200 protein-coding genes, 1 riboswitch and 2 other annotated features (2 of these 203 running past the window's edge) are annotated in these 230686 nt (G+C 39.0%); of the genes, 174 read left to right on the top strand and 26 right to left on the bottom strand.

Annotated elements, in window-relative coordinates; translation table 11 throughout:
• The 8 genes from ACZ47N_RS11800 to ACZ47N_RS11835 all read left to right on the top strand — a co-directional run.
• Positions 1-740, top strand: the 3' portion of a protein-coding gene (locus tag ACZ47N_RS11800) for an HDOD domain-containing protein (RefSeq protein WP_464886741.1). 109 nt of this gene lie to the left of the window's left edge; only the last 740 of its 849 coding nucleotides appear in the window; its start codon lies off the left edge, out of view; the stop codon is at positions 738-740.
• 131 nt (positions 741-871) lie between these two features.
• The gene (locus tag ACZ47N_RS11805; protein ID WP_464886742.1) at positions 872-1540 is read left to right on the top strand and encodes a hypothetical protein; all 669 of its coding nucleotides are present in this window, start codon (positions 872-874) and stop codon (positions 1538-1540) included.
• 31 nt (positions 1541-1571) lie between these two features.
• Entirely contained in the window at positions 1572-2240 is a 669-nt protein-coding gene (locus ACZ47N_RS11810) for a class D sortase (protein WP_464886743.1), read from the top strand.
• 17 nt (positions 2241-2257) lie between these two features.
• Positions 2258-3808 carry a GNAT family N-acetyltransferase gene (locus ACZ47N_RS11815; protein WP_464886744.1) on the top strand — a complete coding sequence of 517 codons (1551 nt, stop codon included), beginning with the start codon at positions 2258-2260 and terminating at the stop codon, positions 3806-3808.
• 45 nt (positions 3809-3853) lie between these two features.
• Positions 3854-5992, top strand: a complete 2139-nt coding sequence (recD2, locus tag ACZ47N_RS11820) for an SF1B family DNA helicase RecD2 (RefSeq protein ID WP_464886745.1) — start codon at positions 3854-3856, stop codon at positions 5990-5992.
• Positions 5993-6234: 242 nt separating this feature from the next.
• Entirely contained in the window at positions 6235-7779 is a 1545-nt protein-coding gene (locus ACZ47N_RS11825) for an AbgT family transporter (RefSeq protein ID WP_464886746.1), read from the top strand.
• A gap of 167 nt (positions 7780-7946) precedes the next feature.
• The gene (locus ACZ47N_RS11830) at positions 7947-9128 is read left to right on the top strand and encodes a cation:proton antiporter domain-containing protein (RefSeq protein WP_464886747.1); all 1182 of its coding nucleotides are present in this window, start codon (positions 7947-7949) and stop codon (positions 9126-9128) included.
• On the top strand, positions 9128-9895 hold the full coding sequence (locus tag ACZ47N_RS11835) for a YdcF family protein (RefSeq protein ID WP_464886748.1): 768 nt from the start codon (positions 9128-9130) through the stop codon (positions 9893-9895). The genes ACZ47N_RS11830 and ACZ47N_RS11835 overlap by 1 nt, the downstream gene beginning before the upstream one ends.
• A gap of 72 nt (positions 9896-9967) precedes the next feature.
• Here the strand turns inward: ACZ47N_RS11835 and ACZ47N_RS11840 are convergent, their stop codons facing one another.
• Positions 9968-10144, bottom strand: a complete 177-nt coding sequence (locus ACZ47N_RS11840; protein WP_464886749.1) for a hypothetical protein — start codon at positions 10142-10144, stop codon at positions 9968-9970.
• Between the two features lie 129 nt (positions 10145-10273).
• Positions 10274-10495, bottom strand: a binding site (T-box leader).
• Positions 10496-10690: 195 nt separating this feature from the next.
• Here ACZ47N_RS11840 and rarD point away from each other — a divergent pair.
• The 5 genes from rarD (at position 10691) to asd (ending at position 15315) form a co-directional block, all read left to right on the top strand.
• The gene (rarD, locus tag ACZ47N_RS11845) at positions 10691-11620 is read left to right on the top strand and encodes an EamA family transporter RarD (protein WP_464886750.1); all 930 of its coding nucleotides are present in this window, start codon (positions 10691-10693) and stop codon (positions 11618-11620) included.
• The gene (locus tag ACZ47N_RS11850; protein WP_464886751.1) at positions 11620-12234 is read left to right on the top strand and encodes a histidine phosphatase family protein; all 615 of its coding nucleotides are present in this window, start codon (positions 11620-11622) and stop codon (positions 12232-12234) included. Before rarD ends, ACZ47N_RS11850 begins: the two co-directional genes overlap by 1 nt.
• A gap of 76 nt (positions 12235-12310) precedes the next feature.
• A complete protein-coding gene (locus ACZ47N_RS11855; RefSeq protein ID WP_464886752.1) occupies positions 12311-12805 on the top strand; it encodes a ferritin family protein in 495 nt (164 codons plus the stop codon).
• A gap of 102 nt (positions 12806-12907) precedes the next feature.
• Complete coding sequence (gene glpK, locus ACZ47N_RS11860) at positions 12908-14422, top strand: glycerol kinase GlpK (protein WP_464886753.1); 1515 nt, start codon at positions 12908-12910, stop codon at positions 14420-14422.
• On the top strand, positions 14419-15315 hold the full coding sequence (asd, locus tag ACZ47N_RS11865) for an archaetidylserine decarboxylase (RefSeq protein WP_464886754.1): 897 nt from the start codon (positions 14419-14421) through the stop codon (positions 15313-15315). Before glpK ends, asd begins: the two co-directional genes overlap by 4 nt.
• Positions 15316-15354: 39 nt before the next feature.
• Here the strand turns inward: asd and ACZ47N_RS11870 are convergent, their stop codons facing one another.
• Positions 15355-15912 carry a rubrerythrin family protein gene (locus ACZ47N_RS11870; RefSeq protein ID WP_464886755.1) on the bottom strand — a complete coding sequence of 186 codons (558 nt, stop codon included), beginning with the start codon at positions 15910-15912 and terminating at the stop codon, positions 15355-15357.
• 131 nt (positions 15913-16043) lie between these two features.
• Between ACZ47N_RS11870 and ACZ47N_RS11875 the strand changes: the two genes are divergently transcribed.
• The 32 genes from ACZ47N_RS11875 to ACZ47N_RS12030 all read left to right on the top strand — a co-directional run bounded on the left by ACZ47N_RS11875 (position 16044) and on the right by ACZ47N_RS12030 (position 50913).
• Positions 16044-17009 carry a 3'-5' exoribonuclease YhaM family protein gene (locus ACZ47N_RS11875; RefSeq protein WP_464886756.1) on the top strand — a complete coding sequence of 322 codons (966 nt, stop codon included), beginning with the start codon at positions 16044-16046 and terminating at the stop codon, positions 17007-17009.
• Complete coding sequence (locus ACZ47N_RS11880; RefSeq protein ID WP_464886757.1) at positions 17006-17659, top strand: DUF47 domain-containing protein; 654 nt, start codon at positions 17006-17008, stop codon at positions 17657-17659. Before ACZ47N_RS11875 ends, ACZ47N_RS11880 begins: the two co-directional genes overlap by 4 nt.
• A 64-nt stretch (positions 17660-17723) precedes the next feature.
• A complete protein-coding gene (locus tag ACZ47N_RS11885; protein ID WP_464886758.1) occupies positions 17724-18764 on the top strand; it encodes a TAXI family TRAP transporter solute-binding subunit in 1041 nt (346 codons plus the stop codon).
• Positions 18765-18832: 68 nt separating this feature from the next.
• Entirely contained in the window at positions 18833-19321 is a 489-nt protein-coding gene (locus ACZ47N_RS11890) for a DUF1850 domain-containing protein (protein WP_464886759.1), read from the top strand.
• 62 nt (positions 19322-19383) lie between these two features.
• On the top strand, positions 19384-22770 hold the full coding sequence (gene addB / locus ACZ47N_RS11895) for a helicase-exonuclease AddAB subunit AddB (RefSeq protein WP_464886760.1): 3387 nt from the start codon (positions 19384-19386) through the stop codon (positions 22768-22770).
• Complete coding sequence (gene addA / locus ACZ47N_RS11900; protein WP_464886761.1) at positions 22771-26292, top strand: helicase-exonuclease AddAB subunit AddA; 3522 nt, start codon at positions 22771-22773, stop codon at positions 26290-26292. It abuts the gene before it with no gap.
• A gap of 136 nt (positions 26293-26428) precedes the next feature.
• Positions 26429-26707, top strand: a complete 279-nt coding sequence (locus ACZ47N_RS11905) for a hypothetical protein (RefSeq protein WP_464886762.1) — start codon at positions 26429-26431, stop codon at positions 26705-26707.
• A 42-nt stretch (positions 26708-26749) separates the two neighbouring features.
• Positions 26750-27268 carry a dCTP deaminase gene (gene dcd / locus ACZ47N_RS11910; protein WP_464886763.1) on the top strand — a complete coding sequence of 173 codons (519 nt, stop codon included), beginning with the start codon at positions 26750-26752 and terminating at the stop codon, positions 27266-27268.
• A gap of 35 nt (positions 27269-27303) precedes the next feature.
• Positions 27304-27795 (top strand): CBS domain-containing protein, encoded by a 492-nt coding sequence (locus tag ACZ47N_RS11915; protein ID WP_464886764.1) that lies wholly within the window; start codon positions 27304-27306, stop codon positions 27793-27795.
• Positions 27796-28112: 317 nt separating this feature from the next.
• A complete protein-coding gene (locus tag ACZ47N_RS11920; RefSeq protein ID WP_464886765.1) occupies positions 28113-28280 on the top strand; it encodes a hypothetical protein in 168 nt (55 codons plus the stop codon).
• Between the two features lie 9 nt (positions 28281-28289).
• Complete coding sequence (locus ACZ47N_RS11925) at positions 28290-28643, top strand: hypothetical protein (RefSeq protein WP_464886766.1); 354 nt, start codon at positions 28290-28292, stop codon at positions 28641-28643.
• Positions 28644-28657: 14 nt separating this feature from the next.
• Positions 28658-29059, top strand: a complete 402-nt coding sequence (locus tag ACZ47N_RS11930; protein WP_464886767.1) for a hypothetical protein — start codon at positions 28658-28660, stop codon at positions 29057-29059.
• Positions 29060-29234: 175 nt separating this feature from the next.
• The gene (locus tag ACZ47N_RS11935; protein ID WP_464886768.1) at positions 29235-29744 is read left to right on the top strand and encodes a Na+/H+ antiporter subunit E; all 510 of its coding nucleotides are present in this window, start codon (positions 29235-29237) and stop codon (positions 29742-29744) included.
• Positions 29738-30004 (top strand): MrpF/PhaF family protein, encoded by a 267-nt coding sequence (locus tag ACZ47N_RS11940; protein WP_464886769.1) that lies wholly within the window; start codon positions 29738-29740, stop codon positions 30002-30004. Before ACZ47N_RS11935 ends, ACZ47N_RS11940 begins: the two co-directional genes overlap by 7 nt.
• A 12-nt stretch (positions 30005-30016) precedes the next feature.
• Positions 30017-30334: a monovalent cation/H(+) antiporter subunit G gene (mnhG, locus tag ACZ47N_RS11945; RefSeq protein ID WP_464886770.1), complete on the top strand. Its 318-nt coding sequence runs from the start codon at positions 30017-30019 to the stop codon at positions 30332-30334.
• A gap of 7 nt (positions 30335-30341) precedes the next feature.
• Entirely contained in the window at positions 30342-30581 is a 240-nt protein-coding gene (locus ACZ47N_RS11950) for a hydrogenase subunit MbhD domain-containing protein (protein WP_464886771.1), read from the top strand.
• Positions 30578-30883 (top strand): hydrogen gas-evolving membrane-bound hydrogenase subunit E, encoded by a 306-nt coding sequence (gene mbhE, locus ACZ47N_RS11955; RefSeq protein WP_464886772.1) that lies wholly within the window; start codon positions 30578-30580, stop codon positions 30881-30883. Before ACZ47N_RS11950 ends, mbhE begins: the two co-directional genes overlap by 4 nt.
• Positions 30876-31304, top strand: a complete 429-nt coding sequence (locus tag ACZ47N_RS11960) for an MnhB domain-containing protein (protein WP_464886773.1) — start codon at positions 30876-30878, stop codon at positions 31302-31304. Before mbhE ends, ACZ47N_RS11960 begins: the two co-directional genes overlap by 8 nt.
• A gap of 1 nt (position 31305) precedes the next feature.
• On the top strand, positions 31306-31686 hold the full coding sequence (locus ACZ47N_RS11965) for a cation:proton antiporter subunit C (protein ID WP_464886774.1): 381 nt from the start codon (positions 31306-31308) through the stop codon (positions 31684-31686).
• Positions 31679-33163 carry a complex I subunit 5 family protein gene (locus ACZ47N_RS11970; protein WP_464886775.1) on the top strand — a complete coding sequence of 495 codons (1485 nt, stop codon included), beginning with the start codon at positions 31679-31681 and terminating at the stop codon, positions 33161-33163. Before ACZ47N_RS11965 ends, ACZ47N_RS11970 begins: the two co-directional genes overlap by 8 nt.
• A 60-nt stretch (positions 33164-33223) precedes the next feature.
• The gene (locus ACZ47N_RS11975; protein WP_464886776.1) at positions 33224-35305 is read left to right on the top strand and encodes a complex I subunit 5 family protein; all 2082 of its coding nucleotides are present in this window, start codon (positions 33224-33226) and stop codon (positions 35303-35305) included.
• A gap of 30 nt (positions 35306-35335) precedes the next feature.
• The gene (locus tag ACZ47N_RS11980) at positions 35336-37174 is read left to right on the top strand and encodes a complex I subunit 5 family protein (RefSeq protein WP_464886777.1); all 1839 of its coding nucleotides are present in this window, start codon (positions 35336-35338) and stop codon (positions 37172-37174) included.
• A 24-nt stretch (positions 37175-37198) separates the two neighbouring features.
• A complete protein-coding gene (locus tag ACZ47N_RS11985; RefSeq protein ID WP_464886778.1) occupies positions 37199-37816 on the top strand; it encodes a hypothetical protein in 618 nt (205 codons plus the stop codon).
• A 67-nt stretch (positions 37817-37883) separates the two neighbouring features.
• Positions 37884-39446, top strand: coding sequence for an alanine racemase (gene alr, locus ACZ47N_RS11990; RefSeq protein WP_464886779.1), 1563 nt, complete (start codon positions 37884-37886; stop codon positions 39444-39446).
• Between the two features lie 75 nt (positions 39447-39521).
• A complete protein-coding gene (locus tag ACZ47N_RS11995) occupies positions 39522-39812 on the top strand; it encodes a CopG family ribbon-helix-helix protein (protein ID WP_464886780.1) in 291 nt (96 codons plus the stop codon).
• The gene (locus tag ACZ47N_RS12000; protein WP_464886781.1) at positions 39791-40153 is read left to right on the top strand and encodes a type II toxin-antitoxin system PemK/MazF family toxin; all 363 of its coding nucleotides are present in this window, start codon (positions 39791-39793) and stop codon (positions 40151-40153) included. Before ACZ47N_RS11995 ends, ACZ47N_RS12000 begins: the two co-directional genes overlap by 22 nt.
• A gap of 120 nt (positions 40154-40273) precedes the next feature.
• Entirely contained in the window at positions 40274-42466 is a 2193-nt protein-coding gene (locus ACZ47N_RS12005) for a DUF5693 family protein (protein ID WP_464886782.1), read from the top strand.
• 14 nt (positions 42467-42480) lie between these two features.
• Entirely contained in the window at positions 42481-43557 is a 1077-nt protein-coding gene (gene csaB / locus ACZ47N_RS12010; protein WP_464886783.1) for a polysaccharide pyruvyl transferase CsaB, read from the top strand.
• The gene (locus ACZ47N_RS12015) at positions 43554-44270 is read left to right on the top strand and encodes a WecB/TagA/CpsF family glycosyltransferase (RefSeq protein ID WP_464886784.1); all 717 of its coding nucleotides are present in this window, start codon (positions 43554-43556) and stop codon (positions 44268-44270) included. Before csaB ends, ACZ47N_RS12015 begins: the two co-directional genes overlap by 4 nt.
• Positions 44267-45157: a YitT family protein gene (locus tag ACZ47N_RS12020; RefSeq protein WP_464886785.1), complete on the top strand. Its 891-nt coding sequence runs from the start codon at positions 44267-44269 to the stop codon at positions 45155-45157. The genes ACZ47N_RS12015 and ACZ47N_RS12020 overlap by 4 nt, the downstream gene beginning before the upstream one ends.
• A gap of 99 nt (positions 45158-45256) precedes the next feature.
• Complete coding sequence (locus ACZ47N_RS12025; protein ID WP_464886786.1) at positions 45257-48349, top strand: phosphodiester glycosidase family protein; 3093 nt, start codon at positions 45257-45259, stop codon at positions 48347-48349.
• A 158-nt stretch (positions 48350-48507) separates the two neighbouring features.
• Positions 48508-50913 carry an AAA family ATPase gene (locus ACZ47N_RS12030; protein WP_464886787.1) on the top strand — a complete coding sequence of 802 codons (2406 nt, stop codon included), beginning with the start codon at positions 48508-48510 and terminating at the stop codon, positions 50911-50913.
• Positions 50914-50950: 37 nt separating this feature from the next.
• Here ACZ47N_RS12030 and ACZ47N_RS12035 read toward each other — a convergent pair whose 3' ends face one another.
• A complete protein-coding gene (locus tag ACZ47N_RS12035) occupies positions 50951-51517 on the bottom strand; it encodes a 5-formyltetrahydrofolate cyclo-ligase (RefSeq protein WP_464886788.1) in 567 nt (188 codons plus the stop codon).
• A gap of 135 nt (positions 51518-51652) precedes the next feature.
• Here ACZ47N_RS12035 and ftsE point away from each other — a divergent pair, with 135 nt between their 5' ends.
• The 35 genes from ftsE to pyk all read left to right on the top strand — a co-directional run bounded on the left by ftsE (position 51653) and on the right by pyk (position 92391).
• Positions 51653-52339 (top strand): cell division ATP-binding protein FtsE, encoded by a 687-nt coding sequence (gene ftsE, locus ACZ47N_RS12040; protein WP_464886789.1) that lies wholly within the window; start codon positions 51653-51655, stop codon positions 52337-52339.
• Positions 52329-53225: a permease-like cell division protein FtsX gene (ftsX, locus tag ACZ47N_RS12045; RefSeq protein WP_464886790.1), complete on the top strand. Its 897-nt coding sequence runs from the start codon at positions 52329-52331 to the stop codon at positions 53223-53225. The genes ftsE and ftsX overlap by 11 nt, the downstream gene beginning before the upstream one ends.
• 30 nt (positions 53226-53255) lie before the next feature.
• Entirely contained in the window at positions 53256-54383 is a 1128-nt protein-coding gene (locus ACZ47N_RS12050; RefSeq protein ID WP_464886791.1) for a murein hydrolase activator EnvC family protein, read from the top strand.
• A 307-nt stretch (positions 54384-54690) separates the two neighbouring features.
• Positions 54691-55899, top strand: coding sequence for a S41 family peptidase (locus ACZ47N_RS12055; protein WP_464886792.1), 1209 nt, complete (start codon positions 54691-54693; stop codon positions 55897-55899).
• Between the two features lie 18 nt (positions 55900-55917).
• Entirely contained in the window at positions 55918-57918 is a 2001-nt protein-coding gene (uvrB, locus tag ACZ47N_RS12060; RefSeq protein WP_464886793.1) for an excinuclease ABC subunit UvrB, read from the top strand.
• A gap of 30 nt (positions 57919-57948) precedes the next feature.
• The gene (gene uvrA / locus ACZ47N_RS12065) at positions 57949-60810 is read left to right on the top strand and encodes an excinuclease ABC subunit UvrA (RefSeq protein ID WP_464886794.1); all 2862 of its coding nucleotides are present in this window, start codon (positions 57949-57951) and stop codon (positions 60808-60810) included.
• 22 nt (positions 60811-60832) lie between these two features.
• Positions 60833-61030, top strand: coding sequence for a twin-arginine translocase TatA/TatE family subunit (locus ACZ47N_RS12070; RefSeq protein WP_464886795.1), 198 nt, complete (start codon positions 60833-60835; stop codon positions 61028-61030).
• Between the two features lie 156 nt (positions 61031-61186).
• Positions 61187-61369, top strand: a complete 183-nt coding sequence (locus tag ACZ47N_RS12075) for a twin-arginine translocase TatA/TatE family subunit (RefSeq protein ID WP_464886796.1) — start codon at positions 61187-61189, stop codon at positions 61367-61369.
• A 44-nt stretch (positions 61370-61413) separates the two neighbouring features.
• Entirely contained in the window at positions 61414-61545 is a 132-nt protein-coding gene (locus tag ACZ47N_RS12080; RefSeq protein WP_464888440.1) for a Sec-independent protein translocase subunit TatA/TatB, read from the top strand.
• A 21-nt stretch (positions 61546-61566) separates the two neighbouring features.
• Positions 61567-62292: a twin-arginine translocase subunit TatC gene (gene tatC, locus ACZ47N_RS12085; protein WP_464886797.1), complete on the top strand. Its 726-nt coding sequence runs from the start codon at positions 61567-61569 to the stop codon at positions 62290-62292.
• A gap of 330 nt (positions 62293-62622) precedes the next feature.
• Positions 62623-63192, top strand: coding sequence for a TorD/DmsD family molecular chaperone (locus ACZ47N_RS12090; RefSeq protein WP_464886798.1), 570 nt, complete (start codon positions 62623-62625; stop codon positions 63190-63192).
• A 31-nt stretch (positions 63193-63223) separates the two neighbouring features.
• Positions 63224-65470 carry a molybdopterin-containing oxidoreductase family protein gene (locus tag ACZ47N_RS12095; RefSeq protein WP_464886799.1) on the top strand — a complete coding sequence of 749 codons (2247 nt, stop codon included), beginning with the start codon at positions 63224-63226 and terminating at the stop codon, positions 65468-65470.
• A gap of 23 nt (positions 65471-65493) precedes the next feature.
• Positions 65494-66357, top strand: coding sequence for a 4Fe-4S dicluster domain-containing protein (locus ACZ47N_RS12100; RefSeq protein ID WP_464886800.1), 864 nt, complete (start codon positions 65494-65496; stop codon positions 66355-66357).
• Between the two features lie 40 nt (positions 66358-66397).
• A complete protein-coding gene (gene rsxC / locus ACZ47N_RS12105) occupies positions 66398-67723 on the top strand; it encodes an electron transport complex subunit RsxC (RefSeq protein ID WP_464886801.1) in 1326 nt (441 codons plus the stop codon).
• 21 nt (positions 67724-67744) lie between these two features.
• Positions 67745-68686, top strand: a complete 942-nt coding sequence (locus ACZ47N_RS12110) for an RnfABCDGE type electron transport complex subunit D (protein WP_464886802.1) — start codon at positions 67745-67747, stop codon at positions 68684-68686.
• A 109-nt stretch (positions 68687-68795) separates the two neighbouring features.
• Positions 68796-70700 (top strand): excinuclease ABC subunit UvrC, encoded by a 1905-nt coding sequence (uvrC, locus tag ACZ47N_RS12115; RefSeq protein WP_464886803.1) that lies wholly within the window; start codon positions 68796-68798, stop codon positions 70698-70700.
• Entirely contained in the window at positions 70697-70894 is a 198-nt protein-coding gene (locus ACZ47N_RS12120) for a PspC domain-containing protein (RefSeq protein WP_464886804.1), read from the top strand. The genes uvrC and ACZ47N_RS12120 overlap by 4 nt, the downstream gene beginning before the upstream one ends.
• Positions 70895-70994: 100 nt before the next feature.
• A complete protein-coding gene (gene hprK, locus ACZ47N_RS12125) occupies positions 70995-71912 on the top strand; it encodes an HPr(Ser) kinase/phosphatase (RefSeq protein WP_464886805.1) in 918 nt (305 codons plus the stop codon).
• Positions 71913-72062: 150 nt separating this feature from the next.
• Positions 72063-72536: an NADH-quinone oxidoreductase subunit NuoE family protein gene (locus ACZ47N_RS12130; RefSeq protein ID WP_464886806.1), complete on the top strand. Its 474-nt coding sequence runs from the start codon at positions 72063-72065 to the stop codon at positions 72534-72536.
• 19 nt (positions 72537-72555) lie between these two features.
• Positions 72556-72930 carry a (2Fe-2S) ferredoxin domain-containing protein gene (locus ACZ47N_RS12135; protein WP_464886807.1) on the top strand — a complete coding sequence of 125 codons (375 nt, stop codon included), beginning with the start codon at positions 72556-72558 and terminating at the stop codon, positions 72928-72930.
• Between the two features lie 25 nt (positions 72931-72955).
• Entirely contained in the window at positions 72956-74752 is a 1797-nt protein-coding gene (nuoF, locus tag ACZ47N_RS12140; protein WP_464886808.1) for an NADH-quinone oxidoreductase subunit NuoF, read from the top strand.
• A gap of 40 nt (positions 74753-74792) precedes the next feature.
• Positions 74793-77465 (top strand): formate dehydrogenase subunit alpha, encoded by a 2673-nt coding sequence (fdhF, locus tag ACZ47N_RS12145; protein WP_464888441.1) that lies wholly within the window; start codon positions 74793-74795, stop codon positions 77463-77465.
• A 39-nt stretch (positions 77466-77504) separates the two neighbouring features.
• Positions 77505-78302 (top strand): formate dehydrogenase accessory sulfurtransferase FdhD, encoded by a 798-nt coding sequence (gene fdhD / locus ACZ47N_RS12150; RefSeq protein WP_464886809.1) that lies wholly within the window; start codon positions 77505-77507, stop codon positions 78300-78302.
• 43 nt (positions 78303-78345) lie between these two features.
• On the top strand, positions 78346-78795 hold the full coding sequence (locus tag ACZ47N_RS12155) for a ferritin-like domain-containing protein (RefSeq protein WP_464886810.1): 450 nt from the start codon (positions 78346-78348) through the stop codon (positions 78793-78795).
• A gap of 99 nt (positions 78796-78894) precedes the next feature.
• A riboswitch (molybdenum cofactor riboswitch) is annotated at positions 78895-79020 on the top strand.
• A gap of 50 nt (positions 79021-79070) precedes the next feature.
• Positions 79071-80033, top strand: a complete 963-nt coding sequence (gene moaA / locus ACZ47N_RS12160; protein WP_464886811.1) for a GTP 3',8-cyclase MoaA — start codon at positions 79071-79073, stop codon at positions 80031-80033.
• A gap of 3 nt (positions 80034-80036) precedes the next feature.
• On the top strand, positions 80037-80462 hold the full coding sequence (locus ACZ47N_RS12165; RefSeq protein WP_464886812.1) for an MOSC domain-containing protein: 426 nt from the start codon (positions 80037-80039) through the stop codon (positions 80460-80462).
• 76 nt (positions 80463-80538) lie between these two features.
• A complete protein-coding gene (gene murB, locus ACZ47N_RS12170; RefSeq protein ID WP_464886813.1) occupies positions 80539-81450 on the top strand; it encodes a UDP-N-acetylmuramate dehydrogenase in 912 nt (303 codons plus the stop codon).
• 11 nt (positions 81451-81461) lie between these two features.
• Positions 81462-82313 carry an RNase adapter RapZ gene (gene rapZ, locus ACZ47N_RS12175; protein ID WP_464886814.1) on the top strand — a complete coding sequence of 284 codons (852 nt, stop codon included), beginning with the start codon at positions 81462-81464 and terminating at the stop codon, positions 82311-82313.
• Positions 82314-82325: 12 nt separating this feature from the next.
• On the top strand, positions 82326-83594 hold the full coding sequence (locus ACZ47N_RS12180; protein WP_464886815.1) for a gluconeogenesis factor YvcK family protein: 1269 nt from the start codon (positions 82326-82328) through the stop codon (positions 83592-83594).
• 84 nt (positions 83595-83678) lie between these two features.
• The gene (locus ACZ47N_RS12185) at positions 83679-84089 is read left to right on the top strand and encodes an NUDIX hydrolase (RefSeq protein ID WP_464886816.1); all 411 of its coding nucleotides are present in this window, start codon (positions 83679-83681) and stop codon (positions 84087-84089) included.
• A 50-nt stretch (positions 84090-84139) separates the two neighbouring features.
• Positions 84140-85102 carry a DNA-binding protein WhiA gene (gene whiA, locus ACZ47N_RS12190; protein ID WP_464886817.1) on the top strand — a complete coding sequence of 321 codons (963 nt, stop codon included), beginning with the start codon at positions 84140-84142 and terminating at the stop codon, positions 85100-85102.
• A gap of 120 nt (positions 85103-85222) precedes the next feature.
• The gene (gene yqeB, locus ACZ47N_RS12195) at positions 85223-86035 is read left to right on the top strand and encodes a selenium-dependent molybdenum cofactor biosynthesis protein YqeB (RefSeq protein ID WP_464886818.1); all 813 of its coding nucleotides are present in this window, start codon (positions 85223-85225) and stop codon (positions 86033-86035) included.
• Positions 86036-86060: 25 nt separating this feature from the next.
• Complete coding sequence (locus tag ACZ47N_RS12200; RefSeq protein WP_464886819.1) at positions 86061-89615, top strand: DNA polymerase III subunit alpha; 3555 nt, start codon at positions 86061-86063, stop codon at positions 89613-89615.
• 23 nt (positions 89616-89638) lie between these two features.
• The gene (gene pfkA, locus ACZ47N_RS12205; RefSeq protein ID WP_464886820.1) at positions 89639-90598 is read left to right on the top strand and encodes a 6-phosphofructokinase; all 960 of its coding nucleotides are present in this window, start codon (positions 89639-89641) and stop codon (positions 90596-90598) included.
• Between the two features lie 35 nt (positions 90599-90633).
• Complete coding sequence (gene pyk / locus ACZ47N_RS12210) at positions 90634-92391, top strand: pyruvate kinase (protein ID WP_464886821.1); 1758 nt, start codon at positions 90634-90636, stop codon at positions 92389-92391.
• Between the two features lie 168 nt (positions 92392-92559).
• Here pyk and ACZ47N_RS12215 read toward each other — a convergent pair whose 3' ends face one another.
• A complete protein-coding gene (locus tag ACZ47N_RS12215) occupies positions 92560-93897 on the bottom strand; it encodes a GerMN domain-containing protein (protein WP_464886822.1) in 1338 nt (445 codons plus the stop codon).
• 183 nt (positions 93898-94080) lie between these two features.
• On the opposite strand from ACZ47N_RS12215, the gene rlmD reads away from it, so the two are divergent.
• From rlmD to ACZ47N_RS12320, 21 genes are all read left to right on the top strand, one after another.
• Positions 94081-95445 (top strand): 23S rRNA (uracil(1939)-C(5))-methyltransferase RlmD, encoded by a 1365-nt coding sequence (rlmD, locus tag ACZ47N_RS12220; RefSeq protein ID WP_464886823.1) that lies wholly within the window; start codon positions 94081-94083, stop codon positions 95443-95445.
• A gap of 157 nt (positions 95446-95602) precedes the next feature.
• Complete coding sequence (locus ACZ47N_RS12225) at positions 95603-97378, top strand: flavocytochrome c (RefSeq protein WP_464886824.1); 1776 nt, start codon at positions 95603-95605, stop codon at positions 97376-97378.
• Between the two features lie 111 nt (positions 97379-97489).
• The gene (locus ACZ47N_RS12230) at positions 97490-99223 is read left to right on the top strand and encodes a histidine kinase (RefSeq protein ID WP_464886825.1); all 1734 of its coding nucleotides are present in this window, start codon (positions 97490-97492) and stop codon (positions 99221-99223) included.
• 18 nt (positions 99224-99241) lie between these two features.
• A complete protein-coding gene (locus tag ACZ47N_RS12235) occupies positions 99242-100027 on the top strand; it encodes a response regulator transcription factor (RefSeq protein WP_464886826.1) in 786 nt (261 codons plus the stop codon).
• A gap of 117 nt (positions 100028-100144) precedes the next feature.
• Positions 100145-100303 (top strand): hypothetical protein, encoded by a 159-nt coding sequence (locus tag ACZ47N_RS12240; protein ID WP_464886827.1) that lies wholly within the window; start codon positions 100145-100147, stop codon positions 100301-100303.
• Between the two features lie 169 nt (positions 100304-100472).
• Positions 100473-102068 (top strand): family 10 glycosylhydrolase, encoded by a 1596-nt coding sequence (locus tag ACZ47N_RS12245; RefSeq protein WP_464886828.1) that lies wholly within the window; start codon positions 100473-100475, stop codon positions 102066-102068.
• 42 nt (positions 102069-102110) lie between these two features.
• On the top strand, positions 102111-102302 hold the full coding sequence (locus ACZ47N_RS12250) for a YwbE family protein (protein ID WP_464886829.1): 192 nt from the start codon (positions 102111-102113) through the stop codon (positions 102300-102302).
• Positions 102303-102320: 18 nt separating this feature from the next.
• Positions 102321-103412: a threonine synthase gene (locus ACZ47N_RS12255; protein ID WP_464886830.1), complete on the top strand. Its 1092-nt coding sequence runs from the start codon at positions 102321-102323 to the stop codon at positions 103410-103412.
• Positions 103413-103453: 41 nt separating this feature from the next.
• Complete coding sequence (locus tag ACZ47N_RS12260) at positions 103454-104326, top strand: phosphate/phosphite/phosphonate ABC transporter substrate-binding protein (RefSeq protein WP_464886831.1); 873 nt, start codon at positions 103454-103456, stop codon at positions 104324-104326.
• A 21-nt stretch (positions 104327-104347) separates the two neighbouring features.
• The gene (gene phnC, locus ACZ47N_RS12265) at positions 104348-105079 is read left to right on the top strand and encodes a phosphonate ABC transporter ATP-binding protein (protein WP_464886832.1); all 732 of its coding nucleotides are present in this window, start codon (positions 104348-104350) and stop codon (positions 105077-105079) included.
• Positions 105051-106628, top strand: a complete 1578-nt coding sequence (phnE, locus tag ACZ47N_RS12270; protein WP_464886833.1) for a phosphonate ABC transporter, permease protein PhnE — start codon at positions 105051-105053, stop codon at positions 106626-106628. The genes phnC and phnE overlap by 29 nt, the downstream gene beginning before the upstream one ends.
• A gap of 102 nt (positions 106629-106730) precedes the next feature.
• Positions 106731-107750 carry a type I glyceraldehyde-3-phosphate dehydrogenase gene (gene gap, locus ACZ47N_RS12275; protein ID WP_464886834.1) on the top strand — a complete coding sequence of 340 codons (1020 nt, stop codon included), beginning with the start codon at positions 106731-106733 and terminating at the stop codon, positions 107748-107750.
• Between the two features lie 396 nt (positions 107751-108146).
• Positions 108147-108332, top strand: coding sequence for a DUF3006 domain-containing protein (locus tag ACZ47N_RS12280; protein WP_464886835.1), 186 nt, complete (start codon positions 108147-108149; stop codon positions 108330-108332).
• Between the two features lie 69 nt (positions 108333-108401).
• On the top strand, positions 108402-109499 hold the full coding sequence (locus ACZ47N_RS12285; RefSeq protein WP_464886836.1) for an AAA family ATPase: 1098 nt from the start codon (positions 108402-108404) through the stop codon (positions 109497-109499).
• A 205-nt stretch (positions 109500-109704) separates the two neighbouring features.
• Positions 109705-110595 (top strand): beta-keto acid cleavage family enzyme, encoded by an 891-nt coding sequence (locus ACZ47N_RS12290; protein WP_464886837.1) that lies wholly within the window; start codon positions 109705-109707, stop codon positions 110593-110595.
• Positions 110596-110623: 28 nt separating this feature from the next.
• Entirely contained in the window at positions 110624-111595 is a 972-nt protein-coding gene (locus tag ACZ47N_RS12295; RefSeq protein WP_464886838.1) for a 3-hydroxyacyl-CoA dehydrogenase NAD-binding domain-containing protein, read from the top strand.
• Between the two features lie 25 nt (positions 111596-111620).
• Positions 111621-112097: a thioesterase family protein gene (locus tag ACZ47N_RS12300; protein ID WP_464886839.1), complete on the top strand. Its 477-nt coding sequence runs from the start codon at positions 111621-111623 to the stop codon at positions 112095-112097.
• 187 nt (positions 112098-112284) lie between these two features.
• Positions 112285-112836: a TetR/AcrR family transcriptional regulator gene (locus tag ACZ47N_RS12305; RefSeq protein WP_464886840.1), complete on the top strand. Its 552-nt coding sequence runs from the start codon at positions 112285-112287 to the stop codon at positions 112834-112836.
• A complete protein-coding gene (locus ACZ47N_RS12310) occupies positions 112826-113758 on the top strand; it encodes a glycine betaine ABC transporter substrate-binding protein (protein WP_464886841.1) in 933 nt (310 codons plus the stop codon). The genes ACZ47N_RS12305 and ACZ47N_RS12310 overlap by 11 nt, the downstream gene beginning before the upstream one ends.
• A gap of 263 nt (positions 113759-114021) precedes the next feature.
• Positions 114022-114462: an Hsp20/alpha crystallin family protein gene (locus ACZ47N_RS12315; RefSeq protein WP_464886842.1), complete on the top strand. Its 441-nt coding sequence runs from the start codon at positions 114022-114024 to the stop codon at positions 114460-114462.
• 131 nt (positions 114463-114593) lie between these two features.
• On the top strand, positions 114594-115481 hold the full coding sequence (locus ACZ47N_RS12320; RefSeq protein WP_464886843.1) for a fructose bisphosphate aldolase: 888 nt from the start codon (positions 114594-114596) through the stop codon (positions 115479-115481).
• Positions 115482-115557: 76 nt separating this feature from the next.
• On the opposite strand, the gene ACZ47N_RS12325 is transcribed toward ACZ47N_RS12320, so the two are convergent.
• Positions 115558-116541, bottom strand: a complete 984-nt coding sequence (locus ACZ47N_RS12325) for a stalk domain-containing protein (RefSeq protein ID WP_464886844.1) — start codon at positions 116539-116541, stop codon at positions 115558-115560.
• Between the two features lie 167 nt (positions 116542-116708).
• Entirely contained in the window at positions 116709-117395 is a 687-nt protein-coding gene (locus ACZ47N_RS12330) for a Crp/Fnr family transcriptional regulator (protein WP_464886845.1), read from the bottom strand.
• A 186-nt stretch (positions 117396-117581) separates the two neighbouring features.
• On the opposite strand from ACZ47N_RS12330, the gene ACZ47N_RS12335 reads away from it, so the two are divergent.
• The 7 genes from ACZ47N_RS12335 to ACZ47N_RS12365 all read left to right on the top strand — a co-directional run bounded on the left by ACZ47N_RS12335 (position 117582) and on the right by ACZ47N_RS12365 (position 125044).
• Entirely contained in the window at positions 117582-121607 is a 4026-nt protein-coding gene (locus tag ACZ47N_RS12335; protein ID WP_464886846.1) for an acyl-CoA dehydratase activase, read from the top strand.
• Between the two features lies 1 nt (position 121608).
• Positions 121609-122325 carry an ABC transporter ATP-binding protein gene (locus ACZ47N_RS12340; protein ID WP_464886847.1) on the top strand — a complete coding sequence of 239 codons (717 nt, stop codon included), beginning with the start codon at positions 121609-121611 and terminating at the stop codon, positions 122323-122325.
• A gap of 57 nt (positions 122326-122382) precedes the next feature.
• Entirely contained in the window at positions 122383-123378 is a 996-nt protein-coding gene (locus ACZ47N_RS12345) for an ABC transporter substrate-binding protein (RefSeq protein WP_464886848.1), read from the top strand.
• Positions 123353-124102: an ABC transporter permease gene (locus ACZ47N_RS12350; protein WP_464886849.1), complete on the top strand. Its 750-nt coding sequence runs from the start codon at positions 123353-123355 to the stop codon at positions 124100-124102. Before ACZ47N_RS12345 ends, ACZ47N_RS12350 begins: the two co-directional genes overlap by 26 nt.
• A gap of 118 nt (positions 124103-124220) precedes the next feature.
• Positions 124221-124559: a cupin domain-containing protein gene (locus ACZ47N_RS12355; RefSeq protein ID WP_464886850.1), complete on the top strand. Its 339-nt coding sequence runs from the start codon at positions 124221-124223 to the stop codon at positions 124557-124559.
• A gap of 4 nt (positions 124560-124563) precedes the next feature.
• Entirely contained in the window at positions 124564-124896 is a 333-nt protein-coding gene (locus tag ACZ47N_RS12360) for a cupin domain-containing protein (protein ID WP_464886851.1), read from the top strand.
• Positions 124897-124918: 22 nt separating this feature from the next.
• Positions 124919-125044, top strand: a complete 126-nt coding sequence (locus tag ACZ47N_RS12365; protein WP_464886852.1) for a hypothetical protein — start codon at positions 124919-124921, stop codon at positions 125042-125044.
• Positions 125045-125325: 281 nt separating this feature from the next.
• Here ACZ47N_RS12365 and ACZ47N_RS12370 read toward each other — a convergent pair whose 3' ends face one another.
• Positions 125326-126927 (bottom strand): copper amine oxidase N-terminal domain-containing protein, encoded by a 1602-nt coding sequence (locus ACZ47N_RS12370; RefSeq protein ID WP_464886853.1) that lies wholly within the window; start codon positions 126925-126927, stop codon positions 125326-125328.
• Between the two features lie 259 nt (positions 126928-127186).
• Between ACZ47N_RS12370 and ACZ47N_RS12375 the strand changes: the two genes are divergently transcribed.
• On the top strand, positions 127187-128134 hold the full coding sequence (locus tag ACZ47N_RS12375) for a YbgA family protein (RefSeq protein WP_464886854.1): 948 nt from the start codon (positions 127187-127189) through the stop codon (positions 128132-128134).
• Positions 128135-128540: 406 nt separating this feature from the next.
• Here ACZ47N_RS12375 and ACZ47N_RS12380 read toward each other — a convergent pair whose 3' ends face one another.
• Positions 128541-130535: a methyl-accepting chemotaxis protein gene (locus tag ACZ47N_RS12380; protein WP_464886855.1), complete on the bottom strand. Its 1995-nt coding sequence runs from the start codon at positions 130533-130535 to the stop codon at positions 128541-128543.
• 468 nt (positions 130536-131003) lie between these two features.
• On the opposite strand from ACZ47N_RS12380, the gene fumC reads away from it, so the two are divergent.
• Positions 131004-132362: a class II fumarate hydratase gene (gene fumC / locus ACZ47N_RS12385; protein ID WP_464886856.1), complete on the top strand. Its 1359-nt coding sequence runs from the start codon at positions 131004-131006 to the stop codon at positions 132360-132362.
• A gap of 62 nt (positions 132363-132424) precedes the next feature.
• On the opposite strand, the gene ACZ47N_RS12390 is transcribed toward fumC, so the two are convergent.
• The gene (locus ACZ47N_RS12390) at positions 132425-133528 is read right to left on the bottom strand and encodes a diguanylate cyclase (protein WP_464886857.1); all 1104 of its coding nucleotides are present in this window, start codon (positions 133526-133528) and stop codon (positions 132425-132427) included.
• Between the two features lie 191 nt (positions 133529-133719).
• A complete protein-coding gene (locus ACZ47N_RS12395; RefSeq protein ID WP_464886858.1) occupies positions 133720-136116 on the bottom strand; it encodes a PocR ligand-binding domain-containing protein in 2397 nt (798 codons plus the stop codon).
• A 402-nt stretch (positions 136117-136518) separates the two neighbouring features.
• On the opposite strand from ACZ47N_RS12395, the gene ACZ47N_RS12400 reads away from it, so the two are divergent.
• Both ACZ47N_RS12400 and ACZ47N_RS12405 read left to right on the top strand, forming a co-directional pair.
• Positions 136519-137553 carry a diguanylate cyclase gene (locus ACZ47N_RS12400; RefSeq protein ID WP_464886859.1) on the top strand — a complete coding sequence of 345 codons (1035 nt, stop codon included), beginning with the start codon at positions 136519-136521 and terminating at the stop codon, positions 137551-137553.
• A 134-nt stretch (positions 137554-137687) separates the two neighbouring features.
• Entirely contained in the window at positions 137688-138545 is an 858-nt protein-coding gene (locus tag ACZ47N_RS12405; RefSeq protein WP_464886860.1) for a putative ABC transporter permease, read from the top strand.
• Here the strand turns inward: ACZ47N_RS12405 and ACZ47N_RS12410 are convergent.
• Together ACZ47N_RS12410 and ACZ47N_RS12415 are read right to left on the bottom strand one after the other, a co-directional pair.
• The gene (locus ACZ47N_RS12410; protein WP_464886861.1) at positions 138539-139069 is read right to left on the bottom strand and encodes an HD domain-containing protein; all 531 of its coding nucleotides are present in this window, start codon (positions 139067-139069) and stop codon (positions 138539-138541) included. The two genes, ACZ47N_RS12405 and ACZ47N_RS12410, sit on opposite strands and share 7 nt — an antisense overlap.
• Positions 139070-139153: 84 nt before the next feature.
• Positions 139154-139723, bottom strand: a complete 570-nt coding sequence (locus ACZ47N_RS12415) for an ion transporter (RefSeq protein ID WP_464886862.1) — start codon at positions 139721-139723, stop codon at positions 139154-139156.
• 214 nt (positions 139724-139937) lie between these two features.
• Here ACZ47N_RS12415 and ACZ47N_RS12420 point away from each other — a divergent pair, with 214 nt between their 5' ends.
• Together ACZ47N_RS12420 and ACZ47N_RS12425 are read left to right on the top strand one after the other, a co-directional pair.
• Positions 139938-140453, top strand: coding sequence for a nitroreductase family protein (locus ACZ47N_RS12420; protein WP_464886863.1), 516 nt, complete (start codon positions 139938-139940; stop codon positions 140451-140453).
• Between the two features lie 10 nt (positions 140454-140463).
• Complete coding sequence (locus ACZ47N_RS12425) at positions 140464-140811, top strand: RidA family protein (protein WP_464886864.1); 348 nt, start codon at positions 140464-140466, stop codon at positions 140809-140811.
• Between the two features lie 148 nt (positions 140812-140959).
• Here ACZ47N_RS12425 and ACZ47N_RS12430 read toward each other — a convergent pair whose 3' ends face one another.
• A complete protein-coding gene (locus ACZ47N_RS12430; protein ID WP_464886865.1) occupies positions 140960-141937 on the bottom strand; it encodes an ornithine cyclodeaminase family protein in 978 nt (325 codons plus the stop codon).
• 214 nt (positions 141938-142151) lie between these two features.
• Here ACZ47N_RS12430 and ACZ47N_RS12435 point away from each other — a divergent pair, with 214 nt between their 5' ends.
• The 9 genes from ACZ47N_RS12435 (at position 142152) to uvsE (ending at position 156057) form a co-directional block, all read left to right on the top strand.
• A complete protein-coding gene (locus tag ACZ47N_RS12435; RefSeq protein WP_464886866.1) occupies positions 142152-142619 on the top strand; it encodes a hypothetical protein in 468 nt (155 codons plus the stop codon).
• Between the two features lie 167 nt (positions 142620-142786).
• Complete coding sequence (locus ACZ47N_RS12440; protein ID WP_464886867.1) at positions 142787-144409, top strand: methyl-accepting chemotaxis protein; 1623 nt, start codon at positions 142787-142789, stop codon at positions 144407-144409.
• A gap of 39 nt (positions 144410-144448) precedes the next feature.
• Complete coding sequence (locus ACZ47N_RS12445) at positions 144449-145288, top strand: substrate-binding periplasmic protein (RefSeq protein ID WP_464886868.1); 840 nt, start codon at positions 144449-144451, stop codon at positions 145286-145288.
• Between the two features lie 178 nt (positions 145289-145466).
• A complete protein-coding gene (locus tag ACZ47N_RS12450; protein ID WP_464886869.1) occupies positions 145467-146345 on the top strand; it encodes a cyanophycinase in 879 nt (292 codons plus the stop codon).
• A gap of 4 nt (positions 146346-146349) precedes the next feature.
• The gene (gene cphA, locus ACZ47N_RS12455; protein ID WP_464886870.1) at positions 146350-148959 is read left to right on the top strand and encodes a cyanophycin synthetase; all 2610 of its coding nucleotides are present in this window, start codon (positions 146350-146352) and stop codon (positions 148957-148959) included.
• Between the two features lie 135 nt (positions 148960-149094).
• Entirely contained in the window at positions 149095-150699 is a 1605-nt protein-coding gene (locus tag ACZ47N_RS12460) for an ABC-F family ATP-binding cassette domain-containing protein (RefSeq protein WP_464886871.1), read from the top strand.
• A 170-nt stretch (positions 150700-150869) separates the two neighbouring features.
• On the top strand, positions 150870-152960 hold the full coding sequence (locus ACZ47N_RS12465; RefSeq protein WP_464886872.1) for a diguanylate cyclase domain-containing protein: 2091 nt from the start codon (positions 150870-150872) through the stop codon (positions 152958-152960).
• Between the two features lie 97 nt (positions 152961-153057).
• Complete coding sequence (locus ACZ47N_RS12470; protein ID WP_464886873.1) at positions 153058-155031, top strand: methyl-accepting chemotaxis protein; 1974 nt, start codon at positions 153058-153060, stop codon at positions 155029-155031.
• Positions 155032-155142: 111 nt separating this feature from the next.
• On the top strand, positions 155143-156057 hold the full coding sequence (gene uvsE / locus ACZ47N_RS12475) for a UV DNA damage repair endonuclease UvsE (protein ID WP_464886874.1): 915 nt from the start codon (positions 155143-155145) through the stop codon (positions 156055-156057).
• Between the two features lie 30 nt (positions 156058-156087).
• On the opposite strand, the gene hutG is transcribed toward uvsE, so the two are convergent.
• The gene (gene hutG / locus ACZ47N_RS12480) at positions 156088-157110 is read right to left on the bottom strand and encodes a formimidoylglutamase (protein ID WP_464886875.1); all 1023 of its coding nucleotides are present in this window, start codon (positions 157108-157110) and stop codon (positions 156088-156090) included.
• 266 nt (positions 157111-157376) lie between these two features.
• Between hutG and eam the strand changes: the two genes are divergently transcribed.
• Positions 157377-158651: a glutamate 2,3-aminomutase gene (gene eam / locus ACZ47N_RS12485; RefSeq protein WP_464886876.1), complete on the top strand. Its 1275-nt coding sequence runs from the start codon at positions 157377-157379 to the stop codon at positions 158649-158651.
• An 87-nt stretch (positions 158652-158738) separates the two neighbouring features.
• On the opposite strand, the gene ACZ47N_RS12490 is transcribed toward eam, so the two are convergent.
• Positions 158739-159917 (bottom strand): class I SAM-dependent methyltransferase, encoded by a 1179-nt coding sequence (locus tag ACZ47N_RS12490; protein WP_464886877.1) that lies wholly within the window; start codon positions 159915-159917, stop codon positions 158739-158741.
• A 280-nt stretch (positions 159918-160197) separates the two neighbouring features.
• On the opposite strand from ACZ47N_RS12490, the gene ACZ47N_RS12495 reads away from it, so the two are divergent.
• Complete coding sequence (locus ACZ47N_RS12495) at positions 160198-162552, top strand: EAL domain-containing protein (RefSeq protein ID WP_464886878.1); 2355 nt, start codon at positions 160198-160200, stop codon at positions 162550-162552.
• A 34-nt stretch (positions 162553-162586) separates the two neighbouring features.
• Here the strand turns inward: ACZ47N_RS12495 and ACZ47N_RS12500 are convergent, their stop codons facing one another.
• Positions 162587-164323 carry a choline/carnitine O-acyltransferase gene (locus ACZ47N_RS12500; RefSeq protein ID WP_464886879.1) on the bottom strand — a complete coding sequence of 579 codons (1737 nt, stop codon included), beginning with the start codon at positions 164321-164323 and terminating at the stop codon, positions 162587-162589.
• Positions 164324-164492: 169 nt separating this feature from the next.
• On the opposite strand from ACZ47N_RS12500, the gene ACZ47N_RS12505 reads away from it, so the two are divergent.
• Entirely contained in the window at positions 164493-165656 is a 1164-nt protein-coding gene (locus ACZ47N_RS12505) for an exonuclease SbcCD subunit D (RefSeq protein ID WP_464886880.1), read from the top strand.
• A complete protein-coding gene (locus ACZ47N_RS12510; protein ID WP_464886881.1) occupies positions 165653-168766 on the top strand; it encodes an SbcC/MukB-like Walker B domain-containing protein in 3114 nt (1037 codons plus the stop codon). The genes ACZ47N_RS12505 and ACZ47N_RS12510 overlap by 4 nt, the downstream gene beginning before the upstream one ends.
• Here the strand turns inward: ACZ47N_RS12510 and ACZ47N_RS12515 are convergent.
• Entirely contained in the window at positions 168763-170319 is a 1557-nt protein-coding gene (locus ACZ47N_RS12515; RefSeq protein WP_464886882.1) for an ABC-F family ATP-binding cassette domain-containing protein, read from the bottom strand. The genes ACZ47N_RS12510 and ACZ47N_RS12515 overlap by 4 nt on opposite strands.
• A gap of 241 nt (positions 170320-170560) precedes the next feature.
• On the opposite strand from ACZ47N_RS12515, the gene ACZ47N_RS12520 reads away from it, so the two are divergent.
• Positions 170561-173161: a PAS domain S-box protein gene (locus tag ACZ47N_RS12520; protein WP_464886883.1), complete on the top strand. Its 2601-nt coding sequence runs from the start codon at positions 170561-170563 to the stop codon at positions 173159-173161.
• Here ACZ47N_RS12520 and ACZ47N_RS12525 read toward each other — a convergent pair.
• From ACZ47N_RS12525 to ACZ47N_RS12535, 3 genes are all read right to left on the bottom strand, one after another.
• Positions 173146-173622, bottom strand: coding sequence for a nucleoside recognition domain-containing protein (locus tag ACZ47N_RS12525; protein ID WP_464886884.1), 477 nt, complete (start codon positions 173620-173622; stop codon positions 173146-173148). The two genes, ACZ47N_RS12520 and ACZ47N_RS12525, sit on opposite strands and share 16 nt — an antisense overlap.
• A gap of 2 nt (positions 173623-173624) precedes the next feature.
• A complete protein-coding gene (locus tag ACZ47N_RS12530; protein WP_464886885.1) occupies positions 173625-174053 on the bottom strand; it encodes a nucleoside recognition domain-containing protein in 429 nt (142 codons plus the stop codon).
• A gap of 154 nt (positions 174054-174207) precedes the next feature.
• Positions 174208-175560 (bottom strand): deoxyribodipyrimidine photo-lyase, encoded by a 1353-nt coding sequence (locus ACZ47N_RS12535; RefSeq protein ID WP_464886886.1) that lies wholly within the window; start codon positions 175558-175560, stop codon positions 174208-174210.
• A gap of 241 nt (positions 175561-175801) precedes the next feature.
• On the opposite strand from ACZ47N_RS12535, the gene ACZ47N_RS12540 reads away from it, so the two are divergent.
• The 7 genes from ACZ47N_RS12540 (at position 175802) to grxC (ending at position 184822) form a co-directional block, all read left to right on the top strand.
• Positions 175802-177808, top strand: coding sequence for a methyl-accepting chemotaxis protein (locus ACZ47N_RS12540; protein WP_464886887.1), 2007 nt, complete (start codon positions 175802-175804; stop codon positions 177806-177808).
• Between the two features lie 119 nt (positions 177809-177927).
• Positions 177928-178353, top strand: coding sequence for an acyl-CoA thioesterase (locus tag ACZ47N_RS12545; RefSeq protein ID WP_464886888.1), 426 nt, complete (start codon positions 177928-177930; stop codon positions 178351-178353).
• A gap of 277 nt (positions 178354-178630) precedes the next feature.
• Entirely contained in the window at positions 178631-179812 is a 1182-nt protein-coding gene (locus ACZ47N_RS12550) for an NADH-ubiquinone oxidoreductase-F iron-sulfur binding region domain-containing protein (RefSeq protein WP_464886889.1), read from the top strand.
• A 24-nt stretch (positions 179813-179836) separates the two neighbouring features.
• Positions 179837-181558, top strand: coding sequence for an NADH-dependent [FeFe] hydrogenase, group A6 (locus tag ACZ47N_RS12555; RefSeq protein WP_464886890.1), 1722 nt, complete (start codon positions 179837-179839; stop codon positions 181556-181558).
• A gap of 16 nt (positions 181559-181574) precedes the next feature.
• Positions 181575-182084: an ECF transporter S component gene (locus ACZ47N_RS12560; RefSeq protein WP_464886891.1), complete on the top strand. Its 510-nt coding sequence runs from the start codon at positions 181575-181577 to the stop codon at positions 182082-182084.
• 144 nt (positions 182085-182228) lie between these two features.
• Positions 182229-184475 carry a sigma 54-interacting transcriptional regulator gene (locus ACZ47N_RS12565; RefSeq protein ID WP_464886892.1) on the top strand — a complete coding sequence of 749 codons (2247 nt, stop codon included), beginning with the start codon at positions 182229-182231 and terminating at the stop codon, positions 184473-184475.
• A 95-nt stretch (positions 184476-184570) separates the two neighbouring features.
• On the top strand, positions 184571-184822 hold the full coding sequence (grxC, locus tag ACZ47N_RS12570) for a glutaredoxin 3 (RefSeq protein WP_464886893.1): 252 nt from the start codon (positions 184571-184573) through the stop codon (positions 184820-184822).
• Positions 184823-184919: 97 nt separating this feature from the next.
• Here the strand turns inward: grxC and ACZ47N_RS12575 are convergent, their stop codons facing one another.
• Positions 184920-185777, bottom strand: coding sequence for a 2-oxoacid:ferredoxin oxidoreductase subunit beta (locus ACZ47N_RS12575; protein WP_464886894.1), 858 nt, complete (start codon positions 185775-185777; stop codon positions 184920-184922).
• Positions 185778-187463 (bottom strand): 2-oxoacid:acceptor oxidoreductase subunit alpha, encoded by a 1686-nt coding sequence (locus ACZ47N_RS12580; RefSeq protein ID WP_464886895.1) that lies wholly within the window; start codon positions 187461-187463, stop codon positions 185778-185780.
• Between the two features lie 96 nt (positions 187464-187559).
• Between ACZ47N_RS12580 and ACZ47N_RS12585 the strand changes: the two genes are divergently transcribed.
• Positions 187560-189998, top strand: coding sequence for a U32 family peptidase (locus ACZ47N_RS12585; RefSeq protein ID WP_464886896.1), 2439 nt, complete (start codon positions 187560-187562; stop codon positions 189996-189998).
• A 101-nt stretch (positions 189999-190099) separates the two neighbouring features.
• Positions 190100-191467, top strand: a complete 1368-nt coding sequence (locus tag ACZ47N_RS12590) for a stalk domain-containing protein (RefSeq protein ID WP_464886897.1) — start codon at positions 190100-190102, stop codon at positions 191465-191467.
• A 50-nt stretch (positions 191468-191517) separates the two neighbouring features.
• Here the strand turns inward: ACZ47N_RS12590 and ACZ47N_RS12595 are convergent, their stop codons facing one another.
• Together ACZ47N_RS12595 and ACZ47N_RS12600 are read right to left on the bottom strand one after the other, a co-directional pair.
• Complete coding sequence (locus ACZ47N_RS12595; protein ID WP_464886898.1) at positions 191518-192435, bottom strand: pseudouridine-5'-phosphate glycosidase; 918 nt, start codon at positions 192433-192435, stop codon at positions 191518-191520.
• Positions 192436-192451: 16 nt separating this feature from the next.
• Complete coding sequence (locus ACZ47N_RS12600; RefSeq protein WP_464886899.1) at positions 192452-193372, bottom strand: carbohydrate kinase family protein; 921 nt, start codon at positions 193370-193372, stop codon at positions 192452-192454.
• 222 nt (positions 193373-193594) lie between these two features.
• Here ACZ47N_RS12600 and ACZ47N_RS12605 point away from each other — a divergent pair, with 222 nt between their 5' ends.
• Genes ACZ47N_RS12605 through ACZ47N_RS12625 form a run of 5 tightly spaced genes read left to right on the top strand, consistent with a single transcriptional unit; the run spans position 193595 to position 197912 of the window.
• Positions 193595-194143: an HMA2 domain-containing protein gene (locus tag ACZ47N_RS12605; protein WP_464886900.1), complete on the top strand. Its 549-nt coding sequence runs from the start codon at positions 193595-193597 to the stop codon at positions 194141-194143.
• Between the two features lie 17 nt (positions 194144-194160).
• The gene (locus ACZ47N_RS12610) at positions 194161-194544 is read left to right on the top strand and encodes an HMA2 domain-containing protein (RefSeq protein WP_464886901.1); all 384 of its coding nucleotides are present in this window, start codon (positions 194161-194163) and stop codon (positions 194542-194544) included.
• A 25-nt stretch (positions 194545-194569) separates the two neighbouring features.
• A complete protein-coding gene (locus ACZ47N_RS12615) occupies positions 194570-196780 on the top strand; it encodes a heavy metal translocating P-type ATPase (protein ID WP_464886902.1) in 2211 nt (736 codons plus the stop codon).
• Positions 196777-197607 (top strand): hypothetical protein, encoded by an 831-nt coding sequence (locus ACZ47N_RS12620; protein ID WP_464886903.1) that lies wholly within the window; start codon positions 196777-196779, stop codon positions 197605-197607. Before ACZ47N_RS12615 ends, ACZ47N_RS12620 begins: the two co-directional genes overlap by 4 nt.
• A gap of 14 nt (positions 197608-197621) precedes the next feature.
• A complete protein-coding gene (locus tag ACZ47N_RS12625; RefSeq protein WP_464886904.1) occupies positions 197622-197912 on the top strand; it encodes a hypothetical protein in 291 nt (96 codons plus the stop codon).
• A 63-nt stretch (positions 197913-197975) separates the two neighbouring features.
• On the opposite strand, the gene ACZ47N_RS12630 is transcribed toward ACZ47N_RS12625, so the two are convergent.
• Positions 197976-198629 (bottom strand): TVP38/TMEM64 family protein, encoded by a 654-nt coding sequence (locus ACZ47N_RS12630; protein ID WP_464886905.1) that lies wholly within the window; start codon positions 198627-198629, stop codon positions 197976-197978.
• Between the two features lie 153 nt (positions 198630-198782).
• Between ACZ47N_RS12630 and ACZ47N_RS12635 the strand changes: the two genes are divergently transcribed.
• From ACZ47N_RS12635 to ACZ47N_RS12675, 9 genes are all read left to right on the top strand, one after another.
• Complete coding sequence (locus ACZ47N_RS12635) at positions 198783-199070, top strand: putative quinol monooxygenase (RefSeq protein WP_464886906.1); 288 nt, start codon at positions 198783-198785, stop codon at positions 199068-199070.
• 135 nt (positions 199071-199205) lie between these two features.
• Positions 199206-199559 (top strand): hypothetical protein, encoded by a 354-nt coding sequence (locus tag ACZ47N_RS12640; protein ID WP_464886907.1) that lies wholly within the window; start codon positions 199206-199208, stop codon positions 199557-199559.
• A gap of 199 nt (positions 199560-199758) precedes the next feature.
• The gene (locus ACZ47N_RS12645) at positions 199759-200538 is read left to right on the top strand and encodes a SurA N-terminal domain-containing protein (protein WP_464886908.1); all 780 of its coding nucleotides are present in this window, start codon (positions 199759-199761) and stop codon (positions 200536-200538) included.
• A 119-nt stretch (positions 200539-200657) separates the two neighbouring features.
• Positions 200658-200891, top strand: a binding site (T-box leader).
• 70 nt (positions 200892-200961) lie between these two features.
• On the top strand, positions 200962-202608 hold the full coding sequence (gene ilvB, locus ACZ47N_RS12650) for a biosynthetic-type acetolactate synthase large subunit (protein WP_464886909.1): 1647 nt from the start codon (positions 200962-200964) through the stop codon (positions 202606-202608).
• A complete protein-coding gene (gene ilvN, locus ACZ47N_RS12655; protein WP_464886910.1) occupies positions 202605-203126 on the top strand; it encodes an acetolactate synthase small subunit in 522 nt (173 codons plus the stop codon). Before ilvB ends, ilvN begins: the two co-directional genes overlap by 4 nt.
• Before the next feature lie 156 nt (positions 203127-203282).
• Positions 203283-204167, top strand: coding sequence for a dihydrodipicolinate synthase family protein (locus ACZ47N_RS12660; RefSeq protein ID WP_464886911.1), 885 nt, complete (start codon positions 203283-203285; stop codon positions 204165-204167).
• 133 nt (positions 204168-204300) lie between these two features.
• Positions 204301-206109, top strand: a complete 1809-nt coding sequence (gene typA / locus ACZ47N_RS12665; protein ID WP_464886912.1) for a translational GTPase TypA — start codon at positions 204301-204303, stop codon at positions 206107-206109.
• A 215-nt stretch (positions 206110-206324) separates the two neighbouring features.
• Positions 206325-206675 (top strand): DUF134 domain-containing protein, encoded by a 351-nt coding sequence (locus ACZ47N_RS12670; protein WP_464886913.1) that lies wholly within the window; start codon positions 206325-206327, stop codon positions 206673-206675.
• Positions 206672-208051, top strand: coding sequence for a pentapeptide repeat-containing protein (locus ACZ47N_RS12675; protein ID WP_464886914.1), 1380 nt, complete (start codon positions 206672-206674; stop codon positions 208049-208051). Before ACZ47N_RS12670 ends, ACZ47N_RS12675 begins: the two co-directional genes overlap by 4 nt.
• Before the next feature lie 46 nt (positions 208052-208097).
• On the opposite strand, the gene ACZ47N_RS12680 is transcribed toward ACZ47N_RS12675, so the two are convergent.
• Complete coding sequence (locus ACZ47N_RS12680) at positions 208098-208727, bottom strand: NUDIX hydrolase (protein WP_464886915.1); 630 nt, start codon at positions 208725-208727, stop codon at positions 208098-208100.
• Between the two features lie 86 nt (positions 208728-208813).
• On the opposite strand from ACZ47N_RS12680, the gene ACZ47N_RS12685 reads away from it, so the two are divergent.
• The 23 genes from ACZ47N_RS12685 to plsY all read left to right on the top strand — a co-directional run.
• Positions 208814-209347: a cob(I)yrinic acid a,c-diamide adenosyltransferase gene (locus ACZ47N_RS12685; RefSeq protein WP_464886916.1), complete on the top strand. Its 534-nt coding sequence runs from the start codon at positions 208814-208816 to the stop codon at positions 209345-209347.
• A gap of 48 nt (positions 209348-209395) precedes the next feature.
• Positions 209396-209923: a hypoxanthine phosphoribosyltransferase gene (hpt, locus tag ACZ47N_RS12690; protein WP_464886917.1), complete on the top strand. Its 528-nt coding sequence runs from the start codon at positions 209396-209398 to the stop codon at positions 209921-209923.
• A 90-nt stretch (positions 209924-210013) separates the two neighbouring features.
• Entirely contained in the window at positions 210014-210580 is a 567-nt protein-coding gene (pduL, locus tag ACZ47N_RS12695; RefSeq protein WP_464888442.1) for a phosphate propanoyltransferase, read from the top strand.
• Between the two features lie 125 nt (positions 210581-210705).
• Positions 210706-211437: a prolipoprotein diacylglyceryl transferase gene (lgt, locus tag ACZ47N_RS12700; RefSeq protein WP_464886918.1), complete on the top strand. Its 732-nt coding sequence runs from the start codon at positions 210706-210708 to the stop codon at positions 211435-211437.
• Between the two features lie 259 nt (positions 211438-211696).
• Positions 211697-212128 (top strand): division/cell wall cluster transcriptional repressor MraZ, encoded by a 432-nt coding sequence (gene mraZ / locus ACZ47N_RS12705; protein WP_464886919.1) that lies wholly within the window; start codon positions 211697-211699, stop codon positions 212126-212128.
• 29 nt (positions 212129-212157) lie between these two features.
• Entirely contained in the window at positions 212158-213099 is a 942-nt protein-coding gene (gene rsmH, locus ACZ47N_RS12710; protein ID WP_464886920.1) for a 16S rRNA (cytosine(1402)-N(4))-methyltransferase RsmH, read from the top strand.
• Between the two features lie 23 nt (positions 213100-213122).
• Complete coding sequence (locus ACZ47N_RS12715; RefSeq protein WP_464886921.1) at positions 213123-213626, top strand: septum formation initiator family protein; 504 nt, start codon at positions 213123-213125, stop codon at positions 213624-213626.
• A gap of 39 nt (positions 213627-213665) precedes the next feature.
• Entirely contained in the window at positions 213666-215819 is a 2154-nt protein-coding gene (locus ACZ47N_RS12720) for a penicillin-binding transpeptidase domain-containing protein (protein WP_464886922.1), read from the top strand.
• 102 nt (positions 215820-215921) lie between these two features.
• Entirely contained in the window at positions 215922-217388 is a 1467-nt protein-coding gene (locus ACZ47N_RS12725; protein WP_464886923.1) for a UDP-N-acetylmuramoyl-L-alanyl-D-glutamate--2,6-diaminopimelate ligase, read from the top strand.
• Positions 217385-218782: a UDP-N-acetylmuramoyl-tripeptide--D-alanyl-D-alanine ligase gene (locus tag ACZ47N_RS12730; protein ID WP_464886924.1), complete on the top strand. Its 1398-nt coding sequence runs from the start codon at positions 217385-217387 to the stop codon at positions 218780-218782. Before ACZ47N_RS12725 ends, ACZ47N_RS12730 begins: the two co-directional genes overlap by 4 nt.
• A complete protein-coding gene (mraY, locus tag ACZ47N_RS12735; RefSeq protein ID WP_464886925.1) occupies positions 218783-219745 on the top strand; it encodes a phospho-N-acetylmuramoyl-pentapeptide-transferase in 963 nt (320 codons plus the stop codon).
• A gap of 22 nt (positions 219746-219767) precedes the next feature.
• The gene (gene murD / locus ACZ47N_RS12740) at positions 219768-221159 is read left to right on the top strand and encodes a UDP-N-acetylmuramoyl-L-alanine--D-glutamate ligase (RefSeq protein WP_464886926.1); all 1392 of its coding nucleotides are present in this window, start codon (positions 219768-219770) and stop codon (positions 221157-221159) included.
• 20 nt (positions 221160-221179) lie between these two features.
• On the top strand, positions 221180-222298 hold the full coding sequence (ftsW, locus tag ACZ47N_RS12745; RefSeq protein WP_464886927.1) for a putative lipid II flippase FtsW: 1119 nt from the start codon (positions 221180-221182) through the stop codon (positions 222296-222298).
• A gap of 1 nt (position 222299) precedes the next feature.
• Complete coding sequence (gene murG, locus ACZ47N_RS12750; RefSeq protein ID WP_464886928.1) at positions 222300-223373, top strand: undecaprenyldiphospho-muramoylpentapeptide beta-N-acetylglucosaminyltransferase; 1074 nt, start codon at positions 222300-222302, stop codon at positions 223371-223373.
• 52 nt (positions 223374-223425) lie between these two features.
• Positions 223426-224208, top strand: coding sequence for a cell division protein FtsQ/DivIB (locus tag ACZ47N_RS12755; protein WP_464886929.1), 783 nt, complete (start codon positions 223426-223428; stop codon positions 224206-224208).
• Positions 224205-224939, top strand: coding sequence for a DUF881 domain-containing protein (locus ACZ47N_RS12760; protein ID WP_464886930.1), 735 nt, complete (start codon positions 224205-224207; stop codon positions 224937-224939). Before ACZ47N_RS12755 ends, ACZ47N_RS12760 begins: the two co-directional genes overlap by 4 nt.
• Before the next feature lie 15 nt (positions 224940-224954).
• Complete coding sequence (locus ACZ47N_RS12765; RefSeq protein ID WP_464886931.1) at positions 224955-225686, top strand: DUF881 domain-containing protein; 732 nt, start codon at positions 224955-224957, stop codon at positions 225684-225686.
• On the top strand, positions 225683-226042 hold the full coding sequence (locus ACZ47N_RS12770; protein ID WP_464886932.1) for a small basic family protein: 360 nt from the start codon (positions 225683-225685) through the stop codon (positions 226040-226042). Before ACZ47N_RS12765 ends, ACZ47N_RS12770 begins: the two co-directional genes overlap by 4 nt.
• A gap of 93 nt (positions 226043-226135) precedes the next feature.
• Positions 226136-227260, top strand: a complete 1125-nt coding sequence (ftsZ, locus tag ACZ47N_RS12775) for a cell division protein FtsZ (RefSeq protein WP_464886933.1) — start codon at positions 226136-226138, stop codon at positions 227258-227260.
• A 47-nt stretch (positions 227261-227307) separates the two neighbouring features.
• Positions 227308-227787 (top strand): transcriptional regulator NrdR, encoded by a 480-nt coding sequence (nrdR, locus tag ACZ47N_RS12780; RefSeq protein WP_464886934.1) that lies wholly within the window; start codon positions 227308-227310, stop codon positions 227785-227787.
• 56 nt (positions 227788-227843) lie between these two features.
• Positions 227844-229262: a DUF512 domain-containing protein gene (locus ACZ47N_RS12785; protein ID WP_464886935.1), complete on the top strand. Its 1419-nt coding sequence runs from the start codon at positions 227844-227846 to the stop codon at positions 229260-229262.
• Entirely contained in the window at positions 229201-230529 is a 1329-nt protein-coding gene (der, locus tag ACZ47N_RS12790; protein WP_464886936.1) for a ribosome biogenesis GTPase Der, read from the top strand. Before ACZ47N_RS12785 ends, der begins: the two co-directional genes overlap by 62 nt.
• Positions 230526-230686, top strand: partial view of a glycerol-3-phosphate 1-O-acyltransferase PlsY gene (gene plsY, locus ACZ47N_RS12795; protein WP_464886937.1) — the 5' end (the start) only. Its footprint extends 454 nt past the window's final position; the window shows 161 of its 615 coding nt (coding positions 1-161); the start codon lies at positions 230526-230528; its stop codon lies off the right edge, out of view. Before der ends, plsY begins: the two co-directional genes overlap by 4 nt.

Raw genomic sequence — 230686 nt, forward strand, 5'->3', positions numbered from 1 at the left:
TGCAGGACATTGAGAAAGAAATTATTCAAGATCAGAGCCTGACAGCGAGGGTGTTGCGTTTTGCTAACTCCACCCACTATGGTTATTCTAGAAAGATCAGCACTATTTCTCAAGCTACAGTTGTCCTTGGGTTTCAGGCGATTAAAAGCATTGCCCTAGCAGCGACAGTTAGTAAGATGATGACTAGAGAATTACCTGGGTATGGAATGGAAAAAGAGGCATTGTGGAACCAGTCGCAAACTTGTGCAATTGCAGCTAAGTTGATTGCCAAGAAAGCTCGTTATCCAAAACCAGATGAAGCTTATGTCGCTGGACTGCTAAGAGATGTGGGGAAGGTTGTGATGGACCATTATCTTAAAGAAGAAATGGAAACAGTACAGGCCACGGTAGAACAAGAGCAGATTCCGTTTATGGAAGCGGAAGAAAGAATTCTCGGGTTTCATCATGGTCAGATTGGAGCTAAAATAGCAGAAAAATGGAATTTACCAGAAGAATTGGTAGAGTCCATTGCGTGTCATCATGATCCAGAGCAAGCGATTATCAACAAAAAGCTGGTTGCCATTACTCATATGGCAGATGCCATGGTAATGATGATGGGAATTCAGATGGGAGCAGATGGACTGCAATATTCTTTCTCAACAAAGGCTATGGAAACAATGAATGTGTCAGAGAACCAGTTGCAGGAACTTCTTTCGGAATTAATTGACTTGGTAAACGATGACGATGCCTTTAGCAACTAGTAGAGATCTTCATGATGAGGGTGTGGTGCTTCCGCATCCTCTTTTGTGTTGTTAACAATTTGTTTCCATAGGGTATTATGATTTGTATAAATGGTAAAAGATAAAAAACCTTTTGAAAGAAGGGATCTTCAGTGTTTAAAAAAATAGTTTTTCTTTTTTTATCGATAACCAGCTTAGCTGGAGTTTTTGGAGGGATAGAAGCTATCTTTGCTGAGAGTTGGCAGCAGGTATTAAATAAGTCTTCGAACTTGGAAGGATATTATTATCAAACATCCTTTAAATTTTCGGATCATCATATGGGAACCATGGAAGTGTGGAGTCAGGGCTACGCTAGACGAGTTGAAATGGTCAATGCGAGTACCGGAGAAAAAATGGTTTTACTGACTAGGCAAAGCGAAGGAACCTTTTATCAAATTGATTCAGAAGCGAAAGAAGCAATTGCGTACACGTATGCGGATGTGGAGTTATTACCTCAAGATTTAGACGAAAGTCGCTATGCGGTGGCGGAAAGTCGATTTGATCAAAATTTTATAGACCGGGTCTCTTCAGTAAAGGAAGAAGAATATAATGGACAATCAGTTTTTTTGCTAGAAAATAAATCTACCCACGGTGGCCAAGAAGAAATCTATCGAGTATGGATTTCTAAAAAATATGGTCTTCCCTTAAAAGAAGAAATGGAAATGGCGGATGGAAGAATTCATGGCAGAACCTATGAGAAAATGATAGAAGGACCATTTCCTCAAACATTATTTGAGTTGCCAGAGGACATTAAGGTTATTAAACAGCTACCATTTAATTGATAGATTATCAAAATGAGGGCGAGGAATTGGAATGAAAGAAAGATGGACTAGGCGAAAAATTCTTTTATCCATGATAATACTTCTTATGATCCTAGTGGCTACTATACAAATTCTTAATGGACCTGGGCAGCATCATGTTCCAATAGAAGTGGAAGAAGTGGATGTAATGGAGAAAGAGGATGTAGATCCAGATGAATTAGAAGAAGAGGAAAGTCTACCTCATGAATCACTGTTGGAAGGTCTGAGTAAAAACTCAGAATTTAAGTCAGGAGAAGCGATAGGGCAACTGAAAATCCCTAAAGTTAACCTTGTCATGTCAGTGATTGAAAATGCAAGTGCAGCAAACTTAAATACAAGTTTGGCACGAATGATCAGCAGCGATTTGCCAGGACAAGAAGGGAATTTTGTCATCACTGGTCATCGTATGTATCAGTATGGAAGTCATTTTAATCGTTTAGATGAAATTGAAGTGGGGGATGAAATTTTTTTTGAAGACAAAAACCATCACTATCGGTACGTAGTTGAATCGATCACATTTGTGGAAGCATCTGAAATATGGATCACCATGGGTACCAATAGAGAATCTCTTTTGACCTTGATCACATGCACACCTATTGCACGTGCTACCCATAGATTGATTATATTTGCTTCCTTGCAGGAGGTACTTCCTTTAGCGCATGAAAGTGCCAGTTTATTATAATAAAAGGAGCGAGACGCGTGGAACGTATTGATTTAAAACAAATAGAAAAAAATTTAATAGTGAGGAACTTACGAGAAGAGGACATAGACGCTATTGTAGCGCTTTCTCATATTTGTTTTCCCAAAATGGATCCTTGGGAAAAAGGTCACTTGGAAAGTCAAATCGCTGTATTTCCGGAAGGGCAACATTGCGTTGAGTACGATGGGGAGATAATAGGTGCTTCTTCTAGCTTGATCATAGATTTTAATCAGTATGAAGATATACATAATTTCGATGAGGTCTGTGATTATGGCTATATTGCCAACCATGATCCAGACGGTCTTCACCTATATGGGATTGCCATGATGGTTCATCCAAATTACCGTAGGCTTAAAATAGGGACACGATTATATGAAGCTAGAAAAGAACTAGTAGAGGAACTGAATCTGAAAAGCATGATCATTGGTGGGCGCATTCCATACTATCACAAATATGCTAAGGAACTAAAACCAAGAGAATATGTGCAACAGGTGGTCAATCGTGAACTATATGATCCAGTATTGACTTTTCAAATTATGAATGGATTTGTTGTAAAAAGAATTATTTCCGAATACCTAGAGGACGATGAAGCATCTTTGCATTTTGCAGTTTTATTGGAATGGAGCAATGTGGATTACCTACCAAAAAGCAAAAGGCATTTTATTAGAGCTTTTCCGGTGCGAATCTGTGCGGTCCAATACGCTCTAAAACGAATAGATTCTTTTGAAGAATTTGCACGTCAATGCGAGTACTATGTAGAAACCAGTTCAATCTATGAAAGTGATTTTGTGGTTTTTCCCGAGTCTTTTACAGTGCAATTATTGTCGTTTCTGAATGAGCGTGTCCCTAGCAAGCAGGTACGAAGATTAGCGGAATATACGGAACGCTATATTATGCTTTTTTCTGAACTTGCAGTACGAAACAATGTTAACATTGTGGGAGGATCACACTTTGTTGAAGAAAATGGTGCGGTGTATAATGTTTCTTACTTGTTTCATCGAAATGGTAAAATTGATAAACAGTATAAAATTCATATTACTCCAGAAGAAAAAAAATGGTGGGGAATTCAGCCTGGTAATCAAGCCCATGTCTTTGAGACAGATCGTGGAAAAGTAGCGATTTTAATATGCTATGATATTCAATTTCCTGAATTGGCAAGGATTGTCATGGAAAAAGGAGCCAATATTATTTTCGTACCATTTTGTACAGATGACAGGCAGGGCTATCTACGGGTTCGCTATTGCTCCCAGGCAAGAGCTGTTGAGAATCAGATATATACTGTAATTGCTGGGACTGTGGGAAATATGACACATGTTGAGAAAGCAGATATGCAGTATGCACAATCTGGTATTTTTGCACCATCGGATTTTTCTTTTGCGCGAGATGGGATCGTAGGTGAGTGCACTCCCAATATTGAAACGATTGTTGTAGGGGATGTAGACTTGGAAATTCTAAGGCGTAATAGAAAAGCAGGGACTGTAACCCAACTAAAAGATCGAAGAAAAGACGTTTATGAAACAAATCCAGTCAGAGAAAACCTTCAGACATAAAGAACTGAAAGATAACCATTAAAATGGACCAGAAGGGAAATAAGAATGGAGACAATAAGAGGATTGGTTGAAAGAATCACTTATCTAAATGAAGAAAACGGGTATGCCGTTATTAAAGCAAAAGTAAAAGGCTTTCAAGATTTAGTTACGCTGGTGGGGATCCTGGGTAAAGTCAATGTAGGAGCTGTTTTGGAAGCAAAGGGGAAGTGGAAAATGGATCCCCAGTATGGAAAACAGTTTTCTGTCACTGAATTTAAGGAAAAAGTGCCAGCAACTAGGCAGGGAATCGAAAAGTATTTGGGAAGTGGATTGATTCATGGTGTGGGGCCAGTCAATGCAAAGAGAATTGTAGAATACTTCGGAGAAGATACCTTGAATGTATTAGATAAAGAGCCAGAGCGTTTGAAAGAAGTAGAAGGTATAGGTGGAAAAAGAGCGGTTACCATTAAAAATGCATGGGAAGCTCAAAAGGATATCAAAAATGTTATGCTTTTCCTCCAATCCCATGGAGTATCAACGGCCTATGCCGTTAAAATATATAAAACCTATCAGAATGAGAGTATTCCCAAGGTCAAAGAAAATCCTTATCGATTGGCGGAAGATATATGGGGCATTGGATTTAAGACAGCCGATCAGATTGCAACAAACATGGGATTTGAAAAAGATTCTCCTCAGCGAATACGTTCAGGGTTACAATATGTATTGAGTGAACTTTCTGGAGAAGGACATTGCTATGCAAGAAAACAGGAACTAGTTGAAGCGGCAGAGGTCATATTGGAAGCTGAAAAAAGATTAATTGAAAAAGGTATTGAGGATATGTTAGAATCAGGTAGAATTGTTAAAGATATAGAGGACTCTCTTTATTTACCAGTGTTTTTTCATAGCGAATCAGGTGTTGCCAAAAAGATCAAAGAGCTTCTAGAAATAAAATCATTTTATGCATCTACAGACGTGGAAGAGTTGTTGGATGGACAGAAGAGTTCGGTCCGATATCACGACATTCAGAAACAGGCTATCCATAAGGCTATTCAGTCCAAGATGATGGTTCTAACGGGTGGACCTGGGACTGGAAAAACCACCACTACTTTAGCGATTATTAAGGCATTTGAAATGTTAAAGGCGAAAGTGAAGCTTTGTGCACCAACAGGACGAGCGGCAAAAAGACTGGCAGAAACCACCAGACGCGAAGCAAAAACAATTCATAGAATGTTGGAATTCAAACCAGGTGAAGGGTTTAAAAAAAATCAAGATTATCCACTTAGTTGCGATGTCCTTATTGTTGATGAAGCATCTATGCTGGATATTGTTTTAACGTATAATCTAGTGAAAGCCTTGAAAAAGGAAGCGACACTGATTTTTGTTGGAGATGTGGACCAGTTGCCATCCGTTGGACCTGGTAATGTATTGAAAGACTTGATCGCTTCGGAATGTATTCCAGTGGTTAAGCTGCAGCAGATTTTTAGACAGGCCAAAGGAAGTCAAATCATCACAAATGCTCATCGTATTAATCAAGGTGAGTTTCCTTACCTAAAAGGCCACCATAAAAGAGATTTTTTCTATATGGAATCTGAAGAACCAGACCAGATACCTGATAAAATCCTATCGTTATGTCGCAAAAGATTGCCTGAATATTACGGGATAGACCCAATACAGGATATCCAAATACTGTGTCCAATGCAACGTGGGAGTACAGGTGCTTTTCAATTAAATCAACTTTTACAGGAGGCATTAAATCCACAGGAAAAGAAAATGATCTATGGTGGTACTCAGTTTCGACTATTAGATAAAGTAATGCAGATCCGCAACAATTATGATAAAAATGTTTACAATGGAGATATAGGGCGTATTACTGGAGTAGATGATGTGAATCAAAAGCTTTACATAAATTTTGATGGGATCGTTAAAGAATATCATAGTTCCGAATTAGATGAAATTGTGCTGGCTTATGCCATGACAGTTCATAAAAGCCAAGGAAGTGAATATCCTGTTGTCATAACTCCTTTGACAACCCAGCACTTTATGATGTTGCAGCGAAATTTACTTTATACTTGTGTGACACGAGCAAAGAAAATTCTTGTACTGATAGGTTCCAAAAAAGCAATAGCCATGGCGGTGAAAAACAACAAAGTGGAAGATCGAAACACGTGGCTTAGTAGACGAATAAAGCATTTATGTAAGAAATAAAAAATCATTTGTCCGCACTATAAGGACAAATGATTTTTTTTATTTACTAAAATTTTGTGGCAATTAGCAAGAATATTGATATAGCTTAATTTATTACATCTAAAGAAGTGGATTTTTAAAATTCAGATATTTGACACGAGGAATCATCTTGAATATACTCATATTGCACATTTGAAAAGTCAGTATAATTGATGAAATAAGAGACTGGCTTCTCAAAAATAATGGGAGTTAGGAGTGAAAAAATGAGTCAAGTAGGAAAGAAGAAAGGTATCTTTAATCGTTTTCTTGATGTGGTTGAACGAGTGGGAAATCGATTACCTCATCCGGTAACACTGTTTGCATTATTTAGTTTGTCAGTTATTATCATTTCGTTCTTTGCAGCGCAGGCAGGGGTATCCGTGACTTTTGAACGGATTGTGATTGGAACCGGTGAGATGGAAGAAGTTGTAGTTACGGCGGTAAGTTTATTGTCCGTGGAGGGAATCCGAAGAATCTTTTCTGAAGCAGTTACGAACTTTACTGGCTTTGCACCACTTGGTACGGTGCTAGTTGCTATGTTAGGGGTTGGCGTTGCAGAAGGAACTGGGCTAATTCAGGCTGCCTTAAGAAAACTGGTTTTATCAACGCCTAAAAAATTGGTAACAGCTGTGGTTATATTTGCTGGAATCATGTCTAACCTGGCTTCGGATGCTGGATACGTTGTATTAGTTCCATTGGGAGCCCTTATATTTCTTAGTTTTGGACGTCATCCTTTGGCTGGACTGGCAGCGGCCTTTGCAGGTGTGTCAGGTGGATTTAGTGCCAACCTATTGGTAGGCACCATTGATCCGTTACTGGGTGGTATTAGTCAGCAGGCAGCACAAATGTGGCAACCAGACTACACCGTAGATCCAACGGCTAACTGGTATTTTATGATTGCATCTACTTTCTTAATTACAATTTTGGGAACATTGGTAACAGAAAAAATTGTAGAACCTCGTCTTGGTGAGTACCGTGGCGATGCAGATGTTAGCATAGATCAGGTAGGAGAACATGAGAATAAAGGATTGAAATGGGCAGGTATTTCACTAGTGGTATTTATCGGGATTATGCTGGCTTTGGTTGCTCCTGAAAATGCAGCTTTGAGAGCTGATGATGGTCAAATACTTGCTGGATCTGCATTTATGGCTGGATTGGTACCAATTATTGCTTTATTTTTCTTAGTGCCTGGAGTTGCTTTTGGAATTGCATCTGGTTCTGTGAAAAGCGATAAAGATATTGCTGGATTCATGGGGAAAGCCATGTCTTCCATGGGTGGTTATTTGGTACTGGCTTTTGCAGCGGGTCAATTTGTTGCATACTTTAGCTGGAGTAACCTGGGAACCATTTTGGCGGTTCAAGGGGCAGCATTCCTTGAAGCTACTGGTATGACAGGGATTCCAATGCTCATTGGATTTATCTTTGTTTCTGGATTTATCAACTTATTTATTGGAAGTGCATCGGCAAAGTGGGCTATTATGGCACCTGTATTTGTACCTATGCTGATGGCAGTTGGATACACTCCAGAGCTAACTCAGTTAGCGTATCGTATTGGTGACTCGGTTACAAATATTATTACACCATTGATGTCTTATTTTGCCATCATTGTTGCTTTCGCTAAAAAGTATGATGAAGATACTGGAATTGGAACCTTGATTTCATCTATGCTTCCTTACTCTTTGGTGTTTATGCTTGGTTGGACTGTTATGTTTGTTGTGTGGGCAGTAGTGGGATTACCACTTGGCCCAGGCGTTTCAATGTTTTACTAAAGGAACACGATATAAAAAGCAGCCTCTCAGTTTTCTGGGAGGCTGCTTTTTTAAAAGAATTTTATAGAACAAAGAAGCAGAGTCACTATTCACTTATTTGAGGCTATGCTATAATTATTATTGCAAAGACATAAATGTAATACACGAGGATAGGAGAGGTAGGTAAAATGGCTTTAAGCTTAGCTTGGATTGTGTTACTAGGCATGTTTTTTCATGGTGTTTTTAGAAAAATTGGTTTGCCTGGCTTGCTAGGATTGTTAATGCTTGGGGTATTAGGAGGTCCCTACGGTTTAAACTTTATTGATGAGCAGGTAATCCAAATATCTGCCGATCTTCGAAAAGTAGCACTAATTGTTATATTACTGAGAGCGGGCCTAGGGATCAAAAGAGAAACCTTGAATCAAGTAGGCATCAATGCTCTTAAACTTAGTTTCATACCTTGTGTTTTGGAAGGAATAGCGGTTGGGATGGCAGCTTATTATTTTTTGCAGTATTCTTTTTTGGAAGCTGGAATGCTTGGTTTTATTATTGCGGCGGTTTCACCGGCTGTTATTGTACCTTCAATGCTTCGATTTATTGAAGAAGGCAAAGGAGAAGAAAAAGGGATTCCAACCATGATTTTAGCAGGTGCATCCTTAGATGATGTGGTGGCTATTACTTTTCTAACTGCCTTTATTGGTATTTATGGTGGAGCACAAGTGGCCTTGTGGCAGCAGATTATTTCAATCCCTATGGCTATCCTGACTGGATTGATTCTAGGGTTGATGGTGGCGATGATTCTAATCGGCTTCTTTAATAGGATAGATATCAGAAATACAAAAAAGACCTTGATGTTAGTAGGAGCTGGGATTTTGATGACCGGTGTTGAAGAGGTGCTTCAACCTTTTTTTCCGGTGGCTAGTCTGATCGGGGTTATGTTTGTGGGATTTATCATATTGGAAAGGAAGCCGCAAGTTGCTGCTGCCCTTTCTGCAAAGATGAACAAAGTGTGGGTGTTGGCAGAAATTATTCTTTTTACCATGGTGGGTGCGGTGGTCAATGTTCCACTAGCCCTGGAGGCTGGTTTAACAGGAATTCTCTTAATTGGATTTGCTTTAATGGCTCGTAGTGTCGGAGTGTTTTTTTCTTTGTCTGGTAAAAAGTATTTAAAACGTGAACGGGTATTTTGTATCCTAGCATATGTGCCGAAAGCCACGGTGCAAGCAGCGGTAGGCTCATTGCCCCTAGCTGCAGGAGCACCTAGGGGAGAGGAAATTCTTGCTTTTGCCGTATTAGCCATTGTTTTAACGGCACCTGTAGGCGCGTGGCTAATACAGTGGGGAGGCAATCATTTATTGGAGGGTAAATAGTGAAACCAGACCTTAGTAAAATTGGCATCGGAATATTTGTAGCGGGAGTCATCCATGGGTTTCTGCTCCGGGGGGTTCGGTTTGAAAGTTTGATTTTCATGATCCTTGGGATAGGAGTTGTGAGTTTTCATTACGCAAATGCATGGGTACTTTATAGGTCGAAGCGCTTGCAAAAACATCAATGGATTTATCGATTAATCGTCATTAAAATTGGATTTCTATTGACAATAGTTGGGGTTCTTATCACCCTTCAAGTGATGATCATGACCACTGCAATGACGACTCATGATGAGGATGTGGACTATGGGATTGTATTGGGAGCTGGTATTGTTAGGAAAGAACCTTCTTTTACATTGGCTCGTAGATTAGACTTAGCCGTTGAGTACCTAAATAGTCATCCAAAGGGGAAAGTAGTGGTGGCAGGAGGTCATTCAGAAGGTCAGTTGGCCTCGGAGGCTCAGGTGATGAAATGGTACCTGGAAAGTCAAGGAATTGACTCGAAGCGGATTATGATGGAAGATCAGTCGACGAATACCTTTGAAAATATCAAGAAGAGCATAGAGATTATCCAGTTTCAGGAAGGAATAGAGGCAGATAAAATAGTTATTATCACCAGTGATTACCATCTTTTTAGAGCACAGCTGATTGGTCGAAGGGTAGGGGTTGATCCCTATGGGATGAAAGCCACTTCACCGTCCAACCTCTATTGGTATTATGCAGCTCGTGAAACGGTAGCTTTATTTAAATCTATGGTGACAGATTGGTAGATAAAAGAAGGATACAAAGAAAGCAGGGCCAGTGATAGTAAAACCCTGCTTTTTCATATAAAGGACATAAGGTTACCAACTATTCTTGATGGAACCAGTTCCAAAATAGTTCACGGTAGAAAACTCTGAATCAGCAATGGATTGATAGTTTTTTTTCGGATGACCTTCAGTTTTTTGATGAGTGTGGTTTCTCTCTATCCCTTGAGTAGAAAAGGATTGTTTCTTTTGTTTATTAACCATACGTGTCATAGGTGACCCCTCCTTGAATTTGAAATATTTTGAATACAAAGACAATTTAACATAATGGATCTTTATCGATGTTTCACTCCTTTCTTCTTTCGTATGGCTTAACGTACAAAAAACCCGTCCCTTAAAAATACAAAGGACGGGTTTTCATGTTCCCGCGGTACCACCTTTTTTGCCTGCGTTGCAGACCACTCATACGGATTTTATCCTGGCGATAACGGCACCACCGGTTTCCATTACTTCCTTCACGAAAACAGCTCGGGAGTGAGTAACAATAAAGTTAGTATCGGTTTCCAGCAAACACCGACTCTCTGTCATCCAATCAATATTGCTTAGCTCCTTCATTGCATTTTACTGAATAATTAAAATATATTATAACAGCGAGATTTATAGACGTCAAGCAATTAACTGAAAAAAATACAAAATTTTACCAATTCAAAAATATGTGTAAAAAATGATTGCTATAAATCGTGGGTATGTTTAATTCTAGGTTTGATTGTTTTCATAAGTAGGGAAGAGTATAATATAAAGGGAGAAGGAGGCATCGTCATGATAGAAACAGAAAAAAAGTCCTTAAAAGGTGTTCAATATGGCATTGGAGCTTATGTGCTTTGGGGTTTTCTGCCGGTTTATTGGAAATTATTGCAGGAGTTTCCTGCAGGAGTGATTTTGGCCAATCGAGTGATATGGTCGTGTTTTTTTGTAGGGGGCCTTTTGTGGCATAAAAATGAACTGAAAACAGCTATCGCTCTTTTTTCTGATAAAAAAAGTGTTTTATGGGTCCTTTTTTCAGCCTTGATTATTTCTTTAAACTGGTTTACTTATATTTGGGCTGTTAACTCTGGATTTGTTATACAGGCTAGTATGGGATACTATATTAATCCCCTGATGGTCGTATTGATGGGGACGCTGATTTTTAAAGAGAAGATGGATAAAGCAGAAAAAGTAGCTCTTTTCCTGACTTTCATCGGTGTTTTAGTGATGGCATTGGAGTATGGAAGGATTCCGTGGGTGGCATTAATTTTAGCGACAACGTTTTCGACTTATGGACTTTGCAAGAGAGTAGTGCAGGTAGGATCTTATGTGGCCTTAGCCATTGAAACTCTGATGATGATGCCCGTTGCTTTTATCTATCTCATCTATATGCATCACTCTGGGGGGATAGTACTAGGAGAGATAAGCCTCTTATCTTGGGGGCTTTTGATGGGGGCAGGAGTGGTGACGGCAATACCACTTCTTTGGTTTGCCATGGCAGCAAAATCGATTCCTTTTTCCGTATTGGGATTTATCCAATATCTATCGCCTACGATTACTCTTTTGTTAGGTATATTTTTGTTCAAAGAACCCTTTGGAGGTTACCATATGATTAGCTTTTCATTTATTTGGGCGGGGTTGTTATTGTTTACATATGTTAGAACTCAAAAAATTAGAGAAAGAAGAAAAACGATGAAAAATTCAGACATAAAAGGAGTGTCATAATGACTAGGATATATCTTGTTAGACATGGGCAAACACAGTGGAATATAGAAAAACGATTTCAGGGAAGTGGCGATTCTCCCCTAACGACAAAAGGATTGGAAGAAATCCAGCTTTTAAAAAGGGATATGAGACAGATACCCTTGGAAGCTGCCTATGCTAGTCCTCGAAATCGTGCTTATCAAACGGCCGCTCTTATTGCAGAACCACACGGAATAAAAGTGGAGAAATCCGAAGATTTTGGTGAAATTAATCTGGGAAAATGGGAAGGAAAAACACATGAGGAAATAAAGCAACAGGATCCAGCTTTTCACCATGCTTTTTTTTATGAGCCAGATACATTTCAATCTGTAACAGAGAGTGAGAGTATGGAGGTAGTTCAAAATAGAAGCTACTCTGCGTTGAGAGATATCGTTGAAAGGCATCCTGGCAAGCATGTATTAGTCGTAAGTCATGCCATCACCCTACGATTGCTTTTGCTTGCTTTTGAAAATAGACCAATTCGTGATTTGTGGAATGTGGCTGACGTGAAACAGACCAGCGTTACAGAGGTTGTAATGGATAAAAATAAGGTTCAAGTCATTAGAAAAGCGGATAGGAGTCACCTAGATAAATAAGAATATGCTTAAGTTGTTTATCCTTTAGGCCAGCGGGTAACTAAAAAATAATGATAAAGAAGGGGTGATGTTTTTCATGGCAATTGAATTTAATGCAAGTAAACTATTGCAGGTATTGGTCCGAAATGAAGCAAGAGTAGCTGAACTTTACACAAATCTTGCGAGTCAAATGCAGGACGGAAAAGGAAAAAAATTATTTGAATTACTGGCAGAAGATGAATTGAAGCATGAGAAAATTTACGCTGAATTATTGAGAAAACTTCCGGATGAAGGTACTGCTGATGTTTCAGAAGAAGAAAAAGAATATCTTGATTTGCTAATTGAAAACGATATGTTTGCGGACGCTGATAAATCCATGGAAAAAATAAAAGGTAAGTATACAAAGGATGAAGCCCTAGAAATAGCTGAAAAAGTAGAAAGAGATGGGATTATGTATGTATATGAACTTACAAGACTTTTTCCGGATCTTGCGCCAAAAGAAATGAAAAAGGTGTTAAATGAAGAAAGAAGACACCTTCAAGCAGTGTTAAGTAGGGCAGAAGTTGATTTGTTGAAATATTTACGATACTAATTGAAATATCAATGAAATTATGAGATGATGATAGCTCTTCCAAAAGGAAGGGCTATTTTTCCACGAAGGAAAAGCGTTAGAGTTTTTTAGGGAGGATATAGAATGGAAAAGTACATATTAGCCCTTGATCAAGGGACCACTAGCTCACGTGCCATTATTTTTGATGCACAGGGAAAATTAGTGGGCAGTGCACAAAAAGAAGTAAATCTTATCTATCCTCAAGCTGGGTGGGTTGAGCAAGAGCCTGGAGAGATATGGGCTACCCAGATGGGAGTAATAGGAGAAGTAATGCAGCGGACAGGAATTTCGCCACGGTCAATTAAGGCCATAGGCATTACAAATCAGCGGGAAACCACGTTGCTTTGGGATCGAAAAACTGGCAAAGCAGTGGGTAATGCCATTGGATGGCAATGTAGACGCACGTCAAGTATATGCGATGATTTAAAGAAAGATGGATGGGAACCCTATGTCCGAAAAACCACCGGACTTACGATAGATGCATACTTTTCTGCTACAAAGATTGCATGGCTTCTTCAAAGAGACTCTGAACTTAAAAAAAAGGCTCAAACAGGTGCTCTTTGTTTTGGAACCGTAGACAGTTGGCTCATATGGAATCTTACAAAAGGTGCAATCCATGCTACGGACATGACAAATGCTTCTCGAACCATGTTATATGACATTGAAAAGAAACGGTGGGATGATAGGATTTTAAAAGAATTAGAGATCCCATTAGAAATATTGCCAGAAGTGCACCCGTCTTGCTATGAATTTGCAAAAGCAGATCCAGATTTTTTTCAAGGCTACGCCATTCCAATAGCTGGTGTGTCTGGGGATCAACAAGCGGCTTTGTTTGGACAGGCTTGCTTTCATCCAGGCATGGCAAAAAACACCTATGGAACAGGATGTTTTATGCTGATGAATACTGGTGATAAGCCTGTTTTTTCCGAAAAAGGGCTTCTAACAACAATTGCCTGGTCCGACGGAAAAAAAACGCATTATGCACTTGAAGGCAGTATTTTTATTGCTGGTGCAGTAATCCAATGGTTAAGAGATGAAATGAATCTGATTAGACATGCCTCTGAGACTGAATCTATGGCATTTTCCGTGGACAACACCAATGGCGTTTATGTGGTTCCTGCCTTTACTGGTTTAGGTGCTCCCTATTGGGATATGTATGCGAGAGGAGCGATTTTGGGAATCACCAGAGACACGAAGGCGGCACATATTGTAAGGGCAGCATTAGAGGCAATTGCATATCAAACGAAGGATGTGTTGGATCTGATGGAGGAAGAAGGAGAGATTGATCTTCGTTCTTTGAGAACCGATGGTGGTGCAGTTTCAAACAATTTTTTAATGCAATTTCAGGCAGACTTATTAAACAGAAGAGTGGAAAGGGCCTTCATACAAGAAACAACAGCATTGGGAGTTGCATATATGGCTGGGTTGACAACGGGATTTTGGGATTGTATTTCGACCATCGAAAAGCAATGGAATTTTGATTATGTATTTACGCCAGAAAAAGAAGAATTATGGAGACGAAGTGCCTATGAAGGATGGAAAAAAGCGGTTGGTAGAACCTTTGGATGGGAAAAGGGACGAAAAGGAGCGAGTGTGTGACCATCGAATATATTAATCGAAAAACAGGCAAAAAAGAAAAAGAAATCATATCGGCTGAAAAAATGTTAGCTTGGGCATATGGAAAAAAAAGCGGTAGATGCTTTATGGAACTCTTGGGAAAATACAAAGGGGTTTCATGGTTATACGGGGTGGTACAAAAATTACCTAGCACAAAGAAAAAAATACAACCTTTTGTAGACCACTTGAAGATAAATATGAAGGAAGCGCTACTGGAGAATCCAGAGGACTATGGTTCCTTCAATGAATTTTTCACCAGACATTTGAAGCCTGGTAGCAGAATAATTGAGAAAGACCCCCGTGGTGTTGTATCGCCTTCAGATGGGCGAATTCTTCTTTATCCGAAGATTGAAATGGGACAGTTGATTCAGGTGAAGGGAAAAACAAGTTCGATAGCTTCTGTTTTAGGATGTGAGGAGTTGGCAAATTCATTCCTGGGTGGGTCGGCCGCGGTGATTCGCCTTGCACCTTCAGATTATCATCGGTTTCACTTTCCTGTGGATGGAATTCCGAGAAACACAACCCTTATAAAAGGATGTTATTACTCGGTGAATCCCTACGCCCTACGAGAAGTGAAGAAGGTATATAGTAAAAACAAACGCATGGTGACGATCATCCAATCTTTTATGTTTGGGAAGGTTGCCATGATAGAAGTTGGGGCAACAATGGTGGGAAGCATCGTACAAACCTACTGGCCAGGGGTACCAGTTAATAGAGGAGCAGAAAAAGGATATTTCCAATTTGGGGGTTCTACAGTTATTTTGATTTTTGAAAAAGGAGTCCTTCATTGGCATTCTGATCTTGTGAAAAATACACAAGATGGTTTTGAGACCTTGGTTCAAATGGGTGAATCAATTGCAAATATAAACAAATAAGGCTCGGATCTCTTCAGGGAGATCCGAGCTTGGAATGGATTATTCTGTTACAAAAGTAGTGAACATTTCTGGTTTTGCTTTGCAGATAGGACAGTCATCCTCCACGTGGTTACCGCTCAACGTGTATCCGCAGATATCACAGACATGAATTTTATCTTCGCTGTAGTCGCTGCCGCTATCTACGGCTTGTTTTGCTAGGCTGAACAAATCCGAGTGGGTTTTTTCAGCTTCTAAGGCAAACTGGAAGGAACGGATACTTCCCTTTTCCTCTTGAAGATTTGCTACGGTAATAAAGGCAGGATACATTTGTTCAACTTCATAGTTTTCACCATTAATGGCCCCTTGAAGATTTTCTGAAGTGTTAGTCATACCGAATCCAGCACCTGCGGTAACGGAGTCATCTCCTACTTCTTTTTTTAATTCTCTGAAGTGGTTTCCTGCGTGGACTTGCTCGGCATATGCAATTGCCTTGAAAAGATTAGCTACATTAGGATATTTTTCTTTTTTTGCAGCTTCTGCCCACATTAAATAACGCATGTGAGCCATACTTTCTCCACCAAAAGCGGATTTTAAATTACTGGAAGTCATTGGATTCATTAAGAATACCCCTTTCATTTTGTAGAATAAATAGTGTACAATCAATTGTAAATGTACCCGTTCCTATTCTACCCTAAACATAAAAAAATATATACAGCTAATGGCTGAAAAAAAGGAGCTGTGTGGCTATCATGGAATTAAAATCGATTACTCGGGATCAGATGAACCAAGAAGTTGTTTTGACTGTGTTATTGGTGGATGCAAAAATAAAAAAAGCAAAAAATGGAAAAGCATATGCGGATTTAGTTATTCAAGATGCATCGATGAAGCAAGCGGTGAAACTTTGGGATGCGGATGAAGAGGATCCATTAATGAAAAGGAGGGATGAACTGCCGGTGGTTCAATTAACGGCTATGGTTGGAGAGTATCAAGGCAGGCTGCAATTAACTGCACAAAAAATAATGGAAGTGGATAAAAGCACAGTAGATATGAGGGCTTTGATTCCATCAAGTCGCTGGAACTATGATCAAATGAAGGAGTGGTTGGCAGAATTTAGAGATCGAATAGAGTCGGCTACCATTAAAGAGCTGGTGAATAAAATGGTTTTTGAAGAATCTAACTATGAAAAATATTGTATCTATCCAGCGGCAAAATCTGTTCACCATAATTTCCGTCATGGTATTTTACAACATACCCTTGAAGTCTTGAAATATTGTGTCATGGTGGCCAAGATAAAAAGACTGACTCAGAGACAAGTTGATCGATTGATAGCAATTGGATTCTTACATGATTGGGCAAAAATTATGGAGTATGAGCCCTTGCCGTCTAATCAACTCAGCGATGAAGGAAAAATGTTGGGCCATATTTTTATTGGTACGCATTATACAATGAATGTTATAGAATCTATTGAAGATTTTAAAAGAGAGGATGCTTTGATTATACTCAATGGAATCTTGGGGCATCATGGATCCTTGGAGTGGGGATCTCCTGTACTTCCCAAAACTGTGGAAGCCCAAATACTTCATCAGGCAGATAAGCTATCTGGAGATATTGAGAGCATTTTATCTTTTCTGGATGAAAGCGAAGAAAATCCTGAAAATTTCACAGAGAAACTTTGGAATATGGGGACAGAATACTACAAAGGAGGTACATCGTGAAAAATATTTTTAGGAATCATAGCAAAGAGCTAGAAGGTGAGATAGATGCTTATTTGAAAGCCATATCACGTGGTATTTTGTTGTTTAAAGAAGGGATACAGGAATACTTAAGTGGAAAAGAAGAGTCTTTTGAAATAAGAGCGCAAGAAATGGCAAATGCCGAAAAAGAAGCAGATGAAAAATTAAAAAACATTAAATATAAACTTTACGCTTATAATTTGATTCCAGATGCCAGCGGAGATATATTAGAATTAACAGATGCATTGGATGAGTTGGTAGATAGAGCAAAAGCGGTACACTTAAATATATCGATTGAAAAGCCGCAGATCCCTGGCTTTACGGTAGAATCTTTTGAAGCATTGACCCAAGCATCCTGTCAAGCAGCAGATGAATTGATGCAAGGGGTAAGAAGTTTCTTTCACAATACTGGAATGGTGGAAGATTATGTTAATAAAGTATACTATTATGAAGGAGAAGCAGATAAGTTGGAAGTAAAAATAGCTCGAATGGTTTTTGAATCACAGAGTATTGAGAGATTGAGCCATAAAATGCATCTTCGGTATTTCGTGGAAAGAATTGCATCCATATCAGATATTGCGGAAGATGTGGCCCTAAAACTTTCAGTATTTCAGCTCAAGCGAAATATTTGATATATTAGCAGAATACGCTATGATATATTAGAGGGGTAAAGAAATTTGAGGGGGCTCCGATAGGATGAATCAGAGAAAAGGGATCCAAAAAAGAATGTTTATCACTATTTTAGCAATGGTTGCAGTGCTTAGTTCATTCTCTGGTTGTGCACAAAGAACGGAACAGTCGGAGGGAACACAAGAGATAGAGGTTGAGGAGATGACACAAGATTACGAAGATGCGAATATAAGCATTGCTACTGGAGGGACTGGTGGTGTCTATTTCCCATTGGGAGGGGCTCTGGCTAGCATTTACAATACCCATGTTCCAGGTGTGCGTGCCACGGCGGAATCAACCGGGGCGGCGTTGGCTAATTTAGATTTAATTCGAAAGGGAGAAGTGGAAGTAGCTTTTACACAGAATGATATCACCTACTATGCCTTTACAGGTACGGAAATGTATGCAGAAGAAAAGGAACCCTTTGCTAATTTGAAAGGGATGGCGGTGCTTTATCCAGAAATCATCCAGCTGGTTACATTAACAAACGCTGACGTTAATACGGTCAAAGATTTGACTGGGAAAAGAGTAGCTATTGGGGCCCAGGGATCCGGAACAGAAGCCAATGCAAATCATATTTTAGAAGCTCATGGACTGAAACAAGAGGATTTGGCTGAGGTTCATCCGATCTCCTTTGCTCAAGCGGTGATGCAAATGAGAAATGGTGAGGTTGATGCAGCTTTTGTCACAGCAGGCATACCGACGGCGGCTATTGGTGAAATGGCGACCACTATGGATATACGTATTATTCCAATTGCAAGCGATAGAATAAGGGATCTAACATCTCGTTATCCGTTTTATGTAGAAGTGGTAATTCCAGCAGGAACTTATGCAGAGCAATCAGAAGACATAACGACAACGGCAGTGATGGCTATGTTAGTTGTTTCTTCAGAACTTCCAGAAAGGTTAGTTTACAATATGACACAGGCTATTTTTGAGCATCGGGATTATATTGTAAATACCCATGATCGTGGGAAGGATATTATGCTAGAAACTGCGCTTATTGGTATGCCTGTGGATTTGCATCCAGGAGCAGCCAGTTTCTTTGAAGATCATCTAAATCAATAGGGGAATAGCCATGACAGGATTTTGGATTTGGGTGAATCATGATTCCTATAAATAAGGGTTTTCAATTAATGAATAAAAAAACAGGGTGGATATTGATGATCCTTCTGCTTTCTGTTCAGTGGCCGGTATATTTTTTAGAGGCTTCAAACAATGACACTGGTCAGGCTCTCTATCGCCATACTACTTCTTTAGGCCATGAATTTGAGATGCATTATGGGCATTCGGTAGCGAAAACTCCAGTCATAGAAATCTATCGGATTATGCCAGATAAGCGAATTCTTTTGATGGAAATGGTTTATGAATCTTACGGGGCAGGACTTCCAACGGCTGTAGACCAAGGCTATGAAATGAATGCAGGTACCTTTCGTCGTTACAATATCCACATGGTTACAGATTCGCTAATTTACAGAGCAGATCCTCAAAACCTAGGCCTTGAAATGAAGCTGGTTATAGAAAGCGACGCTATCCCTTTATATAGCTTTTCGGAAGAAAGAACTCCAGTGAAAATACAAGTAAAACGTGCCCCTTTGTGGTTGTTCTGGCTCCAAAACCCCTAAAAAACCTCTTATAAAAAGAGGTTTTGCTTTTATTATAAAAAAGATTAAAACGAGGTGAGTAAATGCGATTGAAATTATGGTATGGAACAGATCTAGAAGAAAAAAGCCGAATAATTATGAATGAAATTCAACGGCGTGTCAAACAGCCTGAAGCGAGAAGACAAGTTATTATTGTACCAGAACAATACACATTAGGTACTGAAAACCAGTATATGAAGTGGACTGGTGAAACAGGCATGATACAAGTAGAGGTGTTAAGTTTCTCTCGTTTGGCACATCGAATCTTTTTGGAAACAGGAGGGAAAGATCGAGTTTTTATTAATGATCAAGGGATTCATATGTTTCTTCGAAAAATCTTAAAAGAACAGCAAAGCAACCTTAGCACCTATGATCATATGGTCCAGCGGAAAGGCTTTATTGATGCATTGGCAAAAGAAATCGATGAATGCAAACAGTATCATATAACGCCTGAATTATTGTGGCAACAGTCAAAAATTCACGAAAAAAACGATTCAGTTGCTGGAAAACTGAGGGATATTGCAATTATTTATGAGAAAATGGATGAAGCATTGAAAGGAAAATTTTTACATAAAGAAGACCGAATGGAAGCGTTTCGAAATCAACTAAGTGACTCAAATTGGATGAAAAAGACGGATTTTTGGGTGGATGGGTTTTTTAGTTATACCCCCAATATGCTGCGATCTCTTGAAGTGCTTGGGGAATATGCAGAAGAACTAAACGTAACGGTATACGGTGGGATGAATGAAGAAAAAATACAAAAAAATGCCAGTTATAAACAAATTAGTCGGTTGAAAAATTATTTTTCTTACAAAGGGGGAGAATGGAAAAAAGTATCCGTGGAAGAAATGGTAGAAAGCTCACGTAAAGCCTCTGACTTAGAACATTTAAAGTCTTTTTTCTATTCATTACCAGTAAAACCATATCAGGAAGTGCCAGAATCCATTGAAATTTTTGCAGCAGGGAACGACGAGGCGGAATTAATGTGGACTGCACTTTCTATTCAAAACTTAGTGCAGGAGAAGGGTTATCGCTATAGAGATATTGCTGTTTTATGCCCAAATCTGGAACAAAGAAGAAAAAGTGTAAGGCGAATAATGAAGTTACATCAAATACCAGCCTATATGGATGAAAAAAGAAATATCAGGAATCATCCATTGATGATTTTAGTATTACGAGGTTTGGAAGTTTTAGGAAATCATTATCCTTTAAATGGAATGATGGCTTATGTAAAAACTGGTTATGCAGGTTTGGAACACGAAGAGGTGGAAGAACTGGAAAATTTTTGCCTTCGATATGGAATCAAAGGGAGTAAGTGGAAACGAAATTTTGGAGAGTTCATTCAAGATGAAAAAGATGAACGAATTGAAAAATGGCGACAGAAGATTATGGACCCACTGGAAGAGCTTTCTCGTGGGTTAGAAGGATCCAATACAGTGAAAGAAAAGACGACCTCGGTTTTTCATTGGCTAGAAAGATTACAAATACCAGAAATAATTGAAAAAGAGATGCAGAGAGCGGTGCATCGAGAAGCTTTTGAACAGAGGCAGGAATATGGACAATTGTGGAACGAATTGATTGGGTTAATGGATCAAATGGTTGAAATGATGGGCGATGCAAGGATATCTCATAAAGAGTATATCGAAATTTTGGAAGCAGGAATTGAAAGTATGGAAATAGGAACCATACCCTCTACTTTGGATCAGGTATTTGTTGGAACCATAGAGAGATCAAGAGTAAATTCGATTAAATGCTTATTTTTAATTGGTGCTAATGATGGAGTGATTCCTGCTGGTTTGAGTGAAGATTCATTGCTTCTTCCTTTGGAAAAAGAAGCAATGGCGCAATCTGGATGTACAATAGGCGTAACACCAGAAGAGCGTGAAGAGCAAGAAATGTTTTATATTTATTTATCTTTAGTGAAGCCCAGGGACACTCTTTATATCAGCTACTCACTCGCCAATGAAGAAGGAGTGGCAAAACGTCCTTCCATCGTTTTAGATCGATTGCAGGCTCTTTTTCCATCTTTAGAATTGCAAGATGATCTGGTACCCACACCAGAAATGACAAAAAGACAGATTACCAGACCCTTAAATACGTTTATGAAATTGGCATCGGAAATTCGAAAGGGGATGGATGGCGAGAGGATTGACGAGATATGGATGGATGCATATCGATGGTTCTATGACCACCCTAATTGGAAAGAGTCTGCAGAACAAATGGTAGAAAGCTATGATTTTCGCAATTCAAGCAAGCCGTTATCTTCCCTAGAGAGTCAAGCACTTTTTGGAAAACCGTTGAAGGCAAGCGTAGCCCGATTAGAAAAATATGGAAAGTGTCCTTTTTCTCACTTTGTTCAATATGGACTAAAACCAGCAGAGCGTAAACAGTATGATATTCAACCTGTGGAACTTGGTAATTTTCTGCATAAGGCATTAGATGAATTTGCAGATCAAGTAAAAAAGAATGAGCAGAGCTGGCACGACCTAAAGCTAGAAGAATGTGACCAAATAATGGAAGAAATATTAGATCCGTTGCTTCAGGGGTTTAAACATGGCGTATTCGCTAGTAGCAATCGATATACCTATGCAGGAAAGAGGATGAAACAAGTTGGAAAAACAGCGGTAAGAACCATGGTGCAACAGATCCAGAAAGGTGAGTTCATTCCGACCCATCACGAGGTGACTTTTGGGTGGGATGGTATTTGGCCGGCGTTGCAATATAAAGACAATGAGCAGACCATTACATCTCTGGAAGGACGCATAGATCGAATGGATACGTATTACAAAGAGGGGAACTATTATTATCGGGTGATCGACTATAAAACCGGCACAAAAGACCTTAGTCTTCAAGAAATGTACTATGGGCTTCAGTTACAGCTGCCTATTTATTTACAAGCGGTTCTGGAGGCACAGAAACAACAAATCCAGGCAAATCATTATCCAGCGGGCATTTTTTATTACCAGCTAGATGATCCTATGATTGAAACCAATTCAATAGAGGCATCTAAGATTTATGGGGAATGGATCCAAGAAACAAAATTAAAAGGATTGACCTTAAAAGATGCAACTTTGGTGGAGGCTATGGATCCACATATTTCTAATAGTTCGGACATATTGCCAGTAGGATTAAAAAAAGATGGAGATTTCACAGCTTCTTCAAAGGTGGCGACCATGGAAGAATTTGATTGTTTGCTTCAGCATGTACAAGATCACGTAATTAAGATGGCACAGAGCATTCTATCTGGAGATATCTCCATTCAGCCCATTGAGTTTGATGGGCTTAGAGCTTGTCAGTATTGTGACTTCCTTTCTGTATGTCAATTTGACCCTACGTTATCAGGAAATAAAGTGAAATACCTGCCTACTATAAAAAAAGAAGAAGTGCTTCAAAAAATATGCCTGGCTTATGGAAAGAAGGTGAATTCATAAATGCCACAGTGGACTGCTGAACAAAAACAGGCTATCGAAAGCAGAAACTGCAATCTATTAGTTTCTGCTGCTGCTGGATCGGGTAAAACTGCCGTCTTGGTGCAACGCATCTTAAGTTTAGTCATAAAAGATCAGATAGATGTAGACCAAATGCTTGTGGTGACCTTTACGAATGCTGCAGCCTCAGAGATGAAAGAACGAATTGGGAGAGAGATGTTAAAAGCATCTCAGGAATTATCGAATAAGCGATTGGAGCTTCGAAGACAATTATCCTTACTAAATAGATCCTACATTATGACCATGCACTCATTTTGCTTGAAAGTATTGAGAAGTCACTTTCACTTAATAGACTTGGATCCGTCATTTAGAGTAGGGAATGAAACCGAAATTGCATTGTTAAAACAGGAAGCATTGGATAGTACTTTGGAAAAATTTTATGAAGAAGCCGACCCTTCTTTTCATTTGTTAATCGAAAGTTTCTGTGATATGAAAAATGACAGATGGCTGGAATACAACTTATCCAAAGTACACACGTTTATACAAAGTCAACCAGATCCAGAGGCATGGTTGAAGGATCAAGTGCAACAATTTGACGTGGAGCCTTCAACGATCATGGAGACAAGGTGGATCAAAGTATTGTTTCAAATACTACAGTTGCGTTTCAATGGGATGGTTCGACAGATGGAAATGGCTTATGACTATTGTCAAGTTCCTGATGGGCCAGAGGTTTATATGGACCTAATTGATCAGGAAATAGAGGCTTTAGAAAAACTGATGGAGAAGTGCCTTCAGTACGATGAGGCTTTTTTTAAAGAGCTTTGGAAAATGGACTTTAAGCGGCTACCAGCAGCAAAAAATGTAAATAGTGAGACGAAAGCATTGGTGCAAGGATTGCGAAATGCGGTTAAAGATGAGTTGAAGGCAATGAAGAATGACTGGTTTGTTGGTGGGCCAGACCAATGGAGTGAAGATTTAGGTAAAATGCTAGGCCCTATGGAAAAATTTAGGGAGCTCGTAGTAGCTTTTCATCACCAGTTTTCTCAAATTAAACGAAAGAAAAACCTAGTGGATTTCAATGATTTAGAGCATATGGCTCTAGAAATTTTGAATCATAAAGAAGCGTCGGAGTATTACCGGAATCAGTTTCAGCACATTTTTGTAGATGAGTATCAAGATAGCAATCGTGTACAGGAAGCTATTACAGATCGTATTAAACGAGAAAACAATTTGTTTATGGTTGGAGATGTGAAGCAGAGCATTTATCGATTTCGATTAGCAGAACCAGCCTTATTTTTACAAAAACAGCATAATTTTTTGAATCAAGCAGGAGCAGATGACAGGAGAATTGACTTAAATCGAAATTTTAGAAGTCGAAATGAAATTCTTAAAGGCGTTAATGAACTTTTCAAAAACATTATGAGCCCTGCTTTAGGAGAAATGGAATATGGGGAAGATGCCATGCTTCTTAGTGGGGGACTTTATCCTGAGATAGAGGAACCGGTTCCTATTGAATTGCATTTGCTAGACAAAAGGAAATCAGAAGATCCTAGTAGTGTAAATGCATTGAAAGAATGGACAGATAATGAGTTGGAAGCAAAATTAGTAGTAGGAAGAGTGCAAGAAGTGTTGAAAGGGGAAGTTTACGATGAAAAGCTTCAACAAAAACGACGGGTTCAGTATAGAGATATTGTAATTCTAATGAGGTCGACTCGCCCCTATCTTCAAATTTATGAAGATATGTTGGATCGGGAAGGAATTCCAGTTTTTTCAGATGCTGGCTCCGGTTTTTTTCAAACCATTGAAGTACAGATTTTCTTAAATTTATTGAAGATTATTGATAATATAAAGCAAGACATACCGTTGCTTAGCGTTCTAAGATCTCCGATTGGTGGCTTTGAAACGGATGAATTAGCCTTACTAAGGCTAAAGGGAAAGGAAGCACCATTTTACGAATGCTTCATGAATGGAGAAGAACTAGAGGATATAAGAATTCGTAAAAAAGTGGCTGACTTCAAAGCAAAAATTTCCTTCTGGCGATGGAGTTTGGATATTGGATTATCAGATTTTATATGGCAGATTATGGATGAATCTGGATATTATGGGTTTGTGGCATCCATGCCAGGAGGAGAGCAGCGTCAGGCAAACCTAAGAATTCTAGGAAAAAGAGCAGAAGAATTTGAAACGCATCAGGAAGGAAGTCTTTATGGTTTTCTGCAGTACGTTGAAAAACTCCAAAAAGGGAAAGGGAATGATCTTGGGGTAGCAAAACTCATAGGGCCTAATAATAATGTGGTGAGGATAATGAGTATTCATAAAAGTAAAGGTTTAGAGTTTCCTGTAGTCATTCTTGCTGGAGCTGGAAGAAAGTTTAACCTACGAGATACCCATGAAAAAATGCTGGTCCATAAAGATCTTGGAATAGGATCTGTATGTGCCGAACCAGATAAAAGGGTTTTTCGGAGCACCATTGTTCGTAATATCATTAAAGAGAAAATCAGACAAGAAAGTCTATCGGAAGAAATGCGTATATTATATGTAGCCATGACTCGAGCAAAAGAAAAATTGATTATGGTAGGGAGCGTAGAGGATCCCAAGTTAAAATGGACTCAGTGGGAACATGATTTACATCCGTATAAACTTTCAAAGGGCCAAAGGTATCTAGATTGGATTGGTCCATCTTTGGCCAATGCTTATGGAATTCTTGGGGAAACCAATGGTTTTTGGAATAGTCAGTGGAGTTTAAGCATATGGAAGAAGGAGGAGTTGGTTACTGATGAAAAGAGAGAAATTCAAGAATCTCAGAAATTTAAAAACAGGTTGAGGTGGAATTTAGATCAACTACCAGAGAAAGATACCATTTATATAAAGAGTAGATTAGAATGGGAATATCCCTTTATAGAGGAAACGAGAACACAATCTAAATACTCAGTTAGTGAATTGGTAGATGAAGAACGTATCAAGACAACACAAGACCAGCTCTTTCGAATGCCAGTATTGATTAAAAAGCCTGATTTTCTTTGTGATGAAAAGCTGGTAAGTGCTGCTGAGAAAGGAACCCGATTGCATTATGTGATCCAGCAGCTTGATTTTGTAGAAGCGGCCAAAGGAATGAAGGTTCAAGAGCAACTTCAACAAATGCTAGAAAAAGAAATGATAACAGAAGAAGAAATGAAGGGGATTGACCCAGCGCAAATTTCCTTATTCCTGGAAAGTCCTCTAGGAAAGCGGATTCGGGAAGCGGATCTGTGTCGAAGGGAATGGCCTTTTGTGGTTAAAAAACAAATAGAGACTGGAGAAGTGGTGATGCAGGGGATTATTGACTGCTATTTTCAAGAAGGGGACTCTTTGGTACTAGTAGACTATAAAACTGATGAAATAAAAGGAATAGATCCAGAGGATTGGAAAGAAAAATATCGTAGACAGATGAACCTTTATGAAGACGCCCTGAAAGAGCTGACAGGATTCAATATTAAAGAAAAGTGGATTTACTCTTTTTTCTTAAACAAAGCATTGATCCTGTAAAGAAAATTTTTCTTAGACAAAAAGAAGGCATCTAGCGTAATATCCAAGAGGACTCTTTGATTATATTCTGAATTATTGGGTATTTACTTCACTGAAAAGATGTTTGGGGAAGAAAGATGGAGTGGAGGAGGTTTGGATGATGAACCATGAAGGCTTTGGAGTGTACTTGAAAGACATAGGGTTGGAAACAGAACTTGAAATTCGCGAAGTCATATCTAGGGCAGATTGGGTAGAAACAACCATGGATATTAGCCTTGACAAGATGCAAAGAAGCCAGCTGGAAGATCAAAACTTCAAAGATAGCCTTTTGGAACTCATCGGATCGCCTGAAAAAACAGAAGCTTTTTATAATGCTCTTTGCAGCTACATGGAATTTTGCAATAGCCAGCAGATGGCAGGAAAGAAAGAAAGATAAACTAAGGAGTCTGTACAGACTCCTTTTTAAGGTGGGAAAGCAATGATATTGTCAGGACGGGAAATTAAAAAAAGGGTAGGGACGGATATCTTTATTGAACCTTTCAATGAAAAACAGCTAAATCCAAATAGTTATAATTTAAAACTGCATAACGAACTACTTACCTATGATGTGGACGTTTTAGATATGAAACGATCGAATCCAACGAAAAAAATACGCATACCAGAAGAAGGGCTTCTTCTCCAACCAAACAGGTTATATTTGGGAAGAATCCAGGAGCACACCAAAACCTTTGGTCTTGTACCGATGTTGGAAGGACGATCTTCTATTGGGAGACTTGGGTTATTTATCCACGTGACAGCGGGATTTGGGGACGTAGGTTTTTGTGGGTACTGGACTTTGGAAATGTTTTGCATCCATCCTATAAAGATTTATCCTAACGTAGAGATTTGTCAGATTTATTACCATACCATTGAAGGCGAATACGATCCTTATATAAGTGGTAAATACCAAGGAAACACGGGTATACAAGCCAGCAAGTTATACGAAGACTTTGAATAAAGATGGCATTACAGACTTTGATGGGAGGGGTTTTGATGGAAAAAGAAAAACAATCAACAATCATTCCAGATGAATTGAAAGCAAAAGATATCATGGTTACGGAAGTGATGACTGCAACCGAAGATCAAACAGTAGATCAGATTATTCAAATGCTGATGGACAACAATGTAAGTGGATTACCTGTTGTGGATGAAGAGATGCATGTGGTGGGAATTGTAACAGAGGGAGATTTGATATATCGCAGCAAAAAACTTGAAATACCAAGGTATTTTACTATATTGGATAGTTACATTTTTTTCGATAATACGAAAAAAATGGAAGAACAGATACACAAAATGGTAGGTTATCGTGTGAAGGAAATCATGACTAAAGACGTTATTACGGTAGATGTAGAGGATACGGTAGAAGATATTGCAACTGTAATGACAAGAAAGAATATTAATCGGGTACCAGTTACGAAAAAGGATCAATTAGTTGGAATTGTAACGAGAAGAGATATTATACGTGCTTATGCAGTTGAAGGATAGAATTATTAGAAAAAAAGAGTACCCTCCATAATAGAGAGGGTACTTTTTTTATGGCTAAGGAAATAGCATGCGCATTTAACTGGTGGATTATTTTGTGACTTTGACTTTGCTTTTCCTTTCCAACTAACCAACTTTCCAACTAACAAGACGCGAAGCGTCTTTTTTATGCATAAATAGTTGTGAGGTCAAGACAATTGGGATATAGATCACCCTGTTGTCCGAATTAATCAATCAATCTAAAAATTAACAATAGTTCTGGACATTTATTTAACAAAGTAATACAATAAGCATAAATAATTTTGATGGGAGGAAAGACGATGACAAGAAAAATGATTGGGTTTGGATTGTTTGTTTCAACAGGTTATTTGATGCTAATTACAAATATTTTGCGTCAGGAACTTATACTGGATGTAATTGTATCTCTAGTAATATTAGTTTTAGCAGGTATTGGGCTAAAAGGACACTTTGAGGAATTGAAAGGATAGGTGGTTGAAATGAATAAAGCAAAAGCGCATATTATAATAACATGCATGATTGCAACCAGCGTGACTTGGTTTATCAACCATGAAATGGGTTATGGCCCTATTATTGCCAATGGAATAATAGGTGTAATTGCTGCGGTGTTGCTGCCGGGAGCCCTTGCAGGAGCAGCTTATACATCATCCTTTGTAGGGATGTCTGGATTAAATGTATTACCAAGTTTTGGGATAGCGTTATTGGGAGGTCTTATTGTAGGGATTATTATTTCATTAACGGCTGAGATTTATGCAGGGATTGGGGGAAAAGGAGGAACCACGGCAGCTTTAGCAGCTCAAATCACAAGATTTGTTTCGAATTTATTTGTATAAGGGAGAGGGAAATTATGGAGAATATGATCATACTTATTGTTTCGGCTATTGCGGGTATGGCAGCTTATTATATTGCTGTAATTATGGGGAAAGGAGGCGTTTTTGGTTCTGCTATAGTGGTGCTAATATCTGGAATTCTTTTTCGATACTTGGAAACGGAAAACATGATTGAAGTTAGTGGATTGGCGGTTGTTGCTACAACAGCCAGCTATGCGGGCATGGTCGCTCAAAAGAACGTTGCCAACCTTAAAGAAATGGCATTTGTATCCCTTATTGCAGGACTTCTTTTTATTGCATCAGGAAATGCATACGCTGGAGTTGGAGGTAAGTTAGGTACCATTGCAGCACTGGCCTGTTTCACGTGGATTGGAATTAAAAAACTAGGTGGTTCAAAAGCAATAGAACCCCGATATTGAAAATCGAATAGTTTTAAAATTGAAGGAGTCGGAGTGAGTAAAATTCTGACTCTTATTCAATTAAGAGATCAGAAAAGGATATTTGTCTTGGAGAATTTATTTCTAAAGCCTTTGCAACTATGGTATACTAGACTACGGAATAAAAGAAAAAAGTTTGATAGGGAGAGGTGCTTTGATGACAAAAGACAAGGGAGCAGAAACCAAAAAATATATTATTCCTGGAATTCTGTTGTTTTTGTTTTGGATGGTTCTTTCGCCAGGAATTGGAGTACAAACCATTCTTTTGGGGATTGTTTTAAGTACGTTGGTAATGCTTTACTCAAAGGAAATCTTATTTGGCGATACGGAGATGCCTCTTTATCAAATAAAGCATTTATGGAATATGATTCAATTTATTGGCGTGTTGGTGGTGGAAATTTTTAAGGCCAATATAGATGTAGCTAGAATTGTTCTGGATCCTAAAATGCCGATACAGCCACACTTTATTAAAGTTCCCATGATGTTGAAAAATGACATGAACAAAGTAATCTTTGGGAACTCGGTTACTTTAACGCCAGGCACCCTTACGGTTGATATTGTAGAAGATGGTTTTATTATTCACGCATTGACAACAGACGCAGCAGAGGCTATGAAAGAAAGTTTTATTGAGGAGTGGATTAAGAAACAGGAGGACTCGGAATGTTAACAAATGCTTTTATTGCAACGTCCATTTTTCTGGCCGTAATGACATTTTTTTGTTTGTACAGAGCTTATGCTGGTCCAACTGCTGTAGATCGAGTAGTGGCTATCAATGTTATTACTACTAAAGTAGCCATGTTGATTGTTCTGATGTCAATTATTATCGGGCAAGAATCCTTTGTAGATGTGGCTCTTATTTATGCTATGATGGGCTTTATTGCAACGATTTGTGTTTCAAAGTACATAGAGAGAGGGAAACTAGGATAAGGAGAGTGTCTTATGCTGCAAAATGGATTAATCATATTATTTCTTTTGGGAGGATGCTTTTTTTTCATGGTGGGAACCGTAGGTTTGGTGCGATTGCCAGAAGCCTTCTCCCGAATGCACGCCACTACCAAATGTGACACCCTGGGAGCTGGTTTGATTTTAGTTGCAATGATGATCCATACTGGTATTCAGATCATCACAATAAAATTATTTGTTATTTTAATATTTATTTGGATTACAAATCCAACAGCGGCACATATTATATCAAAGGCTGCCTATAATACGCATCAAGATATTCCGAGGTCTCATAAAATAATTAAGAAAGGGTGATCAGGAGATGCAAATATTGAATGTGATTCTGATTGTATTTTTGATTGCCTGTGCAATTGCAGTAGAAAAAACAAAAGACTTATTAAGTGCGGTGATTATTTTTGCTTCTTATAGCTTGATTATGGCTGTACTTTGGTTACTTTTAAGATCTCCAGATGTTGCGATGACAGAGGCTGCCATTGGCGCTGGTGTTACGACTATTATGTTTATTGCGGTAATAAGCAGGACCAGGAGGATGGAAAAATGAAAAAATGGATTATGTTTACAGCCCTTGGGGGCCTGCTTTTCATTATGATTTCAAGTTATATGCAGATGCCACCCATGGGGAATGTAGAAAATCCTTCCTATAATGAAGTGGCCGGGTATTATCTGGATGAAGCTTTGGAAGATACACATTCTCCAAATGTAGTAGCCGTTATTATTATGGATTATCGTGCGTTGGATACACTGGGAGAGGCAACTGTATTGTTTACATCCATTGCAGCTGTTTTGACCGTATTAGTCGGAAAAGATCCTGATCCTAGAGAGGAGGATTCTCATCATGGATGATTTGATTGTTCGAAACATAAGTCGTATGATTATTCCATTTATTCAAATATACGGTCTTTTTGTGATTTTTCATGGTCACTTATCTCCAGGGGGAGGCTTTCCAGGAGGAGCTATTTTAGGCGCAAGCATTATACTCTACACCTTGGCTTTTGGATCTGAAAAGGGTAATGCAAAGATGCCACATTCAACTTCCAAATGGTTGGAAAGCGGCGCTATTATGTTGTATATTTTGATTGGATTAGTTGGTATTTTTGCTGGGTATGTTTTCCTGACCAATAAAACCGCAGGTTTTTATATGGGTGAAGCAGGAGATATTTTTAGTGGTGGATTTATTCCATTCATCACCTTGGCCATCGGAATAAAAGTTGGGAGCACCATGATCACATTATTTCATACCATGATCGAAGAAGAGGAGCATTAGTGTGGAAATTCAATTTTTTCTTCATAACATCAATTACATAGGTTCGTCTTTTCTTTTTGTCATCGGCCTCTATACAGTATTAACACATCCCAATCTGATTAAAAAGATTATTGGGATAAATATCATGGAAACATCCGTATTCCTATTTTTTGTTTCTATTGGGTTTATTCAGAGTGGTCATGCACCGATCCTTCATATGCAAGGAAATGATGCCATTCAATATGTGAACCCGCTTCCCTCTGCATTGATTTTGACAGGTATTGTGGTAGCCGTCAGTATTACGGTATATGGCCTCAGTATGATTATTAAAATATACAATGCGTATGGAACGATTGAGCTGGATGAGATAATGCAGATAAGGAGTGATGAAGCCAATGATTAGTATGCATCTGCCGGTGTATGTTTTACTGCTGCTGTTGGCAATGGCTTTAACCATTCCACTTGCTACTAGGCTATCAAATCTCGAAATTAAGATTTTTATGACATACTCTTTGGTGGTGGCTACGATGCTTTCCGTAGCAACTGTGATTAGGGTGCTTCAGTCTGGTGCTTATGTGTACCACTTTGGCCTTCGGGATCCAATGATCGGTGTCGAATTTGTGGTGGATGAATTTTCAGCTGTGATGGTTGCCTTGGTCATGATTTTATCCACGTTGATTGTTTTCTATTCCTATCGAGACGTAGAACATGAAATATACCCCCACTTAGTTCCTGGGTATTACACCTTAGTTTTTCTGTTAATGTTCTCCATGATCGGCATGATTCTGACCAATGACTTGTTCAATTTATATGTTTTTATGGAAATATTATCATTGACTTCTTGTGGTATTGTCTCAATTAAGCGTAAAAAAGAAAATTTGCTAGCGAGTATGAAATACTTGATGTTAGGGACGATTGGATCTGTATCTATTCTGATGGGGATTGCTTTTTTATACATGGTTACGGGAAACCTCAATATGAGCATTAACTATGAAATTATTCAGGAAGTTTGGCATATTTATCCTCGAAACATATTGATAGCATTGGGTTTTATTTTGACAGGATTTGGCATAAAAGCGGCTGTGTTTCCGTTACATACATGGCTTCCAGATGCTCACTCCACTGCTCCAACTCCCTCTAGTGCCTTACTTTCAGGACTAGTGGTAAAAATATATTTATTTGCTATGATTAAAATGATTTACCGGGTGATTGGATTTGATATTGTTACACAGCTGGATATCCCATTGTTTCTTACCTATTTTGCTATGGTAGGGATGATTATGGGATCCGTTTTTGCTATTGGACAAAAGGATATGAAAAGAATTTTGGCCTATTCTAGTGTTGCTCAAATAGGGTATATCGTGTTAGGGATTGGTTTAGCAACAGAATTAGGGTTATCGGTGGCATTATTTCATGTGGTCACGCATGCATTGATGAAATCTGCCCTGTTTTTAAGTGCGGGTGCCATTATCTACCAAACTGGGAAACGGGATATTCGATACTTTGCAGGAATCGGATATCAGATGCCCGTAAGCATGGTAGTTTTCACCATTGGTGCACTTGGAATGATTGGAATACCTGGAATTAACGGGTTTATGAGTAAGTGGTATTTAAGCCTGGCGGTGCTGGATGCTGGAAGGCCAATGATTTTGTTGGTGATCCTTTTAAGCAGTTTTCTTAATGCGGTGTACTACCTGCCAATTATCATCAGTGCCTTTTTAAAGGAGAGTGCAGATCGAGAAAATGTGATGATAGTGGATGATGTACCAAAGAGCATGACAATTCCTATGTCTATTATCGCAGGTCTTTGCATTCTAATTGGATTTTTTCCACAGTTGATTATGACTTTTATTGAGAGAGCAATCCCTACATTTTTTTAGGAGTACCGATTTATTCATTTGAATCGTATAAGGACTATGTCATATGGAGGCGTATGGAAAATGAGCATCTCTAGTCAAAGTGAAAAAGGAATGGAAAATAACTCCAAGGGAAAACCCCTAAATAAATGGTATCATAACATTTCGCGGGATTATTTTTGTGTGAGTTGCATTGTTATGTTTGTGATTTCCTTGGTTTTAATCACTCTTTTTGTCGTGATGACAACTGGATACAAGGAAGGGGACCCTTTTTGTCGTTTCATCGGGGCATGCAACCGATCTCTTCCATTACTAGAAGCGGCTATTCACTTTCCGTACTTGCCTTTATTAGCTCTCTTTCTTCCTTTTCTAGGAGGGCCAATAGAAGCCTATATAGGGAAACGATCCGACAACCTCCGAGACGTTACGGTTGTATTCACTTCATTTGCAACTTTTCTGGTGATCCTTCTCATGTATCCCCAAGTGGTGGATGGTGGAATCCAGAATGTAATTCCAGGTGTTTTTGGATATGGACTGCATTTTAATGTGGATATGCTCAGCTACATCATGTTAAGTACAGCAGGCATTTTATGGCTTATGGTGAGCATTTATGCCCATGAATACATGTTGACGGAAAATCATCGGGAACGTTTTTACCTTTTTAAAGCCATTACCTTTAGTGGTGTTATGGGAACTGTGATGGCTGGCGATATTTTGACTATGTTTCTATTCTTTGAAATTATGACCTTTAGTTCCTATTTGTTGGTGGCACACAATCAAACTACAGACTCTATTTTAGCTGGGAATAACTATATTTTCATGGGTGTAGGTGGTGGATTAGCCGTACTAGTAGGGATGCTCTTATTACTTTTCAATACGAATCACCTTGATTTTGTATTTCTTGCACTGGAATTGAGCGATACTGGTTGGCTTCAGTACATCATATCTTTTCTTTTTGTCATTGGTTTTGGGATTAAAGCAGGAATGCTGCCGCTACATATATGGCTTCCTAAGGCTCATCCAGTGGCACCTACTCCGGCGTCGGCTTTGTTATCTGGATTATTGATTAAAATAGGGGCCTATGGCCTTTTAAGGATTACAACTAGTTTTTTTATGCCGGCTGCTCATATGATTACAGGTGCAGATGATCCGCTATGGTTGCTGTCAAAAAACATGGGTGCTATTATTATATGGATAGGGATTGCTACTATGGCAGTGGGTGTTTTCATGGCTCTGCAGCAAGGGGATATGAAAAAGATGCTAGCATACCATAGCATTAGCCAAATGGGATATATTATTATGGGCGTAGGTGTAGCCTCTTATCTGGGATACATTGGTGCAATGGGTTTTGCAGGGAGTATTTATCATACAGTGAATCACGCCTTGTTTAAAGCACTTCTCTTTATGGTAGCTGGAGTAGTGTACCTAAAGACACATGAAAAAAATATGTATAAGCTGGGAGGTCTCTGGCGACAGATGCCCTTTACAGCATTGGTTTGTTTGATTGCGGCTCTTGGTATCACAGGAATGCCAGGTTTCAATGGATTTGCTAGCAAATCTTTGTTGCATCATGCCATTGATGAAGCCTATGAGTACGGTCACTATTCTTTTAAATATGCAGAAGTAATTTTTACCATTGTAAGTGCTGGGACTGTGTGTTCATTTATTAAAATGTTTTCTTATGTCTTCCTGGGAAAATGTCCAAATGAGCATCAAAACCTATCTAAAAGTGGGAATGGTATGATGCAAATGGCCATGGGTGGGCTTGGAATCTTAATTATTGGGATAGGCCTAGCACCAAACTATGCCATGGATCAATTCATTATTCCAGCAGCGAAGGTCTTTACCTATGACGCATACTTTATTGAGAGCTATTTAGTGGATATGAATTTTTTTAATTATAAAGATATGACTGGGATGATTCCCGTATATTTACTTGGATTTGGAATTTTTTTTGCAGGAAAAAAATTCGATTTATTTCATTTGCATATGCCTAAGTGGATGGACTTTGAATTTGTCATGTACAAACCGCTATCAAAAATGGTGATGAATGCATCAAAAAGAATTACAGATGAGTATGATGTGAAAACTACCAATGCGGATGTATACATTTATGCAACAATTTTAGTGGTGACACTGTTTTTCCTAACGATTTTTATTAGGTAAATCAGTTGCCTTAAGAAAGGAGCCAACTTTGTGAACCTGGCACGCGTTATTATTCAAATCGGTCTTCCGTTTTTATTTATTACATTTGTTGCCATGGAGGTTATTGTGATTCCCTTAGTGGGGAGTAAAGAAAGACACCTTCGAAGAATGCTTGTAAAGCTCTATATTTTGATGACAACCTTTTTATTCTTACTTACGTTTCCAGAAGTTTTAAGAGAGCCAATTGTTTATAATATTGCTGGAGTATTTGAAACGGGAATCTTTTTCAAAATTGATTTACTAAACTTTCCTTTACTTATACTTGCTGGATTATTATGGCTTGTTATTGGTTACTTTAGTCGTGAAGACATCAATTATATTTTCTACACGGTTACCTATATAGCTACTATTGGAACCCTTTTGGCTGGTGACTTATTGAGTTTTTTCTTGTTTTTTGAAATTATGACCTTTGCTTCTTACGCATTAATGGTATACCACCGTGGTGAAGAGCAGCTAGAGGCAGGCTTTGTGTATTTATATATGGGAATTATTGGTGGTCTGATGATTCTTAGTGGCATTTTGATGTTGTCAGCCTATACAGGAACCTTTGAGTGGACGCATTTGGCTGTTCGTTTTAGTGAGTTGGGTTACATTAAGTATTTTATAGCGTTTTTTTTGATCACTGGATTTGGGATAAAAGCAGGTATGGCACCATTTCATTTCTGGATGCCGCGGGTGTACGATGGAGCACCTATTGCAGTGATTGCTCTTTCCTCAGGGGTGTTAATTAAAGTTGGCGCTTATGGGATATTAAAAGTGATAGCGGTGACGTTTTCAGTGGATGCCAGCCAAGGACTACAGTTTTATCCAATGCTCTGGGAAGTTTCTCGAAATATAGGGTTTGTGGTTATTTGGCTTGGTATTTTAACAATGGTAGTAGGGGTATTTATGGCCCTACAGCAGGGCAGCACGAAGAAAATGTTGGCGTACCATAGTGTTTCTCAAATGGGATATATTATTATGGGCGCTGGGGTAGCGGCTTATTTAGGATATATTGGTCCTATGGGTTTTGTAGGCAGTATGTATCATACATTGAACCATTCTCTTTTTAAAGTGTTACTATTTATGGTAGCGGGAGCTGTCTATTATCAAACTGGTGAAACCAATATGTATCGGATGGGTAGCCTCTGGAAAAAAATGCCAATTACAGCAGGATTATGTTTAGTTGCTGTTCTTGGGATAACAGGTATGCCACTGTTCAATGGATATGCTAGCAAAACAGTTTTGCATCATGCCATCGAAGAAGCCTTTATGTATGGGCATCCTTCTTTTGAATATGCAGAATGGATTTTTACCGTTGTTAGTGCTGGGACAGTATGTTCTTTTATAAAGTTTTTCTACTTTATTTTTCTTAGAAAAAACAAAGACAATGAGCCTTTAAAGATAAAAGACCCTATAAGTATGAATGCACCTATGGGAGTCTTAGCTGTATTAATCATATTCTTTGGTGTGGCCCCTAATTGGATGATGGATACGGCCTTAATACCAGCGGCATTGGCTTTTTCTTATGATCCTGAATTTATATCGAACTATCTAATGGACATGAACTTTTGGAATTGGAAAGACTTAAGTGGGATGGTGATAGTCTATGGACTTGGAATAGCCATGTTTTTAATTGGCATGAAATTCCATCTATTCCACCTTAAGTTGCCTAGCTGGGCCAGCGCCGAAAGATACATTTATTCACCTGTTAATACTGTATGCGAAAAATTCCCAGATTTTTGTGTACAGCGTTATGAAAAACCGATCATTTTTGGTGATACGTTGATCTATGCCATATTGCTTACAATTATTATGGCGATGCTAGTGGTTTCTAGGCTATTTATATAAAGGGAGAAATGGTAGGGTGATGGCATGTTTTTTAACAAAAAACCAGACATAGAATTAGATAGGGAATTGCTTAAAAAAAACAAGGTCCCCATTTTAATTAAAGATTCGGCATGGAAAACCATGGCATCACACTTTAAAGATCGAAAAATAAATTCGTTGAGTCAAGAATTAAGTCAGATTTTAAAGGAAGAAAAACAACTTGAAGTTGAGATCCAACAAATGAAGAAAGAAAAATCTGCAATGACTCAACACGTTTTGGAAATGTCCTATCAGTTAAATCAAAATAATCAATATGGATCGGATAAAGAAATGAATAAAGCAAAAAATGGTTTGCAGGAAACCACAAGAAAACTGGAATCTTTATATGCTAAAAAAGAAGAAATGCCATCCTTGATTCAGGAAGTAAACTTTCAACTTTTGGAAGCTACGGTAGCAAATGCTGCTAGTCAATTGATACATGAAGATCGAGAACATCAAAAACGGGAAAAAGAAATAAAGATATTGAGAGAAGAGCTGAATCGCTTAAGAGAAAAAAAAGAGGAAGCCGAAGAAAAAATGTACATGTATTATCACTTTTTGCATTCTCTATTGGGACCTTCACAGATGGAAGAGTTGGATCATCAGATTCACTACAAGAAATAGTCATTGCAGGAACCCAAGGTCCGAGGTTGAGATACAGCCCAAAAGCAGGTAGAACAGGAGTAATTAAATGATTTCATCAACAGGTGTGGATTTGGTTGAAATAGCCAGGATAAAAAAAGCCATTGAAAAAAACAGAAAATTCATCCATAGAATCATGACTACCACAGAAAGGCAACAATGCGAAGAAAAAGGAAATCGAGCTGAAACCATTGCAGGAATTTTTTCTGCAAAAGAAGCAGTAGCGAAAGTATTGGAAACGGGAATTGGGAAAGTAAGCTGGAAAGAAATACAAATTTTAAAAAGTTCAGAAGGTGCGCCGAAGGTGGTATTGGCAGGAAAAGCTAAAGAAGTGGCAATTTTGAAATCGATTAAGCAAATTCATGTTAGCATTACTCACAGCTCCGATAGTGCGATGGCTTTTGCCATTGGAGAAATCAATGAGAATAAGGAGGAAAAAAAGATGCAATCGGAACAGCTTAAAAGACCAGTTTGGGCAGAGGTTTACCTAGATCATTTATCCCATAATATTCAAGAAATAAGAAAAAATATTCCAACGGAAACAACCATATGTGCCGTGATAAAAGCCAACGGATATGGTCATGGTTCTGTTAACATGGCATCGCATTTAGAGCGTTGTGGCATTGATAGATTTGCAGTTGCAACTTTAACAGAAGCACTAGAGCTACGGCATAATGGATGTGAAAAGCCGATTCTAATTTTGGGCTATACACCGGATGAACTGGTTCAAGAAGCTGTAGAAAAGGAATTGCAGCTAACTACATATACGATGGACCAAGCCCAGATTATATCTCAAAAGGCGGTTGATAGAAAAAAAGAAGCATTAATACATATCAAACTGGATACAGGTATGTCACGGCTTGGATTTCAGCCAACGATACAATCTTTAGAGGAGATTAAAAACATCACTGGATTGCCAAATCTTGTAGTGGAAGGTATTTATACCCATTTTGCAGCGGCAGATGATGAAAACAAGGATGAAACCAGAAGGCAGATCAATAAGTTTAATGAGTTCTGTCGTGAGATGGAAAATAGAGATATTCAAATTCCTATGAAACATATGGCTAATAGTGCCGCCATTATCGATATGCCCGAAACTCATTTAGACATGGTGAGAGCAGGAATTATGATGTATGGCTTATATCCTTCGAATGAGGTAAATCATGGAACCTTTAAGCTCAAAAGAGTCATGTCCCTTAAGACTAGAATTGCTCATGTAAAAGAAATCGAAGAAGGAACTGGCGTTAGCTATGGATTGACGTTTAGAGCGAGCAAAAAAATGAAAATAGCCACTTTGCCAATTGGATATGCAGATGGGTATAGTAGGCTACTAGGTGAAAAAGCAGAAGTCATGGTACGAGGCCATAAATGTCCAGTGGTAGGGAGAATTTGCATGGATCAATGTATGGTGGATGTAACTGGCCTGAGTGTTCACCGTGGCGAAGAGGTAACCTTGTATGCAACAGAAGATGAATATGGCGATACAGTGGATGATGTGGCTCGTAAACTAGATACGATTAACTACGAAATCACCTGTATGGTGAGTAGGCGTGTTCCACGTCTGTATATTGAAAATGGTTTAGTGATTCAACATCGGGATGATCTTCTTTAAAGCATCGTTGACAGCAGGTAGACCCTTCGGGTATAATATGCGGTAACAAATTACTTTTCGGTCCGGAGGTGCGCCATGAAGAAACCGGAACAGTTTTTGAAAATTCATTTGCCTGAAAATATGATCCGTGAGTTGGATTATTACGGGCAAAAAGAGAATAAAAACAGAAATCAAATCATTAAGGAAGCTATGCAATTCTTTATTTGTGAAAAGAACAAGGTATTGATGTATGAAAAAATGAAGAATGGATATGAGGAGATGGGGAACATCAACCTAGCTTTGGCAGAAATCGGACTTTGTATTGAATATGCGCTGCTCCGAAATTATGAAGATGAGATGCCAGAATGGAAAGAGGTGCCATGGTAAAAAGAGGAGAAATATACTACGCAGATTTAAGCCCAGCGGTCGGATCCGAACAGGGTGGGATTCGACCTGTACTAATAGTTCAAAACAATATTGGGAATCGCTATAGTCCAACGGTAGTGGTGGCCGCTATTACGACCCAAATAAACAAAGCAAAGCTTCCAACACATATTGAAGTGAAGGCTCCAGATTATGGACTGGCCAAAGACTCGGTTATTTTACTGGAGCAAATTAGAACCTTGGATAAAAAAAGATTGCAGCAACGTTTGGGTCGGATGGATGAATACGCCATGACGGACGTGAATCAGGCGCTTATGATTAGTTTAGGATTGATGGATTTTTAATACATAGCTACCCATATACGTACATAAGGATAACGAGGCTCAAAAGCAGGCAGGAGTGTAGGCGCTCATACATTTCCTGCCTGCTTTTGAGCTTGTTACCAAAGAAAGGAATAAACTTTAATGAAAAAATGGACATTTGATAAAACACTTCTTATATTCATTGCGATAGCTATTTTATCTAGCAGCGTTCTTTTGGTACAAAGGATGAATCTTGAGTCAAGTCATAAACAGGTTGAGGTTTTTATCGACTATTATGAGACAAAAGAATTAGCAGATCAATCGGATAAGAGTTTTGAATGGTGGTTGAAAAAATTCAAATCTTTGGGTGCTACACATGTAGTATTGGAAGAGGAAAGTTTAGGTTTATTGCGTCAAGAGCTACAACCGCTTAGTGTTGAGGTGGGAAGAAATATCCTTCGGGAGTGGAACTGGGAAGAATTTGTTCCTGAATCCTTAATCAGCTACCATGCAGAAACAGGAATTGAAGATTATGATGTGGTGGTGTTGACAGAAGAAAAAGAATTATATCAACGAATTTCAGATGGTCTGATAAGCAGATACGAGGAAGAACGTTTTACAATTCTAGAAGATAAGGATGAATATGCTATTGTCATTCATGGGTCAGTGAATGATGCGGTTTTTAATGAGCCACAGCAGTTAGAAGATACAGATGGACGAAGTTATATGTGGGAACAACGAGTGCATTCGTCTCAGTTAAATAGGTTGAGTTTAGGGTTTGATCCAGAAAAAATTAGGACCATTAAAGAATCTGGCCTCCAAGTGATGCCAAGACCCCATGGATATAAAGAGTGGACTGGTGAAAAATATATTAATGCCCTAATGGATGATTTGGAATATTTTGAAATTCGCCCAAGTGCTATTTTTTATTCAGGCAAGCAAATGCCCGGATATGCAGATGAGTCCATTAAAGTGTTGGAACAGTATTTGCTTCAAAACGATATCAGATTGGCTATGATTGAAACATCATTTCAACGGGAACACCTTGAATTAGACGGATTTGATGAGTTGGCGGCTGGAATGAAGTCAAAAGCAGTTCGAGTGTTTAATGTGTGGCCGTTTATTCAGCAGCGATATCAGTTTTACCATTATGAAGGTGCGGAAGAAATTGAAAATACTTTGTATAGAGCGGTTACAGAACGAAATATACGATTAATCTATTTTAAACCTTTTATGGAAAATCCTAATATATACATTACGGATGCAGAGGAATATGAAAGGATTTTTCAACGATTTGAAGAGAGGATTTCCAGACATGGGATGGTTCTAGGAACTGCTTCCACTTTTCCAGCGCATCACCCAGAGCCTATTTGGATGATGTTTATGTTAATTGGAACAATGGCTGGTGGTATCTTGTTGCTCAAAAAACTTTTTCCGTTGGCAAACTTGTTCTGGATCAGCTTATTGATATTAGCCATAGGGATGATGGCAGTTATTTTGTTTAAACAGCCAGAATTAGGAGAGAAAATCCTAGCCTTGTCGGCTGCGGTGGTTTTTCCTTCCCTTGGGATGCAAGTGTTTTGCGAAACAACAAAACATTTTTTTATGAAAAAAGAACCTTTACAATTTATTCGATCTGCCCTTGAAGGCGTGATCCTGATGCTAAAGGTAACATTAATTTCTTCCGTAGGCGCAATGATTGTAGCAGCAGCCTTATCCGATGTTCGGTACCTACTGGAAATGGATATCTTTCGAGGGGTTAAGATAGGACAACTAATCCCAATTGCTATTTTTGGAGTCCAGTTTATGTTTTACTTTGGATATAAACGCCAAGAAGAGAATTTTACAAACCCTCGTATTAGACTTCACGAAGTGCGTACTCTGCTGATGGAGAATATTAAAATTATTTATATTGCAGTGCTTGGATTTGTAATGATTGCTGGATATATCTATATGGCTAGAACAGGGCATGAAGGCAATATGCAGCCCATGGAAATAGAAATGATGGTTCGTAATTTTCTGGAAGAAACACTTTTGGTAAGGCCGCGGACTAAAGAATTTACAGTGGCATTTCCAGCACTTATGATTGGAGTATATATCGCATCGCTGCGCCTTAAATCATTGTTGTTTTTAGTTGGAATGGCAGCGGTGATTGGACAAACTTCAGTTGTCAACACATTTAGTCATTTAAGAACGCCAGTTTACGTTTCTGCTATTCGAACGATCTATTCATTATTAGCTGCCATTCCGTTTTTTCTGATGTATTTGGCGATGCTGAGCCTTATTGTATATGCATATGGTCGCTGGATTCAACCGCTATGGGATGATTCGAATTCCACGGAGATTCAATCATGAGGAAGGACAAGAAAATGAAAAGGATTTTTATGTTTGGGTATTATGGTTTTAACAACACAGGAGATGAGGCGATTCTGGAAGCGATTGTTGAGCAATTTCGAAAAATTCTTCCAGGAGTTCATCTTTCTGCCCTTAGCTATACAGCTGCAGAAACTGAAAAACGATATAATATTCATGCAGTGAGCAGAAATCGCTTTTTTCAGGTAATTCAATCCATTTGCAAAGCAGATTTAGTAATGAGTGGTGGCGGTTCTATATTGCAAGATGTAACTAGTAGTCGTTCCTTATTATATTATTTAGGGATCATAGCGTTAGCAAAATTAGCTGGGAAAAAAGTTGCTTTCTATGGGAATGGTTTTGGACCAGTAAGTCGACCTTTCAATAAAGCTTTGGCTAAATGTGTGATTAATCGAGTGGATCTTATAACGGTTAGGGATGAAGAGTCTAAGAAATTAATGGAATCCCTTGGAGTTCACAGAAATATCGTTGTTACAGCAGATGCAGCGTTTACTTTATCGGGGTTATCTATGTATGAAGATGTATCTGATAAGCAACCAACCGTAGGGATTTCTTTAAGAAATTGGCAGGGCAAGGATCATTACACAGCGATGGTAGCGGCCTGTGCTGATGAATTGGTACAGAGTGGGTACCAAGTACTCTTCTTGCCGATGCAGTACCCTGCAGATGTGACTATATCAAAAGAAGTAGCATCAATGATGAAGATGCCAGCCCAAGTCTTAGAAGAAAAAAAAGACCCTAAAGAAATGATTGCTGAGATGGGGAAACTTGATTTTATGATCGGCATGAGACTTCATTCTCTTATTTTTGCAGCTATTGCCGAAGTTCCAATGATCGGCTTATCCTATGAATCTAAAATCACCAGTTTTCTGAAATTAGTATCTCAACCCTGTGCCGGTGATGTTGAAACGTTGACGGAAGAAGAACTTAGAAAAACGGTGAATCAATTGATTCAAGAGAAGGTTCCGTATAAAAACAAATTAAAAGAAGCGAAGTTGGAATTAAACCAAAAAGCATATCACAATGCAACTATGATAAAGGAATTTATATACAGAGGAGAAGGGATTTCATGAAACCTGTAGAAATGATGGGAGTGCCTATTGCACCAGTGACCCAGCAGCAGCTAACAAACATTATTATGGAATTTATGGAAGGGCATCAATGTCGAAGTATCATGACTCCAAACCCTGAAATGGTAATGGCTGCGCAGAAACATGATGGCCTTATGAAAGCACTTCAATCAGCAGATTTAGTATTACCAGATGGCATCGGATTAATTATGGCCTCTAAATTGAAAAATATGGGTCTAAAAGAACGAGTAACAGGTATTGACACGATGGATCAAATTCTGGCCTACTGCTATAAAAGGAATAAGCGTGTGTTTTTGCTGGGTGGAAAACCGGGTGTGGCAGATATGGCAGCGAAAAATATTGAAAAAAAATACCCAGGTATACAGATTGTAGGAACTCAACATGGGTATTTTAATACAGATGATTCAAACGAAGTATTGAAAGAGATCAACGAGAGTCAACCAGATGTATTGTTTGCAGGTCTTGGATTTCCAAGACAAGAAGTCTGGATTCAAAATTGGAGAGAAGAAATGAATTGTTGTATTGCTATGGGGATAGGTGGTAGTCTGGATGTGTATGCAGGTGTGGCTAAACGAGCACCCTTAACGTTCCAAAAACTTGGACTCGAATGGTTCTATCGATTGATCAAAGAACCATGGAGAATAAAAAGAATGATGGTACTGCCTCGTTTTTTGTGGGATATCCTTTGGAAATGATTGGAAGAAAGGCAGGGATTAGTATGAAAAAGACCTCTATTATTTTAGAATATGCAGTGATAACCCTAGGCAGTGCAATGATGGCATTTGCCTTGCATTTTTTTTTGGAACCCAATACAATTGCACCAGGTGGAGTGACTGGATTAGCAGTTGTTATTCAAAAATTGATGGGAATACCCATGGATATTACCAATCTGGTTATTAACATACCTCTTTTTATCGCGGGTATTATGATTCTTGGAAAGGCATTTGGGGCTAAAACAGCTTATGCAACCTTGATGCTATCATTATTTATTCGGATTTTTATTATTTTTTTTGGTTCTCAGTATACCATTACGACGGATATATTGTTGGCGGCTATTTATGGAGGGGTAACATTAGGAATTGGAATCGGACTGGTGTTTAAAATGGGAGGTACAACAGGCGGAACAGATTTAGCCGGTGCTATGATTAATCGATATATCCCCACGTTAAGCATTGCAAAATTAATGATGATACTCGATCTTATTATTGTTGCTTTTGCTGGTATTGTCGAGCAAAAAGTAGAGACGGCTCTATATTCTGTAATTGCATTATATATCGTTGTAAAATTAGCGGATTTTATTGTGGAAGATCTTAGTTATTCAAAGGCGTTTTATATCATATCTCAAAAATCTGATGTAATAGGTGAAAGGATCATTCAAGAGTTAGATAGAGGCGTTACCGTCATTGATGCAAAAGGAATGTATACAGGTGAATCGAAAAATATGCTGCTGTGTGTAGTCAGCAGAGCACAGGGTGTAAAATTAAAAAAACTGGTATACGAAGAAGATCCATATGCATTTATGATGGTCTCTACTATTCATGAAGTGCTAGGAGAAGGCTTTAAGGAGGTGGATCCAGTATAAGAAGACAAAATCCCTATTTTTAAACAAGTTTGCTTCTTTAATTTAGTAGATATAGAAGTGTTAAAGCTCTTGCAATAAATACAAATATGGAGGTAACCAATGAATTCCTGGAAAAAAGTATTTTTAACTATTTTCTTTATTGGAACAATGATGGTCAGTATAATGCTTCAGCCAGTTTTTGCTGGTAACTATCTTTATGAAGATCGTCAAACAACTACCATCGGTAGCGGTGTGACCCACGAAAGAATCCTTCGTTTCGGAGAAAATGGTTGGTTGCATAAAAATGTAATTGTGGTTGACTTGGAAGATGAAAGAACAGAAATTGACTTGTTGCAGAGTTCCAAAGGAGTTTCTCATAAAGAGACGTTGAGCCAGATGTTAACACAAAAAAACAGCCCCATTGCTGCCATTAATACAGATTTTTTCTATATGACAAATCCGGATTCGCCTCTTGGGGTGATGGTTCGTGATGGAGAAATGGTTAGTAGTCCAGTCATAGAGAAGCCTTTTTCTGCTTTATCCATCAATAAAGATCAGCAGGCAATTATTGATGCGTGGCAGAATAATATGTATGTATCCTCTCAAAGTGGAAAAATTTTCAGTATAAGAGCTTATAATAAAATTACCTGGAATTATCATCAAACAACGATTCTTGATCACAACTGGGGAGAAAAAACACCTGGTGCCACCAATGAATATCCAGACTTGGTTGAAATAGTGGTTGTGGAAGGCGAAGTTCAAGAAGTTAGAAGAGGGCTGCCATCTGTTACCATACCCAAGGATGGATATGTGCTTTTAGCTTCTGGACACGAGGGTCAGCGTTTGTATGATGAGGTAAAACACGGAGAGAGCCTTACCTTTCATCCTCAAACGGTTCCTAATATGGAAGATATACAGCTGGCAGTAGGAGGAGGAACACCCTTAGTTCGGAATGGTCAAATCGTATCCTTTACGGAACCAGTGACAGGAAATCATCCTCGTACTGCTGTTGGGATTGATAGTAGTGGAAAAAAACTAATGATGGTTACAGTGGATGGTCGACATCATTCTTACCGAGGCGTCAATGGTGCTGTGATGGCTAGGTTGATGATAGAAGCTGGGAGCCATCAGGCCCTATTAATGGATGGGGGGGGGTCAACCACTATGATGACCCGTAAACCAGGAGAGTCTGAGGCTAGACTGGCAAATGTACCGTCTGATGGAGGACAGCGAAGGATTATAAATGCCCTTGCAGTTTCTTCTGCAAAAAATGGATATGATGCTATAGGTGGAATTGTATTAGAAGCAGATCGGAAAATGGCCTTTAAAGACCACGGAGTGGCTCTTCAGGTGAAGGGATTCGACGAAGCGTATCGTGTTATGGAGGTAAGTTTGAACCAAGTCGAATTTAGCGTCGTAGAAGGCGATGGAAGAGTAGAAAATGGAAAATTGATTCCTGAATCACCTGGAAGAATAAAACTAGAAGCCAGTTACGGCGGGAAAACAGACATAATGGAGTTTGAAATCCTTGAAGAAGTGGCAGCTATACAAGTGGAGGCACCTATTTATCATATGGGAAAAAATGAGGAAGTCAACCTTAAGGTGGAAGGAATAGATCCAGAAGGATATCGAGCTCCCTTGACTTTTAATCAGGTTCAGTGGGAAGACAAGAATTCTTTGGGAAGCTTTTCTGAGGGAGTCTATCGAAGCGGGCAGCAGGATGGTGTGACGGTTTTGCGTGCCAGTTATAACGGACACTCAGCCGCGATTCCTATGGCAATAGGTGCACAAAGAACCAGCTTGCCTGGATTTAGGACCTTTAATCCTGGGTTTAGAGGATACCCTGACGTGGTTTCTGGAGATGTCCGTATTCACGATGATGGAAAAGTGAACAATCACTCTATCCGTTTAAATTATGACTTAACAGGATCCATTGAAACCACAGCTGCATATGTGGTATTTGAAAAAGAGTATCCCCTTCCTGCTGGCACCAGCGAAATTGGAGTTTGGGTGCATGCAATTGAAACAGCACCACATTGGATACGGGCACAGGTGCAGGATGGGAATGGCAATAACCATACTGTGGATTTAAAGCAGGGAATTGACTGGACCGGCTGGGAGTTCCTAAGCGGAAATTTATCAACGGACTTAAAGCCACCACTTACCTTACAAAGACTATACGTAGTGGAACCAGAACCTTTCTTTAAAACATCTGGAACCTTACTCTTTGATGGTATGGAAGCTATTGCTCCTTTAGCATTGCCGAATTTGACGGCTGAAGAAGCTGGTGGTCAGTTGAGGGATAGGAGAAATAAAACACCAGAGTCTATTGAGTCTATGTTTTCGATTTATCCTGATATGAGCCTACACAAGTCAGGAAACACCCTTTTGAAGAATAATACATCTTTACAAGAAGGGGAAACATTATTCCTGCGTATCAACAGTGAGAACAAAGGAATTCGCCAAACTAATTATCAACAATGGCCATGGTTGAAAAGTCAATTAAGCAGCAATACAGCCAAGAATCTGGTATTATTGATCAATCATCCAGTTTGGGGTCCACAAGGTTTTACGGATGAGCTGGAAGCAGATCTTTTTAATAATGAATTAAGCAAGATAGCGGAAGCGGATAAAAATGTCTTTGTCTTTTATGGGAACGGCAATACAGGAACGGAAATGAGAGATGGTGTCCGATACATTGGCTTGGGTAAAAATGTGGATAGAAAAATGAATCTGTATCAATCCCAAGGGAAGATCTATTATAAAGCCACTGACGATACCTATGAGGAAGCTACTACGGAGCCTTCAATTGAAGAAAATCAACAACAAGTGGAGGATGGATCTGTTGTTTTCAGAGTAGGAGAACTCCATTACATTGCTGGGAACCAGAAGGTGAAATTGGATGCGGCTCCCTATCTGAAAGAGGGGAGACTGATGGTGCCAGCAGCCCATGTTTCAAAAGCTCTTGGCGTACCAAAGGACAACGTAAGCTGGGACGCTGACCGTTCCATGGCGATTATTGAAACCCAAGAGGGTATTGTACTCAAAATGAAGATTGGAAGTACTAAATTACTAGTGGGTGAAGATTCTTTGGAGATGGGGACAGAAGCAGAAATAAGGAATGACAGAACGTATATTCCGATTTCTCGCTTTGCAAGAGCTATGAGTGTTGAGTATGTATGGGATCCAGAAGGTCAAAGGGTTATATTTTAAAATAAAAAAGCATCTGCAAATTTTGCAGATGCTTTTTATTAACGCTGAGGAATTTATCATTGATCGATCAATCTTTTGAATGAATACAAGAAATAATGGTATAAAGACAGATAGGGAGTTGGTTAATTATAGTAACATAACCCAAAGGGGGGGTCATTATGGATAAGTACAAATTAAACTGGCAACAACTAAATAGCTTTTGCTCACCAGACAGTTTTAGTTTTAATACAACAAAAGATTTAAAACCATTGAGGGGAATTATTGGTCAAGATCGAGCTGCCCAGTCCTTAGAATTTGGTCTTAAAATGAAAAAACGTGGATACAATATCTATGTTTCTGGATTGAGTGGTACCGGAAGAAGCAGTTATACAGAATCTATTGCCCGTTCATATGCAGAAAATATGCCAACGCCTCAGGATTGGGTGTATGTATATAACTTTAAACATCCGGATAAGCCTAAGGCTTTGGGCATGGAAGCGGGCCTGGGAAATCAATTCAAAAAAGACATCGAATCCATGATTGAAAAAATTCGAAGAGAGATTATAACCGTTTTTAGAAGCACGGCCTATGAAACGAAAAAAGCAGAATTAGTGAAAGTATATCAGCAAAAAAACCAAGAATTGCTGAAGCAATTAAATGAAGTGGCGGCAAAATATGGCTTCACTTTTAAAGAGACAGAACATGGGTTGGCGACGATTCCTTTGGTTGATGAAAGACCTATGAATCAGGAAGAATATGAAAATCTTTCCTCAGAAAGATTGGATGAGCTTCGAGAAAAGTCCAATGAACTAAGTTTAAAAACCTTTGAAATGTTTAACGAAATAAAAGATCTCGAGGAAGCATTAAGGCAAAAAATGAAGAGTTTAGATGAGCAAACAGGATATGATGTCATCAATTATTATATTAAGAAGATATTGAATCGCTATAATCATCGAAAAGAAATTAGAGATTATATCAATGAAATGGAACGGGATATTGTTGAAAATATCCAGCGATTTAGAAGGAATGAAGAAGTTTCACAAGAAAAAGGACCGGCATTTTTCCTGAAAAAGGGCAGTGACGATTTTCGAATTAGATATCAGGTGAATCTATTTGTTGATAATAGTGATACAACACATGCACCTATTATAAACGAGAATAATCCAACTTTTTACAATTTAATGGGAGCTATTGAATATAAAAATGAAATGGGATCCTTAAAGACGGATTTTACTCAGATTAAAGCTGGATCTTTACACATGGCAAATGGTGGGTTTTTGTTGCTTCATACGAGAGAAATTCTTTTACAGCCATATGCCTGGGATACTTTGAAAAGAGCTCTTAAAACCGGGGAAATAAATATTGAAAACCTATCCCAACAGATGGGACTTATGGTCACATCTATGCTGAAACCAGAACCAATTCCAATGGATATAAAAGTACTGTTAATTGGAGATTCCTATACCTATAGTCTTTTATATGCCTTAGATGAAGATTTTAAGAAACTATTTAAAATCATGGCAGATTTTGATATAGAAATGAATCGTGATCAAGAAAGCATGGGGAAAATGGCTTCTTTTATAGCGACTCATTGTGAAGAAGTAGGCCTCAAAGATTTTGAACGTTCTGCTGTATGCAGAGTCATACAATACAGCTCCAGACTAGCAGACCATCAAGAAAAATTAACCTCTCGTTTTAGTGATGTGGTAGAAGTTCTTTACGAAGCAGATCAATGGGCTTCGGAGGATAAGTCGGAATTAGTGGCTCTGGAGCATGTAGAAAAAGCCATTGAAGAAAAAGCATTTCGCAACAACAAACATGAAGAAAAACTAAATGAACTATTTGAAGACGGTACATTGCTGATGGATGTAACAGGAAATCAAACGGGGCAAATAAATGGTTTAGTTGTTATGGGAACTGGGCAACACTCTTTTGGAAAACCTACACGCATCACTGTAACCACCTATCGGGGAAAACCAGGTATTATTAATATTGAGAGAGAAGTAGCAAAAAGTGGCCCAATCCACTCAAAAGGGGTATATGTTTTGAGTGGATATCTAGGAAAAAAATATGCTCAAGATCACCCGATTTCACTTTCGGTTAGCATCAGTTTTGAGCAGAACTATGCAATGATTGATGGGGATAGCGCCTCTAGTACCGAATTATATGGCATTTTGTCTAGTATAGCTGGTGTCCCAATTAAACAAAACATAGCGGTTACTGGATCTGTGAATCAAAATGGAGAAATACAACCTATAGGAGGCGTGAATGAAAAAATAGAAGGTTTCTTTGATGTATGTAAAATCATGGGGTTTACAGGAGATCAGGGTGTTATTATACCAAAACAAAATATGAAAAACCTGATGCTGAAAGACGAAGTGGTGGAAGCGGTGAAAGACGGACAGTTTCACATATACGCCATCGGCCATGCAGAAGAAGGAATAGAAATCCTTACGGATATTCCAGCGGGGGTTGCGGATGAAGAAGGGAATTATCCAGAAAAAACAATTAACGCCATGGTAAGCCGTAAGCTTCGAAGTATTCATAAAGAGGAAAAAAAGAAGTATAAAAAGGATATAGAATAAGCTAAAATAGACTCCTGCTCCCAGGAGTCTATTTTAATTAGCATTGAATCAGTTCAGATTCTGTAATGATCCAGTCAACGGAAAGATCGTGTGATTCTCGTGGTACGTGAGGAATCAGTTGAAAATCGTAAACTAAAGAAATCAAAACAGCATTTTTTTGAAGTAATGGTAAAAATCGATCATAATAACCAGCTCCAAAACCAATTCGATACCCTTCTCGGTCAAAGGCTACTCCAGGTACAATAACCAAATCTAGTTTTTGTGGTGGGGTTGGCCTTAATGCTTCATCCTTAGGTTCCAGTAAACCGAATCCTGTGACTTGCAAGTCTTGTTCTGGATTTTTTAGCTCAGAAACCGTTAAACGATAGTCCTTTGGATTGGTCACAGGAATGTAGACATGCTTTCTTTGGTGGAGGTAATTTTTAATCAACGAATCTGTTTTAACTTCATTTCTAAAATCGAGGTAGGTCATCATATGCATAGCTTCTTTCCATACAGTCATTTGCATCAGTGTTTCATGAATAGCATGACTTTTTTGAAGCACAACAGCTTCGTTTAGGGATTCTCTCTGGTCTAGCATTGCTTTACGGATTTGGTTTTTCATAAAATTCGCCCTTTCTATCAGAGTCGTAGCCCATTGAGTCGACTCTTTACATTCATTTTATCAGATTTCTTGCAATTTTGCTCTGACTAAGGTTATAATAAAGAGTGAAAATGCTAAAATCAGGAGTTGGAATTGTTGATAGAATTCAAAAACACAAGCAAAGTATATGATAACGGTGTTCATGCTTTGAAAAACATTAGTTTGAAAATTGAAAAAGGAGAATTTTTATTTTTGGTTGGTCCCAGTGGCGCTGGAAAATCAACCTTTATTAAGTTGCTCTTAAGAGAAGAACAAGTATCTGGTGGAAAAATATTGGTTGATGGGGAAGACATTACAAAGTTATCCCAACGACAAATTCCATACTTAAGAAGAAAAATTAGTGTGGTATTTCAAGATTTTAGACTTTTGGAAGATAAAACTTTGTATGAAAATGTTGCCTTTGCCATGCAAGTAACCGGTGCTTCTCCTAAAGAAATCCGAAGACAGGTACCAATGATGTTGGGAATGGTAGGACTGAGTGATCGAGCAAGGCAATATCCTCACCAGCTTTCTGGTGGAGAAAAGCAAAGGGTTTCTATTGCTAGGGCGATTGTGAATCGTCCCATTGTCTTGATCGCAGATGAGCCTACGGGGAATTTAGATCCAGACACAGCATGGGAGGTAATGAAAGTATTGCGGCATATAAGCAGGCGAGGCACTACAATTGTGATGGCAACACATGCAAAAGATATCGTAGATATCATGCAACAGCGGGTGGTAGCCTTGGAAAAAGGCGATATCGTCCGAGATGTGCAGAGGGGGATTTACGGATATGAAGCTTAGAGCCCTTCAGTACATAGCTCAACAGAGTTTTAAAGGCATCTGGAGAAACAAAGGGATGAGTGTTGCATCTATCAGTTCAGTGGCTGCATCGCTTACGATATTAGGTTTGATGATGGTATTGGTCTTGAATATGGGACATCTGGCAAGTCTTGCTCAGACCCAGTTTGATAGTGTGCAAGTATACTTGGAAGAAGACCTAGATCCACAAGCGATTGATGAATTAGGGTCAACTCTTGGGGAGATTAATGGTGTAGCATATATTCATTATGAATCCAAAGAAATGGCCTTAGCCAATATGAAGGAAAGATGGGGAGAGCAGGGACATTTGTTAGATACGCTAGAGGACAATCCATTGCCTAACTCCTATATCGTTCATGTAGATCATATTCGATATTCGGATGCTGTGGTGGAAGAAATTGTAGGTCTAAGAGGGGTAGACGAAATTCGATATTATCGAGATATTATTGATAATTTGATTCGAATTGCTGGGCTTGTTCGTTCTATAGGACTGATGGTCATTGCAGTATTGATCTTAATCGCAACTTTTATTATTTCTAATACGATCAAGCTTACGATTAATGCGCGAAAAAGAGAAATACGTATTATGAAAGATGTTGGCGCGACCAACTGGTTTATACGTTGGCCCTTTTTTCTAGAAGGAACCATTCTGGGGCTTGTGGGTGCTGCTATTGCCTTAACGATCATCTATTTTGGATATCAAACTATTTTTGAAATGGTGACGACGCGTTTTTTTGTTATCTTCAGCGCCTACTTACTATCCGTAGAAGAAATGATGCAACGAACCCTCATTATGTTTGCTGTTTTAGGTGCTGGTGTAGGATCTCTGGGAAGCATTATTTCTCTGAGAAAACATTTGGAAATATAAAAGTGGGATGAAATGGAAGGAGGCATTTAATTGCGAGGGATACATAAAGTTCTGGTGACGCTACTGGTCTTGATTGCCGTGGGCTTTAGTACCGTTACGTTTGGGAGTGAAGTTGAACAAATTAATCAGCAACTTCAAGAACTACAAAGTCAACGACAGGGCATCGATGCAGCCATTCGTGATAATTCTAGAGAACAGAGAAGTGTTGAAGAACAGTTAAATTATCTTAGTGGCGAAATACAAAGCGCTGAACAGGAGCTAAATTCGCTGAATAACAGAATTGTCGATACGGAAAATAGAATAGATGATACGCAACAGTCTTTAGAAGAAGCGATCATATCTATTGAAGAAAAACAGGAACTCCTAGCAAAACGGTTGGATGCCATGTATCGAAATGGTAATGTGGCTTACGCAGAAGTGTTGTTTAATTCCAAGGATTTTTCAGAACTGCTTAGTAACATGGATATGGTAAAGCTTATCGTGGAAAACGACGTAGATTTATTGCATTTTATGGAAGAGCAAAGAATTCTTATTGAAGATAAAAAGGCGGAGTTGGAACTGAACCGACGGTACTTGGCTGAACTTAAACATACCGTTGAAAATCAGCGTGAATACCTAGTGGTGACTCGTGGAGAACAACAGCGATTAAAGACGGAACTAGAGACGGATAAACAGGCCTTAGAAGCTCAGTTGAATCAACTGGAGAAGGAAGCAAAAAACTTGGAACAGGTACTCGTTAATCTTCAATCAGATCGAGACTACGAAGGAGGAGAAATGAGATGGCCAGTCCCTGGTCATAGTCGTATTTCTTCACCATATGGGAATCGAATACATCCTATTCTTGGGACCAATCGATTTCACTCAGGGATTGATATACCAGCGCCTACGGGCACAAATATTATTGCAGCGGGACCTGGAACAGTTGCTTTTGCAGGGAACCGTGGTGGGTATGGGCGAACGGTTTTCATTGACCATGGTGGCGGCATTATTACCTTGTACGCCCATTGCAATACCCTTCAGGTTTCTGAAGGCCAGCGGGTAGAAGCTGGTCAAACCATCGCTAAAGTAGGTAGTACTGGAATGTCTACAGGCCCTCATCTCCATTTCGAAGTTCGTAAAAATGGGAAATACGTAGACCCAATGCCTTGGCTACAATAGAATGCATTACGTTTGAAAGCCCCTATTAGTAGGGGTTTTTTTATTTTAAAGGTGCCGTCCTCTCCCAGAAATAACTAGTTACTTTTTGCGATGCTCTATGCTTCCTTAGGACATATGTACCTTTATCTAGTATATTGATGAGATTGAAGATGCCTATAAAATCTGAGGAAGCGTGTTTACAATGGAAAGAGCAAAAATAATGATAAGTGGTTGTCTGTTGTGGCCAAGGGTATAAGGTAGCCAGTGGAGAGAATTTGAGGTACAATAATTGAAAGCAATAGAATATAGTTGGTAAAGGAGTTTTTTGATGATAAGCAAAAGGAAAGCAGTTTTAGGGGCTATTGTACTGATTTTGTTAACCAGCTTTGTCACCTTTAGTGCCAGTAATTTAATGGCGTTAAACCTAGGAGATAAAGTCATTATTAGCCAGGATATGTACCAACGAATGAATGAAGAAAATGATAATATGGGAAAACTAATCCAGTTAAAACACTTTTTGTTGGGAGAGTATTATGTGGAGTTAGAAGAAGAAACCCTTATTGATGGCGCCATTCATGGTATGTTTGAAGCCGTAGGAGATCCCTATACGACATACTTAGATGCCAAAGATATGGAAGATATGATGATGAGTACCCAGGGGGTTTATGGCGGTATCGGTATTATTGTGACGGGAGATCAAGATGGCTATGTTTCTGTGGTATCGCCTATCGAGAATACGCCAGGAGAGAGGGCAGGTTTGAATACAGGAGATCGAATTATTCGTGTGGACAACGAGAGTGTTTCTGGGAATCGGTTAGACGATGCTGTTTCTCTTATGCGAGGAGAAGCGGATACAGAAGTGAAATTGGAAATAATAAAACGAAACCAGTCAGAACCAGTAGATGTATCGGTTATGCGAGAAATAATTCGTATTGAATCGGTGCGTTCGGAAGTCATGAAGGATCAAATAGGATATATACGTGTCACTAACTTTGATGAACAAACTGCAAATGACTTTAGGTTTCATATGGATACTTTGAAAGACCAAGGAATCAGCAAAATTGTACTGGATCTACGGAATAATCCAGGAGGTTTATTAAGCTCTGCTATTCAAATTTCTGATATGCTTCTGGGGGAAGAATTAATTGTTTACACAGAAGATCGGCATGGGAACCGAAAAGAGGAATATGCTGATGCTAAGCATTACGGTGTTGAACTAGTGGTTTTGATTAATGAAGGGTCTGCTAGTGCATCTGAAATACTGGCAGGTGCATTACAAGATCATAAAAAAGCCATATTGGTAGGGGAACAGTCTTTCGGAAAAGGACTAGTCCAGGAAATGCAGCAACTACCTGATGGAACCGGATTCAAGCTCACGGTCTCTGAATATTTTACGCCTTCAGGGCGCAATATACATGATAAAGGCATTGAACCAGATTATATTGTAGAAATACCAGAAGAAATGTGGCTAGAAGGACTTGATCTAGATTTTGACGAAGATCCACAGTTGATACGTGCCACTGAACTCTTGCAATAAAAAGGAAGGGATGTTTGGATGAAACCATTTAAAGTCATGGCAGACTTTCAGCCCATGGGCGATCAGCCACAGGCCATAAAAAATCTGAGCAATGGTGTCCGTAAAGGACTACAGCATCAAACGCTTCTAGGAGTTACTGGTTCAGGAAAAACCTATACCATGGCAAAACTGGTAGAAGAAGTTCAGAAACCGACCCTAGTAATTGCTCACAATAAAACATTGGCAGCTCAACTTTGCAGCGAGTTTAGAGAGTTTTTTCCGGAAAATTCGGTAGAATATTTTGTTAGTTACTATGACTATTATCAACCAGAAGCCTATGTGGCCCACAGCGATTTGTACATTGAGAAAGATGCTTCTATTAATGACGAAATTGATAAGCTTAGGCACTCGGCTACGGCATCGCTTCTTGAACGTAGAGATGTGTTGATTGTTGCCAGTGTTTCTTGTATTTATGGCTTAGGGGATCCTGATGAGTATAAAGAGCTGGTGGTTTCTTTGCGAGTAGGAATGGAGCTAAATCGCAATGAAGTTATGAAAAACCTCACAAATATTCAATACACTAGAAACGACATCAACTTTACCCGAGGTACCTTTCGGGTGCGGGGGGATATATTGGAGATTTTTCCTGCTTCATCTTCGGAGAATGCACAGAGAGTTGAATTTTTTGGTGACGAAATAGAGCGGATTACAGAGATTAACACCATGACTGGCGAAGTAATTGGATCTCGTCAGCATTTAGCGGTTTTTCCGGCCTCTCATTATGCTACTAAGTGGGATAAAGTGGAAAAGGCTGTTGAAAATATTGAAGCTGAATTGATTGAACGAATGGATTACTTTAAGAAAAAAGAGCAGTTGTTAGAAGCTCAGCGAATTGAACAGCGGACAAAATATGATATAGAAATGCTAAGAGAAATGGGTTACTGCCAAGGAATTGAAAATTACTCCAGACATCTGACGGGAAGGCCTGCTGGTAGCAGACCCTTCACGTTAATTGACTACTTTCCTGAAGATTTTCTGCTGCTTGTTGATGAGTCCCACGTAACCTTGCCTCAAATCAGAGGTATGTATGGTGGTGATCGATCACGGAAAGAATCATTAGTAGAGTATGGGTTCAGACTACCTTCTGCTTTTGATAATCGACCCTTGAATTTTAAAGAGTTTGAAAAAATGGTTAATCAAGCAGTGTATGTTAGTGCAACACCCGGTCCCTATGAGTTAGAACACAGTCAACAAGTAATAGAACAGCTTTTAAGACCTACAGGTCTGATTGACCCGATGATCCACATTCGTCCAGTACAAGGCCAAATAGATGACTTATTGGGAGAAATTAATGCATGTGCGGAAAAAAACCAGCGTGTACTGGTGACTACCTTAACAAAAAAAATGTCGGAAGATCTTACACGTTACCTGACAGAAGCCAGTGTGAAAGTACGATACCTGCATTCGGACATTGATACCATGGAACGAATGGAGATTATCAGGGAACTTCGCCTTGGTACTTTTGATGTGTTAGTGGGTATTAATTTGTTGAGGGAAGGGTTAGATTTACCAGAAGTTGCTCTTGTAGCTATTTTGGATGCGGATAAAGAAGGGTTTCTTCGTTCAGAGATTGCACTTGTACAGACTATTGGCAGAGCTGCTAGGAATGTAGATGGTCGAGTGATTTTATACGCAGATAAGGTGACGCCTTCAATGAAGCGTGCCATGGATGAGACAGAGCGACGACGAAACATACAAATAGAACATAATCAAAAACATGGCATTACACCACAAAGTATTATGAAAAAAGTAAGAGATGTTATCGAAGCTACAAAAGTAGCGGAAACCGAAGATATTTATGAGATAGAGGAAAAAGGGAAGCCGAAGCCGCCGACTGGAAAAGCTGCACAAAAACAAATCAAGATACTAGAAAAAGAAATGAAAGAAGCAGCACGCAATCTGGAATTTGAAAAAGCAGCTGCTATTCGAGATGAAATAAGATGGATTCGAAATCAAGGAGCAGAAAAAAGTGTTTTGTAGAGCTAGAATCAAAATGAATGAGGTGTAGGAGTGTCAAAAAATAAGATTGTGATAAAGGGAGCCCGAGAGCATAATTTGAAAGACATAAGTATTACCATTCCCAGGGACCAATTGATTGTGATGACAGGTCTTTCTGGATCTGGTAAAACATCTTTGGCCTTTGATACGATTTATGCAGAAGGACAGAGAAGATATATTGAGAGTTTGTCTTCTTATGCTCGTCAATTTTTAGGACAGATGGAAAAACCAGATGTTGATTATATCGAAGGGTTAAGTCCTGCTATTTCCATTGATCAGAAAACAACCAGTAAAAATCCAAGGTCTACCGTTGGCACGGTGACAGAAATATACGACTACTTTAGATTGCTCTATGCCAGAGCAGGCACCCCCCATTGCCCGGTATGCCATAAAGAAATCAGCCAAATGACCATAGAAGAAATTGTTGACCAGATTATGAAAATGGATGAAAAAACAAAAATACAGATTTTGGCACCAGTGATCAGAGGAAAAAAAGGAGCTCATCAAAAACAGTTGGAAAAAATTCAAAAAGATGGATTTGTTCGGATTCGTATTAATGGAGAAACTCATGAGGTATACGATGATATAAAGTTGGATAAAAATAAAAAACATAGTATTGATATTGTAGTGGATCGAATTGTTGTGAAGCCTGGAATAGAGGAGAGGTTGGCGGATTCCATTGAGACATCCCTTAAGTTTTCTGAAGGGTTGGTACTCGTAGATGTTTTAGAAGGAAAAGAAATACTTTATTCTACCCATCTTTCTTGCCCTGAGCATAACATAGGGATGGAAGAATTGAGTCCTCGTATGTTCTCCTTTAATAATCCTTATGGGGCTTGTTCAGAATGCAAAGGGATAGGCCATATGAAAGAGGTAGATCCGGAACTTGTTATCCCTAATAAAGACCTGAGCCTTCGAGAAGGTGGGATTGCAGCGTGGAGTAGTTCTAATGGCAAGCAAGCTGAGGATGGTTATTACTTTCAAATGGTGGAACAATTAGCAAAGCAGTACAAAGTTAGCCTTGACGAACCCATAGAAAAACTACCCAAAAAATTTATTCAAGTGCTGCTTTACGGATCGGAAGATCATCGAGTATCTTTTGAATTTGAGTCACGTTTTGGTGGGAAAAAAACCCATGCTTCGGTTTTTGAAGGGGTAGTTCCGAATTTAACTAGGCGGTATCAGGAAACACACTCAGAATATATGCGTGATCGAATCGAATCTTTTATGAGTGAAAATCCTTGCCCTGTTTGTAAAGGAGCAAGGTTGAAAGATATTTCTCTTGCGGTGACTGTGGGGGATATAAATATTCATAAGTTAACATTAATGTCTGTTAAAGAAGCCGTCTCTTTTTTTGATACCCTTACATTAACGGATCAAAAAATGATGATTGCCAGACAGATTTTCAAGGAAATTAGAGAACGGTTATACTTTCTAAAAGATGTGGGACTGGATTATCTGACTTTAGCCAGAAGTGCTGGCACTCTTTCTGGAGGTGAGTCTCAGAGAATAAGATTGGCAACGCAAATTGGTTCCAGTTTAGTAGGTGTTTTATATATTTTGGATGAGCCAAGCATAGGGTTGCATCAAAGAGACAATGAGAGGCTGCTTAAAACCCTGCGCAACCTTACGGATTTGGGCAATACCGTGGTAGTGGTGGAGCATGATGAAGATACGATTATGAATGCAGATCATATTGTGGATATTGGACCAGGTGCTGGGATTCATGGAGGTCAAGTGGTAGCTCAAGGGGATGCGAAAACCATCATGAACACACCGGAATCCATAACAGGTCAGTACTTAAAAGGCACAAAAAAAATTATGATCCCATCACAACGGCGAAAACCTAATGGCAAGAAAATTCAAGTAAAAGGTGCTAAGGCCAATAATCTTAAGAATTTAGATGTTGATTTTCCTCTGGGAGTTATGACCTGTGTTACAGGAGTTTCTGGCTCTGGAAAGAGTACGTTGGTAAACGAAGTGCTTTATAAACGTTTGGCACAAGAATTTTATAAATCCAAAGAAAAGCCTGGTGCCCACAAGGGGATAAAGGGAATCGAGGATGTTGACAAAGTTATAAAAGTGAGTCAAGATCCTATCGGTCGAACGCCTAGATCGAATCCTGCTACCTATACAGGTGTTTTTGATCACATTCGAGATTTGTTTGCCCAAACACCTACAGCGAAAATGAGAGGCTATCTGAAGGGTCGGTTTAGCTTTAATTTAAAAGGAGGGCGTTGTGAAGCCTGTAAAGGCGATGGGATCATAAAAATAGAGATGCATTTCTTGCCAGATGTGTATATTCCTTGCGAAGTTTGTAAAGGGAAACGATACAATAGAGAAACATTGGAAGTCAAGTACAAGGGTAAAAGTATTGCGGATGTACTGTCTATGAATGTGGAAGAAGCACTCTTGTTTTTCGATAGCATTCCTTCGATAAAACGCAAACTTCAAACAATGATGGATGTAGGCCTTAGTTATATACAGCTTGGGCAACCATCTACTCAGCTTTCTGGTGGTGAAGCCCAGCGTATTAAGCTTTCAACAGAACTTAGTAAAAAAAGTACGGGCAGTACCTTTTATGTTTTAGATGAGCCTACTACGGGTCTTCATATTGCTGATGTGGAGACATTAATCGCTGTACTTCAAAGGTTGGTGGATGCAGGGAATACGGTGGTGGTGATTGAACATAACTTAGAAGTTATTAAAACGGCAGACCACCTTATTGATCTTGGGCCAGAAGGTGGTGGCGAAGGTGGAGAATTGGTAGTATCTGGAACGCCTGAACAAGTATCGGATTGTAGGGATTCATATACTGGGATGTTTTTGAAACAGACCTTGAACCAAGCAATGAGTCAGAAAAAAGCTCAGTAAAATAAAGGATAGGAGGTTGAATATGGGACGTATAGGATTTCAAGAATTGGCACTAGTATTTGGATTGGCGCTTTTAATCTTTGGACCTGCAAAACTTCCGGAGATAGGAAAATCTCTGGGAAAAGGAATACGTGAGTTTAAAAGTGCTACTACAGACGCAATGTCAGAAAAAAAAGAGGAAGCCCCAGAGACCAAGGATGAGAAAGAAAAGGATGTTTAAATTCTTTTATCCTTGGCATAGGAGGCAACAATGATTGATTTAGTATAACCTGATGGAAAGTTATTGAAAGTATGCTATAATAATTGCAGAGTTAGAAAAAAATAATAACAGCGTAGAACTAGAAAATGATACGCAGAAAAGAAAGGAGGTGTAATGATGGGTAGAATAGGATTTCAAGAAATATTGCTGGTTTTTGGATTGGCTTTGCTAATTTTTGGACCTTCGAAACTACCGGAAATTGGTAAATCTCTGGGAAAAGGAATACGTGAGTTTAAAACTGCAACAAAAGAAATGACAGATAGTGTCAGCATAGAAGAAACTTCTTCCGATAAAAAATAAAGTGGCATTAATAAAGGTGGGTGAGTATAGTGCGATTTGGTGTGATGGAAATATTGCTGGTGGGAGGAATTGTATTACTGGTCTTTGGTCCAGGGAGATTTAGTCTCCTAGGCAAATCTTTTAAAAAGAGCGTCCATGAATATAAAGATGAAACAAAGAACAAAACGAAACAATAACGGAAGATAGGTGGGGGAACCTTGGAACAAGAAACAAAATCAATGAGTCTAGTACAGCATTTGGAAGAATTTAGAAAAAGACTTATCATATGCCTCATTGCAATTGTTGTGACTTCGACAATGAGTTTTTTATATGTCGAAGAAATAAGGTATTTACTCATTCGTCCCGCTGGGACACTGGAATTGATTTATATCACACCTCCAGAAGCATTGATGGCAAACATAAGATTAGCTATTTTGTCAGGGATTATCCTTGCCATGCCTATTCTTGTATACCAGTTTCTAGCATTCATCATGCCAGCGCTCTATAAAAATGAAAAAAAGATTCTGTTTCCCATTGTCATGGCTATGCTGCTAATGTTTTCCATAGGAATTATGTTTGCCTATAGGATTGCGTTTCCCTTTGCCATCCGTTTTTTTCTCAATTTTGCATCAGATGATCTGGTACCTATGTTTACAATTACGCAGTATATTGCTTTTGTGACACAATTTATCCTTACCTTTGGGTTGGTTTTTCAGCTACCGTTACTATTTTTAGTGCTGGGGTTGATGAATGTCGTAAGCGCATCATTTTTACGCAAAATCAGAAAATATGTATTACTAGTGATTGCGGTTGGATCCGCTTTAATTACTCCACCTGATATTATCTCTCAGTTGATGATTGGTGGCCCTTTATGGTTACTATACGAAGTAGGAATTCTACTGGTGGCTATTGTTCAAATTCGAAAAAGACGTAGAAAAGAGTAATGAGGTTCATTTGAAATGCTTGATCACAAGGTTTAAAGAGTTGGGATATACGGTTAGAATTTTATTTGCCTTAACTTGTGAATGCATTAACGAAGATGAAGGCTAATCCAAGGAATTGAATCTCTTGGAATAAGTAGAGTTATTACTGTGAGCAAGTGAAAGATGGATCAGTGAAAAAACAGATATAAATATGTCTTTTTGAAGATTTGAAGGAGGTTCTAGATTGAAGTGTTTCCATAAGCATAGTACCCTGAGCGTTCTGCCTTAAGAAATATAGTTAATAAATTAACGAAATGATGACTGCTTTATCAAAGAGGGGAGTTTAGGACGTTGAGAGACAAAGATCGAATTGTGCATTATTCTATTTTATCCAGACTGCTGACAGATCAGCTTACGGTGGAGGACATGGTGAAACTGATAGATTTTTCGGACTCTTTATCTTCTGGAAGTGATGAATTATTGGAAGAATTAAGAATGGAAATGAAAGGCTTAATAACTAAGAATATAGATGAAGCATTACGAGTGGAATATGCCCATTTGTTCTTAATGCCTGAAGGCGTTAAAGCATATGAGTCTGTTTATCGACGGAATGATGGATTAATGATGCAAGAACCTTGGGAAAAAGTTAGAGCATTTTACTTGAAACACGGATTGAAAATAGAGGGCGATAAAAGCCATCCAGAAGATCATGCATCGGTTGAACTTGCTTTTATGGCTATATTAATCGAAAACGAAGAAACAGAGGCAGTTCAAAAAGTTTTTTTTGATCAGCATTTATCCTGTTGGCTTCCGAAGCTTTTTTCGGATATAGAAAAAAATCCCTATGCTAACTTTTATCAAATGGTGGCAAAATATGGAGAAGATTTTCTTCGACAGGAAAAGACAAGATTCATAAGTTGAAGAAAGACTGATAACAGGAGGGAAGAAAAAGATGAATGAATCTAAGCAAAAAGAAATGAATGTGGACCGAAGGAATTTCCTTAAGTTGACATTGGGAACCAGTGTAGCAGCAACTGCTGGAATAGGCATTCCAAAGTTTGCTCACGCAAAAGAAGAGCAAAGCCTTGTAGAGCCACAGTCCAAAGTGGTGAATACATTCTGCAGTGTTTGTGGTGGTGGATGTGCCATTAAGGCTCATGTAGTGAACGACAGACTGGTACACCTTGAGGGTAATCCTGATGATCAGGCAGCTCAAGGAAGGTTATGCGTGAAAGCATACGCAGCACCCAAAACCCTATACGATCCAGATCGTCTAAAGTATCCTATGAAGCGAACAAATCCAGAAAAAGGAGAAGGAGTAGATCCTGGCTTTGTGCAAATCGGCTGGGACGAAGCTTTTGGATTGATTGCGGAGAATTTTCAGAAGGCCATTGATGAACATGGACCAGAGTCCATTATTTTCTTTATGCGGAGTCAAGACTTTGCTAATCGACTTCGTAATGCCATCGGCACACCAAATCATGTGGCTCATCAAAGCACTTGCTTTACGTCACAGGTGGCAGCTTGGTATGCTACGGTAACGGGAGGTGGAAGACCTTATATTTACGATCTGGAGAACTGCAAGTATATCATGGGCTTTGGGTTTGATGGATTGGGTAAATCTAAAAACATGCACATTCGAAACATCACACGTGCATTATCCAAAAATGCCAAGATGGTGATACTAGATCCGTATATGTCTGTAACCGCTCGAAAAGCTCATGAATGGATACAGATTAAACCAGGTACAGACCTTGCTTTTGCCCTTGCAATGATTCATGTGATTGTAAGCGAAGGCTTGCATGATGTAGAGTATGTAGATAACTACACTTCTGGTTTTGAATATCTGGAAGAGTTTTCCAAGGACTATACACCAGAATGGGCAGAAGAGATTACTGAAGTGCCGGCAGATGATATTCGTCGAATAGCACGAGAATTTGCTACAACGAAACCAGCGCATATATTTACTCATAAAAGAGATGCTGCTGGCCCTAATTATGCAAATAGTACGACTTTAGCACATGCTATTGTTATTTTAAACGCGTTGGTAGGTACCATTGAGCGGGAGGGTGGTTTACTATTGGCCAGAAACTTCCCGTCTGCTGATTTTGATGAAACCTTTCCAAGGCCAGATTTTCCTGAACGTCGTTCTGATCGTGTGGATGCTTGGGAACAACGAGAGATTATGAGCCGCTTCACCAATGGTGACTTTGCAACCGTAGCAGATGGAATTCTTAATGAAAAACCATATCCAACAAAAGCAGCTTTGGTACGAAAATACAATGTACTGGCTTTCCCAGAAGCCAAAAGAATGATGGAAGCTTTTAAAAAACTTGATTTCATAGCCGTTTGTGAAATATATCCATCCGAAATGGCTATGATGGCTGACGTGGTTCTTCCAGAACCCCATTGGTTGGAAACCTCTGGTGTTTCAACTAGAAACTTTTTCTCTCGATGGCCTCAGTTAGCAGTCAGAACACCAGTGGTCAGTATGGGATATGACACCAAAGGATTCTCTGGAATTATTGTTGAACTGGCAGAAGCTATGGGGCTTGGTCACTACTTTGAGGGTGCATCTGGTGGAGCCTGGAACAATGCAGTTTTGGAAGCTGCTGGCACCTCTTGGGATGAAATGAAAGATGATCCAACGGGGTTGTGGGGAGAAGAAAAGCCCTTTGAACCACGTGAAGAATTTAATACACCTTCCAATAGAATAGAGCTGTACTCTACAGTGATGGAAGAAAATGGATTTGATCCACTTCCGACATGGAGACCTCGACGTGAAGGACCGAATGATGAGTACCCTTTTAATTATTTGATTAATAGACCACCTATGCATAAAATGACAGAATCCCAGAATAATAAATTGATCATGGAGCTGTATGGTGAAAATCACGCTATTCTAAACAGAGAAAAGGCTGAGAGTATGGGCATAAAAGATGGAGACTTAGTAAATGTGGAGTCGCGCGTGGCAAAAATACAGTTGAAGGCTAAATTAACAGATGGAATCCGTCATGATTGTGTTTGTGTCTTTCACGGGTTTGGTCACTGGAGCCGTAAGTTGACGGTTGCACATGGTATTGGAGCCAATGATGGTGATTTAATTCCTTCCATGACCCATGAAGAAATGGCTGGACTAAAAGATCCAGGTGCTGGAGCCTGTATGACAGACTTTCCGGTTAAAGTGACCAAAGCCTAAGCTGAGAGAGGAGGATATAAAAGATGAGTAACCGTAATGACCTTGCTATGCTAGTAGATCACTCCTTGTGTATTGGATGTGAAGCATGCACAGCGGTATGTAAAAGCATTTATGGGGTAACACCCAGTATCTTTAGAACTAAGATTAAAGAACATAGTACAGGGCAGTATTATTCGGGTATTTCTGCTGGGAGTATGAGAATGATTTATAAAAAGGATGCCTGTTTGCATTGTACGGAAGCCTCCTGTATCATGGCGTGTCCTACCGGTTCCTGTCATAAAAATGAAGATGGCCTGGTGGTGATTGATAACAGGTTGTGTATTAGTTGCAATTATTGTGCAAAAAACTGTCCATACCATGCCATTAGCTATGATAGACCTAATGCAGTGATGGATAAATGCTCTCTTTGCGAAGCACGGATTAAAGAGGATTTAGAACCTTTTTGCAGTACCGTATGCCCTACGAAAGCAGTTCGTTTTGGACCAAGAGATGAAATGATAACCTTTGCAGAAGCGCGCATTGAAGATTTGAAAGGCCAGGGGTATACGAATGCAAATTTATATGGGGCAACAGAATTTGGAGGACAGCGTGTTCTAAACCTACTGGATGAAAGTCCTCAGCAATATGGTTTACCGGTAAACCCTGAAATACCCATGTCTCTTCGTTTATGGAGCTCTATGCCATTGCGACCTGTTGCATTACTGGTTGGGGCGGCGGTTGTTGGATTCAACTTTCTGCATTCTCGCAAGTACAGTGCAAAAGCAGAAGAAGTTCGTGAGAAACACAAAATGGCACCTCATTGCCACTTCGCACCAGGAATGGATGAAGATGATGACATAGAAGCTTTAGAACGAAAAAAAGAAGAGGATCGCAAAGAGCGAGAATAGTAGGTACTGGCGTGAAGACTTTGAATAAGGGGTGAATTGAATGGAGACCAAATCTTTTAGCGGAGGAGCACATGTACCGCACTTTAAGAGTTTTACTGATGAATTGTCTATCCAAAAGATGTCTGTGCCGGAAAAAGTAATTATACCGATGCATCAGAGTTTGGGAGCTCCCTGTGAGCCATTAGTAAACGCAGGCGATAAAGTAACCGTTGGGCAAAAAATTGGTGACTCGGATGAAATGATCAGTGCGCCGGTACATTCCAGTGTGACTGGTACCGTGCGAGAAGTTGAAACTTTGTGGTACTGTAGCGGGGATGTTGCGAAAAGCGTTGTCATTGACGTGGAAGGAGAAAATCAGGAATTTACACCTTCTATTAAACGAGATCCAGAGGAAATGTCTAAGGAAGAAATTGTAGCGGCAGTGAAAGAAGCTGGTATTGTGGGGATGGGAGGAGCTTCTTTTCCAACCAGTGTCAATATCAACACACGACAGCCTGTAGATTACCTGGTGTTAAACGGTGCTGAGTGCGAACCGTTTCTGACCTGCGATCATCGAGCCATGGTAGAACGTGCGGATGAGCTTATAGCAGGTGCAGAAATAATCTCTAGGGTTATTGGTGCTAAGAAATGTCTGATAGGCATTGAGGTTAATAAACCAGATGCCATTTCAACATTAAAAGAAAAAACTAAAGACAAGGGTTTATTTGAAATTGTGCCTCTTGCGGTCAAATATCCTCAAGGTTTTAAATCGATTCTCATTAAGTCTGCTACAGGAAGAGATGTGAAGCGTGGAGCACGGTCTGCTGAGATTGGATGTATTGTTCGTAACGTAGGTACAACGATTGCTGTTTATGAAGCAGTGGTGTATGGAAAACCACTAATAGAGCGCATTGTAACTGTCAGTGGTCCCAACATGGAACAGCCAGGGAACTTTATGACAAGAATTGGAACGCCGGTAGGTCATATTTTAAAGCAATGTGGAATAGAGGAAACAGAAGGATATAAAGTGATTATTGGTGGGCCAATGACAGGTCAGGCTCAGGACACTCTAGATGCACCAGTAATAAAAAACAGTACGGGTGTGTTACTGCTCCCTAACGAAATGGTAAGAGAAGACGCTCCGTTTAGCAACTGTGTTCGATGTGGCAAATGTGTGGAACGCTGTCCGATGAAACTTTACCCAAATCAGTTAAGTGTGTTTGCGGAAACAGAAAATTATGAAGGACTTGAGCAGTGGAATGTGATGGACTGTATGGAATGTGGGATTTGCGTATTTAGTTGTCCGGCCAATAGACCAATTCTGGAGTTTATTAGAGTGGCCAAGCCGGTTGTCAAAAAACGGGAAATGGCAGCCAGAAATGCTTAACAGAAAAGGAGGAAATCCACAATGAGTAAAGAGGGAAAACTGCCGGTATCCTCGGCACCTTATCTTAAAGACAATTACTTTATTGAAACGGCTATGAGAGACGTGATGATTGCATTAGTGCCAATCTCCTTGGTATCCATTTTTTTCTATGGCGCAAATGCAGTATTCCTAATTGCTATTTGCATGGCAACGGCTGCTGTTACAGAAGTAGTCTTTCGGAAAATACTTGGGAAAAAGCCATCCCTTTATGATGGGAGTGCCCTTCTAACAGGTTTGTTTGTGGCATTGTTGTATCAACCAACAGCACCCTGGTTTTCAGCTGTAATGGCAACTATTATTGGCGTTGGCATTGCCAAAGAGCTTTCTGGAGGTTTAGGTCTGAACCGTTTTAATCCAGCTCTTTTTGGTCGTGTTTCCATGATTCTTCTAGCACCTCTATTTGCAACAGTGGCGCCAGGAGCCATAAGCTTAAGCTCTGTTGAGGTGGTGACTCAGGCATCGCCCTTGGCCCTGTTAGGCAGTGGTATGAATATGCCTAATTATGGCGAAATGTTTGTAGGATTTCAAGGGGGAGCACTTTCGGAGTCTTCGCCTTTAGCACTGATGATAGGGGCAGCTTATTTAAAATATCGTAAACATATAAAGCTTCGTGTTCCAATGATTATTTTTGCAACTGTAGCCGTTGTAGCGCTGATGACTGGACAGGATCCAATTTATCATTTGTTGTCTGGAGGATTGATGATAGGAGCCTTATTTATGGCAACGGATTGGGTCACTGCACCTATTACCTATAGTGGACGCGTGATTTTTGGTGTCTGTATTGGTGTGTTAGTCATGATATTTCGAGTATTCCTTCCGCCGACGGAGGGTGTTGCTTTTTCTATCCTGATTATGAATGCTTTTGTACCAGTGATAGACAAGGCAACTAGACATCTTGCTTTTCTAGAGCCCAAAGAAGCTTAAATTATTTGGAATAAAAGACCTATAAAGACTTGGGCCTGTTATCGGACCCAGGTCTTTTTTTTATGGGACAAAACAGGTACAATGAAAACAATACAACTGGAAGTGAGAGATGGGTGATAAGATGAATTTAGATGAAAAGTTGGCTAATCTACCACAACAATCCGGAGTTTACCTGATGAAAAATAGTAGAAAAGAAATTATTTATGTCGGGAAAGCAAGGAATTTACGGAATCGGGTACGACAATACTTTACTGTTGCTGGACAAAGTGCCCCAAAGGTAAAGGCGATGATGCAGCATGTTAAAGATTTTGAAATTGTAGTAACAGATACTGAGGTGGAAGCATTAATTCTTGAGTGTAATCTGATTAAAGAAAATAGACCTAAGTATAATGTCCTATTGCGAGACGATAAAAGTTATCCATACATCAAGATTACATGGCAGGAAGACTATCCTAGAGTATTTAAAACACGTCGAATACTTAGGGATGGAGCACAATACTTTGGACCCTATACAGATGTAGGTGCTCTCAATGAGACATTGGAACTTATTAGACAATTGTTTCCAGTGAAAACATGCAATAAGAAAATGGGTGCCGATGCAGGGCCAATAGAAAGACCGTGTTTGAATTTTCATTTGAGACAATGTTTAGGGCCTTGTCAAGGACAAGTATACAAACAAGAATATAAGGAAATGATTAAAGAAGTGGTGTTACTGTTAGATGGAAAAGAGCTTAAATTACTGCGGCATCTAGAAGAAAAAATGAAAAAAGCATCTGAAAATATGAATTTTGAAAAAGCAGCTTTATATCGAGATCAATGGTCAGCGCTTCAAAAAGTAACGGAAAAGCAAAAAATGGACATGGGGAATACATTAGATCAAGATGTGATGGCCTTAGAAAGTGGAGAAACCGAAAGTTGTGTTCAAGTTTTTTCTGTCCGTGATGGAAAAATTGTGAAACAGCATCATCATTTTCTTAAGGGGGATGAAGAAGAAAGATTACCATCAATATTGGCTTCCTTTATCAAACTTTATTATGATAATGCTCCTTTTATTCCTAGTGAGTTATTGATGCCCATTGAGCCAGAAGATCGAGAAGTAATAGAAGCGTGGCTTGCTCAAAAGAGAGGAAAAAAAGTATCGATTAAAATACCTCAGCGAGGAGAAAAGAAAAAGTTGGTGAAACTGGTTCAGAAAAATGCATTACTACTGATTGAACAACGAGAAAAAGCGCGTAACAAAAAAGAGACGGAACGTCAAGAAGTTTTAATGGAATTAGCAGCGCTAACGGGTCTGGATCAGCCACCAGTGTGGATTGAAGCAGTAGATATTTCTACTACAGCTGGAACAGAACCTGTAGGCGTGGTTGTTGTGTTTCAGGAAGGAGAAGCATTTAAAGCGGGATATCGAAGGTTTAAAATACAAAACGTGTCAGGACCAGACGATACTGGAAGTATTCGAGAAGTCATGGAGAGGAGGTTTCGTCGTGGATTGGAAGAAGCCAGACAAATAGGAAAAGGATTTAGAAACATGGAAGATTCGAAATTCGCTGTCTTACCAGACTTGATTTTAGTGGATGGAGGAGCAGGACAGGTATCTACTACCATTAAAGTGCTGGATCAGTTTGATTTGGCTATTCCTGTAGTGGGTATGGTTAAGGATGATCGTCATAGGACTCGTGGCATCTATTATAATGGGCAGACCTTTGAGCTTAAAAACCGTAAATCCTTATGGCGGTTTATTACAGCAGTTCAAGATGAAGTCCACCGCTTTGCTATTGATTTTCATAGACAACGCAGAAGCAAAGGACTAATGAGATCGGAGCTGGACGACATACCTGGAGTAGGAGAAAAAACTCGCCGAAAATTACTGGATTATTTTAAAGGGATCCAGAAACTTAAAATTGCTTCCGTTGAAGAAATTATGAAGGTAGAAGGAATTGGAGAAAAACAAGCAGAATCAATTCGGAACTATTTTGTCGAAAAAGCAATGGTAGAGAAGGAGGAAAAAGTGTGAAACGATTGTACTTATCAAAGACCGATAAAAAAATATCTGGCGTATGTGGAGGGATTGCGGAGTATTTTTGCATTGACCCAACCCTGGTTCGTTTGTTGTGGATTATTTTCACAGTGTTTAGTCTGGGGTTTGGTGGTATCATTGCATATATTATAGCCTTAGCCATTATACCAGAACCGCCTGCATCAAATTGATTTTGTGGAAAGGGATGTTTTGAATAGAATAATCGATTATTCTTTGTCAGTATCATCAAAAAAGATGCTTAGCGTATATACCCTAAGATGAGGTGAAAGAATGTCCATAACGGTTAATAAGTTAATTGAAGATCATGAATTGAAAGATCTAACACCAGAGTTAAGCGGAGATTCAAGGATTACTACTAGTGAAATCGTTCGACCAGGCATACAGCTAGCGGGATACTTTGACTACTTTGCGTATGAACGTATCCAAATAATGGGAAAAGTAGAGCATAATTATTTGCACACGCTATCCGAAGAAACGAGAATAGATAGATTTAATAAAATGATGTCATATCCTATCCCTTGCTTAGTAGTTAGTCGAGATTTGGGATTGCCAGGTGAGTTATTGGACATTGCCATGAAACAACAGCGAAAAGTATTAGGGAGCGGTCTTAATACTACAAAGCTTATTTCTAGGATGATGAATTACTTAGAGTTTCACTTGGCAGAGACCAGCCGAATACATGGAGTACTGATGGATGTATATGGAGTAGGTGTTGTCATTACGGGAAAAAGTGGTATCGGCAAAAGTGAGACAGCTATGGAACTAATTAAAAGGGGCCATTTGTTGGTGGCGGATGATACGATTGAAGTGAAAAGAATTGGTCATGATTACATTATGGGTTCCGCCCCAGAATTGACTCGTCATATGATAGAGGTTCGGGGCATAGGCATATTAGATGTAACAAGCCTTTATGGAGTGGGAGCTGTAAAAAATCAAACTGGTATAGACATCGTCGCACATCTAGAAGAATGGGATCATAAAAAAAGTTATGATCGTCTTGGTTTAGATGAAGCGTATCGAAAAATTCTGGATGTGGAAGTGGAAGAAGTAGTCATCCCTGTGAAACCAGCTAGAAATATCTCTCTAATGATTGAAGTGGCGGCTAGGAATCATCGACAAAAGCTGATGGGATATCATGCAGCCAAAGCATTTAGTGAAAGATTGGCGAATTATTTGAAAAAAGATTAAATCAAGAAAATTTATTGTCTAAAATTTAACACATGCATTCTTAGTTGTGGTATAATAGAGAGAAGTTTGAAAATAGAAGCAATTGCCTATGTCTGAAAATACTGAAAAAACTGGCATAGGAGAAAAGGTCTACTATAAGGAGGTAAAAGAATGCCAAAAGAAACCATGACAGTGGAGAATTTTGAAAAGCTCGATGAGTTAATTCTTCGAGAAAAAGAAACAAAAGGGGCATTGATTCAGGTACTCCAAAAAGCTCAGGGTATTTTCGGATACTTGCCTATGGAAGTACAGCAGAAAATATCAAAAGGGTTAAGAATTCCAATGAGTGAAATCTACGGCGTGGTTACGTTTTATTCCCAATTTAACTTGGAACCTAAAGGCGATTATATGATCTCTGTTTGCATGGGGACGGCCTGTTACGTACGTAATGCTCAGCCGATCTTAGATGAAATATGCAAATTTACCGGGATCAAGTCAGGAGAAACTACTGCTGATGGCAAGTTTAGCTTGATTGCTTGTCGCTGTATTGGTGCTTGTGGACTAGCTCCTATTATCACCATCAATGAAGATGTTTATGGTCGTTTAGAAGTAGAAGATGTAAAAGGAATTATGGAGAAATACTAAATGAAGAAGGAGGATTCCCATGAAAACAATTGCTGAATTAGAAGCCATTCGAAAAAAAGCACAAGACGATGTAAAGCTTCGTAGTGGCAGCGGTGATGTAAGAGTAGTGGTTGGAATGGCAACATGTGGCATTGCAGCTGGTGCCAGACCTGTGATGATGGCTATGATAGATGAAATAAATAAGCGTAACCTTCAAAATGTGACGGTAACACAAACTGGCTGTATTGGCGCCTGTAGACTGGAGCCTATGTTGGAAGTCTATGAGGGAGAAGATAAAACGACGTATGTGAAACTAACGCCAGAGTTGGCTCGGCAAATTGTATCGGAGCATTTAGTGAATAAAAAAGTTTTAAAAAGCCAGACGATAGGTGTTTTTGAGAAAGAAGACGCATAAAAACAAAAAGTAAGGAGGCCAAACTATGGAGTTGTACAGATCTCATGTGCTGGTTTGTGGCGGTACAGGATGTGTTTCTTCGGACGCTTTTAAGATCATTGATCTGTTCAATAAGGAGTTGGAGAAACATGGGCTTGAAAAAGAGGTGAAAGTTGTTCAAACAGGCTGTTTCGGACTTTGTGAGGCAGGACCTATTGTGATTGTATACCCAGAAGGTTCTTTCTACAGCCAAGTGAAGATGGATGATGTCCCAAGGATTACAGAAGAACACCTAATGAAAGGGCGTATTGTTCAAGATCTTATTTATAAAGAGCCAGGAAAAAAAGAAGCCAGTGACAGCATCAACAATATGGGCTTTTATAAGAAGCAACAGCGTGTAGCTCTTCGAAATTGCGGAGTTATTAATCCAGAAATACTGGAAGAGTATATTGCATATGATGGGTATGCGGCCTTGGCAAAAGTCCTGACGGAAATGAGTCCAGAAGAAGTAGTGGAAATTGTCAAAGCATCTGGCTTGAGAGGTCGAGGCGGGGGTGGATTCCCAACGGGTTTAAAGTGGGATTTTACCCGAAAAGCAGAAGGAGATATAAAATACGTAGCCTGTAATGCGGATGAAGGCGATCCAGGTGCATTTATGGATCGATCCGTGCTGGAAGGCGATCCTCATACATTAGTAGAATCAATGGCGATTGCTGGGTATGCTGTTGGTGCCACTTATGGGTTTGTTTATGTACGTGCAGAATACCCAATTGCAGTAAAGCGATTGCAAATTGCCATTGAGCAAGCTAGAGAAAATGGCCTGCTGGGAGAAGATATTTTTGGGTCTGGATTTAACTTTGATATGGAAATCAGAGAAGGTGCTGGTGCCTTTGTTTGCGGAGAAGAAACTGCGCTGATTCGATCCATTGAAGGTGGACGTGGAATGCCGAAAGTAAGACCTCCATTCCCAGCCAATAAAGGTATCTTTGGGAAACCTACATTGCTAAATAATGTAGAAACCTTTGCAAATATAACGCAGATTATCCTTAAAGGGGCCGATTGGTTTGCAGGAATTGGAACGGAAAAATCAAGAGGGACAAAAGTTTTTGCCTTGGGCGGAAAAATAAATAACACGGGGCTTTTAGAAATTCCTATGGGAACTACTCTACGGGAAACCATTTTTGAAGTAGGCGGAGGAATTCCAAATGGAAAGGCCTTTAAAGCTGTTCAAACAGGAGGACCATCTGGAGGATGTATTCCGAATGACTATTTGGATACCCCTATCGATTATGACAACTTAATTTCATTAGGTTCCATGATGGGATCTGGTGGTATGATTGTTATGGATGAAGATAATTGCATGGTGGACGTTGCTAGGTTTTTCCTTGATTTTACAGAAGAAGAATCTTGTGGAAAGTGTACGCCTTGTCGTGAAGGAACCAAACGAATGCATGAACTTTTAGATAAGATTACAGAAGGAAAAGGAAGCCTTCAAGATGTAGATAAACTGGAAACCTTAGCGAGAACCATTAAAAGTGCTTCCTTATGCGGATTAGGGCAAACAGCACCTAACCCTGTACTGTCAACGATTAAGTATTTTAGGGATGAGTACGAGGCGCATGTGAATGATAAAAAATGTCCTGCTGGTGTTTGTTCAGCATTATTGCAGTACCTTGTTATAGCAGAGAAATGTAAAAAGTGCGGTATTTGTGCAGCCAAATGTCCAGTAGATTGTATTAGTGGGGTAAAAGGCAAAGAAGTTTACTTAATTGAGCAGGATAAATGCATTAAATGTGGAGCCTGTCTGGATGCTTGTCCTTTTGATGCTATTAAAAAAGGATAAGTAAACTGACACTGACAAGCAAAGGAGGATGAGAATAAGGATGATTACCCTTAAAATTAACGGCTTCGAAGTGCAGGTGGAGCAAGGTGCCACGATTCTTCAAGCTGCCGAAAAAATTGGAATAAAGATCCCGACATTTTGTTATGACGATCGATTTAAGCCTCATGGTTCATGTAGAATTTGTGTAGTGGAGGTAGAAGGTGCTCGTTCACTGATGACAGCTTGCTGTATCCCAGCTGCAGATGGCATGGTAGTTGAAACGGAAAGCGAAGCAGTAGTGGAGGCTCGGAAAGAAATTTTAGATCTGATTTTAGCCAACCACCCGCTAGATTGCCTGACCTGTGAGCAGGCGGGACGATGTACATTGCAAGATCTTTGCTATCAATACGATATGGAAGAAACTTCCTATGACGGGAAAAGAAAAAAATACGAAAAAGATGTTTCAAATGAATTTTACACGGCTGATCAAACAAAATGCATCTTGTGTGGAAAATGTGTATATATGTGCTCTCAAGTACAGAATACGGATGCTCTTTGTTTTGTAGACCGAGGCTTTGAAACGCATATTGGTACTCCCTTCGATCAAGGGATTGCTGAATCAACTTGTGTTTCTTGTGGGAACTGCGTTTCCGTCTGTCCCGTTGGGGCATTGATGCCCAAAAGAAGAGAGAAGTATCGTTATTGGGAAGTGGAAAAAGTACAAACAACCTGTTCTTATTGTGGTGTAGGATGTCAAATGGAACTCTTGGTAAAAGACAATAAAATAATGGAAGTCCTTCCAGTAAAAGGCCATTGCAACGAAGGATTGCTTTGTGTTAAGGGAAGGTTTTCATTCGATTTTGTTGGCCATTCGGACCGCTTGAAAAAACCATTGATTCGGAAGAATGGCGAACTTCAGGAATCCACCTGGGAGGAAGCCTACGATCTTATTGTTAGCAAAATTAATGAAATTAAAGAAAGCGATGGACCTGATGCGATCTCAGCTTTTTCCTCAGCCCGTGGCCTGACGGAAGACAATTATTTGATGACGAAAATGATGCGAGCGGTGGTTGGGACAAATAATGTAGATCATTGTGCACGCCTCTGACATTCCTCAACAGTTGCAGGTCTTGCAACTACATTAGGAAGTGGAGCCATGACAAATAGCATCGCAGACATCCAAACAGCCGACACTATGTTTATAACAGGATCCAACACTACAGAAAACCACCCTGTTATCGGTGCTCAGTTGAAGCGAGCCGTGAAAGCTGGTAAAAAGTTAATTGTAGCAGACCCGAGAGAAATTGAAATGGCAGAATATGCAGATGTATTCCTAAAGATTAAACCAGGAACCAGCGTAGCCCTTCATAACGCTATGATGAATGTGATTATCGAAGAAGGATTGGAAGATAAGGCCTATATTCAAAACACAACTGAAGGCTATGAAGAAATGAAAAAACTGGTGGAAAAGTATACACCTGAATATGTAGCAGAAATATGTGACGTAGATGCTAATGATATTCGAAAAGCTGCTCGTCTTTATGGTGGAGCAGGTGTAGCAACTATTATTTATTGCATGGGAATCACCCAACACGTGACTGGAACTGAAAGTGTTATGACACTTTCCAATTTAGCCATGCTGACGGGCAATCTTGGAAAAGCGGGTGGCGGCGTTAACCCTCTCCGAGGACAAAACAATGTTCAGGGAGCCTGCGATATGGGAGCGCTTCCCAATGTATTTACTGGATATCAGCCAGTAACCAATCCAAGTATTGTGGAGAAGTTTGAAAACGCATGGGAGGTAAAACTTTCCGATAAACCTGGACTGACTATAACCGATACTGTGAAAGCCATTGAAGAAGATCGTGTAAAGATGCTTTATGTATTTGGTGAAAATCCTATGATTTCTGACCCAGACACACATCATGTAGAAAAAGCATTGAAAAAAGCCTTTGTGGTCGTGCAGGATCTTTTCCTGACAGAGACTGCAGAATTGGCCGACGTGGTATTGCCGGCCGCCGCTTACGCAGAAAAGGATGGTACTTTTGTTAACACTGAAAGACGTGTGCAGCGTGTGCGAAAAGCTGTGGATGCACCTGGTGAAGCAAAACCAGACTGGGTGATTTTTATGGAAATCATGAATCGTCTCGGATATGACAAACAGTACAACAGCGCAGAAGAGGTATTTGAAGAAATTCGACAAGTTACACCACAGTATGCTGGTATTAGTTATGAACGGTTGGAAAGTAAAGGGATTGCATGGCCATGCCCAACAGAAGAACATCCTGGCACACCAATTCTTCATATTGGAAAACCTGCCAGAGGAGCGGGATTATTTAAAGCCATTGATTTTGTGGAATCCAGCGAATTGGGAGATCCAGAGTATCCCTTGGTACTTACGACTGGCCGTATTCTCTACCAATACCATACACGTAGCATGACGGGTAAAACAGAAGGAATTAACAAGTTAGCGCCAGAATCTTATATTGAAATGAATCCAGAACTAGCGGCGAAAAAAGGCATTAAAGACGGTGATATGGTGAAAGTGAAATCTCGTCGAGGAGAAGTGAAAATCAAAGCCAAGATCACAGAAAGAGTGGAAGAAAAAGTTCTCTTTATTCCTTTCCATTGGGCTGAAGGTGCCAATGTTCTTACCAACGGAGTAGAGTTTGATCAATTCAGTAAGATTCCTGGTTTAAAAGTAACAGGCATCAATATTGAAAAACTAGCATAAGAAAAATGAATAAAGCATCGGATTAAAGGAGCATCATTTATGAATTCATCAACGGAAAAAATTACAATTATCCGATTGCAGGGAGAAACCTGTAGCACTGTAGAAGATGAAGTGACCGTCGAAAAACCATTTACTATTCATGTGAATGATGAGGAGTTTATTACTTTGCTATGTTCTGGAGAAGGTGTAGAACAACTAATGGTAGGGTTTCTTGCTTCAGAAGGTTTGATTGGGAGCATGGAAGATATTTTGAATTTGCGAATTGAGCATGAAGAAGGTCGTGGTTATATTGACGTGCCATCAGCGGTATTGACGAAAAAAAAAGCTCATGGAAAACGAACCTTAACCAGTGGATGTGGAAAAGGGACGGTGTTTTACGACGTTCTTGACTCACTTACGGCAAAACCATTAACGACATCCTTTAAGATTGATTCGGGAAAAATTTTGGAACTCTCTAAGCAGTTCAATGATGAATCTATTGTTTTTAAGACAACGGGTGGTGTCCATGCTTGTGCTTTATGCGATGAAAAGGAAATGCTGCTTTTTCATGAAGACATAGGCCGGCATAACGCTTTGGATAAAGTGATTGGTGATGCACTTCAGAACAAAGTGGAAATCAAAGGCAAATGGCTCTTAACCAGTGGCAGAATTTCTTCAGAAATCTTGATTAAAGCGGCTAAGCAAGGTATTGCCATGATTGTATCGCGTTCAGCACCAACAAAACTTGCTATTCAGCTGGCAGAACAGATGAATGTGACGGTGGTTGGGTTTGCACGAGGGAAACGGATGAATATTTATTCGGGGATAGAGCGAGTATCTTGTCTGGAAACAAAGTGAAGCATTGAAAGGTATTGAAGAGAAATGATGGAGGTGTTTAATAATGAAGAACTATAAGGAAATTTTAAAAATGGCGGTTGAAAACGAAGTAGAAGCCCATGAGTTTTATAAAGATGCGGCGAATAAAGTAGAGAACAAGGTGTTGAAAAATACCTTTCAAGAGTTAGCAGATGAAGAGAAGAAGCATGAGCATTTATTAAAAGCTTACTTTGAAAAATCTGCGGATATGATGAAATTTGATGAAACAAAGGATTATCATATTGCAGAAACCGTTGAGAGCCAACCTTTAACTACGAACATGAGCTTTAAGGATGCTATTGCCCTTGCTATGAAAAAAGAGCAAGAAGCCATGGAGATGTATCAACAGTTTGCGGAGGCCAGTGAAGAAGAAGCACAAAAAGAAACCTTCTTAGAATTGGTTAAAATGGAGCGGGGACACAAAACTCGTTTGGAAGATATATATAACAACGCTGCCTTTGCAGAAGTTTGGTAAAGCAATATTATTTAAGGAAGCCTGGCCAGTTTAGGTGGGCTTCCTTTTTCGCTATACGACATCATGAAAATATGGTATAATATTTATATTATTCAAGACAAATAAATAATTTTCCGAGCTGTTTTATTCTAAGGATGCTTTTGGCATCTATGAGATGCAGCCGCGGGTATAAAGAGAAATTTTTATGCCTCCCACTATTTGGAAAGGAAAAAAACCACACGTGTAACAAGGTGCCTTTCTGGGGTACCTTGTTTTTGCATTTAGGAGGGGTAAAAATGGCAGATCAATTTCAACGTAAAATCAATTACATGAGGATCTCAATTACAGACCTTTGCAACATGAGGTGTTTGTATTGCATGCCAGAAAAAGGAATTGAAAAAAAAAACCATGGGGATTTTCTTAGTTATGAAGAGTTGGTTTCCATCGTTAAAGCTAGCGTACCCTTGGGAATAGATAAACTTAGGATTACAGGAGGAGAGCCGTTGGTTCGGAAAGGAATCCTTGCATTTATTCGATCACTTGGGGAAATTCAAGGTATTCGAGAGATTGCTATGACGACAAATGGTAGCTTACTAGGTGAAATGGCGGAACCACTTAAGAAAGCAGGAGTAACACGTTTTAATATCAGTATTGACTCTTTGCAAGAAGAGAGATACAGAGAGATTACCCGAGGAGGCGAATTAAAAGATGTTCTTCTTGGTATTGATAAAGCCTTGGAGCTTGGCATGAAACCACTTAAACTGAACACGGTTGTCATTGGGGGGTATAATGAAGATGAGTTAGAAGATTTTGCAAATCTGACCTTGCATCGACCTATTGATGTTCGTTTTATTGAGTTAATGCCTCTGGGGGAGGCTAGTCAGTGGGCAAAATCACGCTTCATCTCTAATGAAACCTTGAAAAAAAGATTAGGGTTGTTGCACCCATTAAAAGGAACTCAAGGGAGTCCGGCAAAATATTACCAGCTACCAGGTGCAAAAGGAAAAATCGGGTTTATCAATCCCATCAGCGATCATTTCTGTAATGAATGCAACCGCATTCGACTCACCAGTGATGGGAAACTAAAACCATGCCTTCATTCCAATGAAGAAATAGATGTAATTCCAGCATTAAGAAAAAGCACAGAAACCATTGGAAGTGTTATAGCACATGCCATTGAGGCTAAACCAGAAAAACATCAATTGAACCAAAAAAATGCGATTTACACCCGTCGTAATATGTGTCAAATTGGAGGATAAATCATGGTGATTGTCCAAAACATCTTTAAGAAGACTCAAGGGGGTTTTTGGATAGAACACCAGGTGATTTGCACTGAAGCTCTATTGTCGCAATCGACCAAAGCGGATGTATCTTTTATGTCTATGGAAGATTGGAATCAAAAGAATAGGGTGAGGAAGAAAGGCTTCTGTCACCAGCGGTTTCATCCCAATATTATCATTAGCCAGTTACAGCCATCTTTCAAAAATCCAGGAACCTATTTTGATATAGGGGGAGCTAGGTTTTGTGTTGAAAACAAGAAACATACTTGTCATGAAGCGTGTCCAGTTTATCAGAACAAAAATCAAGTATGCAGCTGGAAAAACAGAGTTTTCTTTGCAAAAGTAGTACGTAATGGAAGTCTTCAACAAGGAGCTCTGCTGAACAGCTCCATTGACCAACTACTTTGAACAGTCTATAATGATAAGCGACAGTAAATCTCAGTAAGGTGATTTACTGAACACGGATTGCAGGAGTGAGATTTTGATGAAAATGGATTTATACGCAGAGCTGGCAGATAAGCTTCCTGCAGAACGATTTTTTTTAATGGAACCAATGAAAAAACATACATCCTTTCAAATAGGTGGACCAGCCGATGCGATGCTAGTACCAGAGACGATGGAAGAGATTCGGTACACGATGCAATACTGTAAAGATAAACATATTCCCATAACAGTTATGGGAAATGGAAGTAACTTGCTAGTTAAAGATGCTGGTATTCAAGGATTAGTGATTAAAATCAGTCATCCGATGAATCATGTCATGATTACAGACCATAAGGTGCAAGCTCAAGCAGGTGTTTCTCTAGTCAGCCTCTCTAATAAATTAATGGAGCAGGGATTGTCAGGATTTGAATTTGCTTCAGGAATACCAGGTACCTTAGGTGGAGCTCTTACGATGAACGCAGGTGCCTACGGAGGAGAAATGAAGGAAGTTTTATTAAAGTGCACCAGTATAGATCCTCAAGGGAACTTAATTCAAAGAGATACCAAAGACATGAAAATGGGATATCGAAGCAGTGTGATACAAGAAACTGGTGAAATTATTTTGGAGGCAACCCTCAAACTTCAGCCTGATTATAAAGAGGTTATCAAAAAAAGAACAGAAGATTATTGGAACAGACGATTGACCAAGCAACCCTATCACTTGCCAAGTGGAGGCAGTGTTTTTAAACGCCCAGAAGGATTTTTTGCCGGAAAGCTTATTGAAGACTGCGGATTGAAGGGGTACTCTATAGGTGGTGCTATGGTTTCGGATTTACATGCTGGTTTTATTGTCAATATAGGTGGCGCTACGGCACAAGACGTGATAAGCTTGATTCAGCACATTAAACAAGAAGTGTTAAAAACCTATGCAGTGCATTTGGAGTCTGAACTGCGAATTATTGGACGTTCATAGAGAGGTGCATTATGAAATTTATTATTATTACAGGCGTTTCTGGGGCTGGAAAAAGCTTAACCGTAAAATACATGGAAGATCTGGGATTCTATTGCGTGGACAACTTACCACCGCTTTTAATTCCGCGATTTGCAGAGCTTTGTGACAAAAAGAAACAGATGATCACAAAAATTGCTATGGTCATGGATATACGTGGAGGGCTTTTTTTTGATGATTTATTTTCTAGTCTAGAAGCATTTAGAGGATTGGGATATGAATATGATATCTTGTTTTTAGACGCAAGCAATGAAGTCCTCATTAAGCGTTTCAAGGAAACTCGCCGAATGCATCCCTTATCTCAAAAAGGCTCCATTGATAAAGGCCTTCGGAAAGAGAGAGAAAAACTGCAACACCTAAAAGAAATGGCAACAACAATTCTGGATACTTCCAGACTAACGCCAGGACAGTTAAAGGAAGAATTGAGATATCTTTATCAAGAAGGAAATCCAGCCTCTCATTTTCTGCTTAATATTACCTCTTTTGGCTTTAAATATGGTATTCCGCTGGATGCAGACCTGGTTTTTGATGTTCGATTTTTAAAAAATCCATACTATGAAGAACAACTTAGGCATTTAACGGGAAAAGACAACGTAATTCAAAACTATGTCATGGAAAACGAAGATGCGGTTTATTTCTTGGATCAACTGGAGTCTATGCTATTGTTTTTATTGCCTAGGTATATGAAAGAAGGGAAACATCAGTTGGTAGTGGCCATTGGATGCACCGGTGGGAAGCATCGGTCGGTTACTATTTCCCTTGAACTAGCTAAAAGACTTCATCATAGCCAATACCGGACCATCGTAGACCATAGAGATATTGAGTAAAGAGGATTTTCCATGAAATGGATTCATTGGCTAAAGCCAGGACTACAGTTGAAAAGATGGGTAGTGATGGGAATTGTTGGCTTGCTGCTCTTTTCTATGTTTGCAGGCTATTTTGTTATGGGTTTTTTTGTGATAGAAAAGTGGATGGCATGGCTAAGTGGTAGCATAGGAACGCTATTGTTTTTGATAGCTTTTCGATGTGGAATCATTTCCCTAATGAAAAATATGAAAAACACGCCTTTTTTGAAAGGTTCTCAACAGATACAAAGGATGGTATACGATAAGCAAGTACTGGCGAAGGGGCGGAAAATTGTCGTCATCGGTGGAGGAACTGGGTTATCTGTCTTGTTAAGGGGAATGAAACAAATCACATCTAACATCACTGTGGTGGTAACGGTTGCAGATGATGGCGGAGGCTCTGGTGTTTTGCGAGAAGACTTGGGCATGTTGCCGCCGGGAGATATAAGAAGTTGTATTTTGGCATTGTCGGAAATGGAGCCCACCATGGAACGTTTATTGCAATATCGGTTTCAGGAAGGAAGCCTAAAAGGGCAGAGCTTTGGTAATCTTTTTATGGCCTCTATGAATGGAATCAGCGGTAGTTTTGAAGAAGCCATTAAAAAGATGAGTGAAGTGTTGGCGGTGAAAGGCGATGTATATCCAGTAACCCTAGAAGATATTACCCTGTATGCACAGCTTAAAAATGGAAAAATCATTAAAGGAGAATCTAAGATTCCTCAAAAAAGTCAGGAAGAAAACAGTCCTATCGATTTTGTTTTCATTAGACCTAAGAGGGTCAATACGCTTCCAGAAATTACTCATGCTATTAAAGAAGCAGATGCCATTGTTTTGGGACCAGGCAGCCTTTTTACTAGTATTATTCCAAATTTACTGGTAAATAATGTGGTACAAGCTATTAATGAAGCCCGAGGAAGCACTTTTTATCTACCAAACATCATGACTCAGCCAGGTGAAACAGACCATTATTCCATCAGCGATCATGTGACGGCATTATTGAAAAACACTGGATTGAAAAAGCTGGATTTTGTCATAGCCAACCATCAAACAGTACCTTTAGAAATAAAAGAAAAATACCTAAAAGAGGGTGCGGAAATGGTGCTACCAGAACCTGAAGATGAAACCCTTCTTCAAAGGAAACAAGTTACCCTAATTACAGAAAACTTGGTAGAAGTAAAAAACAATTATATCCGACACGATGCATTGGTGACGTCCCAAAAAATTGAAGCGATACTCCATAGGCGGAAAAATTCCCAGCACTAAGGGTTTTGTTGATACTTCAACTCTTTTGTGATAAATTATGTAAAGAAGGATTTTCAGAAGGGTATTTGTCAACGGGGTGACTAGATGAAATATGAAGTCAGTGCAGGAGGCATCGTTATATGCGGAAATGCGGTATTGATGCTAAAAAAATACAATGGTGACTGGGTCCTTCCGAAGGGGAAGGTAGAGAGAAAAGAAACGATTCGGGAAGCCGCTGTCAGAGAAGTACAAGAAGAAACCATGGTTAAAGCAGAAATTATCATGTATCTTGGTGTTATTCATTATGTTTATCAAGCAGGATGGGCAAAAAATGAAAAAGTCTACAAAACAGTTCATTGGTTTTTGATGAAATCAAAAGTACTCCGATGCACCCCCTTAAGAAAGGAAGGGTTTATCGATGCTAGTTTTATTCATAAAGATCGTGCCTTTGAGATGCTTCGTTATCCGGATGAAAAAAGAATGATAAGCAAAGCGTTGCAAATACATACAGAATAGGAAAGCCTTAAGGAAAAACCAACCGATCTGTAAAGAAAGAAGGGGAAGGGATGTCCTTTTCAACAGAAACAAAGGAAGAGTTGGCAAGAATTCTCCCTGACCAGCAATGTTGCCAGATGGCAGAGCTATCTGGCATACTGAGTTCCGCTGGTTCCATTGAACTTAATGGTAGTCATCATATTAGGATACATCTGACAACAGAAAATCCATCAACAGCCCGAAAAATCTTCAAACTCATTAAATTCGTTTTTTCTGTTAATACAGAGATACAAGTTCGACAGACAAATCGCTTTCGCAAGGGCAAACAATACAGTCTGTTCGTCTTAGATACGGAAGATAGCAAACGCATCCTCCAAGAAACGGGACTGATTAGTCTTAAAAACGAATCAATCTCCCTGGAGCCCATTAGGCCTCTAAAAAGATTTAAATCACAACACTGCAGAAGAGCTTTTTTGCGTGGAGCCTTTCTTGGAAGTGGTTCAATTAGTGCTCCAGAAAAAAACTATCATATGGAATTTGTATCCAATCGATTGATGCATTTGCAGGACATTCAAAGCATGTTGAAAGAGTACGGCATTGAAGGACGTATTATAGAACGTAAAGGATCTCAAGTACTGTACTTAAAAGAAGGCGAACAAATTGTTGACCTACTCAATATTATGGGTGCTCATAGTGCATTGTTGGCAATGGAGAATATAAGAATATTGAAACAAATGAGAAACGATATCAATAGAATTGTAAACTGCGAAACAGCTAATTTGAGTAAAACCGTTCAGGCTTCTATGAAGCAAGTAGAAATGATTCGATATATTGACCAGCGAATTGGTATAGAACAGTTATCGCCTGTGTTGAGGAGTATTGCAGCAGCAAGATTGAAGTATCCAGAGGCTAGTTTAAAGGAACTAGGAGAGCAATTAGACCCGCCTATTGGGAAGTCAGGGGTAAATCATCGATTTCGAAAATTAGAGCAAATAGAGAAAAGTCTTCGCAAAGGAAAAAAAGAAATAGGATAAAAGAAATCATTCAAGAGGCGTATTAGTACTTCACCTTAAATACAAAATGAAGTATAATGAAGGAGTATATCAAAGCCGCAGCTAAGCGCAAGGAATGAATAAAGAAGGGGAGTGGATGGTATGTTGCGGGATATCGTTGCCATACGTGGCGGCGGAGAAGTAGGAACAGCAATCGCACACAAGCTTCGTAGAAGTGGATTCAAGGTATTTATCATTGAGAATGAGTATCCATTTTCCATTCGTCGAACTGTATCATATGCCCAAGCCGTTTTTGATAATGAAATGATGGTTCAAGGGATTAAAGGAGTAAAAGTAGAAGATGTTCCAGGGATTATACAAGCGTGGGATAAAAAGCAAATTCCTATTATTGTAGACTCGGATTGCGATGTTCTGAAAGAAATACCTGTTGATATTCTGGTGGATGCCATTTTGGCTAAGAAAAATCTTGGTACTCATCGGAATATGGCTACCATAACCATTGCTCTTGGATCTGGTTTTGAAGCCGCTAAAGATGTAGATATTGTTATAGAAACAAAGTTAGGACATGATCAAGGTCGGCTGATTTTTGAAGGATCTGCTGAGCCAGAGACCAACATGCCAGGTGAAAGCGATGGGTTTGAGTATAATAAAGTGCAAAATTCTCCTGCAGAAGGACTGGCGAAGACATTTGCTGAAATTGGCGATCAAGTTTCGAAAGGACAAAAGCTAGCTGAAGTAGCAGGACATACTATTCGTGCTCAACAACATGGGATGCTACGAGGCATCATCAAAAATGGGAGCAAGATTTGGAAAGACCAAAAAATCTTGGAAATAGACCCAGATGTTACAGAAGAACAATGTTATCGATTGTCTCAAAGGTCAAGAGATGTAGCTGGTGGAGTGTTAGAAGCTATCTTGTATCTGAAAAATGAAAAACAGCTTAATATTGATTAAACTTATTTAGGAATAAGGTGATTTTATGTTTGTCCACCTTCACTTGCATACGGAATACAGCCTTCTGGACGGATTTGCCACAATTGGGCCCTTGATGGACCGAGTACAGGCACTGGGCATGAAGGCTGTTGCCATTACGGATCACGGCACCATGTTTGGTGTCGTTGATTTTTATAAAGAAGCAAAAAAGCGAAAAATTCATCCCATTATCGGTTGTGAAGTGTATACGGCACCTCGTGGCATGACGGATAAAGATCCTGGTCGTGATAAAGATCAGGGTCATTTGGTGTTGCTAGCTAAAAACAATGTAGGATATCAAAACCTCATGAAAATTGTTTCACAAGGATATCTAAAGGGATTTTACTATAAACCACGTATTGACTACGCACTTCTGGAAAAACATGCAGAGGGATTGATTTGTCTAAGTGCTTGTTTGGCTGGAGATATCCAGCAATTGCTGCTTTCTGAAAGATATCAAGAGGCAAAAAAATTGGCTGTTTATTTACAGCAGCTTTTTGGAAAAAATGGGTTTTACTTAGAACTGCAGGATCACGGATTGGAAGAGCAAAAAATTGTGAATCTAGAATTGATTCGTTTGAGTGATGAAACTGGAATTCCTCTGGTTGCCACTAATGATGTCCACTATGTGCAACAGGAAGATGCAGAAGCTCATGATCTACTCTTGTGCATACAAACAGGGAAAAATCAGGACGATGAAGAAAGGATGAGGTTTCCAAACGATCAGTTTTACTTAAAATCTTCGGAAGAAATGCAAGCCACCTTTCCTGAACATTTAGAAGCCTTGGAAAATACACTTAAAATTGCAGAAAGATGTCAGGTGGATTTTGATTTTGATACGATTCATTTACCAGAGTATCTGCCACCCCATGGTGTAGGACTGGATGAATACTTGGAAAAACTATGTTGGGAAGGGTTATGCCAACGTTTTCCAGAGCCTGAAAAATCCGTAAAAGATCGACTGGGACATGAATTGGACACCATCCAAAAAATGGGTTATACAGAATACTTTCTGATTGTATGGGATTTCATTCGTTTTGCCAGAGAAAATGGAATACCAGTAGGTCCAGGGAGAGGAAGTGCAGCGGGAAGCCTTGTTTCATATGCTCTTGGCATCACGGATGTAGATCCACTTAAATATGGACTTATCTTTGAACGATTTCTGAATCCAGAACGTGTTTCCATGCCAGATATAGATATTGATTTTTGTTATGAACGCCGAGAAGAAGTCATCCAATATGTCATTGAAAAATATGGTGAAGATAAAGTAGCACAAATCATCACCTTTGGAACCATGGCTGCAAGAGCTGCCATTAGAGACGTTGGTCGGGTCATCAATATGCCCTATGCGGAAGTGGATATGATTGCAAAGATGATTCCCATGGCAATAGGGATGACAATTGATAAAGCCTTGGATCTTAATCCTCAACTGATTCAGCTAACCAAAGAAAATCAGCGATCCAAATACCTTATCAATATGGCGAAAAAATTGGAAGGAATGCCACGACATGCGAGTACCCATGCGGCGGGAGTTGTTATTTCCAAAGAGTCCTTAGAAGAATATGTACCTCTATACATGCACGAGGATAGCATAACCACACAATTTCCCATGGGCACCTTGGAAGAGTTAGGCCTTCTTAAAATGGACTTTTTAGGACTGCGAACTTTAACAGTCATACAGCATGCTTTAGAAAACATACAACTGAATGGTATGGTTCCTCCAGATTTTAGCCAGATGAACTTTGAAGATCCGGCGGTTTATGACTTGATTAGTCGTGGAGAGACTTTGGGCGTTTTTCAATTGGAAAGTTCTGGTATGATTCAGTTTATGAAAGAATTGAAACCATCAGGATTTGAGGATATTATTGCTGGTATTTCCCTTTTCAGACCAGGTCCTATGGATTCTATTCCCAAGTATATTCGGAACAAAAATAATCCCAAAGCCGTTACCTACTTGCATGAAACCTTAGAGCCAATTCTTGATGTCACCTATGGATGTTTGGTTTACCAAGAACAGGTTATGCAGGTGGTTCGTGACTTGGCAGGGTATAGCTATGGGCGAAGCGATCTGGTAAGAAGAGCCATGAGTAAAAAGAAGATGGATGTCATGGAAGAGGAACGCCAAAACTTTATATATGGAAAGAAAAATGAAGATGGAACACTAGAAATAGAAGGTTGTATCGCTAAAGGGATTCCAGAAAAAACAGCTAATCAAATTTATGATGAAATGATTGATTTTGCCAACTACGCATTTAATAAATCTCATGCGGCAGCCTATGCGGTGCTTGCGTATCAAACCGCCTATTTGAAAGCTCATTATCCCATGGAATTTATGGCGGCACTAATGACCAGTATTATGGGCAATGCAGCTAAAGTCGCTGAATACATGCAAGATTGCAAACGCATGAAAATTCAAGTTTTGCCGCCGGATGTAAACCAGAGCTCATCACATTTTTCTGTGAGCGAAAAAAGCATTCGTTTTGGCATGTCTGCTATTAAAAATGTTGGCAATCAAATGATTCAGCAAATGGTAAAAATCAGAAAAACAGAAGGATCCTATAAAAGCTTTTCTGATTTTTGTGAAAAGCTACATTCAAAAGACTTGAATAAAAGAGCCTTGGAAAGTCTGATAAAAGCCGGTGCTTTTGATAGTTTTGGCTATCAACGAGCACAATTGATGGCAGTTTTTGAGCGAATTATGGAAAGTGCTTCTCGAAGAAAGAAAGAAAACCTGGAGGGACAACTGGATCTTTTTAATATGGAGAGCACAGATGAATTGGCATCACCTGTTGAAAGCTTCCCTGATGTAGAAGAGTTTGCACCACCTATTAAGCTTAGTATGGAAAAAGAAGTACTAGGACTATATATTAGCGGACATCCATTATCCGAGCACGAAGCATTTTTGAAGAAAAACGTGATGGCCAATACAGCTGATTTTCTTAAAATGCTTGAAGATCCCATGTCGACATTTTTAAAAGATCGACAGCGTCTTACCATAGGTGGAATGATTTTATCTAAGAGTATGAAAACCACAAGACATAATCAGATGATGGCGATCATGCAGCTGGAAGACCTTTATGGAACCGTAGAGTGCATTGTTTTTCCAAAGGTATTGGACAAATGTCTTCCTTTGGTTCAAGAAGATGAAATAGTTGTGGTGGATGGCATATTGGACTGCCGAGACGAGGAAGCCCCTAAGGTGTTGGTGAATGATCTAGCACCGCTAGAAAAAGCCGTTGAGTGGACTACTAGAATTCGAAAGCAGGAAGTCGGACATCCGATAAAATCCAATCCACCCAGGGGTAAACCAATAAAATCCGATGACAACAAACCATTGTTATGGATTCGAATCAAAAACAGTGATCAACTGATGCTGCTAGAGCAAGTGAAACCACTATTGCGAGCATATAGCGGGAATATCCCCGTGGTGGTTTATATTGAAAATACAAAGAAAAAGTTTCAAGCCGAATCCGCTCTTTGGGTGAAGCAGGACCCTCAGCTTGTTAAACAGCTACGACGAGTTTTTGGAGATCAATCTGTCAAAATCACTGGGATATCCTAAGCATCGGAAATGGAGGAATAATTATGAAAACCATTGGAGTCTTAACAAGTGGAGGAGACGCCCCTGGCATGAACGCAGCCATTCGAGCTGTGGTTAGAAGTGGTATTTATAATGACTGCAAAGTGTTTGGAATTGAACGAGGTTATGATGGACTTGTAAATGCAAAATTGAAAGAAATGAGTTTGTCTTCAGTAGCAGATATTATCCATCGGGGAGGGACTGTGCTGAGGACGGCACGATCTGATGAGTTCAGAACCGAAGCTGGACAAAAGAAGGCAAAAAACGTTTTAGATGTTTTTGGGATTGATGGAGTAGTTGTTATTGGAGGTGATGGTTCTATAGCTGGAGCTCAGAAATTAAACGAGATGGGAATTACAGCCATTGGCGTTCCAGGCACTATCGATAACGACTTGGAGTATACAGACTATAGTATTGGCTTTGATACGGCTATCAACACGGTGGTGGATGCCATCAGTAAAATTAGAGATACTTCCAGTTCCCATGGGAGGGTAAATATCGTGGAAGTGATGGGAAGGCATTGTGGGGATATTGCACTTTATTGTGGTTTGGCCGGCGGTGCAGAAAGCATCATTGTACCAGAAATCCCACAAAGTGTTGATGAAGTATGTCAAAAAATAATTAGAGGCAAAAATAGAGGGAAACTCCACAGTCTTATTTTAATGGCAGAAGGAGCTGGGAGTGCAGTAGACATTGCGAAAAAAATAGAAGAAAAAACTAGCATGGAGACTCGAGCAACAATTCTTGGCCATATTCAGCGTGGTGGAAACCCGACGGCTTTCGACCGGATTCTAGCCAGTAAATTAGCAGCAAAAGCAGTGAAAATGATATTGGAAGATAAAAAAGGGCTGACAGTGGGTATGAAGTGTAATGAAATTGTAGCTGTTGAAATTGAGAAAGCCCTTGCCATGAAAAAAAGATTAGATATGGATACTTACGAATTGGCAAGCGTTTTATCTATTTAGTTCATTGAAGCAAGATTGAAGGAGGCTAGCTAAAAATGAAAAAAACAAAAATCGTTTGTACAATTGGACCAGCCAGTGAAAGCAAGGAAATTTTTACGGAACTAGTCGAGAATGGATTAAATGTTGCTCGCCTTAACTTTTCTCACGGTACCCATGAAGAACATCAAATTCGTATGGACACGATCAAAGAAGTGCGGCGAAGCTTAAAAAAGCCCATTGCGATTTTGCTAGACACCAAAGGACCAGAAATTCGAACGGGAGTCTTTGGAGATCCTGTCGTTACATTAGAAGAGGGTCAGGAGTACACCATTACTACCCGAGATGTAGAAGGCACTCATGAAATTTGTAGTGTCAGTTATAAGAATTTAGCCCAAGATGTGAAACCTGGGGATACAATTTTAATTGATGATGGATTGGTAGCACTTAGAGTTAAAGAAATCATTGATCAAACGGAGATTAAATGTCGCGTAGAAAATGCTGGAGAAGTGAAAAATCATAAAGGTGTCAATGTTCCAGGTGTTAAGATAAATTTACCATCCCTTACGCAAAAAGATAAGGAAGATATAGAGTTTGGTATTCATAATGGGATAGATTTTATTGCTGCTTCTTTTGTGCGGAAAGCCAGCGATGTGCTGGCCATTCGAGAAATTTTAGAAGCAAATAATGCTGAAAAAATTAAAATTATTTCAAAAATAGAAAATCAGGAAGGCATGGATAATCTGTCGGATATTATTGAAGCCAGTGATGGGATTATGGTTGCCAGAGGAGACCTAGGCGTAGAGATTCCTACAGAAGAAATCCCTATGGCACAAAAAGACATGATTCGAAAATGCAATCGAGTAGGCAAGCCGGTTATTACTGCTACTCAAATGTTGGATTCGATGATTCGAAACCCAAGGCCTACAAGGGCCGAGGCTACAGACGTTGCCAATGCTATTTTAGATGGAACCGATGCCATTATGCTTTCTGGTGAAACCGCCGCTGGAAAGTATCCTGTTGAAGCAGTTCGTATGATGACACAAATTGCCCACCGAACTGAAGCTTCAATTAATTATTATGATGTGATGAAACAAAAAGCCAACGATAAAGAAACCAGTATTACCGACGCCATTAGTGATGCTACCACACATATAGCCATGGATTTAGGCGCTGCGGCCATTATTACATCCACCTCCTCTGGTCATACGGCCAGAATGGTATCAAAATTCAGACCTGCCCAATTGGTCATTGCTGCTACGACAGATCGACAAGTCACCCGCCAACTGGCCCTAAGCTGGGGTACCTACGCTGTGTTAACGGAATACTCCGAATCAACAGATGATATTATTAATGTATCTATAGAGAAAGCCTTAGAACACCAGTTTATCCAGCGGGGTGATTTAGTAGTAATTACGGCAGGTGTACCAGTTGGAGTTGCGGGAACCACCAATCTTATTAAAGCACATATTGTAGGAGAAGTGTTGGTTAAAGGGACAGGTATTGGTAGCAAAAGCTATACTGGTACCGTTAAAGTACTCACAGAAGACCCATCTACCTGGGAAAAACTGGAAGAGGGAGAGATTCTCGTCAGCGAATTTACGGATGCAGATATGGTTCCCACCATGGAAAAAGCTGGTGCCCTTATTGTAGAGGCCGGTGGTTTAACGAGTCATGCAGCAGTGATTGGTTTGAATTTTCATACCCCTACGGTGGTCGGAGCCAAGGATGCCACTCAAACCTTAAAAGATGGAGATATAGTAACAGTAGATACGGCTCGTGGACAAATATATAGTGGAAGAACGAGAGCTTTGTAATTTTTTTTTAACCTGATGTTAACATAATGGTAATATAAAAAAGAGAGGAACGTGTTATGATAAACGTGTAACACATCCTCTCCCTTTTTTTATGATACAGACTTATTTGTCTGGAGAGCCTGCCTCAAGGTGGGCTCTTTTTCTTTGTTTGTTCTTGATTCGTTTTTCTTAATTCTCTGGGTTTACATAAACTGGGATTGGAATCGGGTCAGCAGTGTCTAATTCTTGGATCAACTCCCTGGGAGACCCCTCCACTAATAAATGAACTAAATCTACCTCTGGTAAGGAACCAGCCGTTAGAAGGATGCTATCCATCATCATTCTTCCACGAACCGGGGCTTCAGAGATAAATTCAGCAAAAGCAGTATTAAAATTTAACTCCAATGTATTTTCTGCCAAGTCATACCCAAGAAGCAACACATCACTTGGTAAGGTAGGTTGAAACCGATGATTGTAATCATGTATCCTCTGGCGATAGCTCAAGTTTTCCAGCAAATTAGATGGATCCCATTCATCCACATAAACAGGATAGAGGAACCCTCTGCCAGCTTCTGTCACATAAGCTGGATAAAAAGCTGGACCTTCAGAGGGGTAAAAACGCTGACTGGTGTCTATACCAAGGAAGCCTTCCCCTAATATTTGATTATTAAAGTAAAACTGTATCTCTCTAACTTCTGGGATAAACCCTAGAGACTCCACCAAGCTGTATACAGCAGATTTAGCAATAGATTCATTTTCATTATAGCCCTCCAGTTGATTGGTGAGATATAAACTGGTGACGCCGCCGGAAAGTTGAATGCGTGGTACAGAAGGAATGGGTGATCCAGATACTAGTCCTAAATCGTCAGCAGGCCCTTGTTCTAGTTGTGTAACGGTTCCACGAAGAGTCGTGTTGGTCTGGGGAATAAAGCGAGTAATGGGTATTAATTGCTCATAAGACTCCTCTGGAAAATAAAGTTGCAAAGGTGTTGTTTGGGGATGGGCTTCCCAACGGGCAGCTTCGTAGGTCTTAATGGAAGAAAGGGTTAGCGGGAAATCTTGAGATGGAATCAAGGATTCGCCATCTGCCGTCATAAAATGGAGTTTTAGCATATAGTCTCCATCAGGAATCTTCAAGGCATCTAAAAATACTGTAACCGTACCTTCTGCATAAGAAGCTTCTTCGGTTTTTTCAAAGTTGGCAGAAAGGGCTAACTCTTCCGTAGTTAAGCGCCTAAGTTTTTCTTCAGCATAGAATAGATCCACTTCCAGAAAGCTGTTGGAGGAAGGGCGATCGTCTTTAGACACATTGGTTAAGTCGATGGTGTATGCTAGAGTGATTTCTTGATCGTTGCTCTCTTGTGTTTCAAGGGAGTAAGTGGGCGTCTCTTTTGATAGCGGTGCTGGGGCTGGGGATGAAAAATCAAAATCAAAATCTAAGTCAAGGCTATCCATATAAAGAGGGATACCGGCCCCTATAAAAGCCAGAGCCAGAACTAGCAAAATCGTTGTTATTAATGGGCGCATAGGAGTCACTCACTTTCCGTCATAGAGTTTCATTGTTTTGATTTTAAGTATTTTCTAATAAAGATCCATTGTGTCATTATTATTCAATGATGTTTATTATATGATATCATATTGGTGGGAACAAGCAAGAATAGTCATTAATTTCATGATCACAAAGAAAAAGCGAGAAAGGATAGATGAAAAATGTTAAAAGAAAACGGACATTATACCGTTATCATAGAAGATTTAACGCATCAAGGGGAAGGCGTAGGAAAAGTGGATGGGTTTCCTCTTTTTGTTCCAGGTACGGTTCCAGCAGATAGAGTAGAGGTGCGAATTCGTAAATTAAGAAAGAATTTTGGATTGGCAGATTTGATTTGTGTGAAGGAACCTTCACCAGATAGAGTGAATCCGCCATGTCAGCACCATGACTTGTGTGGTGGATGTCAGACATTGACCCTTCAATATGATGTGCAACTCGCCTTTAAGGAAAAACAAGTGCAAGACGCATTAAAGAGAATCGGAAAAATTGATACCACAATAAAGCCTATTGCCGGAATGGTAAATCCTTTGCGATATCGTAATAAGGCCCAATTTCCAATTGGATTTGCACACGAAAAGCTTTCGGTTGGTTTTTACCAACGTGGGAGTCATGAAATAGTAAGTCTGGAAGATTGTAAAATTCAGCATCCCTTCAACAAAGATGTGATCCGTGAACTCAAAGCTTATATAGAGGAAAGTGGAGCTTCCATTTACGATGAAAAGACAGGTACAGGTCTTTTGCGGCATATGGTAACAAAAATTGGCTTTCAGAGTGGAGAACAAATGATTGTGTTGGTGGTTAATGGCTACCAATTGCCGAAAGAAGATCTTTTAGTTCACAAAATGACCCAAGCATTTCCAAAGCTGAAAAGTTTGGTTATTAACACGAATCAAAGAAAAACCAACGTTATTATGGGGTCTGAAAATCGAGTACTAAATGGTAAAGATCATATTGTTGATATGCTTTGTGGCTTAGAGTTTCAAATTTCACCCCATGCTTTTTTTCAGGTAAACCCAGTTCAAACAGAAGTGTTATATAACCAGGTGCTTCAAATAGCTGACTTGAAAGGCCATGAAACTGTTTTTGATGTATACTGCGGCATTGGTACCATGTCACTGCTGCTGGCTCAGGATGCTGGTAAAGTGGTTGGAATCGAAAATGTGGAAGCGGCGGTGCAGGATGCCAGAATTAATGCAAAACGTAATAACATAACCAATGTTGAATTTCATGCATCGAATGCAGAAGTTAAGATGCCAGAATTAGCAACCCAGAACCTAATGCCAGAAGTTATCGTGGTTGATCCACCACGGAAAGGTTGCGATGAGTTGGTCTTAGAAGCGATGGCTAGTCTTAATCCCAGCAAAATTATTTATGTTTCTTGTAATCCAGCAACCCTAGCTAGAGATTTAAAGTATTTAGAAACTAAAGGATATAAAACAGTAATGGTACAGCCTGTAGACTTATTTCCGAACACGGTGCACGTGGAGACGGTAGTTCTGCTGACAAATAAATGCATAAGCTCTTGAAAATAGAGTATTTACGGTGTTTTCAGGGATTGTTTGTGATGCTGCAAACAGAAAGATTATGGAAAAAGCCAAAAAACCTCTTTTTAGTGTAAATACAGAAACTGAATCACTGGTTAAAATAATAGAGAGTAAAATATCTATTATAGGAGGGTTTTTGATGGGAAATGTGAAAAAAATATCTTTTCTGCTTATTATTATTTTGTCGTTAACAGCTATTACAGGATGTGGAGCTTCCACAGCAGCTCAGCTAAAAGATGGTGTTTTTAGTGGTGTTGGCCAAGGACACAATGCAGAAATACACGTTGAGGTGACCGTTACGGATGGAGAGATTCAGGGAATTGAAGTTGTAAGTCACAAAGAGACACCTGTTTTATCGGATTCAATTTTTGGTGAATTAAAGGATATGATGGTAGAACACAATAGTATCAATATGGATACAGTATCTGGAGCAACTATTACTTCTGTAGGATTTCGTAGTGCAGTAAAAAATGCTTTGGAAGAAGCAGGCGCTACTGAAGAATATTTTGAGCAAGGAAAAAAAGTGAGTTTAACCTTGGGCGTTGCGGATGAAGAGAAGGAATATGATGTAATCGTCGTAGGTGCTGGTGGAGCAGGAATGATCGCTGCTATTGAAGCAAAATCTCAGGGAGCCAATGTCGCGATTATAGAAAAAAATCCATTTGCTGGGGGAAACACTTTAGTCTCAGGAGGAGAATTCAATGCACCCAATAGCTGGGTTCAAGGAATGATGGGTGTTGAAGATAGTGTAGAGCAGTATTTTCAAGATACCATGAGTGGTGGAGACTATAAAGGCAATGAAGAATTGGTTCGAATTATGGCGGAAAATATTGCTGAAGATGGAGAATGGTTGAGAGATTATGTTGAAGTGGAATTTATTGAAGATTATCTTATGCATTTTGGAGGACATACTGTCCCAAGAGCCATATACCCTATTGGAGGTTCAGGGATAGAATTGATTCAGAAGTTAGAAAGAAAGGTTCATGAAATGGAAATACCACTTTATAAGAAGATAAAAGCAAATGAACTTATGGTGGATGACAATAATAGAGTGATTGGTGTTAAAACCGAAAATTCTGAGGGAAAAACTGTTCATTATTATGGAGAAAAAGGTGTAGTACTAACGACGGGTGGTTTTGGTGGAAACATTGAAATGGTCCAAAAGTATAGTGATGTTATTGATGATCGTTACAAATCAACCAATCAAAAAGGCGCCACTGGTGACGGGATCGTCCTAGCTCAAGAAATTGGAGCTGCTGTGACGGATATGGAATATATACAAACCTATCCAACCTGTAATCCTCTTACAGGCCATTTATCCTATGTTGCAGACACAAGGTTTGATGGAGCCATATTAGTTAATAAAAGTGGAGAGCGGTTTGTTGAAGAAATGGATCGAAGAGACGTAATCTCTGAAGGGATTTTGGCCCAAGAAGAGTCACTTGGATATCTAGTGTGGGATAAGACGATAAAAGAGAATAGCAATATGGATAGTTATGTAACAGAATTTGAAAATATGGAAAAGCAAGGCTTAATTGTTAAGGCGGATACCATAGAAGAAGCAGCAGAATTCTTTGACATTGACGTGGAAACCTTAAAAAAGACAATTCAGCGATATAACAGCTTCGTAGAAAAAGGCGAAGACGAAGATTTCCAAAGGAGAGGAAATTTAGTTGCTCTAAAAGAAGGACCGTATTACATTCAACAGGTAAAACCAGCGATACACCATACCATGGGAGGATTGAAAATCAATGGTAATGCCCAAGTTGTTTCAACGGAAGGTGATTGGATTGAAGGACTCTACGCAGCTGGTGAAGTAACCGGAGGAATTCATGGTAAAAACAGGTTAGGTGGAAATGCAATATCAGATCTAATTGTTTTTGGAAGAATAGCTGGAAGAAATGCTGCTCAATAAATAAAGAATATAGTATAATAAGGCAGTACCTGCTTTGAGAAGTGGGTACTGCTTTTTGCATAAAGCATGTGAAAAAATACACAAAAACACCTAAAGAAGGTCGTGGAATATATGTTGAAAAAAACTCTTCGTGGAAAAATTTTGTTGTTCTTTGGTATTGTAACGACATTCATCTTTTCCGTAGGTATTCTTCTCATCCAATCACAAATTGCTAATACGAATATTCCTTTAACAAAGAATCTTAATCAGCAAATTATCACAGTAAAGGCTGAAGAGCTGGGCGGATGGATCAATAAAAGAGTGGCTGAATTAAGGATAATAACGGAAACTGAAGAGCTGTCATCTATGGAGAAAAATAAGTATAAACCTTTTATGCGGAGAATGGATAGATTGCATAAAATAGATTATGAATCTTTTGCTATTGTTGGCTTAGAAGGACATGCCTGGGTTACTAACGACACGTATATTGATATTTCTGAGCGACCCTATTTTAAAGAAATCCAACAATCTAAAAGTGATTATGCGATTAGCGACCCTATTTTTTCGCGTTCAAATCAAGAACCTATTATTGTTATTATTCATAAGATTTACAGTGGGGAAGGAGATTTAATAGGATATATTAATGGCGCTATTTATTTAGAGAATTTTACTCAAATTGCCCATGATATTAGAATCTACGATGGAAAAGCTTGGTTGGTTGATTCAACCTCTAATTTATTTACAACTGGAGGCGATCTTCACAAAGATTGGATGTATCTATTTAACCTAAATAAATTAGATTACATGGAAGTAGAGGCTCTTAAGGATAGCATTTCAAAAAATAAGAATGGGATGCAGGAAATAAAGGCTCCTCATGGTCAAGAAAGAATGGTTGTGTATGCTACGATTCCTAATACAAATGGTTGGTCTTTAGGAATAGATTATTCTAAATCCCTTATGATGGAAGATACCAATAAATTAATTTACACTGTTTTTCTATTAGGGGTTGCGGTTCTTATAATGCAGTTTTTTATATCGGTAAAATTTTCAAAGACAATTACGGAGCCTATTGTTGATTTGCAACGGAAAATGGAGATTGTTGAAACAGGAAACTTAGATCTATCCTACGAAAGCCAAAGGGAAGATGAGATTGGACAATTAGAAAAAAGTTTTCATCGGATGATTGGGAAAATCAAAGACTTAAAGGGTTTATTTGAGAAGGAGCAAAAAGAAAAAAGGGAGGCGGAGCTCAGAATACTCCATGCCCAAGTTCAACCACATTTTCTTTATAATACCATCGATACCATTCGATGGTCGGTGATGGAAAAGGAAACAGAACAATCTGTTGAACTCTTGGAGGCGTTAAGCACCTATTACCGAATAGGGTTGAGTCAAGGAGCTGAAAGAATTACTTTAGAGAAAGAGTTGGATCATATAGAAAGTTATCTTCAATTGCTAAAAGCTCGGTATGAAGAGGAACTAGAATATACGATATGCTATGATGAAACATTATTGCAATGCTCTGTATTAAAACTAATCTTGCAACCTCTTGTGGAAAACGCCCTTATCCACGGTTTCAGAAAAAAAAGCAGAAATCCTTTTTTGATTCAAATTAGTGCTCAAAAAATAGAGGGTGATTTAATTATAATGGTAGAAGATGATGGGAATGCCATAGATTTCATTAAACTTAACGAAATTCAGCGATGCCTTAGGAGAGAGGCAAAACCTGGTGAGGGAGTGGGATTTGGCCTTTATAGCACCCATAAACGGATACAATTAACCTTTGGAAAGTTTTATGGAGTAAGGTTTGAGCGGGTAGGAGGAAAGACAACTGTGCGCATCAAACATCCTATTTTGGAAGGTTAATAAGGAGGAAGCAAAATTATGTGGAAAATCGCGATTGTAGATGATGAACCCAAGATTCGCAGGGGGTTGAAAAAATGGATTTTAGACAACAGCAAATGTTTTGAATTCACTTTTGAGGCAAAAAGTGGTGAGGAATGTTTGGAGAATAGTCTAAGGGCTTCTGTGGATTTATATTTATTAGATATTCATATGGAAGGATTAAATGGTCTAGATCTCGGTAAGCATATTAAAAGAGAGAATCCTAAAGCTCTTATAGTGTATATTACAGGATATGATTATTTTGAATATGCTCATGAGGCTATTAAACTTCAAGCCTTTGATTACTTATTAAAGCCAGTCCCCCAAAGTGACTTTTTCAAATTATTAAAAAAAGCCAATAGAGCATTTGCTGATATGTATCCTGAGCGACACATGAAAAAAATTGAACAAGTAGAAGAGAAATGTGGAGGATGTTCGAAGGTTGTAATACAAGGAAAGGAATATATTAAAGAAAACTATGGAGATCCAGATCTGTCCCTAGAAAAAGTGGCCAACCTTTTAAATGTCCACAAGGATTATTTATCGAAGCTAATGAAGGAAGAGTTGGGATATTCATTTATTGAATACTTAACAAAGGTACGGGTCAATCGAGCAAAAGAGATACTAGAGCAAGATTTAGCCAATGCCAAAATCTACGATATTGCAAGAAAAGTTGGATATAAAAGTCAGCACTATTTTAGTCGTACCTTTAAAAAAAATGTAGGATTAACACCCCTTCAGTATCGCAAAGAAAAATGCAATCTGCAAGATATGGATTTTTTTTAACTCAGCAGTCCTTAGTTGCTTTCAAGGTGTGGAGGAATAATTGACAGGTTAGCTAATTGGGGTATAATATATGAAGGAATAAAATACTATCAAAGGTCAAGGGAAGAGGCGTAAACAATGAACGATAAGACTATGGATCGAATGAAAAAACTCATTGAAGAAAAGAAAAAGAAAAGTGCTCAACAGGGTCAGACAAACAGTGCTTCCGATAAACTGGGAAGCGGATCTAATCGGGCCTTCAAGAGCAATAAACGAGGTGGATCCATCACCAAGTAATGATGTTTTTTATTCTTTTAACAAATCAAGAAAGCAGCAAAGGGCTGTCGGGTTATCACTGGCAGTCTTTTTTATTTTAATCTATTAAATATTTTGATTTGTTGATGCAGGAAGATTTGCGATATAATAAAAGAGAACCATGTCATCATAAAAGAAAGGACGATATAAAATGAAAAAGCCAGTTTTGGCCATACAGCAGAAGGTAATGTGTTTAATGGTAATAGCCGTTATGATGTTGTTCTCGATGGTTACGATAGAGGCCAACGCAGAACAGGTTGTAAGGGATAATGCCACTCATCCCATGAAAGGGATTTGGGTAGCTTCAGTCCTTAACATCGATTATCCATCGGCTCCTACTACGGATCCAGAGGTGTTAAAGGCGGAAGCATTGCATATTTTAAATACAGCAGAGGCAGCCGGCCTTAATGCCGTTTTTTTGCAGGTGAGACCAACTTCAGATGCCTTCTATCCTTCTCGGTATTTTCCATGGTCCCGTTATTTAACTGGTCGTCAGGGGTTAGCTCCAGGAGAAGGTTTTGATCCGCTGGAGTTTTGGGTAACCGAAGCTCATGGAAGAGGGATCGAACTACATGCATGGTTAAATCCTTATCGGATCACTCGAAAAAGAGCCGAAGAACCTGCACATGATGTGGCCTCTCTGGATCCATCACATCCTGGGGTTCAGAATCCAGAATGGGTGGTGCATCACACGGATGGAAACTTATACTATGATCCAGGATTGCCAGAAGTTCGACAGTTGCTGATTGATAGTTCTATGGAGCTAATAGAGCTTTACGATATTGATGGTATTCATTTTGATGATTATTTTTATCCAGGAAACGATTTTGATGATTCACATAGCTTTTCTCGTTATGGGCAAGCCTTTGATTCTATTGAAGATTGGAGACGGGAAAATGTGAATACGCTTATTCGAGATTTATATCAGGCTATTAAAGCTCATCCACGAGATGTTTCTTTTGGTATTAGTCCTTTTGGTATATGGGCAAATGAAAGCAATCATCCTAAGGGGAGTGCGACCAGAGGCAACCAGACCTATTACGCTCACTACGCGGATCCATTGGCTTGGATTCAAGAAGGAACCATTGATTATATTGCACCCCAGCTTTACTGGTATATTGGCTTTGAAATTGCAGACTATAGTGTTCTATTAGAATGGTGGAGTCAAGCTGTAGCAGGGTCGGGAGTAGATCTTTATATTGGACAGGCAGCCTATAGAACCGGAAATACAGATACTGCTAGTCCATGGCATGGGGTTTCAGAAATAGAAAGGCAATTGGAATTAAATCAACGATATCAAGAAGTGAAAGGAAGCATTTTCTACAACTTTAGTGCGCTTAACCGGAGTCGGGAATTACAACAATTGTTGCAGCGTGACAAACCAGTATCCATTTATGTTAATGATATTCTTTTGAATATACCTGTGAACGAACCAAAGGCGTATCTTAATACAGATGGGCGTACTATGCTTCCTGTCCGCTATGTAGCAGAGTCCCTTGGCACAACAGTGAACTGGAATGAAGATACTGAAACCGTGACTATTTCTGGAAATGACACAGAAGTTACCATGGTTCCAGGGCGAAGGCAAGCACAGGTAAATAGCAGAACCGTAGATTTGGATACGGCAGCGGATGTGGTTCAGGGACGTACTTTTGTTCCACTTCGTTTTGTATCGGAAGCCTTAGAGGTTCAGGTAGAATGGATCCCACATAAACATCAAGTTCATTTGAAAACAGACGTAAACTAAGTCGCAATAAATCATGAGTATCAAGGAAAGTAGGGACAAAGCATGGATGGCAAGGTAAGAGGCAATATAAAGCAAGGGATAAAGGTTAAAGTGGTAAAAAAGCAAGATCAAATGTCGGGAAAGCTAACGGAAGGAACCGTAGGGAAAATACTTACTAAGGCTGTTACGCATCCTCATGGCATTAAAGTAATGCTTGAGAGTGGAATAGTGGGGAGAGTAAAAGAAATCTGCTGATGAAAGAGGAGCGATCACATGAATCTTACTTGTTCAACGTGTCAATCGACAGAAGAGGTTATGACCAGAAAACATCAGTGTCATTGTGGTGGCCTGTGGAAATTGGAATACATGCCGCCACCTTTTGATTTGTCTTTGGTAGATAAAGACACTTGGAGTATGTTTCGTTATCGGGCTTTCCTTCCACTAAAAGGAGAAACTTGGAGAGAGATCAGCTTAGGAGAAGGCATGACGCCAGTGATTCAACTAGAAGAAGATCTTTTGATAAAAATGGACTATTTCATGCCAACCCTCTCCTTTAAAGACAGGGGTGCAGCGGTGTTGTTGTCCCATTGCAAGGATATTGGCGTGAAGGGTGTTGTTCAAGATAGCAGCGGGAATGCAGGCAACAGTGTAGCAGCATATGCAGCAAAAGCAGGAATCAATTGTGAGATCTTTCTTCCAGAAGGGACTTCTTCCAAAAAAATTCAGATGATCCAATCTCACCATGCGAAAGTCAATGTCGTGAAGGGTTCCAGAGATCATTGTGCCCAAGTGTGTCGATCAAAAGTAGAGGCAGAAAATAGTTACTATGCTAATCACGTATACCATCCTTTTTTCTTCGAAGGCACAAAAACCTATATCTATGAAATTTATGAACAGCTTCAGCGAATTCCAGCATGTCTTTTTATTCCTGTTGGAAATGGGACATTACTCATAGGTGCGATAAAGGCATTGGAAGAATTGGTATACAGTGATACGATAGAGAAGATGCCTTGGATTATTGCTGTGCAGAGTGAAGGGTGTGACCCGCTGGCTAAAGCGATGGTGGAAGGAGCTTCACAACCGGTATCCATTACTCCAAAACCCACATTGGCAGAGGGCATTGCCATTGGTGTACCCAAAAGGGGAGAGGAAATACTGGCATATCTAAGACAATACAATATTGAAGTGATCACAGCTCCAGAAAAGAATATTCTTGAAGCAAGAGGAGCTTTAGCATCAAAAGGCATATATGTAGAGCACACTACGGCGGCTACTTATGCTGCTTATTTAAAGTATAGTCAAGAACATGGCAAGCCAAGAGACTGTTTATTGCCTATGTGTGGTGCTGGGCTGAAGTCTGATTAACGTACTTTAGTACTATATAAAAGGAACTGGAGGGAAAAAAAGTGAAAAATAGTACATTGGTGTTGATAGGAATGTGTATAATGTTGGTATTAACTGCCTGCGGAAATGAAGACGAAGAGACGATAACCATGGGGTTTGTGCCCATGAGAGATGGGGATACACTCATTGAATCTGTAGAACCATTAACGGAATTGCTTTCCAAAGAATTAGGAGTGAAGGTAAAAGGGTTTACCGCCACCAATTATGTTGGTGTAGTGGAAGGGCTAGGTTCAGGACAGGTAGATTTTGGGTTCATTCCGCCACTTGCCTACGTGTTGGCTAATCAGGAAAGTGATGCTGAGGTCATCTTGACATCGCTTAACCGGAATGGAGAAGCTTTTTATAAGTCTCAGTTTCTTGTAAGTGAAGAGAGTGACATTAATAGTTTTCAGGACATAAAAGGAAAAATCGTAGGATTTGTGGATCCATCTTCCACTTCAGGGTATTTATTTCCAGGTGCTTATCTTGTAACAGAAGGCATTGATTTAGAAAGAGATATTCAGTATGTTTATAGTGGAGGACATGATCAATCTCTGCAGTTGCTTCTGAATGGTGATATTGATGTGGCGGTTACTTTTGTGGATGCTAGGGAACGATATAGCCAAGATTTTCCAGATGCCATGGAACATACTCGGATTTTGGGATATACAGATAATATTCCCAATATCAGTGTGACTGCCAGTGGTTCTATGGAAGAGGAAATGAAAGATCAGATTCAGGAAGCATTGATAGCTATTGCAGAACATGAAGATGGAAAAGAACTGCTGAAGGATCTTTTCAATATGCATGGTTTTATTCCAGCAACAGATGAGGATTATCAGGTGATTCGAAAGACTGCAGAAATCATGAATATTGATTTAAGAGGACAAGATTAAGCTTAATCAGGAGTTGTAAAAATGCTTAAGACAGAAAATCTACAGGTTATTTACGACAATAAAACATTGGCCTTGCAAGATGTAAACTTGACAGTGGAAGACGGAGAATTTGTGGGCATCATAGGTTCAAGTGGCAGCGGAAAATCCACTTTATTAAAGTGTATCAACTTATTGGTGAGACCCACTAAAGGAAAAATCTTGTTGGATGATTGGGATATCATGAGTCTCAATAATAAAGGATTGCGAGAAATCAGAAGAGAGATTGGTTTTATCTTTCAGGATTATAACTTGATAGACCGCTCTACTGTTATCGATAATGTCCTGATTGGCAGGCTTTCCTACAAGACTCCTATTCAGTCTCTTTTCAGGATTTTTAGCCAAGAAGACTATGAAAGGGCACAAAAAGCCCTTTCATATGTGGCCTTGGAAGAAAAGATGTATGAGCGAGCAGATCAGCTTAGTGGTGGACAGAAACAGCGGGTAGCCATTGCAAAAACCTTGTGTCAGCGCCCCAAAATAATATTAGCGGACGAGCCAGTGGCAAGCTTAGATCGAGCTACAGCACACCTTATTATGGAGTATTTTAGGAGAGCTAATATTAAAAAGAACATTACCATTCTTATCAATTTACACGATGTAGAACTGGCTAAAAAGTACTGTTCTAGGATTATCGGACTAAAAAATGGGACCGTAGTCTACGATGGGAAAGCAGGTGATCTATCAGATGATGACCTTAAGAAACTATATGATTAAGAGAAGTCGAAATCGACTTCTCTTTGTAATAACGGCTATTATTTTCTTGGTTTTCATTGGATATAAGGTGGAGTTTAGTTTTGTTAAAATCATTGCTGGAATTCCAGATATGGCGGATCTTTTCAGACGAATGTTTCATCCAAATATTTCCTACATGGGAGAGGCGTTCGAAAAAATCACTGAAACTATTGAAATTGCAGTTCTTTCATCTTTGACAGGAGTGATGTTGGCCATTCCAGTTTCATTGATGACATCGGAAAACATTAGCCCTAATGTATATCTTAGTAAACTACTCAATGCTATATTTGCATTTTTCAGAACTATCCCTAGTCTTATTTGGGCAGCAATTCTAGTATCCATCTTCAGCATCGGAAAATTTTCTGGCATCTTAGCGCTTTCGATCATTGCTTTTTTAATGTCTTTAAAGCTTTTTCGAGAATACATAGAATCTATTAACGCGAATCAGCTAAATTCTATTAAATCTGTAGGGGCTAGCCCTATAGAAGTCCTCCGATACTGCATTCTGCCTAATATGACAGGAATGTCAGTATCTGTGTTTTTTATTGTTTTTGAAACCAACATTAGAAGTGCTACGGTCTTGGGTTTGGTTGGAGCAGGAGGAGTTGGACAGATAATTTGGCGAGATTTAAACCATCTTCGATATGATAACTTAGCCACTATTATTTTGATGTTATTTGCTACCATTCTTCTGATCGATCTATTAAGCTTTATGGTACGAAAATTTTTAAAAGAATATTCATCCTCCTACAGAAGTCTTGAGCACTACAGGAAACATAAAATTTTGAAGTCAGTTCTGATACCTGTCTTTTTTGCAATGTTGATGGTAGCAGTAGTCAACAGCCTTAACATAAGCCTAGAACGATTGGTTGTAGGATACCAGCAGGGGAGTCAAATCGTTTTTAGAATGATTCAAGTAGATTTTTCTTATTATCCAAGGCTTTTTGAAGGAATTTTTGAAAGTCTACTAATTGCGGTTTTTGCAACCATAGTGGGAGGGATATCTGCCATGGTATTGTCCTATTTTGCTACATATAATCTTGGACCAGGAAAGATAGTTACGTTGGTGACAAAAGCCCTTATTAATATTATGCGTACTTTTCCTCCTATAATCATGGCCATTATTTTTTTTAGAGGCGTTGGACCAGGTCCCCTGGCAGGAGCATTAGCGCTGAGCATCTATACTACGGGTGTTCTAACAAAAATGTACAGCGAAGTCCTGGAAAATATGCAAGGAAATGTCAAAGAAAGTATTTTGGTAACTGGAGCTACGAAACTTGAAGCATATCGACATGGCATGGTCCCTCAAACTTTTTCGAATTTCACCAGTTTACTGCTGTATCGGATGGAATCGAATATACGGAATTCCACTATTCTGGGTATTATTGGTGCTGGAGGTATTGGAACGGCCCTTACCATGAACATTAACTGGAGAAACTGGGAACAAGTAGGACTGCTTTTATTAGGTGTATCCATTATGATTATCCTTATTGATAGACTCTCTAATTGTATAAGACAGAAAGTGAAATAAAGGACACATCCCAGAAGATCTGTTCTTGTAAGCAGTTGTGTTTGTATCTGTGAAATGATAAACTGTTAACAAAGAAATTGAGAAAATAAGGAGGAGTGACGTATGAAGATAAAAGTAGCAATTAACGGATTTGGAAGAATGGGACGTTTGACTTTTCGGGAAATATTTGGAAATGATGATGTGGAAGTGGTAGCCATAAATGACTTGAGTCAACCGGATATGCTGGCGTATCTACTGAAATATGATACTGTTCAAAAACCCTATGCTGGCCATACAGTAGAACATACAGATAACTCCATTAAGGTGGATGGCCATGAAATACCAATTTATAAAGAGCCAGAACCATCTAATTTACCTTGGGGAAAGTTAGGCGTCGATCTTGTATTGGAATGCACTGGGTTTTTTGCATCCAAAGCAAAATCACAGGCTCATTTAGATGCAGGAGCTAAAAAGGTTCTAATATCAGCCCCTGCGGGGAATGATATTCCAACCATTGTATTTGGAGTGAATCAGGACATTCTAACCAAAGAAGATACTATTGTATCCGCTGCATCCTGTACGACAAATTGCTTGGCACCTATGGCCAAGGCTCTTAATGATTACAGAGAGCTTCGCACCGGGTTCATGACAACCATTCATGCCTATACAGGAGACCAAATGCTTTTGGATGGACCACACAAGAAAAATGACTTTCGACGTGCTCGTGCTGGAGCCATGAATATTGTTCCTAATAGCACTGGTGCAGCTAAAGCTATTGGTTTAGTGATACCTGAACTAGAGGGAAAGTTAATGGGTGCTGCACAGAGAGTACCAGTTGCTACGGGATCCATTACCATTCTAGATGCTGTTCTTAAAGATTCCAGCGAAACTGTTACGTTAGAAGGAGTACATGAAGCCATGAAAAATGCCACCAACGAGACCTTTGGTTACACCGAAGAGAATTTGGTTTCCAGCGATGTGATTGGCATGAAATATGGATCTCTTTTTGATGCGACTCAAACCTTGGTAGCAAGAAGTGGAACAGGAGTGTTTCAGGTCCACATTGCAGCTTGGTATGATAATGAAATGAGTTATGTGCACCAGATGGTTCGTACATTAAAGTATATGGCTAGCTTAAACTAGAGTCATTGAAAAAGTGCCCTGAAGATTCTTCTTCAGGGCACTTTATATTGAAAGGACCCACAGGATGAAGCTCATTCGAAAGTGGATACTTCAAGATAGCGGAGGCTGAAGTCATTTTAGGGGGACCGACATTTTCTACAGGGATCAGTCGATTTTTAATAATGCAAAATCAACCCATCAAGGAGGAGATAAAGGATTACCTTTTTCAATCAGAACAAACCAAGATCTATAAAAGCATATGGGGTTAAACTAGACTATAAATGATCAAACGTTTTGAGTTTAACAAAAATCAATATTATGAACTTGGGTATGATATTTTGTTGAAAAATGGGTAATAAAGTGATAAATGCTACTAGCAATTATTCCTAACATCTTCAATCAAAAGGGGGATTTATATTGAAAATAATTATTGATCGATTTGAAGGACCTTATGCCATTGTTGAAATAGACAATGGTGATTTTATGAATATGCCCAAAGCATTATTGCCCAACATGGCTAATGAAGGAGATGTTATTAGTATCGAAATTGACGAAGAGGCAACGGAAAGAAGAAGAGAAAGAATAAAGCATCTTTTAGAATAAGAGCAACCTGAGAATTAAGGGATGAGTAAAAGTGCTTAAATAAGTCATATTGATTGAAAGGGTGAAAAAATGGAACAAAATATTCTACAGGGTGGCCTGCAGGAGGTTACAACCATTAAAGAAAGTGTCATCGAATTAAATGAATGTATCCAGCAGAAAAACATTTTAGAGATGAATGAAAAGCAATTGGAAGACAGTATTGAAAAAAAAGAAAAGGACATAGAAGATGAAATTAAAAAAGTGACACGTCAACGTAGGGATCAAGTTGAATCTTCTTTTGATGAACAGATTAATCATGTGAAGGTTAAATTAAAGAGTGTTGAGTCCAAAAGAGAAAAAGCCAAAAAGAAAGCTGTCATGGAACGGATTGACATGGAAACGGCTGATTTTAGAAGTGAAGATGAAGAATTATATTTGGCAGGCAAGTCGGTATTTAAACAGGAAAACATTCCATTCTTATACAACAATCGACTATTTTTCGCCCTTTATTTTCCCAGTGGAATGGGAGATTTTGGTATTATTCTTCTGACCTTGGCCATCGCTTTTTTTGCTGTTCCCTTCGGTATTTACCACTTATTATTTGAAGGCGAAGGCACGCTTTATCTGGCCCTTAGTTATGTAATGGTGATTCTGGTATTCGGCGGCCTTTACCTGGTGATCGGCAAAACGAAATACAAACATTTAGAAGCCTTAAACAGAGTGCGAGCTATGAGAAAAAACATTCAAGAAAGTAAGAAAAGACAACGAAAAATCAAGCAAGAAATCAAAAAAGATAAAGATGAGAGCCACTATGGCTTGGGTGAATTTGACAAGGAGATAGAGACGTACAAAGAGACTATCAATGAGATGCTGGAAGAACAGAAGAAGGCACTGTTAGAATTTGATCAGGGAACAGCTGAAGAGATTAAGCAACAGATTACAGAGGCGAATCAGGAAGCGTTAGACTCCCTTAAAATTGAGTATCAGGATATTTATCAAAAAGGTAAAGAAAACTTGGAAAAACTGAATAGAATTTCTACAACGCTTTCTACCAAATACGAAAGTGTTCTTGGAAAGGAATTCCTTACCCTGCCCAAATTGGAACTCATGGAAGAAGCGATCAGTGATGGGGATGCCGAAAATATTGGAGAAGCAATGACCTTAATTGCATCAACCAATAACAAGTAGACAATAATTCATAAGCTGTTTTTAAGAAACCTGCTGGCAATAATGTCAGTGGGTTTCTTAATGCAATAAAAAAGTTTTAAATAATTTTTTTCGATTTACCCTTGAAATCATCATCATACCATGTTATATTCGTAAATGACATTTTAAACCGTCTGGACGGTTTAAAATGTCTGATAATTAAAGTGAGAAAAGGAGGATTTCAATAATGGTTCAAGGCTATAGTATAAAAAATAAAGCCATTGTCACCTGTGCTGTCACTGGGGCTGGAGACACAAGTAAAGTCAATCCACATGTTCCGGTGACCCCTGAAGAAATAGCTAAGGCTTCCATTGAGGCTGCTAAAGCAGGAGCATCTGTGGTCCACATTCATGCTCGAAACCCGAAAACTGGAGGTGTAAGCCACGATCCAGCTTTGTATCGGGAAATTGTGGAACGGATTCGAGAATCAGAAACAGATATTGTCATTAACATTACTTCAGGAGGTGGAGGTGATTTTGTACCAAATCCTCATAATCCGTATCAAGCAGGGGAAGGTAGTGACTTGCAGACTGGGGAGGAACGTCACATGCCTGTGGACCAGCTAAAACCGGAGATGTGTACACTAGACTGTGGAAGCGTCAATTTTGGTGACCTTGTATATGTTAGTCCAACGGAATGGCTTCGTCATCAAGCAAAACTTATCCGTGAAAGTGGTGTGAAGCCAGAATTAGAGTGCTTTGATACTGGTCATATTCGCTTCGCTAACCAATTAATTTCCGAAGGGTTAATAGAAGGAAGACCTCATTTTCAATTTTGTTTAGGGATTCCTTGGGGAGCAGCTGCGGATACAGAAACCATGCTTTACTTGCGTAGTCGTTTACCGGAAAATGCCACTTGGTCTGCCTTTGGAATTGGCGCTATGCAAATGAAAATTTTGGCACAAACAGCTCTGCTGGGAGGCCACGTTCGGGTAGGCTTAGAAGACAATCTCTATCTTTCTAAAGGCGTTATTGCACGGAACGACCAATTAGTAGAAAAAGGAATAGAAATTCTTAGGAAACTTGGAAAAGATCCCATGACGCCTCAAGAAACCCGTGAAACATTGGAATTAAAATAAACATATTCAAAACAGGAGGCATGATAGAATGAGTGATACAAATGAGATATCTAAAATTGCTATTATAGGCACTGGTGTTATTGGAAATGGTTGGATTGCACGTTGCTTAGCTCATGGCATGAAAGTTGTCGCAACAGATCCAGCTCCAGGTGCTGAAGAAAAAACACGGATAGCAATTCAACAGGCATGGCCTTCATTAGAAAAAACAGGGCTAGCGAAGGGTGCATCTCTCCATAATCTTATTTTTGAAAAAGAAATATCAGCAGCTGTCAAAGAAGCAGACCTCATTCAGGAAAATGTACCAGAAGTTCTGGATCTAAAACATCAGGTCCTAAGAGAAATAAGTGAGCATGCTAAAGCAGAAGCTATTATCGCATCAAGCACCTCTGGGATTACTCCAAGTACCTTGCAAAAAGCTTGCAGAAACCCAAAACGAGTGTTGGTGGCTCATCCGTTTAATCCTGTGTATCTTTTGCCCCTAGTAGAATTGGTGGCCGGTGAGAAGACAGATCCAAAGGTGATCAAACAGGCGGAGAGATTCTATAAAACCATTAGCATGAAGCCTTTAATTGTTCGAAAAGAAGTAGAAGGCCATGTGGCAGATCGGTTAATGGAAGCGCTTTGGCGGGAAGCCTTGCATATTGTAAACGAAGATATAGCTACAACGGAAGAAGTGGATGCTGCGATTGTTTACGGTGCTGGACTTCGGTGGGCACAAATGGGTCCTTTCTTGACCTTCCATATGGCAGGAGGAGATGCAGGAATGCGTCATATGTTAGAACAATTTGGACCAGCTTTAAAACTTCCTTGGACCAAACTGGAAGCACCAGAGTTGACAGAGACTCTTAAAGAAAAAGTCATTGATGGGTGTGAATCTCATGCTGGAGGACGACCTGTTGCAGAATTGGCTCATCGGCGAGATCAGTTTCTGACAGAAGTTCTGACCTTAGCCCAAGAATATTGGCCAGAACCTCAAACGATTATGCAAGAAAACCTATAAAGATTGAGAGAAGAGGAGATTTCATATGAACAAAAAGCTACAACTCTTGCATTGCTCTGTTCAATCATCCTGGGTGGATTATAATGGTCATATGAACGATTCTGCCTACGCTTTAATTTTCACCAATGCATTGGAAAAGTTAGTAGATGTCATAGGGTTAGACGAAGCGGCTCGAGAATCATATCAGTACACTACCTACACATTAGAAACACATACCTGCTTTCTGAAAGAAGCTTTAGAAGGTCAGCCTATAGAGGTTGTTGGACAAATACTAGACTGGGATCCTAAACGAATTCACCTGTTTATGGAAATGATACAGGAGAACGGAGAGATTATTTCCACTTGTGAACTAATGCTAATGGGAATAGATACTGTTACTAAAAAGCCAAGAGAATTTCCCCACAAAGTATCGGAAAAAATCAATAAAATATATGAACAACAGATAGAACTTCCCTATCCCTCAAGAGCAGGTCGGAGCATTAAGATTCCAGTAAAAAAATAAAAAAACAAATATGGATGCACGATACAGTTTTGGCCTAGACTTGAAGGAACATGACAGACGTGCTATAATCAATCCAACGTCCAAAACCGTCTGGACAGCATAATTTATCAGAAAATGTAAAAGTGAGGGAAATATCATCAAAAAACGGGCGAAATACGACAGTATCATTAAAGCTGCATCCAGAATCGTGTATAAAAAAGGGGTTTTTGCTCTGACACTAGATGCCGTCGCCCAAGAAGCTCACATTAGCAAGGGCGGACTTCTACATTATTTTAAAACGAAAGAAGCGTTGGTGAAAGCCATGGTGGAGTATACCAGTGACAGCTACCGAACTGGTGTGGAACACCGAGTGGCTCATGAAGAGTACGAAAGAGGGAAATGGACTCGATCACTTATTGCGGAGACTTTCGAACAGGCTCATGATGAAGAAGAACTGAATGCGAGCTTTTTGATGGCTGTAGCCTTAAAACCAGATTTACTGGAGCCTATTAAGCAAGCTTATGAACATTGGCAAACTAAAGTCGAAAATGATGGTTTGGATCCGACTGAAGCAACAATTTTGAGGCTTGCTATTGACGGTCTTTGGATGAATAAATTGATGGGCCTGTCGAAATTTGATGAAAAGCTACTTCATCGTGTTTTTAAGCGTATGATACAAAAAACCATGGTAATTGAGAAGAATCTGGTTGAAACAAAATCTGAACCAATACAAAAGGAGGAAATGGAAGATGATTCATAAAAAACATATTGTACTGATCGGTCTGTTAATTACTGCAATCTTCATAGGAGGATGCGCTGGTGATGGCAACGGAGACAAGGAAGTAGATGGTAATGAAAACCAAGCTGACGTGTCAACAGAAGAGAGTGTTGCTGAAAAATTTAATAAAGAAATTATAGGGATCGATGCTGGTGCAGAGATTATGAGTACCGTAGAAGAGAAAGTGATGGTAGAATATGGCCTGGAGGATTATAATTTAGTAGACTCCAGTGAAGCGGCTATGATTGCTGAGATCGAATCCCGAGCGATGACTGAAGAGTGGGTTGTTGCCATTGGTTGGACACCTCATTGGAAATTTCCAGAGTATAACTTGCGATTCTTGGAAGACCCGCTTGGGATCTTCGGTGAAGAAGAAAGCATCAAAGCTCTGGGGCGAGCAGGGATCACTGAAGATATGCCAGAAGTAGCTGAAGTCCTTGGAAATTACTCTCTGAATGACGACCAGTTGGGCGAAATTATGCTATTGATTCAAGAAGGGGAACAGGGAGATCGTGAAGCTATGGAGAGTTGGGCTATGGATAACCAAGACCTGATTCAAAGCTGGATACCAGAAGGTGCTGATGGAGAAGGTGAAATGGTTCGATTGTTATATAATAACTGGACTTGCGCTATTGCTAAGACCAACTTGATAGCACATGTTTTGGAAGTAGAAATGAATTATAAAGTAGAAATGGAAATGGTTGATGTGGCTGTATTATACGAATCACTAGCTTCTGGAGATTATGATGCTATGACTTGCGCTTGGTTGCCTCTGACTCAGTCTAATTACTGGGATAATTACGGAGATCGCCTAGAAGATTTGGGTAACATTTACGAAGGTGCTAAGTTAGGCCTTGTAGTACCTGACTATGTTGATATCAATTCTATTGAAGAAATGCAATAAGGAATACAAGTGAAAAACCGTAGGGTTAAATCCCTGCGGTTTTTACTTTGTCTTTGACTTTACGTTGTACCTATCGTATTTTTGTTTGTTCAGATTAGATAAATAGGTAAAAAATAAAGAAAAAAAGAGAAAAAAAGAGAAAATACTATATATTTTTGTTTAAAAACACTCAAGTAAACTTGACTATCTTTGACCTTTATAGCTATAATATAGTCAAAGAAAAGTTAAGAAATTAAAAATTGAAGAAAAGGAGGAAGTTCGCTATGATGAACAATTTAGTACCATTTAGAAATCAGAGAAGAGGACGAGACTTAGACACATTATTTGAGAAGTTTTTCAATGATCCCTTTTTTGGAGATCATAGAATGGCGCCTGCTATGCAGTCAGGTATCAAAGTAGATATTCAAGAAGAAGAAGATAAGTATGTAATGGAAGCTGAAATTCCAGGTTTTGAAAAAGATCAGATTAAAATTAGTTATGAAAACGAGCATCTGATTATTTCAGCAGAGAAAGAAGATGAAATGAACGAAGAAAAAGAAAATTATATTTGTCGGGAGCGTAAAATGGGAAGAGTAAGCCGAACCTTCCTTGTAAAAGACATCGATCCAGACAAAATTGGAGCCAAGTATGAGAATGGAATTCTTAAAGTAGCATTACCAAAAGATCCACAGAAAGAGACAAGAAAACAAATTGAAATCAAATAAAAACAAAGAAACCTGCCTGATTAAAGGCAGGTTTCTTTGTTAAGACGGATTACTACGTTTGAAGAGTAAATTAGAGGATATAAAATGAATAGAGTGTAAAAGAGTATAAAATTTGAAAAAGAGGTGTTATCATGAAGAGCCAACAGACTGATCGCATGCGTATAGGCCGAGGATTTATTGCAGCACTCGACCAAAGTGGTGGAAGTACCCCGAAAGCATTAGCTGGTTATGGCATAGAAAATGATGCATATTCCAATGACAAAGAAATGTTTGACCTGGTGCACACCATGCGTTCTCGCATTATGACGAGTCCATCTTTTACGAGTGAAAAAGTGCTTGGGGTTATTCTCTTTGAACAAACCATGGACCGAGAGGTTGAAGGGATGAAAACCCCAGATTATTTATGGAACCAGAAAAAAATTATTTCATTCCTAAAAGTTGATAAAGGTCTAACTGAGCTAACAGATGGCGTTCAACTGATGAAACCCATTACAGGATTAGACACATTACTTCAAAGAGGAAAAGAGCGAAACATATTTGGAACTAAAATGCGGTCTGTGATCAAAGAAGCCAACCCAGAAGGGATCCAAAAGGTTGTTAGCCAACAGTTTGAATATGGTAAACAAATTCTAGAAGCAGGTCTGATGCCTATCCTTGAACCTGAAGTAGATATTAACAGCTCAGATAAAGCGGAATCAGAGAAGTTGCTAATGGTTCAAATACTTAAGCATCTTAATACCTTGGCAGAAGATCAGACGATTATGCTAAAGCTGTCTATACCCAGCGAAGAAGGCTTTTATAGTGAATTGGTGAATCATCCTAAAGTGCTTAGGGTAGTGGCTCTATCCGGTGGATATGGCTGCGATGAAGCTGTGGAGTTACTGACAAAAAACCCTGGTATCATTGCTAGTTTTTCTAGAGCATTGCTAGAAGACCTGTCGGCACAGCAAACAGATGAAGAGTTTGACAATACTTTAAAAATGGCCATTGAAAAAATTTATCAGGCATCCATTACCTGATGATGAAAAAAACATGCTAAAACGGACGCGATCATGGCGTCCGTTTTGTATTGTTCTGTTTATGAAATTAAGCTTATTAATATAGACCCCTATTCAAACCATCTTGTATGGCAGAAAAAACCTTGTTTGCTCTGACAGTAGCACCTGTGAAGGTATCAATGTCATCGATCATTATTTCAGGAGTGTACAGATCAAAAATGGCTTCCAGCGGTTTGTCTTCCAGGTAATCCAAAATTTGCTGGTGCTGCTCTACTACTGGATAAAGTTCATGGCCCTCTTCGATTTGTCGGTAATCATTTCCTCCGTGGTATAAGTGGCGGTAGCTCAAATCTCTAAATATGCCATCCTCCAAGTGAAATTGAATGCTGACCTGTTGAACGCCTCGGTCTGCAAAAATTCCTCGATACCTGCCGTTTTCATATTCACCCAACTCTCTGCTGAATTCATCAGCAGGTGTGTAAAGGCCTCTGTTCAGGCCGTCTCGTATGGCAGATAAAACCTTGTTTGCTCTGACAGTAGCACCTGTGAAGGTATCAATGTCATCGATCATTATTTCAGGAGTGTACAGATCAAAAATGGCTTCCAGCGGTTTGTCTTCCAGGTAATCCAAAATTTGCTGGTGCTGCTCTACTACTGGATAAAGTTCATGGCCCTCTTCGATTTGTCGGTAATCATTTCCTCCGTGGTATAAGTGGCGGTAGCTCAAATCTCTAAATATGCCATCCTCCAAGTGAAATTGAATGCTGACCTGTTGAACGCCGCGGTCTTCATAAATGCCTCTATACCTTCCGTCTTCATAAGAAGAGCTCTCCTGGTGGGGGCCAATATGTATTGAACGGGTTTCGCCATCCCACAGAATTTCTTTTCCCACCGATTCAGCAATAAATCCTAAAGGCGCATAGGTTCGACCTTCGTGAATGAGAGTTTCATGTTCTTTTTCTTCGCCATCAATGAAAAATGTCAGGGTTTCCAACGAAACTTCGATGCGTGTACCTGCTGCATAAACGACTCCGCTCAAAAGAATGACGCCAACCATTAAGCCAGCAATAAATTTCTTCATTACCAAATTCCTCCCCTTGAATATGATTCTTATTGAAAATCCGAAGATAAACTTGTAGTTCAGCTCCTTCCATGTAGAATGAAATTCATTATCAGGTGAATTATAATATTAATGATTATTAATGTCAATAAAAAATCAAAGACCTTTCTATTAAGGGTAATTTGTTTTTATCCTGGTTGAGAACATAAATTTTTTAATTTGTTTACATCATGAATTTGAATTGATTTACGACTGAAAGAAAGAACTCCCTCGTTCTCCATGTTTTTAAGTTCTCTTGAAAGCGTGGTTCGGGACACATTTAAATGCTCAGCTAAATCCTTTTTGGTGAAAATCATTTGTATGCAGGAATTTTTCTGTTCCTGATATGCATTTAATAAATACCAGGCGATTTTTGAAGATACGGAGGACATGGAAAATATCTCTATGGATTTATTCAATGTAAGAACTCGATTAGAGACAGATTGTAAAAATTTTGCCATAATTTCTTCATTTAACGAAAAAAGAGTGAGCAGGTTTTTTCGATTGATCAAGAAGAGCCTGCTTTTATCGCTAGCGACAATATACGAAGGATAATACTGGATGTTGGCAAAAATAGATGCATCGGCAATGAGGTCCTGGGAAAACCTTCGATTGATCGTAATAATCTTTCCACAGGAAAAAATCTTCTGGACGTCCACGGTTCCCTCCAGCAGGATTCCAAGGACATCGGCCTTTTGATGAGGACTAAAAATCACTTCATTTTTATCAAAGGTCCGGACCTGATACTCTATTTCGCTTAAAAGCTCTCGTATCTCATTATCCGAAAGACGCTCAAAAAGGATGCAACTGCGAAGATCAGAAATCAGTTCATTCATTTTACTCACCTCTAAAGAAAATTTTTATTTTGCTTAATTGATAAAAGCTCTCAATGTGTATCTACGGATACACTTTTTTAATGTCTTTCTTGCTATACTATACTCAGGATATTCGAAAATGATAATCGTTGTCAATAAATAGACCTATTTTCTTATATAAACTAATTAGATAGAGGGGGAGGATGAATGTATAGCGTAGGGATTGATATAGGATATTCTGCCTTTAAGGGAGTCTTAATTGATGAAGATCTGAATATTGTGGATAGCACCTATGTTTTGCATAAAGGGAAGATAAAAGAAGTGGCTGAGAAGTATTTGGACAAATTGTCGAAGAAATACCCTGAGAAAATTCGATTCGGCGGTGCTACAGGACAGAGTGTAAAAAATCTGGTGAACTCTGGCAGCATATGTGGGGTGAATGAAGTGACAGCCTTGATAGAAGGAAGTCTTATCACTGACAGAAATGCCCAGTCCATCATCGAAATTGGAGGGCAAAGCTCAAAGTTTTTGACAAAATTACAGAATACATCTTCAGGACCAATTATTTCCATTAACAGCAACTGCTCCGCCGGCACAGGATCCTTTCTTGAAGAGCAGATTTCCCGGCTGGGAATGAGGTTAGAAGACTACTCCCCTCTGGCAGAAAAAGCAACGGAAATTCCTAGAATTGCAGGCCGTTGCAGCGTATTCGCAAAAACAGACATTATCCACCATCAGCAGGAGGGTCAGCCAGTACACAATATTTTAATGGGGCTAGCATATTCCCTTGTCAAAAATTATCGTGCCAATGTGATGAAAAAACATCCTATTAAAACTCCTGTTTTAGTCGCCGGTGGAGTGGGACAGAACCAGGCAATTATGGAAGCTTTTAAAGCTGTGTTAAAACTTGAGGCTGATGATTTTATCCTACCATCCATGAGTGGAAATATTTCGGCTCTGGGAGCCGCGGGCTTAGGATTAAAGAAAAAATATCCATTAGATCTGGAAAAATTGCGCTTTGCAGCAGAAACTATATGTAGAGAAGCTGAATCAGCGGACAAAGGAACATTTGCTTCCTTAGTATCTTTTGGCAAAAATCATGGAAAAGACAAGCATCAGTGCTATCTTCATGATCGTAGCCAGCTTCTTTCAGGGTATTTGGGTCTGGACATTGGTTCCACCAGCACCAATGTGATTCTTATGGATAAAAATCAGCGAGTGATCAGTAATCAATACCTTAGAACGAAGGGTGATCCCATTGCTGCAGTAAATAAAGGAATTACCATGATCAAAGAAAATGTGGATGGCCATTTAGAGATTCTTGGAATTGGCGCTACTGGTTCTGGAAGACATCTGGCGGGGAAGCATGTGGGAGCCGACGTAATAATCGACGAAATAACCGCTCAGGCCAAAGCTGCCTACAGCCTGGATCCGAATGTGGATACCATTATAGAAATCGGCGGTCAGGATTCAAAGTTCATTAGAATGGAAAAGGGTGCTGTAGTGGATTTTGAGATGAATAAAATTTGTGCTGCAGGAACCGGTTCCTTTATTGAAGATCAGGCTAAGAAACTGGATATCTCCATTGATGAATTCGGTGACTTAGCACTCTCAGCAGAAACCCCCGTAGATCTGGGAGACCGTTGCACTGTTTTTATAGAAAGCAATATTGCAGGTGCTTTAAGCCGGAGGGAAAGCGTAGCGGATATTGCTGCCGGTTTATCCTATTCCATTGCGAACAATTATCTGAACAAAGTTGTAGGCCGTAAAAAAACAGGAAAGAAAATTTTCTTTCAGGGAGGAGTAGCTTATAATCAGGCAGTGGTAAATGCCTTTCGCTCTATTCTGGAAAAACCGATTGAAGTACCACCGTTTTTTAGTGTGACAGGTGCCTATGGGGCGGCAATTTTGGCCAGGGAAGCTATGGAAAATGACCTCACCAAGGATGAAAAAAAGCTAAAGCAACTGAATCAACCGAAGAAAGATAGTGTTTTTCATGAAGTGGACCGGCATTATTTGGAAGGATATGATCCTGAAAAGAATCCCCATCGGAAAACCGTGGGAATTCCTAGAGTATTGTTTTTGCATAAACTCTTTCCACTGTTCAATACCTTTTTTAAAGAATTGGGATTAAATGTGCTTCTTTCCGATAAAAGCGATGAAAAAACTGTGGAACGAAGTCAGGAACACTCCATCGAAGAAACCTGCTACCCGGTGAAACTGATTAACGGCCACGTAGTGGAATTGATTGAGAAAGAAGTGGACTATTTGTTTCTGCCTTCTCTCCATACCATGGCCCATCCCGTCTCTAAAACACGACAGAATTATGGCTGCGTTTATATGCAGTGTGTCCCAAAGCTGGTAGAGAAGATCATGGAACCGGAAAAATATGGCATCACTCTCCTCACACCGGAGCTGTCTTTTAATTTTGGAAAACAATACATGATGAAAGTACTGATGGAACTTGGTGAAAAGCTGGGCAAAAATAAAATCCAGACCAGTGCTGCTTTAGCCAAAGGCCTGATGCACTTTAAATCCTTTGAAAAAAAAGTGGAGGTGTTAGGAGAAAAAACCGTAAAGGGACTGAAGGAGAATGAAAAAGCCTTTGTCATCGTGACCAGAGCCTATGGAATTGCAGATCCAGTGTTGAACATGGGAATCCCTGAAAAGCTTGAAGCTATGGGATATAAGGTGATGACACTTTCCAATCTTCCAGCCCATGATTATGATACATCGAAGGAATATCCCAACATGTACTGGCCCTTTGGTCAGCATATTCTTTCTGGGATACGGATTATCAAGGAACATCCCAATCTATATCCCATCTATTTGACAAACCACGGCTGCGGACCGGATACAACTCTGATTCACTTGGTTAAATCCGAGATGGGGGATAAACCCTACCTTCACATGGAGGTGGATGAGCATTGCTCAGCAGTTGGAGTGGTCACCCGCCTGGAAGCTTTTATTAACTCTCTGAAATCAGAAAAACCAGCGGCGGAGGCAGCTGCAAGCCTACAGGAATATGTCAACAATCGAGAAAATCCTTTTCTCAACATGGAAATGTCTCTATCAGGGCTGGACCTAAAGACGGAGTGGCATCTTCCCTACATGGAGAGCTACAGCCATCTTTTTGCCCAGCATCTCCAGAAGTGGGGCTATGTCGTGAAGGTGCTTCCCGGAACCACCCAAAAAACCCTGGAAACAGGGCGTCGAAATATATTGACGAAAGAATATCTCTCCTTTACATCTCTCATTGGAGATGTTCTGGCAAAATCGGAAGAGGTAATGGATGAAAAACTTCCTGCCGGATTTGTGATTCCGACCTCTGAAGGTGCTGAAGCGGGAGGGCAGTATCACCAGCTGATAAGAGAAAAGCTGGATCACTTAAATCGCAGGGATTTGAAAGTGCTGGCCCCTTTTGTAGAGGACTTCATCAAAGAGACCTCTTTAACCAAGGATCTCTTCTTGCTTATTTTGGCCGGAGATCTGGTCCATCTGGCCCCAGAGAGCAAAAAATACGAGTACCAGAACACCTTCCTTAGCTTAATTCGCAATGAAAGCCTGACCATGGAAAAACTGGAAAGCATCGCAGAAGAAATAAAAACACTTGACAGCAAGGAAGAAAACAAAAAAACCTTACGAATAATAGGAGAAACAGGGCTGTTATTCACCCCTTTGTTAAGCAACGGTTTAAAAGAAATCCTTGCATCAAATGGTATCCGCCTGCGCTATCAGCCCCTCAGTGAAACCCTGTGGTTTCTGTGGAAGGATTATCTTTCTCAGGAAGTTAATCATAAAGAGCTTGCTGCCCATAAAGATCTGGATAAACTGCAAGAATATATGCAACGGATCCATTTCATACTGGGAAAAGAAAGCCCCTTTGAGGACCGACCGGAAGATTTAATCCGGCGGGCAGATAGTACCCTGAAAAACTATGCCGGCGGGAACGGTCGCTACCGTATCGCAAAAGCCTCAGGAGATCTTAAGAGTGATATAGGACTGCTGACAGTCGCTTCCATGTACGAGAATACCAATACCATCCTGAATACCCTGCAGGAAGATGAAGTATCGAAAAGGAACATCCCTCATCTCAACATAACCTTTGACGGCGATGAGAACGAGACAGACAAATCGAAGCTGGAATCATTTATTTATTACGCTCTCAGAGATCGACAAAAGAAACCGAGTATTGAGAACAAGAGAAAGGAAAAAGAAAGGAAGGGTGCCTAGAATGATTCTGAAAAACCTGACAAAATGCTTTGCGAATTTGAAAATTATGGAAGGTTTTAATCTGGAAATCAAAGAAAAGGAAATTACCTGCATTCTAGGACCATCAGGTTGTGGAAAATCAACTCTGCTGAACATGATTTCCGGAATCACACCTCCGGACAAAGGTGAAATTGTAGGGAAGAAAGAGAAGATCGGCTACGTTTTTCAGGAGGACCGTCTATTGCCCTGGAAAACTCTGGAAGAAAACATCCGGATAGTGAAAAAACAAGGATCTTCCTCGGAAATTAGAGAGTTGATCGATATTGTGGGATTGAAAAATTTTGAAAAGAGTTACCCTCACCAGCTAAGTGGTGGCATGCGCCAGCGTTGTGCCATAGCCAGAGCCTATCATTATCAGTCAGAGATGCTTTTAATGGACGAGCCTTTCAAATCCTTGGATTACGATCTTCGAATGGCCATGGTGAAACTACTGCAGGATCTGTGGATAAAATGGGAAAACACGGTAGTTTTCGTTACCCACGAAATTGATGAAGCCCTTTTGTTGGGAAACCGGGTGATCCTCCTGAGAAAAAATCCCTGCAAAGTGGATCAAATTATGGAGATTAAAACACCTCAAATCCATCGAAATCTCACAGACAGAGAAATGGTAATGGCGAGAGGAACCATCATTGAACGCCTTTCGAATCATAAAAGAGATATCTGTCACATCAGCGCCTGAAACACCTTTTTAGAATCAAAAATATCAATATAAAACTCAAGAAAAGAGGAAAATACAATGAAAAAAATTTTAATGATCGTCGGAATAACAATCTTAACGATGACCTCTATTATTGCATGCGGAACCAATGCCGAAGTAACAGGGAGTGAGAAAGAAGCCGAAGCTTTTCAGGTGAAAGTGGCGGCACCCACTGGAGCACCAACCCTAAGTATGATCAGAATGTTCAAAGAGAAGCCTTCCTTTGGAAATCATGTGGAAGTCCAATATGAATCAGTCCAATCAGCGGACCTGATGGCATCCCGCGTTGTATCTGGAGAGGTGGATATTGCGGTGGTTCCCACCAATTTGGCAGCTTCTTTGTATCATCGGGGAGCAGATTTTCAGCTGGCAGCTTCTAGTGTGTGGGGCGTTCTCTACATGGTTGGCAGCGAAGAGATTGATCAGTGGGAGGACTTGAAAGGAAAAGATATTCATACGTTAGGACGTGGATTAACACCAGACATCATTCTGCGACACGTGCTATCATCCAACAAAATTGATCCGGACCTGGATGTGAATCTTCATTATATGGGAGGAGCAACGGAACTGGCTCCCGCATTTATTGCAGGGCAGATTGATATGGCTGTTATTCCTGAACCCGCTCTCTCCAATGTTTTAATGAATCGTGAAGATGCAGTGGTTCTCTATGACCTGCAAAAAGAGTGGAGCAAACTAAATGAAGGAACTAGCTCCTATCCTCAGGCATCGTTAATCATCAGCAGAAATCTGATTGAAAACCAACGAGTATTTGTCGATGCTTTCTTGGAAGAATATGAAAGTAGCATCAGCTGGTTATTTGAGAACCGAGAACTGGCCGGTGAATACGTCGAAGCGTTGGAAGTGGGGATGAAAAAAGGCGCAGTGATTCAGGGTCTTGATCGAATGAATATCCAATACCAAGATGCATCCGAAGCAAAATCAACTATCGAAGAATATATTCATGTCCTTCTGAAAGCCGCTCCTGAGACTGTTGGGGGGAAAGAATTGGATGATGACTTCTATATGGAAAAATAGTGTTAGTCTTAAGGTGTTTTCGGCGATCATCATCATTCTTATCTGGCAGAGTCTGGCAATGATTGTGGACAGAGAGATTATCATTCCTTCTCCTGCCGCGACTTTGGATGAGATGATTCGAATAATGACATTCCCCAATTTCTCGATGATCATCTTGAGAACTCTTCAACGAGCCATTATCGGTTTTTTTATCGCACTATTTTCAGCCCTTGGTCTTGGGATCGCAGGGGGTTATTCAAAAACATTCTACCACTTACTCAAACCTCTGGTTTTAATCAATCGGGCAGTACCAACCATGGCTATCATCCTACTTGCCTTAATCTGGCTAGATTCTGAAAGAGCGCCGATATTAGTCGGGTTTGTGGTGATTTTTCCGATTCTTTATGAAAGCATTGTCCAGGGAATTCGTCATGTGGATGGAAAACTGATTGAAATGATGGATTTGTATGAAATTAGAGGATTTCAGCGATTTAAAGATCTCTATCTTCCGTCCCTGTCATCCTATCTGCAAAGTGCCATGGTTGCTGCCATGGGTCTTAATCTTAAAATTGTCGTAGCAGCAGAGGTTTTGAGCCAGCCAGCTCTTTCAATTGGAACCAGCTTTCAAATAGAAAGGGTTCATCTGAATACCGCAGGAGTATTTGCATGGGCCTTCATCACGGTTATATTAGCTGCAGTTTTAGAAACATCTATAGGGTTTGTGAAATTGAAAAAAGAAGGATAGCGTAATAATTTTGATCCCATACGCTAGTTATGTCTACCGTTATAAGTCAAGCGTGATGGGTATCAGTAAAATAGAAATTGATAACAGATATCAATAAATATCCGATAGGAGGATGAAGATGGATTTAATTAAAAACATAGCAAAAGCGAAAGCTGTAGATTTTGATCAGATGGTTAGTTGTAAGCCGGGTGAAATTGAAAGTAAAACTCTGGCCCAGGAAAAAGGGGTGGGCATTACCTTACTGGCCTTCGGTAAAGGAGAAGGAGTAGGACCCCATACCGCCAACGGAGATGCTTTAATCTATATACACGAAGGTGTGGCCAGCGTTACCATTGGCGAAGAAACCCAGGAAGCAGTGAAGGGCCAAATGGTCCTGATGCCCTCGGGAATTTCTCATCAGGTTCAGGCTAAGGAAGACATGAAAATGCTCTTGATGGTAGTCAGAAAGGAGAAATAAGCGGATGAAAGTGATTAAGAACCTTGAACCCTTGCAAACTCTTTCAATTGATGAAATCGTTTCAAACAGTGAAAACACCATCGCCAGTAAGGCAATTTGCACGACGGATCATACAGATATACGATTTTTTTCCTATGCAAAAGGAGAAAGCATCAGCAAAGAATTTCAGGAAGAAGACAGTATTATCTATGTGTACCAAGGCAAGCTGAAGGTGCGTTATCGGCAGGACGAAGAAAAAATACTAAGCGCTGGAGAGATGATGGTGCTTCCCAGTAATGTGGAATATGGGATTGAAGTCCTGGAGGATGCCAAAAGTATGAATATCCTGGTGAAATAATGAGAGGAGGGAGGCAGATTTCATGAAGCGTTCCGTATATGCTAAACTCACCCAGAAAGAACTGGAAGAACGATGTGATATTCTGATGGAAGGGCTGAAGAGATGCCGCCCAAGGAATGCAGCCTCCAAATACCGTAGACATAGCTGAGGATTAACACCAGCGCTGTCACCGGCCAGCCCAGCAGTGTGTTGGCCCAAGCCAGGAAATCAAAAGACCTTTTTGTACGGCAATCCCTCTTTTCAAAAGATTTGAATGATATACTTTTTTATAAATACCATTGATGAAGAGGATTCGCTCTTATTAAAATAATGATAGAACAATGAAAAAAGGACGAGATAAATACCCTTGCCCTGTGAAACTGTCCTGTACAAAAGCACAGCAGGGGCAAGATCATTCTGCCCCTGCTGCTTTTTCTTCTAACAGTTTTCTTAGTCGTCTTCGAAAACACTCTCGCCTTCAATGCTACCAAATTTTAAAAACATATCACCAGAGGCGGAAATGGTTACTTCCTGTGTGTCTTGGTTCCAGCCCACATCAAAGCCCAGGGCTTCACTGATGAATCTTACCGGCACTACGGTGCGTCCATTGACAATCTCAGGCGCCACCGTGGGGTTTCGATCAATGGGAACCCGCTGGCCGTTGACAGTGGCCATGCTTTGCCCAATGACCATTTCAATCATTACCGCGTTTTCTCCATCACCACGTTGGTATGTCACGGTGCGAGATTCGGGAATCCAATCGATCTCTGCGCCAAGTTCCTCACCAATAAAACGGAAGGGAACCAAAGTGCGTCCTTCCTTGATGAAGGGGGAAGCATCCAGGTTTTTCATTGTGTCGCTGGAGAGGGCAGTGGCACGGTCAATGGTCAGCACCAGTTTATAGTCTTTTGCTGCAGTGGGTTCCTCTGGGAGTGAATCCTCTTCCTCTTCGGATTCATCCTCCATGCTGGGTTCATAGGTGTCGGGAATCCCGTCGTTATCAGAATCCACGTCCAGGTAGTCTCCCACAATGATGAAGACGTCATCATGGTATGGGTCTGCATCTGGGTCCATCATCACTCGTTCAAAGTTGGCTCCCCAGCATAAAAGGCTTCCGTTGTCAAAGGATTGGTCTTGGTTGACGCTGGTTTTGTCACCCCAGCAATATACGTCACTCCAGTAAAGGCTAGACTGTTGCAGCACATCCACAAAGATCCATGCCAAAATGATGTCTGAAGGCTGTCCGTTGGATTTTTGCTGTTCATAGGTGATTTTGATTTTGTCGAAATTCAGGCCAGTGCCATCCCCTCCCAGGTCCACCACGCTTTTTATGCGGTTTGAGCGGGTGCTGTTATAGTCTTGGCCAAATATGATGATATCGTCCAACAGGTCATGGTCCGTCTCCCGGAGAGATGCATTGATGAAAAAGGCAATGGCCTCGTCCAGCATTTGCTGGGGGCTGTCCGCATCCCCATCCAGGATGGCAAGGGTTTTCTCCAGGTTAGGGAGGAAGTTTTCTGAAACAATGACACCATGGTTGTTTTCCCCGCCATGACCGTCGTCAGAAACACCAGGGCTGGGGTTGAAAGGCCCTGTGGTGCCTTCTCGGATGCGGCGCAACAGCTCATCCAGGGTGAGGTTAAGGCCTCTCAGGTAGGTTTGGACCTGACGCTGGTTATGAGGAATCTGTTGCTGGGACAGGTACTCCAGAAGGACACTGTTCACTTCTTCCGGGGCGCCCTGGTCAAAATAGAAGTTCAGGCCCAAGTTGTGGTGCAGGCCGACACTTTCAGTTGCCGCCTCTTCAGATGTCCAGCCGCCGTTGGAAATCCCTTGGCCAACGCCTTCTTTAAGTGAACCGGCAATGCCACCAACAATGGCGCCAGCCCTGGTTTCCGTTTGCACAAATCCTTCCAAGGCTCCCACAGCGTCTGCGACCACTATTTCTTTAAACCGATCCCACCAAGGAGGTTTTGCCGATGTCTCCAAAGGCATGGCCATAGTCAGCAATAATACAAGTGATAAGGTAACTGCTAATAGTTTGTTTTTCATGTTCATTCTCCTTTCAGCGAGTAAGAAGACATTCTGCATAAAAAATGATAATTATTATCAATGTACCCAGATAACTTTTGAATCAACCATACAATGAGGGAATTTTCAAAAAACTTAAATTTGGTTGAGGTGAAATAAACTTCCCTTTGTATTTCTCTGGTCTTGAACAACAGCTGTAAATGGCAAAATATAACTATAAATTGTGTTATACTGATAATAGATGAGATATTAGAGGTGGAACGGATGGAGGTAAAAGAACATGCCAAAAATTAATGTTGGAGTAAGCACTTGTCTTTTAGGAGAACCTGTTCGATATGACGGAGGTCATAAGCTAGATCGGTATGTCAGGGATGTTTTAGGGGAGTACTTTGAGTATTATCCAGTATGCCCTGAACAGGAAGCTGGGATGCCTACTCCAAGAGAGTCAATGCGTCTTGTAGGAGACGAAGAGAATCATAGGCTTGTGACGAACAAAACCGGGATGGATAAGACTCCGATGATGAAATCCTATATCGAGAAGAAACTTCCCATTCTGGAGGAAAAAGAGCTTCATGGTTTTATTTTTAAGAAAGATTCTCCAAGCTCCGGGCTTTATCGTGTGAAAATTTACCATGAAAACGGAAATCCCATTGGTAAGGGAAGTGGAATGTTCGCTGCAGCCTATAAAAAGGCTTTTCCCAACATCCCTGTTGAGGAGGATGGAAGACTGAACGACACTCATTTAAGGGAAAATTTTATCGTAAGAGTTTTTGCCCATCATCGATGGAAGGAGTTTTTAAAAAAAGATCCCAGTGTAGGAGAGCTTGTGGAATATCACACAAGAGAAAAAATGCTGATGATGGCCCACAGTGTAGAGCACTATAAAACCCTTGGAAAGATAACGGCTCTTGGAAGTACCATTCCAAAAGAGGAGCTGTTTGCAAAATTTGAAAAAGAATACTTAGAAGGTCTTACCTTCCATGCCACGGTGAAAAAAAATACCAATGTTTTACACCATATCCTGGGTTACTTTAAAAAAGAATTGAGCCCTTGGGAAAAGCAAGAGGTGTTGGAGCTTGTGGAACGTTATCACCGAAGAGAGGCACCATTAGTGGTTCCTCTGACCCTTTTAAACCATTTCATTAGAAAATATGAAAAGGAATATTTAATGAAACAACGCTATTTAAATCCACATCCCAGTGAATTAATGCTTCGTAACTTTTGGTGAACAGGTTACATGGGGGCTTAGGACAAGGGGACGTTTCTCTCGTCCTGTTTTTACATGTGGGATCTAATAGATCATGGTGATTCAAATGCCAAGACAAGCACGAAAGAAAAGCAGCACAGGTATCTACCATGTCATGCGGAAAGGAATTGATGATCGAAACATATTTCTGGGGGGAAGAGTGGGACGGAGGCAACTCGTCCTTCTTGCTCGAAATACAACCGAATGAATAAGCAAAAAACAACCGAATTAAAAAGAAAAATATGACCGAATAGAAGTTGCGGAACATCAGACCCAATGAAAAGGTGGACTATAGTATTGAAGTCCTTAAAATGCCAAAAGCTTTAATATCTTAGTGAAATAAATGGAAATAAGAAGGACAAGAGAAGCGTTCTCTTGTCCTTTAAAGCTATATTTTAAACTGTAAGACTGTACTTTGTAAGGATTCAGCTAGTTGTGAAAGTGATTCGCTGGACTGAGCGATTTCTTCAATGGCGGAGGTCTGTTCCTCTACAGAGGCAGAAGCCTCTTCTGTGCCAGCAGCATTTTCTTCTGCAACAGATGAAAGGTTCTGGATGACAGCAATGATTTCATCTTTTTTGATATTCATTTTTTCGCTGGAATGGGTGAGTTCATCAATCATTTGTAGCGTACGGTTAATGGATTCATTGATTCCATTAAATTTACTGTCGGTCAGTTCGACACTTTTTCCTTGTTGCTGAACTATGTCTGTCACTTGGTACATGGTAGAAACAGCATTAGTGGTTTTGTTAGTTAGCTCTTTAATAATCTCATCTATTTCGCCAGCAAACTGATTAGATTGTTCTGCGAGTTTTCGGATCTCTTCAGCTACTACAGCAAATCCACGACCAGCTTCACCAGCTCGAGCAGATTCTATAGCAGCATTAAGGGCCAATAGGTTAGTTTGTTCCGAAATATTTTTAATCATTTCGCTGGCCTGATGAATCTTTTTGCCGCTTTCATTTGTTTCTTCGATGACTTGGCTAACCCCTCTAATGGCTACATGTGTATCTTCGGTGTGAGAAAGAACTTTCTGTAGTGCTTGCATTCCTTCATCCTTTAACTGATTTACGTCACCTGCAGAATCCCTAAGCTGAAAAATATACGTCTGGTTTTGCTGAATAGAATTACCTAATTCATTAATATGCTCTGCACCGTTTTCTGTTTCCCTGGCTTGATCCGAGGCGCCGCTGGAAATCTCTTCAATGGTTTTAGCCACCTCATTAGCTGCACTAGAAGCCTCTTGACTAGTGGCACTTAGTTCTTCGCCATAAGCCGCCACTTGCTGAGATGTTTGTGAAACCTCGTAAATCATTTTGCGTAAGGATTCCTGCATAGTCATAAGTGCCTTGGCCATGTCGCCGATTTCATCTCGTGAATCCAAACAATTTTTTGGAATTTCATGGGTAAAATCTCCGTCTGCGGCGATATTGAGATTTTCAGATAGTTGAGATGCGATTTTTGCCAGTTTACTAGAAAAGATAACAATGACTCCTATCCCTATTAGGCCAACAGTGAGAAGAATAATAGCAGAAGTAGTGAGGGCATTTTGCATATGAGTATCCAGATCATCTGCAGTTCGTCCAGCAAATAACATCCCAATGGTTTCGCCGCCTAAGTCGTGTAATGCAGAGTAGGCACCCACATAGGAAACACCTTCCAATATATTTATAAATCCTTGCCACCGTCCATTGTTTGTAAGTACTTCATCGAGAATTTGTTGATTATCTATCTCGGTTCCAATGGAACGACTGCCATCTTCATTAAGAATGGTGGTGGTTAACCGTTGGGAACCAGAAAAAATAGTTATATCAATTCCCAGTTCTTCTGACAGAAGGTCTACATAGGAATCATCAATCATCTGACCTACTTCCAGTATGCCGATAAACTGACCATTTGGACTATATATTGGTCCTCCAGCACGAATAGCAAGACCAGAACGACCTTCATCTAAGCCAGAGAGTACTTCTTTTTGATCTCGTATGATTTGAAGCATGTTTCGGCTGCTTAAATCATCTGAATGATTCTCTGGGTTGTGAGCTCGGTAAAATGAACTCAGAGAAGCATCACTAAATTGAAGGTTGGTAATATTTTCTTGCTGTAGAGCTTGGAAAATAGGTGTTATTAACTGGTGTACTTCCTGTCGATCGCCTATGTAGAAAGCATCTCGAACTTGGTGGTTTCCCGCTAAAGCGTGATAGGTAGAAATCAGTTTGTCCAAATCTTTTTCCACTAGCATTTCAACGGAACGGAGAGAGCTATCGATTTCTGTCAGAACTTCACTTTCGATGAATTTTGATTGATGGTAGTAATTATAGCCAATAATTACCAGGTTTGACACAAGAAAAAGCGGAATAAAAATAATCAAAAGTTTTCGTCTCATGATGATACACCTCCATAGAATAAATTCCTGATGAATAAAGGACAAGGTGTGCAACGGTCATGTTGGTGAAAAGCTTTACTTCTTCTGTTAAACTAATAACACAGATTAAGTATACCATAAACTTGAGTCGACGCATAGATTAACATTCATACAAATAATTATTGAAAACTATCTTTGTAGAGGCTTCTGTTTTCAGTGAGCTTATAGAAAGTAGATTGAAAAATCCGCTGAACCTAAATCTATCGATTGAATTAAGCATTCTCATGTTAGAAGAATATCTGGTTGCGTGCTATAATGTAGTTAAGAAACTATTGTCCTTTCTTAATTAGATAAGAAGATCAATAAGACTAAAAGTGGAATGGTATAATATATGGTGATAAGCTTGGTAAGGAAATGATGTTAATTAAAAGAATAAGGTAAATGAAGGATATTAATTTTTCTTTGTCTGTAAGGAGGAAAATAATTACGATGAGAACAGAACATGATGCATTTGGAGACATACAAGTGCCAACAGATAGAAGGTGGGGAGCTCAAACACAGCGAAGCTTGGAAAATTTTCCCATAGGCCATGAAAAAATGCCTTTAAACGTGATTTATGCATTGGCATTAATTAAAAAGGCTGCTGCTCAAGTAAATCATCAAATGGATGTTTTGGACGGAAAGCGATCTCGATTAATTCAACAGGCTGCATCAGAAATTCGAATAGGGATTTCAGACAAAGAGTTCCCCTTGCCGGTTTGGCAAACTGGCAGCGGAACCCAGAGTAATATGAATGTTAATGAAGTGATAGCTCACAGATGTAACGAACTCAGTGAACCAAATTTTGTTCATCCAAATGACCATGTAAATCGAAGCCAAAGCTCTAATGATGTATTTCCATCAGCTATGAACATTGCCTCCGTTCTCGAAATGGAGGATCACTTGATCCCAGCCATAAGGTTTCTAAGAGAAATTCTTGCGGAGAAATCAAAAACATATGGATCTTTGGTTAAAATTGGCCGCACCCATCTACAAGATGCGACCCCTTTAACCTTAGGTCAAGAAATCAGTGGTTGGACAGCCATGATGGAAGAAAATCTGCAGATGATAAAATTAGGAATTGAGAAGATGAAGCTTTTAGCCATTGGGGGGACTGCAGTAGGAACAGGATTAAATGCACCAAAGGGATTTGGGACTGAAATGGTTAAAGCTATAAATAGGGAAACGCAAATCGTTTTCGCAGAAAACCCTAATAAATTTCATGGGTTAACCAGTCACGATCATATGGTGTTCTGTCACGGTGCTTTAAAGGCACTTGCGGCCAACCTTATGAAAATTGCCAACGACATTCGATGGTCAGCCAGTGGCCCACGCTGTGGCATTGGTGAACTTATTTTACCTGCCAATGAACCAGGTAGTTCGATTATGCCGGGTAAAGTAAATCCAACGCAATGTGAAGCCTTAACGATGGTGGCGTGCCAAGTGATGGGCAATGATACGACTATTGGAATTGCCGCTAGTCAAGGAAATTTCCAGTTGAATGTATATAAGCCAGTACTTATTTATGCTTTTTTACAATCTGTAAGATTATTGTCAGATGCAATTCGATCTTTTACACTACGTTGTGTGGTGGATATGATAGCGGATGAAAAACAAATTGAAAAAGGAATTGAAAGATCTTTAATGCTGGTAACGGCGTTAGTTCCCCAAATAGGATATGAGTCCGCTGCACAGGCAGCTTTAAAGGCGCATAAGGATCACAGTACATTGAAAGAAGCAGTTTTGTCGCTGAAGCTCCTTGATGCAGAAACCTTTGATGGCCTTACAGATCCATTGAAAATGACATAATCCGAAGGATTCTGTCTTGTCAATAATCCATCGATAAAATTCTTCAAGAATAGTTTATTGTTTTACAGATAGATGCTATTCTTGACTTTATACATAGCTTCGTCTGCCAAACTAAGTATATCGCTGGCTGATTGAACAGATTCTGTTGCTTCTGAAACGCCAATACTTAAGGAAGGTTTCCAGAATCCGCTCAAATCTTCAGGTAGCTTTTTTTTCACATTCTGGCTTAGTTTTCCAGCAAGTTTTTCGGCGTGGTTTTGACCTGTATTGTTGCAAATGATAACAAATTCATCGCCTCCAAGACGGCATGAGATGTCGGTTTTTCGGATGCTATTCTTGAGGAAGTTAGCAACCCAGATCAATACCTGGTCTCCCACATCGTGGCCAAAGGTGTCATTTACTGGTTTGAAGCTGTCAAGATCAATAAACAATACAGAAAAAGTAGTTGTATAACGATCTCTGATATGAATGAGTCTTTGTATTTCCTGCAAAGCGTATCTTCGATTAGGTAGTTTTGTTAATTCGTCTGTTAAAGAGATTTGCTCCAGCTTAGCATTAACTTCTTCTAATTCCTGGGTTCGCAATAATACTTTTTCTTCAAGCTCATCGTTTTTACGTTCCAGTTCCTTGTTTTTTTCAGAAACAATATAAAAAAGTGCTTTTAGTGCTCTTAAGAGAGGTTCAGAAGTATCTTTATTGGAGGATTCGATTTTGTCATAGGCTTCCAAGGGAGATATTTTATCTGATTGAATCATATTCATTTGTTTAACCATGTTTTTATCCATGTTCAGAATATGATATGCGAGCCATCGAATTAAAAATTCTACAGATTCGCTTAATTCGTCTACGTTGGTTAAAGCATTGACATCAGAAAATTGGATTTTAATCATTTTAACAAACTCTCTATGGGCGTGAATGTGTTCTTTAGCATGGCGAGGATCTACATTGGAATTCATCATTATTTTTTCTTCTGATTTAAAATGATCTACGGTATAATTTTCTAATTGCATTAAAATAGCAGTAATTTTTTTTGTTTCGATGGACTGACTCTGAAAGCATAGCTTTAGGATATTGTTAATGATCTCAATAAGGGAAAAATGTTGCTCATCAATGCTATCCACGCCTGTTAAGAATTCTCGATCCCATTGGAAAAAATTACTAGTCATACGGATTCTCCTCTCGCATATCATAAATAAACCTTATTTCATGATAACATATACTCAAAATCCATACTATAAAAGAGGAAAGAATAAATAGGGGAGTCGATTCTAATTTTGTGAAACAATGGTTAATTTTTTTGGTTTAGGTTTTATGAATCAACAGATCAGAAACGTCACCGCAGAGGCGTTTAAGTTTTTTAGCTATCCATTTTTCCTACAGGAAGGGTTACCTCAACCTTAGTTCCTTTTCCTATGGTGCTTTTTACTAGGATTTGACCTCCCATTAACTCTATCAACTCTCGGGTGATGACTAGGCCAAGACCAGTGCCTTTGGGTTGCTCCACGGATCCGTCGTTAGCTTCATAAAAAGGCTGGAACAGTTTGTGAAGCGTTTCTTTTGTCATGCCGGGGCCTGTGTCTTCTACCACTAGCCTCAATTGGTGATGGCTATGGAAATTTTGTTGGCAGACAAGAGTTGTGACTATATGCCCTTGTTCCGTAAATTTTACGGCATTGCCAGCCAAATTTAGTAGGATCTGGCGAAAACGTTGAGAATCTCCCACCACTTTTCTGGGGAGTGCACGGGCAAGTTTTATATGTAGATGTAGGTTTTTTTCAAGGGCCAAGGGGTAAAGTGGCGCCAATGCCGATTTTATTTCATCTTCCAGGACAAATGGCTGTAAAATCAGTTTCATTTCACCGGCTTCAATTTTAGCGTGGTCTAATACGTTGTTAACAATGCCGAGCATATGGTTAGAAGAGGCTTTTAAATAGGTCATAAGTTCTTGCTGTTCTTCATCCATGTTGGTAGATTCAAGGAGCTGGATAAACCCTAGGAGCCCATTGAGTGGAGTACGTATTTCGTGATTCATATGGGCAAGGTAACGACTTTTGGCTTCGTTGGCATATTTGGCGCTTGTTAAAGCTTGATCCAGTTCTAGGTTTTTTTGCTCTAGTTCCTTAGCGTATTCCTGTAATTTTTCTTCAGCTTCCCGTTGCCGGGTGATTGCCTGGGCAAGGCTGAGATTGCTAAAACTTAGGGAAGAGATCATATCTGCCAATCCTGAATAAAAATGGATTATGTCATCAACTGTTTTGCGAGGATAACGTGGAACTTGGCTGAGGGCTTCCAAATATTTAGTTTCGTCGAAATCATAAAGACGTGACTTTTGACGAAATTCTTCTATATCTGGTTGTTCATCTGTATAAAAGAATTGTCCGAAATAGATGTTTCCCAGGTGTCGTCCAGCCACTTCGATAGGCGAAGCGATATCGTTCATACCATTCTTACAACGATAGGATTTAAATGTGCCTGACCTTGCTCCTTTGGCAAGAAAGGTGTCACTCTCCATACAGTATTTCCGTGTTTTAGGATGACGGCGATGAAATTGTGTGCAGATATCTTGCCATCCGACACTTACTAAAACTTGTCCTTTGTTGTCTACAATGGCACCTAGCATGCCAGTGAACCGATGAAAATAAGTTAGGAGATTTTGTACTGCGGGGACATCGATGATGTCCTCTAGCTCTAAAATAGATAAGTCTATTTCCGGTTCTAAAATTGTTCTTAGCTTATTTCGAACAATGGCTTCGCTTTTTTGTAGTGCTTCTTTGCTTTCTTGTAATTGCTGTTGATGCTTGATTCGGTCCAAGTACATACCTACCTGAGTGGCATAAAGGGTGGTTAGTTCTGGATTTTCTAATAATATGTCTTTGGGCATGATTAGGGCAAAATGTCCCATGAGTTTTTGATTTTGAGTGATGTGGACCATGATGGTTTGACCAATATCAAAAGATTTTTCTAGTAAGCGAAGGATCTTGATCGGTAAATGGTTTCCTGCGAAAATTTCTAGGTTCTCAAAAGTGGTGAGACGTGTTTGTTTCATAGTGGCTAATCGGTCTGGATCATGGGTCCATTTCTTGCCAATAGGATTAAAACCCATGATATCAACAGCTTTCATCAAATGATCTGAATCTCCGACAAAGGCCAGAGTGGTGAAGTCTTTCCCGTTTTCATCAAATTGGTTGAAGACTACATAAGCGGCGCCTGTAAGGCAACGCATATCTTCTGCTATGGCTTGTGGGTTTATCTCTGATGTAGTCTCGAGGAAACGCTGGGTAGACTGGATCATTTTTTTTAGCTGTGCTTCTTCTCGTTTTTGATGGGTGATATTTCGGGAGCTGAAAAGCAGTTCTTTAATCTCACCTGTGGCAGTAAGGATAACTTTTCCCATGGTTTCCAGCCAGAGATAGCTTTCGTCTTGGCATCGAATACGATATTTGATTCCCTGACTATCTTTCCGAGTTTGAAGAAAGGTCGTAAAAGCGCTCATGACATCATTGTAATCTTCAGGGTGAACAAAATCCATGACATTTTGGCCGATGAGATATTGGGGATCATACCCAAGAATTTGGTGAGATTTACCTGCGAATGTAAAGTTTCCCTGGGGATCTGTTAGGGATACTAGGTCAAACATATTGTCGGTAATATGTTGGAGCAGAGTTGCTTTTTCTTCCAGTTCTAGTTTTTTTGACGGAAGGGTGATTTTATCACAAAACCATTTGCTAGAGTAGGAGGTATGATTTTTTTTCATTCTTTTTCCACCCTTTCATAGTGTTGGTTTAGAATGGCATCATTATTGATTTCTTTAAAGGAGTCGTTTAAAAAGCCTTAAGGAGTTTATTGATTTGATGATGTATTAGAAATATTCTATCATAAAAGGGGTTCGAGTATATACTTGATTAAGGGGAATTTTTTTTCATGAAAAGACGTCGATGGTTGAGCGTTCCCCTTTATTTTAAAACGAGTATGGTATTTCTCATTTATGAATAAAAAACAAGGATATCGGGTATGAATGATGCAGTAAGCTGTATGGTATTTAAAAGTTTTTTTAAGAGATGGAAGTCTGGTCATAAAATAGGAAGCATTAAAGATCGTGGAAAGATTGGATGATGAGAATAGGACAGTAGGAATCTGTCCTTGAAGAGGGGATGGCATGAAAATAAATGAGAAAACCTACACCATAGATTTTGATAAAGCTGTCCAGAAATATTTTGATGTCTATATGACTGAAAGAAATGCTGAAAAAATCAGTGAGATGTTGATGGATTGTTTTTGTGGCATTGGAACAGGGGCCGATGAATTTACTGTTAATAAAGAAGAAGGTATGAAAATTTTTCGTAGGGATATCGATAATGCGCCTAATCCTTTGGAATATAAGATACACAACAAAGATATTCAGATGATTGATCATATCAATGCTCTTGCGGTTATGAGACTAGATCTTTGGACGCGTATTATGGATCAAGAAGTTAAGCTTAAACAGTTAAGGCTTATGATAATGATGCATCAAGAGAGCTCAGGACTTATCCGAATTGCTGGTATGCATATTTCCTTTCCTTCTAATGTTCATGAAGAAGATGAATCCTATCCACTCAAAGAGCTGGAAGATCGATTCCATGTCTTAAAGAGAATGGTGGCGGAAGAAACGAAAACCCTACGAGAGGCATACCATGAATTAGCACAAATGATCAACTTTGATAAACTTACGGGATTGGCATCCCGTCATTTTATGGAAGAGGCAATGCTAGGGACGTGGAACCGTTTTGATCGATTTGGAAGGATTTATTCAATGATTATGTTGGATTTAGATAATTTCAAAGAAGTCAATGATATCTATGGACATGATGTAGGCGATCAAGTGCTCAAGAAGGCAGCGGAGGTCATTGAGTCACAGTTGCGTAGCACAGATACTGCTTGTCGTTGGGGTGGCGATGAAGTGGTCATCCTTCTTCCGGAAACCAATTTAGAAGAATCTGTAGTGCTTTCTGAGAGAATCTCTGAGTGTATGAAGGAGAGTAGGTGGCCAAAGGGCACAATGGTGACAGCAAGCATGGGAGTAGGAAGTATTCGTAGAAATGAAACTTCGGATATTCTTCTAAAAAGAATTGATCAAGCTCTATATAGAGCCAAAAAAAGTGGAAAAAATTGTATTGAAGTGGATGTTAATATGGAAATAGACGAAGAGTGAATCATTGGAACAGAGTCAGCCACAAAGGAAACGCCAGAAAAGTTGTTCCTGGCGTTTAATTCATTAGGAGTCAAGAATAGCAAAAAAAGAAATCAACCGGTAAATGAAGATAGAACATCTAGAGGAGGGTCATTATGCGCCATGAATTAGCATTTATGTTTATATGCTATGGAGTGATGGGGTGGATTTGGGAAACCATTTACGTTTCCATTACGAATAAAAAATTTGTTAACCGTGGATTTCTTCGTAGTCCTTTTATACCCATCTATGCTTTTGCAGGGATTACAATAATGCCTACTATTCAGTGGGTGATTCGATATTTTGAAATAGAATCCTACTATGGTATTTCTGTGGTAGCTATTATCATTGCATCCATTATTGCGACAGTATGGGAATACGGGGTATCTTTTCTTATGGAAAAAGCTTTTGCAACACGATGGTGGGATTATTCTGACTTCAAGTTTCATATAAATGGAAGGGTTGCTCTTGTTCCTTCAATTCTATGGGGGATTTTTGGGATGTTGTTTTACCATTATTTACAACCATTAATAATGAATCAATATGAGCAGATGTATAGGAACACTGTTATTTCTGTAGGATTATTTCTGTATTTTTTATTATGTGTGGATGCTATTTATACCTTTTCAGAACTTCTTCGACTTAGGGGCATTATAACCCGTTTTCGTGAAGCTTCAGAAATGTTGGTCAAACAGCTAGCAATATTGCAAGAAGGGCATCAAGATATTAAGAGTTTAATGGCATATAAAAAAATGGAAGGCTTTAAAGATTTTGAAGAGTTTCTTGATTTTATTCGACGAAAAAAGAGTATATTAAAACATGAGCAAGAAAGAAAATTTGAGGAGTTTTCGCTGATCCTTCAAAAATCAACAAAAATACAACGTTTCTACAAAAAATACCCGAAGGCACTAACCAATAAATTGCCCTATGTGTTTTATATTATTCGCAAGAAAAAAAACAATGGCAATCAATAATCTTGGAAGGAATAGATGGTTTGCACAAGTTGCTTAACAGAGTTACGGGTGTTAGCATCAATAATTTCTAGAAAAGAGCAATGCTTATCGATCCATAGGACTAACATAGACGCTTTGAATTTGGGGAGTTTATGAAGAGTGAGTGGCCACATGTGCTTTTCGATAATATCTGCTTCGACGGCATTGATGTTAAAGTGATGTTGGGCGTTACGAAGTGCAATTCCAGGGTGTTTGAATCCATGAAGCTGAATACCAGTTTTGCTTTGAGGGTTTCGTTGGTGCCAATCATAAAGATAGAAGTCGTGTAAAAGAGCTCCACGGGCCGTAGAACAAGGGTCGATAGAAAGTTTTTTTGCCCATAGATAGCTGAAGAAAGCCACGTGAATTGAATGCTCAAGAATAGAAATATGGCGATGGTGCACATAAATATCTAGGGTCTTAAAGGTTTGATTGGTCAGCAAGTCTTTTGTGATTTCTTGAAACTCTCTTATGGATGAGGTATGAACCTGGCAGTTTTTATGCATAAGATTAATTTCTCCTTATCTTAAGCTGGCTACGGATGCTGCTATTAAAGCGGTTTGGATTCAGAAAGTGTAAAAAAGACCCCTTCATTCTCTGTGGTTTCTTTCTTCTTCTTCTTCAGATTTGCTTTTTCCGTATCCAAACAAGAGTTTTTTGAATCGATTATATCGAAGGTACTGAGGATTAGCCATTTTTGCTACCATTGGCAACCGCTCAATGTTTCGAAATACTTTTGTAAAGGTGTTTACAAACCGTCCAATGCGACTGGCTCGTGTAATTCTAGCCACTCTTATAATACGGACGATTCGAAAAGCTCTGAAAACAACATCGAAGGGAATGATAGATAGAATTTCTATCCAGGATTTTTTAAAAAATGATTTCTTTGACGTGCTTGCACGATAACGTATCGTCAGGTCTATGCCAAAAATGACACATACAATAAGGTCAAATACCTCCACATACAGGCTGAATTGTTTACTTTCAATGACAAAAATATCCAGAAAAGACAGTCCTAGAACCAAAATAATCAGTAGGGCCATCACTGTTTCGTAGATGGCTGTCTTATCAGAAATATTTGTTATAATAGTAAGGAGGGTTTTATAGGCTTTAAAAACTCCATGTATTTTTTTCTTTATATAAGTCCAGATTAGATCCATCGAATCACCTTTTGAGAGCAGTATTTAGCATAAGAGTATCATAAATAGAGAATTTTGACTATGGAGTTTTTTGGAGCCAAAAGAAATGGGCTGTATCCATGACTTTGAGAAAAGATGCTGTTAGTGAGTTGGATAGAAGGGGGTGAGGACTAAGGAAATTAAGTCGATTAAGCTTAATACCGTAGAAGCCATGAACAATATAAGGAGGAGAAAGATGGAGTTAAAAGAAGCTATTAAATTGAGACGTAGCGTACGTGCATTTGATTCCAAGCCTGTGGAAGAAGAAAAGGTGGAAGCAATACTGAGAGCCGCTATGCAGGCACCATCGGCTCATAATCAGCAACCTTGGGAATTTTTGGTGGTGAAAACATCGGATAAACGAACAGAACTCTCGCAGGTGCATAAGTATACGAAGCCTCTGGCTGACGCCCCTTTGTGTGTTGTAATGTTGATGAATCGAAAAAGATTGAAAGCGGCGGAATTTTGGCAGCAGGATATCTCTGCAGCTGCACAGAATATGATGTTGCAGGCAGTAGAACTGGAATTGAGTACTCTTTGGATGGGGATAGCTCCAAAAGTGGAATACATGGATAAAGTTCGAGAAATTTGCCAATTGCCAGAAGAAATAGAAGCTTTTGGATTGTTTGCTGTAGGATACTCGGACAAAAATAAGTTTAAGGATCGATTCGATTCTTCAAGAATTCATTGGGAATACTATTCTCAAAAATAGGAGGAAAAATATGTCAATTCAGCGATACGAAGGAAATGGCCGCATGAGTAAAGCCGTGGTACACAATGGAGTTTTGTATCTTTGTGGTCAGGTAGATGGTAGTAGCAACGATGTTAAAGAACAAACCAGAGAAGTATTGATGAAAGTGGAGACATTGTTGCATAAATATGGCTCCGATAAAAATCGTATTTTATCAGCGGTGATTCATTTGAGTGACATGTCCTTATTCAATGAGATGAACAAGGTATGGGATGAGTGGATATTCAATGGATGCGAACCAGTTCGAACGTGTGTAGAAGCAAAACTTGCCAAAGAGAGTCTCTTGGTAGAAGTTACCGTAACGGCTGCCTTAAAATAATCCAAGGATGATGGAGTTACTCCTTGTTGCATTGGTAAAGCATGAAAAAGCTTCTAAAAACCATTCTAGGTTTTTAGAAGCTTTTTTTGGAAATGAGCAGAGGGGGAGAAAAACTGATTAGGCCCATTCGTGTATGGGCCTAATCAATTCAAAGCCCTTTGTTTTGGCCAATGTTTTTTTCTTTTGCCCGTTGAAAAATATTTTTAGCGACTACTAAATCAAAAAGGCTCATTCCTACGGACTTATAGAATCGAGTTTCACCCAGGTGGACTTTTGTTCCTTTTTTCAATTCTTTAAGATAATCAGCCATATAACACACTTGGTCCGGTTGTAGCATTCCTTTGGCAAGGGGGTAGGAAAGATCTCCTGTTTCCTCACAGGCGTAGGGCAATTCAGTGTAGACTGTTTCGACTAGTTGCCAGATGGCATCTGGCACTTCACGCATATCTGGTCGCCAAGATCCAATCGAGACAATACACTTTCCACGCAACAAACTGACATCATTAGGAAGGACTGGTTCTTTGGAAGAGGTAGCCGTAATAATAATGTCGCTTTGTTTAACAAGTTCTGAAGAGTCAGCACAAACCACACAATTGATGGATGAATGCCCTGTTTCATGCTTGATGTCACGGATAAAAGAAGAGAGGTCTTCTTTGAAAGGGTCGTACAAGTATACGGTTTCGATGGAACGTTCTGCACAAGCGTATTTAATTTGATAAAGTCCTTGAACACCACAGCCTACTAGGCCAAGGCTTTTACTGTTTTGATGGGCTAAATGTCGGATGGCATGACCGCCAACAGCACCAGTTCGCATAGCAGTTAGCAATTGACCATCCATGAGAGCCATTGGAGAACCATCTTCTCGATTGGTAAGAATCATCAATCCGTTGATTAGTGGTTTTCCTTTGGATGGATTTTTAGGGAATAGTGATAGCATTTTTGTACCAATGATATCTTTTGTTAAGCAAGGCATGTAGAGCATACTGTCTTCTTCGTGGCTTACTACCAATCGATCAGGCATTGTGAAATTTTCTGTTGCAAATACATGAAAGGATTCTTCAATGGAGTCAATCATTTCCTTATCCGTTACAGCTTTCTTCATCTCTTCTGAACTGATGATACGCATCGAAAGTCATCTCCTTTAAGAGTATTGTAAAACGATTATGAATGAAAGTAGGTAAGTGCCAAATATACCCTATCATATTTTAGATATTGTGTCTAATGAAAGCAATAGCTATGGCAAAATTCCCAAAGTTTCTTATGTCTTTGAAACATTTCTGGTCTAATGAAACTTTTCAGACGTTTGAACGTAGAATGAGGGCAGAAAGGAGATGCATACCATGGTTGTTTCATTAATGATTCCACTAGTGCTGATTGCTTTGGTCGGGATTGTAATTGCCGGTGCAAGAAGCGGATCTCAGCGGGGAGGCGAAGAAATGATTAAAAATACTTATATTTATGTAGTTCTATTTGCAACACTGATGATGACGATTGGAGGGAGTGTGGCTGCTTTTATGGCTGCAGCGGATATAGTGGCACCTGCCCCTTATTATCAGTCTTTTGAAGAGTACCGCAGATGGGGAGTAGAACGAAACCTTGATCCAGAAAAACAGAGAACCTCGGAATTATCAGAAGAAGAAATGAGAGAACAATATGATGCTATGATTGATCAAGAAAAGCAGCGACAAGTCAATCGAGGTAAAAATGCATTAATTAAGAGTTTTGGTTGGATACTTATTCCATTCCCTATCTTTTTGTACTATTCAAGGAAATTGCGGTCATCACCAGCAATTAATGTAGAAAACTAAAAATGATGGTTCAGAGCTCGCTTGTATTTCTTTATTCATTCATGTAAAATAGAGTCGAATTTGAAGTTTCAGACATCTCATTATCGCTCCATCTTGCAGTGAATATTCAGCGATGGATAGAGGTGTTATTGAAACGTTAGGAAACAAAATAGAAAGGGGGATAAAGAATGCAGGGCAAAGAAAAAAGAAATATAGGAACCGCTGGGTTTAAGTCGATTCAAAAGCTAATGACGGTTCCTATCGTATTAGTAAGCGTGGTGGTGTTGATGATCTTTGCATATTCAAACATCGCAACAAATATTCGGAATAATCTAAATCAAATGAACAGTAACATTAATAACACCTTGCGAGTATCTCAGTTATCGTTGGAGGAGCCACTTTGGCAAAATAATGATGCAGCCATCCGGAGTATTGTTGATGCGGTGGTTGATTCGAGAGAGGTTGTGGGAGTAGAAATTCTTGATGATTCAGGAAGGCGACAATTGCTACAATATAGCGGTGATTATCAAGAGCATTTGTCGGATACGGTATATTACCAAACTGAAATCGTGCGAGGGGATCGATTACTAGCGACTGTGAAAATAGGTTTTACCTATCAGTATATTAATAGTGCGATTAACGAAAATCTTTTCAGTTGGATCATTCAAATTGCTCTTTTGTTGGCCGTATTAGTATTGACAACTTGGAAGGTATCTAAAAGTGTTAAAGATTCAATACAATACATTCTAAGTCGAATAGAGCAGATGGCAAATTATGACTTATCCTTTGAGAAAGAAGAGAATACAGAAAAATACTATAAACGCCAGGATGAAATAGGAGACATTACCCGTTCGCTTTATAGGATGCAGGAGAACTTAAAGCAATTGATCAGTCAAATCAATAAAGAGGCAAATCTAGTGGAGGACCAGTCAGAGGAGCTTTCTAAATCTAGTGGACAATCAGCAGCAGCAGCGGCGGAAGTAGCAAGAACCATCGAAGAGATTGCTAAAGGAGCAACAGATCAAGCTAAAGAGACTGAATCTGGTGCATCTTGCAATCAAATACTAGGAAATGCCATTGAGATGAACGAAAAAATTGTATCAGATCTTAATCATTGCGTAGAAGCTGTGGATAAGATGAAGGCAGAAGGATTAACAACAGTGAAAGAATTAGTCAGTAGAACAGAAGAAAGCAGTCAAACCACAGAAGAAGTCCATCGTGTCATTGCGGAAACAAGTGAGAGTGCTGCAAAAATTGAAAAAGCCAGTACGATGATTAAGAATATTTCTGAGCAAACAAATCTACTGGCGTTGAATGCTGCCATTGAAGCAGCACGAGCTGGTGAGGCTGGCAGAGGATTTGCTGTAGTAGCAGATGAAATTCGAAAACTGGCAGAACAGTCTAACTCATTTACAGATGAGATTGCATCAGTCATCGATGAGTTATCAGGAAAAGTTGCATATGCGGTGGAAACAATGGATAAATCAAATCGAATTAACAAGGAACAGGCAGGGAGTGTTCGACACACGAGCGAACAATTTGAAACCATGGAAAAAGCCATTAATGAGATGAAAAATAGTTTGATGAAGCTGAATGAATCTGGAAAGGAAATGAAGACGAAAAAAGAGGACATGGTAACGATTATCGAAAGCCTAGCTGCTATTTCAGAAGAAAATGCTGCGGGAACCGAAGAAGTATCAGCTTCTGTAGAACAGCAAACGGCTACAATGGATGAAATTACGAATACCTGTTCAAGTTTGAATGATCTGGCAAAGCAGATGAAAAAAGCAGTAGCTCAATTTAAATTATAACCATTGGAAAAGGATTCAATGATGAAGGAGGTTGTACTTGTGAACAAACGCACTAAGAGGAAGGCAATGATTTTAGGAACCCTAGTACTCCTATTAGGTATTGTAGGATGTAGTGTTACACCAGATGTTCCAGCACCAGATCCAGTGCCAGCACCGACAGAAACCCAAGAAACTGCAGAAACCCAGGATACTCAAAATGCAGTTGCGGAGGAACCACAAACTGGTGATGCTACTCTTTCTGATGTAACCATCGTAACAGAAGATTACCCGCCTTTTAACTTTATTAATCAAGATGGGGAATTAGATGGAATTGGAACAAGACAGGTGAAGGAAGGATTGAATCGCTTAGGCCTGGATACGGAAATAGAAGTTCTTCCTTGGGCTAGAGCTTATGAAATGGCTCAACAGCAAGACAATGTACTTATCTTTTCTATGACACGTACAGATGCCAGAGAGAATATGTTTAAGTGGATTTCTCCTCTAGCAGCATCTGAAGTCTATTTTTATGTGTTAGAGGATCGTGTGAATGAGATTCAGATTAACAGTCTGGAGGATGCGAAAGAATATGTAGTGTCAGCAATGCAGGATGATTTTACGCAAGAAGAATTGCTGGAAGCTGGATTTGAAGAAGGTGTGAACTTGTCCAGTACACCAGACGCTACGATGGCTATTACTCAGGTGCTTAGAGGGCAAACCGATGTATTTATTACTTCAGGAGATATCGAAGAGCTAGTAAGTGGCACAGAATTCAGCGCCAACGACTTAGCAGTTGCTTATAATATTGAAGAACTCAGGAGTTATTTGTACATTGCTGCCAGCATGGGTACACCAGACCATATTGTTGAAGAATTTAGAGAAGCGATACCAGGTGTAGAATAACTAAATTGGTTAAAAAGATCCGTTGCTTATCTGAGAGAAAGCAACGGATCTTTTTTTTAGAAAATAATATTCGGAAAATTCATACGATTTTTATAGGAAGATGTTTGCGTATATGATATAATGCAGTAGAAACCTAACGTTCGTTATATTTTAGTCATATCACCATGGAGGTAAAACATTGAATAAACACTCATCATCTACAATGAAAAACATCATCATTCCAAAAGGGCTTTTGGTAGCCATCGGAGGTAAAGAAGATAAAAAACACGAATTACAAATTCTGTCCACTATTTTATCCTTGGTGAAAAAAGAAAAGAAAAAGATAGAAATTATTACAACAGCTAGCCAATATCCTGAAGAAGCAGGAAAGGATTACCATCAAGTTTTCACAAAAGATAAGGATCATACAGTGGGGTTAATGCATGTATCAACCCGAAAGCAAGCATCTGAAGCCAATTTTTTGGAACGAATCACGGCAGCAGATGTCATTTTTTTTACTGGAGGGGATCAATTAAGGATTACAAGTGTGCTTGGCGGAACTCCCATTGAAAAAGAAATTCTCCGAAAATATAAAGAGGAGTTTTGTATTATTTCTGGCACCAGTGCTGGCGCCAGTGCAATGTCAAAAAACATGATTTGTGGGGGAGATAGTAGCGAAGCATTGCGTAAAGGGACCATCAATGTTTCAGCAGGAATTGGATTGATAGACCATGTAATTATCGATACACATTTTGTAGAACGAGGGAGATTCAGTCGATTGATGGAAATTGTCAGTATGAATCCGAGGAACGTAGGAATAGGTCTTGGAGAAGATGCAGCCATAATCATTGAAAATGGAAGGATTCTAAGGGCCATAGGAAGTGGAATTACTGTGATTTTAGATGGTCAGCATTTTTATTACACAAATGTTGCAAACATAAGATCTGATGAAGCAATAGCCATTGAGAACTTGGTAATTCATACGATTGTTAATGGATATGGATATGATTTGTACGAAAAAAAATATCTTAAACCAGAGGATCTTAAAAAAATGAAGCAGACTGAAGGCGAGGGTTAATAAAATGAAAATAATGGAAATGAGAGCCATAAGAGGTCCAAATTATTATAGTCGGCACCCAGTTATTTTTATGCAGTTGGATCTTGGGGAACTTGAAGAGAAACCTACGGATATGGTACCTGGATTCAAAGTCAATATGGCAGAAATGATGCCTAGTATGCAAGATCATAAATGTTCTCCTGGTGTGGAGGGAGGATTTTATGAACGACTTGTCAGAGGTACGTGGGCAGGTCATGTGGTAGAGCATGTGGCACTTGAGCTGCAATGCCTTGCTAGACATGAAGTGGCTTTTGGAAAAACATTTGACACCAAAGAGCCAGGAATTTATACCTTGGTTTATCGGTATGTAGATGAAAATGTTGGGATAAGAGCTGGAGAATTAGCCTTGGAGATTGTGGAAAAACTGTTTCAGGGAAAGACTACGGATGTAGAGCCATTAATAATTGAATTGAAAAAAACCGCTGAATATAGTCTTTTGGGGCCTTCTACACAATCTATCGTCAATGAAGCAACCAAACGAGGGATTTCTCACCTTAGGCTCAATAAACATAGCTATGTCCAATTAGAGCAAGGAGTTCATCAAAGAAGAATACAGGCCACCATGATGGATAATACCTCTGCCTTGGGGGTGGAAATTGCAGATGATAAAGAAAGCACAAAAGAACTATTATCATCTATGGGAATCCCAACCCCGGAAGGAAAATCTGTCAGTACAGTCAGTGAAGCCTTACAGGTAGCGGATGAAATCGGTTTTTCAATAGTAGTGAAACCTCTGAGTGGGAATCATGGTAGAGGGATAACGATTAATGTGACTAATACAGAAGAATTGATGATAGCTTTTCAAATGGCAGGTAAAATATGTGAGACTTGTATGATAGAAAAACACCTAGGTGGAAATGATTATCGAATTCTCGTCATTAACGGGAAATACGTAGCAGCAGCTCTTCGTGAACCTGCTTTTATTATCGGTAATGGGAGAGATACGATACAGGAACTTATTGATCAAGTGAATCAAGATCCTAATCGTGGAATTGGGCATGAAAAGAATCTGACTCAAATTTCTGTGGATTACATGACAGAGCGACTAATGGTGGTTCGGAATCTAACGCTTAACAGTGTTTTACCAAAAGAAGAAAAGGTATATATTAAATCAACGGCTAACCTTAGTGCTGGGGGAACGGCATTAGATGTCACAGAGAATGTTCACCCATTAAATAGGCTGATGGCTGAGAGGATTTCGAGAATTGTTGATCTAAATGTTATCGGAATTGATATTGTCGCAGATACGTTGGAAGAACCTCTTCAAAATGGCTCTACTGGTGTAGTAGAAGTCAATGCAGCTCCAGGATTTAGAATGCATCTTAATCCTACGAAAGGGATGCCACGAAACATATCGTATCATGTGGTAGATATGCTATTTCCACCAGGGATATCCCATGAAATTCCAATTATTGCCGTTACTGGAACGAATGGAAAAACCACCACCACCAGATTAATTTCACATATTTTGGGGCTTAATGGGAACACGGTTGGAATGACATCGACAGATGCGGTTATTATCGATAATATCCCCATTCTAAAAGGAGACTATAGTGGTCCGGAAGGTGCTAGAAAAGTTATGATGGATTCTACCATCGATCATGCTGTCCTAGAAGTAGCTAGAGGGGGAATCCTTCGTCGAGGACTTGGGTACAAAGAAAGTGATGTCGGAGTTTTGCTCAATATTTCTTCTGATCACTTGGGCGAAGGAGGAATAGATACATTAGAAGAGCTAACTCGACTGAAATCAACAGTGACAGAAGCAGTAAAACCTGATGGATATGCAGTATTCAATGCGGATGATCCCCGTGTTCTTTCTTGCTTAGATAAAACCAAAGGACAGCCTATTTTGTTTTCAAAAAATTCAAAGCATCCTGAGCTCACCCTGAATTATGAAAAAGGAAATTTAAACGTAACCATTGAAGATGGAAATCTTATCCTTCGAAAGAAAGGCTGGGCTTCCACTATTGCTAGTGTTATTGAAATTACAATTACCTTTGATGGGAATGCTGGGTTTAATATTGAAAATGTCATGGCTGCCACTGCAGCAGCGGCAGCGGTGGGTTTAAATGAGAAACAAATAAGAGCGGGCTTGGTAAGATTTAGTCCTTCCATAGGTCAGTCTCCAGGTAGAATGAACATCATCGATATGGATGAGTTTAAAGTAGTTGTTGATTATGGGCATAATATTGGAGCTATCAATGCGACGGGCGATTTCATCAAAGGCTTAATGCCAGGTAGAAAAATTCGTATGGCCGCCGGTGTTGGAAATAGAAGAGGAAATGACCTCATGGAATTTGGAAATGCGCTTTCAAAGTATTATGATCATATTATTCTTTGCGATTCGGATCCTAGGGAAAGAAATACTGGTGAAACGGCTGGAATTGTCGAAGAAGGGTTGAGAAAAGGTGGATTTAAAGAGAATATGATCACACGGGTCATGGATGAAAAGGAAGCCACTAGAATAGCGCTAGAAATGGCAAAATCAGGGGATCTTGTGGTACTGCAGGCAGATAACATTGATCAGGTAATTAACGACGTGCTAGCCTTTAAAAGGCAAGGGCAGATACAATAGGCAGTTGTTCTTGATGTGATTTGTGGAAAGAAGATATAGGATTTTAATGACATTCTTCAAATATATGATATAATATAAAGCAATGTGTAAATAATCATATAAACGATGATATCATTGAAAAGGAAGGGTTTTATTGTGATTAATGTAGTGAATTTAGGATTAAGCTATGGGGAGCAAAAGTTATTTGAAGATGTACAACTTCGTTTTTCGCCAGGGAACTGCTATGGTGTCATTGGTGCCAATGGCGCAGGTAAAAGTACGTTTTTACGAATTCTTTCTGGTGAAGTGGAGCCGAATACTGGGGATGTTCATATTTCTCCGGGTCTTCGCATGTCAGTTTTGAAGCAAGATCACTTTCAGTATGATCAAGTAGAAGTGTTAGAAACCGTTATTAGAGGAAACCAGCGCCTTTATGAGATTATGAAAGAAAAGGATGAGCTATATGCCAAGGCGGATTTCTCAGATGAAGATGGGATGAAGGCTGCTGATTTAGAAGCAGAATTTGCAGAGCTTAACGGATGGGAAGCAGAAGCAGAGGCATCATCGTTATTACAAGGCTTAGGCATTCCGACCACTTTGCACGACAAAAAAATGGAAGCGTTGCAAGGTGCAGAGAAAGTGAAAGTGCTTTTAGCACAAGCATTATTTGGGAACCCAGATATTTTGGTGCTTGATGAGCCGACAAACCACTTAGATATACATTCTATTCGTTGGTTGGAGGAGTTTTTGATTAACTTTTATGGGATTGTTATTTTTGTTTCTCATGATCGGTACTTCCTCAATAAAACCTGCACCCATATGGTAGATGTGGATTTTGGTAAAATTAAAATGTTTACAGGAAACTATGATTTTTGGTATGAATCTAGCCAGCTTGCAACACAAATGATGAAAGATCAAAATCGAAAAAAAGAAGAAAAAGTCAAGCAGTTGCAAGATTTTATTGCACGGTTTAGTGCAAATGCATCTAAATCTCGTCAAGCAACTTCCAGGAAAAAGATTCTCGAAAAAATAACCTTGGACGACATTCAGCCATCTACTCGTCGATATCCCTATGTTGGATTTAAGCCAGAAAGGGAAGTAGGAAAGGAAATTCTAATGGTTGAAGGCGTATCAAAGACCATTGACGGAGAAAAACTTTTGAACAATGTTAGTTTTGTTGTAGGAAAAGACGATAAAATTGCTTTTGTGGGTGACAATGAGCTGGCGAATACCACATTGATGAAAATTTTAGCTGGCGAAATGGAGCCAGATGAAGGAACTGTGAAGTGGGGAATTACAATTACTACGTCATACTTACCTAACGACAATGCCGCTTATTTTGATCGGGAAAATCTGAATCTTGTAGAATGGCTTCGTCAGTATTCAGAAGAAGAATCAGAAGTATATCTGAGAGGGTTTTTGGGTAAGATGTTGTTTTCTGGAGAGGAAGCGCTTAAAAAAGTAAAAGTGCTATCAGGTGGGGAACGCGTTCGTTGTATGCTTTCCAAAATGTTGTTAACCAACGCCAATGTACTCTTGCTGGACCAACCCACAAATCACTTGGATTTAGAGTCCATTACAGCCTTAAATAACGGGTTGAAAAATTTTCCTAGCAATGTGTTGTTTACCTCCCATGACCATCAGTTTATTGAGACCATTGCCAATAGGATTATTGAAATTACTTCTGAAGGGGCAACGGACTATAGAAAAACCTACGATGAGTATCTGGAATTAAAATCCAAAACAACCAAAAGTGCATAGAATAATGAATATATTCAAAAAAGCTGGCTCTAGGAGAGAGATCAGCTTTTTTGATGTTCGTTAAAGAATTATTAGGGTATTCTAACAAATGAGAAGTTGTGTCTGTTTCTTTAGAGTGATAAAATGTATTTTGACATATAAACAATTCGTGTTTTTCATGGAGGTGTCAGATGTTCGTTCTTAAACTTGAGTTTAAAAAAATCTTCCTGATTATGCTTAGTGTAATACTTTTGTTTTTAACGTTAGGAGGGTGTCAAAACGAAAACAAACAAGAAATATTTCTCACAGACACAGAACGTCAGTGGTTAGACGAACATCAGGGACAGATTACAGTAGGGCATACAACCGATTATCCCCCGGTAGAATTTTTGATAGATGGAGAGTATGTTGGAATTTCAGCTGATTACTTTCGTTTGTTGGAAAAAAAACTTGAAATTGATATTGAGATGGTTGCATATGATGAATGGCATGAACTTATGGAAGCTGCTGGAAAACGTGAGATTGCTGGCATAACCGCAGCTACAAAAACCCCTGAAAGAAGTGAATCTTTCAACTTTACAGTTCCTTATATTTTTAATCCAAATGTGATTATCACTAGAGAAAACTTTTCTGAAAAACTAAGCTTTGGGAAATTAGAGCATTCTAGCATGGAAGTTCTGGTAGTGGATGAATACGCAATCATCGAGTATTTAGAGGAAAATCATCCTGAACTTGATTTTCGAAAAGTGCCAACCGCCAGCGATGGATTGAGAAAAGTATCTTTTGGTGAGGCGGATGCAATGATTATTGAAGTAATGAGTGCGGCAGAAGCCATAGAACGCGACAATATTACTAATTTAATCGTGAACACGGAAACGCCCTACGAGTCCACGCTTTCCATTGCAACTCGTAATGATTGGCCTATTTTGAATGATGTTTTTAATAAAGGGTTGGCTCAAATAAACGAAGGAGAACGACGTGAAATTAGAGAAAAATGGGTTCTATTTGATCGTAGAAGCTTTTTTGAAAATCGATATTTTTGGATTGTAGTAGGAGTAGTGTTTGTTGTCCTAAGTACAACTGTGGTGACAGTAATTTTTTGGAATAAAGCCCTTCAAAAAGCAGTAACAGATAAAACCGTGGAGTTAGAAGCATCAAAAGAAGAATTAATGGAACAGTATCAGCAGCTTGAAATAACAGAAAAAAAGCTTTTGAAGGAAATTGAAATAAGAAAACTGTCGGAAGAGAAGATTAAGTATAAATCATACCATGATGATTTGACGGGTCTCTATAATAGAGCCTATTATAATGAACAATTAGCAAACCTTCAACATAGAGAGGAAATTCCCTTAGCCATTATGATGATTGATTTAAACGGTTTGAAAATTACAAACGATGCTTTAGGGCATCAAGAAGGAGATCGGCTATTGTCAAACGCAGCTAAGATAATTAAGTCTAGTTGTAGACAAGAGGATATTATCGCTCGAATAGGAGGCGATGAGTTTGTTGTTCTTTTGCCTGAAGCAACAGAGATAGACGTAAGAAAAGTGGCTGATAGAATTAAAAAAGCGTGTAAAGAAGCTGAAAAAGATCCTATTATGGTATCTTTAGCCATTGGGTGGGCGGTGAAAAATAGTGAACACATAAACCTGCAGACATTGTTTGAAGAAGCAGAAGATCATATGTATGAAAATAAAATGCTGGAAAATGAAAATGAACAAACTGGTATTTTGTATTCCATGAAAGAATTGCTGCGAGAAAATTCCAAAGAAACCTTTGAGCACAGCCAACGAATGCAGAACATAGCATTAAAAATGGGTGAATATATTGGGTTGGAATCACAGGACTTGAAGGCATTAGTGACACTAGCAGATCTTCATGATGTGGGAATGGTGGGGATTTCCAAGGAAATACTAAATAAATCAGGAAGGCTAACGGATGAAGAGTGGGAAAAAGTAAAGCGTCATCCAAGTCTTGGGTATAAAATTGTTAGCTCCACACCAAAACTCAGGCAAGTGGCAGAAGGTGTTCTTACTCATCATGAACATTGGAATGGTGAAGGATATCCACAAGGACTGAAAAAGGAAGAAATACCATTATTGGCCCGAATCATAACCATCGTGGATGCCTATGATGTAATGATTCATGATCAACCATATCAAAAAGCAAGGTCAAAAAAAGTCGCTATAGCAGAATTAAAAAAATGTTCTGGAACTCAGTTTGATCCAACCTTAGTAGATTCTTTGATAGCGATCCTTCAAGAAGAGGAAGGTGGCAAATGACAATCCCTTTACACAATTAATTTTATGAGAGATCTGCATAAGAAAAGGGACTAATTTAGTATAAGTAGTAGGAGACAAGCAATAAGGAGGTACTGTAATGGGTATAAAAATGAAATCTATGATATTATGCGGTATTGTGGCAATAAGTATCATAGGTGCAGTGACTTCTGTGGCACTCTTAGATGCAAGAGAAGCAGAAGTTAGGAGTAATGAACGGTATGTTGAAAGTCAGTTAGAGTTGGCGGCCAATAATATCAATACTTTTTTTAACGATAATATCAGCATTGTAGAGAATATTGAAGAAATGTTGACTGCAGCTATTGAAACAGATCACTTTCAAGTAGATACCTTTAATAGCATTCTGTTAAATCTAATAGAAAAGCATGATATTATCTATGGAGCTTGGATTCGTTTGGAAGATCCTAAATTTGCAGAAGAAGAAAGTGTTTATACAGAAACAGGAGTATATGACCCGTATTTCTATCGGGAAGGAGATAGCGTAGAATATGTAGGATTGGAAGCAGCTGGTTGGTTGGAAAATGAAGTTGATGGAGCTTTTTATTACGACGCCTATAGGTCAGGGGAAATTTATCTTTATGAACCAGTTATATGGGAAATTGATGGGCAAGACATTGAGATGGTCACCATTGCCTACCCTGTGATCGTAAATGGATCTATTGAAGGAGCAGTCGCTATAGATATTGAAACAACGGATATCAATAACTATATTTCTAGTTTAACCATTTACGACAGTGGCCACTATGAATTGGTTTATGATCAACAGTATGAGTCGGATAATTTTGTGGCTTTCAATGAAATTGCTCCAACCTATTCACTGGGCCATGAGTTGAACTGGAGACTGTATGTTGATATTCCACCAGAAGAAATGTTGGATTATCGTGATCGCTTAATAAAAATTAGTGCTATAGGAATAGTAGGAATAATTGTGGCAATTCTGTTACTAAATATGCTGTTGAATAATATTTTAAATCCAGTAGTATATTTAACCAAAAGAGTGCAGCTAATGTCTCGATATGACTTGTCTGGGCAGGATGATGAAAAAAGCATTGAAATTGGACGTCGTAACGATGAAATAGGAGCTATGGCAAGTGCGCTAACGACCATGAGACAAAATATTGTTGAACTTATAAAAGGGATTAACGACAATGCTATGCAATTAACCTCATCTTCAGAAGAGTTGAATGCTACGAGTCATCAAGTATCGATGTCAGCCACAGAAGTAGCGAAAACCATAGAAGAGATTTCTAAAGGGGCTGTTGAGCAAGCAGAAAACACAGAAGATGGAGCTCTTCGCATTAGACAGTTAGAGGAAAGGATTGAAAAAGAAAGCGAGATGATTAACTCGTTGAATCAAAGCTCTGAACAGGTTCATCTGATGCGTAAAGAAGGAGACGAATTAATTAGAAAAGTAGTGGAAAAAAACAATCAAAGCAATAACGCCGTCAGCGGAATTCGACAAGTAATTTTAAATACTAACGAAAGTGCCCAAAAAATTCAATCTGCAAGTCAAATGATTGAGAGCATCGCAGAACAAACAAATTTATTGGCATTGAATGCAGCCATAGAAGCGGCTAGAGCTGGTGAAAGCGGAAGAGGATTTGCTGTAGTAGCGGAAGAAATACGTAAGCTTGCGGAACAGTCCAATCAATTTGCTCAAGAAATTGATTCTGTTATTCATGATTTGACAGAGCAAACTGAGGGTGCTGTAAAGACTGTTGAGGAAGTTGCGGTCATAAGTGAAGAACAATCCAATGGAATTGATGGAACTAGTGAAAAATTCACAGGCATCGAAAAAGCAATTGATGCAATGAGAGAGAATATTCAAGAATTAACTGAGTCAGCTATGAGTATGCGTCAAAAGAAAGATGAAATTGTAGGAGTTATCGAAAATCTTTCGGCTATTTCAGAAGAAAATGCAGCAGGAACAGAGGAAGCTTCTGCATCTGTTGAGGAACAAACATCCTCTATGAATGAAATAGCTCAATCAAGTGAGAATTTAGCAGAAATGGCAGAAGAGATGAAGCATGCCATACAACAGTTTAAGATATAACCTTGCACAAAAAAGCATTGCTGCGGCGATGCTTTTTGTGAATTTTTATTTTGTAGTTGGTGTTAACTCCATGAGGGTATCAGAGAATGCCAAGAAAAAGGAGGAATACATATGGAAATAGTACTGGGATATGCTTGCTTAAATACAAGTGTTTTCATGAAGATGAAGAGCATGCGTTTAAAAACCTATCAAGTAAAAGGGAATTCTTATATGAAGGAGTTGGTGCTACATAATCTGAATTACCTATTAGAATGTCTAAAATGGAATAAAGCAAATAGTGTTTCTTTTTTTAGAGTATCTAGTGATTTGGTTCCTTTAGCTACGCATCAAGACATGACATTTAAGTGGCAGCAGGATCTGGATATTCTGAAAAAATGTCAGGAGATAAATTCTTATGCAAAAAATCATGAGATGAGATTGTCTATGCATCCAGGGCAGTACACATTGTTAAATACTCCGAAAGAAGAAGTTTTGAAAAAATCGATTGAAGATTTGGAATATCATAAAGAAATGGCAGTATTACTGGGTGTTACGGATATAATTATTCATGTTGGTGGTGTATACGGAGACAAGAAACAGGCGATCAACCGATGGATAAACGCTTATGAAACGTTATCCATCGGTGTTAAAGAACGACTTCGGCTGGAAAATGATGAAAAGAGCTATTCAATCCGAGAAGTGCTGGAAATTTCTGAAAGGACTGGAATTCCCATTGTTTTTGACTTTCACCATCATCGCATTCTTCCATCCATGGATACAGAAGAAGCTTTGATGAAAACCCTTGAAACCTGGGAGGGAATTGATATCCCAAAGGTTCACTTATCTTCTGGAAGAACATCTGATCGAGATTCCAAGCATCATGATTTAATACACTGGCTGGATTATATATGGCTATGGGAATGTTTTCAAAAAATACCGAAAAAACATCAAAAGATTAATTTGATGCTAGAAGCAAAAAAAAAGGAACAAGCTGTTTTGAGTTTGCGTCAAAATATGGAAACTCATCATCAATCTTGTTCATCGTAATTACTCAGTGAAAGCGCTTTAAAAAGATCCCTAAGGATTCATTAAATTGAGTTGATTTTTAACAGCACAAATGGTATTTACTACGGTGAAAATAATAACTTTTGCTAAGCTTGCAGTTGTATGATCTTGGTCGAAACGAGGAGATACTTCTGCAATATCAAAGCTAATGACCTTCCCGGACCGGAGGAATAGTTTTAGTATTTTTAATGCTAGTTCTGGATCAACGCCTAAGGGTTGTGCTGCACTGACACCTGGAGCAAAAGCCGTTGAAAAAACATCTGAACAGATGGTGAGGTAAATATGATTATTGCAATTGATGAAATCTTCTATCTTTTCGACGGTTTCCCAGTGGTCCGGCTTGGCCATTTCTGTAGCAAATAGATAGTGAACGCCTAAAGAATCCGCTGTTTTAAAAAGTTGGATCGTATTACTGTGGCGTTGAATTCCAGCACAAAAATAAGAAAAGGGTTGATTCATTTCTGCGTTTTCGTCGGCGATTTGCCGGAACATTGTACCAGAGCTGCCTCCATGTGTATAGGGCCTAAGATCAAAATGAGCATCGAGATTAAAAATACCAATTTGAGGATTTGCTTGTTTTTTCATTAGGGTTTTTCGTATTCCTCGGTAATGTCCAAGGGCTATTTCATGGCCACCTCCCAGAAGAATAGGGAATAGATTTAATTCTAATAATCTACTAACAGCTTCGGAAAGGATATGTTGGCTTTGTTCTAAATCTCCATTTTCGCAAAGAATATCTCCAGCATCAAATAGCATGACATCTTCCGTAAAATAGCAGGGAAGCTTTGCCAGTTCCCGACGAATCTCATCAGGTCCTTTTGAAGCTCCATGTCGTCCGTGGTTTCGTTGAATTCCCACATCAGATTTAAAACCTAAAAAGGCAAAACTTGTATTTTTTTGAACAGGGATATGAAGGCATCTAAGATCCAATTCTTGGACACACTGATGCCAACGAAATGCTAAAAAATTATCTTCACTATCTACTCGTCCTTGCCAATTCTCAGGGTTCATTTTTTTATAGCAATGGCTGAACATATAAAAATCCTTTCTTTGATAAAGTGTTCTCGTCCTATCTCTCTGGAAGTCATTATCAATTCAATTAGAAGTCATTATTTTTTAAGAAACCACACAATAAATATAGCACTGATAATGGTGTATACGCAAGTTTAGATACAAAACTTGCATAATAAAAATAAAGTGAAGTATTACTTGCAATTTTCTGCAGGACTGATATAATTAAGTCATATGGTAAACATAATTAAAACAAAAGGATAGGATTTAAATAGGAAAGGATGACAAAAATGGATCAAGGATGTCTAAAACTGGAAGACTCCAAGAGAGACGTATCACTGGAAAGAGCGAAAGAATTAAAAGGTCGAATTGAAGATTACTTAGTAGCAAGGGATCAGATTCCAAAAGGACTCGAGATGCAAGAGGTTATTCGAGAGAGAAAAGAAAAAATCAAACAAGTTTTAAATGCCACAGAAGAACAATGGAAAGATTACAAATGGCAGCTTAAAAACAGGGTGTCTGACATAGAGGTTTTGGGTAAGATTCTAAATTTGACAGATCTTGAGAAAAAAGAAATAAAAGAAGTTGGGGAAAAATTTAGATGGGCAGTTTCTCCGTATTACTTAAGTTTAATGGATCCAGACGATCGATTTGATCCAGTGAGGTTAATGGCCATTCCAGTACATCGTGAGTTAGAAGATCCATGTCATGATTTTGACCCCATGGGAGAAGAATTTACAAATCCTGCTGGAAGTATTACTCGTCGATATCCAGATCGACTCATTATAAACGTAACAAATGAATGTGCCATGTACTGTCGACACTGTCAACGTAGAAGAAATATTGGTGAAGAAGATGTTCCAAAAACAAAAGATGCACTGCAAGAGTCTATCGATTATATTAAAGAGTGTCCAGAAATCAGAGATGTGCTTATTACAGGTGGCGACTCTTTATGCTTGACGGATGAAACATTGGAGTGGATCCTAAAACAATTGAAAGCCATACCGCACGTGGAATATGTCCGACTAGGTAGTCGTACCTTAGTAACGATGCCTCAACGCATTACGGACGAATTCTGTGAAATGATTGAAAAATATCATCCGGTTTACATTAACACTCATTTTAATCATCCGGCAGAAATTAGCGAAGAAGCCAAAGAAGCTTGTGAGAAACTGGCTAAAGCTGGTGTTCCATTAGGAAATCAAGCAGTGTTGCTTAATGGTGTAAATAATGATAAATATGTAATGCGAGTTCTTAACCATGAATTATTAAAGTGTCGTGTAAGACCTTATTACATTTTTCATGCTAAGCATGTAGCCGGAACAACACACTTTAATACGTCCATAGACGATGGCTTAGAAATCATGGAATACTTACGAGGATATACTTCAGGTATGGCTATTCCAACTTTTATCCTTAATGCACCAAAAGGCCAAGGAAAAACACCGCTGTTCCCAGATTACTTGGTATCTAGAGGAAAAGATTATATTACCATCAGAACATGGGAAGGAAAAGTGATGGAATACGAGAATCATGAATCAAAGGATATTCGAGAATTAATTTAATACATTGATGAAGTAAAGGTAAAAAGCAGTTTCATCAAAGGAGAATGTATCCTTTGTTGGAACTGCTTTTGGTTTGCAGGAAACTCTCTAAAGTGTTGATTCTAAAGTGGAGTTTAAAGAATTATTAAGACCTTTTGTGAAAGTAAGCTGATAAACATTTAAGCCAGAAGCTCTGAAGTTGGCAGCACAGCCCATTAAATAAAGTTTCCACATTCGGGCAAATCGATCATCGTATTTATGGACTACCCAGTCCCATGCTTTTAGATAATTTTCAAGCCAGTGGTCCAAGGTTTTGGCATAATGCAAACGGAGGCTTTCAGCATGAAGCAAATGAAAGTCATAATCTGGCAGTAGTCCAATGGTTTCTCTGAGAGAAGGAATATATCCACCCGGAAAAATATAGCGACGTATCCAGCTGTTGACTGGTGCTTCACGTGGGCCCATGATGCTGTGGAGTAGTGATAACCCACCAGGTTTTAAAAGTTGTTTCACTTTTTCCATGTATATTGGAAGGTTTTGTTTTCCAACATGTTCAAACATTCCTATGCTAACGACCTTATCAAAAGTGTTGATTTCTTCTAAATCCATGTAATTTTGAAGTCGGACAGAAATCTGATTTTCTAAATGATACTCTTTAATGCGTCTTTGTGTAGACTCGTATTGTTCTTGACTGAGGGTTACGCCAGTAGCATGGACTCCGTAATCTCGGGCGGCATGAATTAACAACCAGCCCCATCCGCTTCCAATATCAAGCAGTTTTTCGCCTGGTTGCAGTTGGAGTTTCTTCAGACAATGATCGATTTTTTGAATCTGAGCTTGATAGAGACTGTCTTCTGGGTGTTTGAAATAGCCGCAAGAATAACTCATAGACTGATCCAGCCATTGAGAAAAGAATTCGTTGCCAAGATCATAATGATGCTGAATATTCTCTTTTTCTTCTGATGTATCATGAACCTGTCCTATGACTTCCGCTGCTTTGTTTAGTATTCCTTTGTTTCCTAGTGGTGCCAATAAATCGTTCTTAACCATTAAGCGTATTACATCATCAAAGTTACCTTCGAAATCAATTAAGCCATCCATATAGGCTTCTCCAAAAACCATAATAGGATCCGTTAGATTTGTTGACATCGGTAGCGGATGATGAAAGATAATGGAAAAAGTAGGAGTTCCGTTATTATAGGAACACTTTTGTCCATCCCAAAAGCCTACGGTGAAAGGGATGTGATGCAAGGTCTTAAAGAATGTTTGAAGTAAATGTTTTTTCATCAATATCCTCCTTTATAACAAATAATAAGTTTAGACCCTTATTATTTGCCTACCCAAGTTATCAAAAGTTACACTGTTCTGAATTGAATTTTAAAAAATTCTCATTTAATTGGCTAGGAAATTGAAAAGAAGTTGTTTAATTGAATTGGATGGAAGACATAAATGAAAGAGTAGAAGGGAAAGGGGGGATATTATTTTGTTGCAATAAAATAATGAGAAGGATACACTAGAGTTATCAAAGACTACAAACACGTCATAGTGGGAAAGGGATGAGCAGCATATGACAAGTATTCGAACAAAACTTTTGATTTTGATGATGACTATAAGTCTTGTGATTACTTTTGCGACCAGTTTATCGGCTCAGAGGGTGAATCGTCAAGTTGTGATACAGGAAACACAAAAAACACTTGAAGTCATGGCTCGAGAAGGTGCTGAGAAGCTATCGCTGATCATTGAAATGCAGTGGAACCTTTTAGAAACTATGGCAGCCCAGGATGTTTTTGTGAATGGCACCACGGAACAACAGTTAGACTATTTACGCCGAGAGAGAGATCGATTAGGTTTTGATGAGTTTGCAATTATTAACTCCAAGGGAGAAGCAATATATACTGATGGAACACAAGTTAATTTGTTAGATCGTTCTCATATTCAACGAGCGCTGACTGGACAACGATCAATTTCAGATGTTTTAATATCTCGAATTACGGGTGATTATTTTGTGTCAATACAGGTTCCTTTAAAAACATCGGATGGTACACCAGCAGCTTTGTATCTTCGGAATGATGGCTCGATGATCAATGAGCTTGTAAAAGAAATCCAAACGGAACTTCAAGGCTTTGCATATATTGTCAATGATTTTGGAGCCTTTCAAGCTTATCCACAAAAGCCGGATATCGTTTATCAAAGAGAAACCCTTGAAACTCAGGCGAGAGCATTTCCTGAATATGAACAGCGACGTGACTTTATACGCCAAGCCATGGGAGAACCTTATGGATTTGGGAGCTATTCTGTGGGAGATGAAGGGTTTTTTATGGGCTATGCTAAAGTTCCAAATACACAGTTTACTCTTTTAGCTGGAGCTGCAGAAGTAGATGTAATGCAACCTATGGCCATCTTTCGCAATAATTTTTATCCGATTATTTTCACGATACTGGTTTTTGCTGCTTTGACAGCCATTTTTCTTGCGAGAAATTTATCTAGGCCGATGCTTAAATTAGAAAAATTATTTGCAAAAGCTGCAGATGGAGATTTGACCGTTAGAGCTGATTTTCATTATAAAGATGAAATTGAAAAAGCTGGAAAAAGCTTTAATCGAATGATGGAAAAAATCAATGAGCTTACTTACTATGATCCAGTTACGGATCTACCAAATCATCGCAGCATTGAAAAAAAGTTTCCTGAACATGAAAAAACACAGTTCAATGATAATGAGAGCCACTCTATTATGGTAATTGCAGCAGATAAATTTGGCCGAATGAATGAAAAATATGGTTATCATCAAGGGAATAAACTTTTGAAAATGATTGGAGAGAGAATAAAGATCAATCTTTGTCGGGGTTGTGATCTGTATAGAGGGCTTAGTGATGAGTTTATTATTCTATGTAGTGAGCATGCCCCCCAAGAAACGCCAGTGAAGGTGGCAGAGTCTTTTTTAAATGAAATTCACCACCCTTTTTGGCTTGATGGAGAAGAGCATCGTATTTCTTTTAGTGTTGGAATTGCTGTTTATCCAGATCATGGATATACAGAACAGGAGCTTCTTAAAAATGCTGGTTTTGCAAAAAACATCGCAAAAGAAAATGGAGGCAGGCAAATTCAATTATTTGATCCTGGAACCATGGATCAAATTATGAATCAACGACAGTTGGAGGCAGATCTCTCTTTATCCATAGAAAAAAATGAGTTGTTTCTGGAATATCAACCACTTATTTCCTTAATAGACGGCAGTGTTAAGGGAATGGAAGCGTTGCTTCGATGGAATCATCCTGAATATGGTCGTGTGGCACCTGATCATTTTATTCCCATAGCAGAGAGATCTGGAATGATTCGAAAAATTGGAAAATGGGTACTGATGGAAGCTTGTAATCAAAGGCAAAAATGGAGTGAAATAGGTATACAGCCAGGTCTCATGGCTATCAATGTTTCTTCAAAGCACTTTAGTAGCGACGAATTTCTGCTGGAAGTAAAAGAAGTACTTCGTAAGACAGGAATTCCAGCTGGTTCTTTAGAGCTTGAATTAACAGAAAGTACAGTGATTCAAGATGTGGAAAGTAGTGTGTTGAAGCTGCGAATTTTGCAGGAAGAAGGAATTCGCATATCTATCGATGACTTTGGAACTGGATATTCGTCCCTCAGTTATTTGGTGCAATTCCCAGTGAATACGCTTAAAATTGATCGTTCCTTTATTATGAACTTAGATTGCGGAAAGCAAAATAGAGATATAGCTTCTACAATTATTGCAATGGGAAAAACGCTAGAGCTTTCTTTGGTGGCAGAGGGAATAGAAACAAAAGAACAACTTTTATTTGTTCAAAAGGAAGAATGTCACTTAGGTCAAGGGTATTATTTCAGTCCTCCAATATCGGCAGAAAAAATGAAAAAAATGCTTTTGGAAGTTGATTTTACTGTGAAATGACTAGATGCAAAAAATGAAATGAATAACCTTTTCGTTATGTTGACTCTAATATTCCTATCATTTCTTTTAGAGATTCCTTTAAAAGCCTACGGTACTGCTTCAACACAGAAGATTTCTTTTTTCGACTGGACACAATAAAGTTAATTTTGTCGTTGAAAATCAGATATCGGACAGCAAATCCTTCCTTTGTTGAAGGACCGTATCCAGCGTAGCGCATCCCTAAAGAGCTGCTAGTACTGGTGGAATAAGTGTTAGCTGTTATGACCTGATAGCCTGGAGAGGTAAAAATAGCTGGGAGTGGTTGCTCTGGAAACATTTGTTGATGCATTTTTTTTAGACCAAAAAAATGGCGATCGATACCCTGACCATTTTTGCATTCGTTGATCCGCTCCACGTGTTTTAAAGACGCTGTTTTTAATGTTTCGATGCAGGGGAGGCGAAGAAATTCTAGAGATGCATGGGTTACAGGTCTCATGGCTTCGGTACGACCATGGAGGAACTGCTTTGTCATGACGGATTCATAAACATTAAAAGCTTTTCCAAAGGCTTTATGTTGAGCCATTTGGATGCCGATCTGAATAAAACTGTCTGGACTGATGCCTAGAGATTTGATTTTTTCTTTTCCAAAATCTGTAAAGGAGAGGACTTGAAATACAAAATCTTCATTGGATTGTTGATTGAGATTCAGGGCTTCTTGCATTTCTTTTTTCAGCACTTCATCTAACACAAAGGATAGTTCACTGGGATGAGACGCTGTTATTTGATTGTTTATGACAGCTTCTTTTTTTATGGGTGCCATATGTTTGTATAAGTAGCCAACAAGGCGACCTAAAGTAGTACCATCTACTCCTGAGTGTTCATAGTTAATGCCCAGATCTCCATTTTTGTTTAGAATGAACTGAAGAGATTTGTCATACCAGCGATTGAAAGGGTTTGAAAAGAAGAAATCCTTGAAAAGCTGGGATTCGTCTTTGGGATAATCATCATCAACGATGAAAACAGCCAGTGCACTCTCTATTGCTTCTAAATGATGTTTATTTTCGAGACTTAGATTAATTAAATGGGTCCGAAATTCTGACCATTTAGGTCTAGGAAGACTGGTTAGGACACCAGGAACCATGGTTTTCTGTTGGCTAGGAGCATCGAGAATGTTCTGGAATTGATGAAGAAGAGTGGATGCATCAACTTTTTCTCGGTTCTCCTTCAGTACAAAGATACGATGATAAGATCCTTTGTGTATGAAGATAATGTGTCGGGAGATAGGGTCTGTTAGGAGGGAATCCCTAGTTACTCCTGGGATTCTGGTAGTAGCCAGCAGCGTTGTATATTGTGACATGCAAAGAGGATATTTTCCTTGAAAATCTACTGCCAATGACTTGTTAAGAATTTCTTGGTGGAAGGGTAGGATTTGGTAAATCAAGCTGGCAAGAAATTCAGCAGTGGATAGATTTTTTACGCTTTCATTTTTATCGAGGATAAACGTAACGTTGCTACTGGTAGGTAAAGGAGATTGGTTGCATAGATAAGTATCCGCCCAGAAGTTTTCAAGCCAGTTAGGAATATCAGGATTTTGAGCCATTTGTTCTAGCTTTTTTTGTAAAGTCGGACCTGGTCCTGATGATTCAGTGAACGCTTGAAGAGCCTCTTGGGTATGGATGAGTTCTTGCTCAGATAGAAAAATAGCACTCCATTCCAGTAGTTTTCGACTACTTTCTTCTAAAGCTGGTAACGGTAATCGTGGAAGGTCATTCTGATGGGCGTACATATTCATAAGTTGTCCTCCGATCTTTATGATAGTGAGTAGTAAATACCCTTTTTCAAAAAAGTCTATCAATTTATTTTAGTTTAATTGGAAATAGGGTGAAGGTCCAATCGTTGAATAAGTGAAGGACAGTAGGTATAATGAGAATATGAGTTGAAAATAGTTGGAGGTGAAGAAGATGCGCTTCATTCATACATCGGACTGGCATCTAGGAAAAGTATTGAAAGAACAATCCCTATTGGAAGACCAACGGTATATGCTAAATCAATTGATAGAAATAGTAGAAAAAGAGCAACCAGATGCGGTTATAATAGCGGGTGATCTTTATGATCAATCAATACCATCTGCAGAAGCAATTAAATTGCTAGATCAGGTATTACATCGTTTGGTGATAGATTTAAAAACCCCAGTTTTAGCGATTGCAGGCAATCATGATAGTGCTGAGAGAACAGGTTTTGGGAATCGATTGATGCAGGCTACTGGATATCATATTGTTGGAAGCCTGAGAGAAGCTTTTCAACCAGTCATGATAGAAGATGAATACGGTCCAGTGCAGGTGTTTCTTTTGCCTTATGCTACGCTTGGGTTGGTGAGAGATTATTTTCAGCTTGATCAAACTCCTACCTATAGAGAAGCTTATGAACTGATGATTACTACAATTCAGGAAAAAATTGATTCCAGTCTTCGTGCAATCCTGGTGACTCATGCTTTTGTTACTCCAGGAGGTGTTAAAATGGAGCCTACCTCAGATTCAGAGCGACAGTTGACGGCTATTGGAGGGATGGAACAAGTTCCATCAGAAATTTTTGATACTTTTCATTATGTGGCCTTAGGGCATCTTCACCGAGAAATGATGGTATCAAATCCTAAAATTCGATACTCTGGCTCACCCTTAAAATATTCCATCAGTGAAGAACATCATCAAAAAGGATTTCAAATAGTGGAACTGGATGCAAACGGGGGTGTTCAGGTCTGTTTTGTGCCAACAATACCATTACGTGATCTTAAGACCGTGGAAGGATATCTTCATGAGATATTAGAACATGATAAGTCGGAAGATTATGTGTTTATCAAATTATTAGATCCAGGATTGGTGCTTGATGCTATGGAAAGAATCCGGTCTGTATACCCAAAGGCTCTTCATGTGGGTCGAGTAGATAGTAGAAGAGAATTATCTGAAACCTTGATGAATCGGGAAGACGTAGGTCATAAATCTCCCATAGAAATCATTACAAATTTTTACACCTATGTTCAAGGTCAAGAATTGGATGAAGCTTCCATGGAGATCATGAAAGAGTTGCTGGAAGAATTGTTTAGTGAAGAAAGGGTGGAGACTGTATGATTCTAAATCAGCTAAGGGTCTGTGCCTTGGGGCCATATAAAGAAGAGGAAACGATATGTTTTGAGAAACTTAATAAAGCGAAACTTTTTGCCATTAGCGGTAATACAGGAGCTGGAAAAACTGCCATATTTGATGGGGTTTGTTTTGCGTTATACGGAAAAGCTAGTGGACAGCATCGTAATAATGTGGAAGAGATTCGATGTGTTCATGCTAATGATGAAACCTATACGGAAGCAGTGCTGGAGTTTAGCCTTCGGAATCAACAATATCGAGCGAGACGTCAGATGGGCCATGTTAAAAAAAACAATAAAACAAAAACTGGTGGAGCCAATGAATTGCATCGGTGGGTTTCCTCTGGTGCTGATAAAGAAGGTCGATGGGAATCCATGCTGGAATCTGGAAAAGTGAATGAAATGAATGAAAGAATAATAGAATTGGTGGGCTTGGACGATCATCAGTTTCGTCAGATTGTGATGCTGCCCCAGGGTGAATTCGAGAAATTACTGCTGGCCAAGGCAGAAGATAAAAAGGGGATTTTGCGTAAGATTTTCAATACTAGTTTATATCAACGTTTTACGGAAAAGCTGGATCGGCGGCGAAGAGAGGCGGATAAAGCTTACCATGTTCATCAACAGAATATTCAATTGTATGAAAATAGCTTGTATGAATTACTGAAAGAAGAAGCATTAGAAATACATGCTCTCTTTGCAAGGCCAGATCGAAATCCTATTCAGGTTTTGGAAGCTTTGAATCAAGATATCAAAACATTGGGAAGGCTCATAACGAAGGATGAAAAGCAGCTGACAGAAATGGAAAGAGAAATAAAGAAAGCAGACGAATACTATCATAAAGCCAAGCAAGATAATGAAAGATTAGAAGAGCTGGAAAAGCAACAACAAATGATGGAACTATTAAAGCAAGAAAAAAAAGAAAAAGATTATCAACAAATTAATCTGACATTAGCACAAAAGGCACAAAAAATCGACTATTTTCATCGTCGACGACAAGAAACCCACCAGGAATACGAAAAAAAACAGAAAATCCTTGCGGAGATGAGCGGATTACTTGAAAAAGCAAAAAAACAATGGGAAGAAGATGAAAAGCAATGGGAAATACTGAAACAAGAAAAAGATGAGATGTTAAAACAGCAGGAAGAGTTGATTCGGCTTAATGGATATCTCCCAAAGGTAAAAAAAATGACGGAAGTCATGGAAGAAATCCGATTTCATCAAGAATTAAAAGGAAAGATGCAAAAAAAACATACACAAATGAAACTGGAGTTAGAGGAAAAGCAGCATGCTATAGAGCGGTTGTCTGAAGAGCGGGATAAAATTGCCGCTGTATTGGAGAAAGAGACAGATATATATCAACAACAAAATCAATTGCTGCGTCAGAAAGAAAATTTAAAAGAAGCATTAATACGAGTGAAAGAAATAAAAAAACTTCAAGAGAAAAAGAAAGATGCAGAAAACAAGTATCATGAATGCAAAAAAAAGGCTGACAAGATGGAAACATCCTGGATGGAAAGTCAGGCTTTCTTATTAGCAAAAAGTCTAAAAGAAGGAGATATGTGTCCAGTATGTGGAAGTACAGAGCATCCTCAGAAAGCACTTTCTTCTGGAGACCAGATTGGCAAAGAGGATTTAGAGTTTATTAGAATAAAGTTGTCAGAAGCTGGTGAAATATGTGCCACTATCAATACAAAACTTGAAGAAAAGGAAAAAGCGTTGAAAAAAACCTTGGTAAACCTTGAACAAGAAGTTGCTGATACTGAACAGCTGCAAGTTTTAGAAGAACAGGTGAATGAAAAAATCCACGAGATTTATCAATTCCAGCAAGAGATAGTTGTCAGTAAAAAAAGAAATGAGACAATCAAAAAAGTGATGGAAGAACATCAAAAAGAAATAAAAGCACTAATAGGAGAGTTAGAAACCCATTCTAAAAAGGTGCAAAAATTGGAAGAGGAGATTGCTTTATATCAGGGAAAAAGAAAGAGCATAGAGGAGGAGGTTCCTCCAAATTTACTGGAACTAAGTGAGCTGGAAAAAAAGATAAAAACATTGAAAAGCCAAGTGGAAAAATGGCAAACAGCATTCCAAAATACCGAAGAAAAAAAGAATACATCCAAGGAAGCATTGGTTGTAGCTACCTCTAATTTGAAGAATGCTGAAGAAAATGCCAAGGAAGCAAAAGAATGCATGAAGGAGTCCAAGTGTAAATGGATGGCGAGTAGAAAAAAAGAGGGCTTTGATACGGATGAGGATTTTATCGATGCTCATATGCAAGAGGAGCAACTCAAACAAATTCAGGATGAACTTCAGGATTATCAAGAGCGATGGAAGCTTACAGAGGAAACCATTCGAAAAATGGAAGTAGATTTAAAGAATGTAAAAAAAGCAAACTTAAGGTCCTTGGATCAGCATCGGCAACAAATTAGAGAAGAACATAAATCCCTTCAATTGGCAATCGGTCACAGGAGTTTAATTGTAAAAGAAAGCGTACGTCTATCAGAATCCATTGAAAATGAATGGGGAATTCTGAAAAAAGTGGAAGAAAATAGGAATCGGATTACAGATCTTTATGCCAATGCAAATGGGACAGGAAATGACCAGAAACTAGCACTAGAAACCTATGTACTACAGCATTACTTTCAAAGGGTTTTGGTGGCAGCTAACCAACGTTTGGATGAGCTGACTATGGGGCGGTATCAATTGGTTACGGATGAAGAAAAAGAAAAGCACGGAGGACGCAGTGGTTTAGGGATAGCAGTGATAGACTCTTTTAATGAACAGAATCGTAGTGTTCGAACTCTTTCTGGTGGCGAGAAATTCAACGCTTCATTATGCCTGGCTTTGGGTCTTTTTGATGTTATTCAGAGTGAAAGCGGTGGAACGGAGATGAAGACGATGTTTATTGATGAAGGGTTCGGATCTCTGGATTCTCATGAATCATTGCCACGTGCCATTCAAATGCTGAATAGAATTCAGGAAACCGGCAGGGTGATTGGTGTGATTTCCCATGTAGGAGAAATACGGGAACAGCTGCCGGCAGTCCTAGAAGTTCATAAAAGACCAGATGGAACGAGTACTACAAATGTTCGTATCAATTAAACTACCTTTGTTGTCCAATCTTCACAATTCCAAATTTCTGTCACTACATCTTGATAAAATTCTGGCTCATGGCTGATGAGAAGGATGGTTCCTTTATAGGCTTGAAGGGCACGCTTTAATTCTTCTTTGGCATCCACATCTAGATGGTTGGTGGGTTCGTCTAACACTAATATATTGGTTTCTTTGTTCATTAGCTTGCAAAGACGAACCTTGGCCTGCTCACCTCCACTTAATACTCGAACTTGACTTTCAATATGCTTGGTGGTGAGACCGCATTTTGCCAGAGCGCTTCTAACTTCCCGTTGGTTAAGGCTTGGAAACACTTGCCAAACTTCTTCGATGCAGGTATTGGTGTTAGCTTCTTTTATTTCTTGTTCAAAATATCCAATGCTAAGAAAATCGCCTTCTTCCACTATTCCTTCAACAGGCTTGATTTCCCCTAGTAGGCTGCGCAATAGTGTTGTTTTACCAAGGCCATTAGCCCCTACCAAGGCAACTTTGTGGTTTCGTTCTAGGGTTAGGTTTAGAGGTCTTGTAAGAGGTTCATCATAGCCTATAACTAGATCCTGGGCTTTGAAAATGAGTTTGCCTGGTGTTCGAGCTGTTAAGAAGTGAAACTCTGGCTTAGGTTTCTCTTGTGCTAGCTGTATGACATCCATCTTGTCCAGTTTTTTCTGGCGAGACATGGCCATGTTACGGGTGGCAACTCTAGCCTTATTGCGTGCAACAAAATCTTTTAAGGTGCTGATTTCTTGTTGTTGTTTCTTGTAGGCTGCGTTTAATTGTTCTTTTTTAGCCTGATGAATTTGCAAAAATTGATCGTAGCTGCCAGGATAGCGCTCCATTTTTTGATTTTCCATATGATAAATTACATTTACCACGCTGTCTAGAAAAGGAATATCATGAGAAATTAGGATAAAGGCGTTTTCGTAGCCTTGTAAATAACGCCGAAGCCACTCGATATGTGCTTCATCTAGATAATTGGTAGGTTCATCTAAAAGAAGGATTTCAGGTTTTTCCAAAAGCAGCTTAGCCAGTAGGATTTTTGTTCGTTGTCCACCACTAAGATCATCTACTATTTTCTCTAATCCAATTTCTGTTAAGCCCAGACCTTGAGCCACTTCTTCCACTTTTGAATCGATGATATAAAAATCATTTTGATCCAGCAAATCCTGTAGGGTACCAACTTCTTCCAACATAGTCTTTAATTCTTCATCCGAAGCATCTCCCATTTGTTCATATAAGTGATTCACTTCAGATTCCAGATCAAATAAATATTGAAAAGCACCTTTTAAGGCATCTCGCATAGTCATATTTTTATCCAGTTCTGTGTGTTGATCCAGATATCCCACACGAACCCGTTTAGCCCAGTGAATGGTGCCGTTGTCTGGTTCTAGTTTTCCTGTGATCATATTCATAAAGCTTGATTTACCCTCACCATTGGCACCAATCAGTCCAATATGTTCACCCTTCAATAGACGAAATGATACATCGTCAAAAATGGCTCTGTCACCAAAACCATGGCTTAGATTTTTTACTGTTAACAAACTCATTATTTACGCTCCTTCATCTTAGTTAAAGTCAGTTGATCTCATATAAACCAAAGTTATTATACCATAATTCATGGCATTTCAAGGGGATAAAGAGAAAATGGTTTTTGTTCCTAAGAGAATTGGTGTCTTAACCAGTATGATAGAGATCGATTTATGATTTCATGTATAGGATCATTCAGGCTATGATATAATAATCTTATGTTATGAACTTTACAAATATATGTTTTGAGGATGGTTTATGGTGAATAAAAATTATTTAGAAAAAGAGCTTTATAAAAAAATTAGATCTGATTCAAGTCTTTTTGATTTTATTCAGTCGGGATCTTTGGACGGAATTTGGTACTGGGATTTAGAAAGACCTGAAAATGAATGGATGAGTCCAAAGTTTTGGGAAACGCTAGGCTATAATCCTAGGGAAAAAAAGCATTTATCCAGTGAATGGCAAGACCTCATCTTTCAGGAAGATTTAGAAAAAGTCGAGGAAAATTTAGAAAAACACTATGAAGACGCCTCTTATCCATTTGATCAAATCGTCCGGTATCGACACAAAAGTGGGTCTACGGTTTGGATACGTTGTCGTGGGTTGGCTATTCGTGACAAAGCAGGAAAGCCTATCCGATTATTAGGATCGCATATAGATATTACCAGACTAAAAGAGGTTGAAAATGAAAAAACTCGATTGTCCAAAGAATATGAAAAAGTCTTTAATGGAACGCAAGATGCGCTTTTTTTGCTTGAAGTGTTGGGGCCATATGAATTCCGATTTCTTCGAAATAATATAGCGCACCAGACTAAGACTGGCATTAGTCTGAAACAGATACAGCACAAAACGCCTCAAGAATTACTAGGCAAGGAAACAGGAGACTTAATATCTATAAATTATCAAAAATGTGTGGAATACAAAACCAGTATTACCTATGAAGAAGAATTGGATTTGCCTGGTGGCATTCGAATCTGGACTACCACATTAACACCTATTATAAGAGATGATAAAACTGCTTTTATTGTTGGTTCAGCTGCTGATATTACGGAACGCATTGAGAACCAACGAAAGCGAATCGCTTCAGAAAATCTATTATTAAAAGTAATCAATAATATTCCAATGCGTATTTTTTGGAAAGATCTAAACTTAGAATATCTTGGATGTAACAGCCATTTTGCAAGGGACTCAGGTTGGGGTGTGCCAGATAAAGTAGTTGGTAAAACGGATTATGATATGAGTTGGAAAGACTTTGCAGAAACCTACAGAGAAGATGATTTAGATGTGATGGTGCAGGGAAAAGAAAAAATTAACTATATTGAAAAAGTAATCAACCAACATGGAGAGTTGCGCTATGTACGTACGAGTAAAATACCTCTTTATGATCAAACGTCGAAAGTGTTTGGTATGTTGGGAACCTTTGAAGATATTACGGATACCTTGCAATTGGAAGAGGCTTTAAAAGAAAGTGAACAACGATATGAAGAGCTATCGGAAAAAAGCAAAGCAGTAGCCTTCGAGCTAGATCATACAGGGATGTATACTTATGTCAGCCCTTCTGCAAAAGCCATTCTGGGATATGAGCCAGATGAGCTGGTAGGAAAGCACTATTTTTATGATATTTGTTCATTGGAAAACCGCAGGGCCTTAAAAGAATTTGGAGAATCGGTCATTGCGGAGGGGAAAATAGTTTCTGATTTTGAGCATAAATTACAGAAAAAAAATGGAGAAGCAGTTTGGGTCACCACTAATGGATTCAGCATGATGGATAAACATGGAAAGGCAAAAATATTTCGTGGAATGGATATAGATATCACACATATCAAAAAAGCCGAAGAAAAAATTCGATATCTAAGTTTTCATGACCAATTAACAGGACTATACAACCGCCACTTTTTAGAAACAGAAATTGAAAGGTTGGATACTTTTCGAAATTGGCCATTGACGGTTATGATGATAGATGCTAATGGACTTAAGCTTATTAATGATGCTTTTGGGCATCAAGCAGGAGACGAACTCTTGGTAAAGATGGCAAAGGTTTTGAAAGAAAGTGTTCGTGTAGATGATATCATCTCTCGAATTGGTGGAGATGAGTATGTGTTATTGCTTCCTAAAACAGATGAGAAAGAAACAGAAAAAATGATTGAAAGAATCAAAGTAAAGACTAAAGAAACCAGGATTAAGGGACTTCCTCTTTCTTTTTCTTATGGTTACTATACAAAGTGGAATGAAAAGTTAACAATGGAAGATGTGCAAAAAATGGCAGAAACAAAAATGTACAACCAAAAGAATGAAGGGCGAAAGACGTTGAGAAGAGAGATGATTCGAAAAATTCTTGAAATTCTATTCGATTCCTTGCCAGATGAAAAGGCCCATGCAGAAGAAGTTTCAGATATTTGTATCAAAATTGGAAAAAATTTGGGTTTCGAGGAAGATCAATTGGAAAAGCTAGGATTAGCATCCTACTACCATGATATTGGTAAAATTGCCATTGATAAGGAACTCCTTCAAAGTCAATGCCGACTAACAATGGATCAGCGAGAAGAAGTACAGCGACACTCTGAAACTGGATATGTTATTCTAAGCTCATCCTCGGATTATCTGGATATCGGTGAAGACGTGTTGCATCATCACGAGCATTACGATGGTGGTGGTTATCCTAGTGGGTTAAAAGGCAAGGAAATCCCCTTGAATGCTCGAATTATTAGTGTTGCTAATTTTTATGACGGAATCACCAGGAATAGGCCCCATAGAAAGGCGATTCAGCAAGAAGAGGCATTGAGTCATATAAAGAAACTAAAAGGCAAGCGTTTCGATCCGAAAGTGGTAGAGGCCTTGTGTGTCCACTATTCATCTGTTTGAGGGATAAGATCATGGAGAGTATGTATGCGATCTAATCGTTTTGAGACAACATAAGTTACCAGCACGCCAGCTAAAATGCGAGAGGCAAGAATTAACCAGCCATTGGCACCGATAGCAACAAAGATAATCACATCTTCAAAAACTGCATGGCAGCTGGCTAAAAAAACCGAAAGAAGAATCAAGTCCCGGTGTGATAGGTTCCCTTCTTTTGCACTTTGAACAATGACACCAGCCCCGTAGGCTAATCCAAAAACAATTCCTACCATTAGGGGGAATCCAGATTCTTTAGACATGCCAAGAAAGTTGGTAATGGGTTTCATGAATTTACTCAAGTAATCTAATATATAATAGTCTTTAGCGATCTGCATGGCAATCATCAGTGGAAAAACCACTTTTGCAATATCAAATACAGAAGAGAGGCTACCGATGAAGCCTTCTTTTAAAATGGCAGTTATATCCATGCTTATATCATCCTTCCTGCAAAGGTTCCTAAAATAAGTCCGGAGACCAGCATTAGGCCAACCCTAAGAATAATTATTTTTGTTCCACTGACCTTAAGCCGAGTTGCCACGGCTGTTTCAACAAAGAGAGAATGAGAAAAGTTTAGCATTACAGCTAAAATTGTAATTTCGAATGGGTTGAGAGAAAGAGCTTGGATGGCACCAACACCCGAATAAAGACTTAAGAGATTCCCCATGACTAAAATCATAGCGGCTTCTCCTGGTAGATTAAAAAAGCTCATAAGCGGTTCAAAACTGCGGGCAATCAGGTCGATGATTGGTGTGTGATGTAGGATGGTGACGATGAAATAGACAGGGATAATAATTTTTCCCAACATGATCATCGTATCAATTCCATTTCGAAAACCTTGCTTAATTGATTGGAAAAGCAAATCGTTCTCCTCCTTCATTAATTAGAGCAGAGTATATATAGTATATATCTATGATTATATCGGATGTTGCAAAGGAATGTCAACGCACGCTGGGAATAGGAGGCTAAAGCCAACTCGAAGCAACGTAGAATTAAAAAGTAGAGGGAGGAAGAATCTAAAGATCATTTTTAGCAATCAAAGAAATATAGGCGTTTACATCAAACTTTCTTTTACATCCATTTTTATTCATATAGCGAATCTTTCCAAAGACTGGCCGCTCAAACCAAGCTCTGTCGTGAACACCGCCAATGCTCCAAGCGATGCCAGCATAGCCATTGGGATCACGCCCGTCCAAGAAGTATTTATCGTTCAAGTAAATAGCGTGATGTTGAGCTTCTTCAGGAGAATGACTCCATTCCAGTATTTTTTTTGCCCAGTACATACGTAAATAGCCGTGAAGTTTTCCATTTTTACTCATATCTAGCTGACATGCGTTCCATAGGTCATCGTGGGTACTAGCGTTTTCCAGTTTTTCCAAAGGGTAGTGGTATTCTCGCTTATCTTGAAGGTGAGCAGCAAGGGATTGTTTAGCCCAATTTGGGAAACTATGTGATTTATCATAAGATGGATTGTAAAAACAGAAATTTTCAGATAGTTCTCTTCGGATGATCAGTTCTTCTAAAAAACTGTTTTTGGAAGCTTGATTTCCCACTTGCTTCTGAATAGCAAGTGCCACTCCTTGAGGAGAAAGCTGACCAAAATGAAGATAAGGGGAAAGATTGGAAATGACATTTTTCAAAGGATCATTTCGATTTGAATCATAGTAGGCAAATTTATTCTGAAGAAAATCCATCAACATTTCTTTGCCGGCTTTTTCGCCTGGTGTTAGCCATGTTACAGGTGGTACGGTTCGATCTATTTTTAAATTTTGCCTTAGTGCTAGCCAGTTTGTAGAAGTTATATTTCCTGTCCAAGGATAAGGGTGGACTTCTAAATCTGTAAAGGGTTCAAGAAACTCTGGGAGGAGGCGATTAATTTTAGGGCGAAGGGTATAGGCGGCATATTCTTGTTTGGGTGAAGCTATCCAGCAAGGTACAATATTGTGAGCATCCACTTGGTAGATGGGAACCGACACATTTTTCTTTAGGGTATCCAACCATCGTTGGTGAATTTTAAGGGGATTAAAATCTATAATCAGCGAGGATGCTTCGTTTTCTTTCAAAAAAGAGGGTAAGGTTTGATCGGCTGATCCATTCAACATGATAAATGGTATTTTAAAAGTAAGAAGTGTATTTTCCACTTCCTCCAATCCCTTCAGCATAAAATCATATTGCCTTAAAGTGGCGCCTAAAAAACTTGGAGCCAAGGAAAAGACCACGCACAAAGGCACTTGTTGTTGTAAAGCAAGTTTTTGTGCGAATAGAAGGCCCCAGTGATCATATACTCGCTGGTCTCTGCTCATCCAATATACAACAGGACCTTGTGGCAACTTGTGTTCACGATATACACGGATTCTTTTAGGATTCATCTGTATTCCTCCTTATATGGAGCATCACTTTATTCTATTGTATCCAATCGGGAAGGAGATGGGAAGGATTAAAATTTAAAGGTATTAAAAATGCAATTCGGGTAAAAAGTCGGAATATACTTAATATAAATGCTAGTATAAAATGAGGGGTGTCTTTAATCAACGACCAAAATAGAGTCGCTCTCCATGGACCAGTAGTTGAAAGAAGCAAAGAAACTATTTTTATGTGGGAGGGTTTGTTATGAATTTATCAAAAAGAATGACCTTGCATGTGAGTATGATTGTAATCCTAGTCGCTGTATCTTTAGGCCTTGTATCAATTACATTAAGTGGAGCGAGCATTCGAGGGCAAGTAGATCATGCATTGGCTCAACAGGCTCAGGATGGGTCTAAGTTAATTGCAGATGTAGTGGAAGAACAGTTGGCAACTTTTCAAGAAGCAGCCAATCGGTCAGACGTTCAGACGATGGATTTTGAGTTACAGCAAAGGGATCTTAGAAGAGCCGTAGAAAGATTGGGCTATATGGACATAGGGATTGTATCACCAGATGGAAACACCAATTATGTATCGAGTGGCGATGAGGCGGAGTTGGGTGATCGTGGATATGTGAAAAGAGCTTTTAACGGTGAACCAAATGTGTCGGATGTGATTATCAGCCGTGTTACTAACAGTGCAGTGCTGATGTATGCAGTGCCAATTTATGCGGATGATGCACATAGTAGGATTGTAGGGGTTATGATTGGTCGGCGAGATGGTAATTTTTTAAGTGAAATAACTGGGGGGTTGGGTTACGGAGAGCAGGGCTATGCGTATATGATTAACGATGCAGGAACCATTGTAGCTCATGACGATCGCAATATGGTAATGGAACAATTTAATCCGATGGAGAGAGCTAAAGAAGACGATTCCTATCAAGTGCTTGCTGGTAGTTTTCAAGATGTTCTTGCGGATGGCATAGGTGTAGGAGCGTATACGATCAATGGAGAAAATCTACATACTGGTTATACAGAAGTAGAAGGTACTAACTGGTATCTTATCATTAATGCAATGGAATCGGAAGCTTTGGTTGGATTGAATCGCTTAATACGTTATATGATAATGGGAGCTACTTTGATTCTGATTGTAGGGATAGTTGCTTCTCGTATGCTTGCGAATTCAATTTCGAGGCCAATTAATGAATTGTCATGTATCTTAGAAAAGCTTTCAAACTATGATCTTTCTTTTGATGAGAGTAGCAAGGCATCTGCCTACCTGAAACGCAAAGATGAAATAGGAACCATTACCAATTCGATGTTAATCATGCAACAAAATTTCATCAATCTTATCCAAAAAATTTCTGAAAGTGCTGAAAATGTTGCTTCTTCATCAGAGGAGCTTACAGCAACAGCCCATCAATCCACGGCGGCTGCCAATGAAGTAGCTAAGACTATTGAAGAAATAGCCCAAGGAGCTTCTGATCAGGCTAAAGATACAGAGTCAGGCGTTATGAGCGTTAATCAAATGGGTCATCTTATTATGGAGAATCGTAAAGCGATGGAAGGGCTTAATCGGTCAGCAAAAGAAATGAGAGACGCAAAAGAACAAGGAACAAGTTCACTTCATTTCACCATTGAAAAATACAAAGCAAGTTCAACGGCTACTATAGAAATTGGAGATACGATTCTAGAGGTTAATAATAGTGCTAAACAGATTCAAAGTGCAAGTGGAATGATTCAAAGTATTGCTGAACAAACCAATTTATTGGCGTTAAATGCAGCTATAGAATCAGCAAGGGCAGGTGAAGCAGGTCGTGGATTTGCAGTGGTGGCAGAAGAAATTCGAAAGTTGGCAGAAGAAACAGGTAGATTTACAGCGGAAATAGAAAAGGTGATTATCGATTTAAACAGCAGGACTGAAGGTGCTGTTAAAACAATGGATGAAATAGAGTCTATTGATGGAGAACAGGCAAAAGGAATAGAGGATACCCAGGATAAATTTGAAAGAATAAATAATGCTATTATACAGGTAGAAAAGATGATCCATCAGTTGAATGAATCTGGAACTGAAATAAACAGCAAAAAAGAAGAAATTGTTGGCGTCATGGAAAACTTATCGGCTATTTCTGAAGAAAATGCTGCGGGTACTCAGGAAGCTTCTGCATCGGTAGAAGAGCAAACTGCGGGAATGGAGGAAATTGCACGATCCAGTGAAGCTTTAGCCAAGCTTTCAGAAGAGATGCAAGCAACTATTTCTCAGTTCAAATACTAAATAGTGGTCATGGTGGCTCATATTCTCGAATACACTGAGGAAAAGTGAAGATTCAACGTGGATCCTTTGACTTATTCTAGGAATAAAAAAATTGGTTAATTCCTTAGGAGGCTATGCATATGTTTCGGTTTAGACATAAAATCAGGGTAAGGTATCCAGAGGTTGATATGCAGCAAATTGTTTTTAATGCCAATTACCTTACATATTTAGATATGGCATGGGTAGAGTATTTAAGAAATATTGGTCTTAATTATAGTGAACTCATTAAAAACAATGAATTTGACTCTGTTATTGCTAAAGTGACCATGGAATATAGAAAGCCAGCTCGTTATGACGAAGTATTAGACATCTATGTCCGTGTTGAAAAAATTGGCAACAAAAGCCTCTTAATAAGATTTATGATATGCAGAGAAAATGCTGAAGATATTCTTTTAGAAGCGGAGATGGTACATGTCAGTTATAATATAAAAGCAGATAAATCTTGTGCTATTCCAGAATTTGTAGCAGAAAAAATTCGTATTTTTGAAGAAATGAAAAATAAATAGTGTCTCGAAAAAGCGATGGTGTCCGAAATTAAAGACACTGTCCGAAAAACAAGACAAAACGCTAAGAGCATCTTATCATAGAGGGTAAGGTGTTTTTTTTATTTAGTTGTATGAAATTTAGGACAGTTCAGTAAGGGATGAAATAAAATGATCGACGATATTTTCAGATAAATCGCACAAATGAAAGGATTTGAAGAAGAGTAGAAAACTGGCATGGGATTTGCAACGTAAATAGGAAAGAAAAAACACTAAGATAAGAATAGGAGAGTGATAAGCAATGGAAAATGCACTATGGATTAACGAGAGAGCATTGACAAGTGTAGAAAAAATAAGCAGAGATGCAACTAATGATGGAATTATGTCAGACTTTAATTACCCTAGGGATAGAATTATAACAGAAGTGGTGGAATCTGGATTAAGAAGTCGTGATGGTAGAGGGGATTCGGTTGGTTATTATATGGAAGCTTTATCGGAGTATCAAGGGGAAAAAAGTATAACAACGAGTATTATGAATTCAAAACTTGATGAGATGTTAGCTCTTCAAAATCCATACTCTTTAATTCTAGGGATGTATTTATCCGCTAAATCTATGAATGCAAAGGAAGTGACTTTGTTTGTGAGCAATGAAAAACAGTTTATTGCTCACATGCTCAACATTCGGATAAAACAACTTGAAAAAATGGGCTATTTTAGAAGTTATGAGGTGACGTTTTCGGTTCATATTATTCCGCAGGAACATATTCATTATGCAGAAGATATTTCATTGTTGACAAACTTTCGTGAGAATTTAAGTCAGGCTCGATGTCCTTTTTATGGAGTAGAAGAATTGTGGAATAATAGAAGGCATTTTGCCATTAATGTGGAGACATTTCTTAATATTTCCTTGGTGATTCGTAATGGGAGTGAATGGTTCCGATCCAGCGGAAAAAAAGATCATTATGGATCAAAAATATTCTATGTTCACTACGAAGAGGATGGTTATTTGATTGAAGTTCATATGGGTTCAACACTTCAGGAAATGATGAAGAAGGCTTCTGAAAAAATGAACCTACCAGATCAATATGTGCTGCATATAGGAGGCGAGATGGGATGTTATATTTCTAAGGCTCAGCTTGACCTGAAAATTGATTTCGCTTCCTTTCGGGAAGCAGGTTTATTGCTAGGAGCATCTGCGGTGGAAATTATCACTGAAGAACAGGCCGATAAAAAACTATCCATAGCAATTCAAAAAAGTCATGAAAAATCTTGCGGGAGATGTTCTGTTTGTCGAGAGGGAACTAAGCGTCTTAGTGAACTAGTTCTGAAACAGCAAGAGGAGAAGCAATTCTATCATGGAGAAAAAATTAATTATCTTAGCAATGCTATTGGGAATTCAGCACTATGCGGATATGGGAAAGTGGCTATGAATATGCTACTGGCTGCTTCGAAGAAAAGTATTGTGAGTGCTTATAGATCTTAAAGAGAAAGATAGGAGGTTTAAAGAATGGAAAGGATTACGATTACAATTAATCAACAGAAAGTAACGGCAAATAACAATGAATCGATTTTGAATATATGTCGAAGTCATCAAATACCAATTCCAACGCTGTGCCATCATCCTGATTTAAGAAATGAGGGCAACTGTCGGATGTGTGTAGTGGAAGTAAAAGGGGAAGAGAATTTAGTGGCTTCTTGTAATATCAAAGCTCAGAATGGAATGGTGATTGAAACCGAAAGTGAAAAAGTGATAAACTCAAGAAAATCTACATTAGAATTATTGATCTCTAATCATCCAAATGATTGTTTAACTTGTGACAGAACATCAGGAGAGTGTCAGCTACAAGAATTGTGTTATCAATACGATGTATCACGAGGCGAACCTTTATTGGATCCGATAAAAAAACAGAAACGGTTAGATGAATCAAGTCCTTCTATTGAAAGAGACTTGAGTAAGTGTATTGTCTGTGGAAAGTGTATTCGTGTTTGTGGGGAAACTCAAGATATTGGCGTTTACCAATATCAGGAGAGGGGGTTTGACACCATTGTTTCTACAAAAGGCAATCAATTGCTAACGGAGACAAATTGCATCAATTGTGGTCAATGTGTAAAAGTCTGTCCGGTGGGAGCTTTGATTGAAAAACAGGATATTCGCAGGGTGATGCAGGCTTTAAGGGATCCTAAAGTACATGTGGTGGTGCAAACAGCGCCAGCAGTCAAACATACCATGGGAGAACTTTTTGGTATGGAGCCTGGGAAGGATGTTTCTGGTAAACTGAATGCTGTATTGAAATCTTTAGGAGCAGATAAAGTGTTTAGTACTGACTTTGCAGCAGATATTACAATTATGGAAGAAGGGATTGAATTTATTCAGCGTCTTAAAACCGGCGGGAAGTTACCCATGTTTACTTCTTGTTCCCCAGGATGGATAAAGTATGTAGAGAATGAGTTTCCTCAGTTTACTGGGAATATTTCTAGCTGTAAATCACCACAGCAAATGCTAGGAGCGCTTTCCAAGTCATATTATGCTGAAATAAATCAGGTGGATCCTAAAAATATATTTAGCTTGTCCATTATGCCTTGTACCGCAAAAAAATACGAAGCTCAGCGCGATGAAATGGTTGTTAATGGAATTAGAGATGTAGATGCAGTGTTAACAACCAGGGAATTAGCTAGATTCATTAAATTGGAAAGAATACCCTTTAAAAAATTAAAGGATGAACCGTATGATGATTTCCTTGGAAATCATACCAGTGCTGGGCGGATTTTTGGAACTTCAGGAGGAGTTATGGAAGCGGCTTTGAGGACTGTTGCGTGGATATTGACAGATGGAGAACTAGATCGTATTGACTATAAAAGTGTTCGAGGTTTAGAAAGTGTTAAGGAAGCATCGCTGGACATTGCCGGCATCAATATTAAGGTAGCGGTGGCTCATGGAACGGCTGCAGCCAAAGTACTGCTGGATAAAATTGAATCTGGCGAAAAAAACTATCATTTTATAGAGGTGATGGGTTGTCTTGGTGGCTGCATCAATGGAGGCGGTGGACCGCTTCAAGACTCTATGGAAATCCTTCAGAAGAGAATGGAGGGAATGTATCAAATGGATAAAAATGCAGCATTAAGGATGTCTCATGAGAACCCGCTTGTGACGCGGATCTATGAAACATACCTTGGTGAGCCAGGGGGACATAGAGCGCATGAATTGTTACACACCCATTTAAATACATGATGCAAGGAGTGGAAGAATGTCGACTATGACGGAACGAAGATTAGAAACAGCGTTGCTAACAAAAACAGCGGTACTCCTTGCCCTGGCTCTGGTATTTCAAATTGGTCTTTCATCCTTTTCTCAGCCAGTGGTAGGGCCATTGGTAAACATGGTGCTGATTTTAGCAGTGTTGACAGTAAGTAGGGGAGCAGCAGTCATCATTGGTTGTCTAACTCCATTAGCAGCATATATGTTGGGAATCATGCCATTGTTACCTGTGCTACCTATTATTATGATTGGAAATTTAATGTTGGTGATTGTATTTAATTTACTTTATTTTAATAATAAATGGTTGGCTGTATTATCTGCAAGTATTGCTAAATTTTTTGTGATGGCACTCTTGATTCGCTTTATAGCATACACAGTTTTTTCCAGCATACCAACTCCATTGATTACAGCTTTTTCGATGCCTCAGTTTTATACAGCTTTTTTAGGCGGGGTTATGGCGTTAATAGTTCATCAATATCTTCCACAAAGAATGAAATAATAAATCCTATGTGATTGCTAGGGGGTAAGGTTAAAAGCTAAATCTTCTGACACAGGCGGTTTTATGTAAGCATCTTATGTGAAGTATGATAAAATAAATGCGATAGATAGATTTGAAGGATATGGTTTAATGGAGGTATAGTGAATGCCAATTGTATCGGATGCTAAAACAACCTGTAAGAAATGCTATTCTTGTGTTCGTGGATGTCCTGTTAATGCCATAAGATTTGAAGAGGATCAGGCAGAATTGATGAAAGAAGAATGTGTTCAATGCGGATTCTGTGTAAATGCCTGTTCTCAGAAAAACAAAGTGTTGCGATCGGATATGAAACTGGTGGAAAACTCTCTATCGAATCGCTGGATTAGTACCATTGCCATACTAGCGCCATCTATTGTAGCGTTTTTTTCTGAAGATCCAAATCAACTGGTAGGTGCATTAAAAAAAATTGGGTTTGATATGGTTTACGAGGTAGCACAGGGTGCATCTATGGTTTCTAGAGAGTATGCAAAACTATATCAAGAGCCTATTGATAAGCCGATCCTCACTTCGCCTTGTCCAGTTATTGTTAACATGGTGGAAAAGCATTATCCATCCTTAATTCATCATTTAGCACCAATTATTTCTCCTATGATTGCTGTGGCGGATCATATTAAGAAAAAACAGAATGTCAGTACGCATATTGTTTTTATTGGACCTTGTATCGCCAAAAAAACAGAAATCGATAAAGAATATGCGAAAAATACCGTAGATTATGTATTGCTTTTTTCTGAACTGAAATCTTTGTTTTTGCAATGTGAAATTCAACTGGAGAAAACAAGGCCTGCTTCTTTTGATCATTTTTATGAAGAATGTCGTGGGCAAGTATTTCCAGTTGCTGGCGGATTGCTGAAAGCAGCAGAAATCAGTACAGATATCCTTAATAATAAAATCACGGTAGTGGAAGGAAAAAAAGAAGTGATAGAAACCTTGCGGGCTATTGAACAGAGAAGGTTGGAGCCAATGTTGATAGACATTCTCTACTGTAAAGGGTGCATTGATGGTCCTGACTTTTTTTTCGATAAAAATTCACTGCAGTACAGAAAAGCAAGAGTCATTGAATTTGCCAAAAAAAGTATTGAAAAAAGAGCAGGAGAGCCTGATAAACCAGTGAAGAAGAACAAAGTGCAGATTACTAGGAGGGTGTATTACAAAACCCTTCAACAACAAAGGGTTATCCCTAATAATGTAGAAATTAGAGATATACTGGCAAAGAGTCAGAAATATACCCAGGAAGATGAATTGAATTGTGGTGCCTGTGGTTATGAAACGTGCAGGGAAAAAGCCATAGCAGTATATCAAGGAATTGCAGAGTTTCAGATGTGCTTGCCCTATTTACTGGGTCAAAAGGAAAACGAAGTATATTATTATAAAAAAAGAGTAGAAAATTTCATGGAAAGCGTTAAAGAAATAGATGAACGAATTATTGGACACTCAGATTCTGTTAGAAACATTAAAAATTTTATTGTTAATGCGTCTAAAACAAACTCCACGGTGCTTTTGTTGGGTGAAAGTGGTACGGGTAAAACGTATATAGCCAATAACATTCACCTTTGTGGTGAAAGACGAAATGAAGCTTTTGTGCACATTAATTGTAGTGCTATCCCAAAAGAATTAATAGAAGCAGAATTATTTGGGTATGAGGATGGGGCTTTTACAGGAGCGAAAAAAGGTGGAAATTCTGGTAAGTTTGAACAGGCTAATGGCGGAACAATTTTTCTGGATGAAATTGCGGATATGAGTCCGCAGATGCAGGCAAAACTACTGCAAGTGATTCAGGACAAGGAAATTCAGCGGGTGGGTGGTCAAAAGACTATTCCATTAGACGTTAAAGTTGTCACAGCTACTAATAAAAAGCTACAAGAAGAGATAAAGAACGGCACGTTTCGAGAAGATTTATTTCATCGAATAAACGTATTAACATTTACGGTTCCTTCTTTAAAAGAAAGATCTGAGGATATCCCTTTATTGGTTGAGCACTTGATGAATAAGTTATCAGAAAAGCACAAGCTTCCTGTTAAGTCTGTTAGCAAAGAAGCCATGACAGTGTTATGCGAGTATAAATGGCCTGGAAATGTCCGTGAGTTAGAAAACTTATTGGAAAGACTGTTGAATATGGTAGAAGGAAGCCAAATAAAAGAGAAGCATATGCCACTTCATTTATGGAAAAACGAGAATATTAACCCTCTTACAAATGAAATACAGCCATTGGATGTTTTATTGGAAAGGGTTGAAAAAGAAACTATTGAAAACGCACTAAAATCCACGAATAATAATCGAACCCAAGCAGCAAATTTGCTTAAAGTATCTCGATCTAACTTTTATGAAAAACTGCGGAAACATAGGATTGAATAAATTATCGTTTCAATGATATGAAATTGAGGGGATTGTTATATTTCTTCGATGGTGGGTATATAAGATATGATTTCAATAAGATAGGATGGATGACAATGAAAAAAGTAAAGTTTTACCATTGGACTTGGTGTCCCTTTTGCATTCGCGCAAAAGAATTGTTGATGGAAAAAAATATTTCCTTTGAAGAAATTAATATTGATGGTGATCAAAGAACAATGGATCGTCTGACGACTATCAGTGGAAGTGATACGGTTCCGCAAGTTTTTGTAGATGAGGTCTATATTGGTGGTTGTGATGAGTTGATTGAACTAGAAAAGAATGGTAAATTAGAAGAAGTCTTTACTTAATTGAATTTACTGTAGTAAATAAATGCCAAAAGCAGATTAATACATCTCTGCTTTTGGCATTTATATGTTTGATTAGGATGTAATGGAATGAAAATGATTATCTGAAATCATCGAAGAAGGATAAGGCTCGCTCTGGCGATAATTTACGATGAACTAAGGCTGGTCCTTCTCGTAGCACTTTTCGTTGCTCTGTATAGGTTGGCTTTTTCTCTTGATAAAGAATACCAAGAGGTATTCCTTCTTCCCATTCAAAAGCCTTTTGTAAGGCCGTTTGTTTGTTGCTGGAGTCGTAATTATCCGGAAGTAAATAGGTGTTGTTTTGATACCACTTGAAGGTATTTACTTTATTAAAGACCACACAGGGTTGGAAAATATCTAAGAGTGCGTAACCTGGATGCATAATGGCTTCTTTCATCAATTTGATTAACTGCTCTCTTTCTCCAACAAAACCACGAGCAACAAATGTAGCTCCCATTGTAATGGCTAACGCTAAGGGTTTTATAGGATCTAAAGTTACCCCTTCTGTTTGAATCTCTGTCGTATGCTTCATTTGGGTGGTGGGAGAAGCCTGGCCTTTGGTGAGGCCGTAAATCATATTATCATGCACAAAATGGGCAATATCTAAATTTCTCCTCATGTTATGAATAAAGTGGTTACCACCCTCGCCATAAGAGTCTCCATCACCGGTGTTAACGATGACTGTCAGATCCTTGTTTGCAATTTTTGCCCCTAATGCTGGTGGTAAAGCACGGCCATGTAATCCATTAAAGCCGTTGGTATTGATGTAATGAGGTGTTTTTGCTGCTTGACCGATACCTGAGCAAACCAGTACATCGTGAGGATTTTTATTTAACTGTGCCAGGGCTTCTTTCAGAGCTGCTAACAAAGCATGGTTTCCACAACCTGGGCACCAGGCAGAAGGGTCTGTAGAATTAAAACACTTAACATCTGTCACTTAAAGCACCTCCTTCTTAAGGGATTCAACAATTTCTTCTGGTGTCATTTGTCTTCCGTCATACTTCAAATAACTGTGGTGACAGGGGATTCCAGTTTCTTGTCGAATCAATTTTGCCAATTGGCCAGTAAAATTTTGCTCAATGTTAACAACAGACTGTGCAACTTTAGCAAGTTTTTTTAGTTTTTCAGTTGGTAATGGCCATAGATCTCCAAAAACAAGAGCAGCAATATCTGGACAATTTTTTTCTTTCTCGAGTAGCTGAAGAGCTTCCTGTAAAGGTCCCGCTGTAGAGCCCCAGGCAACGAATAAGATTTCTGGATTGCTAGAACCCCAATGCCAAGGTTCTTCTACTTCTTGTTTAAGCAATTCCATTTTACCCATTCGTTTATTCATCATCTGAATTCTTACTTCTGCAGATTCTGTAATATGACCTGCCTCGTCGTGCTCGTCACTGTCAGCCAGTACCACTTGCCCTGATATTTTTCCAGGGATTAGTCTTGGCGAGATGCCATTATCGGTCCTAGCATATCGCTGGTAAGGGGATTCTTGGGTATACTGGCTTCCTTCATCAAGATGCCTCTGAATGGTGATGCGAGACAAGTCGAAGGGTTCTGTTGTCACAGAGTAATCTGCTAAATATTGGTCACTGAGCAAGAGAACTGGTAGTTGATATTTTTCTGACATATTAAATGCTCGAGCTGTTTGATAAAAAGACTCCTCAGGATTCCGGAGAGCTGTTATCATTCGAGGGATTTCACCATGGGAAGCTGTCAGTAAAAAGCTAAGGTCGCTCTGTTCGGTTCGGGTAGGTAGGCCAGTAGCTGGACCAGGTCTTTGTACATTGGCCACCACAAGAGGAGTTTCGGTGATAGCAGAAAGTCCAAGAGCCTCAGTCATTAATGAAAAACCACCTCCAGACGTACCTGTCATAGCTCGAATACCAGCATAATTGGCGCCGATAGCCATATTAATGGCAGCAATTTCATCTTCAGCCTGTTCTACTACAATGCCAGCTTCACTTTGTTTTTCAGCTAAATAGTTCATTATACTTGTAGAAGGCGTCATAGGATAAGCACTGTAAAAAGTGACGCCAGCAGCGATAGCTCCTAATGCAATTGCTTGATTACCGTTGATCAAAAGACGGTCTGTTGTGTCGCCGGGAACTAGGGTTATGCGAGTGTTTGTTAAAGATGCTCCCATTTTTAATGCTTTTAAATTAGCTTCAGGAGATTTGTTCTGAAAAGTTTCACGAATCATGTCCTCCATTACCTTAAGATCTAATCCATACCATTTAAGCAATAATCCTAGAAAGACCGTTGTGAAAGTTTTGGGATTACCGCTTTCTTTGGCAGTAGACTCCAATGGAAAGACAAGAACTTGTTCTTTTTTTGGCTCTAACTTTTCATCGCAAAGAAGATATCCTTCTGGATGAAGTTTTGGAAGGTGTTCTTCAATGGTTTTATGATCCATTGCAACAATTAAATCCAGTGAATATCGATGAGAAACTAGAGGTTTATCGCTGAAGCGAATTTGAATAAAATTATGCCCTCCTCGAACTCTGGACATATAATCCTTGTTGACGAAAACGTGATATCCACAACGCATAAGATATCGCTCTAGTAGGCTGGATAAAGTATCCATGCCCTGACCAGCGGAACCGCCGATTAATAAATTATGATCCAACAGGACCCCTCCTTTTATGGTAAAATAGCCTTAAAATACTGACTAAAGTAGATATACCCATTCTATGAAGTGAATAACAATGAGGAAGTGGAATTTATGGAAAGAGCCTATGAATTACTGGCACCAGTCGGGAATAATGAAGCACTAAAAGCAGCTGTTCAAAATGGAGCAGATGCTGTTTATTTGTCTGGTAAAGCTTTTGGAGCAAGGCAGTTTGCTGGAAACTTTACTTCAGAAGAACTAATTGATGCAGTAAGGTATTGTCATATTAGAGGAGTATCTGTGTATGTGACTGTCAATACATTAATTTTTAATGAGGAAATGGACTCGTTAAAATCATATTTAGAATTTCTTTATATCAACGATGTCGATGCAGTAATACTCCAAGATATGGGTGTTTTGCAATATATACGTAGCGTATACCCTGACTGGTCAATACATTGCTCGACACAAATGTCTACCCAAACTGTAGCGGATATAGAATTTCTGGAAAAGGAGGGAGTTCAGCGCGTAGTACTGGGCAGAGAAATGTCTCTAGAAATGATCCGAAAAGCCAAAGAGAAAACAAAATTACAGCTTGAAGTTTTTGTTCACGGAGCGTTATGTATTTCTGTTTCGGGACAATGCCTTATGAGTAGTATGATTGGAGGTAGAAGTGGAAATCGAGGCAGGTGTGCCCAGCCCTGTCGACAAAAATATACAATCGTACAAGGAGATAATAAAGTGTCGTTTAATTCTAATGGAGAGAAATATTTATTGAGTCCCAAAGACCTTTGTACATTGGAAGACATTCAATCTATTGTGAAGGCAGGAGTTTATTCTTTTAAAATAGAGGGACGGATGAAAAGTCCTGAGTATGTAGCAACGACAGTTCGTGCATATCGAGGAATGTTGGATACCATGGAAACAGGAATTAAAACGAATGTATTATTGAAAAAAGAAGAGCTGAGAGTTTTTAATCGTGGATTTACCAAAGGTCATCTTTTGGGAGATTCGGGAAAATCCTTGATGAATCCCTTTTATCCAGGAAATCAGGGTTGTTTCCTTGGAACTGTAACAGGGTATGATGAAAAAAAACAAAAGGCAACATTGATGTTGCGGGAATCCTTAAATCAAAACGACGAAATTCAGCTACGTCGCAATGGAGAAACGGTTGGTGGAAGGGTAGAGAAATTGGAAGTGAATGGTACTCTGGTAAAACACTGTGCTTCAGGAAAAATATGCACCGTAAACTTTAAACATAGTTGTAATTTGGGAGAAAAGATTTTTAAAACGTATGATGACATGTACATGAAATCAGTGAGAGATACTTATCATAAAGAAATGTTAACCATTCCAGTGCGAGTAGAAGTAATCATCGAATATGGAAAGTCGGTATCTGGAATCATTTCAGATGGAATGAATGAAGCAGAGGTTTCTGTAGGTGTTTTTCCTGAAAAAGCTGTGAATAGAGGGTTGACAGAAGAAAAGGTAATTCTACAGATTTCAAAGCTAGGAGGCACCCCTTTTCAAATGAAAGAAGTGAAAGTGTGTTTGGAGCCAAAACTATCTGTCTCCATGAGTGTATTAAACCAATTGCGTAGGAATTTAGTAGAAGCATTAGTACAAAAAAGAAAAAAACGTTACATAAGAAATACTTCTTTTAAGGAAACAGAACTAAAACCAAAAAAAGGGGGCCTGTTGCAGGATAGTTCTGTGGCATCCATTCAGTTATCTTGCTCTATAACTAGTTTAGAACAATTGGAAGCATTGATAGAAATGAAAGTAGGGGCTGAAATACAGAATATTTATTTTCGCGATCCGCATATGCTGGAAGCTGCTATGGAATTGGTGTGGAAGCATGGATTTGAAGGAAAGCTTATTCCTGAAATATTTAAATTGTCTACGGATGAAGAATTATTACGACACAGAGATCAGATTCAAAAGTTAGGTATAGATACAGTTCTGATTCAAAATCCAGGTCATTTCAACGTTTTTGAGAGTTTTATAAAAATTGGCGATCAATCTTTGAATGTGGTGAATGACGATTCCTACGCATTCTATCAAAACTTATCATTACAGCGGATTACTTTGTCCCCTGAGTTGAACCTTAAACAGATTCAGTGCATGAATCTGAGTCCTAATCAAACAGAAATCATTGGATATGGATTTTTACCAGTGATGGCACTAAAGCATTGTCTGCTGAGTGACGCAAGAAATTGTGAAAAAAAGAATGGGTTATGCAAGAAAGGTCAATTCTATATAGAGGATCGAAAGTCAGAATGTTTCCCTATTCAACCTCGGTTTTCTTGTTATACTGACATACACAATGCAAAAAAAATCCATCTAATAGAAAATATAAATGATTTAAGGAATGCTGGGGTTGGTATGTTTCGATTGCATTTTTTACATGAAAATAAAGCGGAAACAGCCTCTATTCTCCGTCTTTACCTGAATATTTCCAAAGGAATTGTCCGTCCTCAGGATGAGGGGGTATTAGAACGGTTAAAAGAAGAAGGCGTGACAAAGGGGCATTTGTTTAGAGGGGTTGAATAAAGCTGGAGGTTGAAAGTAGAGAATGCGACTAGTGATATGTTGGATAGGGCGTATTCTTTGATGGTGAAAAGGATAGGCGGAGATGAAAGGGGTTTGTAGAAATGAAAGGGATTCGATATGTTTTACTGATGGTAGTTTTTTTGTGGATGGTTACTGGAACTGTTCTTGAAAGCAGTGCCAGCCAGCCAGCGTTAAGAATTGAAATGAATGGAAGGCCCATTGTTTTTGGAGAGGTAAATCCTTTCATAGACGAAAACAATCGGACAATGGTACCTGTGCGATTTGTCAGTGAAGAGCTGGGAGCTGAAGTTTTTTGGGATGGCGAGTCGCAAGCGGTTACCATAAAGCAAGATTATGATGTTATCCAACTGTGGATGAACAATTCGTTGATTTGGATTAATGGGGAATATCGGCAAATGGATACAAAGATGGTGTTAAATCGGGAGCACAATCGCAACTATGTTCCATTACGTTTTGTGTCTCAAGGTTTGGGTGCTTCAGTTGAGGTTGATGATTTCCAAGATGGTATGCTAATTACAATAACTCAAGATGAAAAGCGAAGCTTTACTGGAATTGAAAGCATCAGTATAGGAGATTCGGAAGCCAATGTACTTGAAACCCTAGGTACACCAGACCGGAAAGAGCTGACTCCATATGGATATCAGTGGTGGGTATATGGAAGTGATGGCAATAGTCCTTATAGGTTGGTAGGTGTGCAGAGCGGGACAGTGGTGACAAGTTATACCGATGATATGGATTGGTCGTATCAGGGTGTTGGAGTTGGAACCAGCATGGATAAGGCGCGGCAAATACTGGGGATACAAAATCAGATTACTTTTAGAGTAGGTCCTGTCCAATATCGTTTCAATCAGAATATCAACCTTGATGAAAATGAGTCGGATTATTTTATCTTGGACGACAATGCCATGCTGATCCTTTATTACGATATTCATGAGAATCATACAGTGACAGCAGCAAGATTTGTGACCTTGTCACTGGTACCGAAATTTGGAAATATGGATCTTGAGTTTGAATTCCCATCAGGGCATAAACCAGACCTCAGCCTTCCGTTCTTATCACCGGAAGAAAAAGAAGTAGTTCGACGAGGTAATGAACAAATAATGTTTGACCTAGTGAATTCCATCAGAAGACGAAAGGATTTACCAGAGTTGGAGTGGCATGAGGGCCTAAGAGAAGTAGCGTATCTTCATTCCGTGGATATGTCAGACAATCAGTTTTTTAGCCATCAATCCTCTCTCAATAAAGGCCCTGGTGAACGAGTGAAAGCATCAGATATTCCCTTTGAATCCGTCAGGGAGAATATTGCCATGGGACAAATGGATGCCATTAAAGCTCATCAAGGGTTAATGAATAGTTTGGGCCATCGGGAGAATATTTTAAACAGACAGGTGGATATGGTGGGAATTGGTGTTTTTGAATTATACTATACACAAAAATATATGAAATAGTTTTCAGAAACCCGCTCCACATGGGAGCGGGTTTCTGACCTAAGAGACCATTATGAAGTTAGGTTTGCGTAGGCAACTGCTAGTTTTGCGGCCACCCGTGCGTTATGATAGACAAGTTCTTTATTAGCTTTCAGGCTTTTTCCTTCCGTGGCTTGGTGCAGATAGGATAGGATAAAAGGGGTGATGTCTTTGCCTTTGATTCCTTGTTCTTCAGCTACGCACACTGCTTCATTGATGGATTGGCTGATGAGATTTGGATTCATCTCATAGGCATGAGGAATAGGATTGGCAACAACCATGCCACCCTTGAGGCCCATGTGCCATTTTGCATGTAAAGATTGAGCTATCAGTTCGAGATTGTCAGCATGATCATCCACGGGAAACCCACTGTCTCGTAAGTAAAACCCAGGGAAAGCACTGGTTTGGTAGCCGACAACTGGCACTCCGTGAGTTTCCAGTATTTCTAGTGTAAGGCCGATATCCAGGATAGACTTGGCACCAGCACAAACAACAGCCACATTCGTTTTAGCCAATTCCATTAAATCGGCAGAAATATCAAAGCTTTGAGCCGCTCCTCTGTGAACTCCACCAATGCCACCGGTGGCAAAAATTGGAATACCTGCCATAGCAGCACCAATCATTGTTGTGGCCACTGTGGTTGCGCCGTCTTCTTTTTTTGCTAGAATCATTGGCAAATCCCGACGGCTAGCTTTGCGAATGCCTTGCTCTCTTCCAAAGTGCTCCAGCTCATCTTCGTTTAATCCGATTTTTATTTTACCATTCATCACTGCGATGGTTGCAGGAACGGCACCATGAAGACGAATTTCCTCCTCAGATCTTTTTGCACTTTCGATATTTTCTGGATAGGACATACCATGGGAGATGATGGTAGATTCTAAGGCTACAACAGGTTCTTTGTTTTGAAGGGCATGGAATACTTCTGGATTTATTTCTAAGTGGTCATACATTATTATTCTCTCTCCTTTATTCATTTTTTATGATCTGTCGAATATGATCAACGCTCATTTCAGTGCTAACGGTTAAAGGGCTGGAAATTGCAATCACAGCAGCTCCCATGGCAAAATGTGCGATTTCTTTTATAGGCCACTCTTGAAGTTCGCCGTAAACTACGGCTGCAGTGACAGTATCACCAGCACCTGTTGCGTTGACAACTCGGGCTTTTGCTGCTGGAATCAACCCATAATTGCCTTGATCGGCGAAAAAGATGCCTTCGTTACCCAAGGTTATGTAGAGACGATTCAAGCCCTTTTTCATTAACTGACAGGAAGCCTGGATAAGGGTATGTTCGTTTGTAATAGAGATTCCTGATAAATAACTGGCTTCTAGACGATTCATCTTTAGACAGTAAAAGGTGTTTCGTATGCTTTGCATACGAGAACATTTTTTTACGGAAACTGGATCTAGGAAGGTTTTATGATTAGGATAATTATCAGATAGATATGTCATAACCTCTGGAGCAAGTCCTGCATCCAATACAAGTGCAGAAGCTTCCGATAAAAGAGTATGTTGCTCTTTTAAATGTTGGATGGGAAGTTCGTCTAGGATTTGCATATCGGAAAGAGCTAAGGCCATATCTCCATCTTGATCCATAATGGCCATATAGGAAGATGAATTTTTTCCAGGCAAAGTAATACTGTGTGACAAATCGATGCCTAATTGTGTGCACTCATTTCGAATACGATTTCCGTTGGCGTCATTCCCGAGAGCAGTAATCAAATATGTCTTAACCCCTAAACGAACTAAGTTTTCACTAATGTTTCTAGATACGCCGCCAAGACATGTTTGAATAGAACCAGGATTTGAATCTTTCATATACAGACTGCTTTCTGAAAAACCTTGTATATCAATATTAGCAGCTCCAATGGCAACAACTGTATGAGGCATAAGGAATCTCCTTTTAAAAATAATAGTTGATCATACTCATAGCTTAGTGTACATGATTCTAAGTAATTTGACCAGAAAATTAATCAATATAAATTAGAAGAGTAGGTTTACAGAGTCAATCAATTTAAAGAACGGGTAAAGATTGATCATTGTAGAAATAAATGATAAAATTGATAATAATTTGCAAGAAGCATTACAGTGCTAGAAAAAAGGAGTGATACTTTGCATATACTTGCGGGAATGGTCATAAGCATGCTACTGTCAGGTAAAACAAAGAAAACTCATCTAGGTAGATCACCCAAAGACTTTGTTGTTACCCATGCTTCAAAAGGACGAATGAGATTGTATAGTACAAAATTGAAAAATAGTAGAATTTCTGAAGTTTTGGCGGCTGAACTTCAAAAAGTTGCAGGGGTTAATAAAATTGAATCAAACCCAGTGACTGGATCGGCGTTAATTCTATACGATGCTTCTCAAATTAAGGCAGATTTATTAGCAGGAGCTGTTTATCAATTATTAGGATTAGAGCCGTTGGAACAATCTCAAAATAGTGCTTCGGTTTTCAGGGAAATACATGAGATTAATCGTTCTTTCAGTCAGGCGTTAATGGAGAAAACCAATGGTGCAATCGATTCTCGAACTTTGGTGGCAGGAACCTTTTTAGCCCTAGGGATCAAAGAGTTAGTAAACAAAAAATCTTTAGGGATGCCAGCTCCAATTACTTTGTTTTATTGGGCCTATAACTCATTTGGAATCAATAAGAACTCTTGAATTGAAAGGTGAAATGGATGAATCTGGAGAATATTATTTTTAAAATTATGTTAAAATTTAAAGTGAAGCATGCGATCCCAGGTAGAATGAGAATTCATGTGCCTTATAGTCAAAAGATTCCTAAGAAATGGCAAGTGCCACCAGAGAAAATGAACTTTTTTACTCAGATTGACGGGGTTAATGAAGTAACCTTTTCCTACATTACTGGCAATGCATTAATTTTATATGACAGCAGTAAAATTACTCAAGATGAAATAATGATAATATTGAAAAGAGCTGCCGAAATACTCCAACAGCATCGAAAAGAAATTTGTCATATAGCGGATCAAGATCAGGAACGTGCATTGAAGTTTCTTCAAAATTTGCTAGAGACGCATTTTGATTTAACGCCAGGAAAATAGTGATAAACCAAGGGAGTTGAAAAGGTTGGTTAGAAGTAAGGTTAAAAACATGATGCATCTTCAATTGGTTCATCATATCCCGGGCCGTATACGAGTTAGAGCTGGGGCTTTAAAATACTTAAAACATGTTCAGAATGAGCTTCTGGAAAGCTTGAATCAACATCAAGAATTCAAAGAAGTTCATTACAATGCTACAACAGGAAGTCTTCTTATATTTTATAAGGAAGAGTGTATTAGTAGTGAAGAAGTACTAGAAGTGATAGAAAACCATATTGGCACTTTTTCCATCATGGCCTATCAAGCTGAACGAGAGGAAAAAAACACACTGACTGTCAATGAAAGACGACTACAAGAAGAATCGTTTCACGACATACTGAAGCGAGTGGCTATTTCAGCAGGATCTTTGGTTTTGTTTGGATATGCAAAAGGCTTGAGAGGACTGGGATTTGGAGGCTGGAAAAGACTTGTTTTAGCTCCACCTGCTTTAGTGAGTATTGCCTTGTCTATTCCCATTTTTGAGAGTGGATGGAATTCTCTTAAACGTTCAAAAAAACCGAATGCAGATACTTTAACGTCCACAGCTGTTATCACAGCTCTTTTAACAGGGAGATCGATGTCGGCGCTTGTCACAATTCTTTTGGCTGATGTAGCGGAGCTGATGACGGCCTATACCATGGAAAACACAAGAAAGGCCATTGGCGACATGTTAAGCATTGGCGATCAAGAAGTATTTGTGGTAACAGAGGAAGGAATGCTGGTTCAAAAATCCGTCAAAGCAGTTAATGTGGGAGATGTTGTTAGTATTCAAACAGGGGATAAAGTAAGTGTGGATGGACAGGTGATTCAGGGGGAAGCATATGTTGATGAGTCACCAATTACAGGTGAGTTTTTTCCTGTGAATAAAAAAGTAGACCATTCTGTTTTTGCTGGGACCATTGTAAAGTCTGGTAATATTCGGGTGAAAGCAGAGCAAGTGGGAGATCACACTACTGTTGCTCGGATTGTTCATATGGTGGAGAGTGCATCTGGTCGAAAAGCACAGATACAAACGTATGCAGACAAATTCTCTGCCCATTTGATTCCCTTGAATTTCTCATTAGCAGTTATTATCTACGCCTTGACACGAAATATTAATCGAGCTTTAAGTATGATGATTATTGATTTTTCTTGCGGTGTTCGATTATCTACTGCCACAGCTTTGTCTGCATGTATCCACAATGCAGCGAGAAATGGAGTTTTGATTAAAGGCGGAAACTACGTGGAAGCCTTAGCAGAATCAGACTCCTTAGTTCTGGATAAAACGGGAACCATTACGGAAGGTCGCCCTAAGGTTACTAGTCTTCATACGACACCTGAATTTACTGAAAAAGAACTGCTGCAGATGGCAGCTGCTGCGGAAGAAGATTCTTCTCATCCTTTAGCCCATGCTGTGCTTGATAAAATCAGAAGCTCAGGATATTCGATACCTGAACATGGAATGATTGAAGTGGTTATGGGAAGAGGTGTGATGACTTCCATTCAAGACAAACGTGTCATGGTAGGGAATCGAAAGTTCATGCAAGAACATAGCGTTGACCTGGAAGCCTTTAAAAGTGAAATCAAGATGCTGGAGAAAAAAGGCGAAATGATCATCTACGTTGCACAGGAACGAAGCCTAGTAGGGATCTTAGGGATTCATGATGCATTAAAAGAAAATATGAAAAAGGCGCTAAATCGTTTGCGAAACTTGGGGTTTGATGATGTTAGACTTCTAACAGGAGATATTGCCTATCAAGCAGAAAAAGTTGCAAGCAGAATGCATATGGATGATTTTGGTGCGGAACTGATGCCGGAAGATAAAGTAAAAACCGTTTTAAACATGCAAGCTAATGGGTCTCGTGTGGTTATGATTGGTGATGGGATCAATGATGCACCTGCATTAGCTTATGCAGATGTTGGAATAGCTATTGGAAATACTCGTACAGATGTGGCGATAGAATCATCCAATGTGACCATCACCAATGATGATCCTTTGCTTATTCCATCAGTAATACAGTTATCTAGACAGACCATGGTAACCATTCGCAATAATTTCAAACTAGTGGTAGGGATCAATTCTTTAGGGATCGTTCTCTCTGCCATGGGATGGTTGCCAGTGGTGTGGGGTTCTGTGCTTCATAATTCTTCAACTATTTTGGTGGTAATGAATTCAGGCAGGCTATTGCTTAGGGATTTTGAAAGGAGAGTATTCCAGTGAATCCCAATAAAATAACGATTGCCCATGAGATTCCAGGGAGAATACGACTTCGTCTCAGGACGCCGCCAAGGGATTTATCCAGCTTGGCAGAAGCCATTGAAAAACATGATGGAATTAAAGACGTTTGTTTTAATCAAGTAACTCGATCTTTACTAGTTCTTTACAAACCGACTTTGGTGTCATCTATAGAAATAGCTGTTAGAACTGCGATGGTACTTTCATTGGAAAAACAGAATGCTCCCATAGAGATCTGTAGAGAAGGGTCCGGAAAACCATTAAAGCCACTAGATTATTATGCAGGAGTAACGCTGTTGTTGTCCCTAGTAGCGCGTTCCCAATTTTTATTGAGGCTACCTAAAAACATAGAATATCACGCAGCTGCAGCGACTACATTATCTGTGTTAAATCATGCATGGCAAGAAATTCAGGAAGAAGGGGTTTATCATCCAGAGGTGCTTTCAGCTGTCTATTTAATTAGTTCGGTCATTAATGGAAATATTTTAAAAGCGAGTGTGTTGACATGGTTACTTACCTTTGGACGTCACTTGCTTGATGTATCTGGTGATGCCTGTGTGATTCAAGCTTTGGAAGTGAAAGAAGGGGAAAAAGAAAACTATGTAGATGCAATGGCTAGGCCGAGGGATGGTAAAGCCCAAAATCCGATGCAACTTATATTGACTATTCTTGGTAAATCTATGGGTGTTGATGTAGGGAACAGTGGGCATCCATTGATGGAGAACATAACTGAAATGTCTCGCGAACATGGTAATGTGTTAGAAGGTCTTGGTAAAGGTACAGGACGTGTATATATGAGGATCAATCAATAAAGGAGTGGATGAGAATGAATCAATATTTTGGCATCAACAAAGAACATTTAACAGGTTTTGTAGTTGGAGTAGGAGTGGCTGCTACTGGGTATTATCTTTATATGAAAAACAAAGAAAAAGTAGACGAAATGTTAGCGGAATATGGAATAAAGATTCCGGCAGCTCAACAGGAAAATCTTGCAGGTATGACATTAGAAGAGTTAATGTTAAAAAAAGAAACCATTGAGGATATGATTGCGGAAAAAGAAATGGAACTTTCGGAACAAAGAAATATGGGTGCCGAAGTAACGGAAGCACTAGAGTAAAAAAAGGAGATGCTATAGCATCTCCTTTTTTTACTCTAGCCTTCCTAAAATGGAGGACCATTGTTAATGGTGTCTTAATTTTTTATAGAGACCAATAGGTGTTGCGAAAATCAGCAGTAATAGTGAAAAAGCAATCCAAAAATTCGGATCGTTTATATTGATAATATTGGAACCGAGATAGGTATACGCAAAAACCCTTGGTGTAATTCCAATGATAGTTGCGGCAATATAAGGCCCTCGCTGGACCCTTGCCATTCCACTGGCATAACTAATAAAGTCAAAACTGATTAATGGAATGAATCGAATCATTAACATGTTTTGGAAACTATTGTTGTCCATTTTTGATTTAGTAAGTTCGATTTTCTCTTGTAGAGCAATTGGCAAAAAATCGACTCCGGTTTTTTTAGCAACGCCATGAGCTACTAAAGCACCTGCAGCTGCACCGAAGCTAGATAAAACACCTCCCCAGAACGGTCCGAAAGCTAGACCGCTAGCTAGATAAAAGGCTGTGATGGGAAACAAGACTAATGGACGAATTATTGCAAAGGAGAAAAAAATAAGAGGACCGTAGACTCCAAATGAAACAAATAAATCACGGATCATTTCTGGGCGGATTCCACTGTATTGTTTTTGTAAAAAAAGATAGAGTAGGAATATGGAGACGATTGCAAGAATTTTGTATGGAATTCTATTGGTTGTATGTATATTCATTTTCATATAATTCACCACCTTTATAATTTGAAAATAAATTCTAACTATATAATACTATTTTTTGATGAACTGTTTATGAACTTCATTGTACTGGAAAAATTTGAGTGATCGACAAATAAAATGAATATAGTATAATAGCGTCAAAAGGAGGATGAAAAGATGATTACAATTATAGCGAAAAGCATTGTTAATCAAGGCAAACTAGAAGAGTTTATGGCATTGACAAAAGAAATGATTAAAGAAAGTAGAAAAGAAGACGGGTGTTTATCTTATGATTTGTATCAGGATGTTCATAATGATCATATTCTGACCCTGATAGAAGAATGGGAAAATATGGAAGCGATTCAACGCCACAATGAATCGGAGCATTTCAATAGGATTCTTCCGCAGATGAAAGCCCTTAGAAGTTTGAGTTCTGAAGTGAATTTGTATCACCCTGTTCCATAAGGGGGGATCTATTTGTAACAGATCAATCTATCAATACGTAAAAATACATGTTTTCATTGTAAAATAGTCAGAATAATGGTATCTTTAAAACACAGGTTAAAGTTTACATTAGAAGGATGAGTAGGAGGTATACGGATGCGATTACTAATTGCTATTATAAACAATCCTGCGAATGTGTTTTACATTTTAGATGAGTTTTATCAGGAAGGGATTAAAGGGTCAACGGTGCTGGATAGTATGGGGATGGCTCATATCATGGCACATCATGTACCTTTTTTTTCTAAATTTGCTGAAGAAGGACATGAACCAGGTCAGAATAAAACGATCTTAGTTCTGATTCAATCAGACGATGAATTAAAGAAAGTGATTGGAGCCATTGAAGGAGTTGTTGGTGATTTAGAAAAACCAGATACGGGGGTTGTGTTGACGGTGCCGGTGGATTATTGCAAAGGTGCAGGAAAAATTTTTGAGAAGCAGAATGAAAAATAATAAACATAAAACTAATTAGTTTCTATATTGGAATCAGGAGAATATATGAATGAAAAATATTTCTTGCGCTAAGATCTATAGAAAAAATGACGTATATGGGTTTAAATCCTTTTGCAAATATGTTACCATGACTTCGACGTTGAATTTGATGTTGAATTTTCAACGAAAAAGGTAAGACAAATTTGAAAGGGGTTTTAATGTGCATTTACGTAAGAAGAATATTTTTGTGGTTATTCTAGTATTGACCGCCATACTAGCGGCATGTGGAGGGCCAGCTGAAGATCCGGAAAATGAAGAAATAGGATTAGAAAACGAGAATCAAGAATCCGCGGTTCAAGAAACAGGAGAGCCTGTTGCCTTGATTAATGGAGAGAGTATTGATGAAGGTTTTTTTCAACGTCATTTAGAGCGATCTATGGCTATGAATGAGCAGCAGGGAATGGTGTTGGAAGGCGAAGAAGGCGATGCTATGAAGGATCAAATGAAAGAGCAATTAATGCAGCAACTGATCGAACAAGAAGTGATTTTTCAAGAGGCACGGGATCAAGGAATTCAAGTGACAGAGGATCAAATAGCTGATGAAATCGAAACGGTGAAAAGTCAGTTTGAAACAGAAGAACAATACAGAGAAGCTCTAGAGATGAATCATTTTTCTGAAGAAGAGTTTGAAAATATGGTGACGGTAGAATTAACAGTTGAAGCTTTTATGGAGCAGAACCTTCCTGAAGTAGCTGTAGAAGATGATGAACTGCGAGAATACTATGCGATGTATGAACAGCAGCATAAAGCTCAGATGGAAGCCATGGAACAGGAAGGACAGGAAATGTCTGAAGAAGAAATGGCCATGATGGAATTACCGCCATATGAAGAAATGAAAGAAGAGCTTCGTCAACAATTGATGATGGAAAAACAGCAGGAACATCAAATGGCCATGGTAGATGATTTGATGGAAGAATACGATATTGAAATCCTAATATAAAGGAACATAATTCTAAGGCCCCTGTAAAAGAGGGGTCTTTTTTGCGGTTTAAGTGTTGACAACGGAGGATAAAAATGTTATCGTATTGGTTAATTAATTTTAATATTTAGACAATTCAATATAAACTAATGATGGAGATAAAAGTTGATTGGTATCTTTCAGAGAGTCGATGGATGGTGGGAATCGGCAGACAAATCAATAATAAGCTCGCTCCGGAGGTGCAGATCTGAAACAACTAGTAGGACTGCCGGTTGGTTTACGTTAATAAACCAGAGTTAAGAACTCACTGAGTTTTATGCTGCGAAGCATGAATAAATACAGGTGGTACCACGAAGCAGCCTTTCGTCCTGAACAACGGATGAAGGGCTGTTTTTGTTGAGAAATATCAATATTGCTGGATCTACATCTAAAGGAGGGTATGAGATGAGAATAACTGGTGCAGAAGTTGTGGTAAAAACACTTGAAAAAGAAGGGGTTGAATTTATTTTTGGGTATCCAGGAGGTGCAATTTTGCCTGTTTACGATGCGCTCATTACATCCAAAGTGAAACATGTTTTAGTTAGAAATGAACAAGGCGCAGCTCATGCGGCTAGTGGATATAGTCGTGCTACTGGGAAAGTTGGTGTGTGTGTTTCAACTTCCGGACCAGGAGCGACGAATCTGATTACAGGGATTGCTACTGCATATATGGACTCAATCCCTATGGTGGCAATTACTGGTCAGGTTGCGACGGATGTCATTGGACATGATGTTTTTCAAGAAGTTGATATAACTGGGGCAACAGATCCTTTCACGAAAAACAATTACCTGGTTAAACAGGTTAAAGATTTACCTAGAGTATTAAAAGAAGCATTTCATATAGCTAATACGGGGAGGCCTGGCCCAGTTTTAATAGACATACCCAAAGATGTACAAAAGGCACTGGTGAACTTTGAATACCCAGAAAAAGCTAATTTGCTGGGATATAAGCCAACCTATAAGGGGCATCCTAAACAAATTAAAAAATCTGTTGAAGCAATGATGACTAGTGATAAGCCTATGATCGTTGTTGGTGGTGGTGGTGTTATGGGAAATGCATCTGAGGAAATAGTGAGGTTGGCTGAACGTATTGATGCACCAGTTGCTACGACCATGATGGGAATTAGCTCATTTCCATCAAGTCACTCTCTATCATTAGGAATGCTGGGGGGGGATCATGGCGTGTATCCAGCAAAAAAAGCACTGGAAGAAGCAGATCTATTAATTGTTATGGGAGCGAGAATGGCAGACCGTTCAACGGGGAAAGTGGATGAATTTGCGAAGAGAGCTAAAGTCATTCATATAGATGTGGATCCAGCAGAAATCGGCAAGAATATTTTAATTGATATACCTATTGTTGGTGAATTAAAACAAGTTTTGAAGGATATTTTGCAAAAAGATTTTCGAAAAAAAAATCCATTGTGGCGAAGTTGTATTGAAGAGTGGAAAGAAATTTATCAGGGGGTGGGTGATAATCTGAAAAAACTAAATCCGATGGAAATTATTAAAAATTTATCAGATCAGACAGAAATTAAGACCATTATTGCGACGGATGTTGGACAGCATCAGTTATGGGTAGGGAGATACTATGACTTTGAAATGCCCAGGACTTTTCTTACTTCTGGAGGTCTAGGAACCATGGGATATGGATTGCCGGCTGCTATAGGGGCTAAGTTAGGAAAACCTGATCATGAGGTAGTTTTAGTTACAGGAGACGGAAGTTTTCAGATGAATTTGACTGAGATGGCCACATCGGTTCAGGAAGGGTTGAAAATGAAGATTATTGTACTGAATAACAATTGCCTTGGGATGGTGCGTGAGCTTCAACAGCATTATTGTGAGGAACGATATAATCAGGTGACGATGAAAGGGAATCCTGATTTTTGTAAACTAGCAGAAGCTTACGGGTTTAAATCTAAAAGAATAACGGAAGTTCAAGACATACCAGAGGCCATTAAGGCGTTATTGGAAGAAGACAGTTCGTCATTACTGGAATTTCAAATATGCAATAAAGCGAATGTAATACCTGTAAAAGGAGGTTACTTAAGATGAAGCATGTCTTAGCTATTCTTGTGGAAAATAGACCTGGAGTATTATCTAAAGTAGCTGGTTTGTTCAGCAGAAGGGGGTTCAATATTGACAGCCTTGCAGTTGGAGAAACGGAAAACTCCGCTATATCTCGTATTACAATAACACTTACGGGTGATGAATATGTGGTAGAACAGTTATCAAAGCAATTAAATAAATTGATTGATGTTATAAAAGTTTCTAATATCGACGAAGATTCAGTAGCTAGAGAGTTGATTCTAATTAAAGTTCATGCAACACCGATTACTCGAAATGAGATTGTTGAAATAGTCAATATATTTAGACAAAAAATAGTTGATATTACTAAATCTTCCGTTACGGTGGAGGCAACTGGTGATGTGAAGAAAGTAGGGGCTTTAATTGAAATGCTTAGAGATTTTGGGATTAAAGAAGTTGTAAGAACGGGGATGATTGCAATCGATCGAGGTTCAAAATCCATTAATATTGAGCAAATCCAAAAGAAAGTTAATCATTACGAATAAAAAAAACTCTTCAGAGTCCTTTGGCACTGAAGAGCTTTTGATATTTCTAAAGTACAGTTGAAAATAGGTTCATAAAAAGAAAAAAAGATGGTATGATACTGATAAGAAAGATCAAAGGGGATGTTGAATGTAGGGGTTAAACAGAGGAGGAATTACATGTTTAAAGGGATATTCACACCGATTGTCACTCCATTTGATGAAAAGGAACAGATTGATTATCAAAAATTACAGGCAAATTTAGTAAAATTGGGAAAATCTTCATTAGCAGGACTGGTGGTACTTGGATCTAACGGAGAATTCTCCTACTTGATGGAAAGGGAAAAATTGGACGTTTGTACGTTTGTATTAAAGGAAAAGCCAGAACATCAAAAAATAATTGTGGGGGCTAGTCATGAATCTCTTTATCAAACGAAGAAATTTATTGAAAAAATACAACCTTTTGAACCAGCGGCGCTATTAATACTGCCACCACACTATTATAAAGGGAGTATGACTGAGGAAGCACTCTACCAATATTTTTTTGATGTAGCAGAATTTTCTCCAATCCCTATCATGTTATATAATATGCCTGGAAATACAGGGATAAATATGCCTGCATCTTTAGTGATAAAATTGTCGCACCATCCCAACATAGTTGGTATTAAAGATACTGCTGGTAATATTGTGCAGTTGTCTCAAATTATCTGGGGTACTGGAAATGATTTTTCTGTTTTTGCTGGAAGTGCAAGTTATTTATTACCATCCCTTACTGTAGGAGCTAAGGGGGCTACCTTGGCGCTCGGTAATGTCATGGCTGACGAATGCTGTCGGATACAACAGCTTGTTGATGCGGGTGAGTTTATTAAAGCTCGAGAGCAACAGCTTAAATTAATTCGAATCAATACATTAGTGACTTCGGGAATTGGTGTTCCAGCCTTAAAATATGCAATGACCTTAATGGGGTATCAGGGAGGGAATCCAAGAAAACCAATGCAGCCACTGACGGAGTCACAGAAAGAATTAGTAAAAAACGCACTCCTAGAAGCAGGAGCAATTGCATAGAGAAGCCACAGTTTCTAAGGAAAAATAGTATTTGATAAAAAGTCTGCTTTTAGCAGGCTTTTTATGATATAATGAAATGTCCTATGAATTGGATGAAACGAAATTCGGATAAAAAGAAAGAAGGAAACGATTTATGCTTAGAAACGATTTGCGAAACGTAGCTATTATAGCACACGTTGACCATGGTAAAACAACATTAGTTGATCAGATGCTTCGTCAAAGCGGTACCTTCCAAAAGCATGAAAATGTCGACGAACGTGTCATGGACTCTAGCGATATTGAACGAGAAAGAGGCATTACGATTCTTTCGAAAAACACTTCTATTCAGTATCATGACATACGTATTAACATTGTGGACACTCCAGGTCATGCTGATTTTGGAGGGGAAGTAGAAAGAATTATGAAGATGGTGGATGGAGTGCTTTTGCTTGTAGATGCAGCGGAGGGACCAATGCCCCAAACTCGATTTGTTCTTAAAAAAGCATTAGCACAAAAATTAAAACCTATTGTTGTGATTAATAAAATAGATCGACCAGAAGCCAGAGTGGAAGAAGTAGTCGATGAAGTATTAGATTTGTTTATTGAATTAGGCGCTGATGAAGATCAATTGGAATTCCCTGTCGTATACGCATCTGCAAAGGCAGGGATTGCTACAGACTCAATGGAAGAAGAAGGTACAAGTATGAAACCGCTTTTTGAAGCGATTGTGAGAGAGATTCCTTGCCCGGAGGGAGAAGAGAAAGATGGGCTTCAGCTACTGATTTCAAACATTGATTATGACCGATATACTGGAAAAATAGGAATAGGACGAGTAGTGCGTGGGACTTTGACAAAAGGACAACAAGCAATTCTTGCAACAACAGAAGGCTCTGAAATCAATGTAAAGATTAGTAATTTATATACGTTTCAGGGATTAAGACGTATGGAAACAGATACAGTGTCTGTTGGAGAAATTGTATCGGTATCGGGGATTGAGGCTATTAGTATCGGGGATACGATTTGTTCCCTTGACAAAGTGGAGCCGCTGCCGTTTATTGCTATTGATGAACCTACTATATCTATGAATTTCATGGTAAATGATAGTCCTTTTGCTGGCAAAGAAGGAAAATTTGTTACTAGCCGTCATTTGAAAGATAGACTTGAGCGGGAAATGCTCTCTAATGTAGCGATGAAACTAGAATCGGTTACTACTGAGTGTTTTAAAATACTTGGACGTGGTGAGCTTCATATATCTATATTGATTGAAACCATGCGAAGAGAAGGCTATGAATTTGCTGTATCTAGACCTGAGGTAATTATGAAAAGAACAGAGCAAGGATTAATGGAGCCTGTAGAGATGTTGTATGTTGACGTACCTGAGGCACATATGAGCAGTGTAATTGAAAAGTTGGGCCAGCGAAAAGCAGAAATGATAAATATGATTCCATCGGGAACTGGGACGACTAAATTAGAATTTAAAATCCCAGCGCGTGGATTGATAGGGTATCGATCAGAGTTTTTGACGGATACAAAAGGATATGGCACCTTTCATCACTTGTTTGATGGATATGAAGCGCATAAAGGCGAAATAAGAGGAAGGAATCGTGGGTCTCTGATTGCTCATGAAACTGGGCAAGCGGTAGCGTATGGTATTTTCAATGCTCAAGACAGAGGGCAAATTTTTATCGAACCAGGCATGGATGTATACGAAGGTATGGTAGTTGGTGAAAGTTCGCGTTTAGAAGATATTACGGTTAATGTATGTAAGAGGAAACAGATGACAAACATTAGATCTTCTGGTGCGGATGATTCTTTAAAACTGGTGCCGCCTGTTGAAATGTCTCTGGAACAGGCCTTGGAATTTATAACAGACGATGAATTAGTAGAAATTACACCTCAAAATATTCGGTTGAGAAAAAAAATATTGAATAAGGTTCAACGAGAGAGAAGTCAGAGACGATAAAAGCTAGCAAAAAACCGGCGCTTAAGGCCGGTTTTTTGATTTTAAATGAATGGATTTCCTAGGGAATTCAAGTGTCTTCTTCTTGTAAATAAGGAAAATGAGGTGCAGGATAGAACTTTCAGGATGAAATAGAAAAGTATTTTTACATTTAATTGACTCCGATCTAAGATATTGGATATACTAAGAAAATAGAACTTTTATAAGGAGGGGAAGTAATGGCTAGACCAAAAAAAAAACGTACTGTCTGCTTTATTCCTACGGTGAAAGAGTATGGACCTTTAAATCAGGAAATAGAAACTTTAGATAGTGTAGCGATGAGTATTGAAGAATTTGAAAGCATACGGTTGATGGATTATGAAAATTTAGGACAAGAAATGAGTTCGGAGGTCATGGCGGTTGCGCGTTCAACTTTTCAACGGATTTACAATGATGCGAGAAAAAAAATTGCCTATAGCTTGGTGCATGGTCATGTCATTCGTATTGAAGGTGGAGAGTATGAAGTTTGTAATGATTATACGGGAAAAGGCTATTGTTTCCCTCAAGATAAGCAGGACGATGAATCATGAAACCTGGAATTAACTGGAGTAACTTAATGAAGGCATCTAAAATTTTTGGGGTTGTTTATCCAGAGAGCTTTGATCCAGAAAGTATTGATTTTGCTGGAAAGCATCTTGGGCGGAGTTCTTATGAAATGTATTTGAATGGAAGTGATTTTAGTCGTGTGAAGTCTTTGAGATGGAAACATCTTAAAAAAGCTGAAAATATTGGTGGAATGATCTATCCTGAGAGTTTTGATATAGAAAATGCTGATTTTTCGAAAAAAGATATATCCAAAACTGATTTCAGTAGAGTAAATCAATTGGATTGGGAGATGTTAAGGAATGCTTCGGAAATTTGGGGTATTGTTTACCCTGAATGTTTTGTGGTGGAAAATTTAAATTGGGATGGGAGATATATCGCTGGTAGCAACTTTGAACGTGTTAAAACCATAAAATGGAAAAATCTCCTTACTGTATGGGGTCTTACAGATCTAGTATATCCTAAAACCTTTGATATGGAAAAGGCGGATTTTAACGATAAAAACATTAGTGGAAGTGATTTTAGTCGCTCTATTATGCTGAAGTGGTCGCAAATAGAAAGAACTGAATTTTTATTCGGTGTTATATATCCAGCGAATTTTGATATTGAGAATGCAGATTTCAATGAAGATATTATGGGGAAGCCTAGAAATCTTACGAATTCTGACTTCAGTAGAGTTCGGCAATTAGAATGGGATCAAATCAAAGAAGCAGCAGAGCATAGTGGTATTATCTATCCTCGGAACTTTGATGTAGAAAAGGCTGAGTTTGACGGAAAAGACATTAGTCGGAGTGATTTTAGTCAAGTAAAGCAACTGAAATGGGAAGATATTCAGTGGGCAGAAGATGCCAGTGGGATCCTATTTCCAGATACTTTCAATCCTGAAACCATGGATGCTGCAGGAAAGAACTTTAGTGGAAATAATTTTAGCAATTTAAAAGGATTGAAATGGGATCATATAAAAGACGCTAGATATCTAGCGGGAATTGTATATCCAGAAGATTTCGATATAGAAAATGCTGATTTTACTGGCATTGACCTAAGATTTTCGGATTTCAGCAGGGTGAAAGGTCTAAAATGGGAACATCTTCAAGGGGCAGGAAAAGATTTGAGAGGAATCATTTATCCTGAGGGCATCGATTTATCAAACGCTGATTTTACAGGAAGAGAGATTGGTGGAAGCGACTTTTCTGGTGCTACAGGCCTTTCTTGGCAAAGAATGATTGGGCAAGAAGGTTTAAAAAAATATTTGAGGGTAAAAAAGTCTATGCGGGGCATTGTTTATCCACGTAGCATAGATTTGAATAGAGTGGATTTCGAGGGGTATGATATGAGTTATTCTGATTTTTCGGCTCTTGATTGATCGATATGATCTCTCTTCTCCTGTAAGATGAAAAAGACTAAGGCCATCAACTAGACTCGTCGTGGTTATGTAAACTCTGAAGAAAAAAATGAAGCATTTTTGCTGTCATGCCCCAAATCACATAGTTTTTATAATAATAAAAAAGAACTTTGTAGGTTCCGGTTCTCCAACCATACTTTTCCCCATTTGGAATCAAGTGATAGGGAAATTGGGAATCCATTTTCATATCAAAAGTTAATGTATACTCTTCTGGCTTTTGTGACATGAGATAGGATAATGGGACTGTGAAAAGTGAATCCACTTCATCGGTAGCATATTGTATATCACTAAAACGAAGGTTCTGAAGTACTCCGCAATATGGAAAAATGGCGAATTGAAAAGGTGTTGTGTAAGGTGGGAGTTCGCCGATGATTTTAATTTGGTGTTGAGACAAATTAAGTTCTTCCATAGTCTCGCGTAGTGCTGTGTTGGAAGGGTGTTCAGAATGCTCCATCTTTCCTCCGGGAAAACAAACTTCGCCAGGCTGGCTTTCTAAGTCATAAGAGCGTACTTCAAATAGAATATGTAACTGGTCTTTGATGAATATAAGAGGGAGCAGTACGGCAAACATAGGGTTGTGATCATACCCTTTAGCTTGACTTTTCATCAAAGCATTGGAAATATCTTGATAATTCATGGAAACACCTCTTTTTTAGAATTTATATTTATCATAACACTATCCATATAAAAATGAAATGGTGTAATAGTTAGGAGGATTATATAATGAAAATCTACACAAAAACTGGCGACAAAGGAGAAACCAGTCTTTATGATGGTAAGCGAGTTCGAAAAGATAACATACGGGTTGAAAGCTATGGAACGATTGATGAACTCAATAGTCATCTTGGTTTTGCTAGGCATTTTTCAGAAGATCAAGAGATAGATTCGATTTTAAAGCAAATCCAGCGGGAATTGTTTGATGTGGCAGGAGAATTGGCCACTACAAATAGAGATGATTTTCCTGAGAAAATTGAGCAGTCTCATATTGATGAACTTGAAAAAATTATTGATGCTTATTTAGAAAAAATTGATAAAATGGATGCATTTATTATACCGGGAAGCAATAAGGCTGCAGCATCGTTGCATATTGCTAGAACCGTGTGCCGACGAGGGGAAAGAAGGATTCTGATGCTTAGTCAAGAAGAAAAAGTGAATGATCTTCTTATAAAATACGTGAATAGACTTTCGGATGTCTTATATGCACTAGCTAGATATATGGAAACTGAATTGAATTATGTTGTATTTAAAGACCAATAAAATGTAACCCTAAGGGTACAACTGTGACAGAGTGAGAGGAGATTAATGATGGAAAAACAGATTGATGGAGTATTGTATAGCCAAAAACAGATTGAAGACAGAGTGAAGGAATTGGCGAAACAAATCGAAGGCGATTACCATGGGTTGGAGGATATTTTGGTAGTAGGTGTTCTTAAGGGTGCTAATATTTTTATGAGCGATCTTATTAGAGAAATTAAACTATCACTAGCAATTGATTTTATTGCGGTTTCTAGCTATGGTGCTTCCACAGAGAGTTCGGGAGTTGTAAAAATACTGAAGGATTTGGATGTGGATATTGAAGGAAAACATGTGTTGATTGTAGAAGATATTGTTGATACTGGCTTAACACTTCAATATTTGACAGATATTTTAAAGAGGAGAGATGCCAATTCTCTTAAAATTTGTACTTTGCTGGATAAACCATCTAGGCGAAAATGCAATTTAACCATTGATTATGTTGGATTTGAAATTCCTGATCGATTTATTGTTGGTTATGGAATTGATTATGCAGAAATGCATAGGAATCTTCCGTATATTGCGACTATTGAAGAGTGATTTAGCTAAACTTGATTTTTTTTATAAGGATGCTTATAATGGATTTGTTAATGATTTGTCTGAATATTTAAAGGAGGTTATGGTATGTTGTTGGAAGTGCCAATTGCACTATCGAATAGGCATCTGCACTTAAGTCAAGAGGACTTGGAAAAGTTGTTTGGGAAAGGGTATGAATTATCAAAAATAAAAGATTTAAAACAACCAGGACAATTTGCGGCGGAGGAAAAAGTGGATATTGTAGGTCCGAAAGGAACTATCAAGGGCGTTCGAGTTTTAGGTCCAGCTCGGAGTAAAACACAGATAGAGATATCCTACGCGGATAGTTTTGCCTTAGGTGTAAAACCGCCTGTTAGAGATTCTGGAGATTTAACTGGATCACCAGGGGTTAAAATAATAGGACCCAAGGGTGAAGTTTCCTTGGAGGAAGGCGTAATCGCGGCGGCAAGACATATTCATATGACACCTGAGGATGCGAATAAGCTGAATCTTAAAGACAAGGACACGGTGAAAGTGCGTACAGGGGGAGAAAGAAGTGTGGTTTTTGAAAATGTATTAGTTCGAGTTAATCCAAATTACGCCTTGGAGATGCATGTGGATGTGGAAGAAGGCAATGGGGCTGGAGTTGTAAACAACCAAATGGTAGAGATTATTAAGTAAGGATGCAAAGGTATATAGCGTTGTAAAGTCGTGTCGATCTGATGGATTGATTGCGGCTTTCTTTTTTTCGCAATGAGCATATAGGCAAAATGGCTAAAAGAAATGGTTGGAATGGAGGGGTCGAATTGGATCACATTGCATTTACAATATTTGGCGTAGAAGTGGCCTGGTACGGATTGCTAGTGGCAACCGGGATGCTATTTGGTATTTTATTAGCTCAAAAGAGAGCAATGAATGAAGGCTATGGAGAAGAAGCGATATTTGATATAGCTGTTTGGGCAATTCCTTTTGGTGTGTTAGGAGCAAGGATATACTACATTCTCTTTAATTGGAGTTATTACATTCAAGATCCAGTTCGCATGATACGGTTTCGTGAAGGTGGTTTAGCGATTCATGGAGGAATTATTCTAGGATTTCTGGTAGGTTATTTGGTTTGCAGAAAAAAAGACTTGCCCTTCTGGAATATGGCAGATATTGTTGCTCCTAGTTTTATTCTGGGCCAAGCTATTGGAAGATGGGGAAATTATTTTAATCAGGAAGCCTATGGAAGAGAAACGAATCTACCGTGGGCTATAACCATTAATGAAATGCAAGTTCATCCTACTTTTTTGTATGAGTCCATCTGGAATATACTTGTCATGTTTTTTTTGTTGTATTATACGCCGAAAAAGAAAGTGAATGGGGAAGTTTTTTTTCTGTATCTTATCCTTTACTCAGTAGGGAGATTTTTTATTGAGGGTTTAAGAACGGACAGCTTAATGGTAGGCCCCTTTAGAACTGCACAGATCGTATCAATAGTAATGATTATTGGAGGGGTTGTTCTAATCAAAGGATTTCGGATGAACAATCAAGAATAGTAATAAAAAGAATAGAATTAAAGGTGATCAACTGCTTCTCTATAAAGGGAGGCAGTTTTTTTCGCGCAAGTAAAAGAACTAACGTTTCGGCGGAACAAGGATTTGTAGGCTTTTAGACTCAAAATCTTCTTTTAAAAGGAAGAAAGATCTATTTTACCCAGAAAGAAAACTTGTACCGGTTGAATAATTAGCCAAAGTGGTATAAAGTGGTATAAAGTGGAAAAAAAATCCATGACATTTAGGAAAGAGGGCATTGCCTATGTTTATTGGAGAATATTCCCATACGATTGATACAAAAGGGCGCCTCAGTATACCGGTACGCTTTAGAGATGAGTTGGGTGATCGATTCATTGCTACCAAAGGGTTGGATCAGTCTCTTTTTGTGTATCCAATTCATGAATGGAGTATATTGGAAGGGAAGTTGAAACAACTCCCCTTGACGAATAAAAATGCCAGAGCCTTCGTTAGATTCTTTTTTTCAGGTGCGACAGAATGTGAACTAGATACCCAAGGGAGAATCCGAATTCCAGTAAACCTTAGAGAGCATGCTGACCTTATAAAAGAAGTAATGGTTATCGGAGTAGGAACACGAGTAGAGATCTGGAGTCAAAAAGTTTGGAATGAATATAATAGTGACGATAATCTTAGCTATGATGAAATAGCATGTAAAATGCAGGAACTTGGGATATAGAGAGTCGGAAATTAGAAAGGATGATGGTTGTGAACAGGCATCACGAATCAGTTCTACTATCAGAATGTTTGGAGTATTTAAACGTATCTCCTTCCTGTGTTTATGTAGATGGCACTCTTGGTGGTGGAGGACACACAGGCGAAATAGCCAAGAAGCTTAGTCGTGAAGGAGTGGTAATAGGAATTGATCGCGACGATACAGCTATATACGAAGCAAAAAAACACCTCGATCAATTATCGTTAAGTTGTCGCTATGAGCTTGTTAGAGAAGAATTTTCAAATTTAAACGAAGTATTAAGAAACCTGTCAATTCCATTGGTAGACGGTATCTTACTGGATTTAGGGGTTTCTTCTTTTCAACTAGATGAGAGCGAAAGAGGATTTTCTTATATGCAGGACGCCCCCCTCGATATGCGAATGGATAAACGTCAGTTACTAACAGCCAAAGACATCGTTAATGATTACTCAGAGGAAGAGTTGTATCGGATTATAAAAGAATATGGTGAAGAAAAATGGGCTAAAAGAATTGCATCCTTTATTACTCATAAAAGGAAGGCAAAACCAATTGAAGATAGTTTTGAATTAGTAGAGACTATCAAGAATGCAATTCCTGCCAAGGCAAGAAGAGAAGGTCCGCATCCTGCTAAAAGAACATTCCAAGCCATACGAATGGAAGTAAATCAAGAATTGCAGCAGATTGAAAAAACCTTGGGAATTGCGGTGAAACACCTAAAACCTGGAGGTCGCTTATGTGTTATTTCCTTTCATTCTCTTGAAGATAGATTAGTGAAGCAGTCTTTTAAAGAATTTCAAAATGACTGTGTGTGTCCAGATGAATTTCCAGAGTGTCGCTGTGAAGAAGAGTCCTTAATAAAAATAATCACTAGAAAGCCTATTATTCCAGGAAAAAGTGAACTCGAAGGCAATCCTAGATCAAGAAGCGCTAAGCTAAGGGTGGCTGAAAGATTATAACAATTCCGAAAGGAGTGAAATAAATGCATGCTGCAGAACGTTTGCCACAAGAAAGACCATCTGAAGTACCAGTTCGAAAACCCAGAAGGAAACAACGGGTTAAAACTAAAAAAGTTGCAAAGAAAAAATACGTCCTTGAGATGTTGACTCTGATGGTTTGCTTGTGTGGCGTTCTTGCGTTGAATATATTTTTAGTTGGTCGATTTGCAGATATTACTGGTACTCGTCATGAAGTTTCATCCTTAGATAAAAAGGTGGAACGATTACAAAATCAAAAAGAGCAGTTATTAGTAGAGATAGAAAAATCTTCAAAACTAGAGTGGATTGAAGAAGAGGCCAAAGAAAGACTTTCTATGAAATATCCTGACAAAGACCAGTTGATTTATATTAGTGTAGATTCAGAAAAAGTGAATCAAATATCACAACGAGTCCAAAGAAACAAGGAAGAACCTGAATCGAAGGAACAGAGTTTACCCCAATCAATTGAAAGAATCATTCACAAATTTGCTGGCATATTGCGCATCTAGCGTTCGATAGTGGTATAATGTGGCAGGAGGTGCGTATGAATGAAGTATTCAATTAACGGATGTAGAAAAAGAATTTTTTTATTACATACTTTGCTGTCACTGGCAATGTTTGTCCTAATATGTAGACTTGGTTGGCTCCAAATTGTTGAAGGAGAGCGTTATCAATCTATGGCGAATAGACAACATACCAGTGATTTTGTTGTGCCCTCTAAAAGGGGAGCTTTATACGATAGAAATGGAAAAGAATTAGCGTTAACAACGGTTAAAAACAGAATATGGGCGAATCCTATGCTCATCGATAATCCTGAAGAAGTAGCGGAAATTCTATCGGATATTCTAGAGATGGAAACAGAGTTTCTTTCTAATAGGCTGTCTCAGGAAGATACGACTTTGGTAAGTATTGCAAGAAGAGTGAACGATGATATTGCTCAAGAAATTAGAGAGCATAGCATAAGAGGCGTCTGGTTTGTGGAAGACAATGAACGAAATTATCCTTATGGAAATTTTGCGGCTTATGTCTTAGGTCATACAACGGATGATGGGAGGGGTATTGCTGGAATAGAACAGCGGTACGAAAAAGAACTTTCGGGAAGCGCTGGTAGATCAATACTTCATTTGGATGGCGCTAGACGGCAGCTTCCTTTTTATATGGAGACTCACTATCCACCGTCGGATGGTGTGGATCTAATTCTGACAGTGGATGAAGTGATCCAGCACTATACAGAAAGAGCAGTTTCTAAGGCACTGGAAAAGAATAAGGCAAAAAGGGTCGTTGCATTAATGATGGATGTAAATACAGGAGAGATATTGTCTATGGCAGCAAAGCCTGACTACGATCCTAACAACCCAAGAGTTCCTTTGAAGGATGAAGAGCGGGAAAAAATGGATTCTTTACAATCTGAAGAACAGTTAGAGTATTGGTTTGAAATGTGGCGGAATCCAGTTTTTCAAGAAATATATGAACCAGGCTCTGTTTTCAAAGTGATTACCACAGCCGCAAGTTTAGAGGAAAACATTGCAACACCAGAAACGAATTTTTATTCTAGTGGAACGATTGAAGTAAGTGGGACCACTATTCGGTCTTGGCGGTGGTATAATCCTTTTGGAGATCAAACTTTAAAAGAGGCCGTTGGAAATTCAGATAATCCGGTTTTTGTTAAGTTAGGTCAAAGCCTAGGGAAAAAGAAATTTTATCAATATTTATACTCCTTTGGATTCAATGAAGTGACAGGAGTGGATTATCCAGGAGAAATTGCTTCTCTTATCTATAATGAAGCGGCAGCAGGTCCTGTTGAGATGGCTACCATGTCTTTTGGTCAGGGTATTTCTGTAACGCCTATTAGAATGATGACGTCTGCTGTTGCAACGATTAACGGTGGATACCTTTTGGAACCTCGGCTGGTAAGAGGGGTTAGAACTGTAGACGGAGAGTTGGAGGAGGCTTTTGAACCAGCTATTGTGAGGCAAAGCATTTCTGAGAGAACTTCTGCACAAATGAGAGAAATACTTGATTTTGCTATTTCAGAAAACTCAGCTGCTCATGTTCCAGGGTATCAAATTGGTGGCAAAACAGGTACGGCACAAAAAGTGATAGATGGTCGATATGCTCCAGGAAAGTACGTATCGTCTTTTTTTGGTTTTTATCCTGTGGATGATCCAGAAATTGCCCTACTTATTTTAATTGATGAACCAAGCGCTGGTTTATATTATGGTGGAGAAGTAGCATCCCCTGTTGCTGGTGAAATATTTCGAGAAACCTTAAGGCATTTAGATTATAAACCTGAAATGGCTGAAGAAGATAGAGGGATTGATGTTATCGTGCCTGAAATAAGAGATATGACTGTCCGGGAAGCGAAGGCATTATTGGAAGAACATACACTTGAAATGGTTCTGGAAACACAATCAGCTCTTGGAGAAGAAGCCGTGATCATTGATTTATTTCCGAAGCCAGGTACGACAGTTCCTCAAACTTCACATATTATAACCTATACTGGGTATGAGGCTGAGGCAACTGGATTGGTTCTAGTGCCAGACTTGCGTGGTAAAACCATTAGAGAAGTTAACACCATTGTGAGTAATAGAGATCTTCAATTAAAAATAACAGGAAGTGGTCTTGCTGTGGAACAAAGTCCTTCTCCAGGTACTCTTTTGGAGCCAGATTCTTTGATTAATGTTCGATTTGCTCCAGAATAAATCAGTCAAAAGGCTGGAAATATCATCTAAAAGAAACTATAATAGATTAGTTGTTTGTTCGATCTGTATTACAGTAAATACAAACGCAACGGGGGGATTACAGTGAAGTTGAGTGAGTTGTTAAAGGGAGTTGAGCATGAAGTCTTGCACTATGAGTGTGATACGGAAGTTACCAGCGTCACCTATGATTCTCGCAAAGTCATTACTGGTGGGGTTTTTGTCTGCATTCCAGGTTTTAAAGCAGATGGACATGAATTTATTGAGGAAGCTATTCTCAATGGAGGGAAAACATTAATTGTAGAAAAAGCCGTTGGTTTCTACAAGGATGTCACGATTATAAAAGTAGAAGATGCAAGAGAAACCATGTCAAAGATGGCGTCAACATTTTATGGAAATCCATCACATAAGATGGATTTAATAGGTGTAACAGGAACGAATGGAAAAACAACTATTACCTATCTTTTAAAAGAAATACTGGAAGAAGCGTATCAATCAGTAGGTCTGATAGGAACTATTAGTAATTGGATAGGAAATAAAGAGATACCTGCTGAAAGAACTACTCCTGAGTCGCCGGACTTTCAATGTCTTTTGAAAAACATGGTAGAAGATGATCTCGATACCTGTGTTATGGAAGTATCTTCGCATTCCCTGAGCTTGCATCGAGTGAGTGAATCAACGTTTCAAGTAGGGATTTTTACGAATCTGACAGAAGATCATTTGGATTTTCATCCAACTATAGAACATTATTATGAATCAAAAAAAAAGTTGTTTACTATGACACAAAAAGCAAATGTGATCAATGCAGATGACCCATATGGAGTTAGATTAATCCAAGAACTTAAAAAACTGGAAGTGCCAGTAATTACTTATGGAATGAATCTTATGTGTACCCTTAGGGCAACAGATATTTCAATGGACTTTAAAGGAGTTAGGTTTACAGCCGTTGGAATGGGAATGAATCATCGTATTCGCTTTCCAATACCAGGAAAGTTCAGTGTATACAACGCATTGGCTACCATTGCTGCGGCTCGTTCTATGGGAATAGAGCAAGAGATCCTTGTTAGAGCACTTGAAAAGACCAATGGAATTCCAGGGAGATTTCAACGCATTAATGAGATTACTGCTTTTGGTGTTATTGTTGACTATGCACACACTACAGATGCTTTAGAAAATGTTCTAGAGGCAATTCGGCAGTTTGCTGAAAAAAAAGTGATCTCTGTTTTTGGATGTGGAGGAGACAGGGATAGTGGTAAAAGATCCAAAATGGGTGCCGTATCTGGAAAACTCAGTGATTATACCATCCTTACATCGGATAATCCTCGCTCTGAAAATCCATATCATATTTTACGCATGATAGAGGAAGGAATTAAGGTTACCCAAGGAGACTATGAAATCATTGAAAATAGAAGAGAAGCTATCCGTAAAGCTATTTCCTTAGCTGAAAAAGGAGATGTTGTTCTTATAGCAGGAAAAGGCCATGAAACGACCCAAACGATCGAAAATAATACTGAGTATTTTAATGACTATGAAGTTGCTATAGAAGTTGCTAGAGAGGAAAATGCTATATGAAAGAAACGTCTATTCATCAAATAGCTGATTATGCTGAAGGAACTTTAAAGATAGCATCATCAGAAAAGTGTCAAATTAATCATATTACTATTGACTCTAGGAAATGCAGAAAAGGGAGCCTATTTATTCCCCTTAAGGGAAGGTATTGGGATGGTCATCATTTCATTAAAGATGCCGCTCAACAAGGTGCAACAGCATGTTTTTTTGAACCGAACACGATTCCTTTTGATTGCATACCTGAAGGGATGATAGGAATTGCTGTCAAAGATTGTCAGAAAGCCCTTGAAAAAATGGCATCTGCTTACCGAAAACAGTATGATATCCCCATAATTGCGGTTACTGGAAGCAACGGAAAGACAACTACTAAAGAGATGTTGGCATCCGTGCTTTCCTCAAAGTATAAAGTTCTAAAGAATCAAGGCAATTATAACAATCATATAGGATTACCATTGAGCATAATGGCTCTTGAGGATCGGCATGAGGTAGCTGTTTTGGAAATGGGCATGTCAGGACCAGGCGAAATTAGTTTGCTTAGTAAAATTGCATGTCCAGACTATGCTGTCATTACGAATATAGGCATGGCTCATATCGAAAAACTGGGAAGTCGTATGAATATCGCACGAGCAAAAAAAGAAATTGTCCATGGATTAAAAAAAGATGGCGTTTTATTAATCAACGATGATGATGAATTTCTTGATTTCTTGGGAAAAACACATAAGAACTCTTTTGTTGTTGAAGCAGTTGGGAGGAATCATACATCTGCATGTTATGCCATGGATATTGAGGACTTAGGTCATGAGGGCTTTAGATTCAAAACAAATCTTACGGATCAAGAAGTTTTTTGGGTGTCACAGCCTGGAATTCATAATGTGACCAATGCATTATTTGTCATCAGGCTGGCATTGTTTCTTGGACTTGACGGCGATGATATACAAACAGGGCTAAAATTGCTTAAGCCAACAAAGATGCGAATGGAGATATGTCGTTTAAAAGGCGCTGACGTGATCAACGACGCTTATAATGCGAATCCTGATTCAATGAAAGCCGCAATCCATTTTATCAGTCGCTATCCAGCGAAACGGAAAATAGCGGTTTTGGGAGATATGTATGAGATGGGTTCTTATGCTGAGGAAGCGCACCGGAGCATTGGTAAAGTAATAGTAGATCATGATATTGACATATTAATAACTGTGGGCCACTTAACGGATTGGGCGGCCATAGAAGCGGGAAACTTAGGGATGAACAAAAGCAGAATTATACAAACCGTTGATTCTATAGAAGCGGCTTCTGTGCTTGGTGATTTAATCCAAAAGGGAGATGTGGTATTATTAAAGGCATCAAGAAAAATGGCCTTAGAGAATATCATTAACATCTTTGAGGGAGGAGTAGATTAGTTGGTATTGCAAAGAGCGTTGGTGCTTTCAATTTTGCTTGGATTTGCTTTTGTGTCCATCATAGGACCTATTATAATTCCTCTATTAAGAAGAATAAAAGCGGGTCAGAGCATTCGAGAGGACGGACCACAGACACATTTAATAAAACAAGGCACTCCTACGATGGGAGGGTTAATGATAATTCTTTCCAGCATTGTAACTGTCATTGTTTTAGCAGAAACCACTAAAGAACTACAGGCTACATTCATTGCATTTATAGGGTTTGCTATGATAGGGTTTATGGATGATTATATAAAAGTGGTCCTAAAAAGACCCCTTGGCCTGAGGGCTTATCAAAAAATGCTTCTACAGATAGGTGTTTCTTTATTATTCCTTTATTTTGCTATGGGTTGGGAAATTATTCCTAGCGATATATATATACCATATGTACGCATATTTGTTCCGATGGGGTTATGGATGTATCCTTTTTTATTGTTTGTGATCATTGGTACTGTCAACAGTGTAAACTTAACAGATGGATTAGATGGATTGGCATCTGGTGTGACTGTTATCGTTGCAGGTTTTTTTAGTCTTGTAGCATGGCATATGGGATATAGAGATCTAGGGTATTTTGCTGGTGCAATTTCTGGAGCTTGTCTTGGGTTTTTGATATTTAATATATACCCTGCTAAAGTTTTTATGGGGGATACGGGTTCTTTAGCCCTTGGTGGCGCTATTGCAGCTCTAGCTGTTACAACGAATCTAACTCTACTATTACCCATTGTAGGGGGGGTTTTTTTCATTGAAACCCTGTCAGTGATGATTCAGGTCGTTGCCTTTAAAAAAACTGGAAAGCGGGTGTTTCGAATGAGTCCATTACATCATCATTTTGAACTTGGTGGATGGTCAGAAACAAGAGTGGTGAGTGTCTTTTGGGGCGTTACGGTAATATTGTGTTTGGTAGGTATTCTTGGAATTCAGTAATAAAGAGAAGGGTATGGATAATATGAGTAGTCAAATAGAAAAATTTAATGGAAAAAAAATTATGATAGTAGGCTTAGGGGTGACTGGAGTTTCGTTGGTTCATTTTTTTTTCGAACAAAAAGCGGCAATTATTATTAATGATCTAAAGTCAAGGAATTTAATAGAGCCTACGCTTAGGGAACTGGAACCAGTGCCTTACACGGGAATCTTCGGTAAACACCCAGACACATTGAAGGAAGCAGGTAATCCAGATTATATTGTTTTGTCTCCAGGAGTACCATTGGAACTGCCGTTTATTCAAGAAGCAATACATTGTAAAGTACCAATACTTGGTGAAATTGAAGTAGCCTATCAACAAATGGATGCTCCGATCGCGGCTATTACAGGAACCAACGGGAAGACTACAACAACGGCGTTATTAGGTGATATGGCTCGGAGATCAGGTATAAAACATGAAATTGTTGGAAATATTGGTACTGCAGCTATTTCAAAAGTGAAAAACTTAAGGGAAGATGCACATTGTATCATGGAAGTCAGCAGCTTCCAACTCGAAACAATAAATGAATTTAAGCCTAAGGTAGCAGCATTGTTGAACATTACCCCAGATCACTTGAATAGGCATAAATCAATTGAGCACTATACAGATCTAAAGTTCAAAATATTTTCGAATCAAAAACCTGAGGATGTTGCAGTGATCAATGCAGAAGATGACATATGCAAGCGGTATATGGAGGGCGAGGTAAAGATAGAATCAGAAATATTGTTTTTTAGTCGTTTCAATTCATTGGAGAAAGGTGTTTTTATCAAAGATGGTAAAATGATTGTTCAGGATGAGCAAAGAAGTGCTATCATTATTGATTGTGACAATATTTTGCTACCAGGGGATCACAACTTAGAAAATGCCATGGCAGCAGTTGGGATAGCGTGGTCAATGAACTTTCCCTTAGATGCCATTAGAGAGTCTTTAGAAAGCTTTAGAGGGGTTGAACATCGCATTGAATTGGTAGAGACCATCAACGATATTACATTTATCAATGATTCTAAAGCTACAAATCCTGCGGCAGCTATTAAGGCGGTGATATCAGTATCAGAACCAATCATCCTGCTGGCAGGCGGGATGGATAAAGGGAACGATTTTACGGATCTTATTAACGCTTTTGACGGCAGAGTGAAACAAATGATTGTTTATGGTGAAACAGCAGATAAAATTGCTAATAGGGCTTCGGAACTAGAATTTAATAATGTTATTAAAACCGATGATTTAGAACAGGCTTTTAGGACAGCCTGTAAAAGTGCTGCAACTGGTGATCTAGTCTTATTATCGCCAGCTTGTGCAAGTTTTGATATGTATGATAATTATGAGGCTAGAGGAAATCACTTTAAAAGCTTAGTTCATGAGTTTAAGCTGAAGTAAATGGCAGAGGTGGTGTGGATATGAAATCCAATCAAGGAATTGATATTCCTTTGCTTACAGCAACCATATTACTAGTGGTAGTTGGGATTATAATGGTGTTTAGCTCAAGCTATACTTATGCTCTTTCGAGTAATGGAGATGGGGCCCATTATTTAAAAAGAGTGTTAATGTGGGCGTCTCTAGGAGCCATTGCACTTGTATTTTGTACCATATGTCCCTATCGAATATGGGCTAGATTTGCTAATCTAATTATGGCAGTTGCACTAATTTTATTGGTGGTAGTCATCACACCAGCAGGGAAAGAGGTGAATTTTGCTCAACGTTGGATTGAAGTGGGTGCCATTACCATTATGCCATCTGAAATTGCAAAAGTTGCTGTGATCATATTCATGGCAGCGACCATGGAAAAAAATAAATATCGTGTTAAATCATTTCAAGATGGGTTTGTGCCACATCTTTTAATAGGTGGGGTTGTGTTTGCTCTCGTTTATCAACAACCTGATTTTAGTACAGGGTTAATTATTGTCAGTATCATGATGGTAATGCTGTTTGTCAGTGGGGTTAACATGATTCATTTTGGAGCTTTTCTTATAGCCGGCATTACAAGTGTAGTAGCTGCATTGGGATATATCCTGTTAAGTGGACAAGGATATAAAACAAGGAGATTAGTAGCATATCTTGACCCATGGGCTGATCCTATGGATGCAGGTTTGCAGACGGTACAGTCGCTTTTAGCCATCGGGTCTGGAGGCGTTGCAGGGAGGGGGATAGGTAGAAGCATTCAGAAGCATCTTTATCTTCCAGAACCCCAGAATGATTTTATATTTGCCATTATTGGAGAAGAGGTTGGTTTTATAGGTGCAACATTAGTGCTTTTACTATTTGCTATTTTTATTTGGCGTGGGGCCTGTATTGCAATGAGTGCTCCGGATTTATTTTCCTGCTTAGCAGCAACAGGAATTACTTCTATGGTTGGGATTCAAGTGATTGTGAATGTAGGAGTAGCTACATCTTTATTGCCTGTAACAGGAATACCCCTCCCTTTTATTAGTTACGGAGGCAATGCATTATTAATGTTGATGGCCTGCTCAGGGATTATGCTAAACATTTCTAAATATTCGGGAAAACAGGGAGGATAAAATGCGATATATGATAAGTGGTGGTGGTACTGGTGGGCATATCTATCCTGCAATAGCCATTGCGGATGAAATTAAAAAACGAGATCCAGAAGCAGAAATAATCTTTATTGGGTCTGAAAATGGTCTTGAATGTCAACTGGTTCCTGCGGCAGGATACTCACTAGAATCCATTACGGTCACATACCTGAAACGCAAGTTGTCACTTCACAACCTGAAAAGTGCCAAAATGTTACTGAAAGGTCTTTTTCAGGTAAAAAGATTAATTGATAGATTTAGACCGGATTTCGTTATAGGAACTGGTGGCTACGTTTCAGGGCCTGTTGTCTATGTAGCGGCTAAAAAGGGGATCTATACACTAATTCATGAACAGAATGCTTATCCAGGATTGACGAATCGATTTTTGAGCAAGCATGTTTCTGTAGTTGCCTTAAGCTTTCAAGAAGCAGCTCAACACTTTAAAAAGAAAGACAATTTAACACTAACGGGTAATCCGATTCGATCTGCGTATTACACACTAACTAAGGAGAAAACAAGAATTAATTTTCCGGAATTTAACAACCGAAAAATGGTCCTGATCTCAGGTGGCAGCGGAGGTTCTTCCAATATAAACAAGACGGTTCAATCGGTATTGGAAAAATATCCAAATAGTGAATACTCTCTTTTTTGGTCTACAGGCAAAATTCATTATGAAAGAACGATAAGCAATCTGAAAGAAAAAGGGATTGATCTAGCTGGACATCGTGTAGTACCATACATTGATGAAATGCCTGAAGCATTATTGGCTTGTGATCTTGTAGTGGGGAGCGCTGGAGCTATTTCAATTGCAGAAATACAAGCGGCACAACGGTATTCTATTTTAATTCCGAAGGCCTATACGGCGGACAATCATCAGGAAAAAAATGCACGTATGCTTGAGAAAACGGGTAGAGCAACCGTGATTTTAGAAAAAGAACTTACATCTGAAAGATTACATCAAGCAATTACGCAAGGATTGAAAGTGAAAAAACCAGAAAAGAAAGAAATGCCCGTTAAATTGTCTGCTGAAATGATTGTTGAAAAGCTAGAGGTAAAATAATCCTTTTAATTGCAAGGGTATTGAGTGGATCCTATAAAAGGCGGTAATAATTGTGACTCAGCGGAAGTATAGAAAAAAGACAGGGCCTTCCTTTAAGATAAGATTTATGATGATGCTGTTTTTCATAACCATTGCTGGAGGATCGGTTTACTATGCAGTATTTGAATCTTCAGTATTTATAGTTAAAGAAATTGAAATACAGGGCTTGAATCTAGTAGAAGAAGAGGATATACTTGACTACTCGGATATAAAAATAGGGGAGAATCTATACAAATTAAGGACTGGGGAGATTGAAACAAGGATTAAAGAGCATCCTTATGTTCGCGAGACAAAAGTGAAAAGAAAAGGGTTTAGTGGAATAAAGATTGTTATCAGAGAACGAGAAGAGTATGCTATAATACCATATATGGGATCTTTTATCTACTTAGATCAAGAACAAGTGGTGTTACGGGTGTCAGATGGACTAATAGATGAAAGTTTAATTATCGTGACAGGGGTTGAATTTTCAAGCTTTAGAGTAGGAGATCCATTGCAAGTTAAGAATGAATCCATCCTTGAATCAGCTTACGATATATTGATAGCGGCTCAAGAATCCGAAATGATGGATCGTATTTCTGAAGTGCATATTGCGGACAATCGAGATGTGCGATTGATTACTTTTAACGGGATTGAAGTGCTTATGGGACAAGTAGATCAACCAGCTTACTCAGTTTTGGCATTAAAAGAAGCATTAGTTACATTGCATACACGCAATCTGGAAAATGTTATCTTGGACATGCGATACGATGATCACATTACGGTGCGCCCTAGAGCTCGTCAGGAGGAAGTGCAATGAAAAAACTAAAAGGGAAAATTGCCGTAGCATTTATATGTGGAATACTTGGACTTGTGGTCGCAATGCAGATCAAGTCTGTACAAGAAGTGGCGGAGGGAGGGTTTTTATCTTCGCAGCAGGCACAACAAATGACAGTAGAACTTAGAAATCTTCGTCAGGAGAAAGATCAACTTACAGAAGAACTTACGGATCTAGAAAGCAGATTGAGAGAGTATGAATTATCAGAAGCCGATGAAAACTTGTTAATTAAAAACTTGAAGAATGATTTATTAAGGTATCAACTACTGGCTGGGTATATTGAAGGCGTAGGTCCTGGCGTAGTAGTCGAAATAGATGATCCACCAACTGCATTTAATCAGCCAGAAGCAGATAGTTTTATTGTGTTCAATTATGAAATTTTATTAGCGGTTATTAATACTCTGAATGCTGCAGGGGCAGAAGCTATCTCTATCAATGATCAAAGATACGTGGCCACGACAGAAATATACTACTCCAGCAATTCTCTCATGATTAACGATACGGCCACAACGCCTCCATATACTGTGAAAGCCATTGGAAATCCAGAAACCTTGGAAGCTGCACTTAATATGCGATACGGAATTGTATGGGATATGAGGAATTATAATAATCTTCAGGTAGATGTTTCTAAAACACAAGACATTTTGATGCCGAGATATAATCGAGTTTATGAATTTGAATATGCCAAACCGATGGAAACCGTGGAGTCATAGTAGGTGGGAGCGAAAATGATGAAGAGTTATTTTGGGAAAGGGATTCTTTTGGGGATTGGTTTGTTAATTGGTTTAATTTTAGCGATACAGGTTAAGAATCTAGATGAAAACTATCACTTTATCAGTGTTAAAACGATTAGCGATCTTAATATGGCCATTAGAAAAGAAAAAGATGAAGTTGAACATCTTAAAAATATGATTGAACTACAAGAGAATAGACTTAGAGATTATCAGTCTGCCATTGAGGGTGATGGAAGCATCAATGAGATTTTAATTCAAGATATAGAACTAATGCGAATGAAGAGTGGCTATTATGATCTAGAAGGGCCTGGTGTGATGGTTGTTTTGAGAGATGGAGAACGAGAGCTTTACGAAGGAGAAAATCCTAACAATGTAATTGTCCATGATGAAGATGTACTTAGAATTATTAATGATCTTAAAATTGCAGGTGCAGAAGCACTTTCTATAAATGGTCAGCGGTATCTAAATACATCGGAAATACAATGTACCGGCCCAACCATAACCATTAATCAAATGACGTATGCCCAGCCTTTTGTGATTAAAGCAATTGGAAACCCAGACACTTTGAATGCTGCCATTAAAGCACCTGGTACATACGCCTGGGAAATAAAAGAAGTCTTCGGACTTCAGGTAGAGGCTCATGTGAGCCAGCGAATAAGGATCCCTAAGTATCAGGGCGATCATAGGCTTCAGTATGTTAGGGTAGAGGAAGGTGAATCTTTGTGATTATAGCTATCATTGGATTGGTTGTTGGAATATTAGTAGGACTTTACTTACCAGTTACGTATCCTGCGGCCTTGTCTCTCTATATATCCGTTGCAATTCTAGCCTCCTTGGACTCAGTTTTTGGAGGATTCAGAGCAAATCTAGAAAATAAATTTGATACCGAAATATTTGTGACTGGATTTTTTAGCAATGCGGTATTGGCGGCTTTGTTGGCTTATATTGGTGATAAACTGGGAGTACCCTTGTATTATGCGGCAGTATTTGCATTTGGAAGTAGACTATTTGAAAATTTTGCCATTATTAGGAGGCATCTTATCAACCGCATGAGACATGAATCAGAAAAAGAAATGAAATGAATTTTGTGTAATGTGGATCAAACTTTTTATAATGGTAAGATAGTGAACTGGTAGAGAAAACCATTTTGATTTAAAGATAGAGGAGGGACTGCTGTGTTGGAATTTGATATGGATATGGAGAGCGTTGCACAAATTAAGGTTATAGGTGTTGGTGGTGGTGGTAACAACGCTGTAAACCGAATGATTGAAGCGGGAATGAAAGGTGTAGAGTTTATTGCGGTTAATACGGATAAACAAGCACTTATGAATTCAAAAGCTGAACAAAAGCTTCAAATTGGAGAGAAGTTAACAAAAGGACTTGGAGCCGGTGCAAATCCAGAAGTAGGGAGTAAAGCCGCTGAAGAAAGCAGAGATGATATTGCAAAACTATTAAAGGGTGCTGATATGGTTTTTGTTACCTCGGGCATGGGAGGTGGCACCGGAACGGGAGCAGCTCCTGTTGTTGCTGAAATTGCAAGAGAAATGGGCATTCTCACCGTCGGAGTTGTGACAAAACCCTTTACTTTCGAAGGCAAGCGGAGATGGAAGCATGCAGACAAAGGGATAGTAGATTTAAAAGAAAGAGTAGATACATTGGTTACGATTCCCAATGATCGGCTGCTTCAAGTGATCGAAAAGAAGACTTCTATTATTGAAGCATTTCGCTTAGCGGATGATATTTTAAGACAAGGGGTTCAAGGGATATCTGATTTAATTGATGATGCTGGACTAGTTAACTGTGATTTTGCTGATGTTAAAACCATCATGTTTGACCAAGGTTTGGCACACATGGGAATTGGAAGATCTTCAGGTGAAAATCGTGCGTCAGAAGCGGCAAAACAGGCGATTTTAAGTCCTCTCTTGGAAACATCCATTAAAGGAGCTCGTGGCGTATTAATAAACATTACAGGAAGTACGAATCTAAGTTTATTCGAAGTACATGAAGCGGCTGAGATGGTATCTCAAGAAGCGGATGAAGATGCAAACATTATTTTTGGTGCGGTCATCAATGAAGAAATGCAAGATGAAATTCAAATAACGGTTATAGCCACTGGATTTGATGAAGAACGCAAAAGCGAAAATCCTGAAGAAATTACGCGAAAGCCATCAAAGTCTCAAGAGTCAAAACGATCTACGGATACGCAATCAGAAAAAGAAAAAGATGAATCCGTCTTGGATTTGGATGAAAACCAGGATGATGAACTGGATATTCCGGTTTTCTTAAGAAAAAATAAATAGGATCAAGCTATAAATACTGCACCAACAGTAGAAAGCGGGTGGTAGGATTGAATTGCCCATTTTGTGGAAAATTCGATTCCAAGGTAATTGATTCTCGACCAACGGATGAGGGTCAAGCAATAAGACGTAGAAGAGAATGCAACGAATGTCAAAAACGTTTTACAACCTATGAAAAAATAGAAGAAATTCCATTGATTGTCATTAAAAAATCTGGCAATAGAGAACCATTTAACCGCAATAAAGTTATGAACGGCGTCATCAGAGCATGCGAAAAAAGGCCAGTTCCTTTAAAAGCAATTGAATTTTTAATTGATGAAATTGAAAAACAGTTGCAAAATGAAATGGAAAAAGAAGTGCAAACAGAAAGAATAGGAAATATGGTCATGGATCAGTTGAAAAACTTGGATGAAGTAGCCTATGTTCGCTTTGCTTCCGTATACCGTGAATTCAAAGATTTAAATACATTCATGGAAGAGTTAACGAAGATCCTGAAAGAAAAAAAAATTCATCTGGATAACTCACTATAGGCTGGATGAGTTTGTCTTGTTACAAACAGAGTGGACTTTTATTGGAGTGTGAACTATTGAACGTAAACGAAAAAAATATTATAAATTCCATTGAAGAAGGAAGCATAGCCGAAGAAATGGGTGTGTTGCCAGGGGATATTCTTCTAAGTATAAATGGACAACCCATAGAGGACATGTTGGATTATCAGTATTTATCAGCTGAAGATTATTTAGAAGTAAAACTCGCCAAGCCAGATGGAACAGAATGGATCTTAGAAATTGAAAAAGGATATGATGAAGAACTAGGAATACAATTCTTTAATCAAGAGAGTGAAATAACAAAACAGTGTAAGAATAAATGCATATTTTGTTTTATCGATCAAATGCCTCTGGGGATGAGGGAAACCCTATATGTGAAAGATGATGATGCTAGACTTTCATTTCTTCAGGGCAATTATATAACATTAACAAATCTTTCGGAACGAGACGTGGAAAAAATAATTCGTTATCGCATTAGTCCGTTGAATATATCGGTACATACCACTAATCCAGAACTGAGAAAGAAGATGTTGAACAATAGATTTGCAGGAAAAGCGCTAAACCTATTAAATAAATTTCATGAAAATGGGATAATAATGAACCTTCAAATTGTGCTTTGTCCTGGTTGGAACGATGGAATAGTTTTAAATCAAACATTAGAAGATATAGAGGCTATGATTCACTCAATCTCTAGTATTGCCATTGTTCCAGTTGGAAAAACAAAGTATCGTGATGGATTGCCAGTGATTGATATAGTTACTAGATCCATTGCCCAGGAAACCTTGTCCATTATAAAGAAGTGGCAGTATCGATATGAAAAACTTACGAATTCCAAAAAAGTATATGCTTCTGATGAAATATATTTGTTAGCTGGAGAGCATCTGCCGAAAGCTTCTTTTTATGGAGAATTCCATCAACTTGAAAATGGTGTTGGAATGCTAGCGCTTTTTCAGCATCGTTTGATGCAGTATATTGAAAAAATGCCAATTATAAAGAAGTCTAATCCAGTGGAGATTTCCATAGCTACAGGAGTATTAGCTTCGGATTTTATAGTGCAAATGGCGAAATCTATTGAACAGAAAATAATAGGTTTAACATTAAAAGTATATCCCATTAAGAATGAATTTTTCGGTGAATCAATCACCGTAAGTGGTTTGATTACTGGAAAAGATCTGATCCGACAACTAAGCCCTAGGTCTCAAGGTGTCCCTGTTATTATTCCTGAAAACATGCTGCGTGACGGAGAAAATATATTTTTGGATGATGTTACAATGGAGGAATTAGAAAAGAAACTGGGGACCAAGGTTTTTGTTAGCCCAGTTGATGGAAAGGCGTTTGTTAAAAAAATACTACAAATTACAGCAGAAAATCCAAAGATCAGGAGTGTTATGAAAAATGGCAAAACCCATTGTTGCAGTGGTGGGACGTCCCAATGTGGGAAAGTCAACCTTTTTTAACCGAATAGCAGGTAGGAGAATTTCTATTGTTGAAAATATACCAGGAGTAACGCGTGATAGAATTTACGCTGATGTTGAGTGGCTAAGCCATCAATTTACTATGATTGATACTGGTGGATTAGAGCCGAGTTCAGAGGAACTTATTCCTAGACAAATGAGGAGTCAAGCTGAACTGGCCATAGAAACTGCGGAAGTCATTGTATTTATGGTAGATGGTAGAGAAGGATTAACCGCTCTAGATAGAGAAGTTGCAGAAATGTTAAGAAAAAACAGAAAACCGGTTTTGTTAGTGGTTAATAAAGTTGATACAGAAAAACAATCTGAACATTATTATGATTTCTATGAACTCGGAATTGGCGAGCCAATAGAAATATCCTCAGAGATGGGGCTGGGTACAGGGGATTTACTTGATGAGATTGTTAAACATTTTCATAACTCCCATTCTGATGACGAATCTACCGAAGCTATTAAAGTAACGGTTATAGGGCGACCAAATGTAGGGAAGTCATCCCTTATTAATCGAATGCTTGGTGAAGATAGAGTTATTGTCAGTGATATTGCGGGAACAACTAGAGATGCAATTGATACACCATTTTATCATGATGGACAGGAATATATATTGATTGATACTGCTGGTTTAAGGAGAAAAAGTAAAATTCATAGCAATGTTGAACATTATAGTGTTATTAGAGCGATTGCGGCCATTGAACGTTCAGATGTATGTATATTGATGATTGATGCCCAAGAAGGTGTAACGGAACAAGACAAACGTGTTGCAGGATTAAGCCATGACAACGGCAGAGCTATGATTATTTTGGTAAACAAATGGGATTTAATCGAAAAAGACAATAAAACTGTTGATAAATTCATAAAAGATATTCGATTTGAATTAGGTTTTTGTCAATATGCACCAGTTGTATTTGTATCTGTTTTAAAAGGACAACGGATAAACAAGGTAATTCCAATGATTCAACACGTTTCTAATCATCATGCACTACGTGTTCAAACTGGCGTTTTAAATGAGGTGATTGCCGAGGCGACTTTGATGAATCAACCACCTTCTGATAAAGGGAAAAGATTGAAAATTTATTACGGAACCCAAGTTTCTGTGAAACCACCTACTTTTGTGCTGTTTGTTAATGATAAAGAATTGATGCATTTTTCTTACTTGCGTTATCTTGAGAATAAAATACGAGAAAGTTTTGGTTTTGAAGGAACACCTGTAAAGTTGATTTGTCGAGAAAAATCTGGAGGCAACATGAAATGATTAACATGGCTATACTGATGTTATCCTATGGAATAGGAACTATATCGCCTGCTTATTTGTTGGTTAGACTTCTAACAGGAAAAGATATACGCCAATACGGAAGTGGCAATGCTGGTACTACCAATGTGATGCGCCTACTAGGAGCTAAAGCAGCTGT

The sequence above is a fragment of the Tindallia texcoconensis genome (assembly GCF_055383815.1).

What these genes read in the sequence shown, in the direction of transcription:
- ACZ47N_RS11850 (WP_464886751.1), top strand. Translation starts at nt 11,620, where the DNA reads ATGACTAGGATATATCTTGTTAGACATGGGCAAACACAGTGGAATATA.
- ACZ47N_RS12595 (WP_464886898.1), bottom strand. Translation starts at nt 192,435, where the DNA reads ATGTATGACCACTTAGAAATAAATCCAGAAGTATTCCATGCCCTTCAA.
- ACZ47N_RS12515 (WP_464886882.1), bottom strand. Translation starts at nt 170,319, where the DNA reads ATGAGTTTGTTAACAGTAAAAAATCTAAGCCATGGTTTTGGTGACAGA.
- ACZ47N_RS12670 (WP_464886913.1), top strand. Translation starts at nt 206,325, where the DNA reads ATGGCTAGACCAAAAAAAAAACGTACTGTCTGCTTTATTCCTACGGTG.
- ACZ47N_RS11970 (WP_464886775.1), top strand. Translation starts at nt 31,679, where the DNA reads ATGATTAGTATGCATCTGCCGGTGTATGTTTTACTGCTGCTGTTGGCA.
- ACZ47N_RS12095 (WP_464886799.1), top strand. Translation starts at nt 63,224, where the DNA reads ATGAATGAATCTAAGCAAAAAGAAATGAATGTGGACCGAAGGAATTTC.
- ACZ47N_RS12555 (WP_464886890.1), top strand. Translation starts at nt 179,837, where the DNA reads ATGGAAAGGATTACGATTACAATTAATCAACAGAAAGTAACGGCAAAT.
- ACZ47N_RS12565 (WP_464886892.1), top strand. Translation starts at nt 182,229, where the DNA reads ATGCCAATTGTATCGGATGCTAAAACAACCTGTAAGAAATGCTATTCT.
- ACZ47N_RS12215 (WP_464886822.1), bottom strand. Translation starts at nt 93,897, where the DNA reads ATGCGCCCATTAATAACAACGATTTTGCTAGTTCTGGCTCTGGCTTTT.
- ACZ47N_RS12320 (WP_464886843.1), top strand. Translation starts at nt 114,594, where the DNA reads ATGAAGAGCCAACAGACTGATCGCATGCGTATAGGCCGAGGATTTATT.
- grxC (WP_464886893.1), top strand. Translation starts at nt 184,571, where the DNA reads ATGAAAAAAGTAAAGTTTTACCATTGGACTTGGTGTCCCTTTTGCATT.
- ACZ47N_RS12295 (WP_464886838.1), top strand. Translation starts at nt 110,624, where the DNA reads ATGAGTGATACAAATGAGATATCTAAAATTGCTATTATAGGCACTGGT.
- ACZ47N_RS12225 (WP_464886824.1), top strand. Translation starts at nt 95,603, where the DNA reads ATGGGAAATGTGAAAAAAATATCTTTTCTGCTTATTATTATTTTGTCG.
- ACZ47N_RS12390 (WP_464886857.1), bottom strand. Translation starts at nt 133,528, where the DNA reads ATGACTAGTAATTTTTTCCAATGGGATCGAGAATTCTTAACAGGCGTG.
- ACZ47N_RS12300 (WP_464886839.1), top strand. Translation starts at nt 111,621, where the DNA reads ATGAACAAAAAGCTACAACTCTTGCATTGCTCTGTTCAATCATCCTGG.
- ACZ47N_RS11825 (WP_464886746.1), top strand. Translation starts at nt 6,235, where the DNA reads ATGAGTCAAGTAGGAAAGAAGAAAGGTATCTTTAATCGTTTTCTTGAT.
- ACZ47N_RS12370 (WP_464886853.1), bottom strand. Translation starts at nt 126,927, where the DNA reads ATGAAAAACAAACTATTAGCAGTTACCTTATCACTTGTATTATTGCTG.
- ACZ47N_RS12765 (WP_464886931.1), top strand. Translation starts at nt 224,955, where the DNA reads ATGATGAAGAGTTATTTTGGGAAAGGGATTCTTTTGGGGATTGGTTTG.
- ACZ47N_RS11830 (WP_464886747.1), top strand. Translation starts at nt 7,947, where the DNA reads ATGGCTTTAAGCTTAGCTTGGATTGTGTTACTAGGCATGTTTTTTCAT.
- ACZ47N_RS11995 (WP_464886780.1), top strand. Translation starts at nt 39,522, where the DNA reads ATGAAGAAACCGGAACAGTTTTTGAAAATTCATTTGCCTGAAAATATG.
- ACZ47N_RS11930 (WP_464886767.1), top strand. Translation starts at nt 28,658, where the DNA reads ATGGAGAATATGATCATACTTATTGTTTCGGCTATTGCGGGTATGGCA.
- ACZ47N_RS12355 (WP_464886850.1), top strand. Translation starts at nt 124,221, where the DNA reads ATGGATTTAATTAAAAACATAGCAAAAGCGAAAGCTGTAGATTTTGAT.
- gap (WP_464886834.1), top strand. Translation starts at nt 106,731, where the DNA reads ATGAAGATAAAAGTAGCAATTAACGGATTTGGAAGAATGGGACGTTTG.
- ACZ47N_RS11975 (WP_464886776.1), top strand. Translation starts at nt 33,224, where the DNA reads ATGAGCATCTCTAGTCAAAGTGAAAAAGGAATGGAAAATAACTCCAAG.
- ACZ47N_RS12440 (WP_464886867.1), top strand. Translation starts at nt 142,787, where the DNA reads ATGCAGGGCAAAGAAAAAAGAAATATAGGAACCGCTGGGTTTAAGTCG.
- ACZ47N_RS12135 (WP_464886807.1), top strand. Translation starts at nt 72,556, where the DNA reads ATGAAAACAATTGCTGAATTAGAAGCCATTCGAAAAAAAGCACAAGAC.
- hprK (WP_464886805.1), top strand. Translation starts at nt 70,995, where the DNA reads ATGTCCATAACGGTTAATAAGTTAATTGAAGATCATGAATTGAAAGAT.
- csaB (WP_464886783.1), top strand. Translation starts at nt 42,481, where the DNA reads ATGAAAAGGATTTTTATGTTTGGGTATTATGGTTTTAACAACACAGGA.
- rsxC (WP_464886801.1), top strand. Translation starts at nt 66,398, where the DNA reads ATGGAGACCAAATCTTTTAGCGGAGGAGCACATGTACCGCACTTTAAG.
- ACZ47N_RS12310 (WP_464886841.1), top strand. Translation starts at nt 112,826, where the DNA reads ATGATTCATAAAAAACATATTGTACTGATCGGTCTGTTAATTACTGCA.
- ACZ47N_RS12330 (WP_464886845.1), bottom strand. Translation starts at nt 117,395, where the DNA reads ATGAATGAACTGATTTCTGATCTTCGCAGTTGCATCCTTTTTGAGCGT.
- mbhE (WP_464886772.1), top strand. Translation starts at nt 30,578, where the DNA reads ATGAAAAAATGGATTATGTTTACAGCCCTTGGGGGCCTGCTTTTCATT.
- ACZ47N_RS12340 (WP_464886847.1), top strand. Translation starts at nt 121,609, where the DNA reads ATGATTCTGAAAAACCTGACAAAATGCTTTGCGAATTTGAAAATTATG.
- ACZ47N_RS12055 (WP_464886792.1), top strand. Translation starts at nt 54,691, where the DNA reads ATGATAAGCAAAAGGAAAGCAGTTTTAGGGGCTATTGTACTGATTTTG.
- fdhD (WP_464886809.1), top strand. Translation starts at nt 77,505, where the DNA reads ATGAATTCATCAACGGAAAAAATTACAATTATCCGATTGCAGGGAGAA.
- eam (WP_464886876.1), top strand. Translation starts at nt 157,377, where the DNA reads ATGGATCAAGGATGTCTAAAACTGGAAGACTCCAAGAGAGACGTATCA.
- ACZ47N_RS12110 (WP_464886802.1), top strand. Translation starts at nt 67,745, where the DNA reads ATGAGTAAAGAGGGAAAACTGCCGGTATCCTCGGCACCTTATCTTAAA.
- moaA (WP_464886811.1), top strand. Translation starts at nt 79,071, where the DNA reads ATGGCAGATCAATTTCAACGTAAAATCAATTACATGAGGATCTCAATT.
- mraZ (WP_464886919.1), top strand. Translation starts at nt 211,697, where the DNA reads ATGTTTATTGGAGAATATTCCCATACGATTGATACAAAAGGGCGCCTC.
- ACZ47N_RS12420 (WP_464886863.1), top strand. Translation starts at nt 139,938, where the DNA reads ATGGAGTTAAAAGAAGCTATTAAATTGAGACGTAGCGTACGTGCATTT.
- ACZ47N_RS12550 (WP_464886889.1), top strand. Translation starts at nt 178,631, where the DNA reads ATGGAAAATGCACTATGGATTAACGAGAGAGCATTGACAAGTGTAGAA.
- ACZ47N_RS11915 (WP_464886764.1), top strand. Translation starts at nt 27,304, where the DNA reads ATGGAAAAAGAAAAACAATCAACAATCATTCCAGATGAATTGAAAGCA.
- ACZ47N_RS11905 (WP_464886762.1), top strand. Translation starts at nt 26,429, where the DNA reads ATGATGAACCATGAAGGCTTTGGAGTGTACTTGAAAGACATAGGGTTG.
- ACZ47N_RS12630 (WP_464886905.1), bottom strand. Translation starts at nt 198,629, where the DNA reads ATGAAAATGAATATACATACAACCAATAGAATTCCATACAAAATTCTT.
- ACZ47N_RS11985 (WP_464886778.1), top strand. Translation starts at nt 37,199, where the DNA reads ATGTTTTTTAACAAAAAACCAGACATAGAATTAGATAGGGAATTGCTT.
- yqeB (WP_464886818.1), top strand. Translation starts at nt 85,223, where the DNA reads ATGTTGCGGGATATCGTTGCCATACGTGGCGGCGGAGAAGTAGGAACA.
- murB (WP_464886813.1), top strand. Translation starts at nt 80,539, where the DNA reads ATGAAAATGGATTTATACGCAGAGCTGGCAGATAAGCTTCCTGCAGAA.
- ACZ47N_RS12130 (WP_464886806.1), top strand. Translation starts at nt 72,063, where the DNA reads ATGCCAAAAGAAACCATGACAGTGGAGAATTTTGAAAAGCTCGATGAG.
- ACZ47N_RS12600 (WP_464886899.1), bottom strand. Translation starts at nt 193,372, where the DNA reads ATGCCTCATACAGTTGTTGCCATTGGAGCTGCTAATATTGATATACAA.
- ACZ47N_RS12435 (WP_464886866.1), top strand. Translation starts at nt 142,152, where the DNA reads ATGGTTGTTTCATTAATGATTCCACTAGTGCTGATTGCTTTGGTCGGG.
- ACZ47N_RS12235 (WP_464886826.1), top strand. Translation starts at nt 99,242, where the DNA reads ATGTGGAAAATCGCGATTGTAGATGATGAACCCAAGATTCGCAGGGGG.
- ACZ47N_RS12075 (WP_464886796.1), top strand. Translation starts at nt 61,187, where the DNA reads ATGGGTAGAATAGGATTTCAAGAAATATTGCTGGTTTTTGGATTGGCT.
- ACZ47N_RS11935 (WP_464886768.1), top strand. Translation starts at nt 29,235, where the DNA reads ATGACAAAAGACAAGGGAGCAGAAACCAAAAAATATATTATTCCTGGA.
- ACZ47N_RS12020 (WP_464886785.1), top strand. Translation starts at nt 44,267, where the DNA reads ATGATTGGAAGAAAGGCAGGGATTAGTATGAAAAAGACCTCTATTATT.
- ACZ47N_RS11885 (WP_464886758.1), top strand. Translation starts at nt 17,724, where the DNA reads ATGAATCAGAGAAAAGGGATCCAAAAAAGAATGTTTATCACTATTTTA.
- ACZ47N_RS12560 (WP_464886891.1), top strand. Translation starts at nt 181,575, where the DNA reads ATGTCGACTATGACGGAACGAAGATTAGAAACAGCGTTGCTAACAAAA.
- uvsE (WP_464886874.1), top strand. Translation starts at nt 155,143, where the DNA reads ATGGAAATAGTACTGGGATATGCTTGCTTAAATACAAGTGTTTTCATG.
- ACZ47N_RS12685 (WP_464886916.1), top strand. Translation starts at nt 208,814, where the DNA reads ATGAAAATCTACACAAAAACTGGCGACAAAGGAGAAACCAGTCTTTAT.
- uvrC (WP_464886803.1), top strand. Translation starts at nt 68,796, where the DNA reads ATGGGTGATAAGATGAATTTAGATGAAAAGTTGGCTAATCTACCACAA.
- cphA (WP_464886870.1), top strand. Translation starts at nt 146,350, where the DNA reads ATGAAAATAATGGAAATGAGAGCCATAAGAGGTCCAAATTATTATAGT.
- ftsX (WP_464886790.1), top strand. Translation starts at nt 52,329, where the DNA reads ATGAAGCTTAGAGCCCTTCAGTACATAGCTCAACAGAGTTTTAAAGGC.
- ACZ47N_RS12495 (WP_464886878.1), top strand. Translation starts at nt 160,198, where the DNA reads ATGACAAGTATTCGAACAAAACTTTTGATTTTGATGATGACTATAAGT.
- ACZ47N_RS12230 (WP_464886825.1), top strand. Translation starts at nt 97,490, where the DNA reads ATGTTGAAAAAAACTCTTCGTGGAAAAATTTTGTTGTTCTTTGGTATT.
- der (WP_464886936.1), top strand. Translation starts at nt 229,201, where the DNA reads ATGGCAAAACCCATTGTTGCAGTGGTGGGACGTCCCAATGTGGGAAAG.
- ACZ47N_RS12245 (WP_464886828.1), top strand. Translation starts at nt 100,473, where the DNA reads ATGAAAAAGCCAGTTTTGGCCATACAGCAGAAGGTAATGTGTTTAATG.
- ACZ47N_RS11920 (WP_464886765.1), top strand. Translation starts at nt 28,113, where the DNA reads ATGACAAGAAAAATGATTGGGTTTGGATTGTTTGTTTCAACAGGTTAT.
- ACZ47N_RS11960 (WP_464886773.1), top strand. Translation starts at nt 30,876, where the DNA reads ATGGATGATTTGATTGTTCGAAACATAAGTCGTATGATTATTCCATTT.
- ACZ47N_RS12335 (WP_464886846.1), top strand. Translation starts at nt 117,582, where the DNA reads ATGTATAGCGTAGGGATTGATATAGGATATTCTGCCTTTAAGGGAGTC.
- ftsW (WP_464886927.1), top strand. Translation starts at nt 221,180, where the DNA reads ATGAAATCCAATCAAGGAATTGATATTCCTTTGCTTACAGCAACCATA.
- ACZ47N_RS11950 (WP_464886771.1), top strand. Translation starts at nt 30,342, where the DNA reads ATGCAAATATTGAATGTGATTCTGATTGTATTTTTGATTGCCTGTGCA.
- pyk (WP_464886821.1), top strand. Translation starts at nt 90,634, where the DNA reads ATGAAAAAAACAAAAATCGTTTGTACAATTGGACCAGCCAGTGAAAGC.
- ACZ47N_RS12430 (WP_464886865.1), bottom strand. Translation starts at nt 141,937, where the DNA reads ATGCGTATCATCAGTTCAGAAGAGATGAAGAAAGCTGTAACGGATAAG.
- rapZ (WP_464886814.1), top strand. Translation starts at nt 81,462, where the DNA reads ATGAAATTTATTATTATTACAGGCGTTTCTGGGGCTGGAAAAAGCTTA.
- hutG (WP_464886875.1), bottom strand. Translation starts at nt 157,110, where the DNA reads ATGTTCAGCCATTGCTATAAAAAAATGAACCCTGAGAATTGGCAAGGA.
- ACZ47N_RS12100 (WP_464886800.1), top strand. Translation starts at nt 65,494, where the DNA reads ATGAGTAACCGTAATGACCTTGCTATGCTAGTAGATCACTCCTTGTGT.
- ACZ47N_RS11855 (WP_464886752.1), top strand. Translation starts at nt 12,311, where the DNA reads ATGGCAATTGAATTTAATGCAAGTAAACTATTGCAGGTATTGGTCCGA.
- whiA (WP_464886817.1), top strand. Translation starts at nt 84,140, where the DNA reads ATGTCCTTTTCAACAGAAACAAAGGAAGAGTTGGCAAGAATTCTCCCT.
- ACZ47N_RS12030 (WP_464886787.1), top strand. Translation starts at nt 48,508, where the DNA reads ATGGATAAGTACAAATTAAACTGGCAACAACTAAATAGCTTTTGCTCA.
- ACZ47N_RS12610 (WP_464886901.1), top strand. Translation starts at nt 194,161, where the DNA reads ATGAATCTGGAGAATATTATTTTTAAAATTATGTTAAAATTTAAAGTG.
- ACZ47N_RS12510 (WP_464886881.1), top strand. Translation starts at nt 165,653, where the DNA reads ATGATTCTAAATCAGCTAAGGGTCTGTGCCTTGGGGCCATATAAAGAA.
- rarD (WP_464886750.1), top strand. Translation starts at nt 10,691, where the DNA reads ATGATAGAAACAGAAAAAAAGTCCTTAAAAGGTGTTCAATATGGCATT.
- ACZ47N_RS11940 (WP_464886769.1), top strand. Translation starts at nt 29,738, where the DNA reads ATGTTAACAAATGCTTTTATTGCAACGTCCATTTTTCTGGCCGTAATG.
- mnhG (WP_464886770.1), top strand. Translation starts at nt 30,017, where the DNA reads ATGCTGCAAAATGGATTAATCATATTATTTCTTTTGGGAGGATGCTTT.
- ACZ47N_RS12500 (WP_464886879.1), bottom strand. Translation starts at nt 164,323, where the DNA reads ATGAATATGTACGCCCATCAGAATGACCTTCCACGATTACCGTTACCA.
- ACZ47N_RS11810 (WP_464886743.1), top strand. Translation starts at nt 1,572, where the DNA reads ATGAAAGAAAGATGGACTAGGCGAAAAATTCTTTTATCCATGATAATA.
- ACZ47N_RS12185 (WP_464886816.1), top strand. Translation starts at nt 83,679, where the DNA reads ATGAAATATGAAGTCAGTGCAGGAGGCATCGTTATATGCGGAAATGCG.
- ACZ47N_RS12585 (WP_464886896.1), top strand. Translation starts at nt 187,560, where the DNA reads ATGGAAAGAGCCTATGAATTACTGGCACCAGTCGGGAATAATGAAGCA.
- ACZ47N_RS12380 (WP_464886855.1), bottom strand. Translation starts at nt 130,535, where the DNA reads ATGAGACGAAAACTTTTGATTATTTTTATTCCGCTTTTTCTTGTGTCA.
- ACZ47N_RS12465 (WP_464886872.1), top strand. Translation starts at nt 150,870, where the DNA reads ATGTTCGTTCTTAAACTTGAGTTTAAAAAAATCTTCCTGATTATGCTT.
- ACZ47N_RS12035 (WP_464886788.1), bottom strand. Translation starts at nt 51,517, where the DNA reads ATGAAAAACCAAATCCGTAAAGCAATGCTAGACCAGAGAGAATCCCTA.
- uvrB (WP_464886793.1), top strand. Translation starts at nt 55,918, where the DNA reads ATGAAACCATTTAAAGTCATGGCAGACTTTCAGCCCATGGGCGATCAG.
- ACZ47N_RS12680 (WP_464886915.1), bottom strand. Translation starts at nt 208,727, where the DNA reads ATGAATTATCAAGATATTTCCAATGCTTTGATGAAAAGTCAAGCTAAA.
- ACZ47N_RS11875 (WP_464886756.1), top strand. Translation starts at nt 16,044, where the DNA reads ATGGAATTAAAATCGATTACTCGGGATCAGATGAACCAAGAAGTTGTT.
- ilvB (WP_464886909.1), top strand. Translation starts at nt 200,962, where the DNA reads ATGAGAATAACTGGTGCAGAAGTTGTGGTAAAAACACTTGAAAAAGAA.
- ACZ47N_RS12590 (WP_464886897.1), top strand. Translation starts at nt 190,100, where the DNA reads ATGAAAGGGATTCGATATGTTTTACTGATGGTAGTTTTTTTGTGGATG.
- ACZ47N_RS12165 (WP_464886812.1), top strand. Translation starts at nt 80,037, where the DNA reads ATGGTGATTGTCCAAAACATCTTTAAGAAGACTCAAGGGGGTTTTTGG.
- ACZ47N_RS12360 (WP_464886851.1), top strand. Translation starts at nt 124,564, where the DNA reads ATGAAAGTGATTAAGAACCTTGAACCCTTGCAAACTCTTTCAATTGAT.
- ACZ47N_RS12250 (WP_464886829.1), top strand. Translation starts at nt 102,111, where the DNA reads ATGGATGGCAAGGTAAGAGGCAATATAAAGCAAGGGATAAAGGTTAAA.
- ACZ47N_RS12315 (WP_464886842.1), top strand. Translation starts at nt 114,022, where the DNA reads ATGATGAACAATTTAGTACCATTTAGAAATCAGAGAAGAGGACGAGAC.
- ACZ47N_RS12425 (WP_464886864.1), top strand. Translation starts at nt 140,464, where the DNA reads ATGTCAATTCAGCGATACGAAGGAAATGGCCGCATGAGTAAAGCCGTG.
- ACZ47N_RS12640 (WP_464886907.1), top strand. Translation starts at nt 199,206, where the DNA reads ATGCGATTACTAATTGCTATTATAAACAATCCTGCGAATGTGTTTTAC.
- phnE (WP_464886833.1), top strand. Translation starts at nt 105,051, where the DNA reads ATGATGACCTTAAGAAACTATATGATTAAGAGAAGTCGAAATCGACTT.
- ACZ47N_RS12720 (WP_464886922.1), top strand. Translation starts at nt 213,666, where the DNA reads ATGAAGTATTCAATTAACGGATGTAGAAAAAGAATTTTTTTATTACAT.
- ACZ47N_RS12635 (WP_464886906.1), top strand. Translation starts at nt 198,783, where the DNA reads ATGATTACAATTATAGCGAAAAGCATTGTTAATCAAGGCAAACTAGAA.
- ACZ47N_RS12405 (WP_464886860.1), top strand. Translation starts at nt 137,688, where the DNA reads ATGCGCCATGAATTAGCATTTATGTTTATATGCTATGGAGTGATGGGG.
- addB (WP_464886760.1), top strand. Translation starts at nt 19,384, where the DNA reads ATGCGATTGAAATTATGGTATGGAACAGATCTAGAAGAAAAAAGCCGA.
- glpK (WP_464886753.1), top strand. Translation starts at nt 12,908, where the DNA reads ATGGAAAAGTACATATTAGCCCTTGATCAAGGGACCACTAGCTCACGT.
- phnC (WP_464886832.1), top strand. Translation starts at nt 104,348, where the DNA reads ATGCTTAAGACAGAAAATCTACAGGTTATTTACGACAATAAAACATTG.
- dcd (WP_464886763.1), top strand. Translation starts at nt 26,750, where the DNA reads ATGATATTGTCAGGACGGGAAATTAAAAAAAGGGTAGGGACGGATATC.
- recD2 (WP_464886745.1), top strand. Translation starts at nt 3,854, where the DNA reads ATGGAGACAATAAGAGGATTGGTTGAAAGAATCACTTATCTAAATGAA.
- ACZ47N_RS12400 (WP_464886859.1), top strand. Translation starts at nt 136,519, where the DNA reads ATGAAAATAAATGAGAAAACCTACACCATAGATTTTGATAAAGCTGTC.
- ACZ47N_RS12470 (WP_464886873.1), top strand. Translation starts at nt 153,058, where the DNA reads ATGGGTATAAAAATGAAATCTATGATATTATGCGGTATTGTGGCAATA.
- ACZ47N_RS12535 (WP_464886886.1), bottom strand. Translation starts at nt 175,560, where the DNA reads ATGAATCCTAAAAGAATCCGTGTATATCGTGAACACAAGTTGCCACAA.
- ACZ47N_RS12505 (WP_464886880.1), top strand. Translation starts at nt 164,493, where the DNA reads ATGCGCTTCATTCATACATCGGACTGGCATCTAGGAAAAGTATTGAAA.
- typA (WP_464886912.1), top strand. Translation starts at nt 204,301, where the DNA reads ATGCTTAGAAACGATTTGCGAAACGTAGCTATTATAGCACACGTTGAC.
- murD (WP_464886926.1), top strand. Translation starts at nt 219,768, where the DNA reads ATGAGTAGTCAAATAGAAAAATTTAATGGAAAAAAAATTATGATAGTA.
- ACZ47N_RS12540 (WP_464886887.1), top strand. Translation starts at nt 175,802, where the DNA reads ATGAATTTATCAAAAAGAATGACCTTGCATGTGAGTATGATTGTAATC.
- ACZ47N_RS12660 (WP_464886911.1), top strand. Translation starts at nt 203,283, where the DNA reads ATGTTTAAAGGGATATTCACACCGATTGTCACTCCATTTGATGAAAAG.
- hpt (WP_464886917.1), top strand. Translation starts at nt 209,396, where the DNA reads ATGGAAAAACAGATTGATGGAGTATTGTATAGCCAAAAACAGATTGAA.
- ACZ47N_RS12325 (WP_464886844.1), bottom strand. Translation starts at nt 116,541, where the DNA reads ATGAAGAAATTTATTGCTGGCTTAATGGTTGGCGTCATTCTTTTGAGC.
- ACZ47N_RS12290 (WP_464886837.1), top strand. Translation starts at nt 109,705, where the DNA reads ATGGTTCAAGGCTATAGTATAAAAAATAAAGCCATTGTCACCTGTGCT.
- murG (WP_464886928.1), top strand. Translation starts at nt 222,300, where the DNA reads ATGCGATATATGATAAGTGGTGGTGGTACTGGTGGGCATATCTATCCT.
- ACZ47N_RS12180 (WP_464886815.1), top strand. Translation starts at nt 82,326, where the DNA reads ATGAAATGGATTCATTGGCTAAAGCCAGGACTACAGTTGAAAAGATGG.
- fumC (WP_464886856.1), top strand. Translation starts at nt 131,004, where the DNA reads ATGAGAACAGAACATGATGCATTTGGAGACATACAAGTGCCAACAGAT.
- ACZ47N_RS12525 (WP_464886884.1), bottom strand. Translation starts at nt 173,622, where the DNA reads ATGGATATAACTGCCATTTTAAAAGAAGGCTTCATCGGTAGCCTCTCT.
- ilvN (WP_464886910.1), top strand. Translation starts at nt 202,605, where the DNA reads ATGAAGCATGTCTTAGCTATTCTTGTGGAAAATAGACCTGGAGTATTA.
- ACZ47N_RS12345 (WP_464886848.1), top strand. Translation starts at nt 122,383, where the DNA reads ATGAAAAAAATTTTAATGATCGTCGGAATAACAATCTTAACGATGACC.
- ACZ47N_RS12255 (WP_464886830.1), top strand. Translation starts at nt 102,321, where the DNA reads ATGAATCTTACTTGTTCAACGTGTCAATCGACAGAAGAGGTTATGACC.
- ACZ47N_RS12410 (WP_464886861.1), bottom strand. Translation starts at nt 139,069, where the DNA reads ATGCATAAAAACTGCCAGGTTCATACCTCATCCATAAGAGAGTTTCAA.
- ACZ47N_RS12000 (WP_464886781.1), top strand. Translation starts at nt 39,791, where the DNA reads ATGGAAAGAGGTGCCATGGTAAAAAGAGGAGAAATATACTACGCAGAT.
- ACZ47N_RS12285 (WP_464886836.1), top strand. Translation starts at nt 108,402, where the DNA reads ATGGAACAAAATATTCTACAGGGTGGCCTGCAGGAGGTTACAACCATT.
- ACZ47N_RS12240 (WP_464886827.1), top strand. Translation starts at nt 100,145, where the DNA reads ATGAACGATAAGACTATGGATCGAATGAAAAAACTCATTGAAGAAAAG.
- ACZ47N_RS12080 (WP_464888440.1), top strand. Translation starts at nt 61,414, where the DNA reads ATGGAAATATTGCTGGTGGGAGGAATTGTATTACTGGTCTTTGGTCCA.
- ACZ47N_RS12375 (WP_464886854.1), top strand. Translation starts at nt 127,187, where the DNA reads ATGCCAAAAATTAATGTTGGAGTAAGCACTTGTCTTTTAGGAGAACCT.
- ACZ47N_RS12625 (WP_464886904.1), top strand. Translation starts at nt 197,622, where the DNA reads ATGAATCAATATTTTGGCATCAACAAAGAACATTTAACAGGTTTTGTA.
- ACZ47N_RS11840 (WP_464886749.1), bottom strand. Translation starts at nt 10,144, where the DNA reads ATGACACGTATGGTTAATAAACAAAAGAAACAATCCTTTTCTACTCAA.
- ACZ47N_RS12365 (WP_464886852.1), top strand. Translation starts at nt 124,919, where the DNA reads ATGAAGCGTTCCGTATATGCTAAACTCACCCAGAAAGAACTGGAAGAA.
- ACZ47N_RS12415 (WP_464886862.1), bottom strand. Translation starts at nt 139,723, where the DNA reads ATGGATCTAATCTGGACTTATATAAAGAAAAAAATACATGGAGTTTTT.
- ACZ47N_RS12715 (WP_464886921.1), top strand. Translation starts at nt 213,123, where the DNA reads ATGCATGCTGCAGAACGTTTGCCACAAGAAAGACCATCTGAAGTACCA.
- ACZ47N_RS12070 (WP_464886795.1), top strand. Translation starts at nt 60,833, where the DNA reads ATGGGACGTATAGGATTTCAAGAATTGGCACTAGTATTTGGATTGGCG.
- ACZ47N_RS12730 (WP_464886924.1), top strand. Translation starts at nt 217,385, where the DNA reads ATGAAAGAAACGTCTATTCATCAAATAGCTGATTATGCTGAAGGAACT.
- ACZ47N_RS12200 (WP_464886819.1), top strand. Translation starts at nt 86,061, where the DNA reads ATGTTTGTCCACCTTCACTTGCATACGGAATACAGCCTTCTGGACGGA.
- ACZ47N_RS11870 (WP_464886755.1), bottom strand. Translation starts at nt 15,912, where the DNA reads ATGAATCCAATGACTTCCAGTAATTTAAAATCCGCTTTTGGTGGAGAA.
- ACZ47N_RS12545 (WP_464886888.1), top strand. Translation starts at nt 177,928, where the DNA reads ATGTTTCGGTTTAGACATAAAATCAGGGTAAGGTATCCAGAGGTTGAT.
- ACZ47N_RS12025 (WP_464886786.1), top strand. Translation starts at nt 45,257, where the DNA reads ATGAATTCCTGGAAAAAAGTATTTTTAACTATTTTCTTTATTGGAACA.
- ACZ47N_RS12015 (WP_464886784.1), top strand. Translation starts at nt 43,554, where the DNA reads ATGAAACCTGTAGAAATGATGGGAGTGCCTATTGCACCAGTGACCCAG.
- ACZ47N_RS12490 (WP_464886877.1), bottom strand. Translation starts at nt 159,917, where the DNA reads ATGAAAAAACATTTACTTCAAACATTCTTTAAGACCTTGCATCACATC.
- addA (WP_464886761.1), top strand. Translation starts at nt 22,771, where the DNA reads ATGCCACAGTGGACTGCTGAACAAAAACAGGCTATCGAAAGCAGAAAC.
- ACZ47N_RS12395 (WP_464886858.1), bottom strand. Translation starts at nt 136,116, where the DNA reads ATGAAAAAAAATCATACCTCCTACTCTAGCAAATGGTTTTGTGATAAA.
- pfkA (WP_464886820.1), top strand. Translation starts at nt 89,639, where the DNA reads ATGAAAACCATTGGAGTCTTAACAAGTGGAGGAGACGCCCCTGGCATG.
- ACZ47N_RS12675 (WP_464886914.1), top strand. Translation starts at nt 206,672, where the DNA reads ATGAAACCTGGAATTAACTGGAGTAACTTAATGAAGGCATCTAAAATT.
- nuoF (WP_464886808.1), top strand. Translation starts at nt 72,956, where the DNA reads ATGGAGTTGTACAGATCTCATGTGCTGGTTTGTGGCGGTACAGGATGT.
- ACZ47N_RS12350 (WP_464886849.1), top strand. Translation starts at nt 123,353, where the DNA reads ATGATGACTTCTATATGGAAAAATAGTGTTAGTCTTAAGGTGTTTTCG.
- ACZ47N_RS12760 (WP_464886930.1), top strand. Translation starts at nt 224,205, where the DNA reads ATGAAAAAACTAAAAGGGAAAATTGCCGTAGCATTTATATGTGGAATA.
- rlmD (WP_464886823.1), top strand. Translation starts at nt 94,081, where the DNA reads ATGTTAAAAGAAAACGGACATTATACCGTTATCATAGAAGATTTAACG.
- ACZ47N_RS12005 (WP_464886782.1), top strand. Translation starts at nt 40,274, where the DNA reads ATGAAAAAATGGACATTTGATAAAACACTTCTTATATTCATTGCGATA.
- ACZ47N_RS12155 (WP_464886810.1), top strand. Translation starts at nt 78,346, where the DNA reads ATGAAGAACTATAAGGAAATTTTAAAAATGGCGGTTGAAAACGAAGTA.
- ACZ47N_RS11890 (WP_464886759.1), top strand. Translation starts at nt 18,833, where the DNA reads ATGAATAAAAAAACAGGGTGGATATTGATGATCCTTCTGCTTTCTGTT.
- alr (WP_464886779.1), top strand. Translation starts at nt 37,884, where the DNA reads ATGATTTCATCAACAGGTGTGGATTTGGTTGAAATAGCCAGGATAAAA.
- ACZ47N_RS11925 (WP_464886766.1), top strand. Translation starts at nt 28,290, where the DNA reads ATGAATAAAGCAAAAGCGCATATTATAATAACATGCATGATTGCAACC.